This window comes from Vibrio sp. VB16, from assembly GCF_015594925.2.
In the GTDB taxonomy this organism is placed as follows: Bacteria; Pseudomonadota; Gammaproteobacteria; order Enterobacterales; family Vibrionaceae; genus Vibrio.
In genome coordinates this window covers 1,783,922-2,014,607 of sequence record NZ_CP087590.1, presented here as the reverse complement: position 1 = coordinate 2,014,607, position 230,686 = coordinate 1,783,922, and the positions used below count along the sequence as shown (strand labels likewise).

Below are 230,686 nucleotides of genomic sequence, written 5' to 3'. Positions count from 1 at the left end.
GAAAAATGTTCGGAGTGCTGCTCGTACAAAACCCGCAGGGAGAAATCGGTTTTTTGAGTGCATTTTCCGGCAAAATTGCAGACCAGAATCTATTACCCGGTTTTGTGCCGCCTGTTTTCGATATGCTTAAGGAAGAAGGTTTTTTCCGAGGTGAGAGCGATGCGATCAATACAGCCAATACCGCCTACAAAGCGTTGGCCGAAAATCCAGAATTGGCTGAGATCAACGCGCAAATAGAAGCAGACCGCGCCGCTTACCAAGAAGAAGAACAGGCACATCGCCAGATGATGATTGATCGTCGCGCAACCCGTAAACAGCTACGGAAAGAGGGTGAACAAACCCTTGCTCCAGATCGGCTAAACGCTCTATTGGATGGTTTGAGCAAACAAAGCGTGACAGAGAAGAACATACTCAAGCATTTAAAACGCGTGTGGGGTGAAAAATTAGCCATCAAAGAGCAACGCTTGGCGAACCTTCACGAGCATTTGGCAGAACGTAAAGAACGACATAAAGCACTGTCTAACGCCTTACAACATAAGCTGCATAAACAATATCGTTTCCTCGATAATCGTGGCCAGATGCGCGATTTAGTCGATATCTTTGCCCCGACAAGCCACCCTGTACCACCCGCCGGATCTGGCGAATGCGCGGCACCAAAACTGCTGCACTTTGCCTATAAACACGGTTTTAAACCGCTAGCTTTGGCAGAATTTTGGTGGGGTGTACCGCCTAAATCAGAAATTCGACAACATAAGACATTCTACCCATCGTGCAATAACAAATGTCAGCCTATCTTGGGGCACATGTTGCAAGGCTTGAATGTTGAACCCAATCCTTTGGAAAAAAATTGGGCGGCAGACAAAGAACTAGAAATTGTATTTCAAGATGAAGCGATGGTCGTTATTAATAAGCCATCAGGCTTATTATCGGTGCCCGGAAAAACCATTAAAGATTCGGCCTTTACACGCCTGCAAGCCTTATTTCCAAACGTTGAAGGCCCGTTTGTGATTCACCGCTTAGATATGGCGACATCCGGTTTATTGGTGTTTGCACTGACCAAGCGTGCGAATAAAAGCCTGCAAAAACAGTTCATCACACGTGGCGTTCAAAAGCGTTATATAGCGCTTCTAGCAGGCGAACTTATCCAAGCGGAAGGGGATATCTCTTTACCAATGCGCGGGGACCCTGATGATCGCCCGCGGCAACTTGTGTGTGACGAACATGGAAAACATGCCGAAACTCACTGGCAATTGATTGAAGTGAAATCCGGTCTAAGCAAGGTGTATATGTTCCCAAAAACTGGTCGCACCCACCAACTTCGCGTTCACAGTGCGCATCACTTAGGTTTAAATATGCCGATAGTGGGAGACGCTTTATATGGCGAAAAGGCCGACCGTTTGCACTTACATGCAGAGCGATTAGAACTTGATCACCCATACAGTAAAGCACGCATGACATTTCAAGTAAGCGGCGAGTTCTAAATTCTGACGTCACTTTTTTTGTAAGCTCACCCCTCGTTGCCAGAAATGCTATGCTTTGATGAGCTATTTATAAACAGATAATTTAAGGTAAGCCGCCTATATGGATTTAGATCGTATTAAAGCAGTTGTGTTTGACCTTGATAATACATTGGTTACGTCTGGAATGGATTTTCAGGCATTACGAGGTGTGATTGGTTGCCCATTAAGTGAAGATTTGCTCACCTATTCGGATTCATTATCCAACAAGCAAGATAGAGCGCGAGCCCATCAAATTATCTTCGATCATGAGATGAGTGACGCGTTAAGGTCTGAGCCTATGTCGGGTTGCTATGAATTGCTCGACTTTCTGTATAAAAACAACTTTTATATGGCGGTTGTGACTCGTAACTGCCGGCAAGCAACCGCGTTGAAATTGAACCACAATAATATCGAATTTGAACAAGTCATAACCCGTGAAGATTTTCCTGCTAAACCCGCACCAGACTCACTTGTGGCACTGGCAAACCAATGGAATCTGTCAACTGATAGCGTACTTTATGTGGGGGATTATCTCTACGATCTACAAGCGGCAGCGAATGCCAATATGTCATCATGTTTGGTGACACATGGTCAAACACCGAATTTTGCAGATCAGGCATCGCTAGTCGTGAATGAGTTAGATGAGTTACTTACACTACTACGCTGATGTAAACTGATTAAGTGAGACGACTGATCATGCTTTTTCGCTCAGCGGAAGCGAGGGAACAAGGACACAAAAAAATGTGGAAGAGCCAAAGCATCTTCCACATTTGAGGTGGAACCGGTAATTCAATGATTTGTGTTAGTTGATACTCAGAAGGCGTCCACGTTCTATGTCTTGTTGAATCGTTTCTTCCTTAAGCATTTCATGGCCACTGTTATCATGTCCATGGTTGTGCGCGTTCTGATCGTGGTGGTTAGTCTTCTTCACTTCAGCCAGTTTATTGCTGTCTAAGTAAGTGCTGGTTAATTCTGAACAATACGCTTCATTCCATAACATCCTCGATTCTTCATCACTCATAATCTGTTCTGCTTTCGGTCCTAATTTATCCATGTAATACATGCCTAATTCCTCACCGGAAACGTCCGCGTGATTAATCAGATTTGTAAACGCAGGTTCTTGCGCTTCGTTGGACAAATAACCATTTTTATAGCAGACGGTTAAGCCAACAATATCATTGCCTAGCTGTTCTAATGTCGGATTATAGTGGTTATGACTGTGGTCGTGCGCTGCCGCTGAAACGGTAACAGGAACCGTCAATGAACATAAAATTAGTAGTGATGTAGAAAAGCGTTTCATAGGATATTACCTTGCATATTATGTGACGTTACATTGGGAACTCAGCCCGGTTCGCATGTGAGTTCCTTAGCTTTTAGTGAGCGTTTAGCCTTGCTTATTAAGAGTCAGAGTTTATTTTTGCTGGCGGGATTGTATATTTCATTTTTTCCATCTCCCATTCGCCCTTGGCTTCTAACGCGACGGCTAACGCTTGTGCATCCTTACAAACATTTGCAGGTTTACTGTCTGCCCAAAAAGAGGGGCCGGAAGTGAAACCACACATAACAGTGAAGGTATTCGCGCCATTTCCAATGGTGTATTCGGTCATTATTCCTCCACCTTGAGCATGAGTAAGTGTCATTGACCCTTCATCAGCAACATGGATATCGTCTGACGGGTTAGGCTTAACATACGTCGTGTAAGTTCCACCATCAGACATGAATGTATTGTCGTAGCTCGAATAGCCCTTTTTGTTGGAAGGTAACGTTAATTCGTAATCGGGGTCGATAGCCGAAAGACGCTCTGAATTGTTTGTTGCACCCGGTTGATAATCGTGAGCATTCGATTGTCCATTTGCTAGCACAGATCCAGAAACAAGACCTAATATAACCATAGCGATAAGTGATTTTTTCATGATGTACTCCAAAATATTGCGTAAGTAAAACCAAATGATGGTTCGCAAACATGGGTGTATGGCCAAATGTTTGCGTCTTTTTATGAAAGGGCATGACAATCATGCCCTTACTGTTGTTGCGTCCTATTTTTTGTCTGTTCCTGACCCTTCACTCGGCTCAGTTGGACGACTCACTGACTTTCGCTCTAGATTGTGGTGTTCACGTACTCTGTCCATGTACTCTTGTTTTGTATTCATCCCTTTCTTCATCGCTTCTGGCACTTGTTCTGCCGGGATAACAATGTCTCTCTCTACTGGCCATTCTGTTAATAGTTCTGGGTGGTAACCTTCTGGGTAATACAGCTTTGGATCTAACTCGAGGTCTCTAATTTCCTGTTCTTGGATATCAGCACGGGAGTTCTTTGGCATCGGAATTCTGAAATCTGAGCCGTCTGCCATGTCAAACTGTGGCGCCCGTGCATTCGGAAAGTCAGGTAAAATCCCTTCACGTACCCATGCATTGTCTTTTGTCATATTAACGACTATGCCGTCTGGTGCGCCAAAGTGATAAGGGCCTTTCCAGTGTTCACGTACTTCGGCAACGGTTTCCTCGTTTAGATACGGGTCGAATGTCATGTGCGTTGTCATAAACAAGCGAGGTTGCACTTCGTTTGCCACATAACCCGCAGCATAAGCCGGAGTGTGGTGTGTATCGACGGTGTAGCGCGCTAAGAACGGTGGAACCCCTTGGATGATGGATGAAATGCCAAAGGTTTCTGTTTGCAATTCGGTAATGAACAAGTCAGCTCCTTTCGCGTATTTCAAATCAAGTTCTGTTGGACGACCGTCGCCGGTCCATACAAATGAAAGTACGCGACCATCTTCTTGTGTCCAGTTTAAACGGTAACCAGAAGCACCATCCTTTGCATGGCTGCGTCGCCAATGAATGACCTCAACATTGTCTTGATCGTAGATCACACCACCATCGTCTCGGAAGTCGAACTCATGTACCACAAGGTCGTTGCCCGATGGGAACACGTCAAAGGCATCGGTATGCCAATTCAACATTTGTTGCATTCCTTCTACCATGTGTCGTGTGCCATATTCAGGTGTTGCACCACTAGGGCCATAGATGTTTAACGGTTTTTCCCAACGTCCGTTCCAACCACCGAATTTGTATAGGTAGGGTAGGGAACCATAGTGGTCAACATGCAAATGGGTAATGAATATATGATCCAATTCATTCATTGCGACACCCGCCGCTACATAGTTCGCTATGGATCCTTCGCCTAAATCAAAGACGAAATTTGAGCCGTTACCCAGTTCTACATAGATAGATGTGTTTGCTTGACCAGGACGAATCATCGGAGACGTTCCCATAAAGGTCACGCGCATTTCGTCCGGTTGTACTTCTTCGGTGCGTGGAAACCAGTTTGCACCTGACACCATATGGTCACCATAAGGGGCAATGCCTTCAAACATCAAACCTTCTTTCCAGCCTGTATTGGTTTTACCTCGGTAGTCACCGTTATTTACACCTCCCATCAAAACGGCAAGGACCTCTTCTTCAGAAGAGTACAACTTACCTTCGGGTTGTGAGCTTATATATTGTTCTAATGTGTCACCTTCGTGGTATTCAAATTTCTGGGAGTTTTCTAGATTACTGTTCGTTTTCTGCGTGTTGTATTGCATCATTGGATCCGCCGCGAATGCCGTTGTAGCGACAATCATTGCCGTCGATATTATGGATAGTTTTGCGAAAGTTCTCATAGTTCCACCTATAGGTTTAATCAAAATAATTAATGAAATGAAGTTTCTTGCTCACTTCGATGCAAACAAGTTTATTCATAAATACAGGGTTAATACATAGGCTCATATTGGCTTGATACATAAATTCAATTTATATATAAATACGGAGGTGAATTGAGTCTTAAGATGAATTGCGTATTAAAGAGAGGATTGTTCTTATTGTTATGATGTCTTATGCCGATGCAAATGAGCAGTCGCACTCATTAGTGACAGGGTCACTAAAGTTTTATGTCCGAAGGAATGTTGAAGCTGAGGGTCGTTAGCGTCGACCCTTTTACTCGTGGTTATGATTAAACCAAATGATGACAAAATTAGGTTTTAAATGGGTTTCTTAGATGCTGTCCAAATACATTGACTAGTGCGCCGGTGACAATAAATGCGCCGCCTATATAACTCCACATCGAAGGTATTTCGCCAAAGAACACGACACCCAATAAAGCAGAAAACAGTATCTGGACATACGAATAAGCAGATGCCTTTCCTGCGGCTTGAGTTTGCATTGCCTTGGTTAAGCCAAATTGACCAATTTGAGTAAAAACGCCAAGCATTACCAGCATTATCACGATGTGAATACTCGGCCAAACAAAGCTATCACCGATTAATAATAATGAGATAGGAAGGGCAACAAGTGGAAAATAAAAGATGATTACTGAGCTATCTTCGGTTTGGCTTAGTTTTCGTACTATCACGTAGGCAACGGAACTGAACAGGGCGCCCAATAAGGCAATACCAACACTAAAAAGTGGTAAATCACTAGGTAAATTGCTATTCATGCTCGGTTTTACCATAAAGAATAAGCCAAGCAAGCACATCACAATGCAGATAATGGTGGAGACTTGAATGCGCTCTTTTAAGAATAGAACGGCTAGAAGGGCGGTAAATACGGGATTGACATACTGCAGTATGGTCGCTTCTGCCAATGGTAACGTCGTCACTGAATAGTAGACGCATATTAACGCCGACGTTCCCATCACGCCTCGAGAAATAAGCAGAGGTTTGTTATGACCCCATAAAGAGATTCTTTTTCGCTTAACATCGAGGTAGCTGATGACCCAAGATACGATAGCCCTTGCTGCAACTATCTCAAATAACGGAATGCCATGATTGCTGACGTACTTTACACACGCCGACATTAGGGCAAAACCAAAAGCAGATAGGATCATGAAACGGACCCCAGCAGGGAAAAATGTGCTCAAATTGGTAGACATAAAATCGTATTTTTTGTAGGTTCTGTGGGCACTCTACCACAATAAATTCGCCGTTGGTTAACTCACTTTAACTTGATTTCTGCCTGATCGCTTTGCGAAATACAGTGCGGAGTCAGCTCGTTCGAAAATCTTATGGACCTCTAGGTATTCATCCTTGAGCGTTGAGCAGCCAATAGAAACGGAATAGATTATCTGATCGCTTTTGTGAACATAAGGGTTGTGTTGAATGGTTTGGCAGATTCGTTCTCCTATGACAAAGGCTTCTTCTTCATTGGTATTTGGCAATAGAATCGCGAACTCTTCCCCACCGATACGAGAAATATAATCTATTTTGCGCAACGATTGCTGACATAGCTCGGTAAATTGACACAACACATGGTCGCCAACAGAATGACCATAGGTATCGTTAATTCTCTTAAAATGATCTAGGTCTAAAACAACCAACGAAAACTTCTCACCTGTTTTTTTATATCTATCAATGTGCTCTTGTACGAGTGATTCTATTTTTCTTCGGTTAAGTATGCCTGTGAGTGGGTCGGTGGTGGCCTCATGTCTTAGGCGCTCTTCTGCCTGTTTCCTCAAGGTTATATCTAACAAAATACCCGCGAGTACATCGCCACTATGCTCAGTAGTGTCATCGATTTTGGCGGACAGTTCAATCCAACCGTAGTCGCCATTGTCTCTTCGGATTTTTAGATCACAGCGAAAGGAATTAGAACTGCTTTGATTAAACTGACGGACAATACGAAAAAATTCCTTTCGATATTCCGGGTGAATCTTTCTGATACATTGTCGGAATGAAAACTGCAGGTTATCGGTTTTCTCTGGGATATTGCTGAGTATCTCTGGTGTACACCATAAATGCCCTCTACGAATATCCAATTCCCAAGCGCTGCACGCGGTCATTTGTTTAAGGATATCTAGTTGGCGACGTTTTGCGCTTAATTGATCTTTTAGGATCGCACTAGAGATAAGAAAACAAGCGGTTCGCAGCAGTGCAATTTCACTGGATGACCATTCAATGCTACGTTCACAATCATCAAAACCCAGTGTGCCCCACCATTTGTTTTCCACAAAAATAGGAATGGTTAACATAGAGCATATTTTTTGCTCTATAAGATAGCCTCTTAACCAAGAATCAGGAAGTCGATTGACGATGAGGTGTTGGTATTCTCCCCGAGTGCGGCTTTCTATTAAAGAAACATATTCAGGTTCTTTGGTATTAGAAGTAAAGCGGTTGAAGCTAGGAAGCCCAATTTGTTTGTACTTGATTTTAGAAGCCCATTCAAAGACGTAGTCTTGCTGGATACAGTTATCTTCTAATTTTAGTGTTTGAAATATCCATACTCGACTGACTTTAGTAATTTTGCCTAGATCAGCCAATAGGGCATCAACACCTTCAGGCCAGCCACGTTCGTTAGATAGATTCTCTGCACTACGGGCAATCGCCGTCAATAGTTCACTTTCGAGATGACTAGATTCGGTGTGGTCTAAATTTTCAAAGCTACCAGTTTGGATTACCATGTGTGCTCTAATTGTGACGAGATGTACATCTTTATTATGTGTAGAGCGTTTTATCGCTAACCTCTGAACTTAACTATAGTACCTGCGAACAACAGTAGGATGAAGGTATGTGTTTAGATCTCGTTTTTATCGATAGCAATCACAGATATTGCATTAATGTTAATAAAAACGCGGGATTGGTCACGTAAAATTGATGACTAAGTTCACCATTACGCCAATGGTTCAGCCACAAAATGTTGATTACCGTCTACAAATTAAATGTGTACAGTGAGTTTAGGCCACTGAATCAACCAGCCTTTGCTCGATATCCTTTGCTCAAAGGTTGCCCTGTCTCGCTTTGGATTATAGGTAAGTTTTAATTGAAATAGGCTTTTAAAACCAAATGCGCTAATGCATTCAATTTGATGATTGTCCAATATTCTCGCTGCGACAGAGGTCTCTTTCTCGACCCAGTAACCCATAGCGTCAAGAGCGCTTTTATATGGCTTGTCACCGTTTCGAACGTGCATTTTTGCTTGATTTCGAACCTGCCAATTAAGGTCGGGCATCATTTCAGTCAATTGTTGCTCATAATGCTCATGGACATTGTTAGATGACTCATTGTTATCAAAATAGATCACATCAACATCATTGAACGGTGTGGAAACGTGATAACCATGTTCAAAGTCCCAGACCATATTTCTTATGAAGCCAGCCGCAATATAGCAATCTGGCAATTGTAGTGAATGGACACAACTCAAGGCTTGGAACCTTACGACATCCTTCTCTAGCAGCTCGGCAATTTGAGTGACTTCGTTTTTAATCATTATCGCTAACTCATTTATTGCGGTTTGGTTTATATACTTAATACGCAAAGCATACACTATAGAAAACGATTATCACCCGGTATTGTCTTGTCTCAATATCGAGTTTATAGGGGAATTCATAGCCTCCGTTGCACAAAAAACCAGATAACCTTGGTTATCTGGTTTGAATAAATCAATCGAAACCTGCTTTCATCGCCCCCAATTGGATGTTCGAGAACCAAAGTCCTACTTACTTACCAATTAAATCCAGCAGTAACACCTAGGTGCGTACCACCTACATCAACGTCTTTATCATCAAACTTGATCTCAGCTTGGGAATATCGAGTTTCAAATCCGATATCAAAATGTTGGGTGAAATTCCACACAATACCACCGCCTACAAAGTAACCCATAGCAGAATCTTTCTGTGTCACACTAGACTTAGTCAGCTCACCTTCAATATGAGCGACACCGCCCATTACATAGGTGTTAAATGGAGAACCACCAATAGGGAAGTGTTTACTTACGCCTAATAACTTCTCTACGGTTTTGCCTTCGTCATCACCACTGTCTCGCTTGTCAATGGAGGCATTCATACCAACATAAAAATTCACTGGTAGATTGGCGATGTTAACATCTGCCGCGACACCAAATTCAAACTGAGAATCAAATGGTTCCCACGTATTATCACTGATACTTTTGGTACCGATGAAGGTGCTGACTCGTGATGGTGGAGCCTCTGCTGCTGCGCAAAATGAAACGAAAAGTGTGAGAAGAACAATCGCTGCTGACTTCATGTGTTGCCTCTTTATTTATTGATAGAATGAATGGATAACGTACAAACCTATTCTCAAGTTATTGGACGATGATTTCTATCGGGAATTGTCGGGGATTGTCAGCAGGATTGGCTTTTAGGTGATGGTTAATCTGTTGATAATAGAGATATAACGTCCTAAACGCATTTGTATATCAAAGGTAATGGTCTGTATATGTCGACAAAAACAGACAATTTAAAATAAAGCGCGGAGGTTCGCGCTTACCTGTCGAGCAGAACATAGCCTTTTGAACGTATGGTTTTGAGTTTTACCGGTTGTCTTGGATCATCGCCAAGTTTTTTTCTTAATTGGCTTATAAGGTTATCGACGCTACGGTCAATACCGTCGTATTCATAGCCTCGTGTTTTTTCGACGATGGTGCTTCTCGATAATATGACGCCAACGTTTACCGCTAGCAATACAAGCAGGTCATATTCGGCATCGGTGAGGCAGATGAGCTCGTTATTAAGATGCGCCTGTCTTAAGGTGGTATCAACTTTGATATCACCTATGGTCAGGTTATCGATGGGGGCGGATGATGGCTTACTTGATCGTTCTTGTTTCCGCAAAAATGCTTTGAGTTTGGCTAATAAAATACGCGGCTTGACCGGTTTTGTTAGGTAATCATCTGCGCCAATCTCTAATCCTACAACCTGATCTATCTCATCATCTTTTGCTGTAAACATTATTATGATGCCGTCATATTCTGAGCGTAAATCTCGGCATATAGATACGCCATCTTTTCCGGGTAACATGACATCAAGTAAAACAATGTCAGGCTGCCAATCAAGAATGGCAGCCTCGGCTTCAGAGCCTCTAGATATCACTCGAGCATCGAACTGCTCAATAGTGAGGTACTCCTTAATTGACTGTGCTAAAGGGGCGTCATCTTCAACAATCATTATCTTTGCATTCATTTTATTACATCCGTTGAAGTAGAGTTAGGAAGCGTCAACTGGAAGTTTGCCCCTCCTAATGTCGATTTTTTAACGTTAATTTGGCCGTTATGCCAATCCATGATGAGTTTTACAATAGATAAACCCAATCCTGATCCACCTTTGTCTCTGTCTACATGCTCACTGCTGCGATAAAACGGCGTGAAAACGTCATAACGTTCAGTATAGTCGACACCGAATCCGTTATCCTCCACTGAGAGTTGGAGGTGCTTTTTTGTCTTGGCTGTAGAAATGACTACTGTGCCATTACCGTAACATATTGCGTTTTTGATTAGGTTGTTTAGTGCCCGATTCATATAAAACCGGTCAAAAACGACATCCATTGAGTCTTCAATTTTTACCTGTATCTCAATATCAGGATGAGTAGTTCGCCAAACATCAACCTGTTCATTTATCCAATGATTCACATTGACTTGTACAAGTTTGAGGGGCGGTGCTTCTCTATCAAAGCGAGCATACATCAACATCTCTGAGACCAATTTATTAAGCTCGTCCACAGAAGATTCGATTTGACCCAACTGGTTCAAAGCATAGTCTCCGCTGACATGCCCCCGTAGTAACTCGATATTAAATTCTATCCTCGCTATCGGTGTTCTCAGTTCATGAGAGACGGTATTTGTCAGGGTTTTATGAGATGAAATCAATCGCTGAATCTTCTCCGCCATGACATTGTAGGTTTGAGAAAGATGGTTAAGCTGGCTCAAAGGAATTCGCTTCACACGGGTACTAAATTTGCCTTGTCCAAGTGAAGCTGTAGCACGTTTAAGTTCCTTCATGGAGAACCAAGCGGGTAGTAGCCACAGCAAAATAGGAATAAGTATAAACAGACCAAAGCAGATGTAATAGATGGTGAGTAGCACATAAAGCTTCTCGATGACTGTTGGCGAAAAAGGACCAACGTAGATGACTTTATTACTATTGTTCACCTTTTGTATCGCATAATCTGCAGGATAATCGATGGTCTTCGAATCCTCGGTTTTTAGCGTGACGATTTTACCGCTGTTCAGTAATTCAATGTTTTTGTCTGAAAGGTCGAGCGTGCTCATGTCTTTTAGTTCTATAGGGTGCATATATTGTTTTTGTATATCCATAAAGGCCTCGTCCCAATCCTCTTGTGGGATGGACCTTAGTTCCTCTTGGATTAAATAAAGTGACCCCATAACAAAGCGCTGCGCTTTGTTCGTCAAATGGTAAGGCACCTCATTAGTTAAAACAAAGCTAATATACTGGTTATCACTGATAAGTTGATAAGTTGAATCTTTATAAATATCGACAACGGTTTCACCCGCCTTTAGTTCTCTTAGTTGGTCTTCGTCAAAACTGTGATCCTTCAACGAAGATATCTCTACAAAAAAACCAATATTTTCTCTCAATTTTTCAAGCGCTTGTGCGCGCTCGCGCTCTGGCAATGGCGCAATTACATTTGCCAACATTCGGATTTGCCCCGCAGTTAGGTATTTCAACTGCCATGTTTCAGCGTCTTCTGTCAATGTGCTTTGGAATGAAGGGAAGATGACAACCTGAATTAACGCCAATGAAATCATCAACAGCGCAGTTAGCATAATGAGGGCAAGTTTCATAAACAGTTTTATCCGCTGATAGTTACATTTTACATAATAGCATTCTGTTTAACAGAAGCTGTCTAGATATGTGTTGGATTGTCAGGAATTGTCGGATGAGCTGGAAAATAGTCAGCAATCGTATTTGGATGTATTAAAAGGCATCGATTCCTTTCGTCGTGTGCTGTCTTTATCTTATTGTTTTTATAGTGACAAATAATATTTCCCGTAATTTTTCTCGGTTTTAAAGATTTGTAAATCCTGATTTTTTCGCTACGTTCACCGACAAAGTCGAACAGTAAGTGCGTTAATTTTCATCTAGTATTTTCATTCAGCAGCACAATGAATGTGTTTTGGTTATTAGGCGTAGCTATTGGTTGGCTGCGCATACCTGATAGGAAGGACTTGACGTGAAAAATGTAAATACGATAGCGAACGTAGCGATACTGAGTGTTGCGTTTTCTGTGCAGGCAAGCGCATCTGAGTTTCTAAACGGCCATTTTAGTGGTGAGTTTGGGATTAACACGGGCATGATGTCTGTGGAATCGAACCTTAATACAGAAAGTAATCAAATATTAGAAGGGGAGATTAACCGCAAAGGTGATTCAGAGAACATGGCGTTATTATTCCCTGTCGGCGTGATTGAATATAATTTCGGAAAGCAGCAGTTGTTCGCCGGGATGTCGAGGGACGATATTGCTTCTGGTGATTTTGTCATGGCATTTGGTTATCGAAATCAGATAGTAGAGGGGACGGTTTTAAGTCTTTCCTATGTGCCAACCCTATCGGCGGCTGAAGTATGGCAAGACCCGTATTTAACCGGAACCAAAAGGTCGGTTACAGATAGTGAAAGTGAAGGCTACCGAATTCAGCTTACACCAAGTTCTGGAACAGGCTTTTCATTGGACCTCGGTTACGGCACGAATGAAGTAGAAAATGAGTTGTCAGGCAGTTCATTGAGTAATGAAGAGCGATCTATTTTGAGAAGAAGCGGCGATAGTCGTTATCTTAATGTGGGTTATCAATTCCCCTTAAGTAGCACTATGTTCCTTTCTCCAACGGTAACTTACATTGACCATAACGCAGATGGCCGTGCCATGTCGTTTCAATCTTATGCGGCGAGCCTAGGGTTGATTAATCAGTTCGGACATCATGCTTTGTCGGTTAACGTCGATTATGCAGAAAGCGATTATGACGCGATCAATCCCGTTTTTGGTCTCAAGCAATCAGATTCTTCTTATGGTGCATTTGTGGCTTATGAATACGCCTCACTCTTTAATGTGGATTACTTGTCGTTCATCTCGTTTGCTGGAATGTCTCAGACTAATTCTAATATCGATTTCTTTGACGCTTCACTGTTGGCATTTTCAGTCGGTCTCAACCTCAAGTTTTAGACCTCTAATATGACCAATATTGGCACAATATAACAGATGAAAAGGTGTTGAATAATGAATAAATCCAATCTAGTGAGTGCTCTTTTCATCGTTTTAATTGGTGGATGGATGTTTTCCGGTAGTTTTACTTCTGCGGAAGTTATTGCTCAAGAAAAACCATTAAATGACGGTGTTTATACCGTTCGTGTGAAGCAATTTCAAACGAAAAATATCGTAAAGAGTATAAAACTTAATGGCCGAACAGAGCCGTATTTAACCGTTACGGTTGCTTCGGAAGTAGAAGGGAAGGTCACCAAAGTGCTGGCCATGCCTGGCAGCGCACTCAAAACCGGTGATCTCATCGCCACATTGGATGTTGATGGGGTACAAGATGATTTAGATTACGCGCTGGCTAACCTAAAGCAGAAAGAAATTGAATATACCAGCGCGAAGAAGTTAGCGAGTAAAGGGTTCCAAGGAAAGATCCAACTGGCTAAATTGCATACCGAGTATAAGCGAGTGAAGTCTTTGGTTGCCAAACTTAAAAGAACGATTGATAGGTCCTCTATTCGGTCGCCGCAAAATGGCGTGATGAATGAACGTTTTGTTGAAGCAGGGGATTATGTGTCTGTTGGTGATGCTGTGGCGAGAATTGAAATGTTAGACCCGCTTATTGTCAGCGGTTCTGTTACAGAGAACGATATCTACCTTTTACGGAACCAGAAAGAAGCAAAAATTCGAACACTGGATAACCGGTTAATAGATGGTCAAATAAACTACTTATCAAGTGTTTCAGATCAAGCAACGAATACCTTCCGTATCGAAATAAAGGTACCGAATCAGGATAGCATCTTGTATGCAGGAACCAGTGCTGAGATTGAGCTTCCGCTAGGGGTTGAACCCGCAATCAAAGTATCACCTTCGATCCTAGTGTTAGGTACTGACGGTGAGCTTGGTATTAAGAGTGTCGTCGACGGAAAGGTAAGGTTTGAGCCGATTGATATCCTAAAAACGGACCAAGATGGTGCGTGGATAAAGGGGTTGAGTCGTGGAGTGGACATTATTGTTTTGGGTCAAGGTTTTGTAAGTGCAGGAGAATCGGTCAATATTTTCCGCGTAGAGGCAACAAACAATGAATAGTATTATTCGCTTTGCAATCGAACGAAGTCGTACGTTCATTTTGTTGTTGATCATACTTATCTTCGTCGGAGCCGTTAGTTATAGCATTGCTCCGAAAGAGTCCGACCCCGATGTGCCGCTCCCCTTCATCAGTATTTCAGTGTCGCATGATGGTATTTCACCGGATGATGCTGAGCGTTTATTGTTGCGACCAATAGAGAAAAAACTCAATGATATCGAAGGTATCAAAGAGATGCTAAGTGATGCGAACGAAGGGCTCGTAACTATCTCTCTCGAATTTGAACCCACCATAAATAAAGATATCGCGCTGGCAAATGTTCGTCAACAGGTTGAACTTGCAAAGGGGGAACTTCCACCGGATACCGAAGCGCCAATCGTTAAAGAGATCACTCTTGCTGCATGGGCTCCAGCCTTGACAGTTGTATTTTCGGGCAGCGTACCAGAAAGCACGTTGATAGCATTGTCGAAAACGGTTCAAGATCAGATAGAAGCGTTCCCTGAAGTGCTTAATGTGGATATTGGAGGAGAACGTAAAGAGTCGGTTGAGGTGTTATTAGACCCGCTGTTACTGGAGAGCTATCAGCTTGACCACTCGTCTATTTTAAATCTGCTTTCTCGAAATAACCGCCTTATTGCTGCTGGAAATATGGACACAGGTAAGGGGCGATTTGCTATCAAAGTACCGTCGGTTTTCGAGCAGATGTCCGATATTTTGTCTATGCCGATAAAAGTCTCTGGTGACAAGGTTGTTACCTTTGGTGATATAGGTTCAATTCGACGTGTTTACGAAGACCCGATAACCATTACACGCCTTAATGGCCAACGGGCCATTACGTTAGATGTTAAAAAAAGGGCGGGTGAAAACACGATCAGTACGGTTGAAAAAGTTCGCGCTCTGATAGATGAAGAATCGGCTTCATGGCCGAGTAGTATTGATATTAGTTATGTCGGTGATACATCAATTGATGTGAAGAACATGTTGTCAGATTTGCAAAACAATGTCGCCAGTGCGGTGATTCTTGTTGTGATAGTCATCGTCATGATTTTAGGTTGGAGAAGTGCCGCTTTCGTAGGCGTGGCGATACCCGGTGCGTTCCTAACCGGAATAATTTTATTGGTCGCTTTCGGTATGACCATTAATATTATTGTCCTATTCGGTTTGATCATGGCTGTGGGTATGTTGGTCGACGGGGCGATAGTCGTAACCGAGTATGCCGTTAAAGAGATGGCAAAGGGTATCGACAAGAAACAGGCTTACTTGACTGCTGCAAATAGGATGTCTTGGCCCATTATTGCCTCTACTGCCACAACGTTGGCTGCCTTTATACCTTTGCTATTCTGGCCCGGTATCATGGGCGATTTTATGAAGTATCTGCCTTTAACGTTAATATTTACTCTTGTTGCGTCTTTGTTTATGGCCTTAATCTTTGTTCCTACATTAGGGGCTGTTTTTGCGGGTAAATCGGCTTCAGTGATTGTTTTAAAAGATGCGTCTAACGCTTCAACGAATGATGAAGTTTCTGAAGCGAACATGATAACGCGCCTATACGCTAAAGCACTGTCGGTTGTTGTTAACCGGCCTGTTTATACATTATCCATCGCACTGGCTTTTTCAATCTCAGTGTTTGTTCTCTATGCAAACTATGGAAAAGGAGTCGTCTTTTTTCCAAAAATTGATACCGGTGTATTTAATCTCACGATTCGTTCGCCAGCCGATTTATCTATCTATGAAAAAAGTGATTTGATGAAAGAGGTCGAGAACAGAATTCTAAACATAAATGGAATAGACACACTCTACTCAAAAACAGGGAATGATGACGCTGTCGGATTTGTGCGGGGTAATTTGGTGCCATGGCAAGATAGGCCGCATCTAAATCTGATTACGGAGGAAGTTCGGAAACGATTGCAAGGTATTTCTGGTATTCAGGTAGAAGCTCAAGCGCAGAGTAATGGGCCGAACAACGGTAAAGCGCTCCAAATCGAAGTCAGTGCATTGGCGTCAGATCAGCTTCAACCAGCCCTAGATAAACTGAAACACTTATTAAATACGATGCCACAACTGCGCAATGTAACTGATGATGGAGAGCAACCAAGTATTGAATGGAAAATAGATATCGATAGGGAAAGAGCGTCTTCATTTGGTGCCGACCCAACGGTAGTTGGGTCGAGTGTTCAGATGTTAACTACGGGACTCGTTGTGGGTAATTATCGACCCGACGATAGCGATGAAGAGCTAGATATAAAGGTTCGTTATCCTAAGGCATTTCGACATCTCGATAGCTTACAAACGATAAGAGTTAATACCTCTCATGGAATGGTGCCAATAAGTAATTTTGCGAGAGTTTATCCGTCAGAGCGTCAACCATCGATTCATAAGGTCGATGGCAAGCAAGTATTGACGATCCAAGCTGATTTGGCAGAGGGTGTACAGCTAGAAGCCGTATTTACGTTACTCAACGAGCAACTGGCCGATTTGATGACAGACCCCACTGTTCGTATCCGATACAAAGGTGAGAATGAGGACCAACAAGAATCACAAGAGTTCTTAACCAAGGCCTTCTTGGGTGCGCTGTTCATGATGGGGCTCATCTTGATTACTCAATTCAACTCATTTTATCAGGCGTTTTTAATACTGAGTGCGGTGCTGTTTTCGACCGTTGGTGTTTTTCTGGGTCTGCTTATCTCCCAACAATCATTTGGGGTCGTAATGGGAGGGTTGGGCATCATCGCGCTTGCCGGGATTGTGGTGAACAATAATATTGTTCTTATCGACACCTTTAATCAATTTGTAAAGGAAGGAATGCCAGTCCAAGAGGCCATTATCAATACAGGTTTGCAGAGGCTTAGGCCTGTCCTAATGACCACGGTCACAACGGTGTTAGGTTTGCTGCCTATGGTACTGGAAATGAATGTCGACCTTTTCAACCGAAAGATTGAATTTGGTGCGCCGATCGCAAAATTTTGGGTCCAACTGGCGTCCACCGTCGCTGGTGGGTTGGTGTTTGCAACCGTATTAACCCTGTTAATCACCCCATCTTTGTTGGCATTGAGATATAACAAAAAAGGAAAACTTAATGAATTATCCTATGAATGATCATGTCTCATCGACGTCAAAGATGGACGCTATATGCCTTACGGATATTCCGGTAGTGGGTAGAGTCCATGACTACATTACGATGAAAAAAGTGCCGGTTCCACAACCCAACAGCCAAGAAGTGTTGGTTAAGCTTTGCGCTTCAGCCATGCATATCGACGAAATTTATGCGGCACAAGGAACGGCTTTAGGTCGATTCTATGGCCCTAAAACGATATCGGATGAGAAACCTTGTATTTTGGGTTCTTCGGTAGCGGGTGTGGTTGTAAAAGTAGGGTCTGGTGTAAAAAAGATAAAGATTGGTGATGAGGTTATCGCTATCCCGTCGGAACAAATGGAACGTGGGTCTTGGGCGAATTACCGCGTGCTCGATCAGAAAATGGTAATGAGAAAGCCAGACAAATTAACACATGTTGAAGCCGCCGCGACCACGATGGGGGCTTGCGTCGCATGGGGGTCGATACAAGCCGCAAAGGTCCGCCGAGGAACCGATTGTGTTGTTGTTGGTGCTTCTGGTGCTATTGGCAGCATGATCGTACAGTACTTAAAGAGTTTAGACTGTCATATTACGGCTGTTTGCGGCGCTAAAAATGAAAGGTATGTACGTCAATTAGGCGCACATGAAGTCGTTGATTATACATTAAACGATTTTGCAGACTTGGCTGAGTATAATGCCATTCGTTACGACATTGTGTTCGATTGTGTCGGTGGGAAATCGATAGAAAAAAGTGCCTTTAGAGTACTTAAAAATGATGGTGTTTTTGAAACGATCGTCGGCCCCATGCAATACGTAGGTGAAGAGAAATTGAGCTGGTCAGAATTTGCTAGTGTCCTAGGTTATGTTGGAAAAAGAATGCTCACTACCCGAATTCGCCGTGGGCCGATGTATACATTTGGTGAAAAATATCCCAAGAATGTTATTGAGCAGGCCTACAAGGTTCTTCTCAATGAGAATATTAAAATGCCAATTGATAGGGTTGTTCCGTTTACTCAAGAGAGTATCTCAGAAGCGATACGCCATTTAATGACTCATCGAGCGAAAGGGCGAATTGTTATCAACTTTGAGAGTTCGTTAGACTCGGGTGTTTTTGTTGTCTGTTAGGTTAAATACATAATAGGTAGCAAAAGATAAATATTAGAATAGGGCGAAGAATGAATTATTTAAAGGTAAATAAAGACGCTTGGGATAAACGAACAAAAGTTCACGTAGACTCAAAGTTCTATGATGTAGAAGGCTTTCTGAGCGGAAGAAATTCGTTAAATCAAATTGAACTCGACGAAGTTGGTGACGTTAATGGTAAGGCATTACTCCATCTCCAGTGCCATTTTGGACAAGACACAATGTCATGGGCAAGGCTAGGTGCGAAGGTTACTGGTGTCGATATCTCTTCTGAGGCCATAAATGTGGCTAAGCGTCTTTCTGAAAAGCTGAGCTTATCTACTCACTTTGTCTGTGATGATATCTACAGTTTTGCAGATACAAACGATCAGTTATTCGATGTTGTTTTTGTTTCATACGGGGCCTTGTGCTGGTTACCCGATTTACATCGTTGGGCCGATTTGGTTTCGAGTTCATTAAAGGAAGGCGGTCAACTCAACCTTGTGGAGTTTCATAACTTCAATGATGTTCTTTCGGGTTACTCTTATTTTCCATCGAATGAAGCCGATATTGATGATGAAGGAACGTATACTGAAAACTGTACCGGAGAAACGTCGGTAATGATGACTTGGCCACACCCTATAAGCGAAGTCATCAATGCACTAATTGGCGCGGGTCTGAGTGTTGATAGCGTGAACGAATTCCCATATAGCCCATACAATTGTTTTTCCGAAATGGAAAAAGATGGCGATCGCGGTTTTAAGAAGTTGTGCAATGGTCAACCGATACCATTAGTGTATTCCATTAAAGCGAGAAAACAGATTTGTCTCTAGTTATTGAATTGAATAGCGCGCCGGATAAGTCTGACGTTAACGCCGTTCATGAAGGATTGTCGGCGTTTAATAGGACTCACTTGCCATTTGTTTACGACGCCAGTTTCGCCTTATTTCTGCGTAGTGATACTGGTAAACTGCATGGTGGCGTCACGGTGAGAGTTTTAGGACAGTGTTTGTATCTCGATGATTTTTGGTTATCAGAAGGCGTTAGAGGGAAAGGCTGGGGCGAGAAGATAATAAACATGGTTGAGCAAGAGGGAAAAAATCGAAACGTCAATGGTATTTATCTCGACACGTATACATTTCAGGCTTCGCAATTTTATAAGAAACTGGGGTTTATAGAAACGGGAAGATTCTGCGATTTTCCAGTTCTTGGCGTAGACAAAATATTCTTATGTAAACGATGTTGATAATTTGTCACTAGGTAAAAATAAAATGCTTGAAGAAAAAATCGATTTGCACCATATGAGTTTGATAGGAACGGGAAGCCAAGCTGACGTATTTTATGATGGTTTTGATTCCGTTTATAAAGCATTTAAATCCGATGTTTCTTATCAAACGGTCGCGTATGAATTCGAGGCAACAAAAAAAGCGAGTGCGTTACGTTTACCCGTTCCAACTATCGCTGGTATCACGACAGTGAATGGGAAACTCGCACTAAAAATGAACCTGATAGAAGGAGAGTCAATATTAGGCATCATTGAGAAATCGCCATCGACGGTATTTCGATTGGGAGAATTATTGGCGAATGCCCACAGTGAAATCCATCAGAAGACGGTACAAGATGGTTTTATATCTCAGGGGCTTCGACTTAAAGAAAAAATTTTAGAAAAAGACCTACTTTCGCAAGTAGTAAAAGATAAATTACTGGCCTTACTGTTGTCTTTACCGACTAAATCGCATCTGTGTCACAATGATTTCCATCCGGGAAATCTGATGCAGGGCACAACTAATGTCGTGGTTTTGGACTGGGCAGACGCTGACGTGGGTAACCCATTAGCGGATGTGGCTCGGACCTATCTTCTTATCTCACTCAGTAGGAGCTCCGAAACGTCTAGAGTAAAACAAGCGATGGATACGTTTTTTAAGTTCATTATCTGTCGTCAATATATCTACCATTACCGAAAGAATAACGGATTGGATAAAAATGAGTTCGGAGCATGGTTAGCGGTTGTTGCTGGGGCAAGATTGTCTGAGAACTACAATGGTGAAACTGAGGCACTTAAGGCGATTATAAATAAAGAATTGAAAAGACATGATCGATTGCGTTAAAAACAGGTTGAGGTAAAAGTACGATGGATTTTACTAAGTTATCAGAGCAATTAATGACGATGAACGACGATAGTTGGGCTAAGCATTCTAATCCATGGAGTGTCTATACCCGATTTACTATTCTACCGCTCATTTCAGTTTCTTTTTATTCACAGCATTGGATTGGTTCATACAGTTGGCTATTAGTATTGGCCTCATTTATCTGGATATGGCTAAACCCTAGGTTATTTAAAGCACCAAAACAGACAGACAATTGGGCATCGAGAGGAACATTTGGTGAGCGTATATATTTGAATCGGGCTGTTTGCGCTATCCCAACGCATCATCAGAAGGCGACGAATGTCCTTCAATGCCTGTCAGCGTTGGGCATGATGCCATTTCTTTACGGGCTTTACTCGTTAGATATTTGGGTGCTAATAATCGGCAATATTTGGATTATTTTATGCAAAGCGTGGTTCGTGGATCGCATGGTATGGGTGTATATGGACGCAAATAAGCCCGTTATGGCGGATTAAATAACGTGTTCTGTTGAACATTCAATAGTGCTATAAAATCAGGGTAGTTGCCACTTCTACCATGAATATGTTGCTCAATGGTAGTCCTACTTAACTCAATGCCATGTTCTTGCGCTACATATCGCCATGCCTGTTCAATAATGGGTTTGGAATCAATTAGCGTCCCATCCATATTGAACAGTACGGCTTCCATTCTAGCGGACATCGAACGACTCCTTACCTAAGAAAACGGTAAAAAGATCGAGATTACCTTTTACTTTGTCATTGTAAATTTCAAGCGCATCTCTACTGTCTTCTGCATGGCAAATAAAGGGTAATATGATGGCTTTATCTTTCATCATTGAACAAATAACCGCGCCAGCTTCGTCGTCCTCTAAATTTTGAGGAATAACCAGCCCTTTTGCTGATAGCAGTGCAAATGTGGATTTACTCATAGTCATTATTCTCCATTAGGTTGTGAAATAACTTTAACCTCATTTAAGCATTCCATATAATGAATTTAATTCAATTATGCATGAGTAATGGGAATGGATATAGATCAGCTACGCGCATTTTGTCAGCTAGCTAAATCGGGTAACTACCGGATGGCTTCCGAGCAACTATTTATCACTCAGTCTGCATTAACCAAGAAGATTCAGCGTTTAGAGAACGACATAAATTCAATATTGTTCGAACGAGGCCGAAGTGGTGCGAGCTTAACGCAAGTGGGTAAAACGATTCTTCCGGAAGCAAAACGATTGGTTGCAAGCTTTACATCTTTTGAAGCACTTACAAGGTCGGTTACCGACGGCACGAAAGGGCATTTAGGTATCGGTTTTGGGATTTCTACCTACCACCAAGCCCCTAAATATATTTCTACTTTTAAACAGAATTTTCCAGACGTGCATGTCACATTGAATGATATACCGTCGCACCATCAGACAAAGCTGCTTCTGAGTGGCGAGCTTCAGCTAAGCTTTAATCGACTACCTGTTAGTCCTCCCTTAAAAAGTATTCGGCTCTTTTCGGATAGATTAGTTGTGGCTGTGCATGAAGGTGAATGGATAGACAGTAAGGATAATTGGAAATCACTTTCCCAATTGAACTATATGCGACTTACCCCAGCCAGAGGGCAGGGGCTTAGCGGGCAAATAGATTCGTTTCTTCGCGACAATCAATTGCAATTGAATGTGGAACAAGAGTCTGACGATATTTTAACGCTTCTGTCTCTAGTTTCAGCAAGGCTGGGATATACGGTTATTCCAGCCAGCGCAAAATTATTGGGCCAGCCACAAATTAGATACATCCCATTAAGTGGCTCCAGCTCAAAATGGGATGTCGGTTTAATCTGGAATGACAGCTATCAAGATCCGGTGAGACAACAATTTATAGATACGCTTATTTGCACATGATTGCGTCTAGAATAAAGCTTGTTTTGAGCCTATTTGGTTTGGTTTAACAGTTGCTTAAGTAGGCTTCTCTCTTCATCTGTCATGCCGGTTTTATTTAAAAATGGCATATCAGCGGTGTCGACTGAACGTGCTAAAATCCTTGGTGCCCAGCGTTCAATATCTTGCCAGCTATCAAAAACGACGCCAGACGGCGCGACGACAAAGACGTCATCGGTTGGGTTGCTACTGTGGCAACTTGCACAGCGCAACGAAATAATAGCCTTTACTGAACCTTGCACTGTCGTCAGCGGGGTTACCTCACTTATTTGTCCTGCTGCTGTCTCCTTCGGCGTATTAGAAGGAATGCTGATAACCACCGCGAGCAGACACATAGCCGCAATACCGGAAATCAAAACACTTGGCTTATTTTTACCGGTGTGTTTTAGATTGAAGTAGTGTCGAATCCAAGCACTGATTACCATGATTAACAGGGCAACCAACCAGTTAAATTCATGTTGATAGATCATTGGGTAATGGTTACTTATCATTAAGAAAATAACGGGTAGTGTAAGGTAATTATTGTGAATCGAGCGCCTCTTACCTTCTAAACCTGGAGCCGGGTCGACAGGTTCGCCTGCCGCGACTTGCGCCACCATTTTTCGCTGGCCGGGGATGATCTTATGCCAGACGTTATTCACCATAATCGAGCCTATTAGCGCACCCATATGGATAAACGCACCACGTCCGCTAAAGAATTCGGTGAAGACGAAGAAAAACGCCCCACCTGCAACGGTAAGTGAAACAACAAAGAGTGTTCGATTCCTGGCTAATGGTGAACGTAATAACGCTTCATAACAGACCACACCCGCCGAGATAGTCCCGACCCCCAAACTAACGGCTGCTGTGGTGGAGAGTGTCATTACCCTTGGGTCGATAAGATAGGCCTGCGCATTAAGATAATACATCCAGATCATCAATACGGAGCCCGTCATCCATGTGGTGTAGGCTTCCCATTTAAACCAATGTAGGTTTCCTGGTATTGTTTCTGGACCAACTTGGTATTTTGTTACCTCGTAGAAACCACCGCCATGCACGGCCCATAGATCGCCCTTAATACCTTTGTCTTTTTTCCATTTAGGTGGCATCTCTATACTGTTGTCTAACCACGTGAAATAGAAGCTTGCCCCTATCCATGCAATGCCACTAATTACGTGGAACCATTTGATAAATAGCGCAATCCACTCGTAGAGTTGTGGCCACATATTTTACTTCCTTTTTTGTAGACGAGTTTTCCATTCAGATAGGTAGCCGCGATGACTCTTTCATCACTTAGCATTGAGATAGCAAACAGTTGCTCGGATAGATTATTACAGCGCACCAAGCGTTGATGAAGAATGGGTGAAGCCTTGATATCCAGTTCGATAAAATCGGCTTCGGTTCCGGGATTAAGGTTGCCAACAAGGTGGGATATGCCCATGGCATCGGCCGCGCCCTGAGTACAGCGATATAAGGACTCAAATGGGTCTAAGCTAATGCCTTGTAACTGACAAATTTTGTAGGCGTCCGACTGATTTGCGAATAAGCTTAGGCTTGTTCCTGCGCCAATATCGCTGGCTATAGATATTGGAATATTGTGGTCTTTTGCTTTTTGGTAATTGAATAAACCGCTACCAAGAAATAGATTAGAAGAAGGACAAAAGGTGATGGTAGAACCCGATTCCGCTAACGCTTTATACTCGCGGTCTTGCAGGTGAAGACAGTGACCGAATAGTGAACGGTCGCGTGCTAGGCCGAAGCTTTGATAAATATCGAGATAATCTTTGTGTTTAGGATAAAGGGATTTTATCCACTCTATTTCAGACAAATTTTCACTTAAGTGAGTCTGAATAAAGACGTCCGGGTGTTCTTCGGCAAGTTGTCCCGCTTTTTTAAGCTGCTCCGGTGAGCTTGTTGGTGCAAACCTAGGCGTGATCGCGTACATGGCTCGGCCATTCCCGTGCCATCTCTCTATGAGAACTTTACAGTCGTGATAAGCAGATTCAGGCGTATCTTGAAGGTAATCAGGACAGTTTCTATCCATCATGACTTTTCCGCAGATCATCCTTGCATCCAACTCTTCAGCCGCGACAAAAAAAGCATCAACAGAGTGTGGGTGGACCGTTGCAAATACGCTCGCGGTCGTGGTTCCGTGAGAAAGCAACTGTTCTAAAAAAAACCGTGATTGTCGATAGCAATATTCCACTTCGGCAAACTTTTTCTCGGTAGGGAAGGTGTACTCATTCAACCAATCTAATAGCTGTTTTCCGTAGCTGGCTATTATCTCAATCTGCGGTAGATGTACATGGCCGTCGATCATTCCGGGAATGATTAATCCCTTGTGCAGATCCACGCCACCATAATTGAGTAGCTGTTGATTCTCTGGCAGTTTGAAAAACGTTTCGGCCTCACCGACATGGGTAATCTTTCCCTCCTGTATCACTAGCACACCGTCATTAAAGTATTGATAATTTTTGGCCGGATCGATGGTGCGCTTGGGGAAGTGCAATAGACTTCCCCGATGGACTTGTCTAAGCATATTAACTCCCTCTATAGGTTGAATAAGAGAATGGAGAGAGCAACAAAGGAACATGATAGTGACGTTCATCTTCTACAACAAAATGCACGTCTACCACAGGAAAAAAACAATCGTCGAACTGATTTTGGCAGTATTGCTCGGTGTGAAACTTAAGGGTGTATCGTCCTTTTTTAAGTGTGACGGCATCAAACTGAAAGCGACCGTCCTGATCTGTGATGCCTTTTTGCAGACTCTCATGTTGAGAAAATCGAGTGAGTTCTACTTCGATACAAGAAGCAGGAATACCATGGGTGGTATTGAGTACATGACAACTTAAGCTGCTCATAATAGTGCCTCCATGCGAATATGGCTGATTTTTCTCTGTTCTACAGAGGCGTTTAGTAACTCGTCAACACGGCTATTGTTGAATCGAATTTGCAAAATATCCCGCATCTCTTGAGCTGATTTATTGGTGGCACAGACGATGAAGATGAAACCAAATTTATTGAGGTAAGCGTGATTTAATTTAAGAAGCGATTGCAGTACCGTTTCGCAAGCGCCCGATACCTGACTCTGTTCTTTCTTACTCAAGTCTTTGCCTTGCGCGTATTTTTCTCTAAGGCTAGAGATATCACCAATCATTGGGTGTCCAGCGAAGGCGTCTAACCAGTCTTTCTCTTCTAGTTGGCGAAAGGCTTTGTCCGCCATATCCAGCACGTTTTCTTTGCTTAACGCCACGCCAGAATTGGGAGATAACGATGTCAAAAGCAGTGTTTGCCAGCGTTGGCTTGAACAAATTTTCTCCAACAGAGGTCTATCGATGGAAAGTGTGTTGTCTGCGGGTTGATTAGCCATGCGGAGTCCTCTTCAGCATCTTTTTGGTGTCGTTTGCTCGTTGCCACTGTTTTTCTCTGCGTGGGCGATCTTCTGCTTGATATGCTGAATCGGATTTGATTGATTCAAAAAGGGCCATGAGCTGGGCAGAAACCGAGACAGCAACTTGCATCGGCAGTTTCCCTTGAATGGCGGGAAGGCCGATTGGACAGGTGAGTTGTTCTAATAATGAAGGGTTAGAGAGTTGCTCTTTTAAGCGAAACTCAAAGCGTTGTTTCTTACCTCGAGAACCGATAAGGCCAATATAAGGAAAGCAGTCTCTCTCTATCGCTAATTTCGTCAAGTCAAAATCTAAAGCATGGTCATGTGTCATAATAAGCACGATGCTTTTTGTATCGAGATTGTTGACGGTTTCGATTGGAAAGTCATGCTGATAGGCTTTTACACCTAAGACCGTTACTTGCTCTATCCATTCATGCCGATTATCGATAACGCGTACATGGCAAGGTAACTGCTGAAGAATGGTACACAAGGCTTGGCTCACATGCCCTGCGCCATAAATAACGACCTTAGGCAATAGGCAGTTTATGCTCTCAAGCATAACCTGCACCGCACCGCCGCAACACTGTTGTAAATCCGCGGTCAACGAAAAGCGTTCAATAGACACGCCTTCTTGTTTATGGTCTAACAATTTTCGTGCTTTCTTGATTACTTGACGCTCAAGGTTACCGCCACCAAGTGTGTCGAACTGAGCATGGGTTGATATAACCATTTTACTGCCGTTTGCCCGAGGAACCGAGCCAGCTTCAGCAACAATGGTGGCGATACAATAGGCTTCTCCATGTTGTTCTAGCCATTGGCATGCCTCTAACCATGTTAATTTAGAGCCTACAGTGAACGGGTTGAAAGCGTCTGAGTGATTATTTTGCATAGGTCGCCTCCCGACCAAATTTGTCGTACTGTTTTGCGCAGGCTTTTAATATGGCTTCACCTGTAGCAGGTGCATTCAGTTCAGCGGCTAAAGTATGGTTTCCAATAGACGAAACCGCATTGTAGATGGCGCACCAAACGCTGATGGCGTGCATGAAAGGCGGTTCGCCGACAGCTTTAGAACGATAAATGCTGTGCTCAGGGTTTGCTTTATCGAAAAGGTCGATATTCATCTGCTTCGGATAGTCGCCGATGGTTGGTATTTTGTAGTTCATCGGGCTGTTGCTTAGCAGCGCACCGTCTTTGTTCCAGACCAACTCTTCTGTCGTTAACCACCCCATTCCTTGAATAAATGCGCCTTCAATTTGACCAAGGTCGATCGCGGGGTTAAGGCTGCTGCCGACGTCGTGTAAGATGTCTACTCTATCAACCCGCATTTCACCTGTAAGGGTATCGATAGTCACCTCTGAACAAGAAGCACCTAATGAGAAATAGAAAAAAGGTCTACCGATAGATTTTTTCGGGTCATACCAAATCTTTGGTGTTTTGTAGAACCCGCTAGCGGAGAGGGAAACACGGTTTAAGTAAGCCTGCTGAATCAACGAATACCAATCTATCTGCTTATCCCCGATAGCGAGCACGCCATCGATAATGTCTGCTTCGGTTCCTACGGCTTTATACTCTTTCAACGCAAACTCTATTAGGCGAGATTTCAGCGCTTTTGCTGCATTGTGCGCGGCCATACCGTTGAGATCGGTACTCGATGAGGCGGCGGTAGGCGAGGTGTTTGGCACTTTATCGGTTCTGGTTGAGGTGATTAGCACCAACTCAAAGGGAATGCCTAAAGTTTGAGCCACAATTTGCTGAATCTTGGTATGCAAACCTTGTCCCATTTCTGTACCACCATGAGATACCTGCACGCTGCCATCGGTATAGATATGGACCAATGCGCCGGCTTGGTTTAGATGCGTTGCGGTAAATGCAATACCAAATTTTACAGGGGTAAGTGCCAATCCTTTTTTAAGTATTGGATTGGCTTTATTCCATGCGTCGACTTCTTCTCGACGTTGTCGATAGTCGCAACGAGTTTCTAGCTGAGTGATGACCTGTTTCAGTTCTCTATATTGCTCAACGGCCATCCCGTAATGAGTGGTGTCTTTACCTGCTCGATAAAGGTTTTTAAGGCGTAGATCGAGGGCATCTTCACCCACGGCAATGCTGAGGTCTTGCATTGCTTGTTCAATCACCATCATGCCTTGAGGCCCGCCGAATCCGCGAAATGCAGTATGGGAAACGGTGTCGGTTTTCAGTCGGTTACCCGTGACTGATGCCTTCGCGAGGAAGTAGGCATTATCGCTGTGGAACATCGCTCGATCGACAATAGCACCAGAAAGATCCGCTGAGTGGCCGCATAACCCATTCACTTCTAATGCGACGGACTCGATAACGCCTTGTTTATTTGCGCCAATCTTATATTGATTGAAGAACGGATGGCGTTTACCCGTTACCGACATATCCGTGGATCGGGGGAGTCGAATTTTTACCGCTTTACCAGACAACAATGCGCCCATGCTGGCTAAACACGCCCATTGAGCAGCTTGTGTTTCTTTGCCTCCAAAGCCTCCGCCCATTCGACGCATATCTACGGTCACTTTGTTAAATGGAATATCGAGCACTTCGGCGACGAGTGTTTGTACCTCGGTTGGATGTTGGCTTGAGGTGCGTAAAAATATCCCCTTGTCTTCGGTGAGTTCTGCAAGGCTTATCTGCCCTTCAAGGTAGAAGTGCTCTTGCCCACCAATATGCTGTTGACCAGAAATAACGATGTCACTTTTTTCAAACTGTTCGACTGACACTGGTGTTCCCATGGTATTTGCAGGCAACACTTCTGCTTGATTGCCGTCTCTCACACAATCAAGGATAGGATTCAGATCGATATCGTATTCAATCTGAGCTTTCTTTGCGGCTTTTACTGCTTGAACATGGCTTCGAGCCAATACAAGTGCGACTGGTTGTTGATAGAACTTTATTTCGTTATCGCTGAGTAGTGGGTCGCCTTTGACAATTGGACCGATATCTTTTTTTCCGGGGATATCGTGATACCCATAAACCGCGACGACACCAGGCATCGCTTTTACGGGAGAAAGATCAAGCGCTGTTATCTTCCCCTTTGCAATAGATGCGGTTATGACGGCACCATGCAAACACCCTTTAGGGGTTGGGTAGTCGTCTAGAAATGCCGCGTCACCAGTGACTTGTTTAATGGCACTTTCGTGTTTGTAACTTTGGCCAACAATGTTTGACGAGCGCATTTGTTTTTCGCCACTTACCGGGTTTAAATGGGTTAATTTACGCATTATTGATTAACCTCTTTTGTACTCTTTTCATTGGATGAATGGAGTGGAGTGTTCAACCTTGTTGGGACCTGATGACATTCCAGATAAAAGCGCTGAATGAGGTTTTGCACAAGCTGTATACGATATTCCGCGCTGCCCCTTACGTCACCAATGGGCGCAATAACGTTTGGTACGAGTTTTTGTACTTTACGGACCAACTCAGAGGTGAAATGACGGCCGACAAAAAGGCCTTCGAGTTGCGAAAGTCGAACAGATTTTGCCGCGATACCCCCGGCAGATAAAATACAAGCCTTAATACGGTTATCACTTCCCAAGGTCAGGTTAATCGCCAAAACAACGGTAGCGATGTCGTCTTCGAACCGTTTACTGATCTTATAGATGGCGTGTTTTTGATTCGGGGCCAATATAGGAATATGGATTGCACTTATCCATTCATCGTCTTTGATAAGGGTTTCACGGTAACCAGTAATGTAATCTTCCGGCGCGTATAGTCGCTTCTTTTTGCCGTTATCGATTTCGATACGGGCATTTAAGCTGATAAGTAATGGCGCCACATCCCCGATAGGTGAAGCATGACCCAGACTGCCACCGAGCGTACCTCGGTTTCGAATAGTGAGGCTACCCAATCGCTCAATTAACTCGTCTGTGCTTGGGTAATGTTCACGCATAAAAGCGTGTAATTTTGAAAGCAGCACGGCGGATCCAATTCTCCAGCCTGACTTGGTTTTTGTTATACCTTGTAAATCTTTCACATCGGAGAGATCAATCATCTTGTCTATACGCTGTAATTGCTGGGTTACCTCAAGAGCTAAATCTGTACCACCCGCAATCAGTTTTGCATCTGGATGTTTGGTACGAAGTTTGCCAAGCGTTTCTCGATCACATGGCTTCCAATAATTGACCGTGTTCTGTGGTTCTATCGAATGCATCCATTCGACAAGTGTGTCTTCGTCTTGACTTATTGGGTCGTCAATACCGATATCAGCGATGAGGTTTGCCGCTTTAATCAACGGGCCGTAACCAGTACAACGGCAAAGATTGCCAGAAAGATAATCCGGCGGATTTTCTGGGCGTTTTTTTTGTTTAGAAAGCGCATACAGAGACATCACAATACCGGGAGTGCAGAAGCCACATTGTGTACCATGATTATCAACAACGGCCTGCTGCACTGGGTGCAGTTTTCCGTTTTGTTGCAAGTGTTCAACGGTGACAATTTTTTTTCCGTGTAGCGCATGAAGAGGCGTAATGCAGGCGTTGACCTGTCGATAACGTAGCTGGTTATCTTCATCCATGTCTGCCATAACAACAGTACAAGCACCACAATCGCCACTGGCGCAGCCTTCTTTAGACCCGGTCAATTCTCGCTGTTCTCTTAAATAGGGCAATAGCATACTATCAACGGCTGCTGTTTCTATTTGAACAATTTCATCGTTGATCATGATCTCTAACATAACGTCCTCCGGTGCCAAAAAAAGTTGTCCACTTGGTCAAGTAACTAGGTAAAAAAAGACCCACGAGCTATACAAAAGCTGGTGAGTCTTTTCGAGGGCGATTAGTTATGGATTTTTGCCTCGATACCTTCTACGTACCAGTTAATACCCGCAAGCTCTTGATCCGTCAGCGTATGTCCCGCTGCAATCACTTCTTTACCACTGTTATCTTTCATTGGGCCAGTGAAAGGATGGAACTCGCCTGATTTAATTTTAGCATGTGTGGCTATAATCGCCTCTTTGATGTCAGTAGGCAGTTCAGGGTTCACAGAAGCGATTTGCAATATGTCATCTGCAAAACCATGCCGATACCCCTAGCTCTGGCTTGATTAACACCATATATCATCTTCACCAGAGTTGACTTGCCTGCGCCATATTCACCCAGTAACGCCAGTGTTTCTCCTTTTTTTAGGGTCAGGTTTACATTGTTATTTGCTATGACACCTGGAAAAAACTTACTCACGTTCCAGAGCTCTAATAGATATCCATTGGTCATCGTGTGTTGATTCCTTTCCTATAATTGGAATGGTTAATGCAATAACCTGACCAATTGTTCAACTCACTAGAAAAGGTAAGGTTTGCTAGGATTATGTTGTAACTTTGAATGGTCGAACGAGGCAAACTTGGCGCGTCTGCACTAAATTAGTACGAGAATAAGGTTGAAGTTGGGGCTGTGTTTTTAAAACAGGCACGACAAAAATGAAGAGAACAACGAAATTTAACGATAAAAATAGGATCGATATGTCTGACACGGTGAATGAAGAAAGTGCTAAGGGGAAAGGAGGGTCTATTCGCGCAAAAAACAGGCAGCGAATATTATATGCGGCCGAACAAGAGTTTGCCAAATATGGTTTCAAAGGCACCTCGGTACAAGCTATTGCGGATAGTGTTGAATTGCCAAAAGCGAATATTCTCTATTACTTCAAATCAAAAACAGGTCTTTATAAAGCACTGCTTACCGATATCCTTGAGATGTGGAATCAAGGGTTCTCCGTTGAAACAAACCAACAGGCCCCAGACGAGGTTATTCGTCGCTATATTATTGAAAAGATGCGTTATAGCCGAACACATCCAATGCGCTCTAAGATATTTGCAATGGAGATAATTCAAGGTGCGCCAATCATTCGAGATGCCATTGAACAGCCAATGGTTGTGTGGTCGAAAAGCAAAGTCAACGTCATTCAAACATGGATTGATGAAGGTTTAATCCCAAAAGTAAATCCACTTTATTTACTGTTCCTCATTTGGGGGACGACACAATTTTATGCGGATTTTGATAGTGAGATAGAGTTAATAAATGGCCGTTCTCTCGATGATAAAGAGTTTATAGAGGCTGGAAATTTTACCGTGAATATAGTGCTAAAAGGGTTAGGTTTACGCTGAGTTAAGTGATTTCCTGAACACTTGGTCAGAAAACTGCTTAACATAAGGGCTATATACTCCTATCATTTTATTTACATTGCTATGGATACCATTAAATCATAGCCGTATAGCAACGACGCATAACCCGATTCAAACGCGTAATAAGAAGTCTCAACAAGGAATGATTATGAGCGATAACTACCCAAGAGATTTGGTCGGGTATGGAGAAACGCCGCCAAACCCAAAGTGGCCCAACAAGGCAAAAATTGCGGTCCAATTTGTTATTAATTATGAAGAAGGCGGTGAGAATTGTGTGCTTCATGGTGATGAAGGGTCTGAGAAGTTTCTTTCTGAGATCATAGGTGCAGAGTCCTATCCAGACAGGCACCTTAGTATGGAGTCGATCTATGAGTACGGCAGCCGCGCTGGTTTCTGGCGTCTACATCGATTGTTCAATAAAGAAAAGATTCCAGTAACGGTCTTCGGTGTTGCAAAAGCACTAGAAAAGAACCCTGAAGTGGTTAAAGCCATGTTGGATTCTGAATGGGAAATTGCGAGCCACGGTTTACGTTGGATAAATTATCAACACTTCACACTAGAGCAAGAAAAAGCCCACATGGAAGAGGCGATTTCTATCCATGAGAGGGTAACGGGTAGTAAGCCGAAAGGCTGGTACACTGGTAGAACGAGCCCGTACACGTTAGCGCTCATCGCGGAGCGTGATGACATTCTTTATAGTGCTGATAGCTATGCAGATGAATTGCCATATTGGGATGATAATTACTCCAAACCTTTATTAATGGTGCCTTACACACTGGATACCAATGATATGCGCTTTGCTACTCCGCAAGGCTTTAATTGCGGTGAGCAGTTTTACCAGTATCTAAAAGATGCCTTTGATGAACTGTATTTGGAGGGCGACGTAAATCCTAAAATGCTGAGTATTGGCCTACATTGTCGGCTAGTCGGCAGGCCAGCGCGAATAGCGGGATTAAGACGGTTTATATCATACGTTAAGCAATTTAAGGATGTTTGGTACGCGACACGTGAACAGATAGCGGAGCATTGGTTGTCTGAGCATAAGAAAGTGGCCAACAAGGCCATTAAAAAAAAACCATTAGGGGATAGCCTGGCCGCTACTTGCCCTAGAGAGAAAGAGAACGCAAAGAGTGATGCCTTTGTCCAGCTTCACAATATTGATGACATCTCGTCGGTCGAAAATGAAACACAAACCATCATCAGTGATGCACTATCAGAAGTCAGAGTTTCTGTTAAAGATCTCTTCGCTATAAAAGGCTTTAAGACGGGAGCCGGTCTTCCAAGTTGGTTAGCACAAGCGCCAATTGAGAAACAGAATGCGAAGGTGGTCGACCTTTTGTTACAGCACGGGGCGAAATTAACCTACAAAACACAACTCGACGAGTTGGCCTATTCGCTTGCTGGCAACAACAGCCATTATGGTGTTTCTGTTAACCCACGTGACAACATGCGTACGAGTGGGGGATCGAGTTCAGGTTCTGCGGTTTCGGTTGCTCTGGGGGAGTCCGACCTTTCATTGGCAACTGATACAGGGGGGTCAATTAGAGTCCCTGCAAGTTACTGTGGATTGTTTGGTATGCGACCGACTTATGGTGCTATTTCTGCACAAGGGTTGATAGCGCTTGCGCCAATGTTTGATACCCCGGGCTTGCTGGCAAAGGAGCTGTCAATGCTGGAAAAGGGCTTTCAATCATTATTAGGAAATAAGACGATCGTCCCATTAAATAGTATGGCGTGGTGCGAGGTGTTATGGGACGGTGTCAATAAAGAACTGAAATCTTATGCTGAGCAGATTTTCTTAAATTTTGAGGGGCATACAACGCGTTTGGATGACCCTCCATTGAGCGCAGAGGAGAGAAGATTCTGCTTTTCAGTGCTTCAAGCCTGCTCTTTGTGGGTCACTCATCGTGAATGGTTGACGGCGAATTTATCTGCATTTGGTGCCGACATCCAACAGCGTCTGCGGTGGGGGCAAAATATCAGCAGTGAGGACAAAGAAAGAGCCTTGAGCCAACTGCAAGAATGGAATGGTGAAAAAGCGAATTGGTTACCCGACGGGTGTGTTCTACTCATGCCAACGGTTCCTAGTGTCGCACCGTTGATCGACTCGAATAAGGATGAAGTCAATAACGAAAGGCAAGTATTGCTCGGGCTCACCTCTATTGCAGGTTTAAGTGGCTGGCCCCAGTTGCAAATACCTGCAATAACTATTGGTAAAGCACCGATAGGCCTGAGTTTAATGGGTAAAGAGAATTCAGACCTGTCATTGATTCATTTTGCTAAACAACAAGTAAACTCGTTGTAAAATAGAATGGACGTTACACAAATATTAAAGGGATGTTTATGTCATACAGTTCAGCGGTTACCGCCCCGCATTATCTTGCTTCCCAAGCAGGCGAGAAAATCTTACAACAGGGCGGGAACGCCGTAGAGGCATGTATTGCTATGGCGAGCACCTTAACGGTGGTGTATCCGCATATGACGAGTTTGGGTGGCGACGGTTTTTGGCTTATCCATAAACCCGGGGAAGCACCTATCGCCATCAATGCTGCAGGCCAGTGTGCTCAAGATATGTCTAACGCGGAATTTGGTCAGCACCAGAGAGGTCCAAAGGTGGCTTTGACCACTGCGGGTGTTGTCTCTGGCTGGGAAAAAGCGTTATCAACGTATGCTGGGTCGCTCTCATTGGACAAAATATTTGAGCCGGCAATCGAGTATGCGAACAATGGTTTTGAGGTAACGCAGAGTTTACGTGATGCCCAATGCAAACTGCTTGATGAATGGGGTGGTGACGATTTCTCGTCGGTATTTTTGAAGCAGTCCAAAGCCTATGAGGTTGGAGACTTGATGGTTTTGCCTGCATTGGCGAGGACTTATCAACAGCTAGCAAAAGCAGGACTACAAGATTGGTATCACGGTGATCTAGCCCAAGAAAATGCGCGTTATTTAAAGCAGGAGGGGAGCCCTATTTCGCTGCAAGATATCGCTAGCACATCGGCTCAGATATCAACGCCACTAAGAGCAGTCACACAATGGGGTTGTTTCTATAACCTTGGTGTGCCTACGCAAGGTGGAGCGTCATTGAATATTCTTGCTTTGTTAGACCATTATATTGTGCAGCGAGCAGAAAAAGATGACTATTGGCGCAGTGACGAAGGAGAGGTAGAGTTGCTTCATTACTTAGTTGAATCAGTAAAAATCGCGTTTGACTGGCGCAATAGCAACCTAAGTGATGAGACGTCATTGAACGACCAGATGCAAGCGCGTCTTTCGACTGACTCGATAAGCAAACAAAATCGATTAATTTCTTCTAATGCTGCTCCGTGGCCGAGCCCTGGTCCTATTGGAGACACCGTTTGGATGGGGGTTGTGGATAGCGACGGTTTAGCGGTGAGTTATATTCAAAGTATCTATTGGGAGTTTGGTTCTGGTGTTGTTAATCCAAGAACCGGCGTTGTCTGGAACAACCGTTGTTTAGGCTTTAGTACAGAACCGACACATGCTAATTTTATCAAAAGTGGTCACCAACCAATGCATACTCTTAATCCGCCGTTAGCGTTGCTGAAAGATGGGTCGAGATTTATCTACGGAACCATGGGTGGAGAAGGGCAACCTCAAACTCAAGCCGCAGTGATTTGGCGATATCTGATACAAGGCAAAAGCATCGGTGATTCGATTGCACTACCACGTTGGTTATTGGGTAAAACATGGGGCAAAGCGAGTGAAAACCTCAAATTGGAGGACGCTTTGTATCGCAAGCATGCTGCAACGCTACAAGAAAAAGGACATGATGTAGTGTCGGCCCCAGATTTAGCCGAGTTTTTCGGCCATGCAGGGGCTATCCACGTGTCTAAACAAACGACGACTGCCGCATCGGATCCAAGAAGTAACGGCAAAGCGATCATAATTAATTAGTGTCTAGTTAGTGCACATAAATGGTAGATAAACAGTAAGGGAACAAACAGACAATGAACGACGTTATTCAAGTATTACCTGTGATATTGGCTTTATTAGCGACAGGTGTGGTTGCGGGGTTGTTAGCGGGGTTATTAGGTGTTGGGGGCGGTATTGTTATTGTGCCTGTCCTTTTTTATCTTTTTCAAAATTTTGGTGTAAGCGCGACCTCTGCCATGATGATTGCTACTGCCACATCACTGGCCACCATCGTTCCTACCTCCTTAAGCTCGATTAAGGCACACAATAAAAATGGTAATGTAGATTGGGTTCTACTTAAATGGCTTGCCCCGTTTATTGTATTTGGTGTTATCTGCGGAAGTTTATTGGCCACACGTGTTGGTGGCCCCTGGCTTACCGCGGCGTTTGGCATTATCGCCACTCTTTCCGCGCTCAATATGTTACTTGGTGCAAACGCGGCTCCTTTAGCACAATCGTTGCCAAGTAAAACCGGCCAAGGTGTGATAGGAACGTGTATTGGTTGCCTGAGTGCAATGATCGGTATTGGTGGCGGTACATTAACGGTTCCAACACTGTCTGCCTTTAATTTTCCAACCCATAAGGCCGTCGGCACAGCGGCTACTGTAGGGTTGTTAATCGCGCTGCCTGGTGTTGTGACGATGTTATTGGTTGGCACAACACCAAGCGATGCGCCTTTTGGTAACTACGGCTTAGTTAACTGGTTAGGGTTTCTATTTATTGTTCCGCTAACGGTGTTCTTCTCACCAATTGGCGCGAGTCTAGGTAAAAAACTCGATAATGCAATGTTGAAAAAAGTGTTTGCCGTCGTCCTTGCTTTCACGGGTATTCGTATGTTGTTACAAACCCTATAAACACAGGAATGTAGATTTAGCTCAGACGACTAACCAGACGGCCATCACCTTCAAGGAATGAAAATATGGACTTATTTGAACGACTTTCACCCCCTCCGCGTATTCTCATGGGGCCCGGGCCAATCACGGTTTACCCCCGAGTATTGCAGGCGATGGGTAATCAATTGATTGGGCAGTATGATCCGGTAATGACCGGCTATATGAACCAAACCATGACGTTATATCGATCCGTATTTAAAACCAATAACCAAGCTACCGTGTTGGTTGATGGTACTGCCAGAGCCGGTATTGAAGCGGTGTTGGTGTCACTTATCGAACCGGGAGACAAAGTTCTGGTGCCAGTTTTTGGTCGTTTCGGTCATCTACTAGCTGAGATTTCGGAACGCGCGGGAGCCGATGTCGTCACCTTTGAGGTTGAATGGGGCACTGTTGTGACAGATTCAATGCTAGAACAACAGATTATTCGTCATAAACCCAAAGTGCTTGCGCTTGTACAAGGCGATACCTCAACTACGATGCTGCAACCGCTAGACGGTGCGGGTGAATTGTGTAAAAAGCATGGCGTGCTTTTTTATAGCGATGCGACGGCGTCGATCGTTGGTAATGAATTTGAAGCCGACGAATGGCAGCTTGATGCGGTCTCAGTTGGACTACAAAAATGTCTGGGTGGACCATCGGGTTCAGCGCCAGTAACGTTAAGCGAGAAAGCCGTCGAGGAAATACGACAAAGGAAGCATATTGAAGCAGGTATTCGCACCGACGATCACCACGTAGGACAACGGAGCAGGATTCGTTCCAATTATTTTGATTTGGGCATGATATTGGATTATTGGGGCGATGAGCGTTTAAACCATCATACTGAAGCGACGAGTATGTTATTCGCCGCACGTGAATGTGCGCAGCTCAACCTAGAAGAAGGTTTAGATTGTGTTATTGAAAGGCATAAGAGAGCCGGTGATGCATTAGCTGCGGGACTCAAAGCGATGGGATTGTCCTTATTCGGAGACCTAACCCATAAAATGAACAATGTGGTTGGTGTGGTGATCCCTTCTTATGTTGATGGTGAAGCCGTTCGACAGGCAATGCTGTCTCAATTCAATATTGAAATTGGCACCTCATTTGGGCCCCTTCACGGCAAAATTTGGCGTATAGGCACGATGGGGTATAACGCAAGGCTAGACACAGTGTTACTCACACTGCTTGGGTTAGAAGCTTTATTGGTTCAGTCAGGCGGAGCGATTAAACAAGGGGCCGCCTATCAGTCAGCGATCGAACGTTATCAGACAGGAAAATAGGCGATGGATAAAACGTGGTATCAACAGAAACTAGCCAAACCGACAATGGACAAACTTGCCATTACCGTAATGGAGTACTGTGAGGTTCTCGCCAAATACACTCAAACCCCTGACCAAATGGATAGACGCTATCTGACGCCGGAACATAAGGCGACCAACGAACAAATACGCACATGGGCAGAAGAAAGCCACTTGCAAAACTGGCAAGATCAAGCAGGCAATCAATGGGTTCGACTTCAAGCAAACAGTGATACAGAGCAGCGCGTTATTTTGGGTTCCCATACGGATACCGTTCCTAATGGCGGTAAATACGATGGTATTTTGGGTGTTGTTGCGCCTCTGGTCTTGATCAAATATTTCGCGGATAACGGTATTGGTATTGGTTTTGATTTTCATGTTGATGTAGTGGGATTTGGTGATGAAGAAGGATCACGTTTCGGTGCAACGCTTCTTGGTAGTTCAGCCATATGCGGTAAATGGAAAAGTAAATGGCGTGAGTTAACCGATGAAAATGGTGTTAGCTTGGCGCAGGCTATGTGTGGCTTCGCTCTGGATGTATCTAAGGTTTCGGAAGCGCAGATAGACAGTAATCATGTGATTGCGTATGTCGAACTTCATATAGAACAAGGGCCTGTATTGGAAGAAAAAGGTCTGCCTATCTCTGCGGTTAATGGTATTGCCGGAGCGAGGCGGTTTTCTATTACACTCGAAGGTAAAGCGGGTCATGCAGGAACTGTCCCCATGGCCTCTAGGCAAGACGCACTTGTCTCGGCTTGCCAGTGGATGGTTGAACTCAATCAAGTCGCGAGAAAATCCATTGCCGATGATTACCCCGTGTTAGCAACAGTGGGTAAATTAGACGTGTATCCAGGTGGTGTGAATGTGATACCGGGCCGTGTGAATATGTCGTTAGATGTAAGAAGTATCAATGATGGTGCAAGAGATGCGTTCATTGCTTGTTTTATTGAACGATTGGAGGCGCTGGCAAGTGAAAGTGGGTTGAGTATCAAATTAGAAGAAACCCATAATGCACAGGCAGTGAGCTGTGAACCTAATGTAACCACCGCGATGGTAGAGGTTGTAAAGCAGATCACAGGTGTACCATTAGCATTAACCTCTGGCGCGGGACACGATGCGATGGTATTGGCCGAAATTGTGCCTACAACGATGTTGTTTATGCGTTGTAAAGAGGGCATCAGTCACAACCCCAAAGAGTCGATTGACGTAGAAGATGTGGCAGTTTCATTGTCGGCATTGGCCATATTTATCAATGAGAAGGTCGCCATTTGAGCGTTTTATGGTAACCTTACACCGGTAAATAACTGACCTATTTTGGTAAACGTTCATGAATGAAACTATCGGCTATTTTGCCGCATTTTGTACCACATTCTCATTTGTTCCTCAGGTGGCATCCATACTTAAAACTAAAAATGTAGATGGGATATCTACTGGCATGTATTGCATGTTTGTGACGGGTGTTTTTAGTTGGTTAATTTATGGTATTGTAAATCAAGATTGGCCGTTAGTTATCGCTAATGTGATTACCGGTTTCCTTGCTAGCCTGGTGCTTATCCTAAAGCTCACTTCAAGTAGGAAAAAGACAATTAATCAGTAGGATACTTAGACTATGCAAGTATGTATGAGGATGATTCGGCTCGTTTTTCTAATCATATTATCATTCTTATCGACCAGTGTTACCGCGCAAAAATACGCATTACTGGTTGGCGTTGGTGATTATCCTAACCTACCGGAAAGTGCTCAACTGTTAGGGCCAGAAAATGATGTTGAGATCATTAAGAACGTACTACTTAGGAATAAATTCGATAAAAAACACATCTACTCATTGGTCACTAAACCGAGTTTTGAATCGCCTACGCGACGTAATATTTTAACGCGATTAGAACAGTTAGTTACGGCTGCTGGCGAGGGCGATTTCTTTTATCTGCATTTTTCTGGGCACGGTAGTCGTCAGCCTGCGAAGGTTCAATCGAATGACGAAGCGGATGGTTTAGATGAAATATTCCTCCCAACCGATGTCGGTGAGTGGAACAACGAAACGGGCGCAGTGAAGAATGCGATAGTAGATAACGAGATCGCTTACTATATCAATGCGATTCGTGACCGAGGTGCAGATGTCTGGATTGTGTTTGATAGCTGCCATTCAGGGACAATGACGAGAGGGGCAGCGATGCCTGATATAAGGTTTCGCCAAGTCGCGCCATCCATACTCGATATTCCAACAACGCCCTTTAATAAATCCCAATCACCCGCAAATTTGCTTTTTCGTCAATGGAACGACTCTCGTTACGAAAAAGATACGGGATTACAAAAGGCGTTATTCCACACGGCTGCAAATTCGCATTTAACAACCAGAGGTGAGTTGATCGCCTTTTCCGCCGCTCAAAGCACACAAACTACACCTGAAATGAAACTGCCACGCAGCGATGACGCTTCTCAATTTCATGGGTTGTTTACCTATGCTCTAATGGATGTTTTAGGGTCAAACTCAACACTTAGTTATCAGCAATTGGCGCAGAAAATAGTCGCTCGTTACGAAAGTATTCCGTGGAGAAGCAGCATCCCTCTATTTAGTGCCACCGATTTGACCAAAACTGTGTTTGATTCTGAAGACAGTGGGGAACCCCAATTTGTTGGTAAAATTCAAGGAAAGGAGTTGGTTATTCAAGGAGGGGCATTATCGATGTTGACTGCAAACTCTTTGGTGGCAATTTATTCCGACCCTTTAGCACAAGATAAGGACTATTTGGCTAAAGTTACTATCGATCGTGCGACGGCTGTGACTAGTTATGCATCTGTTCAATCTTTAGACACCGGAACCTGGCCGGAAAATGTGTATGTTCGCATCATTGATTCGGCACTCAATTCGACGTTAAATATCGCGATGTTGCCTTCAAAAAACAGGACGCCCTCTCAAAGGGAAGCACTGCAAGCTCTATTAGATAATATTGTTTCTCGTCAGCCACAGTTTGCACTTAGTGAAGTAAATAACGCGTCAATATTAGTCAGTCAATTCGACAACATGTATTGGTTTCTGCGTGCAGATCAATCACTACCTTGTGAAGAGCAACAGATAGAGAAAGCACAAGAGGCAATCTGTTTTGAGGATAGAGTAGTACAGCGATTACTTAACGTATCGGTTCCTCGTTCTCAAAGAAGTCGTTTGGTTGTCATTAAGAATAGTTTATTAAAGATCGCGAATGTAGAACGCTTACTGAGTAGTAATGTCCGGTTAACGGGAACCCAGAAGCACCTTAAGGTTGAGTTTGGAGTTAAACGGGGTAACAAAGTTCAGTCATTACCCGTTAATGTTCGTCCGACGTTAAAAGAGAATGATCAAATTCTTTTTGAAATAAGAAATATAAGCCGTAAACCCCAAGATATAAATATACTGTTTATCGACAGCCAATATGGCATAACTCAATTACATCCGCAGAGTGGTCAACCCAACCGTTTACAACCCAACGAATCGCTTTCGTTTAACTGGTACGTTAATGTGAGCACGACAGGTGTCGAACATTTAATGTTATTTAGTCAAATATCAGAAGGTGTTGGCGTTAGTTTTGTTCATTTGGAGCAAGCGCCGCTTCAGGTGTCTACTCGCGGTTTTAAACTGGGCTCGCCACCAGAAAAAGGGGGGGTAGAGCTCTTCTCTTGGGAAGTTGGCAATGACCTCTAAAGACAAGCCGAGAATTAAATTTTTTTGGACAGAGGTGTTTATATCTTCATTATATTGTGCTGGACAGCATAGCGGTACAATATAGTCATTTAAATGAATGAATCCCTTATTTAATAAGAGTCTGTGGAACTGTTTTTATGTCCAATATTATCCCAACCAGTTAATTGCTCTAATAAATGACTGACCACTCATTCATTTAGTATATGAATGGGTGGTGTGAGTTTGATGGCGTTTTGTAACTAATTGATATGCTATAGTGACCGTCCTTGAACTTGATAACGAGTACGCATGAATACTATGAAGAAGTCCTACTGGACTAAATTTTCTTCATTTGCAAATATCGGCCTAATATTGTTAGCCATTGCGGTGTTGTTCTTCTCTTCGTTGACTTATGCTACAGCTGAAACTGAGGTGCAAGCCCCAAAACGTTTACTGCTTATTTATTCTTATCATCCAACTTTTCAAACGACAGATAAGGTCTTTCAAGGGCTGAAATCTGGTCTGGATGAATCTGGTATTAGAGTGGATTTTGATATCGAATATATGGATAGCAAATCGCTGTATGATGAAAATACCGTTAATAATTTTTACACCACCTTAAAATATAAACTCTCTAATAAGATGGAATACGACTTTATTGTTACTGCTGACGATAATGCGTTAATGTTTGCCCTAAAATATCAAGGCGAATTATTCCCGTCGATACCCATTACCTTTCTCGGGGTCAATAATATTGAATTGGCCAAAGCTCAGAACGATAACCCACTTGTCACCGGTGTGATAGAAGCCGTGACGTTAGAGGCTACTATTGACATCATTCTGTCTGCGTTTCCGGAAAGAAAAGATATTTTTGTGGTGAGTGATGGGACGACATCAGGAAAAACGGACACAGCAAAGTTGTTACGATTCTTCCGAGACTACCCATCAATACACTGGCACTTACTTGATTTGGCAGAGCTGAGCTGGGCAGAGTTTAAAGTTAAGCTTAACCAAATTGACTCGGCTTCGAGCACAATTCTGCTCCTTTCTGCCTATAGGGATAAAATCGCATCGAGCTTTACGTTTAATGATTCACTTAACTATATTGTAGAGAATACACAAGCGCCTATATTTCATCCCTATGAACATGGGATGGGTAGCGGTGTATTTGGCGGCGTAGTGATAAGCCATGAACGTCAAGGTTATGAAGCCGGTAGGCTTATTTCTATGTATTTGAATGGAACCGATATTGCCACGGTTTCCGTTATTGAAAGCAGCCCTAATATCCCTATTTTTGATGATCAACAACTCATAAAGTACGGCGTATCTGATTCTCAGCTTCCGGATGATGCGGAGATTCGTTTTGAAAAACCGAATACGTTTGAATTTTATAATATTGAAATAATGGTATTACTCTTGGCTGTGGTTATGTTGTTAATTGTGCATATTTTTATTCGCCATCAAAACAATAAAAATTTGGAGGCGAGTGAAAAAAAACTAAGTCTCATTTTAGATAGTATTGACGCCTATATTTTTTTAAAGGATGTTGGGGGGAAATATCTGTTTGCAAATAAGCTGACAAGAGAGCAATTTGGCTTGTCTTTACAACAGATGATAGGGAAGAGCGATTTTGATCTTTATGATCAAAATATGGCAGAAAAAATCGTAGAAGTTGACCAACAGGTATTCAAATACAAGCATCGGTATTCTAAAGATGAAACCTTTTGGCGTGAAGACTGGCAATCGCAACAAGATGTTAAAACGACAAAGATTCCTCTTATTAATAAGAACTCGGAGGTCTATGCGCTTTGTGGCGTGTCGTTAGATATTACTGCGCAGAAACGACATGAGAGATTACTAGAGCAGGCTATCTTTTACGATTCCCTAACGGGTGTACCAAATCGATTGGTATTTATGGATCGTCTGGTTCAAGCGATCTGCAAAAGTGAGGAAAACAACAGCTTTCTGTATGTCGCTTTTTTCGATATCGATGATTTTAAGAATGTGAATAAGCTTTATGGTCATGAGTTTGGCGATATAGTCATTAAGAACGTGATAAATCGAGCAAAAGAGGTCCTTCGTAAGGGTTGCGTTATCGCGAGGCTTGGTGGTGATGAATTTTATCTGTTGTTTGAATCGAACAGCAACGGAAAAGAAGAAGTCGAACTTGTCTTAGATTGCATATCTGAGCCATTTGAGATTAACGGTAAACAGATTGTGGTAACGGCAGGCGCAGGGGTGACAAGTTACCCACAAGACATCCCATTAGAGCCCGAGCATTTAATGAGGCAAGCAGAGCAAGCGTTATACGTGGCGAAGAGCCATGGTGTGAACCATATTCATAACTTTAATGGTTATGCTTCCCACCAACAGAGTTCAGATAGATTTAAAGAGTTACTTACGGCCTTCTCGTCTCAAGAACTTGTTTTATATTATCAGCCAAAAGTTAGCCTGACGACCGGATGTCTAGTGGGCGTAGAGGCACTTATCCGTTGGAATCACCCTGAAGAGGGTCTATTAAGCCCAGCCGACTTTTTGCCGGATCTTGAGCGATACAACTTAATTAAAAAACTGGATGATTGGGTTATAGATAATGTGTTAACTCAGGTAAATACTTGGTATAAGAATGGGTCAAATATTCCGGTGAGTATCAATGTCAGTCACGCTTATTTTAGACAAAGAAACATCGCCCAGCTTGTCCAAAATAAGCTATTTCAGTTTCCAGGGTTGCCTCCATCATTAATAGAGATGGAGATAGTAGAAACCAATGCATTGGAAAATCTCACTGAAGTGGCTAATACGATTCGAGCATGCAATGAATTAGGTATTAGCTTTTCTTTGGATGATTTTGGTACCGGATACTCGTCATTGACCTATCTGCAACAATTGCCTGTTAGTACCCTCAAAGTCGACAGGAGCTTTGTGATTAATATGCTAAATAGCCCGACAGATATGAGTATTCTAGAAGGTATCTTAGGCCTGTGTCGAGCATTTGACATGACCTCCGTAGCAGAAGGTGTAGAAACATTGGAGCATGGACGCAGGCTTAAAGAAATGGGCTATCATGTGGCACAAGGTTATGGCATAGCTAGACCTATGCCACAGGAACAATTACTCGACTGGATTGATAGTTGGGTACCGCCGAAAGAATGGAATATTACCCACTGATCTGTTAGTTGTTCAATTGTTGCAATGCAATATCGCGCTGACCCGCAAAATCAAATAGTACGGGTTGTTGAATTTTACCCAATGCCGTTTGGGCATTCATGTCCGTTGGGGCAGCACCAAGACCTCTAGTATTACTTTGCAAAGAGCTAAATTCACCAGAACGTAACTCATTGACTAACTCTGGCACCCGCTTAACGCCATAACTCAACCATTCACGGACAGAGATTTCGTTGTTTTCTGGAAAGTAGTCTGCTTGACCAGAAGCTAAACCTTCTTTTGCCAAGCTGTAGCTCAGGTATCCGTGGTTAAGCTGGTCACTCTCTAATGCGAACTGTTCAGCTTGGCTGGCACTTAAGTAAAACATTTTTTTATCCCACGCGAGCTGGCCTAATCCTCTGCTTCCCATCGGTCCCGGTTTAAATCCTTTGGAATCGAGCGCTCCTGCAGATTGACAAGCATCGACAATCATCACCATTGTTCCGACATCAACAGATTCTAAGAGATGAGTGAACTCAGTACTTGAAAGGGCACTTTGAAGAAGTGCCGAGTTGATCTCTCGACTATCGCCTTTGGCGATATCGCTGGTAAAGAAATAAAACTCTCCAGCGGCCAATAGTCCGTGTCCAGAAAAACTAAATAAGATCAGATCGTCTGGTGTCGCTTTAATGATGTTTTCCCAACCATTGATTTCCGGCATTGGGATGTCCTCTCCGGCGAGTCTTTGCATTACCTTGGTTATCGTCGCTTTTGTTGCGTTCTTGAACTCGTGATCAGAGGTGAGTGGGATGGGGATGACGTTATACCCTTGTTCAATTAACGATGAGGATGTAAGACGCTGTTGCATTTCCAATGCGTCGTTGGCAGCGTAGGTAAGGTCCCACGAGGCGTTGTTATACTGGTTTACACCAACCGTAATGACATAGGCGCGTTTTTCTCGCTCGATATTGTGAACAGCTTGGTAAGGAATGACTAAGACCGGGGTTCGAATGCCCTGTCTGTTAAACGCATAGGCACTAAATTCTATGGGCTCTTTATTAAGGGATGAACCGCTTGATGATGGCAGCTGTATTTCGCTGAAGGTCACGATTTGTCGTCCCGGATGATCGATGTTTTTAACTCGCCCCACTAACTGGTTGTTTCTAAAGAGTTGGATAGAATCTACCCCTTCATCATTCGAATCAATTGTAAGGTTGATCGTGACGGTACCGTTGTTGTTGCTTATAAGTCTTTCAAAGCCTATTACAGGTTGACGTGTATCAATGCTCTGTAGATCCATTGTCTCTGGGAACGCTTCAAAATTCAGGGCTCTAACAAGCAGAGCTGGTTCGTAATACTCCTGCATAAAATTTTCAAGAGGCAAGGGTATCAGCGGTTTGCTTTTTACTATCCATGAAGCGTTAGGAATATCGCCAGGAGCCGAACTATCGTATCTCCCTTCCTGATCGGTGACTAACCAACCGTTCTTTTCCATTAACATTAGGCTTACGATTGGCTCAAATGTTTCAGGGTCTAAGAACAATAAGTTTTGATCTGAGGTTATTGCGGTCAAATACTCGCCATTGTCGCTGTAACGCATATCGCTAATAGAGTCATTAAGCACGACAAAGGGCTCATTATTGTCTCGCTCATTAACAATAAAACTGCGTGAGGCGGCACGAACAACTCGAAATTGCTCGTCGGAATTGGGCGGCATTAGTAAGGCCGCAACGCGACCTAGCTGTTCCTGTTCTTTCGATACCACACCATTAGTCAAGTCTATGCGTAACCAGCCACTCTCCGTTAAAAGTGAGAGTTTTTGTTCGTCAGCGATTACCTCTATCACGTTGCCTACATTGATATTTGAATAACCAAAGTCAGGAGATTTGGTTAGCGGTAATATGCCAAGGTTATCCTCTATTGATACGCTATTTGCATCGCCGGCAATAGTAAGTAATTGGAATTGGTCGTTGTTTAATTCAGCCATTAACCAAACACTAAATCCAGTGCTGCTTTGATAGCCTGTTAGTAAGTTTAGCGCCTGATATTCGAGGTCGCTGGCAATCTCTTGATAGTGAAGGCGGTTATCTGTCCAAGTGAGCTGGGCGAGCGCGAGTCGTTTTTGACTTCCGACATAGCCGTTATCTGATAACAACCACCATGTTGCGCCGACCTTAATGAGGTCCGTTGGTTTTTGATTCTGGTTTAGCTCAATGCTATCCAGTGTTAAGCTTTTTAGGTTAAGCACGGTTAGGTTATCAGCGAAATCTGAGACCAGAAGAAGATGGGTATTATCCAGCTTCTCCATAACGGAATACCTATGGTTAAGGTGTTCTCCAGTTGGTAACTGACGCCCTGTCTCTAAGGACCAGAGCTGAATACCTTCCGTTGTTCTAAGAACCATCAGTTTCTGGTCTTCGAAAAGTGTGGATTGCAAAACCTGACGATTTCGTGCTCGCAATTGGTTGATGAGTTGGTTATCAGAACGGCGATAAATGGAATAACCGGATTCGGCTTTGGTTATTCTAACCCATTCGTTTGTTGTGCTGTTTTTTTCTGTAAATTGACCTTGGTATGAGTCATTTTCTGTTATTTCGGTAAGGGTTTCGCTATCAAAGTAGAGAATTATCTCTGGGGAATCCCAACTGCTTTTTACGAGTTCTATTTGCAACATGTGATTGCTATCAGTGCGTGCGATATATTTGGGGGTTGAAGGAAGTGCCGTTATCTGTTTGGCACCACTATTGAGATCCCAACTGACCAATTCTGATTCGAAGCCAATAACGATTTTATTATTGGTGGTGAATTTGCCTATATATGGCCTAGCAAGATGCTCAATACCAGAGCTAAGAGTGCTGTGCTCAAACCTATCTATTTTATTGAAGTTGGATGTGTCATAAATATCAATGGAGGCTTGGTCCAGAACCAGTAATCTATTTTTTGTTTCTAGCCAATCGAAGTCGGCGACTTCACCAACCTCTTCCCCCGAGCTCCATGTCATCTGATCATGCTGTAAATCCCACCTCTGTAGATAGGAACGAAAGCTGTTTTGCTCTTTGATCAAGGCAAAGAGTGTTGCCCCATCGGCAGAGAGTTGAAGCTTTAACACGTTTCCATTAGACAGCCTGATTTTTCTAATGGCTCGTCCGCTAGAGGGTTGAAATAGCCAGACTGAGCCACCCGCGACGCTTGTTACCGCAAGGTCACTATCTTGTGCCAATGAAAGTTGAGATGCATGAACGAAACCTGTTTGACCATTATCGGAATCGCTATAAACCACAAGTTGCGCTGCAGAGGCGTTTTTCAACGTAGAAGTGGAACTGATGACCATTCCTTGATGATAACCCTCTCTGACCATATAGACGCGACTTACCAGTGCTGGATAAAACTGGTTCAACTGCATCGGCTCAGAATCAGGTGTGATATAGAGTGCCTCTAAGTTACTTAACAGCAAAGATTGGCTGATGTCACCTTTAGCCAATAGCTGCATTATTCGATTTTTTGCTTCATCTCGTTGGCCGAGTGCAGATTGCAGCAGGGCGATGCTGAGTTGATAGGTTGGCAAATGAAAATTGTTGGACTCTTTAGCCACAGTTTCGAGTAGCATGAGTTGCTCAAGAGATAATTGCAACTTACCTTGTCTAAATAGTGCGATAGTTAGATTGTGTCTGTAGCTGTCTTGATAGGTGTCGTTATCTGCAGTAATCAATGCCTCGTTGAGCAGTTTTTCGGCTTGAGCGGCTTGACCATCTTCGATCAGAACGGCGCTAACAAAAAGCAGGTCGTCTTGCCTAAAGTCATTCAATGGAAACAGAGAAAGAAGCTCTGCTGCTTCACTGGTTTTTTCTAATTGGTATAGATTGCGTGCTTTTTCCACAAAAAATCGGTAAACAAACACCATTTCCTCCGGAATTTGCGAGTTTTTTCTGTTTGCTATTTGTATAGCTTCCGTCTGGGCTTTATTGAAATAGCGTTCTGCTGCTCTCACATTACCCATCATATCGAGTAAAGCGGCTTGCAGATGAAGGGCACTAAAGCGAAAGAATGGTGGAATTTCGCCAGATTCAAAAGACGTCAGTTGTTTTTTAATCTGCTGAAAAGTGTGTTCATTTAGCGTGCTGCCATGTACGCCTGCTGAACGCAGTTTAACCGAAAGTGTGAGATCTGAATCTAGTTGAGAAGCAGCAGGTTGTTTGTCAACTCTCCATTCTAAGGCGTCTTCGTGTTGCTGATATTGGTCGGTGCTGAGTTCGATATTGTACAATTGATAAATGTTCACAATGTCGTTTTGTTCTCTTAAACTCGCTAAATAAGCGAGGAATCGGACGATAAGCGCTTCATTGTCTCTTTTTATTAATAACTCGTCGTAGCTCAATTGCAGAACCTGACTCTTGGTTATACTAAGGCGAAGCCAGATGTTCAGCTCTAACATCCTGATGGATTGGTCAAACAAGACACGTTTTTCCTTGTCAAAAGCGGCGATTCGAGTCTCGATATCCTGGGGTATCAGTGCTCTAAATGTGGCCACATCTAACTCTAGTCGTGGAGTTTCTGGATTTAGGCGACGAAACAGTGCGTTTTGCCAATAAATGAGCGTATTGATGGTGCTTTTAGCCATCACACCTTCTTGTTTAGAAAGCTTGGCCACTTGATTGAGTGCTTTGTTCGCCCAAGCCGTAGCGTTATCCAAATCTATATAAGGGTTACGTTTATTCAAGGGATTCATGTTTCTTTGTGTATGCTCTGCAATATGGGTTAATAACCAACTCAATTGGAGATAACTTTGCCACTGGTATTCAGGTGTTGATTCATAAAACTCAACGTGGGAATGTCGATTTACAAGGCTTTCTTCGCACTGTTTAAGCGCCTGATTAGATATCGCCATCATCGGGTAGTGCTGACCTAACTGAACTGGGTTTTGGCACTGGGGTGGCAGGTCAATATCGAGCCCCAGTAATGAGTATTCTGCCCATATATAGCCTGCGCTATTGCTGGTCAATTGCATTTGGGCATAATTGGCGCTGGCATAACCAGAAAAGACGGTCGTACAGAGCAGCAGAATGAAATAAGCTTTCTGACTCATTGATAAGAAAGGTAATGTTGACCGACATTCCATCGCTTTTGTCTCCTTGAAGGCACTTTGCCTATTTCCACCAAACACCAGGTTTTTACTAAACACCAACTGTTCACCAAACAATAAGTGCTCATTTATTACCAATAGTTCATTAAGTACCAAGGCTTTCCAACCTATGGTAGGTACAAACTAATGAGTAAAGGCAGGCGGGTTCTGTATCTTCGCTTAATCTCAGTGACTTTAAAAGCGTCTACTGAGATCAAATGTATTTATGTTAACCCCATTACTTTATTAACGAATATTGTTTGAAAATAAACATAGGCTAGAAACGTCAGCGCATAGTCGGTATAAATGAATGGTTAATCAGATTGAATAGAGTTGAGATAGATATGAATACCGCTAAGTTAGTCGTCGACTGTAAAAATGCTCATGGTGAGAGTGTCATTTGGTGTGAAAATAGACAACAGATTCTTTGGACGGATATAGAAGGTCGCTTTCTGTGGACATATTGTCCGACAGCCCGCCAAGCTAAATCTCACCGAATGCCCGATCGCTTGTGTGCATTCATGATAAGAAGTGACAATACCATTCTTGCCGGTTTTGATTCCTATGTCGCAATATTGGATCTTGACGCTAACAAGGTAGAGAAACAGTTTGATTTCGAGCCTGACAATCCTTTTAGTCGATTAAATGACGGTAAGTCTGATCGTCAAGGCAACTTTGTTGTGGGCGGAGCCAATGAATCAGATGATGATTCTTACACGACCTCAGTTATTAAAATTGATAAGGACCTAACGGTTCACACTCTAATTGAAGGTGTCACTTGCGCCAACAGCATTTGCTTTTCGCCTGATGGCAAAACGATGTACTTTACCGATACACCAACCCAAACAATCTTTGCCTATAATTACTCACCCGATTGCACCCGATTATCTGAACCACGCGTTCTGTATAGAGGAGAGGGTCGCTTTTCATTGCCAGACGGTTCCACGGTAGACGACGAAGGTTATCTTTGGAATGCGGTGTGGTCTGGAAATGCGGTCATTCGTATTCATCCTTCAAGCGGTGCGATAGATCGAATAATTGAGGTTCCTACTAAAAATCCTACGTGCACGGCAATTGGAGGTAAGGGACGGAATACTCTTTATATCACTTCTTCGCGCCAAGGATTATCAGAGGAAGAGCTCAAAGCTCAACCTAATTCTGGTGGTTTGTACGCCATTGAACTGTGACGTAATGAATGTTGTTACGATAAAAGCGTGATTATTTACGCCTACCAAGCGTGATGAATACCGTCAATATGCGAATTGATATTGGATGAAGCACAGAAATTACGTTAAAAAGAAAAAAGTAGGCGATGCAACAAATATGCAACGTGAGCATCATCAGTTCGATAGGAATAAAGAATGAATCATAGACAAAAGAATCAAGTGGCCTTTGAAAAGAGTGGTAAGAACATTGAAGTGGGTGCCGCTAATCTGTGCCCAATGGACCCGGTTATTCTTGCTGCAACTAATGAGGCGTCAGACTATGTTATTCAAACCTTTCAGTCAGGGCTAACTGCGGAGGTGTATCGTCTTTGTATACAAGGCAAAGATTATACCCTTAAAAAGAGACGCCCTAAGTCGGGTGTGAGCAATATAGATGGTCAGTATTCTTTTCTTAACGAGGTACAAAGGCGACAAGATTTTTACCGATTGAAACAAGATGAGCAAATAGGGAACGAGTTCGATTGTATTGTGGACACCGTTTATGCCAATTATCAGTTGGGGATAATTTTGTCTCCCTGGATAGAAGGTGAACAAATTACGGATGTAACCCCTCCGCTCATCGAGCAGCTTTTTAGCACCTTGATCGCATGTGAAAAAGCCAACCTTATGGAATGGGACTTATGCAGCGGCAATATGCTGGTGGATAATATGGGTAAATTAACGCTTTTTGATTTCGGGTACATGTACCCAATGAGTCCTTGTACTGAGTTTAATAGTAACGGATTGAGCGACCCTATATTTCATATGGTCGAACGTTTTGAAACGCGATTCTATTTTGGTTGGTTACTAACCAATAACGTGTCCAAGTCAAGGCAGCTAGATAATTATAGGATTGTAAAACAGTTGGGTGTGAAGGCATTTGAAAGTAAGATTCGTTGGTTAGTTGAACAGAATGCGGATAACGTTGTGATTAATCACTTCGAACGAATTGTGAATAAATGGCGTGAAGCACTCATAAATACGGAAGAGCTAGGCAAGTTATTTAGATTAGAATCTTTCCGTTCACATGTTCTGGATATAGAGGATGACTTGCATGGAAAAAGCTGCACATCGACAACGGCCATGCGTGTTGAATATGTCCTACACAGCCTTGAAGAGGACTATGATGATCTGTTGCTACAGGGTGGGTTTTTCTATCAAAACAGCGATAAGTCTAAGGATGAATTGATTCAGAGTTACAAAGAAAAAAAGGCTCTTGTTGCTCGCTATCAAAGTAAGTAACGCATTATGCGGCTATCTATGCTGTATCTTATTTTCTGCTGTTTGCACCGACTATTTACCATTCCCTCCGTATATCGCCCATTTATCGCAAACACCAACACGTTCCCACTCTTAAGGTTAACCTTTCAATATTAACCATATGGAAGGGACAAACACATGAAATCGATGATCGCAACAAACTCAATCGTTGTTGGGCTTTTGTTTAGTAGTCAGGTTTTTGCCATACCGAGTGAAGAGCTCATTGCTCAATATAATCAGGCGGCTCAAGGGGATGAAGCTAAAGTCGAGGTTGTATACGAGCAACTGCAAAGTGACTTAGAGCGTAATGGCGCGGACGCACTTAGTTTGGTTTATCTAGGTAGTACGCAAACACTGATGGGCCGAGATGCATTTATGCCTTGGAACAAGATGAAACACACCGAACAGGGGTTAGCCACTATAACTAAAGGGCTAGACCTGTTGGCTAACGATACAACTTCCCTCGAGAAACAACCGATCCGACAAGGTCTACCAGAATCAATTCTGAGCCGTGCTATCGCCGCTTCTACCTTTACTTCGCTTCCTGATATGTTCAATCATTTTGAACGAGGCTATGACCTATATTTGGATCTTCTGGCTGAGGAGCGCTTTACCTCTCAACCATTCGCGACCACCTCATGGATCTACTTTTACGCGGTAAAAGCCGCTATCAGAGCGGAAGATACCTCACAGGCGGAACGTTGGCTGGAAGAGATGAATAAACGGGATAGCAACAATCCTATGACCCTACAAGCAGAAGCTGCTTTTTCGGAAATAAAAACTTCGCTTACGAACGTTAGCCTAACAAACGCCAAGCAAGTGGGATAGGAGGTACGTTATGTTGAACTTTAATCAGATTAGCAAGCAGTATGCGCTTGGTCACCAGAAAGTGGTTGCTCTAGATAAGGTCAGTGGTGCGATTTCTAAAGGCGAGATGCTGGCACTGTGTGGACCATCTGGCTCTGGAAAAAGTACCCTACTTAATATCTTAGGTTTATTGGATGTGGACTATTCCGGATCGATTGAGCTTGATGGAATCGCTTATCCCAAACACCCACTCCACGCGGCAAAAATAAGGCGTTCTCGGTTGGGATTCGTTTTTCAAAAGTTCAACCTAGTTCCTGTAATGAGTGCGTGGGAAAACGTCGCTTATCCGTTGATGTTGAATGGCTATTCGCTACGAGAACAAAAGAGAAAAGCGGAAGCAATATTAGATAAAGTCGGGTTAGGTGCGTTCTCACATCATCGACCAGACAACCTGTCCGGAGGGCAGCAACAACGGGTTGCGATTGCACGCGCACTTGTTCATCAACCAGAAATGGTGATTGCAGATGAACCGACAGCCAGTTTAGACAGCCACACCGCGTCTGTTGTTATCGATCAAATGAAATCATTGGGTCACGAAATGGGAACCACCTTTATTGTTGCCACGCATGACGAGCGAATGGCTCGTCACTGCGACAGGATAATTAACTTACAAGATGGAATGATTGCTAAAGAGGAAATGAAATGGGTCAGTTAATTTCACAGCCGTTGCGTATTGCGTTTCTCAATCTAACCCGCAATAGCCGTCGTAGTTTACTCTCGATTCTCATTGTTAGTATTGCTGTATTCGCACTCACTTCCGCAGGTGGTTTTGGGCTGTATACATACCAATCATTGCAGGAGTCTACTGCGCGTGATACCGGACACCTCACTCTCAGCCAACCAGATTTTTTTGAACTGGATGAAGAGGCGCCTTTAGCCAATGGACTGACTGACAGCGACGATATTATCAAGAACCTTTTGTCGAATGACTCAGTTCGAGGAATACAACCAAGAATAGAGTTCACTGGCTTGATTTCGAACGGTAACAAGTCGACTATTTTTGTTGGAACTGGTGTCAATGATAGGGAATTTGATATGAAAGGCCCATTTTTAGATGTTAGGAAAGGCAAAACTTTGTCTAATATTCTTTCTAGTCGATACGACGCATCAGAGCCCGAAATCATGTTGGCCGTCGATTTAGCAAAGAACCTGAAGGTAACAACGGGAGACTGGGTTACTTTATTGGCAAGTACGAGTGAAGGCGCGCTTAACGCGATTGATTTTAAAGTACATGGCATCTATTCCACTGGGGTGCCTGAATTGGATAAACGTCAACTTTATCTGCATATTCAATCGGCTCAGCAGTTACTAGATAGTGAAAAAGTGAGCACGTTATCGGTGTTCTTGTTCGAAACCGCGCAGACCCTAATTGCAAAGGATTGGGTAGAACACGTATTAAGTAACATGGTTCTAGATCAACCTGTAGAAGTAACGCCATGGCAAGAGCGGGCGTTTTTCTACGTGAAGGTTAAGAACCTTTATGACCGTATTTTCGGCATCATGGGCGCGGTTATGGGCTTGGTTGTTTTTGTTGCGATATTCAATACCATGACGATGTCGGTAACAGAAAGAACTCGCGAAATTGGTACCTTATCTGCGTTAGGCACTTATCCAAGAGAGATTGTATCTGGCTTCGTTCGAGAATCTATTATGCTTGCGGTTATCGGCTCGCTGTTAGGAGGTATCACTACGGCACTGACAAGCTTATTTCTTACCTTTTCAGATATCCAAATGCCACCACCACCAGGTAGTACGGAAGGGTACCCTTTGAATATCTACTTCTCTTTTGAACTCTTTACCTATAGCGGGTTTGGCGTTCTTATCATCTGCGTCACAGCCGCGTGGTTGTCCGCTCGAAACGGTGTGAAGAAACCAATAACGGAGGCACTAATCTATGTCTAAGTACTTTCAAAAAAACCTGAAAATGACCATGTTGCTTTTTGTTCTCAATGGCGTTTTCGTGGGTCAAAGTGTGGCGAACGATGTTGCTGATATGGTTAAAAAAGCCGATGAATACCGATTAGATTCCTCCTCATCAAAGGTGGTTTCTAAAGTGACCCTTTTCGAACATGACCGAATCGATAAAACGCGAGAGTATCATGTTTACACGAGGCCAAATCGTGAATCTTTGGTGGTATTTAAATCGGCTGTAGAAGCGGGACAAAAAATGCTGATGTTAGGCGACAATTACTGGTTAGTTATGCCCAAAAGCCGCCGTCCTATTCGAATTACGCCAATGCAGAAACTGTTGGGGGAGGCATCAATAGGGGATATATCGACCCTGACTTGGAGCGATGACTATCAAGCAACAATGGTTGGTACAGAGAGCGTCGTCACCCAAGAAAATCTAGGCATTGATGCCCACAAACTGAACCTATTAGCGACGACAAAAGGGGCGAGTTATCAACATATTGACCTATGGCTAGATGCGCGCAACGGTTTTCCTATTAAAGCCGATCTCTATCTGCGTTCAGGGAAGCTCGCAAAACAGGCTTTGTTTACTCAAGGCGAAAGAGAAGGCAGGTTGCAAGTGGTGGCGATGACCTTGATTGATAAAATTCAACCAGCTAAAAAAACCATCATCGAATATCAAAGCATTATGCCGATGACCTTGGAAGATAAGTATTACAATCCTGCGTATTTGACCCGTAACTCAAAACTGGATTTATAGTATGAATAAAGGCCTTGTTATTGCCGCTATTTTTAGCTTTTATTCGCATCTATTGCGAGCAGAGGAACCTACGTTTCAGTGGGATTGGATACTCAGTACAACAACGACTAAGTACCAAGACTCGTTGTTGTTTGGTGAACCTAAAGAGGCGCAGAGTCAACGTGTTGATGGTTTGATCGACGTTCAGATCGATTGGGACCGCTGGACCGGCCTTTTTGCTGCGAATGGTCAGAGAATGTGGAGCAGTGATGATAGCCAATCTTTTGATGGAGAACTTATCATTCAGGAGCTCTTTTGGCAGGGTGAGTTAGACAACAGTTTTATCCCTGTGGATGTGACCCTAGGTAAACTGAGACTTGATTGGGGAGTCGGCTATGGCTTTCGTCCGTTAGATATCTTTAAGCCCTATCGACGTAACCCCATTGGGATTCAAGTAGAGGAGGGCGCAGGTACGGCGCTCGTCTCCTATTTTGATGCGCAAGGAGAATGGAGTGTTGTGTATACCGACTCGTCTTGGACTCAGCAACAAGGATACCCAATAGAAGAACAATCACAACAGCAAGGGATCGGTGTAAGGCGTTATGCTCTGAAAAACCGTAATGAGTGGCAGGTGATCGCCTACTATGATGATGTTCGAAAAGGGCTTTTAGCAGGCTCATTGGTAACGGTTTTAGATCAAGCATGGGAATTTCATAGTTCTGCTGTATTTCAAAGAAAGCACCTCAGTATCGAACAGGGTGAGCAACTGTCTCCGGTAGCGTTGACTCATTCTGACGACAGCTTTCAAGTGTTGATGGGGCTCAACTGGGCGAGCAGCCAAGGCCACAATATAATACTAGAATATTGGTATGATGACAGAAGTTGGGGAAAAGACGAGTGGTCTCAGGCATTCGAAAGGGTAGAAGCGCTAGATCAAGACACGTCAACCCAGTCTATTGCTCGATCCTATGCAAGTGGATTGAACCTACCGAATTTAATGAAGCATAACGTCATGTTTCATTGGGCGTTAGATTCAAGTGGCTGGAGCCATTGGGATTGGAGTCGTAATAGTTTGTGGCTCGACAATATTGAGCCAACCTTTGATCTGCTCTATTCACCTGAAGATGGTGGCTTAATTGCGACGCAATGGATAAATTATCATGCCTATGATTCAGGGTCTGCGGCTTTTGATGTAGAGTTGGCCGCCAGATTATTAACCGGGAAAAGCCGTTCGTTGTATGCAAATTTATCAGATAAGCATATGATTCTATTAAATCTTAAAGGAAAATTTTAATGGCTAAGAGTAAAAGTGATGCAAATGGTTGGATAAACAGCATCGTCTTAACGACTTTTTTTTGCACCATCATTGCTTTTGCGACACAGGCCATTTGGGGGAACTCGATACTGGATCATTTCATTATCAGTTTTGGCTTCGGTTACAGCGCTGTGTTTACGGCGCACTTACTTGGCCGTTATCAGCCTCAGCTCTCTTCACGAAATGTTAGCCTCTTCTCTCTCGGGCTATCGATGTTGTTCGGTACGGCTAATGCCTATTTCTGGATGAATCAATATGCGGATCTTAATGATGTTGCGCGATTGAAACCTATTATTTTTCTTGGATTTATTTTCACAACGGCCTGTTTCTTTTATTTTCACAGTCAAGAGCAAAAATTGGCCGCGCAAAAGGAATTGGAGGTCGCTAAGCGCAAACAATCGGAACACGAAAAGGCGTTAATTTTAAGCCAGTTAAAACAGCTTCAAAGTCAGATAGAACCACATTTCTTATTCAATACTCTCGCCAATATAAACACCCTTATAGAACATGAGCCGGCGAGCGCGCGTCTTATGCTGGAACGCTTAACAGAATTACTGAGAGAAACCTTGAAAAGCAGTCGAGAACCGTTTACGACGTTACAACGAGACCTTTCTTATATCGATGCCTATCTTGCAATACAAAAAATTCGTTTGGGTAATCGACTGAATTATACGATCTCAAATTACATCGATAACGAAGTCCATCTCCCACCTTTCTTGTTACAACCTTTGGTCGAGAATGCGATTCAACACGGTATAGAACCGCGAGTGAATGGCGGTAAAATTGAGATAAAAGTAAATCAAATAGAACAAGATATCCTCATAGAGGTTATCGATAACGGGGTCGGTCTTACTGGTTCTTCGGCCCATATAGGTCACGGAGTAGGCTTAGACAATATTCGCCAGCGTTTACAAGCATTGTTCGCAGGAAAGGCGACACTAACCATATCGGAATCAATATCTGGCGGTGTTCAAGCTAGGCTAAAAATAGCCTTATCTGCATTGCGTATGCTACAGGAGGCAACAGATGAAAGCGTCTAATTTTACGGCCATTATCGCTGATGATGAACCACTGTTAAGATTTCATCTGAATAAGGTTCTTGCTGATCTTTGGCCAGAATTAGAGATAAAAGCACTAGCGGAAAATGGGCAACAAGCGCTTGAGCTAATCGAACAGCATCAACCTGATGTTGTTTTTCTGGATATCAAAATGCCAGTGTTGGATGGTATGTCGGTCGCCGCTAGGATCACAAAAGATGAAAATGCACCGAATATTGTTTTTGTGACGGCTTACGATGAATTCGCTGTACAAGCCTTCGAAGCGAATGCGGTGGATTACCTGCTTAAACCGTTGTCCGATGTCCGTTTGGACCAATGTATTAAAAAGGTAAAGGCCCGATTAACAGAGCAAAAACCGCCTGTTTCGGTGGAGTTAACAACCTTAATGAGCCAAATCCAGGCACTCACGTCCAAAGCTCAACCAAGCTACTTAACATGGATTAAAGCCAGTAAAGGTGACGATATTCACTTGATTTCCATCTCGGAAGTGCTTTATTTCAAAGCAGAAGATAAATATATATCGCTTTACAAATACGAAGAAGGTAGCTGTACGGAGTACCTTTTGCGCACGTCACTTAAAGAGTTAATATCGCAGCTCGACCCTGATATGTTTTGGCAAATTCATCGTTCAACGGTTGTGAATGTGTCGGCCATCGAGAAAGTGAAGAAGGATTTTAAGGGAAAGATGATGGTGACAATTGGCGCGACGAAATTACCAGTAAGCCGTGCCATGCAAAGTTTGTTTACTAATAATTTGTAAAAGTAATTGGTAGGGCTAAATGGTGATGACACTTAGTGTGCGTCATCGACAAGCCACACTGATGCTATAGGCGTAGAATTAACTTCTCGCCATCGCTGCCAACCATACTACCCAACTGAGGCTATGCAACCAACCTGCGATAGCTATTTTTAGCCAAATTCTTGTGCCTTTCTTGTCTGTGTAAATGAGAGACTTTACCAGCTCGAAAACAGGAGAAAACATGACTAATATGAGCAAAAGCGGTGGAATTATACGGCCGATGTTAGGCCCCATAGTCAGCACCATGGTGCCGCTAGCGATGATGGTAAGTACCAGAAATAGCATCAATTTGATACGGTAATTGCGGTGTACCCCTATCGCATACAAAACATAGATGTAGGCAAGCAATGCCGCGTAGGGCAGATTGAGTATGTAATCGATCTTTATCATCGAGAAAGGCAATAGGTTCCATAGATTCATTGTTTATCCTTTTTACTCTACTCTTTAGTCAATATTCTCGCTGACTAAAGTCGTCAATCTTCTTGTTCAAGCATCTGCCAGTAAGTCCCTTCTTTCTTTGTCATCTTTTTCAAGGACCGTTTGGCTGGTGGAATACCTCGTAAATGGTCCACCAAGTCCTTTATCACGGGCAGTTTATTAGCATAATAAGAATGGGATTCAGGGATACTCCAGGGCGCTGCATTGAGTTCGCTTGTGTCAACAATATCAAAGTTATCAACGAGGCTAACAGGCATGCCTAAGCGCCTAACTTGGTTGACTTTTTCTGACGCAATCAAGGCGCCATCGTTTTCAGATGTATAGATAGCCCAGTTGGTGGCAAGTCGATTGATTCGTGGGGCCAACTGATATTGAAACCACTCACTGTCAACATCTGGGGCGGCAAGAATAACGCTACCAAATTGAAGCGACTTACTTTGCTCCTGTAGTGCGAGTTCGTTAAGTGCATTGAGAAGAACTTGGTTCCCCATGCTATGGGCAACGATATGTATGTTGGCATTGGGGAATTGGTTATCGAGTGTGGTTAGGAAACCAGCTAGGTAAGTCGCGCTCCAGATAGCGTCTTCACGATCGGAAGCGTAACCAAGGAGAGAGGCATTTGACGGCCATGAAAATAAGACAGGGACACCAGAGTAATCAAAATCGTATGCCATTTGTGCGGTACGTTTTATCGCAGACCCAAAAGCAACATTATAACCGTGTATATAGACAATAATGCTTTGCTTCCATTCACCAACCCCTTGTTCGACGGGGAGAGACGTCCAAAAATCATCAACACTCATTTCGGTCACTGATTGAATCAGTACGTGGTCGTTAGACTGCTTCAACCATTTAATTGATAAGAATGGTTGTTCAATGTGGCCTTTCTTATGGTTTTTTGGAATCGAAACCTTCGCCATTCCCATATGAAGCGGCTGTGTGATATCTCTGAGTGCACCGTAGTAATTGTCGTTTTCTTTTTCTGGTGAGCGAGTGGTGCCGTAATAAACGGTCTGTACGTAAAACTCTTTTTCATCCACGCTACGAGAGGTAGGCAGAGGTTGGGCAACCGCGATGTTTTTTGCTAATTCAGTCATTGTCTCGAAAAGCTCGTCGGGTTGAGATTTACCAGCCAAAACATAAGCCGTATTTTGTAGCTCGATAATTTGGTCAAAAGAAAGCCCCATGTCTGTAACAAAATGGGCATTAGGCGATAGCGGTATTTCGTCATTAATTACTTGTCTAACTGCGCGAGCGACGAATTCTAAATCTGTATTGAGGGAATCGCAGGATGTCGCAATGACAGTGATGTCACTCTTTTTACCCTGTCGTTGAATGGTAAATAACCCTAGTGCACTTTGATCGGCATCTAACGTGGTAAGCCAAATAATAGTGTCAACATTGTCGTGTTTAGCTAGGACTGAAAATGGATTTTCGTGCGTCACTAAAGCCAGCTTGTTTTTTCCGGCCAACAGATTAATGAAATCTTCTGACACGAAACATTTTTCATCAGAGGAAGCCATTGAGTAGGTAGCAATGAGACCTAAAAATACACCCATGATGTAGCTAAAAAACCGTTTTGATTGACGGGGCATACTTTCCTCCATGAATAGTGACCTTACACACGATGTAACCGTATCGCTGCGTGTTTGTTTTCGCTTCCTAAATCTATTATTAGGCTAATAGTAAAATAGGGCAAACAAAAACGTTATTGATTAGTAGGCATATATAATTAATTTGCTACACTTTGAAAGTGATTTTGTTGGCTAAGACGATCCAGTTATCTCTTTAGCTAATAACTATCACCAACGTAGTGGTGTAAATATTTGTTTAAAAGGAATTAAGAATGAAAAATAAAGTCGTATTATTGTTGTCCACACTCGTTATTTTTTCCCCGCTCTCATTGGCGAAAGCCCCAAACATTAAAGAAGACGTAAAGGCCCAACCTAAGTCGACAATGTCCAATCTTGCTGTCGCAAAGCAACTGGGTCAAATCGGTATGGCGCAAAAAGACCCATTGTTATTAATTTCTGCCGCGAAGCTCTACAAAATGACGGCTATTGAAGAGAAAAAACGTGAAAGAAAAAGCCAGGGAGGCGAAAAGTCAGAAAAAGAGTCAGTCAGTCTAAACAGTGCTGAAGCACTATTGGAAGCGGCAACGGAGCTTTCTGGTGATAACAAAGCTTATATAGCGATGATAAAAGAAGTAGAAGGCCTTAAAACGCGAGGTAAAATGGGGGGCTCTGAAATACATTACGACACAATTGATGCAAAGGGAATGCACGAGTACGTGATCGATTATTACGGTGACGAGATAGCAGAATTATTGATTGTAGGTGATGGCGATACAGATTTGGATTTGCGCGTATTCGATGAGTATGGAAATCTGGTTTGCGAAGATGCGGATTACAGCGACACTATGTATTGCGCTTGGGTTCCTATCCTCAATGGTCCTTTTGTGATTGAAGTAACTAATCACGGTCGAGTCTATAATGAGTACGCAATAATATCTAACTAAAACCCGCTAACTAGTATCTTGGTATTTAGATTACGAGGTCTAGTTGTGTTACTTTGATTGATAGGCGAAATGAATTTTCGCCTATGTTCTCTATTATGATTTATTGAATAATCTCATTGTGTACAAGGAAGAACCAATGCGTTTTATTGCTCTGTTTTGCATGCTGGTATCGCCACTTTTATCCCACGCGTCGACCGTAACTACACCCAATTATCACGCTATCGTCGTGGGTGTTTCTGAATACCCTAACTTGCCTGATGGATTGGATCTTTCGGGGCCTAAATATGATGCACTAAGAGTGCAGAGTATGCTGCTACAACAAGGTGTGGCGGAAGCAAATATACAGCTTCTAGCCGATGGAGTCCCATCCGCTGTGCTGCCAACCAAAGCGAATATTCTTAAGGCTTTTGCGCAACTGGAATCAAATCTAAAGCCCGGTGATTTCGCTTACCTACATTTCTCAGGTCATGGCAGTCAACAACCTTCGGTATTTACTGGTGCGACAAAAAATAGTGATAGTGTTGATGGTTTAGACGAGATTTTTCTTCCCAGAGATACCGGTGCATGGTCTAAAAATATCGGGACGGTTGAGAATAGTTTAAGCGACAATGAAGTGGATATTTTGGTTACGCGATTACGAAATATTGGTGCCAATGTTTGGATTATTTTTGACTCCTGTCATTCCGGCACAATGACGCGAAGCGTGACAGGTAAAGAGATCAGGTCGCGCAGTATCGAGCCAAAAGTGTTGGGTATTAGCAGCGACAATAATACCATATCAAAAGGTTCGCTAGGCATGCCTCCAGAGAAAGGTAATCGTATTGCACCTTCCTCTTTGACTCCGGTAGCACTTAGTGAAAATGCAGGTGCGTTGATGAGCTTTGGTGCGGCTCAAAGCAACGAAGAAGCGCCCGAAATGTCATTACCTAGTGGTGAGGGAGAGGCACCTCAAGGATTATTCACTTTCGTCATGACATCCATAATTAGTCAAAATCCGAATATATCCTACCGTCAATTAGCGCAAAGCATATTAGCCACGTATAACAGCCTGCCTTGGCACAGAACCACACCACTTTTCGAAGGTGGACAGAGTCTTGATCAACCTATTTTTCATAAGACAGAGGAGGTCACGACGGTTTACGCTGTCACAACTAAGAAAGGACATCACTTCATTCAGGGTGGTCAATTAAATGGCCTAGAAGTTGGCGCAGTTGTTGATATCTATGAGGATATTTCAGCAAAAAATAGAGTCGCTACTTTAGAAATTATTCAGGCCGACATGACAACCAGCGAAGGCCGACTTGTGGAAGGTGAGATCGACACTCGATATTCATATGCAGAATTGGCAAGTCCTGCCTACCCAAAACCACTGACGGTGAAATGGCAAGCATTACCCGATGCAAACTGGGTTGACGCTGCAACAACGTTGATTGAAAAGAGCGAGCTATTAGACAGAACCGTGAAGTGGGTCGGGACAGATCAGCCAGCGGATATTTCATTGTATGCAGGCCGAGACACACTCTACTTTTTCACCTTGGAGAATGAAAAGCTACCTTGTCAGTTGCAAAATAATAGTGGAGTTTGTGATGTTGATGAGCGCGAAACGTATCTGTCTATGCCTTTAGATAAAGGAGAATTGAACCGCTATGAAGTACTTAATAATGGTTTGTCTCGAATGGTACGTTCACGAAATCTGAAACGTTTATCCGCAAGTTTAACAGGGCGTTCTCCCATCGTTTCTGAAGTATTCTTAAACGAACAACCACAAAGCCTAGAACAAGTGGTCAAGGCGACAGACGGCGATGATCTATATGTTAGCTTTGTTAATCAAGGCCGCGCCCCAATTGACCTAACGGTGATGTTTATCGATAGCGGCATGGGTATCTATCAGGTATTTCCAGAACCCGGTTATAGTGGACGGTTATTCGCTGGAGAAGCGGCGGAGTTTGAAGGGAACGTATCGAAATCGACCACGGGGGAGGAGCAATTTGTCGTCATTGCGATACCGACGAATCGCCAAGCTCCCCAGGTTTCACTTAGTCACCTCCAACAAGAGCCTATGCAAAGCTCGCAATTCTTTGATTCTCAATCGTTCTCCGTGAAGGCTCGTGGTTCCGCATCAGTTCAAGACTTATTTGCTCAATCGTTAGGGGACACACCGCAAACACGTGCGTTTGAAAAGAAGGGTAAATCAGTCGGCAAGGCAAGCATCAACGTAATACGTTTGAGAACAGATTGAGTTTTATGAGTACGAACAAAGGTGTGTGAGAGCAAATGAAGAGTAGGCAATGAAAATAAGTCAGCAATGGAAAGTTGTACTGAACCTGTTCTACCAAAAATATAATTTTATGATTCAGTGGTTGATGCTGTTCCTGCTTGGCGCATGGGTTATTTTTAGTGATCCTTTTGGAATTGGCAGTGCCAGTGAACGAGCAGGTGAGCAAGCCATCTACAAGCTCACCGCACATTCCTACGACTCGACCAAAAGTCAGCCTAATATTCTGGTTGTTTTGTTCAATGACAAAGCGATAGAAAACCTCTATCCCGAGATCTGGCAATCCAATGACTGGCCGCTTTCCTACTTGGATCAAGTTAACATGCTAACCGCGATAATGGCGCAATCTCCAATGGCGGTTTTCTACGATGTAATGTGGATGAAGAAACGCGCCTTGGATGATAGTTTTGACAGAGCTATCGCGAAGTTAAATGCTGCACGTGCTGCCACAAATGTTCCTCTCTATTTTGCACAAGGTAAAGCTGACTCCGTTATGGAAAAAGAGGTTAGGGAAGCACTAAGTCCGTCGGTCTCTTTGGTTCCTAATGGATGGGAAGAACGAGCAGAGTTATATCCACTTTATACGCATGAGGTGGCGACCACTGCTAACGTACTGTATCAAGAATATTGTAAAAATAGAGAGTGTGAATCACCTATACGGGATGAAAAATACCCTATTAGTGTTCGATGGAGTGAAATCGCGGCGCCAGTCTTGCTATCCCATCGTAAAGACGAGTGTATACAACTAGATAACTCTTGGTATAGCGTCGTTTGGAGTAGTGTAAATAAGGTTATTAACAGCATCATACCAATGACGGATGATCAACAGGTGCAAAAAATATGTCCACCGCAAAGGGTGCTCTATATTGATGAGCTTATGGCGTTAGCCCGTTCCCCAATCGATGAAGAGCGGCAACAACTTAAACGTTGGGTTAAAGACAGTATTGTATTGGTCGGCGGCCAAATAGAAGGGATACATGACTATGTTATTTCACCGGTACACGGTGCGATGCCCGGTGTTTTTTTTCACGCAATGGCCCTTGATAACTTGATGGTCGATCAAAATGAGTATATTCGAGATGACCCAAACGCTGAATATATCAATTTAATTGTGTGGGCTCTGTATATCACATTGTTGGTGGCGGTAAGACGCTTTGCCTATAAACATAAAGTGTTGATGTGTATAAAAAGCAAGCTTCTGTTATCAAGTCTTTTTTATGTATGTGTTGTTCTGTTTTTTGCCTATGGTGTGTTTCATCTAGCGCCTGCTAGTTGGGTCTCTATTCTAGCTCTGGGTTGGTTAGGCATTCAGCTAATAGAGCGACTAGAAAGGCGAATGGGGGAGTGGAGGGATGAGACGAAATATGAAGATTAACTTAAGTGCATTAGGAACGATGATGAACTTAGCGAAGCGGATGATTCTCTTGTCTATCACACTATCCATGGCAACGTCAGTTAGTGCTACATTGTTGGTGGAACAATGGATTGAACCTGCAATAGACGTTGAGTTTAGCGATGGTTCATGGAAAATAATGTCCGTTGAAAGACTACCATCCCCACCCTTCATCGTTCAAAAGGAAGAAACCTCTAGGGTTTTAATTAATATTAGACGAGTAGGTTTAGTCTGGGTTAGACGTTCTTCGGTTAGATTTAGTGAAGAGAGCTTAATCCTTAATTGCCAGCAGTCGAAAAGTGCTCGCTCAAGTAATCACCAAAATTTTGGTATGAGAGGGGACAGTGATAGTGTGTCATTAACGTGTATTGATAGCCAACCAGACCCCAATAATAAGCCCCGTAATCCTGAACATTAAATCTATCTTTTTGCAGTAAAAATAAAAATAGAAATAAAAATGATCCTTCTTTGAAATGGTGCCGTATTACTTATCGACATCTAAGCACAGCAATAATGACATTTACTTCAAAGGGATAAGATTATGTTTAAGAAAATGATATCAGCATTTACATTCGTCGTGATTAGTTTCGCTCTTGTAGCTTGTTCGAGTAACAAGGATATGAAACATAGCGACGGCATGATGAAAAAGGACATTGTAGACGTAGCCGTTGAGAATGGTTCGTTTAATACACTTGTTGCCGCAGTGCAAGCCGCAGGATTAGTCGATACTTTGAAAAGTGACGGACCGTTCACGGTATTTGCTCCAACAGATGAAGCTTTTGCTAAGTTGCCTGCCGGTACGGTAGAAACCCTTCTGAAGCCAGAAAATAAAGATCAATTAATTGCTATTCTGACTTATCACGTGGTTCCTGGAAAAGTGATGGCCGCAGATGTAGTGAAATTGACGAGTGCTAAAACTGTCCAAGGTCAAAAGGTCACCATCAAAGTGATGGGCTCAAAAGTAATGGTTGATAATGCGAATGTTATCGCCACAGATGTCGCGGCTAGCAATGGTGTGATTCATGTCATCGACAGTGTAATTTTACCGAAATAGTAGAATTAATCTAGATAACCAAATTAAGGGGCGTAATGATTGTTCATTACGCCCCAATCATATCTAGGCGTTTACTCACTCCTGTCGTCATAGTTTATAAATTCAAATTTGATGTGGCCCGTAAAATGGGTCTTTTTTAGCATCTAGGTTTGACTAACTTTAGAATACCCCTATACTGTATGTATGCACAGTAGTAATGGCAAGGGAGACAAACTATGTTAGCTGACACAATTGAACGCGTGAATAAACTACGAAAGCAAGCATTGAATAATCCAGAGTTTGTTCGCTCATCTAGAGAGCACGAACGGAATATTGCTTTAGCAGAAAGAAGATCACCGGCCAACTCAGATCATACTCAAAAAAAGCAAAAACGCTTTGATAAAGTTTACAAGCAGTCTGAATTTGGTGTCAATCCATCTGGAACTACCCACTAATCAATTACAGTGGCGACATGTGTTCGCCACTTACTTCAAAATTTCACATGTCCCCTTTGGTTATTTTATCGCTTTGACTCTATAGTGAACTGTCTATACAGATATCAGCTCAAACAGAACGAGTAGCTTCTGACCCAAGTAGAATTTTGGGTGCGTGAGCTTTAGCGACCAAGTACTTTAACCACAAGGTTCAGCATGACAACACAAATAAAGGAACGGATTCTATATCAGGGTCAGAGTTACGACATGCCAGGGTGTATTTCTTTACCTTTATCCGATGGTAGAGTGATAGAGCTAACGGATGATGCATTGAATGAAGCAATTGACGCCGATGATTTTTGTTTTTCTACAGCCTGTTGGAGACAATACGTAGGGGTTTGGGAAGTTAAAGGAGATGGCTTATATCTAAAATCGCTTGAGGGAATGTATCGAATGGCAGGCGACCAATCAGTATTTGCGGATTGGTTTAGCGACACGCTTTGTTTACCTTATGGCGAGTTGCTCGATTTCGATTTTGAAATAGAGTTAATGCACTATACACAAGAGCTTAGACTGACCTTCGAAAAGGGTGTATTAGTCAATAAAGTCATTGTTGACACAGAACAGTAACGCATCTAATTGGGTATTAGATAGACAACCAGTGGCGATAACGGCCAACCATACTCTCGTTACCCAAAATGCCACCCTGATGGATATAAAGTACGGTCTTATTTGGATTCTCCGATAGCCAATCTAACAAGTTTTTCCACATAAATGGGTCATAAAGAAGATCAAACTCTATTTGGGTTTGTGATTCTAATGATTGCCATAAGGCATATTCACCTTTGTCTAATCGGCCAAAGTGATGCTTTTTATCCGTACCAATTATCGTCGGTTGCGTCGCTTTGCTGTCGACATCCAAAAACTGCTCGACTAGGTATTCTTTATCACCTACGCAGGCACATGTGATGACCTCTATGTCTGCTTGTTCAAGGTGTTTTTGTAGATAGAGTGCCGTTGTTCCTGTGCCTGACGGTAGTGCGACGACGAGGTTGTCGCATCGTTCCATTAACTTCCAATTAAGTATTTCTTGGGCGAGGGTTTTAACGCCCGGTTCTGCCATTGTAGAACGACCACCTTCTGGCACAATCAACGTATCGTTTAGGCCAGAAAAATTGTCGTCAATATAGGTACTGGTGTGGCGGCCGTCTCTGTCTTCTAATTGCGATAGGTCGACGATGTTTGCACCCAAGTCGAGGGCGCCTCGATAATTCCCAGTTGGTTTTTGTTTAACATAACTTGGAATATGGTCAACATAAAAGGTCAGTTTCCATTTCTTTATCGCACAAAGGGCAGAGAGAGAGTACAACGAGTTTGCCTGAACGGAACCATAGCCAATCAAATTTTTTATATGGGGAAACTCTCCCGTTAACAAAGACATGAATTTTCGTGCTTTGTTACCAGAGAATTGATGGTGTAAGAGATCATCTCTTTTTACAAAAAAAGTGAGTCCGTTAAAACGGTGCTGAGTCACTGGGCTTTCAGATAATTTCATTGGCTCTATGGCTATCTGCTGCAAAATTCGGTTGCACATAGTAAACCAATTCTCAATCTATACCAGTGATTTGATGTTAGGTTTGACGCCTAGTTGTTGGTTTTGTGGTTGGGCGTAAATATAGTCTGGTGTTCGCATATACGTTTCCATACCCGTTCTCCTGCTGGGTGGAGTTTGGTTTTAGAACGGTAGGCGTATAGTTCGGTATTTAAGGTTGCTTCTTCGGGATTTAATATAACGAGTTTATTCTGTTTCAGTTCGTCAATGATAGCATAATCTGGTAGCCAGCCTATGCCTTCGCCTTGCAGTACCAAAGCCTTAACCAGATCGGTCATAGATGAAGAAAAAATCGGTTTAAGGGCGTAACGACTGCTCGTTTGACGAGTTAATCTGCCCATATAGCTGGACGTTGAATGCATGATAAGCGGTGTAACAATGGTTTCGGATAATGAGTATTTTGGTTTTGAATCGGATAATACGCTTACGCAATAGTTATTTGATTCGCCAAGTTTATGTGCCAGGTAGGGTTCAGCAAGCAACTGAGGATTTTTATAGCTTAATACAATATCGCAAGCGCTCTCCTCTAACATTTTTACGGCATCATCAACATCGATCGCGCGAACGTCCAAAATGACTTCTTGCTCTTCTGCGAACAGATTGAATTTGAACAATGGTAGGATATCGGTCGCTATTGAATGGCCCGCTACGATGCTTACTTTTTGGTTTCCTAGAATAGAGAGATCGTTAAGACGCTCTAACTCATATTCAAGCTGAATGATGAGAGAGCGAGCACTCGTTCGAAATTCCTTGCCACTTTGCGTTAACGCAATCGGTGTCTTATCTCTATCAAAAAGTTGGCATCCCACCGCACTTTCGAGCGCTTGTATGCGGCGACTAAATGCTGACTGAGTTACGTTTCGTTCGATTGCTGCTTTAGAGAAGTTACGGAGTTCGGCCAGTTTTAAAAAATCCAGCAACCATTTGGTTTCAATATTTAACATCAGAGCGACACCCATAGCTATGCGATCCATGCATAGGTATGCCAGTTATTTCATTTCTTATCAAGGATTATTTTTGTTAATTTGTGCCTAGATAAGGAGCGAGTATGGATAAGAAGTTAGGTGTTTTAGGGGGTATGGGCCCGATGGCTACGGTTGATTTTGTTAAGCGGATAGTGGAAAAAAGCCCGGCCTGTTCTGATCAAGAGCATATGTCTATGATTATTTCGAATGATCCTGTTATTCCTGATCGGACCAAGCATATCTTAGAAAACGGTGAAAACCCGTTGGAAAAAATGCTAAAAAACCTAATGAACTTAAAAGATTCGGGCGCCACAAAGGTAGTGATACCTTGTAATACTGCTCATTACTGGCTGGACAAACTCAGCAACAATGAAAGGGTTTCGTTTATTAGCATCATTGACGCAGTGATGAATGAAGCTAGCCGCCGTCAGATGTGTCGAGTGGGCGTATTGGCTACGAATGCAACCATACAAACGGGCATTTATACCAATGCTATTGAGACTCGCGGAATGCAGGCTATTTTACCAACGGCAACAGAGCAGTTTCAGGTTATGGAAGGAATATACTGTGTTAAAGCAGGTCAGATAGAGCAGGGAAGAAGGTTAATGGAACCTGTCTTTGATAGTCTAATTGAAAAAGGTGCCGATGGTGTTGTACTTGGCTGTACCGAAATACCATTAGCATTTGATACATTGCCAGCGGACAAGTTGGCAAAAGCATTAGACTCTTTGGACTTGTTAGCAGACCAGTGTGTTAACTATTATTATTATGACGTTTAACTGTTTTTAGCTTGGTAACACACCAAGCTTTTTCAATTTCCTGTAGATGGTATTTCTGCTAATACTAAGGATTTTAGACGTTTTACTGATGTTACCGTTGTTGGCCCGATAGATCTTAATTAATGTGTCTTCGACGGTCTCTTGAAGGCTAATATCTTCACTACTATGTTCCATAGCTAACGAACGCGTCTGACTTAAAGATTGCAATGAAGCGCTGATGTGGTCGGGAATATGTTTGAGCATAAGTTTCGGCTCATCGCATGCGAGCAGCGTTGCAACGTGCAATACGTTGTCCAATTCTCTTATATTCCCGGGCCATGCAAAATCTTTAAGTAGATTCAGTAAATCTCTATCTAATGTCTGTTCATTCTTACAGTGTTTTCTGTGAATCTTTTTAATAAGGGCAACCTTGTCTTTTCTTTCTCTCAACGAAGGTAGGTGAAAAACTAGGCCATTTAGTCGGTAATAGAGATCCTGTCGAAAACGCCCTTCTGCTATGAGTAGCTCTATATTCTTATGTGTGGCGGCGATGATTTGAATATCCACGTGATAGGTCTGATTAGAGCCCACCGGGACCACTTCTTTCTCTTGAAGAAAGTGTAATAGACGACACTGTGCTTCAAGCGGCATGTCGGCAATTTCATCTAGAAACAGAGTGCCTTTGTCCGCCTGACGTATTTTTCCTTGATAGCCTTTGTGGCTTGCTCCAGTAAATGCCCCTGGCGCATAACCAAACAGCTCTGACTCAATCAAATCTTTAGGCAGTGCGCCACAATTAACAATCACAAGTGGGGATTGCTTACGCTTACTCTGTTGGTGAAGCGCCTTAACAAACTCGCTTTTACCAACGCCTGTTTCGCCCAAGATCAACAGGTGGATCTGTTTGTCGATGACCTTACACGCCTGTTGCCAGGCATTCTCAATGCGTTCATCCCCTTGATGTAGTTCGCTTGACGGAGAATAGGTAACTGATTTTGGAATAGGTTTTGTTGACTGAGGATGTAAGCGGTATACAAACGGCGTGGACTCATGTTTTAACAGATGCTCCAGAGGAGCGCCTATTATTTCTTGATGATCCAAAAGTTGAGATGCCAGTTGGTTGTGGGCGATAACTTCGCCGGCTTCATTGGCAATCATAATTCCCTGCCATCCACTATCAAGCAGTGCTTTGTCACAAGCGATATCAACTCGAATTGTGCCGTCTGGTATGCCAAACAACAGGCTGTTTTCTATCTTCTGAATCATGCTTTGAATCAAAAGTTGGGTATTGGAGTGATGTACTTGCTGCTCACTGGTGATATCTAAAATTCCGAGCATTTCGCCTTGATGATTGAAAATGGGGCTAGCTGAGCAACTGATAAATCGGTGTTGATGGATAAAGTGTTGATCGCCAATGATGGATATTGGCTTGGCCTCAATAATGGCAGTTCCTATCGCGTTCGTTCCTTTTAGGTTTTCTTGCCAGCAAACGCCACTTTCTAATGCAATTGAGGTGAGGCGGTTAGCAAATTTTTCTAAGCCCCATGAACCTAAAATCACACCCTGTATGTCGGTTAGTATCAGTCGGCTATTGGTTCGAGCAAACATCTGGTTAAAAAGAGGTAGCGCGTATTTTTCCAGTCCGTTAATTAGCCTCTTGGCGTTATCTCTTCTTTCGCTAAGCTGAAAGCTTTCCAACCGAATATCGTCGGGAAGTCGATTCTCTCTTAGTCCTGCTTCACTGCTTCTGTGCCATGAATTGTTCAGCCAATCAATGGTGTCGTCGATTTGAAGATTCATAAGTGTTCCAAAATGTAACGTTTCTGGTGTGCCACTTTAAGACAGTTGAACAAAGTGAACAGGGTAATGTTTGGCGATTCTAGCCCGACGTTAGGTGATGTTAATTATATGTAATCATACTGTTACTATTTAATTACGGCAAGTTCTAACATGTTGGCGTGTGAATTGCGTTACAGATGTCAGTGTTCAATTAAAAAAGAGCACACAACAAACGATGAAACGAATGATGAAATGTATCTAAAGGAAGGATGACCTATGATTTATGCTCAGCCAGGAACGCAAGGTTCTATTGTTAATTTCAAATCTGTTTATGATAATTATATTGGTGGCGAATGGGTAAAACCAGTCAACGGCAAGTACTTTTCGAATCTATCGCCAGTAAATGGAAAAGAATATTGTCAGGTTGCCCGTTCGGATGAAGCGGATATTAACTTAGCGCTAGACGCTGCGCACAAAGCAAGAGATGCATGGGCAGCGACCAGTGTTGGTGAACGTTCAAATATGCTGCTAAGAATTGCCGATATGATAGAGCAAAACTTGGAAGAATTAGCCGTCGCTGAAACATGGGAAAATGGGAAACCAGTTCGAGAAACATTGAACGCGGATCTACCTTTGGTGGTTGACCATTTTCGTTACTATGCGGGTTGTATTCGAGCTCAAGAGGGCAGCGCTGCTGAACTTGATGCTAATACAGCGGCCTATCATTTCCCTGAAGCGATCGGGGTCGTCGGTCAGATTATCCCATGGAATTTCCCAATGTTAATGGCGGCATGGAAACTCGCTCCTGCGCTGGCTGCTGGTTGTTGTATTATTTTAAAACCTGCAGAGCAAACGCCGGTGTCAATACTTGTTCTAATGGAAAAAATAGGTCATTTAATACCACCTGGTGTGCTAAACGTCGTTAATGGTTTTGGTAACGAAGCAGGTCAGGCTCTGGCAACAAGTACCAGAATTGCCAAGTTAGCTTTTACTGGTTCGACAACGGTTGGCCAACATATTTTAAAATGTGCGGCAAATAATCTTATTCCATCTACCGTAGAGTTGGGTGGTAAGTCACCTAACGTATACTTTGAAGACATATTCAATTATGAAGATGAGTACCTAGATAAATGTGTTGAGGGGATGTTGTTAGGTTTCTTCAATCAGGGAGAGGTGTGTACATGCCCATCTCGCGTTCTTATACAAGAATCTATATACGATAAATTTATTGCGAAAGTGGTGGAAAGAGCGAAGGGTATTCAGCAGGGTGATCCTTTAGACCCGAATACTCAAGTGGGGGCTCAAGTTTCCAAAGAACAGTTCGATAAAATACTGGGTTATTTGGAAATAGGTCGTGAGGAAGGCGCTCAAGTACTCATCGGTGGCAGCATTGCAAAACAGGATGACGGTCTGAATGATGGCTACTACATTCAACCAACTTTGCTTAAAGGCCATAATAAAATGCGCGTTTTCCAAGAAGAAATTTTTGGCCCAGTTATCGCGGTTACGACCTTTAAGGATGAAGCAGAAGCACTGGCTCTTGCAAATGACACTGAATTTGGGTTAGGCGCAGGGCTATGGACTAGGGACCAAAATCTTGCGTATCGAATGGGACGCAAAATAGAGGCAGGACGTATTTGGATAAACTGTTATCACGCTTACCCAGCGCATGCGGCCTTTGGTGGATATAAGCGATCGGGTATTGGTAGAGAGACGCATAAAATGATGCTAGACCACTACCAAAATACGAAAAATCTATTGGTAAGTTATGATATTAATCCTTTAGGGTTCTTCTAATTCTTCTCGCTTATAACCTGTAATAATAAATAATAGGCCGCTAACGTTGCCTATTATTTATACCATTCCTTTTATGCACTATTAGTTTAACCTCGAAAATAATTCTTCAACGCCATGACTACCCGCACAGATTCTATCTGCTAAATACGCCACAATATTTTCCGATTTCCCATCAACAACTTAAAACCAAAAAGGAAAATTAGTATGCGCATTGGGATAGATTTAGGCGGTACGAAAATCGAGGCCATCGCTCTTTCAGATAAGGGTGAAGAGCTATTTAGAAAACGAGTCGATACCCCAAAAGGTTCTTATCCTGATACGCTTCACGCGATTAAAGGCTTAGTAGTGGACGCAGAACAAGCGACGGGACAGACTGGCACCGTTGGACTTGGGATTCCCGGAACGATCTCTCCGTATTCTCAAAAAGTAAAAAATGCGAATTCAGTTTGGCTTAATGGAAAGCCACTCGATGTAGACCTAACTATTTTGCTTGGGCGTGAGGTTCGCGTCGCCAATGATGCGAATTGCATGGCAGTATCAGAAGCAACAGATGGTGCGGGTGCTGGGTACAAAATGGTCTTGGCCGTGATTATAGGTACAGGTGCAGGTGCGGGTATTGTAGTTAACGGTGTCCCACATGCTGGTGGTAATGGTATTGGCGGTGAGTGGGGGCATAACCCGCTACCGTGGCAAGATGCAGAAGAACGTAAAATTGCCGATGCTACCCCTTGTTATTGTGGTCAACATGGCTGCATTGAACAGTTTGTGTCTGGAACGGGACTGTGTGCTGATTATGAACGAAGAACAGGTAATTTACTCAAAGGGAAAGAAATTTCAGATCTGGCGGACGAGGGTGATGAAACAGCATTGCTCACACTCGAGGTCTACGAACGTCGACTCGCGAAATCTATCGCCAGTGTAGTGAATTTACTCGATCCGGATGTTGTAGTCTTAGCTGGCGGTGTATGTAACGTGACTAGATTATACAGTAACGTTCCTAAGATTCTGCCAGAGTATACGTTTGGTGGAGAGTGTCATACACCCATAAAAGCAGCCATCCACGGAGACTCAAGTGGTGTACGTGGCGCAGCATGGTTATGGGCTCAAGAGTAAGGATATGTTGCGCAAATACAAAACGGTTCATAGAAGATAAACGTACTATCGTTTATCTTTCCCTAGAAACTGTTTAACGCTTTTTTTGTGATTGGTGCGTCGGTTGGCTTTTTTGTCCCTCGGCGCACGTTTGCTTTCGCCTGTTGATGGCTTGTCCGTAATTGGAAATTCGGCTAACTGACTAAGCGCTAATGCTCGTTTTGTAAATTGTCGAATCGCATCCAGATAATCACTTTCCGCATGACAAACTAAAGATATGGCGCAGCCTTGCTTTCCGGCGCGTGCTGTACGGCCAATTCGATGGACATACACCTCGGGACTTGACGGCACTTCAAAATTAATCACGACCGGTAGTTCTTCAATGTGAATACCGCGTGCGAGAAGGTCGGTCGCGATAAGAACCTTTACCTTGCTTTGTTTAAATAATTGAAGTGTCTCTTCTCGCTCCGTTTGACTTTTATTGCCGTGAAGCACGGCTGTTGAAATACCAGCTTTGCTCAGTTTTTTATTTAGTGAATCTGCACTATCACGTGCGCCAATAAACACCAATACTCGCGGCCAGTTTTGCTGCTTTATCTGATGTATTAGAACATTCGCTTTGCTGCCTTTGTTCACCAAATAAAGAGTTTCGTCAACATGTTCTACCACACTATTGTTGGCGTGGGCCTGAATGCGCACGGGTTCATTGAGTAGCGCGCTGACTTTATTTTCTAGCTCTGGTGGCAAGGTGGCGGAGAACATGACTGTTTGACGTTGAGTCGGCAATGTATCTAATATCGCATTCAGGTCAGACCAAAATCCCATATCCAATAACCGATCAACTTCGTCAAAGATTACCGTGTTGACTTTATGTGTCTCAACGGCCCCTTCATTGATTAACTCACGCAGCCGTCCGGGTGTGGCGACGATGATCTCAGGGTGATGAGATAACTGTTCTATCTGCTTCTCTTTGTCTACACCACCGCAAAGGCAGATCGAATGTATATCAACCTGTTGTGATATTGACGAGATGGCTTCATTTATTTGAGTAGCGAGTTCGCGAGTTGGCACCAAAATAACTGCCTGTGTTACATGGCGGTTGTTTTTGGCTTTTTCTATCAGAGGTAATCCGTATGCCAGTGTCTTTCCGCTTCCTGTTTGTGCTAATGCAAGTAGATCTTGACCGCTCATTATCTCCGGGATAGCAAGCGTTTGTATTTCTCTTGGCACAATAATGTCTGCTGGTAACGCAGACACGATATCAGAACTTAGAGGCAGTTTAGAAAATGGCATGGATGTACTCTTCTTAATGGATAACAACGATAAGGATTAACTTTCGTTGGTGTCTTCTGGACGAAGTTTACGTTGAATACCCATTAGGAAATTTCGTAATATTTGGTCTTTGCACTCACGGTAATGTTTGTTGTCTGGTTTGCGGAAGAAAGAGCTTAGTTCGTGCTTACTCATAATAAAGTTAGCGACTTCCATTGTTTCCAAAATATCTTCTGCTTTCATGTTCAATGCGATGCGAAGCTTCATGAAAACCATGTTGTTGGTTAAGCGTTTTTCTGGTGTAGGTTGTTCGCCTTCACGTTTACCACGTTTAGTATTAATCAGACCATTCAAGAAAATAGCCAGTTCGGTGTCGACCATTTTAATATAGCTTGGGTCTTCTTCTTTCTTGAGCCAGTCACTGATTTGAGCGCGAGTTACTGTGTTGTCAGCGGCTGCAAATATGGCGATCATTTGAGAATCTTTAAAGTCGAAGGTGTAGCGAATGCGGCGTAAAATATCGTTATTAGTCATAATAGCTCCTAATTTATAATGAGTACTTAGCAACCTGAAAGTGTGATGCCTAAGTTTAATTGCGCGCACTTTAACACACTGAGCCAAGCCAATACACAGTGGATGTCAGACTAATGTTTCGATCCGCTAGCAATGAAAAAGCCATTTAATATTTCATCGACAGTGAGTGATGATAAGGAACCGTTTAATTTGCAAAAAAAACGCACCTAATATGCGTTAGGTGCGTTGGTCTCAAAATACCATCTTGTATCGATGTGACGTATTAATTCGCTACCGATAAGTAGTGTTTAATAAAATGGTTAGAGATAATGTGCCATTCGATTTTGCTGCCCTGTGCGACAAACCATGAATCGCCGGGACCAAAAGTGGATTCCTCTCCCGTGTCTATATTCTTTAGTTTCAATCTACCTTCTATAACAGTGGCATGCTCCGTGAACGGATATTGCATAGAGAAGACACCTTTCGTACATTTAAAGATACCGCAGGCCACGGTATCTTCTGGAGCGCCGTCAATCATGGCTATGCTGGCCTGCGGATCACCTTCGATCACAGTAGAGCCTAAGTTCGTGACACTGCCTATTTCTGCCATTTCAGGCAACGTTCCATTCAGTAATAATGCTTTCATTGTTTTCTCCTTAGCTTAACGACGACCCGTCCAATAACCGGAAACTTGATGCCACATCTTACCGCTCGTTAGGAGAGCGGGAGCGATGTAGTCTTTTCCGAGTACATTTACATGAGGGATGTTACTGATTAACTCATAGCGTTCGGTTTTTTCACTCATACCTTCCGCAAGCACTTTACATACGATGTGGCTAGGGGTGACCCCAAACCCGGAATAACCTTGGACATAAAACACGTTCGAGTGTTCTTTTAATGTACCAACTTGTGGGAATAGATTTGCGCTGCAACAGAGTGGCCCTCCCCATGCGAGATCAATGTTGACCTTATCTAAGTAGGGGAATATTTTAAGCATTTGTGTTCTGTTCCATGCCTTTAAGTCCTTCGGAATATATTCTAATGCGCGTGTTGCTGCGCCAAATAACAACCTGTTTTCATTTGTAACTCGGTAGTAATCGATCACTGGGCGAATATCGCTGTATGCGCCACGAATTGGGCTTATCTCTTCAATTAACTCGTCAGATAGTGGTTCAGTGGCGAGCTGAAAAGCGTAAGTGTTGATGGTCTTGCCGTGTATCTCTGGTTCCATTCCATCGAGGAAACCGTTGCAAGCCCATAACATTTTCTTGGCCTTAACACTGCCAGTTGGAGTTTTTACCGTTATTGTCGAACCGTAATCGACCGATATTGCCATCGAATTTTCGAAGATTTTCACTCCATATAATTCGCTGACCGCTTTGGCTTCACCAAGCAATAAATTAAGTGAGTGAACGTGACCCGCACCCATATGTTTAAGGGCACAGCTGTAGGCGGGTGACCCTACGACTTGCTTTACATCAGACCCCGTTAAGAGCTGGATATCTTCGTTTGGGGAAACAGAGGTAAACTCTTTCTCCCATGCACGAAGCGTCTTTTCTTGACGGGAGTTACTGCCTAAATAGGCATAGCCGTGACGGAAATCGGCGTCGATATTATATTTGTCGACTCGCGCCTTAATGATGGCAGCACCAAGGTTGCCTATCTTAAACAGTTCTTGTAACCCTTCCGGACCAACGTGTTTTTTTACCGTATCTAGGTCATGGCCTAATCCCGCCATGATTTGTCCACCATTGCGACCTGTACCTCCGTAACCAAGGTAACGTCCTTCAAGAATTACCGTGTTTGTAATGCCTTTTTCCGCCAACTCTAGTGCGGTGTTAACACCCGTAAAACCGCCACCAATAATGACAACGTCTACTTCAAGATCTTCTGTCAATCTCGGAAAGCTTAGGTCATATTTTTTGGTAGCAGCATAATAAGTAAGAGAATCTAAATGCCTCATCTTAATTCCTTTTATTGTGCTTCAGACCCATTTATCTAATCACGCTCATTTCGAGGCGGCTATCAGCCGTTAGGTTGATATGTAAAATAAAAGTAAACATGTTACATAATTTTAACGTTTCATCCTTATGGTTGATTTCTTTCTTACCTAACATCGCCTGTAATGAATCGGTCATTTAACGATGGAACGCACAATGAGCAATGAAATTAACGTCATTATTTACGCATCAGATATTGGTGAGGGCAGCCGAACCGCTTTTCATGTGGCATTGAAGGAGGCGATCTCGCATCAAGCAGAGATCATCTATGTGCATGCTGTCGATAAGGTAAACAAAATCACTCCCGACGCGTCCCATTCTCTTTTGCCAAAAAATATCGAACAGAGTCATTCTGTGCAGCATAAAGAGTCGATAATTTCTAATGTCAAAAACAGAATCAATCGTTTTGTGACAACAGAATTTTCCACATTAGAGGCGATTCCGCACTTATCAATTCATATCCAATTTGGTTCGCCTGAAGAAGTCATCGTCGATGCTTCTAAGCAATACAACGCTGGAATGATAGTGATGGGGAATAGGGAAGTGAGTGCGTTATCGAGGGTATTTCTCGGCTCAACTTCGCACAAAGTATTACAAAAATCAGTTGTACCAGTCTTGATTGTGCCTCTGCTCAGTACCAAGAGTCACAAGGCAAACTAAAGAATGCACTTAGGAATGTATAAATATAAGGAATTATCATGAAAAAAATTGTTACTTTTACCTGGATGATATTATCAATACTGCTGACACCAATGATGGTCAATGCAGCCGATTACCCCAATAGGCCTGTAAAATATATTGTGCCTTGGCCTCCAGGCGACCTCGAAGATATTCTTACCCGTATCATTGCTGAAGAGATGTCGAAAGAAACAGGCAAACCAGCCACCGTAGTCAATAAACCGGGAGGTGGCGGTATTATCGGTGCTTCTGAAGTCTCTAGAGCTCGAAACGATGGTTTAACGATTGGTTCATTTGTTGCGGACCTTTTAACGACTCAAATCTTATCTGGCAATGCACCTTTTGATCAAAATACATTTGACCCTGTTGGAATATTTTTAGATTACCCGTTTGTCATCGCGGTCAAAGCTGACGCGCCTTATAACAATATGGAAGAGTTAGCTGAATTTTCTAAATCGAATCCAGTCTCTCTTGCTCACTTTGGTTATCAAGCACTCCCAACGGCGATTACGTTTAAAGCCGCAGATGAAATTGGCCTTAAGTTCTCATCAAATGCACCATTTGATTCGATCAATTGTTCAACGCTCGCAAATGGTGACGCAACCGTAATCAATACCGTTACACAGACGATACTTTCATGTCTTAAGTCTGGTGATGTAAAAATAATTGCGTCTATTACTCATGAACGTTTAAGTCTTAGCCCAAATGTCCCGACACTTGAGGAGCAAACCGGTATCGCTCAGACAACGTGGAACGGTCTATTCGTTAAGAAAGGAACGTCGCAGAAGATTAAAAACCGTATTGCTGAAATAGCTCAGGCTGCATTGGCTACCGACCGTGTTGCTGAAATAAGTGCCAGCACAGGCGCCAGCGTATTCTGGATTGGCGGTGATGAAGCTCAACAAGTGATTGCAGACGACTATGCTAGTGCCCAAGGTTTATTGGAATACATGAATTAAGTCAGAAGGACGAAATAGTATTCTATTTCGTCCTAATTCGCAGGAGGATCTATGGCTATTGATATCAGAGAAAAAACTAACGATAAAGTAAAGGATGAAACGTCCACTGATAGTCAGTCATCGTCTCATTACTATTTTTACCTATCCTCATTTTTGGGGTCGTTAATGCTGATTCTATTACAACCTATGCAGGCCAAAGAAGTGCTAAAAGCCCATGGGTGGTATACCCAACCTTTTGTGTTTCCTTTTGTCGGGTTGTACATCATTTTAGCTTTTAGTGGCATTTATTTGCTGTTCAATACGGCTAAGAACATTCACTGTCTTAAGGGCATCAACCCCGTTGAACTCGCATTCTCTGCTATCAGCAAGTACCGAACCGCTATCATAATTAGTCTATTTTTCATGCTGTACATCGGTAGTTTATCTGTTATTGGATTTGCGCCGTCTAGTTTGATTTTTATCCTAACCATGCTTTGGATAAGCAATTTGTTTACCCGGTTTTGGGTGTCAATTTCAGCGGTATCCGTTGTTGTGATGGTGCTGGTATTTAGAGTTCTGGTTAATTTCTGGTTGCCTGATGTTTGGCTCTATTCTCTACTGCCTGCGCAATTCTCCGAATTTGCAAATATGTATTTATAAAACCGACCGAGTATTAGAAAGATATGGATATTATACTTCTTGGGATAAATGAAATCGCCACATTCAACGTCATGTTAGCGATTGTTTGTGGTGCACTCTTAGGGGTTTCTATTGGCTCAATTCCGGGCCTAGAACCTGCTGGAGTGATCGCTATTTTGCTTCCTCTAACTTTTACGTTAGACCCCCTTCCGGGTGTTACTTTATTACTCGGAGTTTATGGCGGTGCGTGGTATGGCGGGGCGATCCCCGCTATCTTAATGAATACGCCAGGTACACCCGTAGCAGTGCTAACGACGTATGACGGTTATCCAATGACCCAAAGAGGAGAGGGCAAGAAGGCACTTTCTATTGCGTACTCTTCGTCATTTATAGGCGGTATTATCAGCGTACTCTCTTTGGTTCTACTTGCGCCAGTACTTTCCCAAGTCGCGAATCACTTTGGGTCTGCCGAGTTTGCTATGTTAGCCGCGCTGGGCATGATCTTTGTTGTGATGGCCCATTACAGACAAGCTTTTCCAGCCGCTATGATGTTAGGACTAGGTATCTTTTTAGGTTCAATCGGCATTGATCGCTCTTACAACACCTTAACCTATACGTTTGATCAAGAATGGTTATTAGGTGGTATTCCGTTGGTGCCCACCGTAATTGGTCTTTTCGCAATGTCACAAGCGTTTGTTCTTCTATCGCAAAAAGGGAACGATTCACAGGTCACGAAGTATGAAGGAAAAGGCCGCTTTTCGGGAATGGTCACCGTATTTAAATATAAATGGACAGTTCTACGCTCTGCTGCTCTAGGTGTGGTTATGGGGTTGCTACCCGGCGTAGGGGAGTTTGGATCTCAGTTCTTCTCTTATACTTTGGCGCAGAAGTTTTCCAAAAATCCAGAAAAGTTTGGTCAGGGTGCAAAAGAAGGACTCATCGCATCGGAGACATCTAATAACGCGGTTACTGCCTCTGTTATGATTCCGTTGTTGGCGTTTGGGATCCCTGCTGACGCACTGATGGCGATGCTGCTCTCTGTGTTTATGGTACACAACTACATACCGGGACCGACACTATTTGCGGAGAAACCAGAGTTTATATCCGGCCTCTATATCTCTCTGTTCCTTATCAATATCGTTGCCTTTTTGTTCCTAACATTTACCAGTAAATGGATAGTAAATCTTACTCGTATTCGAGGCCGCTTTATCGGTGCGCTTATCCTTGTGCTCGGTTTTATTGGCAGCTATAGCCAAAACTATCAATTTTCTGATGCGCTGATAGCGTTAGGTTTTGCGATTTTTGGCTACATTTTAAAACGAGAAAATATCCCTGCAGTACCTATCATACTTGGCCTAGTTTTAGGGCCTGTTTTTGTGACCCGCAGCAAGCAAGCTTTAGGCGTATCTAATGGTGACCTTGGGATCTTTGTAGACCGTCCGATTAGCCTAGTGTTGTTAGGAGTGATAGTTCTGTCCGTCACTTTATTTATCTTCAGTTTAATCAAAGAAAGCAAATCAAAAGCGAAGACCGCTCATGCGTAAACGAGAAACAACCGGTTCGCTAACGAACAGCAATAATAAGAGAGGAATATAATAATGAACAAGATAGGTTTAACCATAAATGGTTGTTCAGTCATGGGTGAAATGCCTTCAATGAATGTCCTAAACCCTGCGAATGAAACGGTCGCTTTTAACGCGCCGGTGGCTTCTATCGCCCAGCTAAATACAGCGGTTGAAGCGTCAAAAAATGCCTTCAAAAGTTGGAGTCAATTACCTCAATCAACGCGTGATAATTATATCAACGAAATTGCGAACAAAATTGAAAAGAATGCACAAATATTGGCCGAAACTATCGTAAAAGAGCAAGGGAAACCGATGTCGCTTGCTCAGATGGAAGTTGGCGGTGCAATTGCGTGGACGCGACATTCGACCAGCATCGAGATTCCGGTCGAGGTATATGAGGATTCGCCAAACAAACGCATTGAAGGGCGACGTAAAGCGATCGGTGTTGTGGGATCGATTACGCCTTGGAACTGGCCATTAATGATTGCAATTTGGCATATTATTCCTGCACTTCGTATGGGGAATACGGTAATCAACAAACCTTCTGAGTTAACTCCGATGAATACGCTCATGCTTGGGGAATTGCTGCAAGATGTATTACCAAAAGGGGTATTTAGCGTACTTTCTGGCGAGGGCTCACTTGGCAAAGCGATGAGTGAGCACAAGGGCATCGAAAAGATAGTCTTCACTGGTTCTACTCAAACCGGACAACATATTATGAAATCCGCGGCAGGTAACCTGAAAAGACTAACTCTTGAATTAGGTGGTAATGATGCTGGAATAGTATTGCCAAACGCGGATTTAGATGCGATTGCAGAGGGTATCTTTGGTACGTCTTTCATCAATATGGGGCAAACATGTGCGGCGTTGAAGCGCCTTTATGTTCATAAGTCACAACATGACGAGCTTTGTCAATTGCTGGCTGAGATCGCTAACAAGCAAGTCGTTGGTGATGGGTTTGAACAAACGTCAACATTTGGACCAGTGCAGAATATAAAACAGTTAGAGAAGGTAATGGAGTTGGTGGAAGACGCCAAAAGAGACGGTGCGACAATTTACGTTGGTGGCACTAGACTAGATAAAACGGGCTATTTTTACCCGCCGACCATTGTGGGTAACGCAGCAAATGGGATGGCAATAGTCGAGCAAGAACAGTTTGGTCCGGTGCTCCCTGTCATCCCATATAGTGACGTTTCCGAAGCTGTTGCTATGGCGAATGATAGTGAGGTTGGCCTTGGTGGTTCAATATGGGGCGATGTAGATGCAGCACTTGCCCTTTCTTCGCAACTAGAATGTGGATCTGTCTGGATAAACGGCCATGCAGAAGTCCTCCCTCATGCGCCATTTGGTGGCTGTAAAATGTCGGGTTTTGGTGTAGAGTTTGGACTAGAGGGGTTACTGGAAAACAGCCTATTACAGGTTGTAAATATCAATAAATAGTTCAGAACGACCTTAAATTTAACCTAAACGCGGACTAGAGCGGTAATGAGGCTCTAGCCTGCGTGCTATCAAAATAACGGTTTTCACATTATAAAATACACTTCGAACTGTACACTTTATTGATCATTTCTACCTTACTGTTTACTTCAAGTTTTGCAAAAAGGTGCTGTAGGTGAGTTTTAACGGTTGATAGACTACAGGTTAGTTTTTGCGCCATCACTTTATTTGCCAACCCTTGAATAGCTAATTGGAGGACGACTCGTTCTTTATTGGTTAGAATAAATTGATCGCAAAAGTCATCAAAACTTAACTGAGTGACGGTTTTGAGTTGTTGACCTAAGCTAAATTCGATGTATCGATGTAGCGCGCCCAAACGGATGAAGTCATCCTTTGAAGGCGGATTAACAGACTGATCAAAAAACAAGGAAGCCCCACCGATTAGATTGTTATTATGATAAAAATAGAGTTCGACAATCTCTTGAACTTTCCAAGGTTTAATGAAATCTTGGTAATAAATATTCGAGCGCTGTTTCATTGGAGAGACGAGGTCACTCATCTTTATTATTCGATCTCTTGGGGACTTGAAATGTTCAGGATAAAGAGGGTCTTCTTTGTAGAAGCCTTCTAAATACTCTCTATGCATCGATGGTTGAATTTTAGACGTCTGATAGCAAATTGGACGTGACCGATCATCAACAAGGTAACTTGCTAGCCTTGAAACTTTGAGGCTCGAATCGAGCAGTAATAACATTTCATGTTGAAAATCATTTAGCTGAACTAGGTTGGCGCTGGTGCTGGAAATATTCATTAACTAACTCCGTCAATCCATTGTATTGATAACCAAAACAATATTCACTCCGTGAATTCAATTAGTCATTAACGGATAATATATCCGGTGATGTTTGTTTTTTATACTGATAGATTTTGGTTTTGTGATTCAAATGTAGTTAATTTGTTAACTAATTGTTTTATTGTCTACTCATAGAAGCATCCGCGTATCAATGCCACCGTATTATAACGTCAAATTATTGAATACATAATATTTGATAATTTCATATGGGTATTGGTTGGCTGTACACTTTATCTATTGAAATAACTCAAGTTCGCTAATCTACAGGAATGATAAAATGAGCAACGCGCTATTCCAACCAATAAAACTCGGTCAACTATCACTTAAAAGCCGTATCGTCATGCCTCCGATGACTCGATCGCGTGCAAGTCAGCCAGGTAACGTTGCTAACGAGATGATGGCGAAATATTACGGACAAAGAGCATCGGCCGGTCTGATTGTCGCGGAAGGCACTCAAATTTCTGCAATGGGTCAAGGTTATGCTTGGACTCCCGGAATCTATACTCCAGAGCAAATTAGAGGGTGGAAGAAGACAACTGACGCAGTTCATGCCAAAGGCGGTACTATTTTCGCTCAGCTTTGGCATGTTGGAAGAGTAACCCATCCTGATAATATCGGTGGTGAACAACCATTTTCGTCATCTGCTCTTACAGCAGAAAACGTGAAGGTATTCATTGATAATGGTACTGATGAACCCGGTTTTGTTGACGTGGTAGAACCAAGAGCAATGACGAAAGCAGATATTCAACATGTTGTTGGTGAGTATCGTCAAGCCGCATTAAATGCATTAGAGGCGGGTTTTGATGGAATTGAATTGCACGCTGCAAACGGCTATTTGATAAACCAGTTTATTGATTCTGAGGCGAATACTCGAGTGGATGAATATGGCGGCTCTATTAAAAATCGTTTACGTTTTCTAAGTGAAGTGGTTAGCGCAATGACAGGCGTTATTGGATCTGACCGTGTTGGTGTTCGACTCGCGCCTTTTACCTCACTGAACGGTACAGTGGATGCGACACCCGTTGAAACTTACACGGCGGCGGCGGCACTACTTGATACGCTAAATGTTGTCTATATCCATATCGCAGAAGTGGATTGGGATGATGCACCCGAGACACCAAAAGAGTTTAAAGCGGCGGTTCGCGAAGCTTATAAAGGCGTGCTAATTTATGCGGGTCGTTATAATGATGAGAAGGGCGCGCAGGCTATTGAAGAAGGTGTGGCTGATATGGTTGGTTTTGGCCGTCCATTTATTGCTAACCCGGATTTACCCAGTCGTATTAAAAATGGTTATCCATTAACGCTGCACAACCCCAACACCCTGTTTGGTGGCTCAGAACACGGACTGACGGATTATTCAGAGTACGGCCGTAACTAAAATTAGAGATTAAGGTATTGATTGGCTTGGCTGTTAGACCAATCGATACCTTGTAACGAAGCCTTCATTATTCTTAATGTAACGGCATATTAGTTCAATGAAAAACGATAGATCAGCGGGTTCTTAAAATCCTCCATACCGTAGACTACTACTTCAACGCCTTCAGTACGCAAAGTGAACACACCGGTTGCAAGTGTATTTTCTTCATCAGGATCATCCAGTTCGGTTCTGAATATCGGGAGTGCACCTATCTCGATATCCTGCAATATGTGAAAACATCGTTCTTCATCTATTGAATCAGAGTAATACTCAGCTAACGCTTCCATCCTATTTTGTCTGCATTGGGAAGACTCGGTGATGATCTGTTTAATCGAACTGATCTTGTTATGAACCAAATGGTTCGCATGAACGCATTTTAATTCTACCCTCTGTGTGGACACAGATTGGAAAGGGGCTTCCACGCTTAAAAGCTGTTTTGATGTGGTATCTGCAACTGTATAATGAAACCCACCTGAACGCTGGTGATTTTTAAGCAAGGTAACAAACTCATCGCAATTCTTGGTCTCCAATAGCGCACGAGATATCACCATTCTTGGTAGCCCGGTTCCTTGTTCTACCAAACGAATATTATTTACGGTATACACTAAGCCATGGTTATTTGCGCAGAGAGTATGTCCGGGAATAGAACAGGGGTAGGCAAATGAAAATAGGCGTATGTTGCTATCTAATGTTGCGTTTAATAAGAAACAGTGCCCTCGCAAGTTTGGGTCGCCATCCTCATTATGAGCGACAATGACTCTATCTGCCTTCTTGACTGCTATCGAGGTGCAGCCTTCTGCTCCAGTTGGTAGTAAATCACCACGGCAGTTCCATAACAGAATGTCTTTATAGTCTTGTTGACAGCCGTCAGCTAACCCTTGTAGCTCTTTATAGATACGAGGAAAGTGTTGCTGAATCTGTTGGTCTACAGAAGAAAGCCAATCACTTTCACGCCAGGGCAGGAGTTTAGTAAAGCACGGACTGTTTTTTATATAGCTAGCAAAGATAGACTTTCCTTCCTGTCCTAGTTTGTAGCCAAGTTCATAGGGGGTACCTTCAAAGGATATAACTCGCATACATTTTCCTATTACGATTATTTGCGCTAATTCTACCGCATTGAGTCGGAAAAAAACGGCGAAATTGACACAATGCCTTTGAAGTCAACGTGTAATAAGAATAATCTTAAGAGTAGCGAATAATGGACGAAGAAAATCGATGCTAAAAGGAAATGAACTGCCCTCAATAAAGGCGCTTAGAACATTTATTGCAGTGGCGAATAATATGAGCTTTTCGAAGGCAGCAGATGAACTATCTGTGACGCAGGGAGCGGTAAGTAAACAGGTTTCAAGTCTTGAATTGCAACTAGGTCAACCGCTTTTTCAACGTCACATCAACGGTATCGAGCTGTCTAATGCTGGTAAACGTTATCTGCCAAAAATCGTCGAGGCACTAGAGATTATTCAATACGCTACCGCTAGTCTAATTCAGACCGACCAAGTGGAAGAGATACTGACCATCAATGTGACACCTTCCTTTGCCAGCCTATGGTTGATACCGCAAATAGAATCGTTCAATAAGAAGAACAAAAATATTCGCGTGAGAATTAAAACCGGTGATGGGATGATAAAAAAAATGGATTTGGAAACAGAAATTATGGTCCGTTGTTTACCTTTATCCAAGCACTACGAAAACGCCACTTTATTGCAAAAAGAAAACCTAGTATTGGTTGCATCCCCTGCTTTATTAGTAAACGAAGGTGTCAAAACGATCGACGATTTACAAAGGCTTATCCTATTACCTCATGTAACTAGGCCACATTTATGGGAGCAGTTTAAAAGGAAGCAGGAGATCGCTTTCACCTTTAATTATCACAGTGTTGCGTTTGAGCATTTCTACATGTCGTTAGAAGCGGTAAAGGAGGGTGTTGGTTTAGCTCTACTTCCTGATTTTATGGTCGACGCTCAGCTAGAAAAAGGGCAGTTAGTGAATCCATTTGATCTTTCAATGAAAACCAATTATGGCTACTACGTACACATACCAAGCTATAAACTGGCGTCACGTAAGATCTATGAATTTAATCAATGGCTACAGGCTAATTTAGGTAACTAGAATAAATACTAATTCAAGGTATTAATTTCGGCTGTGTTGCCGACTGCGTAGGCACATATTAATACAAAAATAACGATAGATTGTCGTTAGTTACTTATGTTTACGCAATAAGCTTTGCTCTTCAGCGATAATAAACACAGGTTGCTCGCAGCATGGGCAAATAGGGGTTTTTTGGTTATCAGAATGTACATCAACAGTCATATTACACGTGGTACAAACATAAGTGCCGATAGGGTAATTATGGGATGAAAGTGTAGATTGTGTATGTGGCTCATAGTCCATTACATCTCTCCTTTTCGCCTTTTCTAATAGTAATGTAAAAGGTTCCTCTGAGTTTGTCTAAGGTGTATTGTTTAAGAAACTGAATTTATAGACACGCATACCGTTTAGCGCGAGTACACTGGCTTTGATCCAACAAAAAATGTTACCTAGATCGACATAAGCACCAAAGTGGTCATGTTTGGTTATTTTAGGGCATGGCGTAAGTATTCAACCCTGTTAGAATTAACAAGACGTTGAGCAATGACACTGAGACCTGTGAAAGAGACAGATAATATACTGACCCACTTACCATCCTTGATACATCGCATTGGTGGAGTAGGTGTTAAAGAGGCAAAACAATTAATCATTGAGCAAGGGGGCGTACTTAAGCGAATTCGACGTTCAAGAAACTGGCAGCTTATTGCGAATCTTACCCAACTTGAAAAAATTCTAGAAGAGTTGAAGGCTAAACACCCTGATAGGATGCGTTATATCATCGAAAAACTCGAACAAACGCGGCTTGAATGTGGACCACCTCCAGAATCTAAACAGGATAAGTTGCAGAGACTCATTACAGAAAACCCTAATACGACACTTGCTGAACTGATGGTCGCAACGGATTGCACTGTTTCTGAAGCAAGAGAGGCTAGATTTAATGTCGATCCATTCTAAAGTGACGCGGCTCTAAATTACATCGGTTTAGAATGTCGAATGCTGCGTTATATTCGATTTTGATTGTCTTCTATAAATGGCACGACATCTTCGGCTGGTAGTGGTTTTGAGTAGTAAAAACCCTGAACCATATCGCAGCCTATTGAGGCTAGATAATCTGATTGTTCAATCGTTTCGACCCCTTCAGCTATCACAGTTAGGCCTAAATTGTGGCCAAAATGGCTTATAGACTGAACGATACTCTGGTCTTGGCGGTTGACGGTGACATTGGCGACAAATGAGCGGTCAATCTTCAAAACACTGGCTTTTAATTTTTTCAAGTAGGTGAAGGAAGAGTAACCCGTTCCAAAGTCATCGATAGCAATGGTAAAGCCGGCGTCCACCAAACGGCTCAAAATAGCCATGATTTTTTCAGGATTTTTAATCAATATAGATTCAGTCACTTCCAATTCGATCTGAGTTGGTGATATCTGTTCATTGCTTATTGTTGCAAGCGTTCGTTCGTAAAAATTAGGTTGTTCAATCTGTTGAACCGAGATATTTATTGAAATTTTTCCCTCGAATTTTAACCCTTCTGCATGCCACTCGTTTATCTGTTTACAGGCATTAACGATCACCCAATTGCCTATGTCAGTGATCAAACCATGTTTTTCAGCAATAGGGATAAATTCGACAGGTCCGATAAAGCCTAGCTCTGGCTCATTCCAACGGAGTAAAGCCTCTAGACCCATAACCTTTTTAGTGTGTAGATCGATTTTTGGTTGATATACCAAGAAAAACTGCTCGTTTTCAATCGCCTTTGCTAGCTTTGCAGACAATTTCTTTTCTCTGTCGTATTCGTTACCTAGCGTTTGGGTGTAAGAGGCATAACTTTGCTGAGTACTCTTCGCTCTATGCATTGCTAAATCAGACCGAGATAATATCTCGTCCAAATTCTGGCCATCTGTCGGCCAAGTTGATGAGCCAATACTCACGCCCAAATAGTGTTCTCGACCCTGGATTACGATTGGTTCGGAAAAGGACGCGATCAACTTCTTTGCCAAAGACGAAGTGCTATTTTTAGTCGCATTTCTGTGTATAACGACAAATTCATCGCCGTCTACTCTGGCTAAAAAATCATTAGCAGACAACAACGTTGTTAAGCGTCTGGCAACCGTTTTTAAAGCTCCATCACCACAAAGGTGTCCGTGAGTATCGTTGAGTTCTTTAAATCGGTCTATGTCGGCAAACAGTATTGAAAAATGGTTGTCGGTAGTTGGTTTTACGCTAGCGAGAAACTCAGCTTCTTCAATAAAAAACGCGCGGTTTGGTAATTCAGTGAGGCTATCGAACTGAGTTAATTTTTTGACCCTATCCTCGGCATGTTTCTGGGCGGTAATGTCTTTTTTCTCTGCTAAGAAACAGATGACACTCCCTTTATCGTTCAAGATAGGGGATATAACGGCTTCTTCTATATATTGATTTCCATTACGGTGCACATTAATAAACACGCCGCGCCACTGATTGCCAGCTTGCAACGTAAGGTGCATATCTCTATAGGTATCTGATGAGGTTTGATTAGATTTTAGGACACGTGGGTTTTCACCAACAACATCTTCGAGGCTATAGCCACTAAGCTGTTCAAATTTTTTATTTACGTAGATAATGTTTTTGTTTACATCAGTAATAACAACGGCGTTCGAACTCTGATTAACGATTGAGAAAAACAGAGTGGAGTTTTTGTCTGCAGTAATACCAATACGCTCAAGTTCTAGAGCAACGGACGGCAAAGTAGACGGTGCGAGAAATCCTTGTTGTAAGACATCAAATAACTGGGAGTTTGCGAGGGGATCAATATCTTTTTTATATTTCATTGTTGTTATTAATAACCTTACGTTATCCGGGGCTCTAAGCAGGAAATGGGAATCTTAGTTGGCTCGATTATACACCGAGAGATCGATTAAAAAAGCGAAATAATATCAAGTTGAGGTGAGGGGTATAAAACCCCTCTTTTTATATGTCTATACTTTAAAGTGAGAAACTAATTGGTTGAGTTGCTCCGCCAACTTCGCTATTTCGGTGCTTGAGCCCCGTGTCTGATTTGCGGCTACTGAGTTCTCTTCCGCAATGCGCTTCACGTTTAAAACATTTTCGTTAATGTTCTCTGCAACAGAGCTTTGTTGCTCTGAAGCACTGGCAATCTGCATATTCATATCGTTAATTACATTAATCGCGTTGCTAATTGCACCAAGTGCAGAACTCGTTTTAACCGCGTTCTGAACACAGCCTTCAGCTTGTACTTTACCTTGATTCATTTGTTGCACCGTACTCTCTGTACCCGCTTGAAGCTGCTCAATAAGCGTTTGAATCTCAGATGTTGAACCCTGAGTCCGAGCCGCAAGTGAACGAACTTCATCGGCTACTACCGCGAAACCTCGACCTTGCTCTCCAGCTCTTGCTGCTTCAATTGCGGCATTTAAGGCGAGTAAGTTGGTTTGATCCGCTATACCCTTAATGACATCTAAGATCGTACTTATATTGACAACTTCTTGCTGTACATCATTCAACTTCGTAGAAGAGTCCATTACGCTTTGTGACAAGGAATTGATGGAATGAATCGTTTGTTCAACAACAGCCGAACCGGCTTTCGATTCGATATCCGCTTTATTTGCAGCTGCGGCCGCATTTGCGGCGTTATCAGCAACATCATGTACGGTTGTCGCCATTTGATGCATCGCAGTCGCCACCATATCGGTTTCTGATTCTTGTTGAATGATCCCTTCTGAAGTCTGTTCGGTCACGACGGCTAACTCTTCAGAAGCCGAAGCAAGTTCGCTACTCGCCATCGATATGGTCGACATCATTTGTTTTAGGTTGTCGGCTGTATTTTGTATAGCGTTCAACAGCTGTCCCGTTTCATCTTTACTCACCTTACCAACGTCAATGGTCAGATCACCCTCAGAAAGTTGGTTGGCAGCATCAACTGCAGTTTGGATAGGACGGGTTATATTTACCGTCAATAAGTAGGCGGCTACGATACCCAACGTAATGGCCAAAATTGAAAGTGCAACGGTAATCTGAATACTGCGGTCTGTTGATTCTTTCAGTACTGGCCCAAGAGTCTCTTGATCCTTCATCACTGAGAGTTTTATGTCTTCGATAATAGCCGCGATAGAAGGGCCAATTATGTTGAGTGAGTCTTCAGTTACTAAATTGCGCTCGGTAATAATACTATCAATGTCATTCATTGCTTTTACATATCTTGATTGAGCCGCTTTAAACTTGGTCAATAGACTTTTAAGATTACCGTTCTGAAGATTATCCTCAAGACCTTGGATTTCATCTGACAGACCATTTGACATGTTCTGCATCGAAATACCAAAGTCTTCACGGCTGTTGGTTTGTAAATACTTCATCACATATAAGCGCCCAACCAACATTTTGTCTTGGACATGACCTGCATGGTACACCGCTTCATTATCACCATCTTTGTAAGCCGTCACGATGATCTCTTCGATGGTAGATCGCATTTCGTTGCCTTTAGGCACGATAACCGTTGAGTAAATAATATCGTGTTTACGAATTAAATCTATTATCGCTTCAAAGGATTGTTCATAATTGATGATGGAGGAATTTACTTCCAAAATGTGAGACGCACGCTCAGTGTTTGTAATTTCTTGATCTGCTTGTTTTAAAAACTCCTTCATTCTCGAAAGATAATTATTATATTGTTCTAAGTCGTTATTATCCTTGGTGATTAAGAAATTTTTCACATTCATTTGTACCATCAACATATTGGCTTGTAATTTCCCTGCTAGATTGGTCTCGCGGGCGAGTCCTCTATAGTCGGAAATACCATTGTCGGCCTTTTGTAGTGCAAAAATGCTTGTGGTTAATACCACAGACAATAATAACAAAACAGTACCGAACCCCAATCCAATCTTTGAACCTAGCCTTAGATTCTTAAACATAACTCACCTCTATTTTTATTTATTGTGCTTTCTGTATACATTATTTATTGTATGAATTTTTATGCATAATGTTCGCTAACATTAACAACCACTTGCGTTCTTTGAATTGATATGTGTCATGAAGGAATCGTATATTTATCAGATAAATAAATAAGATTAATATCTAGAATAAACACTCTATTTTTATTAGAGGCATTTTTATAAATAGTGTCAACAAAACGCCTAAATACTATATATTGACAGTGGCTTTATCCGTTAGCTGTTAAATTGAATTCCATCTTTACGGATGTATTTTTGCTAAGGAAATGAAGTAAGGTTTTTAGACGATGTGTTGTAGTCACTAAGATAAATGCGAGAAAATTAGTGTTTGAATGATATTTAAATCTACAAAATTTGTTATGGATAAGTCGATGATTGTTTCAAAAGTACTATATCTACGGGTAAGCATGTCATGAAATAGAGTTTAAAGCTTAGAAAGGTTCAGACCATGATATGGCAATGAAACATGCAGATGAACAGAGCGGACTCGGTGATTTTGATAATAGTGTTTTCGAATTTGATGACAAAGAGAATCGATTCTTTAAAAGAGGAGAAGAGTATCGGGTTAATATTGAAGGGCTTGATAATGCCTTTCGTGACTATAAAGTCAGTTATATTTGATTACAAACCATTACAACAATATATGGTCGAGTTCTATTGGATGAATAAACGCGTATTCGATATCAGTCGTGACCCACAACAGTTATTCGCTAGGTGCAATCTATTGGAAACGAATAGAAAAACGAAGCTACTTCACCAGAAAGCCAATAAATGTATAAATGAATTATCTCAATATTCCGCGCCAGAAGTGACGAACATGCTATTAAAACAAATGAATGAGAAGTGAGCACGGTAAAGCAATTTGACCCGTATTATTGAGTAAACTTATAACAATAACTATTTGTATCTTAATAAATATGTTCTACGCTTTTACTTAACACGAGCAAAGTTAAAGGATGAGAAAGTGAAGACACAAAGAGCATTCTTGTTGCTAGCGTCAGCAGGGCTAACACCAATTGCGCTTTCTTATGGTTTGAACCCTGTCAGGTCGTTGTCTTTTCTGTTTGGTATTGATGCAGTTGCGATTAATGTGAGTCATATTTTTCGTGGTGTAATGGGCCTTTATCTTGCGCTCGTGCTGTTTTGGATCCTTGGTGCTTTTCGTGAAAAGTATGAGTTACCAGCACTATATAGCTTAACGGTTTTTATGTTTGGTTTAGCAACTGGACGACTCTACAGCCTATTTGTAGATGGAATGCCTCACTGGTTACTCTTTGCCTATATGATTCTGGAATTTGGTTTTGCAGTCGCGGGCTTTATCTTAATCAAAAAAAGTGAAAAGTAAGGAAAACGATATGAAAAGGATGTTTCAAATTTTCTCATTTACCAGCGCGCTTTTATTTTCAGCACTAGCGAACGCTGCGCAAGATAAACCAAATATATTTGTTATCTTTACCGACGACATCGGCATTTCCAACTTGAGTGCGTATCACAACGGTGTAATGAGTAGTGAAACACCGAATATAGATAGTATTGCTGAAAAAGGAATGCTGTTAACCGATTATTATGCTCAACCCTCTTGCACCGCTGGACGTTCTGCATTTTTAACAGGTCAATTGCCGGTAAGAACAGGAATGCATTCTGTTGGCCTACCTGGTGGGCCAGTTGGCCTGAACCAAGAGACGCCGACATTACCGGAAATGTTACGAGACCTTGGTTATACAACGGGTCAGTTTGGTAAAAACCACCTAGGTGATCGAGATGAGTTCTTGCCAACGATGCATGGATTTGATGAATATTGGGGGTGGCTATACCACCTAAATGCAATGGAATACACGGAAGACCCAGACTGGCCAAAAGACGAAGCTTTTCAGAAGTTTGCGCCGCGCAACGTGTTACACGTTACGTCTGATGGTAAAGGCAATCAAACGATTAAAGATGACGGTAAGCTTACTATTGAACGTATGAAAACGTTGGATGATGAAGTTAACAAACACGCCATAAATTTTATTGAAAGAGCGGTGGAAGCCAATAAGCCATTTTTCACTTGGTATTGCCCATCTCGGGGACATGTTTGGAGCCATTTATCACCGAAATACGAGAAAATGCTTGGAACGAATGGCTGGGGACTACAAGAGGTTGTTATGAAAGATCTTGACGACCATGTGGGTGAAATGCTGGCAAAAATAGAGGAGCTTGGGATCGCAGATAACACTATTATCGTATTTACGGCAGACAATGGCCCTGAAATAATGACGTGGCCAGATGGTGGGATGACACCATTCCATGGTGAGAAAGGTACAACGTGGGAAGGTGGTGTACGCGCACCATTTCTCATTCAGTGGCCCAACAAAATACCTGCAGACACGGTAAATAATGGCATGTTTGACGGTATGGACTTACTGCCTACCTTAGTTGAAGCCGCTGGCGGACCCGCAGATGTAAAAGAACAGCTATTGAAAGGTTACAAAGGACATAAAGCACATCTCGACGGCTATAATCAAATGGAGATGTTAACCAAAGATGGTGAATCGAGCCGCAAAGAAATTTTTTACTACGAAAGAGATAAACTACAGGCAGTTCGTGTCGGAGATTGGAAGGCGCATTTCATTGTTCAAAATGAGGGTTGGGGTGGGGCAAAAGAAGAACTAAATGCCCCCTTATTATTTAACCTGAGAAGAGACCCATATGAAAGAGCAGCTGAAGAATCTGGTATGTACGTTAAATGGATGGGACAGAAAATGTGGGCGTTTGGTCCTGCTCAAGCCGCAGTAGGTCAACATTTAGCGACATTCAAAGAATGGCCACCAGTGACCTCTGAAACGCCGGCCGAGAAAGTAGGTGGAGTAGGAAATTAACAAGTGAAAATAAACCGACCCAACAAGTCTATTGCCGAGGCCGTAACACTGTTACACTATTGTTAATTTATACCCAATCAGAAAGAGAAATTATGAAGTTTGTACGTTGGTTTTTAGGAAAAATAATTTTAACATTGAATTTTATATTTGCTCCAAAAGGCATCAAACGTAGCGAGGCGTCACAACAAGAGGTCGATAACAGGGCAAGTTCAATGAGTCTGTATCAATTTGAAGCCTGCCCATTCTGCGTAAAAGTTCGACGAGCAATGAAACGTCAATCGATTAATATTGATCTTTTAGATGCCAAAAACAATCCAACTCATAGAGAAGCGCTATTAACCAATGGCGGTGCGCTTAAAGTGCCATGTTTACGTATCGACAACGTTGGGGAAATCACGTGGATGTATGAGTCATCTGATATTATTGCTTATCTAGAAAAAGAATTTGCCTAATTCTATTTGAAATGTATGGGTTCCAATCAAAGATCAACTTTTATCCGTGATCTAAAATGTGAACCCGTCACTCTTCTTCTCAAACATTAATCAACAGACTGAGAAACTTTATTTTCTGATATCGGTGAGTAACCATCGATATGAGCGAGAAGTAGAGCACTCCAAAAACTACCGAACGCAATAGCAATATTGAGAGAGCCAAAGTCCAGAACGAGACAACTTAAATAATAAAAGATCGTAGTGACGATTGAAGCTTTGGCGATGAATATTAGATAGTATTTATTGTTATGTAGTGAGCGCACTTTCGTCGCGAGTACTGGTTCTGTAAGGCTGGCGCAAATCGTTATTCCTAATATGACCGCAAAACTAACGATGATATGCATTGCTGGATTGGTGGGCATTGTGGTCGTTATTGTTTGTAGTTGCACAACGTAAAATGTATCTAATGCAAATGCTATCACTATAATCACCGCAATTAACACGGCGATGATTTTTTTTGGGAGTGCTTTAAATACGGCAAACCCATTAATTATAATGGACGTTTTTTTCTGTTCATTAGGTTTGCTAAGTACTGCTAACCAATTTGATGCGACGCCTATGGCAACACAAAACAATACAATAGTGAGTAGTCCTTTCAGAAAGAAGGCTATACCGTAACTCTCAGACGAAAAGAGCGCGCCTATATAGACCGCACCGGCCACAAGCGCCAGACCAATAAGACCACCATGGATAACGACGAGTTGCCGTGAATATACAGTCAACATTTCCTTTGCGATTCGTATTAGCTTTTTGTCTATTTTGCTTACAAAAATAGTCATAGTATCCTTCATGCTGAGTTAACGATTAGGTAAATCGACGTAATGGTTACTACGACCATGTATGACTTTAAGTCAAAGTGCAATTCTTTGTGCCACATATGCTTTATACCGACAATTCACAGTGCTAAGAAAGCGCATTGTAGGTGGAATTAATATATTAATTGTGGAGTTAGCGGAGAAACTGGTTAATGGCGGGAGTGAGAGGCATTAGTTTATAGTCATTATTGTCGCGTTGTCTGGATTATTCCGATATTCGAAAGTATTGAAATGTCGGAGCAATTCATTAATACGCAAAAAAAGGCATATCCGAGGATATGCCTTTCTTAAAATTTTATTCAAGCTCGTATAGAACTAAAATATCATCGCTATTAGATAGCTGTGATATTTTCAGCGTTCGGGCCTTTTTGACCTTGGCTGATAGTAAATTCTACTTTTTGGCCTTCAGCTAGAGTTTTGAAGCCGTCACTAGCGATAGCGCTGAAGTGAGCGAATACATCTGGGCCAGACTCTTGCTCGATGAAACCGAAACCTTTAGCTTCGTTGAACCACTTAACTGTACCTTTAACTTTAGACATAATAATATCCTGTAATCTCAAATTTAATATTGCCCTATTGGGCGTGAATAGCGTGAAATAAACTAAAAACTTAAAAACTACAGAGCGAGGTATTATGGATCTAACAACGAAATGGAGAATGTAAACAACTAGGCTTTCTTTCTTGCTGCGGCGAATGTTATAGGATTTGAAATTATTGTCAAGCATTTTTTAAAACTAAATCGTACTTCATGTAGTTAATTTCAAATTAGGCTGTTTAATTCTAACTATATTAAGGTTTTCTTCCATTGTGCCAGCGTTCGAATATGAGACGGACCAATGCCGCAACAACCACCAATGATCGTCGCTCCGAGCTCATACCAGCGCCTTGCGTATACCAAATAATCATCAGGTGAAAGGTCTCGTATAGAATGCAGCGTATCATTGGCCTCGTGATCGGAATTGATTGGCAGGAAGTTGTTGGCATAGACACCAATTTCAATATTCGTTTGGAGCTTCTCTATAACTTCTTTTGCATCTTTTATCGCTTGTTCCATCACTTCAGGAACCGAGCAATTGAAAAATATGCCTTTAGCACCAGAAAGGCAGACCAACCTCGTGGCCATTTTTACAGATTGCCCTGATCGTAATCTGGATTCATTTACTTGGTTATCGTTTAAACTAAAAGCGTAGTAGCGATCTTTGGTCGAGTTTCTAAGTGCAGAGTTAATTACGTCAAACTCCTCCAAACTAGAGATGGTTTCTGCTATCCATAGGTCAATATGGGGTTCTTGAGCCTCTATAAGGGTTGTGATGATTTTCTCTGCGTCTCTGGCATGGAATAGGTCAGGCCGATAGCTACCGAGTGGCGGAGGAATGGCCCCTGCTACACACACTGAGTTATTATTCATAGCCACGGTTTCGGCGATCATTGCGGCTTGGCGAGCGAGTCGTGCTCCGTCGGTTTGAAAACGTTCTTCACCAAGATGAAATGGCACACATGCATAGCTGTTAGCGATAATTATCTCAGCACCTGAGTCAATAAAATTCTGATGAGCTTTTGTTACATATTCAGGTGACTCTATCAGCGCTTGAGCACTCCAAAGTGGTTGCGAAAAGGGGGCGCCAATATCTTGAAGTTCGCGACCCATTCCACCATCGAGTATGGTCAGTTTTTTCATAATTTCCAATCAAAATAAAGTAATGTATTTTCGGCATAACAGGACACGATGAAACTTGGCTCAAGATGTAATTCTGTGATTAGTTGAGCAGAACAAATGCTTCGCGTGTTTTATACAACGTATTTTATGCAAATAGATAGATGAGGTTTTAACCCGTACTAACAAGATATCTCTATATGGTTAACAACCTTAAGCGCTGCGCTAGTATACTGTCAATGAGAGTGATTAAATAAGAATGAAAGATCATCCTGATCCATAAATCAAGGTATTATTTGTGTAAAAAATGAAGCAAAAGAGCAGCCAAATCGGCTGCTCTTAATATTGATTGTCACGAAGTAAACAACAACAGGAACTCGTAGCTTACGCTAGGTGTTGCTCTTTTTTAGTTGGACATATATTCATTAAACGTTCCGTGGAAGTTAATGAGTTGCTTGTCTTTAATATCAACGATGTGTGTCGCAAGTGATGAGACAAATTCTCTATCATGACTAACAAATATCAATGTGCCTTCAAACAACTTAAGGGCATTGTTAAGGGCTTCAATAGCTTCCATATCCATGTGGTTGGTTGGTTCGTCCATGATAAGAACGTTGATATCCATCATCATTAATTTACCAAACAATAATCGGTTTTTTTCACCACCGGAGCAGTTACACGCTTTCTTGTTGATATCATCTTCAGTGAATAAAAGGCGTCCTAACATGCCTCGTATCATCAAGTCGTTGTGTTTTGACGTTCTCCATTGAGACATCCATTCAAACAACGTAAACCCATTGTCAAACTCGTTGCTGCTGTCTTGCGGGCAATAGCCGATTGCCGCATTTTCGGACCACTTAACTACGCCTTCATTATGCGAAAGCTCGTTGACTAAGCAACGAAGTAGGGTAGTTTTACCCACACCATTCTCACCGATAACAGCAAGCTTTGCTCCGGCTTCAAGGATCAGATTGCCACCATGAAAGAGTATTTCATCGTCAAACCCATGGCTAAGGTCTTCAAGTATTAATGCTTGTCGGTGCATTTTTTTACTTTCGTCAAAGCGCAATGAAGGCGTCATTCGACTTGACGATTTCACTTCATCTAAAGAAATTTTATCGAGCTTTTTAGCGCGTGAACTCGCTTGTTTAGCTTTAGACGCGTTGGCTCCAAATCGGTTAACAAAGTCTTGGAGTTCAGCTATTTCAGCCGTTTTCTTCGCGTTACCCGCGAGCAATTGCTCTTGAATTAGACCTGATGCATCAAGGAAATACTCGTAATTACCTGGATATATTCGGAGTTCGCCATAATCAATATCCGCCATATGAGTACAGACAGTGTTCAAAAAGTGTCTGTCATGGGAAATGATGATCATGGTGCACTTACGTTTGTTTAGCTCACCAGCTAACCAATTAATGGTATGGATATCCAAGTTGTTGGTAGGCTCATCAAGCAATAATATGTCTGGATTAGAAAAAAGAGATTGTGCGAGTAAAACGCGGAGTTTCCAACCTGGCGCTAGTTGGCTCATTAATCCAAAGTGATATTCTTCTTCTATTCCAGCTTCAAGCAATATTTCACCAGCGCGACTTTCAGCACTGTAACCATCCATCTCTGCAAATTCGCTTTCAAGATCGGCAACCTTCATTCCGTCTTCTTCGCTCATTTCAGGCAGAGAATAGATACGTTCACGTTCTTGTTTGATTTTCCATAGTTTTGCATCACCCTGAATTACGGCGTCGACAACGCTGTATTTTTCAAAAGCGTATTGGTCCTGGCTTAGGGTTCCGACTTTTTGACCAGGGGTAATGGACACATTGCCAGATGTTGGCGCTAGTTCCCCACTCAGGATCTTCATAAAGGTTGACTTACCACATCCGTTTGCTCCGATTAACCCGTAACGGTTGCCGTTGCCAAATTTAGCAGAGATGTTTTCAAACAATGGCGCAGGGCCGAATTGCATGGTGATATTTGCGGTAGAAATCAATGGAATATCCTGGATATGTTATGTATCAAAACCTAAGCGAAAAATTGTTACAACAGTATAGGTTGAGTGTTGTGTAGGTAAAACAGGCGCGGATTATACAGACTTAATTGGTCAAATGTCGAGCTACTTTTGTATCCGGATCAAATCCTATATTATGGCACCATAATGCAATAGTAAAAACAGCTCAATATTGAAACGTATTAAACAATATTCAGCCAAGTTTGTTTATTCTGTACACGTTTCGACAGGGTAATCACGACATCCTTTTAAGTATAGAACTAAAGAGTTGCATGAGATCCAATGCGACAGTTAAGGTTATTGTGCTAAGATTCCCTGTCAGCGATTTGAGCGCGTATTACCTCTCATTGTTTGGCTGAACGTAATAAACACAACTAACGAGAATATCAGAAATGAGCAAGTTAAACGCTGAACAGCGGAAAGCACGAGACGACGAACGTTTTTCACAACGAGTGAGCGAGCGCAGGGATAAAGGTGAAGATGTTGTCTTGTATGCTCTTACCAACAAGAAAGCAGTGAAGTTTCTGACCAAATCAGAAAAAAATGATCTAAAAGAAAGAAAGAGAGTTCGTCAGGAAGAAATAGAACTTAAAGAGCAACAAGAATTAGAAAGAATAGAACAAGCGTTTATCGGTGGCGATGACAAATAACAACGTACAACCCTCTTTATAGTGAGATGAGTGGCTAAAATGCGGTCATTCATAGTTTGGCCGCTTTTGTTGTATTAACTTAAGCAGGAGCGACCAACGTAAACAATCACCGCTTTCTCTTAACTAAAGATCCTAACGAATTCAGAACCCTAACTGGTCACAAACGATACGTCGATATTAATTCCCTTTGCTGTGTCGCAATGTTGGCGACTTCTTCTGTCGATTCTACAAAAGCATGGAGCTGTAGCCCAATTTTGCCACCATGTTGGTTGACGCAAAAGATACTATTACTGACCTCTGTTACCGCCTGTGTTTGCTTCGTAGTAGAGACAGAGACCTTGGATATTCTGTCGCTAATGTGGGCAACGGTATTTGAGATATTCTCAAAGGTATGACTAACATTATTGCTGGATTCCAAAGACAATGACATCTCGGTTTGGCTGAGTCCGATAGACTGCTTCGCTTCATCAGAGGCAATGATAAGTGCTTGCATTGTCTTCCTTATGTTGTTGGTCTGTTTTGATGTATTACTTGCAAGGGTTCTGACCTCATCGGCAACCACCGCAAAACCTCGCCCTTGTTCACCCGCACGTGCGGCCTCAATGGCCGCATTTAGCGCTAACAAGTTTGTATTTTCGGCCAAATTAGCTATCACACCTACCATAGACTGAATCTGCTCTACTTGGCTATCGAGTGTATCGATAGCCTGTACATTTTGACCTAAAACTTTGTTTAGTTGAGTCAGTCTTTGATTATTACTGGCGATGACATTTAAACCTTCGGCCGCGGCAAGAGTAGCTTCATGGGTTTTAGTGTGAGAATCTTGGGTTAACTGCGCGATTTCGTTAATGGATGAGTCAAGTTCTGCGACAATATCTGCCATCGAAGATAGAGCATTATTTTGTTGTGTTAACCCTCCTTCTATATCATTAGAGACGCTTTTACTTATCTCTGATGTTTGATAAAGCGAATCACAATTATCAGACATGGTTCTGATCGAGTAGGCTGTAGATTTCATGACTTGATTTAACTTTTTCGCAATGAGTTGCATTTCCTTTGGACCAATTTCAGGAACATCATAATGGTAGTCATGCTCAGCAACATGCGCTAGATGCTGAATAATATTATTCATCCCTTTAGACATCCATGACCTCATGAATACGGCGGCAGTCCATAGAGCAATAATAAGTATGCAACTAATAATGAAAATATGTTGTTTGAATGTGTTGATAGACTGAATGACTGAGTATGTTCGTTGCTTCATTGCGTTTTCTATATCACTAGATAAACCGCTGAGCAATGTCGTTACCGTTAAAGATGTCTGTGAGGCGGTATCGACCATCTTTTCTTGTTTTTCAATCAAAGCGACTTTAATCAGCAGCAATTTTGGGATAGATTTTTCAGCATTCAGTTCTGTCATCACAATGTCGAATGGCGTGACGAAACTCGTGTAAGTTTTTATCTCAGGTATAAGCAGTGAGAGATCGTCAAATGCCAAATCTAACGCCGCCAATCTATTATAAATTTCCTTATACAACGTTCTCGCTATGTCACTGTTTTCTTCTACCATCAGAAGCAAAAAAGTACTATTAAGCGCAATAGCACTTGATACAAAACGACTGGCTGCATCGTTTGCTTCAGGATTGCCCTCGATTAGAAATTGACTGATTCGGTTCATTTCTGGCCCGATAGAACCTAGCCCATACCTAAGGGTAGGTAGGTTCTCAGTGATTTGTGCAGTAAGGTTCAGCGTACTATTTTGAATGGCTAAAATACCTGAAGATAGAGAATCAAGTCCTTGAATATGAGTTGTTAACTCAATAACCTGAGACGCAGATATAATGGAGTCGGTTTTGGTCGCACTGTTATTAAGTTGATCAATTTCTATTTTTGCTTGCTGTTGATATTGCTCGATCTGAGTTTGGGTTTCTTTAAGAGAATGAATACTACTTGAATGCAAACCATCGTTCATAAATTTAACGTGTTGTAGAACATTCTTAGTCAGTTTCGCGTTAGATAGTGCTAGAGGTAGCATTTGGTCGTTCAGTTTGTTGAATTGATATCCAACACGATCAATGCCTCTATTACTGAATAAAGAAAGGCAAATAAAGCACGCTATGACGGTGACGAGAAGAAAGGTAAAAACGTGAATTAGTGAAATTGATGAGCGTTTCATTATAGCCTTCGAAGTGTGAGTTTCAAACCGGTACTATCCTAAATAGGTAGGATTGCGAATAGGTTACAGAAATAAGTCCGTTTCATTACAGGGGATGAATGCTTAATACCCACAATTTCTTTACTAGTTTGATTTACATATAAGATTTACGGTTGCTCTATCGTTTGTGGGAAAAAGAACCACTTGTTTCTACTTTAGTATCTCACTCAATACGGAGATAATATTGACAGCCTGCTTACATTGTGACAGCATGCTTACAAATGTAGGGAGGTCACAAATGAAAATGAAAACGGTACATCTATGTGTGTATAACACAATGGCGGATTGGGAGTACGGATATGTCATCGCTCATATCAACAGTCCTGACTTTCAAAAAAATCCAAATATTTACGAAATTAAGACGGTCGGAATGACGCTAGAACCCATTAGAACAAAAGGTGGGATTCAGATTCTTCCTGATATGTCTTTGGCTCAACTATCTTCGGAAGATAGCCAACTTTTGATTCTCGCTGGTTCTGACAACGCTGTAACTGGAGGGATAGACGACTTTGTAACCTGTGCAGATAACTTCTTAAAACATGGAACGCCTGTCGCCGCTATCTGTGGGGCAACGGCAGCACTAGCACGTGCAGGTTTATTAAATAAGTTACGCCATACAAGCAATGCAAAAGCGTTTTTAGACGGTGAGCACTATAGTGGTAGTGAAAACTATTCGGAGGTGCCGGCTATAACAGACGGCAATTTAATTACGGCGAGTGGCCTTGCCCCTGTAGAGTTTGCCGTTGAGATCTTTCGTAAACTAGATTTGTACTCGGAAACCACCCTCAATTCATGGCTTATGCTTTTCCAGCATCAAGACCCAATGGGTTTTTATAATCTAATGGAGGAGCATTCTAAATGACCGACCCGAAAAAAGAATTGAGTTCGCTCGCGTTAACTATCTTTGCATTGAATGGAAAATTCCTCACAGTTGCGGAGCAATTAACTGCACCGGCAGGCATCACCGCCACGCGTTGGCAAGTGCTGGGAGCCGTGCTTGATGGGCCACGGACTCAAGCTGAAATCGCCCGTAAAATGGGAATTACAAGGCAGAGTGTACAGCGAACAAGTACTAAATTGATAGATGACGGGCTTCTTGAATCGATATCGAATCCTTCTCATCGAAAAGCCATGTTACTTAAGCCCACGGAAAAAGGCTTGGAGTCTATTGCAAAAATAAGCCCGCATCATGGGGCGTTTGCTTTACGACTTGCTGATGAAATTGGTTTTGAATCGATGGCTCAGTTATCCGAATTGCTCGGTGAGCTAAATCTCGCCTTAGATAATTTAATTCCAAACAATAAGCCATGATATTGAAGCCCATAAAACTCAAGGACGATGAGGTGACACGTAGTCGCTATACTTAGCTTAGCGCACTATGACGACGCCAGAGTCTAAATTAATGTTTCTATAAGCGACCCTAATCGTTTGATTGCCAATACAACGCTGTCAGAAATATCTAGTGAAGCATTCATTCTAAAGCAATGAATGAACAGTTGATTTGTAGCAAACATCTCTCCTGGGGCAATGCTAATGTTTTCTTGCAGAGCGAGTCGATATAGCTCGGTTGCATTAACATGCTCAGGTAGTACAACCCATATAAAATAGCCTCCCGTTGAGTAATAAGCATTGGCTTCTTTTGGGAAGTGGTCTCGTAATAACTGCCAGGTTTGAAACTTTCTCTGCTCTAATGTTCTTCTTAACTGACGTAAGTGAGTTTCATAATGCCGAGTAGATAAGTAATTGGCGAGAGTTAGTTGAACGGGTGCACTTGTCGACAATGTACTCATTAGCTGAATCTTTTGAATCTGTAATGCGCGGGTTCCTGCGGCTACCCATCCAATACGAAATCCTGCGACGAGCGATTTAGAAAAAGAAGAACAATGTAGAACCATTCCCTTGTTGTCGTACGCTTTTGCTGGTCTTGGTTTAGTGCCACCATAGTAGAGTTCGCTGTAAACATCGTCTTCTATTAGATGGACATTGTGCTTTGTCAGTAATTCAACAAGACGAATTTTTTTTTCATCGGATAGCGTAAAACCAAGTGGGTTTTGACAGTTAGTCATTAACCAACACGCCTTAACCTTGTGGGTTTTAAGTGTCTTTTCGAGGGAATCAAGATCGATCCCTTCTTTCGGGTGTGTATTGATAGAAAGCGCACGTAGGTTCAATCTTTCTAGCGACTGAAGAGCGCTATAGAATGTCGGAGACTCAACGACAACACAGTCACCAGCTTGTGTTACTGCTTGTAAACTTAAGTTTAGTGCTTCCAATGCACCGGCAGTAATCACTATTTCCTCAGGGTTGATATTCATACCTTGAGCGGCATATCGTTTCGCAATTATTTTGCGCAAGGTTTCATTGCCTGGTGGAAGATTATCTAAAGCATGAGACGCAGGCATCTTCCGTGCGGCTTGAATCAAAGACTTGTTGATTTGATTTTGAGGATAAAGGTTTGGATCTGGATAGGCAAATCCAAAATTGGTCATTGTTTTTTTTCGACTGGCCTGCAAGATATCAAATACAAAATCGTTGATATCGACAGATTCAGTTATCTGCGGGTCGTTTTGGTGAGATAGGATCGGAAAATCTTCGACCTGAGGGGCAACAACGTAACCTGAACGAGAGTGAGACACCACCCAGCCCTGATTCGCTAATAATTGGTAGGCATTCATTACCGTCATTAAACTAAGCCCTGATAGTTCAGTTTGTTTCCGCAATGATGGGAGTTTATCGCCTATTTCCCAGACATTGCTCTGAATCTGGCTCTTAATCTGTTCTGCAAGCTCAATATATTTAGCCAATGGACTTCACTTAGATAGGTAATGAGTGGTAATCAAACGGTCTGTTATACATAATAGTCTAGTTTCTGTGTCTATTATAGATCAACGAACCATTGATATAATCGAGCAACTTTAAAAGATGCTTCGGTTGTACCTATTTTGTGATCGAAAGGTACCGACCTAAGCCCATACTTGGCTAAAACTGCAATGCAAAAATTTCAACTTACGCACAGAGATGCGACAAAAATTTCAGAACATGTCGCTTATCGAATAACGCAATGCCTTAAGTTTTTACTTAACCTATTTTATGGGGACAAATATGCTAAACGTGCAGTAATTTTAGAAACCATTGCGGCAGTACCGGGAATGGTTGCGGGTATGTTCAATCATCTTAAGGCGCTACGAAGAATGAAAGATGATCAAGGATGGATTAAAGAGCTATTAGATGAAGCAGAAAATGAGAGGATGCATTTAATGATTTTCTTGAATATTGCGAACCCAAGCTGGATAGAAAGACTATTGGTATTGATAGGGCAGGCTGTTTTCATTGTTGTGTACAGTACCATCTATATTTTGTCATCAAAAATTGCCCATAGAATAGTCGGGTATTTCGAAGAAGAGGCATGTAAAAGCTATACAGAATACTTAGAACGAATCGATGAAGGAAAGGTAGAAAACCTATCAGCGCCTCAAATGGCAATTGATTACTACCAGTTACCTTCAAATGCGAAGTTGAGAGATGTTATTTTGAAAATCCGTGAAGATGAGGCAAAACACCGAGATAGAAATCATGAGTTTGCGGATTGTTACCAAAATAAAAACCTACCAGAACACCAATATTAATTTACTGATTATCTATTAGTTGGAAGTCACTGATCTCAATATTTTAGTGGAGAGTATAAAATGAATAGTGTTAAGAAAGAAATGCGTCTATTTGCCATCGCTGGTGCCGTCATTGTGTTAAACGTTGGAGCCCATCTATTGGGTGCCAAGATGTTTGTCGATGCGCCTATGACAGAAATAACGCTTGCCTCAGTTCCTTTCCTTATGTTGTTTCTAGGTTGGTTGGGCGTAAGGATTGCGGCAAAAGATTAGATCACCGGGCGACTAAGCTGGACCCAGTTAAAAAGGATTAAGAACAACGCCTTTTGATTCGATAAAGACCCCGTTCATTTGGTGTAGAAAGGATTGTCAAAAAACCAATCCTTTTCTTAGCCTAATTTACGACGTTAGATTACTCGTAATCTGCAGCGTAAGTCTCTTCATAAGTGTGCGAGTACAGTTCAAATAGATTACCAAATGGGTCTTCTAGATAAACCATCTGCGCTTTATTGTTATCGTCTTCAGGGTGGTATCGCATAATATCCATACGTACCTTGCCACCAAATTCTTCAGTACGCTTAATCACACCGTGGAAATCATCTGTTTGAAGGCAGAAGTGAAAAATACCAATGCGAGAGAAATCGACGTCGTGGCGCTCTTGACGCTCCTTCATTTCAAACAACTCGAACCCAATCCCGTCATTGGTGAGTAAATGAGCAATGTTAAAACCTTTAAAGCCTTCCCCGAAAACGGCAATACACATGCGTCCAATTGCAGTCTCGCGCTCTTCCGTTACTTTCGTATTGTTCATCACGACTTCTAAACCTAACGCCTTTGTGTAAAACTCAACCGCTTTGTCCATATTACCAACCATGATTCCCACGTGATTCATTTTCATAAATTTCTCCAGTAATCCAATTATTTATTTCGTGTTTTGTTTCGATGAGAAGAGTATATGGAAAGATTGCTATTAGTTAAAATTATCATAATTTATTAAGCTAATAATTTTTTGTTATTAATGAGATGATTCACAGACGTTAAGTTTTATACACAACCTATCTCTTTTTAAACAACATCGAATGTATCCGAAACTCATTGCCTCTCGACAAATACGCTTTTTTTCATAATTGTGACGCCAATATAAGATTTTGATAATTTACAAGGTAGAATCGCGACGTGTTAACTCTAAGTAATTGACTATTAGTTCAATAACTTAGAGTTGTGATGGTTAAGTAACGGAAAACGAAATGCCAAGATATCAATTCTTCACGTTCCCAAATAATCAAATTACGGATTTTACCTATTTGGAAGTCGATTCAGAGTACTACCAAGCGGACAAACTCGCTTTGATAGATCAGAATTTTGAACTCGATGGAGGTCCAATAACAGCCGCAACGTCCGTTGATGCGGTTAAGAAATACAACCGTGATTTTTCCCGAATCAGCCAAGAACAAGTCAAGATGAGTTTTTCTTACGTATTGATTGAGGGCTTCATTGCCTTATGGAAGTGGATCCGGAGTAAGTGACCAAGTTTATTCAAATGCGAGAGGTTCTTTAGACGAAAGTTGCGATTATAGAATTAATTTATTAATAGCTCATTTTTTAATTCATTATGTCGAATTATGATAATTTGAAAAAGCTAAGACAGTCTTGCTCCAATACAACTTAGCTTTTTTACAATGATGACCTTGACAACCTATGTCATAAAACGATTATAAATCATAGAAGATCATTTGATCTGTTTTGCGTATTGTATAAACTACAATCTTATCAATTCAGTTGGTGAATAGGGTGGTAAACCGTATTTGTCTAATTCTTATTAAAGGGATTGTAATGAAGCTACTGCTAAATAATTTAAAATTGGCCATTGTCATATTGGCTTCTACCTTCTCTTATGCCAGCGTCGCGGACACGTTGCGCGTAATGTTACATACTGGCTCTTTTCCTCCGTACTTCTTTAATGAAGACGACGCTCGAACAGGAACAATCAAAGATATATTCAAAGCCTTGTCTCAAGAAACAGGAGATACTATTGAGTATGTAAGGGTTCCTTTTAATCGCGCGCTTCACCTGTTCGAGACTGGCGAATTACACATTGAACCAATGACAAACCCCGCCTATAGAAGCGACTCTAGTGTTCCAGGTATTTACAGCATCCCATTTGCAGTGGCGGATGAAATTATTCTGTTTAATAAAGAGAGTTATGCACAAGTAGACTCTCAGGAAGATTTGTTGGGTGAAACTATAGGTGTGGTGAAGGGGTACTATTACCCCAAATATACCCCTTACTTTGAAGACGGACGCATCGGTTCTTATCCTGTCAAAAATGAGAATAAGTTGATCCAACTGTTGGTGGCCGGTCGTCTTTCTCAAGCACTTATGAACAAAGATTTTGCTCAATATCAGATCACGAGTCAGCATTTAGAAGATGAAACCGTTCTAAGCAAACCTTATCATTCATTGGATATGATGATCCGTTTCCATCCAACAAAGGAAGCCGCGGTTACTCGATTCAACAAGGCGATTGTTAAACTTAAAGAAGAAGGCATTATCGACGGAATCTACGATAAATACCGTTGATATAATGTCTAGGTATAAAGCCGATTAATAAGCGTTAGGGTACCGATAATGGAAATATCTCTACACTTAGTTCGCCTGAAAGATGCTGAAGCACTTTTGAAATTTGAGGTTGATAATAAACGTTGGTTCGAAGAACATGTCCCTTCTCGTGAAGACCGTTTCTATTCTCTTTTAGGCGTTAAACAGCAAATCTCTGATTTCTTAATAAAATATGAGAATGGTGAGATGTATCCCATGTTAATAAAAAATGATATTGGCACTATTTGTGGACGTATAAATTTACATCGCATAGATGATAAAGGTGAACACGGAGAAATGGGCTATAGGGTTGGAAGATCTTATATATCTCAAGGTGTGGCTTCTAGTGCGGTCAAAAAACTGCTTACTCTGCTAACAAAAACATCAGGGCTTAAATACGTAAACGCGTTTGCACTTGTGAACAATGTTGGATCAAATAAAATTTTAACCAATAACGGCTTTCATCTTGTTCAAAAACTGAGCAACTACACTGAATTAAATGACCATATGGAAGATGCAAATCAATACCACAGAGCATTATCCTAATATTTCACGGTTTCTTAAGGTGAATCTACAATTCCACATAGTAATTCTTCACATATTTGAGTAAGTTAGCCCTAGAATAGGTAATTTTAGGGCTGGTCATTTAATGAAAAAAACAGAGTTATATAGTAATTATGTTAGCGATCTGGGAAGAGCGGTCTCTACTCCGTTACTGATAGAACTTTCTGGCACAGACCTGAACAGCTTCATTGATAATAAGCAAATCGCTGTCGACACGAGTGATGTCGCTCTGTTTTCTGCTCAGAGTGTGTTTAACCACAAACTAAGTAATAGTGATAAAACCAACGTTATCGTTATCAGTGCAAATGGCGATGACCCATCTGAATTTGCCATTCTTGAAGCCCTGTTGCAGTTGCTCCGCAATGACCTGAAAAATATCGCTAATGTACAGGTGATCAAACAGACGATAAAGGCCGGCGTTACACTTGGAACCAGTGGATTGTTAAACGACTTTGCTGGGGGTTTTCTAGACAAAGGTGTGGATTTCATATTTAACGAAATCGGCGATGCTTTTAGTTCTTCTATTATCGATTCGGCTCAGGAGCATCTTGATCTGAGTAGTTTTTTGCTGGATAGAGTGGAATCGGTGCTTCAAGACACATCCAGTGCAGGGCTAGGTGGAATAATGGCACATCACCTAGAGAACCATGAGCTGTTTTTGTCCACTGAAGCGAAACGAGAATTGCATAAGCTGTTTAAAACATTTTCTCAAAGCGAAGAACACAACATATTTCCATTGGCGTTTAAATTACTTTTGGCTGTCTCCGTTGGCGAGTCCAAACTCATTTATATCAACAACCCACACAAGCTAGATGATAACTCACTGGCTTTGTTATCATTGGTTGTTTCCTATGCTAAGTACTTAAAAGAAAAAGATAAAAGCTTAGGCCTCTCCATTGTATATCAATATAGTGACGAAAATTTTCAGCCTTACCAAAAGGTGGAACAATCGCTTCAATCCAAGAAAGAGCTGCTAGATGATCAACGGCGATTTGCCCAGCGCTATGCAATTTTGGAGCGTCCAAGTAGTGATATCCCAACGATTGCGGTGAAATCTTCTCTGTTTATTGGTCGACAAGACGAGTTAATTGCTCTCAATCAACGCTTTCGCTCAAAAAGCGGTGGCGAGCAATTACCTGGTACAAAGCAAGAAGCCGTCGTGACTAATCGAATCGCGATAATTGCTGGCGAACCCGGTATTGGCAAGACGGCCCTAGTTAATCAACATATCAAAGAGGTTCAAGAGCAAGGAGAGATTATTTCGCTAAGGCTAGTGAATGAAGTGGGACATCAATCTATGAACACTGGCCTGAGTTCATTGGAAAAAAGTATCCTTAGCGAAGCCCCTAGGCTTGAACTTATGCGGGATTGGAAAGACAAGGGAATAGGGTTAATTAAAAAAGCAGCGAGCCGTGAAGGCGCACTCAAGGTTATTGGCGCTATTCTTAACGGCGCTGAGGAAGTGGTTCATGTTGGTCAAGCTGCGAGAGAACGGCTATTGGTTGATGACCGAATAGACAAGGTACTTGGCAACGACTTTGGTTCGATAGATAACGTTCATCAACAGAGCAAGGAGAAGAAATTTTCGGCGCTGGATGCTGCAATACAGAAACTACAGCAGATAAACAGCCACGCTCTTCCTCTGGTTCTTTTTGTTGATGATCTGCAATGGATAGACGAAATCTCGGCTGAATATTTGTCGACTCGACTTCTAAGCATGATTGATGTCTATCTGATTGCCACAATACGACCCAGCGATGCCGCGACTGTATTGCAAAGACAAAGCGCCGCTGGCGCTGAAAAGCCATTTACCCAGTCACTATTTAAAATGGCAGCGGTTGCGGGAAGTGAGAAGGTCAAATTGGTCAGTAATCATTGCTCTCTTGCCTGTACCAATATTAATTTAACCGGCCTGAATCGAGCATCGCTAACTGAACTGATGGCTAAAGTGATACAAGGTGACAAAACGCAATTAGAGACCTTGTCCGATCAGGTGGTAACAAAATTAACAGATTCTGAGTCTAAAACGGTGAATACGCTGTTTGCCGTAGAAACGATTAATATTCTATGTGATGACAAGTTTTACGAAGGGTCGCAACTGACTAGGCTGATAGTAGACAAACCGCTGCGTATTAACCCACAGATTGGCGAGCTTGATGCAGTAATTAAAGAGACTTTTATTACACTCGAACAGAAACATAAAGCCTCACTTTCACACTATACAAATGCCAAAGGCTTCCAATCGTTTAACCTAATGGCTTATGCAGTGCTTGAGGAAAGGCTTCATCTATTAAGGCAATACTTTTCTGAATTTGGCACGACAGCGGTGAGTACGCTGCTATTTTCGTCGGTGATGGGGACGCCGTTTTCTTCCGTATTAGTGAAAAACTCTCTAGCGGCCCTTGCGGCTTCGAACGCTCCAGAATTGGCCCCGTTGAAAACGCACCTACATGAGGGCGGAAGCGATACGAGCCTGAACGAAGAGCACTACGTTATTATTGAAGAAGTGTACGAAATTTTAAAACGCTATATGGGAGAACAAGGCAAGTATCAATACCGCCATGCTCTATTACATACATTCTTAACGATGCAATTTGACTATTTGATGCAGGATAGATTCGCCAACGAAGTAGAAGTGGCGACAGACACCATGTATAGAATCATTCTGGACGTAGTTGAGGCGCAGCATAAAGCACAGCCATTCTACAATAAAGCGATAGACAGTTTGGACAGTGCAGATACCTCGGAGCGCTTGTTTTATCAGACCGTCGAGTCTTCTATTGCAAAAAGAGCAAAACAGAGTGCTAAACCTGATTGGATAAGAACTTTCTACAAATCATCAATGGCGCTAGCTATTTCATTAAGCGCCGTTAATCGTATAGAAGAAGCGATAGAATTAGAAGGTGAATTGCTTGTAGTATGCGAAGAAGGTTTTCAACACGATAAAGATGCGTGGGTAAATGAGTACAGAGAAACGCTAACGTTATTGGCTTCTTCTTATGAAGATGTAGGTGATTTTTCTAAGGCCATCGCACTACATAGGAAGGCGTTGTCCCTCACTGAAAAAACGGTAGATAGTGTGAGTGAGTTAGATGCAGTGGTTCAATCTAATCTTGCTACTTGCTACATTAGTGCGGGTCGTATTGAGGAGTCACTGAGGATTGTAGCGTCGCTTATACCTTTATTAAAACGTAACTATGAAAGTCTTGTGGGCACATGGGGTCAGCTGTATGTCAGTAATCTAATCAGTCAGGCTTACTCATTTAAAAAGCTAAACCGTTTTAATGATGCGGTTGCCTTAGAAGAGATCGCTCTATCTATCTGTAAGCGAGAATATGAAATCGCCGAATCAGAGTGGGAAAGATATTACGTTACCTGTATGGGTAATTTGGGCAGTTCATATGTCAAATTGGGGCGCATCGACGAGGCGACCAGAATAGAAGAACAAGCGTTAAAAGTGACGGAAGCTTGTTATCATCGTGCTCCAAGATTATGGAAGAAGGATTACCTTACCCGCCTTGTCAATTTGGCGGCAACGCTGAAAAAAACAGATCGTGTGGATGACGCTATCGGTATGGAACAACACGCTTATTCTATCAGTAAAGTCGAATATGATAAGACGCCACAGGTGTGGATTGAATACCATACTCAGATTATGGCCAATCTCGCCAGCTCTTATGATCAAACTGGCCGAGCAGATGAAGCCATTGCGCTGAATAAAGAGGTACTAACGATTCTAGAGGTGGAGACGAAAAACTCACCGAAAGTGTGGTCAAAAAGTTACGTTAATATCTTGAACAACCTCGCTGTATCTTATATTTCTGTAAATCAGATAGAACAGGCCATCGAATTGCAGAAAACGGCTCATTCAATTAGCAGTAAAGAATATGGTAAGGCCCCCAAACTCTGGGTAGAAGAGCATGTTACTGCGCTTTCTGGTTTAGCGAGCGCCTACAAAAAAAACACCCAATATGAAAGGGCCATCGAGTTGGAGCAAGAAGCATTGCGCATCATTGCCCAAGAGGTCGTTACCCAGCCAGCTGCGTGGCTTGAAAAGCAGGTAAATATTAATAGAAACCTAGCGGTCTCTTATGGGAAAGTTGACCGCTGTGAAGAAGCCATCGCAATAGAAGAAGAACTACTGCGCCAGATCGAAGAACAATATAGCCATGACTCGAAAGTTTGGGCCGTCGATTATGTCATCACCCTGTCAAATCTGGCCTCGTCTTACAAAAAGCAAGATCACCTTAACGATGCGATTGCCCTAGAGGAGAGAGCATTAGAAATAACCAGAACTGAATGCCAACTATCGCCCAAAGAGTGGGCAAAGTATCACGCGGAAGTTTTAGCCAATCTGGCTTTTTCCTATAGCGAATTAGGCAATATTACTGAAGCGATCTTTCTATCAAGTGAAGCCGTTAAGCTTGCCAGTATTGAATATGAAAAGGCGCCGAGCTTATGGGCCTATCGTTACGTAAATAGCCTAGATAGCCTTTCGATGTGCTACCTCTCCATTGATCAAGTTGAGAAGGCAATATCTTGCGCAGAAAAAGCATTGAAAGCCACAGAGATTGAACACAATAAATCACAGAATGTATGGGAAAGAAGTTACGCAACTAGCCTTAGCAACCTAGCAACCTGTTACAAAAAAGGCGATAAGCTAGAAGAGGCGATAATTGCTGAGCGAAAAGCCCTATGGGTAAGGCGCGCGGCAAGTGAGAAAGAACCAGATCGTTGGGGGGAAGATTTTGCTTACGGTTTAGATGCGCTCGCCAATCTATATATGCAGGTCGACCGGGAGGAAGAGGCACTTTCCCTCAACAAAAAAGCGTTAGAAATCGTTGACCTAATTGAGAAAAACAAATCAGAGGGGAGACCTGTAACGTGGGACCAATTTGATTTTGATGATGCATTGTTAAGTGATACGAAGTACATCAGTCATCACTGCCGCTGGATAAGTCGTGTTTACGCAGTATTCAGTTGGATGTTTGGTGTGCTTTTTTTTGTTGCTGTCTTTGGCGCGGTATCATCAGGCGAACCTAAAATGGCTCTGATATGTACAGTTATAGCGGGGTTATTCTTGCCACCATTAAGAAAGCTGGTCTATCGATTTACTCAGCGTGAGTTGTCATTCACCAATAGGATGATAATGGTTTTGGTGTTACTGGCCTTGCTGTAAGTATAAAAGCTAAGCTTTAACTGGCGAGTCTAGATAGACTCGCCTACACCAGAACACTAAACAGCCGTAATCATCTCTGGATTTTTCTCTTTAAATATCATTTGTGACAAAATCAATCAAAAGTGGACATTTTTAAACACTAGAGCACAGCCCATGAACAACAAAAAGCAATGCACAATATGGTGGTAGTTTATTTTGTATTTTTGTAAGAAATGGTACCCAATCATACCCCCTGTCAAACCAATCGCAAAGGCTGGCATCGCAGACATAACATGCGACAACACTTCGTCCGTAATAAGCCCTTCGTTCCAAAAACTGATGTTGGCACCAATCATTTGCAGCATGAAAAAGAAGGCCAAAGTAGATTTAATCTGGTCAGCACTCCAAGGCTGCATTGAGGTATAGGCAATCACCGGTGGCCCCGATTCACCGACACTTGCACCAAGCATTCCTGAGGTAAAACCTGCTCCGAGAGTAATGGGTATTGAGGTTTTCTTGAATAAGGGCTTAGTTGAGCGCATTGAATGCAAGCTTGAAGCGATCAACACCGCTCCCATGGTGAGTAGAATGTATTGCGATGGCAAACTAGCCAGTAGTTTAGCACCTACGAATGAGGCTGGAATTGAACCAACGAAAAGGATCAACCCCGTCTTGTGCTGGATCGAGTGACGCATTTTCCACACGATAGGAAATGTCACTAGCCACCCAAATATGCCAGCAATGGGTACGGCTGTTTGGGCACCTACGATAAGTGAGAGTAGCGGTACCGATACTAATGCAGAGCCAAACCCAGTCAAACCCTGGGTAAATCCGGCTAATGCAATGATCATCGAAACTAATATGATGGTGGTGTCCATGTTCCTTCCTAAAAAAAAAAGCGATAGTTCGCTTTATGGTTGAATCTAGTGAATGTGATATCACTGAAATACGATGAATGGTTTTCTCTGCAAACGTTTTTCCCGTGCCCAAACGAGCCGACAGGAAATGCACGGACACTATAAACTGAACAAATATAATAACCATTACCTCTGTCACATAATGTTGTTTTTTGTCAATTTAGTTTCGATTTGTGACATTTCTCTCGGATGAAGATGAGGCATGTCGTATAATGAAACCATTCATTCTGGGGAAGTAATGGCCGGTTCATTACGATAGAACTCCATCGATTTGACAATTATTTCAGTTTTATACATTTAAGAGGTAAACAATGGACAACTTCCAGGTGGATAAGGAGAGTTTGCATGAAATGAACGCAAATGCTCATACTTTGGCGCGAGGAACAGAAGACTTTGATAAGGTTTATGGGCTGGGTTATGAGGTTGGTCATGAGGATTGGTCACCGTACCCAAGGGTAAATAAATTACGACAAACTTTCCTTGATAGACCCTACGAAATTGATGTAGAACGGTTGCGACTCGTCACGCAAGCTTATAAAGCTTATGAGGATGTTCCACGTATTCTTCAATGTGCGTACGCCTTTGAAAACATTCTTCTTAACACAACGATACATGTATACGATGAAGAATTAATCTTAGGTGAAATTGCCGCTCCAGCCAAAGCTTCCCCCATTTATCCAGAGTTTTCTGTCGACTGGATTATTGATGAAATATTGAATTCTCCATTTGAAGAACGGACAAACGACCAGTTTTATATCCGTAATGATGAAGACAGGGCAGAAATTCTAGCGCTTTGTGAATATTGGAAAGGAAAAAGTGCGAATGAGATAATAACAGCCCATCTTGATGACGACCAAAAGAAAGGGTCTCATATGGGTGAAAAGGTATTCCAGACAAACAACTATCATTTTGCTGGAATTGGCCATTTCGCAATGGATTTTAATAAACTAATGACACTTGGTTACGATGGCGTTTTAGAGCAAGCAAAAACGTCGTTTGCCAAGTTATCTAAGCAAGACCCAGATTTCAGTGACAAAAGAGACTATTACAAGGCCACTATTATCACCTTGCAGGCCGCCAAAACGTATATCACACGTTATGCAAAACTCGCGGACGAATTGGCAACCGATGAGGTCGACATAAATAGAAAGCAAGAACTGAAAGATATGTCGGCAAACTGTTCTCAAATTGCAGGCGGCGTACCTCAGAGCTTCTGGCAAGCTGCTCAGTTATTCAATTTTGCGGTCACGTTGACGCAGATCGAGGGTAACGGCCATTCAATTTCATATGGGCGAATGGATCAGTGGTTATACCCATTCTATGAAAAAGACATAAAGGAACATTCGGTCTCGAAAGCGTTTATTCTAGAATTGATTGAAGTGCTTTATGTAAAAATAAATAATCCCACCAAATTGAAAGACAAAGGCACCGTAAAAGTACGAAATGGCCGTGGTTTTGGAGGGGAAAGTTTAACTATTGGTGGCGTTGACACAAATGGTCTTGACGCGACCAATGACCTAACAATGCTTATATTAGAAGCTTCTGTACATACTCGAATGATGAATCCATGGGTATGTTTACGTTTGCATGAAAACACCCCTTATGAATTAAAGATAAAAACGATTGAGTGTATTAGAGCCGGTTACGGACACCCTAAACTATTTAATGACGGTCCTGCACTTAGAGCAATGTTAACCAAAGGTGTCACATTAACAGAAGCGAGGGATTACGCCGTTGTAGGTTGTGTAGAACCAGCAATCCCTGGCAAAGAGCATGGTTGGCTTGATGCGGGTTATGTGAACACGGCTAAATTGATGGAGATGGTGATCAATGGTGGTCGCATTTTATCTGGACCTAACGCAGGAGAACAACTCGGTCCTGATACCGGTAGTCTAGAAACGTATAACTCGTTCGAAGAAGTGTTAGAAAGCGTTGATAAGCAATTTGCTTATTGGTGTGACCAATTATGTAGTTGCTTAAACGTGACCGACAAGATCCATCGTATGGTCAAGCCGACACCTTATATTTCAGCCTTTTTTGAAGGCTGTATTGAATCAGGTAAAGACATGACCTACGGGGGCGTGAAATACAATGGAACGGCGCCACAAGCGGCGGGTATTGCAACCTGTGCCGATTCACTTTCTACTATTAAAAAGTTGGTCTTCGACGATAAGAAGTATACTGGAAAGGAATTACTAGAGGCCCTAAAGAACAATTGGCGGGGATATGAGAAGCTTTATGCACTCGTTAATAGTTCTAAGATTCCTCATTATGGCAACGATATCGACGAGGCAGATGAACTATTTGCATTTATGTTTGAATGTTATTGTCGTCATATTAAAGGCCGCAAAAATCCGCGTGGCGGTCAGTTTAGTCCGGGCGTTTATACAGTGAATGCAAACGTTGGTATGGGCTTGTATACCAACGCAACGTTGGATGGACGTAAAAATGAAGAACCCATTTCTGACAACATGGGACCGGTTCATACCGCGGGTGGTTCTCACGATATTTATGGGCCAACAGCCATTGTTAACTCAGTGACAAAAGTTGACCATAGCCTCGCAACCAACGGAACTCTGCTAAACCTTCGATTCCCTGAAGATGCAGTTTCTGGTGTAGAAGGTCGAGATATCTTGGTCAGTTTTATTGATGAATATATCGCCAAACAAGGCATGCATGTTCAATTCAACATTATGAGCTCAGAAAAAATGAGAGCGGCACAAAAAAATCCTGAAATGTATGCGGACATGCTTGTGCGTGTAGCAGGATACAGTGCTTATTTTGTTGAGCTTGGCAAACCATTGCAAGATGACCTAATTCATCGAACTGAGCTTAGGTTTTGATCAATAAAGTGGACGTGAATTCGTCCACTTTTAAAATAATATATTGAGGTTGAAAGTGTCAAACCTAGGAACTGTACTTAACGTGCAGCGTTTTACTTTACATGATGGTCCAGGCATTCGTACTGAATTTTTTTTAAAAGGATGTCCACTAAGGTGTGATTGGTGTGGTAACCCAGAAAGTTTTAATAGGCATATCGAGGTTGGCGTTTATCAGAATAAATGTATCTCCAATCAAAAATGTGGTTCATGTAAAGAGGTTTGTCATGACCCTAAGATGTTGATTTTTTCGGGCTCTAAGCTTGAAGAGATAGATCGCAACAAATGCACTAATTGTCTTGGTTGTTCTGATGAGTGTCCGTCTGAGGCAATCAAGCAGTGGGGTAAATCCATGTCTGTAGATGAGTGCATGAAAGTCATTTTGAAAGACCGAGGGTTTTATGAGCGTTCGGGAGGAGGCGTAACAGTATCTGGCGGTGAACCTTTGCTCCAGAGTGATTTTGTTTTAGCTCTATTTAAGGCTTGTAAACAAGAGGGTATCCACACCTGTATAGAATCAAGCCTTTATTCCAACTGGAATAAAATCGAAGAACTACTTCCCTATACCGATCTTTTTATTTCAGACATAAAGCTTATGGATAGACATCGACATAAAAAACACACCGGGGTCGATAACCAAAAAATATTAAGCAATCTAAAACAGCTCTCTAGAACTGATAAAGAAGTTATATTGAGAATTCCTGTCATCCCGACTGTCAATGATGACGTTGATAACATAAAGGCGACGGCGAACTTTATTGTTGATGAGATGCTTGGACAGGTTAACACGTTGCAGCTTCTAAGTTTTATGCGCCTTGGTGAAGAGAAATATGAATCGTTAGGGTTACGCTACAATATGAGAGATCTTAATTTTGATAGGGTCGAGTTTCAAAATCGAGTGAATAATATTGCCGAGTATTTCAATCAACAGGGTATACATTGCTTGGTCGGTACAAAAGAAAAGCAGGCAATGTAAATAATTAATACGAGTTAGCATTTAAATAACCCCCATTATGCTGATCGGTACTTTAGTTAATACTTTTGCTCTCAAATTCTATTTATGCTGTAATTCGTTTTTTCGAATCCAAAAGAGAATCATGTCTAACACAACACTTCCTGCTTCTTACTTCGGCATCGTGCTTGGGCTTGCCGGTTTAGGGCAAGCTTGGCGCCTCGCACATCCTCTTTGGGGATTTCCCGTTATCATTGGTGAAAGCATACTGGCCGTCGCGACATTGGTGTGGTTGACTTTACTAATCGTCTATATCGCGAAAGCGATACGCAACCCAGCATTGATCAGTCAAGAGTTTCGCCATCCTGTACAAGGCGGTACGCCAGCTCTGATAGGTGTATCTACATTGCTTATCGTACTCGCCGTTCTACCTTATTCACGTCCGATAGCCTTGATTTTGAGTACTGCAGGCATTGTTTGGCATTTGTTCTTTTCACTCTGGCATAACGGTTCTCTCTGGAAAGGCGGCCGTAACAAAGTAGACTCTGTACCCACATTGTATCTTCCCACTGTTGCGGGAAATTTTACTAGTGCTGCCGCACTCGGTGCTCTGGGGTATCCCGATTGGGGCTGGTTGTTTCTGGGGGCGGGTATGTTTTCATGGCTAGCATTGGAGTCATTAATTATCCAACGTCTTTGGCAAGCGCAAGAGCTACCTTCACAACAACGCCCGTTGCTGGGTATCCAATTCGCTCCACCCGTTGTGTGTGCTATGGCTTGGCTCTCAATCAATCCAGGCAGTAATGACCACTGGGTTCTGATGTTGTGGGGGTATGGGCTTTATCAATTGATGCTTGGTATTCGTCTAGGTAAATGGCTTGGCGCACAACCTTTCGCTCCGTCGTATTGGGCTTACACATTTGGCATCGCAGCAGCAACGGTTAGTGGTCTAAAACTCGCGTTGACTGGTGTGTATGCCGCAGAGCTCATTGCCATACCTGTGTTTATTGGTGCGAATCTGTTTATTGGTTATCTCAGCATACGCACGTTAGGTATGTTTATGAAGAAGAGAAAGTAGGGCGACGACGTTACTCGCTTTAATTTAAATGATCGCAGATGTTGTTAAGGACTATGGACGTGACTGATTCAAATAAGATAATTGTGCGGTATCTCATAGAATAGTAAGATCTAATGACATAGTGTGTTTCTTCAGATAAATAGCCAAAAATTGATTAGCCCAGATAATAATATAATTGAGAATAGTGAACGATGAATCACGAACATTTTAAAGGTAAATTTGAAGTCGAATTAAAGTATCGTATTGCGTCGAAATCTGAGTTTTTAGAAGTACTCGAGTCGATGGAGCATGAAGTCATGCTTCAGGATAATGTTGAGTCAGATTGGTATTTTGACACGTGCGATCATGATCTTAAATCTCAAAACAAAAGCCTTTGTATTCGAGAGATGGAACCCTCAGGTATTAAGTTGTGGATTGTAAAAGGACCAGAAGAAGACTGCTGTCAGGCAACGAATATCACTGATGCTAACAATGCGAGGCAGATGCTTAACACCTTGGGCTATGATGTCGTGCTGAAATTGAACAAAATCCGCAGCATTTATTTTGTCGACAAATTCCATATAACGGTTGATCATTTACACGGTTTAGGTGAATTTGCAGAGTTCGCAATCATGACAGATGACGCGGGCTTATTAGAGGGTTATCGGACAGAACTTATTGGTTTGGCGAGTAAGTTTGGCTTAACTGATACGGAGCTAGAACACAAACCTTACAGATGCTTACAATTAGAAGAGCACGAAATGGACTGACACGGTAAGTCAGCCCTATCCAGTTATTAATTGGGTCTCTTTGAGAGCAGAGTAACACTGTTTCCCTACTATCGTTTGTTCAGCCCTTTGCTATTCAAATAAGTAAGAATATGCGGCCGCGATTCGCCGGATAGTTTTTTTGTTATCTCTTGTGACCAACTGCTTTGTTTCTGATTACTCGTACGGTTGGCATAATAACTTTGCATAGAATGGTCGTAGTTATTAATATCATCCAAATTCAGTGATTGATATTGGTTTTCGTGCATAATTACATGTGCGGGTAGGCGAGGCTTCACTTCTGGTTCTTGGTCTGGATGACCTAAACACAATCCAAATAAAATTGCGGTATTCTCGGGTAACCCGAGGAGCTCATCGACCTGTTGAGCGTTGTTACGTAAGCCACCGATGTACACACCACCTAACCCTAATGATTCCGCGGCCAATAAGCAATTTTGTGCCATAATACCTGCGTCTACGGCACCAATGAGAGTCAGTTCAGTAAAGTCGGCTTGAACCTCAGGGTTAATTAGCGCATGGCGTTGATAGTCTATGCAAAACACTAAGAATTCTGCAGCATTTTCGACATAAGCTTGATTACCCGCATATTGAGCCAAGCGCTTACGCTTGTCGTTATCTGTTACCCTTACGATAGAGACAACCTGCAGCAGACTAGAGGATGACGCGGCAAGTCCGGCTTGAATAATGGCTTCCAAATGGCGCGGCTCAACTGGTTGTTCCGTGTATTTTCGAATAGAGCGATGGCTCAATATGGTTTCAATCGTGCTGTTCATAAGTCTCCGACAGTCCTTGTAGTTATGATGTGGCGATAAATTACGATAACGATAATAGCGATCGGGGTAAACCCAAAACGATCGGTATCTTTCTGTTTAAAGGTAAGTGAGGGTGTGAATCACAATTATGTCGCTATTTGATGAAACTGGAATCAAAGTCATCTATATCAACATGCATGTCTAACGAATCAATCTGTTGTTGTAGATTACGGATATTCACCTCTAATTCAGGAAGGGTGAGCGTGTTGTTATCTAGAAAGTAAACCTGCTTTAAGCTGTGATAGTAGAAAAAAAGAACAACGATAGCATCTCGGTCGTTTTCACTAACACGTTGTTTGACCTTTTTTAGCCTTCTATATATACGATTATGTAACGCTTTCAAGCGCCAAACGTAGTACACCTCAACAAAATATGGCGTCGTTTTCAAATAGAAAAGGACCGCGCTGCATACAATAGCGGCACTTATCACGCCAATAACGTTTAAATGAAAGTTCCCCGTTGACTCAGAGGTCACTTGTTGCGCGTCAAAAACGGCAATCAGCAAGCTCCCAAAACCAACGGAAAGCAATGCCAGTGCTCCAACAAGCGCCACAGAAATAACGTTAAGGTGCCTTTTATAAATCGATTTATCTATTTTAATTAATTGCATGAGATAGAAATAGTTGCGGGATATTGAGCATGATAACTCATGCTTCCAGTCTTCGACTACTTATTACCCCAAATTTGATGAGAGATGCTAACAGTGAGACACTTCATCGTTGACAACTAATTCCGTAAAGCCAGTGGTATCATCAAATTCACGAGAAAAGGAAAGGACAGGGTAGTGATGAACAATAAGCTCTGCGGTGGTGTCGATAATACTCCCGTCCAATAAGTGCCCACCAATGACGCGACCAGTGTTATCTGAAACTGTAAGGTGAATATGTTGATGTTGCGGCGTTAGGGTGCCCATTATCGATACAATCTCTAGAGGTCCATTGAGCTGTAATGTTTTTTGCGCACCCGCTAGGCGCAGACTGACGGATGATAAGCAACCTACGCACGAGGCGATGCTACCCGCTTTAATTTTATGTTGAGTGACAAGCTGAGCAATGGATTTTTTTAAGTCAGCGCCTTGAATGAGCCTAATCGCGATGGGTGTGAGCATAATCTGATTCCATTAGAAGGATAAGGTTTTAGTGACAATTAACATTGGGTACGTCTACGTCCGAGTTTAATCTTTAAAATGACGAGACGCTAGACCCTATCGGTACAGTGCACAATGATATTTGCTTATTAGGGTAACCATAGGGTTGCAGAGTGATGGCATTGATATTGTTAAACATTTTATTTAATAAATCGCCATAACGACGCATTTGTACGTTACCCTTAAAGCTCAAAGAACACCGCCGAGTGTGCGTTCAGAACTATCGGCACTTTTTTCTGATCCGGCATTTTCTTTGAATCAATTTGTTGTAGGCGCTATTTTTGCTTGAAATATGCGTGTAGTGACATAAGCTTTTATATAGACAAGGGTACGAAACAACTAACGAATACGCATTAAATGTGTCCATGTTGTTGGTCCATTAAGTGACGGGCATTTCATAAGTACAATGTTTGCAGCAGATTTGCTGAGTAATGAAGATCAAGAAGGTTATGGTCAACATATGATTAAATCGCTTTGGATTTGTTTGCTATTTTTGAGTCATTCTTTGTTAGCAGAAAATCTTAGTATTGATGACCACTTTAAACAGCTTAATTTGAAGGTTCCGCTTGCTACCGCCATTGACACCAATGCGAGTAGTGCTGAGCATATGCTTGAGTCTGCCAAGTTCAGCACTGAGTTGTACCAGCAATCTATGTCACCAAACATAGATAGTTACTGGTATAAAATTGATCTGTCCGCCATTCATCTAAATCAGCCAAAAGAACTCGCGCTCGTATCTCAAAGCCACTTGTTGCAACACCTAGATGTTTACCTTTTCAGACAGGGAGTGTTGCTACAAACTGAGCAACTAGGTATCAATGACCGTCCCGATTCACAAGCGTTCTATAAGGGAGTCGTTTTTGAGTTTTCAATTGCAGAAAATGACAATCTAACGTTATTAATTCGAAAACAGAGTGATGGTCCAGCCATTATGCCGCTTAGCCTTATGGATGGGCAGGCATTTAATCATTACGAGTATAAAACCCTTTTTCTTTGGGGCGGGGCTATCGGCGTGTTCCTCGCTTTGGCGTTATATAACGGATTTATTTTTTCTCTGAATAGAAACAGTTCGCAATATGGTTGGTATATGCTTTTCCAGCTATTTATGTTTCTTCAATTTGCACCGTTACACGGCTTTGGTTATTTAATCTTTCCTGATTCTTTTTGCCGCTGGTTGGGCAACCATATGGGTGTATTGCACCTAATGATACTTTGGTGTGCTTTAATGTTTGGCCACCATTTTCTTGATATCAAAAAGTTTCGACCAAAAACTGGTTGGCTAATTGAAAAGAGTATTTGGGTGTTTCCTGTCATGCTGTTGGTTGGCTATCAAATGACAGAACTGCAACGTATGTATTTCAACCTGCCGTTGATTGTTATCGTAGCCTATGTTTGCATTGGTACAGCAGTCGTTACCTTAAGAAAAAGATATTATCCAGCATCTTATTACCTACTATCGTGGCTGTGTACCTTTATAGGTGCGTTCTGTGGTTATCTTACTTACATTAATATTCTGCCTCAAAATATCATCACCATGCACAGTTTCATGATTGGCGCGTTAGCGGAACTTTATTTATTATCAGTGAGTCTTGCGAAGCGACTACAATATCAAGAGCAACACGAGAAACAACATCGTTTGATAGATCAAACCTTAAATATGCCAAACCAGAATTTTTATCAATACGCCCTCAAAGGCCAGTTTATCGACCGTGGCCTCAATATAAAGCGCATCAAATTGGTACTAATTCATATGGAAGGGATCGATCGCCTGATTAGTACTTTAGGTACAGAAAGAGTGGCCTCAGAAACGAAGGAATTATTGACGAATATAGGTGATAAAGTATCTGAGCTGCCTTGGCAGATCGACCTGATTTTGGATAAAAAACATTTTGCTGTGTGCATACCCCCACAGCAAACGTTAGTGTTTGTGACTGACGACGAAACAACGGAACAGCAGGTAGAAACATTGCTAAGCATTTGGAAAAATCAGCTAGCAGATAGTTTATATTTGTCAGATTTGAACCTAAGAGCGTCAAGTGCGTGTGCTAGTCAGGAAGGGGATGATATTTCAGACCTTCACCAAAGCGCTTACATGGCATTACTCGAAGCGCAAAAGTGTGGTTTGAAATGGTTACCGTTTAACGCTCAGATGACCGAAAAAGTTGAGGCTTACGTCAAGACGTTACAGGAACTAAAACTAGCGATTGCGCATCGACAATTTGATATTTATATCCAACCGCAAATTAACTTTGTCACAAATAAAGTGGTTGGTGGTGAAGCATTGATGCGTTGGTGTCACCCTACTCTCGGAACGGTCGCGCCGAGTGTATTTATCCCTATTGCTGAACAAAGTGGCTTGATTCATAGTCTGACACGTATTGCGTTTGAAAAAATGTTTGCTTGGTTTGCACATCAGCAGGCTGTAATTAATTTGTCTATCAATATTTCAGTACTAGATTTACAGCAAAAGGATTTCATTGAGTTTTTGCAATCTACAAGCGAAAAATATTTGGTAGACACCAGTCATATTACCTTAGAGATTACAGAATCTCAGGAACTGGATTACTCTCATGAACTAGTTCAAAAAATTAGTGCTATTAAAAATCTAGGTTTTGCAATTTCCATCGATGATTTTGGTACGGGTTACTCGTCAATGGCTTACCTAAGTCAGTTAAGCATTGATGAAGTGAAGATAGATATGATGTTCGTTAAGGACATTCAAGACAATATGACTAACCAAACGATTGTAAAAACGTTATTAAACATGGCGGATGCACTTGGAGCTCAAGCCGTGATTGAAGGTATTGAGACATCAAATGAACTCGATATGATCAAACATTTGGGTGGTCGTGTCGGGCAAGGTTATTACTGGTCACCAGCTATATCGATAGACCAATTTGAGAAACAGTTTTTGTCTAAATGCGAGTTAAAACCTAGAAATAGTGAAGTGTGATGACCAAGCGAGGTAGCTAGCTCTGCGCTGACGGCTTACGCTAAAAATAGAATGCATACCGTATCAGGAAAATGAATTACTTAGTCTCGTTAATACCTCGATTAGTGACACGCAATAAGACAGTTAAGATTGTTGCTAACATGTTTAAGGGGAATGTAATAGGAGGGTGAGCTTAGGTTTTAAGATTGCTTAACAAATAGGAATCTTTATATTTATCATACAATTCTTCCATGTTCAAAACGGATGACGTGATCAGCCAGTTTTTCTGTTTGCTGTGCTGAGTGGGAAACCATCACTATGGTATACCGTGTAGCCAATTGAATAATGAGTGCCTCGATTTGAGCGGCCGTTTTAATATCCAATGAGGCAGTAGGTTCATCGAGCAGCAAAATTTCGGGCTCAAGTGCAAGTGTGCGGGCCAAACAAAGGCGCTGTTGTTGACCGCCGGAAAGAGAATGAGCCGGCGTTTTGAGGCGGTCTTTGACTTCATCCCAGAGAGCGGCTTGGTTCAAGGCGGAAAAAAGTTTTTGTTGTGCAGCGTCTCCCTTTAGGCCACAGACAACTTTAAGTGGTAATAGCAGGTTCTCTTTAATCGTGCCGGGTAACAATTGTGGGTGCTGAAAGACCATGCCTACCTTCCGACGCAACTCTGGTAGCCGTTGAGGGTTAAGGGTATGAATCGACTGCATGGTTCCGTTAATTGACAGCTCTATTTCCCCTTGTGTTCGGCAGTCTTCGAAACAGTCATTGAGGCGGTTGAGTGCCCGCAGAAACGTCGTCTTACCTGAGCCGGAAGGACCGGTAAGCACATGGATTCGATTTTTATATAATTCCACATTCACGTCTGAGATAACCGGTTGTGAACCAAAAGAAATGGTTAGGCTGGAAACTTTACCAGCCAATTTTGGCGGACGTTTTAACGTCATACTAGTTTCTCCACGACGGTGTTCGTTGCAAAAGGCCTGCAATAGAAAATATTGCGGCAGTGAGGCACAGAAGGGTGAGCGCAGCACCAAAGGCCATTTGCAGCTCTGAATTACTTTGGTATTGGGCGCTGTAATAGAAAATGGTAAATGGTAGTGCTTCATAACGATTAAATACCCCCCCAGGTAAACCCGCGTTGGCAACAGCGCCCGTCAGCATAATCACCGCGGTGTCTTCGGCCGCTCTGCCCATGGCCAACATTATGCCTCCCATAATTCCTTTAGAAGCTTGCGGCAATAGTACGACACGCAAAGTTTGCCAGCGTGTCATACCGAGCGAGAGAGCCGTGATCTCAAGCGAAGCGGGCAAGGCTTGCAGCGCCGTTCGGGTTGCGACGGCTAAATAAGGAATAATTAACATTGCGAGGCTTAACGCCGATAGTAGTAAGCACGTATTGGCTGATGGGAGTAACCAGTTGCGAAGAAATAAGATCAAGGTAAAGCCGAAGAGCCCCATCAGAATCGAAGGGACACCCGCAAGAATATCAATGCAAAGAGCAAGGGTTGTTTTAAACCGTGAAGCCGCGCTGGTTGCCAGCCATATTCCTGTTGCTAGCCCGGGTAAAAGGGCCAGTGACAAAGCGCAGGCAACAACTGTCATTGTGCCGACGCAAGCAGGCCAGATCCCGTCCCATACAGGTTCAAGCCCAAGCAGCCCTTTGATCGGGTCGGCATCGCCGAAAAATAGCGAAAGACTGAAAGCGGGCACACCGCGATTTATAATAAAACCAATGAAAAAGGTCAGACATACCAGTAGACCGGCTGTGCAGCTCAGGCACCAGAGGTGAAATAATCGCGCTTTCATTCTGCGTCACCTCTGCGCACACTAAACTGTGCGTGTTCCATTTTTCTGATCAACAGCGTAACCGTGACACTCATTGCAAGTAACAGCAGGCCAGCAGCGAACAGTGAGTTGTAAGCAGCACTGCCATTTTCCGTAGCGAGAACCAGGCCAATATGGGCTGTTAAGGTGCGGACTGAGTCAAATACGCTGTCAGTCAGTTGCGGGGCGTTTCCGGCCAACATCAGCGGGAGAATGGTATCACCTATCGCCCGGCTAAAGCCCAGCAACGCTGCAGTGGCCATCGCTTTAGTCGAATTGGGCAAGACTAGGTACAAAACTGTCTGCGTATCGGTAAAGCCCATGGACGCAGAAGCCAGACGGATCTGATTTTCCAGCGGACGGCAGTGGGTGTCTAACATCATTACCATGACGGGTAAAATCAACAGTACTACCATTACAGCAGCGGCGAGCAGGCAAAACCCTGAACCACTCCGAAAGGTTTCCCGCAATAACGGAACAAGTAAAAAAACAGCGGCAAGACCATAAACGACGGTCGGGATCCCGGCCATTAGTCGGATCATTCGCCGGATCCATGACGCGAGGTTTTGATAGCGGCTGAACAAGCAAAAACCAGTGATGCCAACGGCAACAGGAAAAGCCAATGTCAGTGCCATCAAACCGATCAGACCGGAACCGGCGATCATAGATAAAATGCCATATTGCCCTTGTTCTGGTTGCCAGATCAGCGATAAAACAGGTGTCTCAGTGTTAAAGAAAACAGGCAAGGCAAACCAGAACAAAAAGCCAAACAACAACATCATTAGAGCAAATACCGTGCTAACAAGTGTCAGCAGTACCCGCTCTGTCGTGATAGGGGATGTCATGTGTTATTGATTGCTGACCGGAATATAGCCAGATGCTCGGATATATTCAGCACCTTGCGGGCTGTAGATAAAATCAATAAACTCTCGCACCAGTTCTTGAGGCTCGCCTTTGGTATTCATGTAAAGTTTGCGCACAATTGGGTATTCGCCGGATGCGCAGGCGTCGTTGGTGGGCTGAACATTGTCCAGAGCAGGCGCTTTAACCGTATTGTCTATATAACCGACGCTACTGTAACCAAGGGCACCAGGATCGCGTGCGATGGCTGTTTTCATTGCGCCATTAGACGGCACGACATTGGCATGATTGACCATCGGCGAGTTGCGAAGCAATTTTTTTACGAAAACAGCACGGGTACCACTGGCCTCATCACGGGTAAAAATATTGATAGAGCGGTCATCTCCACCAAGAGACTGCCAGTTGGTGATTTTGCCCGCATATATATCGGCCACTTGCTGTTGAGTTAATGCATGAATTGGGTTCGCCGGATTGATTATGACCGCTACGCCGTCGATAGCGAAGGGGAACGAGACCAGCCCGTGTTTCGCTTCACTCGGCTTCAGCGGTCGACCGGTGTTTCCAATTTCAACCAGTCCTTTAGCCACTTGCTGGGCGCCTACACCGGAACCACCACCTGCGATTGTGATTCGGATCTCTCTATTGGCTTTCATAACAGCTTTGGCAGCTTGTTTCATTACCGGAATATGCGCTGTTCCCCCAGCGATATTGATCGTTCCGGAAAGTCCTTTGAACCTGTCGAGATCAGAAGCTTGAGTGATAGCCGGAATAAAACACAGACCACAAACAAGCAGCCTCATAAAACCAAATTTGAGTCGCATAAAATCTCCTTTTTAGTTGAAACTAAAGCACAGGGGAAGCATCAAGGATGTATCCGGTGCAGATATTGAACGTAAAGACTACCCTTACCGGCCTGACAAAACAATATGTGCTACAAGTGAAATGCAGTATTACTAATTGATTTAAATCATAATTTTGTCGGATGAGTGAATAATGACAATGCATTGCTCCACTATTGTTGAAACTAATCCAAAAATACAGAGGCGGTTACCGTGATATAAAAATCATTTACATTCTGTTATCGACTATTTTCCCTACCTAAAGTTATTCGAAGTAAGCATATTTAGAAATTATTTTTCTGTCAGCCGCCTAAGTAGCGTTAGTTGCAGTCGGAGTATCATGGAAGAATTATCAGGTGGGAGAAAGTCGGCAATATATCGAGATGGTGAAGTTGTTTATCGACCTCTCCAGCCGTGGAGTGCAACGGTTCATCTGTTATTGAAGCATATAGAGTACTCAAGTGTTCATGAGTGTCCTAAGTTTCTTGGCATCAAAGAAAATCAAGAAGTCCTAAGTTTAATTGCTGGCGATACATATAACTATCCATTAGTTGGTGCTATAACTTCTACTGAGGCGATTTTCGTCTGTTAAATTACTACGAAAAATCCATGACTCCACGACGTTTTTACTGTCTCAAATTGACGTTGGTAAACAGGAGTGGGTGCTTGAACCTAGAGAGCCATTTGAGTTTATCTGTCATGGTGACTTTACTCCATACAATGTCGCTCTTTCTGAAAACACAGTGGTAGGTGTTTTCGACTTCGATACTGCGCATCCTGCACCAAGGATATGGGATTTAGCGTATTCTATTTATTGTTGGTCTCCCTTTAAAACCGATAGCGTTGATAAGTTGGGTACAATTGCAGAGCAAGTCTTTAGATTCTAACCGTCGCGGGCAAGGCGTTATCCAGAGGTGAGTATGTGTACTATAAAAATAGTAGTATTAGTAAGGAAATTCGATGAAAGTGCATGAATGTGTCTCCTTCTTATTGATTAATGGAAATAAAGTATTACTTGAAAAACGTCGTGAATACCGAGAAACAGACGCTGGTTTAACGAATATCCCTGGCGGCCATATTGAACAAGATGAGAGTCAATATGAAGCTTTAATTCGTGAAGTAATGGAAGAGTTAAAAGTAGTACCAACTTGTTACAAGTATCTATGTTCGCTTTACCATCCAACAAGTGAATTACAGTTGATTCATTATTATGTAGTAAGTCGTTGGGAGGGGGACATTTCTCCACAAGAAGCGGATGAAGTTAAATGGTATGAGTTGTTATTGGCACCCGTTGGGATTGAAGCGGATAAGCTCGCTTTGTCAGAATATCAAAGGGTCATTCAATATCTTTCGCTGTAACGCATTTCCACGAAACTCCTAACCTAAATACTCTCCGCTATTTGTATAATAAAAAGTTAGCGAAAGATGACCAATTATTCGACGTCTTGACTCTGTGGTTCTTTGAATTGACACGTGAAAAAACACCTAACGATGTGTTTGCATAGTTCATACAGGTCAAGCATGATATATCGAATATAAGACGGCAGGAACTTGTCAAATCAGCCTTAGGAAAAGGAACAGAAATATGGATATTGCAGTACTGACTTTTGACGGTTTTAATGAGTTGGACTCATTCATCGCATCGGGCATTCTGAATCGAATGAAAGCGTTTGGCTGGAATGTACAAATTACTAGCCCATCAGAATTAGTCACGTCCATGAATGGGGTCACTATCTATTCTCAAAAACCGCTAGAGTTTGCTAATGGAGCAGATGCTGTCTTGTTTGGTAGTGGTGTGTTAACTCGCGATATTGCCCAAGATGAAAGTCTATTATCCAGGCTAAGCCTCAATCCTCAAACTCAGTTAATTGGTGGTCAATGCTCGGGTACGTTGTTGATGTCAGTTCTGGGCTTACTGAATCAAGTCCCTGCTTGCACAGATTTAACGACCAAGCCTTGGGTTATTGAGTCAGGTGTTACGGTTTTAGAACAACCGTTTTATGCCAAAGGAAATATAGCAACAGCAGGTGGTTGTTTGTCATCAAAGTATTTAGCCGGATGGATTATAAGTAAACTTTCAAACACATCCCATGCAGAATCAGCCATTCATTATGTTGCACCAGTCGGTGAAAAAGAATGCACGGTGGAACACTGCATGTCGATAGTCGGTGCTTATCTGTAATAACTTGTATGCAGCGTAGACTGCATAATTAAATATGCTTCTATCCAAAGATGAATTGGCTTGCGATGAGGTGATATTTGTACCGACATTTGAGTGTGTAGTAGTAAACGGAACTGATATTGTAGAATTTAAATTAAATAACCATAGAGTATGATTAAACAGATATGTTCATAGGAAACAGTACAATTATAATTACCCCTTGTATAGGCAAATGCGAGCTGGATGATAATGCTATCTGCAAAGGTTGCTACAGGTCATCATCAGAAATTACTGATTGGGTAAATAAATCTGAGGATGAAAAAATAGACATCGTTATTAGGTGCAAAAAAATGATTGCGAAGCAGGCATAGAATAATTGCAAACGCCATGTGTTCCAGAAAAACAAACACAATAAACCAATCTCAATCGATTTCTATATTACTATCTTTCAAATTAGTATGTACAATGGTCCCGTTAGGGACTATATTTTAAAATAGATACCATTGAGGTTAAGTTGGCATGAGCCTAGCAAAAAATAGTGGATACGACTCAAAAGCGCTATCAATGGCAGGGTTTAAAGCCGCTGACAACATTCTTTCTTCTTGGGGGTGCTCCGTTCAACAAAGCCAGAACATCCTTAAAGTATCTTCTACGTCTTACCACAAGTTTAAGGCAAACCCAGAAAAAACGAATTTGACTGATGACCAACTAGAGCGTGTTAGCTACTTACTGAACATGCATCAAGCACTACGTATTGTTTTTAGCAACAATGACAATGTAAGTGGCTTTATGTCCATGCAAAACAATAACGATTATTTTGCAGGGCGCGCACCACTTGACATTATTAACTCAGGCAAATTTGGTGACTTGTATGAAGTAGCGAAACGTATTGATGCGTTAAGAGGTGGTTTGTGGGGGTAGGTGACAAACAGAAAGCCTCGGTAGGTCATCGTCTAATAAGTACCAAATACCCGTCAATTGCTCTGTTTGATGACGTGGCAAGTCCAGAAGAATTTGAAATACTCTATGCCATTCAGTCTATGACTAATCCCAGATTGCTTGACGAAGTCGGTGATATATCCCTGCTCGACCGCTCTGACATCCCCTTCGACTGTGAGCGTGGGAGAAGCTATGCGGTCGCGCCATTCACTCACGTCAATCCAAATGGAGGCCGATTCAATGATGGTTTATTTGGTGCGTTGTATTTGGCTTCTACAGACCAAACTGCCGCATTAGAAGTAAAACATCATCAACAGAAATATTGGCAGAACATTGAAGGGTTGGCCTATGATCGTTTTTTGTTCCGAGGGCTATTGATTACGCACAAATCGTCATCTGTGTATGTTGTCGATTCAAGTGACGCTGCAATTCTACATCCCGACGACTACTCAGCGTCGCAACAATTGGCTCGTAATCTAAAGAAAGATGGTTACCTTGCTGTTGAATATCCGTCAGTACGTTTAGAGTTGGGTATCTGTTGGGCGTTGTTCACACCCAAACCAGTATGCGATGTCGTCCAATCTTATTTACTTGAAATGATATGGGACGGTAAGAAAATAGCGGAGGTAAACAAGGTCAATCACATGGTGGACGAGTTGTAGTTCGCTTACCATTCCGACGCTAAGGTGCATGTTCTCTTCAGTCAGTTTATAAAGAGGACGGGGGGACATACCTTTAAGCGCTTGACTATAAAAATAGGTCCCTGAGACAAAACAGCATAACTTAAAATTAGTGCGCTGAAATGATGTAAAAATAGTAAATCATAGATGCTGCAATAAGATAAACTGACCAGTGATCTTCCTTATACCTGCCTGTCGATAACTTCAAGAATGCATACACTAACATTGCTGCAGCAATACCATTGCCTGCGTTAAAACTGAATATACTTACAACAACACACACGAAGGCGGGTAAGTATTCAGTGATATCATCATAGTTCACTTTTTTCATCGAACTCATCATCGTGATACCGATGTACATTAGCACGGGGGCGGTTGCAACCGTCGGGATCATTCCTACAAGTGGTGCTAAGAAAAGTGTAAGACAAAAACAAGCCGCGGTAACAAGGGCGGTAAACCCTGTTCGGCCACCTGCTTCAACACCTGCGGCACTCTCTAGGTATGTTGTTAATACTGGACACGAAAATAGTGCACCGATGGTCGTCGCGGTTGAGTCAACATGAAAGTTCTTCTCGATACCCGGTAAGTTACCATCTTTATCAAGATAACCAGCTTGCGCGCCAATGCCGAGTAATGCACCTAAAGTAGAGAAAAAGTCGGGTATAAAGAAAGCGAGCAAAAAGGGTAGGTATATAGGACTAAGGGCACCTATTACGTCGAGTTCAAATGCCATCCCAGCCATACTACTCGGCATGCTGAAAAAGTGTTCAGGTACTGACGTGATGCCTAGCGGGATACTGATTAAAGTGGTTAACAAAATTGATATAATAATCCCCCCTTTAAAGTTACGTGATGTGAAGAATAACACCATAAAGAAACCAACAACCGCGACCAGAACTTCTGCCGAGGCTAAGTCTCCAAAAACTAATACATTTTTACGTGCATTAGCGACAATAATACCCGCTTGTTTAAAACCAAGAAGCGCTATAAATAAACCAATACCTACGCCTACCGATACTTTGACACTCTGTGGAATGATTCGTACAACGAAATCACGTACACCGAGAAAGGAGACCAGCATAAACAACAGACCGCTTATAAAAATGATCCCTGAGGCGATACCAAGCGGTATACCATTGCCCAATAATGTAAACGAAAATATCGCAACACTCCCTAAGCCAGGGCCTAAAGCAAATGGTCGATTGGTATATAATGCCATTGCTACTGTGGCGAGAATTGTCATTAATACAGTGACCGTAAATGCACTATCAAATGATAGGCCTGCTTTACTTAGCATTCCGGGTACAACGGCGACCATATAAGCCATAGTCGCAAATGTTGTCACACCCGCAATTATTTCAGTTTTCAAATCTGTTTTATTGCCTTTAAAATCAAATCGTCTAGCGATATTAACGCTGGATTCCTTTTTTTTATCTTCCATGGAATTCCCTCTCTGCCTATTTAAATGACATACTTATGTACATGATTAGAATTGCATTGTTTCCTTTTTCTTACGGAAATAAACGCAATGCACTATCAGCACCCACTTTTATCACTTGACCGAAATCAAATGGTTAGCCTGTTTGGTTATATTTAGCGGCGGTACTTAATTAATTGACCTTCTGAAATTTTTGGCTGCTCAATTAAACTCGCTCTAAGGTGATCAAATTCTAAGCTCCACTCGTTTTGCCATTGCTGTTTAACCTCTTCTGGAGCCCAACTTGCTTGAATGCTATTAATCATCATTTGCCTTAAGCTTGTTAAGTCGAAACCGAATTCCTCAACCATCACGCGGTAGCAGTTGGCACTAGTTGTATTGTGAATATGCCAATCGTCAGTACATGGAATAATGTTGAGACCGGCTTTAGCCATTGTTCTTATTGGATGATTTTGAGCCCATTCATTTTGTTCAGGCCATTTTTTAAGGTAATAGGTATTTGATGGTACGACAGTGAAAGGAATACCTAAATCTGCATATTTTGCGGTTAATTCGGGATTATCTATAATCGTATAACCATGATCGATACGATCAATATTAATCAGTTCGATGCCAGTTTCTACATTTCGCCAATGCAGACCAAACTCTGAACAATGGGCGGTAAGTTTATAGCCATATTCTTTCGCAATAGAGTAGGCTTTCCAAAAATGTTCTACTGGGGCATTATGCTCTTTATAGTCGATTCCAAGACCCAAAACATAAGGGTGCGGAAAGGCAATCATATCCTCGACCATTTCAACGGCTACTTCAGGTGTTTTCTCTCGGTTGATTGATGGTATTAACCGGACGACTAACCCCATTTCACTTTCCACATGTTTAATGGCAGCTGCTAAGGCTTCTGTTACACATTGATACGAAATGTTGGTGTCGCTTGGATTCCAGAATGTCTCGATATAGCGTACGCCACATGCATGAGCATCTTCAGAGACTTCTACTAATACACGGAAATAATCTTCAGGTTCACGCATGAGATGGTACAACAGTGTTAGCGCCTCAATACCGCCTTTCACAATGCTGGTGTCATTCTGGTGAACTCGGTAATAACATTTAGCTTCTTGCTCAGTTAACTCGAAATCATACTTATTTGCCAAATAAAGCATCGTCTCTAACCTTACACCACCAAGAAGATGATAATGGAGGTCGGCTTTTGGAAATAGATGATAAAACTGATGAAGTGTAATAGACGTTGAACTCACTGCTTCCCCTTGCATCTGATATTGATGCGCAATCGATTAACTTAGGAGCAGTATCCACTTGTTATTGACTAAAGTTAAATGCAAATTTTGACATGTTAGTGCCGAATCGGCACTGAGGGAGGGTGTTAGTGCCGTATTTATTTAGTCTTGAGGTTCCCACGGGTAGTTAATCTGCCAGCCTGATTGTACTTGTTCATTGATAACTTTCCAAAATGACTCTGCTTCATCTCTTAGGGGTGTTGAATTGCGATATAAACGAATTTGGTAAGGCAATCGATAAGCACTCGGTTCAATCGCAATTAAGGTCTTATCTTTTAGTTCTTGTTGGATAAGTGTATCGGGTAGCCACGCAATACCCGTTCCTCGTAGTGCCATTTCCTTATGTAAATGACACATTGATGATTCAAATGATTGGTAGGTATTGAGTTTTGCAATTTCGGGCTGATATTGTTCAATTAAGCGAGCGCTGTAAGACTCTGCACTATAGCCAATAATCGGTGTGCTGTGGGTTTGTGGGTTAAATAGTGCTTGCCCATTAGTATCAACTGCGGAGGCTAAAAGAAAGTTACCATGACCGATTTTTAGGTTTTTAAAAGGAGGTTGCAACAAGGATAACGTTTCAAATCCAAGGAAAAAATCACAATTTCCTTCTATCATCGACTCTATCGCAAAGTCTACACGCAAGATATCAATAGAGAAGTTTTGATTGTTATCCGCCTCGTTATGTTCAATAAGATCTAACAAGGTGGGGGACGATAAAGAGTGGGGGCTTGCGATTCGTATTGGATTGATAAATGGTTGCTCAATACTATTTAATAGGTTTAAACCTTCTTCCATTTGCGAAATCATATTGCGAGCAACATTTTTAAATTGACGACCAGCGGGTGTTAGGCTAATGGGAGTGGTGGAGCGGTCAATCAACGTTTGGCCCACGGCTTTTTCTAAGGCTCGAATATGTCGACCAAATGCGGGCTGGGTAATATGTCGAGCTTCAGCGGCATGAGTAAAGTGTTGTAGCTCTGCAAGTTTCAAAAAATCTTGCAGCCATTTTGTATCTAAATTCAATGTTAAATTTCCTCAGTTACATTAATGGTAGGCCGTCCAATACCCATACATTAGAGAACTCAAATTTTGCTGAATGATCTAATGTATGACGTATTTCTGTCCAGAGCTGCTTTATGTCAGTCGATAGGCGAACAGGTTTTTTATCCCTTATTGAGTCAGCCAGATTTTAGGTTAATAAATATCGTGTCTAGCGTTTAATACTCTTCAAATTGAATTAAGCAAACAACAGCAAGTTATATCAAAGTCACTCCAAAATTCCACCAAGTTTAATTATGAGGTTCCTTACTTCTGGTAAGTATCTATCCTCATGGTGCGTCACCAACCACTGGTCATGGCTAAGTTCATCAATTATATTTCCTACACGTTTTAGCTTAGGTTGTGTATCCCCTATAAAAGTAGGAAGAAGGGCTATGCCTTTGCTTTCAAGAGCGATATCAAGGCTGTTTCTCGGTACACTCACCTCGCATATTGAATTACTCATAACAAAACGATCAAGCCAGCGAGCAGAGGGTATATCTTCAAGAACTTTTATCCATACTTCAGGCGCTTCAGGCGTTGAATAGGGTGCAAAATCGACACGCTTTAGTTTACGACATACTAGAGATTCGTCTATCGGCCTGCTGTTGCGAATGCCGATAACTATTTCTCTGTGCGATATGTCCAGTATTTTTTCTGTAGAGATGAAGCGTATAAGGGTGTCATCTAACGTTCCAGAATATTGATCAATATTCTGGATTAAAAAAAGTGTCGTCCAGGTTCCTGCAGATATTTTGACTAACGGCTTTTTGCTTTGTGAATTGGTCATTGTGAAGCTAGTGACTTTTGACTCGATGGCCGTTAGTTCTTCTAACAATTTTCTTCCTTCGGCAAGTAGCTCATATCCACGATCATGACGGATAAACAGTTCTTTTCCTAAGCTACGCTCAAGTGCATACATCCTTCGACCCAGTGTTGCAGGGCTTCGTTGACTCGACTTTGCTGCTGCTGAAAGTCCACCTTCTCTGGCTACAGAAATAAACAATTGAAGATCGTTCCAGTCGATTCTCTTTTTATTCATGAAAAGACCTTTGCACGTCGATTTATTGATGAAATCACATTGTCTAGTAATCTTTAGAACAGTCAAAGGTCTTATTCTGATTTTTGCCATAAATATCACATGGCGCAAGATTGTTGGAGTGAAATAACACAGTTAACACGGAGCCTAAAATGAAAATAGAAACAGGGAAGAAAAATAAATGTGTCATGAAGCACGCATCAAGAACAGTTCCGTTTCCTGATGGCGGTAAAACTCAAATTTTGAAAGAAGAAGATGCTTTTTATAAAGAATATAGTTCAGACGATATATGTAAGTTTTACACGCTATTAAATGTAATCTGTAATGTGGTAGCAAAAATTGGAATAACAGTTACTGACATTGGTAACCATCCTTACACAAGGAAAATTACGTCTTTAGTCACTCAAAAAAGGTAACGAATCGCGTCGTAGTGGATTAGAGGATGTAGTCAGGAAATTAATTTTTATTTGTGAACAATCTATTTTTCATAGAACGCTAACCTCGGTTTATCGTCATGCAACATCTTGCAATATTTCCATCAAGTTAGACGTATTAAAAATATGTGCTCAATCTTATTATTTACGTCTTGGTTGTGATTTTATTCAAATCATAGGGAATTACTTTGACTTACTTTTAGATTAATTAGAGCAAAAAATCTATTTAATATTATTAGAATAATAATTAATTCACCAAAACGGTAATTGACCCTAGTGAGCTGTAAATATTTTATATGTAGCAAGGAGTTAAACCATGAAAATAGAAGGGTCTAACACAAAACAACGAATAAATCATATGATGCTACTTCTGATGAGTATCTCTGTAGTTGCGGGGTCAGGATATAGTATTGGTAAAGACGCAACTCCAAACCTGTATTTAGATGTACCAGCGCCGATTTTATCACAGTGGAATGCGGATAACATACTGACAGTTGATGAAGCTGTGGATGGTTTTAGTGGAGCTACGCCTAAAACCTTTATTTATAACTCAACAGAAGCCGCTGCGCTTGCTTCAACAGAAGAGGGGGTTTGGGAGGAAAACAGCGTCGCCTATATTACTTGGGATCTTGATAACGGGAGTGGTTTAGCTCCAGGAATTCAAGTTTTAAATGATAACTTAGATTATTCAATGCACAATTGTATTATGGCCTCTGGCCAAATGGAGCATCCATCATTTCCAGATACCGTTGTCTCAAAAACCTGCAACGATGCCCAAGGAAGTTCAAAGCGGTATTTTTTACAATTGACGCAAACAGATACACCCATTGATCTGGTTTTTGATCTTGGTGTTAAAGATATTAGATATAAAGGACTAATCGACTCCGATATAGAAGATAAAGGCAGCGCCAGTAGTAATTCTACTAATAAAGATAATACGATCGATCAGTTTAGAGAGAAATACGGTGTTGGCCGAATTTACCGTGTTATTCAAAAAATCAGAAATGACACTGATAAGCGGATAGCAAGCTATAAATTTGAGCTAGGAACTGGAGTCGGTGACCAATTTCGACAACTGAATTTTAGTGAGCACGGTGTGGGCTTTGAAATGCGAACCGTTGTACCTCGCGAATTTTTTGATGGTCGAACCGGTTCTGCACCGGACATTGATGTTTGGAAACCTAAGAGTTTTGCTAAATTCGCGCCCAAATTGTTTGATGATGGAGTTCGCCCGAGGTTCGACCCTGGATTTTTAGATCATGCGGCGGCTGGATTTATGTATCCAGATTACTTTGTGGATTTGGATTGGAAATCACAATACATTGATAGCGGTTTATCGATAGATAACGGCGTCATCGGTTCTATCACCAATAATTTTTTCAATATTAACGAAACTCATGACGCGGATCTCCCTGGCAACATGCTTGGTTATATGCTTCCGAACAACCTAGTTCCTAGTGTGATTGCGTACTGGCTTGAAAATGATATCGATGCGGAATCTGACGGTGTGGTGGCGATCTGGGATGGATACAATTGGCGTTCAGGCCGTACAGGTTTGGATGGAGACCCAGATACTTTGGAAGATAACTTCGGTATCGTTCCTGATGAAGTGCTTTCAGAATGGGCCGAGAAACCGCTTGGGCTAAATATTCCATACGAAGATCCTGATGAGTTGATTCGCTATGCAACGATTCTTAGTGATGACCTTGCGGGTCTTAACACTGATATATTCATTAATATTGATGAAAAATTACTTGATGAGGATAGTCAGCCAATATTTGGCTCATTGACACTTCGATTAACGGCCAGATCAATTGATGATGTACTTCCAGGTGTTTCAGGTAGTGAAGAACCAGATTGGATTCAGGCAGGGCGTGAAGCTCCTGATTTGTCTAACTACAAAATTCCAGAAGATGTGCTCGAAGCGTTTAATGACTATACGACCACTGATGAAAAAACCCCTGTCATAATCGATATTCTTGAAAATGACGTGTTGAATGGAGTGCCCGTAATATCAAGTGAAATCGAGGTGACAGTGGTGGAAGAACCCATCAATGGCGACGCAGTCATCAATGCCGATTTAACACTTACTTACACTCCAGCGGACTATTTCAAGGGTAATGAAGTATTCAAATACGAGATCACGACAGGAGAATATGTTTCTAATCTTGCATCTGTGAGAGTAGTGGTTAATCCAGAAGTTGTGTTAGGTGCACCCATTGTTCAAAATGACAATGAAATAACTACCCAAGGTGTACCTATTCAAATTGATGTACTTGCTAACGATGAATATGGCCTAGAAGAATCTAACACAATGAGTATTACCATTAACAATGAACCAACTCATGGTGATGCGTTTGTGAATGAAGATATGGATATAGAGTTTACTCCGGAGGCTGATTTCAGCGGAATTGAACAATTTACTTATATTGTGACCAAAGATGATAAGCAATCGAATACTGCCGTGGTAACGGTACGCGTAGATGAACCGTTGGCTGAGGAATCAGACCTAGTTGATGATGATTTGTCTATTTCCTCTTCTGGTGGAGGGTGTACTGTTGGGGACCCTAATGCACCAGTAGATCCCACGTTACCACTTTTAGTGCTTATGTCAGTGATAGGATTATTCTTACGTCGAAATAGAATCATTAATGAAAGTTAGATGACGAGCAAGAGCCATTAGGCTCTTGCTAATTTGATATTGACCTCAACACTTAACGCAAAAACACAAATTATGATTTCATTCCCAAACGGACTAAGAGCAATACAAATTTTTGAGGATAAAAAACTGATCGTAACAGTTTTCCTCAGTATTGTTATTGGAAGCGTATTCTGGCAGTTACTTCCTTGTTATCTCAGCTCTACTTGGGACATTTCTGCCACTGTTTTAATAAATATGTTGTTTATTTACCCGGTTATTGAAGAGTGGGTATTTAGAGGCACAATTCAAGAAGGCTTATTAAAGAAACAACTGTTACGGAAGGCTTATTATGGTGTGAGCAATGCAAACCTGATTACTTCATGTTTATTTACGGGCTTTCACTTGATACATCAACCACTACTGTTTGCCGTTCTCGTATTTATACCTTCAGTCATTTTTGGGTTTTTCAAAGAGCGTTACTCTGCTCTGTTTGTACCGGTTGGATTACATATCTTATTTAACGGTATTTTTTTACTGGCGTTATCAAATAAACTTTGCTGAAGAAATGAGGAGCTTGGAACACATTTATGGTGAGCTGATAACCTAGAAAATCTCACTATGCTTTCTACGAGTTATTATGGTTTAGTTGTATCGAGCTTTTAATGCCCCATCTGTCTAAGATATAATTTAACCTGCATACTTATGGAGTGAGTAGAGCTTAGATGCCACTCTTTTTGTGAACCATTGTGTGGCAGAGAGACTTGTGGTGGAGAAGTCCTATTTTAACTTCTCCCACTTTTCTTGATATTAGGCTCGTAACAAGTGATATACGAAAACGCCCAGTTATGAATGAAATTTGAGTGTTTATCATGGCTCTTTGGAGTGCATATTTATACTTAAAACCCTCGTTTAAATCTCATTCTCCTAAGTCTAACTTGGCAAAGGAGGGAGTAGATTCCGTACATCAAGTTTGACGTAATATTCAGTGATTAGTTTGAATAATATTAGCGACGTGAATAATGGATTCTTTAGCCGCATCACTTATGCCTGAGAGCTGAAAAAAGCCGTGAGTTACCCCCAAATATCTTCTACATTGAGTTTCAACTCCCGCATCTAATAACTTGCGGTATAAAAGTTCACCTTCATCAACTAAAGGATCGAATTCCGCAGTAAGAATATGAGTTTCAGGGAGCCCCTCAAAATCAGTTCGATATAGAGGACTTGCCTCAGGATGCTTATTTGATACTTCGTTCAAGTACATTTCATACCCTGTTACCAAGGTGTCTTTGGTAATGATGTAGTGTTCACCATTATCCTTATAACTTCGACTCGAAGCGGTCGCATCTAACATAGGGTAAATAAGAATTTGTTTCACAGGTTGCCAGTCAGCATTCTCTTTCAGCCGTAAAGATGTGACGAGACATAAGTGACCACCAGAGCTATCTCCGACAAGACTTATATTGTGTGGATCTCCTCCCCACTGAGCACAGTGCTCACGTATAATTAAAGTTGAGTTGTATGCATCATCATGTGCTGCTGGATAAGTATGCTCAGGAGCTAATCGGTACTTTACTGCTATGACAATTGCACCTGAAACATTAGCCAATTTTCTAAGTTGTTGATCATGAGTATCTAACCCACCACTAACAAAACAACCACCATGAAAATATATTGCGACAGGTAGTTTGTCTCTAGCCGATGGTTTATAGATGCGTAACGTTGAACCATCAATCTCTACCTCTCTGACTTGATATACAGGATCGCTTTTTCCAGCAAGAGAGACACTATTCAAGTAGCCTTGTCGACGTTCAGTAATAGACTGATTCCTAACGGACGGGCATCCTGCTTTGACAAAATCTTTAACAAGCTCCTTTATTCCCTTCTCCAAATTATGAATTTCCACTAAAGATTCTCCTGCTATTTGTTTTTATTAGTCGAGCACACTGTGTATAAACACAGCATTCATTGCAATGTTACTATTTTAATTTTTTAGATACTAAAAGTTATCTGAGAGGTAAGCTTTGTTTAAAAAGCTCAAATTGTTTTTTGTCCCGAAATCATTTGGTTCAGGCAGATCTAAGTCTTAAAGGACATACATAACAAAAAAACATGCGACGTAAAGTATGTCCTTTAACTGCCTTTTACTGTTCCCCCAATAACCAAGCCATTTTTTCTGAACCACAGCAGTTGGTATTTTGTGACACGAAAATGCCCAGTTATGAGCAAAATTTGAGCTTCTTTCATCGCTTTTTATAGTGCATATTTATACTTAAAACCCTCGTTACCATAGAGTGAACTGTCCCCTACGTAATTAGTCGGTAGAAATAGCCAAAGGCCCCATCGCTCCTTAGAACAATGAAGACTAAAACCTGTGGGTAAATTGAGGTCATATTTGACCTCGGTATAATCTTGGCATAAGATTTATACGTAACTTTTAGTGAGGTCACTATGAACAAGACAAATACAATGTCACAACGCGCAGCAAAAGATAGCCTTGGTAATCCTGATGCCTTTAAAGGTGGTTGTGTTGTAACAAAAAATGGTATGGCTGAATTGTATATTCAAACTGCGGAAGAAAGAGAACAAGAAGAAAGAATTCTTCATGCAGAACGACAAGCAAATGCGTTATTGAAATTGGCTATGATGGCTAAAGAAGATGTTGCTGTTCGTCGGGTTCACTCAAAAGAAGAGGTGTTAGATTGTCTTCGTGCTGCGAGGAGTTAATTCTTGGAAGTTGTTTTTACTGAAATGGCCGTTAACTGCTTATTGGAGATAGAATCTCTTGCTGTCGAAAATTATTCTGAAGAACAAGTGGCAACATTTATTGATGGTCTTGTTAATCGAAATTATGAAGCGATCTTTGAAAATTCTGAACGATATAGGTATAACGCCACGTTATTGGATTTTGGCATCAAGTTCCAGGAAAGGTTAGATAGTTCGTATCGATGTCTGTATGAAGTGATTGGTAATAAAGCCCACGTCATGCTTATTTTGCAAACTAAGCAAGATCTAATCAGTGCTTTATATCGACATCAGATCATTAAAAAATTCAATTAAGAAGTTAAAGCTAAAGTATCTGCACCACGCAAAGTATGGCAACAAGCTTCCCTTGCTCCAGATATTTTCGGATGGCCAGGAGAAAATAGGGGAGAGATCACCGCTTTTAATCACGGAATCAACGTCTACGGTTTTCTTCATAGCAGCCATAACCTGAGCGGCGTACATTGCACCTATCGTGTATGAAGGGAAATATCCAAAGGCCCCACCGGTCTACGGTATAATGTAACCTGCAAAACTTATGGAAGGCAGTTTGATTATAATAGGAAGAGGTTAACTAAAATCCGTTGGTTAGAATTTTGCTTTTAAATTTGTGGGAATAAATGAATGTCTCCTATTAATTCCAATCAGCTAATTATGCTGTGATAACTCATTACTTAAAAAATCAAACACGAATTGGATTCGTCTGTTTGTCCTGAGTTCACGATGAGTGACTAACCAAAGTTCGCTTGAGAATGCCCCTAATTCAGGTAACACTTTCTGGACCTGATCTTCTGGTTTAACTAAATTTTTTTGAATGAAGCCAATGCCTATTCCTTGCTTAACCAACTCCCAATAAACAGTATGATTTCCAGTGGTAACGGGAAAGTTGTCAGATGTCAATTGCAGGCCACTATGATTTAGTATTGAAATAATCTCGTGAATATCTGGAGCACCTACATAGTCAACGTTATCAAAATCAGCTACAGATATAGGATTTCCTACAGACTCAAGATAGCTAGTTGTGGCGTAAAGAAAAAAATCGTCATCCCTAATTTTCTTAGCAATTAAGTCTGGTTGAGTAGGTCTGTAAGATCTTAGAGCGATATCTGCTTCTCTTCTTTTCAAGTCGCTGCTTGCGTTTGATGCAACTAACTCAATAGTGATTTTAGGTTCAATACTTCTTAACTTTGAAATTAATGTAGGTAGCTCGTAAACCGCCATGATTTCTGATGCGCTAATACAGACAGACCCTTCTAATGATTCAGACTTCCCTGAAGCAAGTAGGGATAAATGAGAAGCCGCACTACCCATATTTTTAACACAATCAACCAACTCAACTCCGCTAGGAGTTAACTCCAATCCCTTTCCTACTCGTTCAAATAAAGCTACCTTAAGTTGCTTTTCTAATGCATTAACTTGCCTACTCAATGTTGGTTGAGAGCTGCTTAATGCTTTAGCTGCTGCAGATAGGGAACCTAATTCAGCAGTAACCAGAAAGGCTCTAGCGTGGTTCCAATCAAAGTCTATAGCTTTCCAGTCTATTCTCATGTGAATACCATTTATGCATTTTTGTTCGTATCTATTCATAATAGCATTGATACAATATCGATGATGGATAATTACAAACCATTAAGATTTTACATAAACACGTAGGGTTATAACGCCTCGACATTTGCAAGGTGCAAGCGATGAATAAGACAAAGAATTTTTGGGATAAAACTTCAAAGAACTACGATAAATCTGAAGAGCGTTTTGAACATATTCATAATAAGACTAGAGAAAATACTAAAAAGTACCTAGATATTAACAATGTTGTTTTGGATTACGGATGTGGAACTGGTACAAAATCCTGTGAACTAGCTAGTCAGGTAAAAGAAATCCATGCAATAGATATCTCATCCGAAATGATTGAGTTGGCGAAAAATAAAGCGGCTAGTAGCAGGATCGAAAATATCAGCTTTGATCACACTACTATTTTTGATAAACAGTTCAGGAATGAATCATTTGATGTAATCCTAGCATTCAATATGTTACATACCATAGATAATCCTAACGATGTTATTCGAAGAATACACGAATTATTAAAACCTGATGGGCTATTCATTTCTGCCACACCTTGTTTGAATGGGAGAAAGTCCTTTATAGTTAACATGCAAATTTACCTAGTTAGACTCTTATCAAAAGTCGGAATAATCCCAATAACGATAAGAAGATATAAAAGTTCTGATTTGGACTATCTATTAAAAAATGGGGATTTCCAAAAAGTTGCCGCTGAAAAAGTATACAAAGAGGTGTCTAGTTATTTTGTTGTCGCAAAGAAAGCACTTAAACCGTAGTGCATATAAAATAGGCACGAAATCTTTACACAAAGCTACCCTAACAATGTAGATAACAAGTCAAAGATTAAGTTCTAGACAGAATGTTGTCTAACATTTGAATAAAAAGGCTGAATCAGAAACACCTGACCCGCCTCAATTATTTGTACCCTTATAAGTAACGATTTCTCAAATGCGCCTGAAAATGTGCGACATTCAACGTCTCACCAGTCGCTGACTTAACCTATTTTTCTGTAGTTAACAAGCTTCCCTTGCTCTAGATACTTTCGGATAACCAAGAGAAAATAGGGGGAGATCACCGCTTTTAATCACCGAATCAACGTCCATAGTTCTACGCATTGAAGCCATAAACTGCGCGGCGTACATAGCGCCTAATGTGTAGGAAGGAAAATATCCAAAGGCCCCATCTGTCTGGGGTATAATGTAACCTGCATTGTTAGTGGAATCATGCTTTGTATATATTGCGCATCGTTGACTCTAAGGGGTTTAGAAGTGTAAGCGATTTAAAAGACTTGGTAGTTGGTCCAATAATTAACAATTGAATAACCGAACAGTTGTTCATGTTACTGTACAAGTCAAGGCTGTGAAGTTATACTTGTCCAATAAAATGAACATGTGGAGTTTTTATGAGAATAGTATCTTTTACGGAAGCAAGAAACGGACTAAAAGCTGTTTTAGATAGTGTCGTGAATGACGCAGATACAACAGTTATTACCCGTCGTGACTCTGAAGATGCTGTGGTAATGTCTTTAGACTATTACAATAGCTTGATGGAAACGGTTCATTTGCTTCGATCTCCCAAAAACGCAGAACACCTAAACCGTTCAATAGCGCAATACCGTGCAGGTAAAGTAGAAGCACGAGAACTAATAGATGAGTAACCAACGCTTGTTGTCGTGGACTGATGAGGCTTGGGGTAGTTACCTTTACTGGCAGACTCAAGACAAAAAGACGTTGAAGCGCATAAATAAACTTATCAATGATGTGAAGCGAACGCCATTTGAAGGTATTGGTAAACCCGAGCCATTGAAAGAAAATTTATCAGGATTCTGGTCTCGCCGTATAGATGATACTAACCGTTTAGTTTATGCAGTGGATGGGGAAACAATGACCATAATTTCTTGTCGTTATCACTATTAGCCTATGGTTTATTAAAAGGCTGAATCAGAAACCTGACCAGCCTTTTTTGATTTACTCAGTTACAAGTAACGACTTCTCAAGTGTGCCTGAAAATGCTCAGCATTCAACGTCTCACCAGTCGCAGCCTTAACCAACTCATCCGTTGTTAGCAAGCTTCCTTTGCTCCAGATATTCTCTGATAACCAAGAGAAAATAGGGGAGAGATCACCGCTTTGAATCACTGAATCAACATCCACAGTTTTACGCATTGAAGCCATAAACTGCGCGGCGTACATAGCGCCTAATGTGTAGGAAGGAAAATATCCAAAGGCCCCATCGGTCCAATGAATATCCTGCATGCAGCCATCTTTGAAATTGCCCTGAGTAGACAAACCAAGGTAGGCATTCATCTTACTGTCCCAAAGTTCTGGTACGTCTGTATACGAGATCTTGCCGTTCATAAGATCTCTTTCAATTTCATAGCGTAAGATAACGTGGGCAGGATAAGTGAGTTCATCTGCATCAACACGAATAAACCCCTTGTCTACTCGAGTGTATAGCTTTTGAAAATTGCTGCTCTCAAATACCGAGTCTGTTTTAGCATCAAAGGCAGTCGCAGACATTTTAGAAAGATGTTCGATAAAAGCATCATTTCTGCCTACTTGCATTTCAAAAAATAGAGACTGTGATTCATGAATACCCATAGAACGTGCTTCACCAACGGGCAGTCCTGATAGCGACGTTGGCAAACCCTGTTCATACCGCGCGTGGCCTGTTTCATGTACCGTTCCCATCAAAGATTGAATAAAATCACTTTCGTCATATCGAGTGGTTAAACGTACGTCCGTTGGAACACCGCCACAAAATGGATGGACACTTTCATCTAATCGACCGTGATTAAAATCAAACTGAAGCAATTTCATAACCTCGAGCCCAAGTCGCTTTTGGTCATGACGACTATAGGTACCACTTGGTAAGATGAGCGTGTCTGACTTCTGTTTCTCTAACGCGTTATCGATGAGATCGGGTAACCAGCTACTGACATCACTAAACAATATATCTAAAGACTCGGTTGTCGTGCCGGGCTCATATAGATCAAGCATCGCGTCGTAAGGTGACAAGCCGGTTGCTTCAGATCGTATTTGTGCTTCTTGTTGAGATAGGTCAACGACTTCTTTCCAGTTCTTCTTAAAACCTTGCCAATCGTCTTCGCCGCGCTGGGTACGCCATGCATGCTCGCATTTGGAGCCGGCTAATGATTTTTGCTGTACTAACTTTTCAGGTAAGACATTTGCTTGCATCCAGCGTCTTTTAAGTTCCCTCAAACTGGATTGCTGTTCGCCACTTAACGTTTCGTTTTCTGCTTTGTCGAACAGTTCTACTAACTGTGGTTCTGTCATTAATTTATGGATATGGACAGACAGTTCTGCCATTGCTTCTGAGCGTGCTTGATTACCGCCTGTTGGCATTATTGAAGCTTGATCCCAGCCGCATATCGCCGCGAGATGATTAAAGTGTGATATTTTTTTTGAGTGCTCTTTAAGTTGATTATATGCAGACATTATTTGTTCCATCGCCAAAAAAACAAGTTTACCATTGATCTAAACAAGTCGAGAAGCCTTGGGTTTACTCTAATTACCTGATATAACAAAATAACAGATAGTTTTTGACGGTGACAAGGATGCATATACTAAATATTGAGGCTTTTTTGATAGCCATTATCATACTAACGCTAACACCTGGTTTGGATACCGCTGTAGTGATTAGGAATACGAGTCGAGCGGGGGTTAAGGATGGCTGCGTAACCAGTTTTGGTATCTGCATGGGTCTATTTGTGCACGCTACGTTTTCGGCTATTGGGATTTCTGCAATTTTGCTTCAATCAGCAGAAGCGTTTCAAATGATGAAGTGGGTAGGGGCGGCATATCTTATCTATTTGGGTATCAACGGATTGCGGTCTACCTTTAAAGGGAAAAGTAGCCTTAAAATTAGCGATTCTGAACATGACGTGTTCAAATTCAAACGTTCGTTAAGGGAAGGTTTTCTATCAAACGTGTTGAACCCAAAAACAGCGGTATTCTATCTTGCATTTTTACCGCAGTTTATCGATCCAGCGTACTCACCATTTCTTCAATCGTTGTTAATGGCAACCATTCATTTTGTTATCTCTATGGCGTGGCAATGTGGGCTCGTAGGTGCAATTAACTATGCCAAGCGTTTGGTGCAAAACGGGTCGATAATGACATGGATGGAAGGCTTAACTGGCGTTGTTTTGATTGGCCTAGGTATTAAATTATTGCTGGAAGATCCACCAACACTAAATAACGGATAAGTTTAGACAAAAAAGCCTGTTTATCTACAAAAGGCTGTTGGCTTAAGGTTATCTAAACATGTCATCCTGACGAAAATTGGCCTATTTTCACAGAAACTACGTCATCTCCATGAAAATGGGGATGACGTAGTTTTTAGCACTAACCTAAGGGTATTATGCTAATCTTCAGGCCCTTTTAAGAATATTTATCGCTGGTTAAATTCGATAAACGTGCGGCTATACTTGCATTGCAAGTTCGTGTTTGTTCTTGCTGTCTGCATCGAAATAAGCCTTTGTTTCGGCAATAACGATATGGCGTAGTGCAATTAAACCAATCAGGTTCGGAACGGCCATCAAACCGTTAACAATGTCAGCGATTATCCAGATCATATCAAGATGCAGGAAGGCACCAGAGGCCACTAAACCCAAGAAGATGATTTTGTAAGGAAGTACGGCTTTAGTACCCATCAAGAAAACAACACACCGCTCACCGTAATAGTTCCAACCCAAGATGGTGGTAAAAGCAAAGAAGATAAGCCCAATTGATACTAACATAGGGCCCAATGTATCGGAGTTTAATCCAACAGCAAAGGCGTGTGTTGTCATTTCCGCACCGGAAAATTCGCTTTGCCAAGCGCCAGTTAAGATTAGGGCGAGTCCAGTCATTGTGCAGATAATGATGGTATCGAAAAAGGTACCAGTCATGGATATAAGACCTTGTCTAACACACGAGTCTGTCTTTGCGGCGGCGGCGGCCATTGGTGCGCTGCCTAAACCAGATTCATTAGAGAATACACCACGAGCGATACCTGACTGAATCGCGAGCATCATGCCAGCGCCCAAGAATCCACCGGAAGCGGCTGTCGTAGTAAATGCAGACACCACAACTAACTCAATGGCCGCGAACAATTGGTCAGCGTTGGTCACCAGTACAAACAAACAGGCAGCAACATAGAAAACAGCCATAACAGGTACAACTCGTCCTGCCACTTTAGCGATCGATTTGATCCCCCCGATGGTGACAACCGCAACCAACACGGTAAGCACTATGGTCGAGATTTCCCGAGAGATACCAAAAGAGAGCCGTGAAGCATCTAATATCGCATTAACCTGTGGAAAGGTGCCGATACCAAAACAGGCAACACCCAGTGCAAATACGGCAAAAAGCGTCGCTAATAGCTTAGATCCTACGCCGTACTGAAGATAGTACATCGGTCCACCGACCATCTGTCCTTTGTTATCGACCTTGCGATACTTAACCGCGAGTAAACACTCTGCATATTTTGTTGCCATGCCAAATAGCGCCGCAAGCCACATCCAAAATAGAGCACCAGGGCCACCAATTTTGATTGCGGTAGCAACACCCACGATATTACCCGTACCAATGGTGGCTGATAATGCTGTGCATAAAGCGGCAAAGCTAGATACATCACCCGCGGCTTTGTTATTTTCTGAGCGAGAAAAAACAAGCTTGAGCGCGGTAGGTAAATACCTAAACTGCAGCAAACCCAATCGAAAAGTAAAATACGCGCCGGTGCCAACGAGAAGAATTAGTAATGGTGGTCCCCAAACAAAGCTGTCGATTGTTTGAAGTGAAGATTGAAAGTTGTTCATGGTTCCCCTTAATAAAACAAAAATTTAAGGAGAAGAGTGAAAGGTTAATTATCTTTTTTTTGACGAAAATACGCCAAATACACCCAAAATTCGGGTGTAAAATGTACCTAGCTTTCCACTCCTCTGTCCTTTTGCCTGAGAGTTTCGTCCAGTATAAAACTGGATTTGCTCCTTCGGCGGCCGAATCAATACCCTATGAAATTAGGGTATATCGGCTCTCTCCAGAGGTTCCTCCAACGACAGTCCTCACGACCATTAGTGTTTTTAAGCACTGATTGTCGCACCTGAAAGATTTACTTCTTCGGTGGGGTCAATTAACCAATATTAAACAAAATATTGGCGGTAAACCCTCTCTCCTGCCGTCTTCTTCGGAACAAATGTCTGCTGTTAAGTAAACAACAAGCATTCTGCACGGCGGATATTACATAAAACTTTTCTGTGTGTCAGTAGTGAAATATTTGATTGCTCAAAAAATTTTCATTAGTTTACCTAAACAACGAAATATTAACGTAAAATAGACAAGATAATGCTATATATAAGAGTAACAAGGAGCGCATATGACAAGACTAATTGCTATCGCAGCTTTTATTGCACTTTCGATATTTCTTATCCGATATAGAACGAACAAAAAGGTACAACATGGCGTGATCATTGCGTTTGTATCAGGGCTCGCTATGTATGCTGTTTCCATGGTGATGAGTGAACTGTTTCGATGAATAGGAGCGTTAGAACGTGAGTAACGTGGTTGATCCGAGGGATCAAGATGATGTCGTTGTTATCGAGGAAAGGGACAAACACACCCTAGTTTATATTGCCATAGCGGCCGTACTTGGTGGTGCCATTGGTGGGCTTATTGGATCGATTGTGACAAAAAGTGAATGGGAACCAGCCTATCAAGCACTAGAAATGAAGTTGGTACAGGCAAAGCAAGCTCAGACCGAAGTTATCGTACAAAAAGCGGAAGCAGTTGAAAAGAAAGAGGCAGAGTTAGAAACAGAAATTGTGTCGAGAGTTACCGTAGAAGTAGATACCATAACCTTGCAAAGCAAACAAGAAATTGACAAAGCGCAGGCGATGGTGACTGAGCTTGAAAAAGTTAATATTGAAATGGATGCGCGTATTCAATCTCAACTTGAAGAGATTGAGCGACGAAAATTGACCATTTCAGACTTGGAGAAACAGGTAGCGATGCAAGCGAATATATTTGAACGCTCTCGTGAACTGTTTCAACGCGAATTGTTGATCAAACAAGACCTCGTTAAGCTACAAAAAGAACGTGACGTATTAGAGCCAAGATTAAAGCGCTTTAAAAAAGAGTGTGATGTTTATCTGGATGGTTCATCATTTGAAGCCAATTCTTCAGCGTGCGATAAACACGATGAAATTAACTCGAATATCAGTCAAATTGATCAGATGATTGAAGTACACAAACTGGACCTACGAGATATAGAAAGCATTTCGGATAGAATTGGGCTGTAACTGGTAGTACTCGTCATCAATGGACATACGTGCTCATTGATGACGGCTTACTATGTACTTAGTTACTGAACCTCTTGCCTATACTTCCTGTCTGCAACGAAGGCTAGCATGCCCCATACCGCACATTGAATCCACAACAATGACCATTGAGGCATCACTTGGTCGAAATCGGCTCCAAGTTGATTTATCTTTAGAAAGGCTTGTATAGCGGGCGTACTGGGCACTAGATTAGAAAGCCATATCATTGGCTGAGGAACACTTTCCAATGGCCAAATGAATCCCGCGCTGAATATAAGTGGCATTGAACTTATCAATACAACCACGGTTACGAGTTCTCGCCTTGGTAGAATCCCCCCTAAAATGGACCCAATAAAGCAGCTAGTAAACAAAAATGGTGCTAATAGGGCAAGTAATGAAAACGGATCGGCCAAGCGGTGAATATCGTAAAAGTCGAAACTGACCCCAAAATAGTACATGGATAAAAAATAATAGATTACGACAAATATCGAGGCGCGAGTTAAGAGTAACGTTGTCGTGCTCGGTTTGGTCCAGTAACCCTGACCATGTTTTTGCGTCCCGCCCACCATACCCACACCCATAATCAACGTTTGCTGCAATATCAATACGAAAACGGCAGGAACCACATAGTTGATATACCCCATTTCTGGGTTAAACGTGGGTTTCATGTTGACGACGGATGAAGCGTATTGCTTTGACGCAGCTTCTAAAGGCTGGCCTTCAATAAGCATGCGATTAACACGAGCCTTTGCTGCAAGGGTTCCGCTCGCCCCCGCTATGCCTTCCACTATCGTACCGTAGACCAAAAAATATGAGGCGTCGCCAGCAAACGAAAGGGTCGGGCTCTTTCCTAATAGCAGATCTTTATGGAAATGTTCGGGTATAACAAGAATGCCGGTGACCTTTCCGTCGATAAACTGCTTTTTCGCTTCTTCGATAGAATGAGAACGTGCCGTGATTTTTATCTGTGAGGTGGCATCGACCATTCTTTCTAGCTGAAAACTTATCAGGCTATTATCGAGGTTAACGACAGTGATGGTTTGTTCTCGTGGTGTCTGGTGAGCGTAAGGTAAAGGGTACAAAAACGAATAAAATACCACACCGCCAAATACGGTGAGCAGTATAATAGGATTAGTAAAAATAGACCTTAACTCATGCTTCACTAATTGGAATAGTGTCATGATTGTTGCTCCAATTTAGCGAGGTGCTTCTTACACAAAGGGGTTATCAAGACAAGTGGCACAAGGTATCCCGCCATATGACTTGACACCAAACTGATGGTTTCAAGTTGAGTGACGCCGTAACTTACTTGGCTTATTTGTGCTTCTATATAGTGGCTTACAGGGAGAAAAGAACGCCAAGTTGATGCGAGAAAACCCATGTCGGATGCTGGGAAGGTTACCCCCATAAAGGCAAAACTTGGTGCGGTAAATGCACCTGCAAAACTCATCGCTCTGGCCGGATCTAACGTAAGGAAGAAGAAGAATGCTCCCATTATTAGACAAGCTAAAACAGTGAGAAGCTGCGCAAATAGGATAGGGAGCAGGCTTCCTTCCATTGGCCATTTGAAACCAATGTAAAACCAGCTCAAAAATCCAAAGCCTAGCAGTAAAAAAAATGGAAGATAGAAAGCTAATATATTGACGGCGCCTTTCAACGGATTTTCGCCAAGCATTCCCTTAAGTCCATAGATCCTGTGATTCGCCGTAAGCGCCAATATTGTCGCAACGATAATTATGATTTGCCACAGTGCTGGCACAATTGCGCTAACTAAGAACTGGGCATAATTGGTATTTCGATTAAACAGTGCCGTTATTTGATTTTGAATGGTAACTGTTTTTCCCGCCGCGCTAGCAACCGAAGTATCCCCTTTAGCAAGCTGTTTAACAACACCCAACTTAGCATTGAAGGTTCCGTGAGCCTGCGCTATCGCAGAGTTTATTAATCGGCCAATAAGAATATATTGGCTGTTATAAAACACCGATACCTGCGGCGTATTACCGAGATAAATATCTCTGCTGTAGTGTTTTGGAATAATGGCGTAGGCGTAAACATCCCCATTAATTAAGGCACGCTTTGCTTCACTCGCACTTTGATAACTACGGGTAACTTTTAGGGTTGCTGTGGCATCGAATTCCCTGACTAGTTCCCGGGAGAAGGTACTATTTTCTAAGTCCACGACGCCAAAGTTAACATCTCTGGCGACACCTTCGGAGAATATCCACCAAACAGAGACGGCTAGTAGGATGGGGATCCATGTGATACATGATAGCAACCATTTATCATTACGTAACACGTGCCATTGGGATATGGGCATATCGGTATGCATTTTATTTCTCTGACTCTAACGTAACAGAAACGCTCATACCTACACGCAGCTTTTCAGTCTGATTGACGGGCTTCGCTTCTACTTCAAAGGTTCTTAAATCAAAACCTTGAGAAGAATCCGTAGAGCGCCAGGTTGCAAAATTACCCATTACCGATATATGAGTGACCTCAAATTCCATCTCTTTATCAAGAGCAGGAAGGTAGCCGTTAAAGTGCGTGCCTTTATTGAAATACTTTAGTCTGTCTTCGCGAACACTAAACACCGCCCAAGAATCCGTCATATCAATAACAGTAACAACCGGAAAACCTTGAGGAGCGAGCTCTCCGCTGTTAAGCAATACCTGAGAAACCTCGCCGTTAAACCAGCTGTTGATCTTGGTATCTTTAGCGTAGGCTTCGACTTCTGCTACTGCACCGGCTGCCATGCGTTCTTTTTCAAAAGCAGCCTGTTTTGTTTCATTTCTGGCGCCTTCTTTCGCCATTTGATACATCTGATAGGCGGCACTTTGTGTATACTTTGAGGCCTGCCACTGTGTTAAGGCTTCATCTCTTTTCTGTTCAGCAACCACACCATCTTTATATAAACTGTCGACGCGCTTATAGGTTTTCTCCGCCAATGACGACGCAGCTTTGGCCTTTTGCCATTGATCATTAGACGCCGCTATTTGTTGCGAACGAGCGCCATTTTCAGCCTGCAATGCCATGGCACCTGCGGCTTTTTGTCCTGCGAGCGCTTGGTCCAGTTTTGCATCAATTTCTGGGCTAAATAGTGTAAAAACAGGGTCGCCGATGGCGATCAGGTCTCCTTTTTCAACCATAACCTCGTCAATTCTTCCTGGCACTTTAGAAGAGATACTATACTGCTGAGCTTCTATCTGGCCTTGTAGGCGAATGGGTTTGGGTTGATAAGCCTGGTAAAAACTGTATGCGACCCATGAACCAATACCAACAGCAACTGCCGTCATAAGAATAGGTTTAACGACTTTCATTACTGATCCTCTGATTTTACGGTTTGAGACGCATTTGATACGTATTGACTAAAAGAATTCATTTCGCTACTCAGAGCTAACAATCTGTTCAGAGAAATCAGGTAGTTAAAGCTTGCTACCTGTTGCTGGGTTTTTATACTGGCTAAATATAGCTCGGCGTCAACCACGTCGAGTGACGTTGATAGACCTTGTGTAAAGGCTTTGCTTCTCAAGCTAAGGTTCTCTTCTGCCAAATCCAAGCTCGAGTTTAGACCGTTAACCTCTTCAATGGCTTGTTCCGCCTCGAAATAGGTTTTTTCTACAAGTACGGTCAGATCGCGTGTGGCTTGCTGACGCAGATGATTAACTTGCAAAACTGCACTATGTGCGGCCTGCACTGCCTCTGAACGTCCATTAGTATCGATCAGTGGAATACTGACCCCAACACCGACTAACCAGTTAGGCGCCATTTCTGACGCCAAGGTGTCATCTTCGTATAGGGTATAATTACCGTACAGATAGACCTCTGGGTAATAGCGTCCTTTTTCGGCCAAAATAAGCTGACTAGCCTGTTTATTTTTGGCGTCTAAAATTGATAAGCCGGGGTAGGTCGTCAATGTTTGATCGGTAAAAGCGCTCAGTGGGGGCAGTTGCTCATTGATGAAAAGTGACGTCTCTGGATAGACTTTCTCGTCCTGATTTAGGATCTGAGTCAATGCTGAAATGGCAATGTCTACGTCTTTTTGTGAGCGTTTACGGTCGACCGTCGCTTTCGTTAATGAGGCTTCTGCTTGTAGTCTTTCAACTCGCGCTATCTGACCCTGGGTTTCAAGCTTCACAGCAAAATCTCGGTGTTTGGTTAAACCTTTCTCAACGGAGATTCGGGTTTTCAAAACATCGTTGGCCAGTACGACACTGAAGTAATACTTGGCTAGGTCTTCATATTGAGCCTGTGTTTCCATCTTTAAATGGGCAACAGCTTCATCAGTCTGCCCACCTGCAATCTCTTGCGCTGCGGTTATACGGCCACCGGTGAAGATAGGCCACACCGCACGAATCGAAGAATTGAACATGTCTTTTTCAGCGATCGTTGAGGTTGGATTAAGGTTGCCAAGCACTGAACCCATTCCTAATCCAGCGACGATGTTTGATAATGCTGCAGCACTGGTCGAGTCGAGACTCTCGACAATCTGATTACCGGATAACGTTACGTCATCATCCAGTCGAGTATAGTTTGCTCCGAGCGTGATAGAAGGGTAGTTCAGCGCTGATTTAGACCCCTCTAATTGTCGATAGCGCTCAACATTGGCTCTTTGCGCCGCGATAGCGCTGTTCTTGTCTTGTAGCAATGTCCATGCGTTTTCGAAACTAATCTCACCTGAAAAGCTGGCATTTGAGAAGAGAACAGGGGCAATTAACAACGCCAGTTTTGATTTGTAATCCATGAGTGAACAACGATATTGAAATAAAAATAGAGCATATATTCTAATCTGGGAGATCACAATGTAAATTACTCTAACGGTGGACAGATTATAGCAGAAGTTTGACAACTAACTGCCGGAGCGGTGTATTGCTCCGGGGCACTCTGTTTCAATAGGTCAGGTCAGGAGATACGATTGTCACCACCACTGAAGGCGATGATCTGGCTTATTTCACTAAAACTTCGGCCAGATTCTTGCTGCCAGTGCGTAAAGGCCTTGGTCGCGGCTGTCATTGCGCGTTTGGTGCCGCGTCCTGAATCAATAATACCCGTATTACGAAGGTAAGATTCGACATCGCTAGATAGTATAAAAGTATCAACACCCATTTGGCGCAACGTGTAAGGGCCGGTGTTGCCACCAAGTCGACTGCCATTTTTTTTAAGATACAACCATAGTCCGGTGATGTCGTTGCTAGGCCAATTGGCGACCATTTCGCTAAACGACCCATGTTCATATCTTGCTGATCGAATCATTCGAGCATTGGCAGGGATAGACATTACCTTGGTTAGGTGACGAATTATTTTCGGCTCTTTTGCTTTGGCTTCCCATTGTTCTTCTGACAGCATAAGCAAAGAGTCAATTTTGAAATTGAAAAATAAATTTTCAAAATTGGGCCATTTATTTCTAACCACATTCCATGAGATACCGCATTGAAAAACCTTCATAGAGAACGCTGAAAGCCAACGGTCTTCGGTTATAGCTAACAGTTGTTGTGTCGTCAAAGGGTGATTTAAAAGAGATTCTAGTTGTGCTTCGCTGCCTTTTCTTTCGGCGGCGCGTTGATAAATTGACGCGAACTTTTCCATGTGAATTCCGTTACTGTTCTGCCGATAGCAGACTAAATAAAAAAGGTAAATTTGTTTATAAATACAGTGGTTGGGGCGCAATATGGTTAAATCAAGGAATCCCCGTGTTTTATTGCTTCACTGGGTAGCATGGTTTCGTCGAATGGAATCAGCGAAAAGAGCCATCCTTTAAATATTCTCTTCAATAAGGCTGCTTTATATAAGGACAACAAGGTTACATCTGATGTGAACGTTATTGCTGTTCGTTTTTGCATACTCTTTCTCTAGAATTAGCCCCAATATCATTAGACATTAGTCTACATTGTCGACAATCTAGTTGTAATTGACCCGTTTAGTGCGCTATTTTCTGTGTATAAAGTAATTATTGTTAACACAGAGAAATAACGTGAACCAGACAACCGAGTTAAAAAGCGTAAACAATGATAAAGAAGGGACCAAGTCAGAAAACCTGACCGAGTACCTTATTGACGCCATTGTATCTGGAGATATTGAATCTGGCTCGAAGATCTCTGAACCCGAGTTGGCGAAACGATTTGGTGTAAGTCGTGGCCCTTTACGTGAAGCGATAATGCGCGTTGAGGGACTGGGCTTGATAGAGCGAATGCCTCATGTTGGCGCAAGAGTGATTTCATTTTCTCAAGAACATTTGTCAGAACTTTACGCAGTAAGGGAGTCGTTAGAAGGGATGGCGGCAAGACTTGCCGCGAGAAATATCAGTGATAACGAACTATCCGCATTAAAACAGTTATTGTCGACACATTCAGACCATATCGATGAAGTAGAGGGTAAGTCCTATTTTCAGCAACAAGGAGACTTTGACTTTCACTACCGAATTATCAAAGCCAGCCGCAATACCAAATTAATCTCATTGCTTTGCGATGAACTATACCACCTATTAAGAATGTATCGTGCTCAATCCCCTCAATCGCACTCGCGACCTGAAAAAGCGCTCGAAGAACATAAGTTCATACTTCAAGCCATCCAAAATCGAGATGAAGAGTTGGCGGAAATGTTGATGAGAAGACATATATCAGGTAGCCGCATGCTTATTGAAAAACAAATGCAATCTGTAAAGGAGAACCACTCATGAGTTTAAGTCAAGGCGCAAAATTTCGACTAGCCGTCAAAGAAAATGATCCGCTTCAAATCGTTGGTACGGTCAATCCATACTGCGCAATGATGGCGAAAAACGTGGGTCATCAAGCGATTTATTTATCCGGAGGCGGGATTGCGAATGCTTCTTATGGATTACCTGACCTTGGAATCACGACCTTAAATGATGTGTTGGTTGATGTAGAACGAATTACCAATGCGTGTGACTTGCCGCTTATGGTTGATATCGACACCGGATTTGGCGGCGCTTTTAACATTGCTCGAACCATCAAAGCGATGGAAAAGGCAGGCGCAGGTGCTATTCATATGGAAGACCAAGTCGCCCAGAAACGCTGTGGCCACCGTCCAAACAAAGCCATCGTAAGCAAAGGTGAGATGGCCGATCGTGTAAAAGCGGCCGTCGATGCGAGAGTGAATGACGACTTTGTGATCATGGCCCGAACCGATGCGCTTGCTGTTGAGGGGATTGATTGCGCAATTGAAAGAGCCATTGCCTGCGTTGAAGCGGGTGCAGATATGATCTTTCCTGAAGCAATGACAGAGCTTGAACAATACAAGAAGTTTTCAGCGGCACTGCAATCTGCCACCGGTAAACATGTCCCGATATTGGCCAACATTACTGAGTTTGGGCAGACACCGCTTTACAGTGGCGAAGCGTTAGCAAAGGCAAGCGTTGATATGGTCCTCTATCCATTAAGTGCTTTCCGAGCGATGAACAAAGCCGCCGAGATGGTGTATCAACACCTACTTGATGTGGGTAACCAAGAAGCGATGGTCGAACACATGCAAACGAGAAAAGAGCTCTATACACACCTTAATTACCACGAATATGAGAACACGCTAGACAAGCTGTTTTCAGGAAAATAACAATAATAATAGCCAACAAAAATTAAAGAATTAACCAATAACGTAAACAAGCGAAGCGATGCAGTAGGGAAGCTTCAAAACCGATGAAAGGAGTTCATTATGTCACAGAAAAAATTAGGTGGAGCGGGGTTAAGAGGTCAGAGCGCTGGGACGACATCCCTATGTACTGTTGGGCAAACGGGGACAGGGCTAACCTACCGTGGCTACGATATTACCGATCTGGCAAACCACGCGCAGTTTGAAGAGGTGGCGCATTTATTGTTACAGGGTCACCTTCCAAATCAAACAGAACTCGACGATTATAAAACACGAATAGTCGGCCTACGTGGTTTACCAAATGAACTCAAAGCGGCGTTGGAACTTATTCCAAAAGATGCGCATCCGATGGATGTTATGAGAACAGGTTGTTCCATATTAGGTAATCTTGAACAAGAGATGGATTTCTCACAGCAGCAAGCCAGCACAGAACGCATGCTTGCTTTATTCCCGGCCATTATCTGTTACTGGTATCGTTTTAGCCATGATGGGGTCCGCATTGAAACGGACGATACCTCTGAAGACACTATTGGTGGTTATTTCCTAAAATTACTGACCGACAAAACCCCAACAGATCTACACAAGCAGGTTATGCACTGCTCGTTGATTGTTTATGCAGAGCACGAATTCAACGCATCGACGTTTGCCGCTCGTGTTTGTGCATCCACGTTGTCTGATATCCATTCTTGCGTCACCGCAGCAATAGGCACATTACGAGGCCCTCTGCATGGCGGTGCAAACGAAGCCGCCATGGAGATGATCGAGAACTGGACAACACCCGCGCAAGCGGAAGAAGAAATACTGAGGATGCTTGATGAAAAAGAAAAGATCATGGGCTTTGGTCACGCGGTATACACCGAGTCAGACCCGCGTAATGCGTTGATCAAAAAATGGTCAAAAGCACTCTCTGAAGCGGTTGGTGATACCCAACTCTATGCGGTCTCAGAGCGTGTAGAATCGGTAATGAAAAGAGAAAAAGGACTTTTCTGTAATGCGGATTTCTTCCACGCTTCCGCTTATCACTTTTTAGATATCCCAACGAAGTTGTTTACGCCTATCTTTGTGATGAGCCGACTAACAGGCTGGACAGCACACGTATTTGAACAACGCGCCAATAACCGAATTATCCGCCCAAGTGCGGATTATGATGGACCGGAACATCAAGAGTGGTTACCCATCAACCAACGAGATTAGTGGGATAGATGTAAGGTTGCATAGATAGAAATTGGTTCATTGCCCAACCTGTTCGTTAATGTGGTTAATGGTTTGCTCGAATAGATAGAAAAGTAATCGCAGGATAGACCTGCCAAAGAATATTACTGGAAGTGAAAGATGAATAGTCAATATAGAAAGTGGTTACCAAACACACAGGTCGAGTACTACGACACAAAACTGGCGGTTGATAGCCTTGTTGCGGGTGCTTATAACAAGCTGCCGTATACGTCTCGAATTCTAGCTGAAAACTTAGTCCGTCGATGCGAAGCAGACCAACTTAACGATGCTTTATTGCAGCTAATTCAACGGAAGCGAGACTTGGATTTTCCTTGGTTTCCTGCTCGCGTTGTATGCCACGATATATTAGGGCAAACAGCGTTGGTTGACCTGGCGGGTTTGAGAGACGCCATCGCAGACGAAGGTGGTGACCCGGCGAAGGTAAATCCCGTGGTAGAGACTCAGTTGATAGTTGACCATTCACTTGCGGTAGAACACGCCGGATTCGATAAAGACGCGTTTCAAAAAAATCGGGATATTGAAGACCGACGAAACGAAGATAGATTTCACTTTATAGAGTGGTGTAAAACGGCGTTTAAAAACGTGAATGTTATCCCCGCTGGTAACGGGATCATGCATCAGATAAACCTAGAAAAAATGTCTCCGGTTGTTCAGGTTAAAAATGGTGTCGCCTTTCCTGATACTTGCGTAGGGACCGATAGTCATACCCCACATGTTGACGCATTAGGTGTTCTTGCCATCGGTGTTGGCGGGTTAGAGGCGGAAACAGTGATGCTCGGTAGGCCGTCTATGATGAGATTACCTCATATTGTTGGTGTGAAATTGACTGGCATTCGACAACCGGGTATTACCGCTACTGATATTGTACTGGCGATCACCGAATTTTTGCGCCAACAAAAGGTAGTGTCTTCTTACCTAGAATTTTTTGGCGATGGGGCAAGGAAGCTTACCATCGGCGATAGAGCAACCATTTCAAACATGACGCCAGAATATGGTGCAACAGCTGGCATGTTCTATATCGATGAACAGACAATTAACTACCTGAATTTGACGGGACGTGACGATAAGCAGGTAGCCCTAGTAGAACAGTATGCAAAGCAGACAGGTTTATGGGCTGACGACTTAGTAGAGGCGGAATACGAGCGAGTTCTAGAGTTCGATCTCTCTTTTGTCCAACGTAACCTTGCGGGCCCATCCAATCCCCATCGCCGTTTACCCACGTCGGAGCTTACGCAACGCGGAATCGCTAAAGCGTGGAAAAAGGAAGAAGGCTTACTGCCTGATGGTGCCGTTATTATTGCCGCAATTACGTCATGTACGAATACCAGCAACCCTAGAAATGTTATCGCAGCGGCTTTGTTGGCTAAAAAAGCAAATGAATTAGGGTTGGTTCGTCAACCCTGGGTTAAAACATCGTTTGCACCGGGTTCGAAAGTGGCGAAACTGTATCTTGAGGAGTCTGGCCTGTTACCTGAATTGGAGACGCTAGGTTTTGGTATCGTTGGCTACGCATGTACAACCTGTAACGGAATGAGTGGGGCGTTGGATCCAAAGATACAAAAAGAAATAATTGATAGAGACCTCTACTCAACCGCAGTACTCTCTGGAAATCGAAATTTTGACGGTCGAATCCATCCCTATGCTAAACAGGCATTCTTAGCGTCGCCACCACTTGTTGTCGCATATGCGCTTGCGGGTACGATGCGTTTTGATATAGAAAAAGACGTAATCGGCACCGATAGCGATGGCCAAGCGATATATTTGAGAGACCTATGGCCAAGCGACGAAGAGATAGATGACGTCGTAAGTCGTTTTGTTAAACCAGAACAGTTTAATCAGGTTTACATCCAGATGTTTAAGATGGTGGACGAGGATCAAAATAATGATCCTTTATATGATTGGCGACCACAAAGTACTTATATTCGTCGACCACCTTACTGGGAAGGTGCGTTGGCCGGTAAGAGAAGCCTCTCTCATATGCGTCCATTAGCGATCTTGCCTGACAATATCACGACTGATCACCTGTCACCCTCTAATGCCATATTGGCATCGAGTGCTGCGGGCGAATATTTGACCAAAATGAAGGTGCCAGAGGAAGATTTTAATTCCTATGCGACACACCGGGGTGATCACCTAACAGCTCAACGCGCGACCTTTGCTAATCCAAAATTGTTCAATGAAATGGTCAAAGAGAATGGTGAAGTGGTTCAGGGATCATTTGCTCGTATCGAACCGGAAGGTAAGGTTACTCGTATGTGGGAAGCGATAGAAACCTATATGGACCGAAAACAGCCGCTAATCATCATCGCGGGAGCAGACTACGGACAAGGTTCATCACGAGATTGGGCAGCGAAAGGCGTTCGATTAGCGGGTGTTGAAGTTATCGTAGCAGAAGGATTCGAGCGTATACACCGTACAAACTTAGTGGGTATGGGTGTTTTGCCGTTAGAGTTTAAACATGGACAAAACCGCCATACATTAGCACTCGATGGCACAGAGCTTTATGACGTGAAAGGCAATATTCAGCCAGGCGTCAATTTGGACGTTGTCATCACTCGTCAAAATGGTGAAAAAATGAATGTGGCCGTTACCTGTCGATTAGATACAGCGGATGAGGTTTCTGTTTATAACGCTGGCGGTGTACTTCAGCGTTTTGCTCAAGATTTTTTGGCATAGGAGTTGGACATGAACGAACAAAATCAAGACGTTCAGTCTCAAATAAAGATTCCAGCAACCTATATGCGCGGCGGTACAAGCAAAGGTGTCTTTTTTAATCTTGACGATCTACCTGAAGCGGCCCAACAACCGGGCGAATTGAGAGACAAATTATTGTTAAGAGTGATTGGCAGCCCTGACCCGTATACCAAACAAATCGACGGGATGGGTGGAGCAACATCGAGTACGAGCAAGACAGTCATTGTTTCAAAGAGTGCTCGACCCGCTCACGATGTAGATTATCTTTTTGGCCAAGTTTCTATCGATAAACCCTTTGTCGATTGGAGTGGGAATTGCGGAAATTTGTCTGCCGCTGTAGGCCCATTTGCCATCCATAGTGGTCTGATCGATCCATCGACCATCCCGCAAAATGGCATTGTGACGGTTAGAGTCTGGCAAGTAAATATCGAGAAAACCATTCTAATCCATGTCCCAATGAGCAACGGTTGCGTACAAGAAGTCGGCGATTTCGAACTCGATGGTGTGACATTTCCTGCGGCTGAAATTCAAGTGGATTTCATGAACCCTTCTGCCGGGAGCGGGTCGATGTTTCCAACCGGAAACCTTGTGGATGACCTTAACGTACCAGATATTGGCGTGCTTAAAGCGACGATGATTAACGCCGGTATTCCGACTATTTTTATCGATGCAGCAGCGATAAATTATCACGGTGCGGAGCTTCAGGATGACATCAACAATGACGAGAAAGCGTTAAGTATGTTTGAGTCAATTCGGGCCCATGGTGCCGTTAAAATGGGATTGATCAGCCACGTGTCTGAAGCGTCGATTAGGCAACATACGCCTAAAGTCGCGTTTATATCGAGGCCCAAAACCTACTATTCTTCAAGTGGTAAAGAGGTAAGCTCAACTGAGATTGATGTATTGGTTCGTGCCTTGTCGATGGGAAAATTACATCACGCCATGATGGGTACTGCTGCGGTTGCTATTGCCGCCGCCGCTTGTGTACCGAATACATTAGTTAACATCGCCGCTGGCGGTGGAGAAAAGAATGCGGTCACGTTTGGGCACCCATCGGGAACCTTAAAGGTTGGTGCAAAGGCAAGAAAAACTGAATACGGCTGGGTAGTAGAAAAGGCCGTAATGAGCAGAAGCGCTCGAGTATTAATGGAAGGATGGGTACGTGTACCCGTTGATACAATCATTTAAACATTAAGACACATTGGAGGAAGCAATATGTCTGCCTACTTAAAAGAATATCAGTGGTCTCAAACGCAACCAGAAAGCTTCTGGAGAGAACAGTCGAAAAGTATAGACTGGTTTGAAGCACCGAATACAATACTTGAAAAAGATGAAAATGGTATCGAGCGTTGGTTCCCTGATGGGAAGTTAAATACAGCTTGGCTGGCTTTAGACTACCACTGTGAACATGGCAGGGGGGAAAAGATCGCCCTTATTTATGATTCTCCAGTAACCCTAACCAAGCGTAAATATACTTATAATCAGCTGCGCGACCAGGTGGCTAAGGTAGCCGGTATGCTCGCTGAAAATGGAGTGACTAAAGGTGACCGCGTTGTCATATACATGCCGATGATTCCAGAAGCGGCAATGGCGATGTTGGCTTGTGCAAGACTCGGTGCGATACACTCGGTCGTTTTTGGGGGGTTTGCTCCTAATGAGCTTGCAGTCAGGATAGAAGACGCAGAACCAAAAGTTATTATGACGGCGTCATGCGGTATCGAAATTGCCAAGGTCATCCCCTACAAGCCATTAGTCGACAAAGCGATTATGGACAGCCGTTGGAAACCAGACAAAGTGTTGGTTTTTCAAAGAAGTGAAGCGCTCGCAGAACTCAGCCACGAAAGAGATGTCGATTGGCAGCAGGCTGCCGAAAAAGCAACACCTCACGATTGTGTACCTGTCCTATCAACGGACCCGCTTTATATTCTTTATACATCGGGTACGACAGGCAAACCCAAAGGGGTAGTACGCGATAATGGTGGGCATGCCGTCGCGATGAAGTACAGCATGAGGGCCATCTACAACATCGAGCAAGACGACGTCTTTTGGGCGGCATCAGATGTGGGTTGGGTTGTCGGACACTCTTATATTGTTTATGCGCCATTAATCCACGGCTGCACAACGATATTGTTTGAAGGTAAGCCCGTTAGAACGCCAGATCCCGGTGCGTTTTGGCGCGTTTGCGATGAGTATAATGTAACCGCACTGTTTTCGGCACCAACGGCTTTTCGAGCAATCAAGAAAGAAGACCCAGACGCCTTATTATTAGAAAAATACGACTTGTCCGCTCTGAAAACCATCTTTATGGCAGGCGAACGCCTTGACCCTCCGACATTGGAATGGGTGGTAGAAAAAACGGCTAAGCCTGTGATTGACCATTGGTGGCAAACTGAGACGGGTTGGGCCATCGCCAGTAACCTGACTGGCATTGAAATGATGAAGGTAAAACCCGGTTCAGCGACAATGCCAGTCCCCGGTTACAATGTTGTGGTACTGAATGAAGTAGGCGAGGAAGTACCAGCGAACCAACAAGGGTTTGTGGCACTGAAACGCCCATTACCTCCGAGCTGTCTTCCTACGGTTTGGCGTAATCACGACCGTTTCGAGACTGGCTATCTTAGTCAGTTTGAAGGCTATTACGTTTCAGGTGATGGCGGTTATATTGATGAAGATGGATACCTTTTTATCATGGGTCGTATTGACGATGTGATAAACGTAGCGGGTCACCGATTATCGACAGGTGAAATGGAAGAGATCGTTGGCGGACATCCGGCGGTTGCCGAATGTGCGGTAATTGGGATTCACGATGATCTTAAAGGGCAACTTCCTCTCGGTCTTGTGGTACTTAAAGATGGTGTTAAGTTGGATGAGCATGATCTAGAAGGGGAGCTCATTGGCAAAGTTCGGACCGAAATTGGTGCGGTTGCTTGCTTTAAACACGCACTGGTTGTTGACCGCTTGCCTAAAACGCGTTCAGGCAAAATATTGCGTCGAATTATAAGACAGATTGCAGATGGGGAAGCATATACAGTCCCTTCAACTATCGATGATCCGAGCAGCCTGACGGAGATAGAAAGAGTACTCAAACACTAAAATCACCCCTTAATAAAGACACCGACCTTGGTTGGTGTCTTTTGCTTTGTGTAACGTGAAAAACTGCTTATAATGCGATCAATAACGTCTCTATTTTTCGGTGTTAAAGTGACCAATATTAAAATTCGACCAGCGTGTTTAGACGACCTAGGGCAGCTCAATTCGTTAATGTTTGATCTTCATGATTATCATCATCAATCCATGCCGACTGATATAAAAACGCCAGAAGAAATAGAAAAACAAAAGTCCATTGCGCGATATATGCATGACCCTGAATGCCTTGTGTATGTGGCAGTCGATCCAATTAAAGACAATGTGGTCGGGTTTATTACCGGGCATTTCTGCGAACTTATTTCTGTGGTCAGTAAGCCTATTCAAATGGGCAGTGTTGATGAAGTGTTTGTTTCTCCTGAATACAGAAAGCAATCCGTAGCCAACCAATTGATGCAACGTTTAGAAAAAACCTTTGAAGAATATGGTGTTAAAAAGATATTTGTTGAGGTGTGGCACTTTAACCAACATGCCCTTAAATTCTATGAGAAGAGTGGTTTTAGCCATCATATTCATTGGCTTTGTAAATCGATTGAATGAGGCGTACTTCTACGCAGTCTCGCCCAATCCAATTCGGAGTCTGTCTGCGTAGAATATGTAGAGAACTATGAACCAATTTCAAGATGACGAGTGTTTTAGACGTTGAGAATAAACCTTTCGATAACCTCAGCAACACCAGAATTCTCATGGGTATCGGTTATATGATCCGCTAAGGCTTTGGTCGCTTCCGTTGCATTACCCATGGCAACACCAAGTCCAGCGTATTTAATCATATGGTGATCGTTTTGAGCATCACCAATGCTGATCACCTCTGTAGGTTTAATCCCTAGGCAGTCTGCTACCACGGCAACACCAATGCCTTTGTTGCTTCCCAAGTGTAGAAATTCCAAAAATATATGTGCGCTTCTGACGATGGTGTAATCAGCATGGAGGTCGTCAGCCAAAAGTGGTGTGACTCTATCGAGCGCTTCCGATGAATCTGCAAACATCGCCTTGACAATCGGATGGTCGTCTTCTAACTGCGAGAAATCAAATTCGTTGACGCTAAGGCCATTAATAAAGGCTTCGCGTTCGGTATATTGGTTGTTTTTTGGCGTAATTAGGCCGTGTTCAACACTAAAGGCGTGCATATGTACGCCGAGTTCTTCAGCAACCCTTGCTACGCGTTTTGCATCTTTGCCTGTAATGATTTGGCTGTGTATCTGTTTTAAGTCGGAAACACGATGTACATAAGAACCATTAGAGGAGACCACAAAATCTTTGTCAGACGTTAGTTCCAGTTCTTTAAGTTTTTCTTCCATACCTGCGAGCGGTCGGCCGGAAGCAAGAATAACCGTTACACCTCGCGCTCTTGCTTGAGCTATAGCCTCTTTATTGCGTGTTGTGATTTCTTTTTTGCTGTTTAGCAGCGTACCATCCATGTCTAAAGCGACGAGTTTATACATAACCTACCCAAAAAATAAAATTGAAAAACGAAAGGAAGAATACACTAGTTCTAATTGACCTTAAATATGTTGTGAATTAATGTCAGCGGATGCGTTTTAAAAGAGATAGTGAAATGAAGAAAGCCGTTGTTGTTTTTAGTGGAGGACAAGACTCGACTACTTGTTTAGTAAAAGCGATTCAGGAGTTCGACGAAGTACATGCAATTACCTTCGATTATGGTCAAAGGCACAAATTAGAAATAGAGGTGGCCAAAAATCTGGCAAAAGATCTTGGTATCGCGGCTCATAAGGTTATGGATGTAGGGTTATTAAACGAACTTGCTATCAGTTCGCTCACTCGTGATGATATTCCTGTGTCACATGCGCTTCAAGAAAACGGGCTTCCCAATTCATTTGTACCTGGAAGAAATATACTTTTCTTAACCTTAGCGGGTATTTATGCCTATCAAATCGGTGCGGATACTATTATTACGGGTGTGTGTGAAACGGATTTTTCTGGGTATCCAGATTGTCGCGATGAGTTTGTTAAGTCAATAAATGATGCACTGGTAAAAGGCATGGATAAAAAACTGACTATTCAAACGCCTTTAATGTGGTTAAACAAAGCAGAAACATGGGCATTGTCAGACCATTATAATGCGTTATCTCTTGTTAGAAACAATACCTTGACCTGTTATAACGGCATCATAGGTGATGGTTGCGGTGATTGTCCGTCCTGTGAATTAAGAAAAGCAGGCTTGGACGATTACCTTTCTAATCAAGATGGCGTGCAGGCGGCGCTGCGAAGTAAAAGCCATGCCGCGTTGTAAAACCGAGATCAAAAAAGCCCAACCTTAGTTGTAATGCCGGTCACTTAAGAAAAAGTATTCGTCGTCATTCCCGTGAAGACGGGAATCTGGGTGGGTATAGATCCCCACTTTTGTGAGGATGACGGAGTTTGATGTCTTAAGATAACAGCATTAAACCTTAGTTGGGCCTTATAAAGCCTGTTACTCAGTTATTCTTAGATGCTTAAAGAAATAACTTCGCGAGTTCTGAAGGCTCTAATTCTTTGCCTTCTAATGACGCATTCCAGTTAATTCCAGCTAACACGCCATCTTCAGCTAAGGTGATAAGCCAATCTTCAACAAAAACGTCTAATGGGATTTCGCAAATCTCAAATTCAGCCCACTCTTCAACGTTATGTATTGCCGCGTCTTCTTTGTTGGACCAGAATGGCATGACTTCACTATTTTCAAACTCAGAAGAGTCGCAGGCTAGCCAGTCTTCTTCACTATTTCTTAACCCCCAAACTATTTTAGTTTTCTTAGTATCAGTTATAAATAACTGTAAGTTTGCTTCTATGTCTGATGTTAGCTTTGTCATTAATATGGCCTCAGTAATCGTTAGGCGACAAGGTTACCATTAATTGCGGGCTTTGTTGCGTAATTCGATGAAACTAAATGAGGAGCTTGCGATCTGATCGATTACATCAGTTAATCATCGTAGTCCTATACCGAAACCTCGTTACTAAACAACTAACTGGAAACAGTACAACAAAGCCATAATTAACCGTGGCTCTCTCATGTTCTGGATTAATGAAGAAGCCATAAGAGAGTGAAAACAAAGCAAGCAGAACAAGCTTACGGGGGCTTGGTATGCCTTAAACAGTATATTGTTTAAGAATTATTCAATTTCAAGCAAATCGTTCTTTTGTCCGAATTACGCAACAAAGCCTTAATCACGTTGTTAAACAATATTTTATTGTTTATTGCTTCAGATGGGATGGTATACTGTAAAGATATCGTGCAGATTTTACATTTAGTTAATATTCTACAATGATCTTTCGGTCATGTTGACTCGTATTTAAAAGAATTCATTTCGCACTAAATTCCATAGTAGTAGATATCCGTGTTGGGGAACCTCCGTATGAACGAACAAATTTTGAATCAAAATGCCATTATTGAATCCAGCACTGGTAGCGCTATTTTGATTAGGCCAGGTGAAGCCGCGAAGTTTGCCGAATCAGGTATGCAATTAATTCCCCAAGACATATTAATGACACCTAAGAACGCTGAAGTCATTGTGCAAATCAACGGTCAACAGGTCATTGTAGACAGAAACTGTGTCTCTTGCCTTGCACCTGATGGCCTTAATAATGGTCAAAACCTCGCCATTGCGCCAGTATCTGGTGACATAAATGTTGACCCCACGGCGATAGCGAGTGAACTGGCTACACTTGAGCTTGACGATATTGCTGATATCCAAGCCGCTATATTGGACGGGATTGACCCGACACTTGCATTAGAAGCAACGGCTGCTGGCGGGCAGGGTGCAACAAGTGCAAATGCCGGCTTTGTCACTATCGATTATACCTATATGGAAACGTTGGCTTCCACGTTCTTCGAAACGCAAGGATTTGAGCGAACACAAGCAACCGAAGATAATGATATTCCTCTCATTCGACCCGCGGAAGGCGGACAAGTAGGCTCGGCCTCTATTACTGAGGGAATAATCGATTCATCGAGTGCGTTACAAACGTCAACGGTTAACAGTACCGTTACCGCAGGAAACCGACCTCTCGATCCGCTAACGTTCACCTTTGAAGAAGTTCAGCTTGAGACACTGCTTGTCGAGCTAAATAGTGAGATTACTTCATCAGGTGAGCCCGTTGTATTCCGGTTCGACGAGGCAACAAACAGCATTATTGGTGTACAGGGTGGCGAGACAGTCATTACGTTTGCTTTAGTAACCACATCCGTTGGGGCTAATGTAGAATTGTCCCTCACCACTACGTTAGAACAGCCTATCGATCACAACACGTCGATTGGTAGCACAGGATTGGTTCGATTTACTGACAATAATCTGTCAATCGATATCGCTATTCAAGGTCAAGACACCAGTAATAACAGTCTTGTTTCTCCAGTCGTGCTTACGTCAACCATCCTTGATGGACAAGACCAAACGACAGTCGATATTGATATCGATTACACAGAAACAACAGAACTGACGCCTGAAAACCCAGCCATTTTTGAAGGCGCAGCCATTAATATCGGTTCTGATTACCTTCAGGACATCCGCTTTGATGAAGCAAGCACGGCATTATTTAATGACGTACTCACAAATAATCAACCACTAGAAGCGGTATTGTCGGACGATGGACGAACGCTATCGGTATATGTTGCCGGAGAGCCTAATAATCTTGTTCTAGAGGCGACTATTGCTCTCGATGGAACCTATTCGATCACTCAATATCAGGTACTTGAACAATTAAATTCTGGCAGTGATGTTATTAATTTCCCACTACCGATCACGTCCGTAGATTTTGATGGAGACGTTGTTACTAACGAATTGAATTATTCGGTTAGAGATGGGGTATTAGCTACGGCTACCGATAGTTCAATCGAATTTGTAGAAACTCAAGCACCACAAACCTTCAATCAAGATAGTCAAGGTTCACCATTGACTGTGGCAGTAGTACAAGGCAGCGACGATGTTGAATCGGTAACCTTTAATACTGCTGTCGAAAGTGATGTAGTCTGGGGTAGCCTAACGAGCAATAACGAACAGACATCGGTCAAGGTAAGCGATGATGGCAAAACCGTTATTGTCTACACAGGTGATGACAGCACTGACAGCAATAGCTATGTTCTGTCAGCAACCATCAATATCGATGGCAGCTACAGCATTACTCAACATCAAGCGATAGAACAAGTTAACGGTGATGGTGATATCAATGAACTAACCATTGGAGTGGATGTTACTGACACCGATGGTGACACCGTGTCAAATGCCGCCAATATCAATATCACGATAGCGGACGGTGTGCTCGCAACCGCAACCGATAGTAACGTTGCCCTCACGGAAACACAAGGTCCTCAAACGATTACCGGCGGGGACTTAACCGTTGCCGTTGTTCAAGGCAGTGACGATGTTGAATCGGTCACCTTTAACAATGATGTATTATCAGACGACACATGGACAGGCTTAACCAGCAATAACAGTGATACCAATGTCGCTATTATTGAGAATGGCACCAAGGTGGTTGTTTACACGGGCTCAGACAGTAGTAATACCGCGAATTACGTGTTGTCAGCGACCATCAATATCGATGGCACCTACAGCATTACGCAACATCAAGCGATAGAACAAGTTACCGATAATGGTGATATCAATGAACTAACCATCGGAGTGGATGTTACTGATACTGATGGCGACACCGTATCAAATGCCGCCAATATCAACATCACGATAGCGGACGGTGCGCTTGCAACTGCGACCGACAGCAATGTTGCTTTTACTGAAACACAAGGTCCTCAAACGATTACTGGCGGGGACTTAACCGTTGCCGTTGTTCAAGGCAGTGACGACGTTGAATCGGTCACCTTTAATACAGCCGTTGAAAATAATGTGGTTTGGAACAGTTTAACCAGCAATAACGAACAGACTTCAGTCAAGGTGAGCGATGACGGCAAAACCGTTCTTGTTTACACGGGCTCAGACAGTAGTAATACCGCTAATTACGTGTTGTCAGCGACCATCAATATCGATGGCACCTACAGCATTACGCAACATCAAGCGATAGAACAAGTTACCGATAATGGTGATATCAATGAGCTAACCATCGGAGTGGATGTTACTGATACCGATGGCGACACGGTATCAAATGCTGCCAATATCAACATCACGATAGCGGACGGTGCGCTTGCAACCGCGACCGACAGCAACGTTGCCTTCACGGAAACACAAGGCCCTCAAACGATTACCGGCGGGGACTTAACCGTTGCCGTTGTTCAAGGCAGTGACGACGTTGAATCGGTCACCTTTAATACAGCCGTTGAAAATGATGTGGTTTGGAACAGTTTAACCAGCAATAACGAACAGACTTCAGTCAAGGTGAGCGATGACGGCAAAACCGTTCTTGTTTACACGGGCTCAGACAGTAGTAATACCGCGAATTACGTGTTGTCAGCGACCATCAATGTCGATGGCACCTACAGCATTACGCAACATCAAGCGATAGAACAAGTTACCGATAATGGTGATATCAATGAACTAACCATCGGAGTGGATGTTACTGATACCGATGGTGACACCGTGTCAAATGCCGCCAATATCAACATCACGATAGCGGACGGTGCGCTCGCAACCGCGACTGACAGCAACGTTGCCTTCACGGAAACACAAGGCCCTCAAACGATTACCGGCGGGGACTTAACCGTTGCCGTTGTTCAAGGCAGTGACGACGTTGAATCGGTCACCTTTAATACAGCCGTTGAAAATGATGTGGTTTGGAACAGTTTAACCAGCAATAACGAACAGACTTCAGTCAAGGTGAGCGATGACGGCAAAACCGTTCTTGTTTACACGGGCTCAGACAGTAGTAATACCGCGAATTACGTGTTGTCAGCGACCATCAATATCGATGGCACCTACAGCATTACGCAACATCAAGCGATAGAACAAGTTACCGATAATGGTGATATCAATGAGCTAACCATCGGAGTGGATGTTACTGATACCGATGGCGACACGGTATCAAATGCTGCCAATATCAACATCACGATAGCGGACGGTGCGCTTGCAACTGCGACCGACAGCAATGTTGCTTTTACTGAAACACAAGGTCCTCAAACGATTACTGGCGGGGACTTAACCGTTGCCGTTGTTCAAGGCAGTGACGACGTTGAATCGGTCACCTTTAATACAGCCGTTGAAAATAATGTGGTTTGGAACAGTTTAACCAGCAATAACGAACAGACTTCAGTCAAGGTGAGCGATGACGGCAAAACCGTTCTTGTTTACACGGGCTCAGACAGTAGTAATACCGCTAATTACGTGTTGTCAGCGACCATCAATATCGATGGCACCTACAGCATTACGCAACATCAAGCGATAGAACAAGTTACCGATAATGGTGATATCAATGAGCTAACCATCGGAGTGGATGTTACTGATACCGATGGCGACACGGTATCAAATGCTGCCAATATCAACATCACGATAGCGGACGGTGCGCTTGCAACTGCGACCGACAGCAATGTTGCTTTTACTGAAACACAAGGTCCTCAAACGATTACTGGCGGGGACTTAACCGTTGCCGTTGTTCAAGGCAGTGACGACGTTGAATCGGTCACCTTTAATACAGCCGTTGAAAATAATGTGGTTTGGAACAGTTTAACCAGCAATAACGAACAGACTTCAGTCAAGGTGAGCGATGACGGCAAAACCGTTCTTGTTTACACGGGCTCAGACAGTAGTAATACCGCTAATTACGTGTTGTCAGCGACCATCAATATCGATGGCACCTACAGCATTACTCAACATCAAGCGATAGAACAAGTTAACGGTGATGGCGATATTAATGAGCTAACCATCGGAGTGGATGTTACTGATACCGATGGCGACACGGTATCAAATGCTGCCAATATCAACATCACGATAGCGGACGGTGCGCTTGCAACTGCGACCGACAGCAATGTTGCTTTTACTGAAACACAAGGTCCTCAAACGATTACTGGCGGGGACTTAACCGTTGCCGTTGTTCAAGGCAGTGACGACGTTGAATCGGTCACCTTTAATACAGCCGTCGAAAATAATGTGGTTTGGAGCAGTTTAACCAGCAATAACGAACAGACTTCAGTCAAGGTGAGCGATGACGGCAAAACCGTTCTTGTTTATACGGGTAATGATAGCAACGATACAGACAGTTATGTCTTGTCGGCAACCATCAATATTGATGGTACGTACAGCATTACACAATATCAGGCGATAGAACAAAATAATCAGCCGTTAGATAAGACAGTTTTGAGCATCGGTGTGGATGTTACTGACACCGATGGTGACACGGTATCGAATGCGGCAAATATCGGAATTACCATAACGGATGGCGCCTTAGCGACGGCGACGGATAGCAATATTGCCTTGACTGAAACGCGAAGTGGTCAAACGATAAGTACAGATGATTCTGGTGCTGATTTGACCGTTTCGGTTGTTCAGGGCAGTGACGAAGTTCAATCAGTCACGTTCAACATCGACGTATTATCAGACGATACATGGGCAGGATTAACCAGTAATAATAATGACACCAACATTGCCATTATTGAAAACGGGACCAAGGTAGTGGTTTACACTGGCTTCGACAGCGGTACTGCCGCTAACTATGTGCTGTCAGCAACCATTAATGTTGATGGTACCTACAGTTTTACGCAGCATCAGGCGATAGAACAGTCTAATGGTGATGGTGATATAAATGAACTAACCATCGGTGTGGATGTTACCGATACCGATGGCGATACCGTATCAAATGCCGCCAATATCAACATCACGATAGCGGACGGTGCGCTCGCAACCGCAACCGACAGCAACGTTGCCCTCACGGAAACACAAGGTCCTCAAACGATTACTGGCGATGACTTAACTGTTGCGGTTGTTCAAGGCAGTGATGATATCCAATCGGTTACGTTTAACAGTGATGTATTATTAAATAGCACGTGGGGAGGGTTGACCAGTAATAACAGTGATACCAATATCGCCATTGTTGAAAATGGTACTAAGGTGGTCGTTTATACTGGCTCAGACAGCAGTAATACTGCTAATTATGTGCTGTCTGCAACTATCAATATCGATGGCACTTACAGTGTTACTCAGCATCAAGCGATTGAACAGGTTAATAGCGATGGTGATATCAATAAACTGGTCATCGGTGTGGATATTACCGATACGGATGATGACACAGTAACGAATGCGGCCAAGATCGGAATTACCATAACGGATGGAAAAGACCCAATCGTCTCCAACATTCAGAATGTCCGTTTAGAAGAAAGCGGCATAGACAAAACGTCCGGCCAAGTTGAAGGCAGTTCCGATTATTTGGAGACTGAGCATGATTCAACGATGATCAGTGTCACCCAAAATGTCGACAACATTGAAACATTCGAACTAGATTTAGTGCAGCTTAATTCCCTTCTCGACGCAGAACCGATCCTTTCTGGTGGAAGAGAAGTTGTATTTATAGAGGTATCTGTCGGTGTTTATCAAGGTGTTACTTTAAAGAATAATGGTGACGTAAGAGATGTCATCATTAATGTGACTGTAAATAACGATGACACATCGAATACTTTTGGCCAGGTTAACTTTGAGTTAGTACGAGCAATCACACACTCTAAAGCTGATGGAAATGATGATGAAGTTACGTTCATCGTGCCTGTTATTGCGACCGATACAGATGGCGACGTCGCGACAAATGAATTCAATGTCACTATTGTCGATGACGTACCAGTAATAGAATCTAACCAAGAAATTGCGTTAGCAGAAAGCAGTACTCGAAGCCATAGCATTAATATCTTCGTCGCAGTGGATGACGATAACGACGGGAAACTTGATAACCATCGAGGCGCTGATTTAGGAAAAATAACAGAGACGGAGTATTCAGGTCCTGCTAACTCAGAGGTAGAACTAAGACTGGATTCGACAACCAACAGTAAAAGCGATTACACGATCATATTCAAAGGCGAAGAGATTGGAACGTTAGAGGTCAGATCTGGAGGCAAAGTAACCTACACAAGCCTTGGAAAAGATATCGATACTGGCGTCGACGGACTTGATATTCCCATCACGTTTACGGCGACCGACAGGGATGGTGATACGTCAACATCCTCTATAAACATCCATATTTCTGATAGCACTTCCATTATTGAAACACTGAGCGCATCAGGAACGGAAGATGCTGGTCGTAACAACGCGATAGTCGGTTCTGATAATGTAGTGAATGACAATGACAACGTCGATGCGACGAATGCCCCCATTAAAGTCGACTTTGTGGTAAACGTCGGTGACCTTGATTCCAATGAAAGCTTGCATTCCATCTCGATTTCAAACAATGCAAATGGCAGTTTCTATTATTTAGATAACAATGGAAACTATATTGCCGTCTCCGGTGGTGAGTTAACAGCAAGCCAAATAAAATCTTTTTCGCTTGATGGCGACAAATTGTCTTTAGATAACCTGTACTTTGTGCCAACGAATGATAGGTCAAGCGGAAGCAACGGGTTTAGATATAACATCAGCGCTGTGATATCGAGAACAGATGATAACAGTGGTGTAGAACTAGAAACCATCTCTGGAAGATTAGCGATAGATGTTTACGCTATTGCGGATACACCTACTTGGCGTAACCTAGACACTTACGAATCAGGGACGGAAGACGAAGGCAATATAGTATTAAATATCAAGGCAGTAACACAAGATAATAATAGTGAAACGATAACCTATGTTGTGGCCTTTAAAGACGGTGATTCGAACCATACTCTTGAACTAGCCGATGGTACAATTTTAGTCGCGGAGTCGATCACATTACCGAACGGCGACGTTGTAATGGGTTACAACGTCACCGCACAGCAGGTCAAAACACTGCAAGTCAATCCAGAAGACAATTTTAGTGGTGTCATCGAACTTGAAGTAACGGCAATTTCAACAGAGAACAACAATAGATTAGTCGAGCCAGGCAAAGAACAAGCTTACATATCGGATACCGTGGTTATCGATGTACGTCCTGTTGCCGATGAAGGTGAATTAATCGTAAGTCGTGTCAATGTTGATGAGGACACGGCATTTTTAACCCAAGATCATATCACCGTGAATCTGTTCGATGACCTCACCGATAATTCTGAACAAGCCTATATCGAGTTAATAGGGCTTCCTGAGGGAAGTGTCTTTAGCTACATAGATGGCAGCGAAACTATCACGCTGATCGTTAACGCTGATGGAAAAGGTTTAGAACTGGATTCTAATGGCAATGTTATTGATGTTGCTAAGCCTGTGGATCTTATTTTTACCTATGATGTTATTCAAGATTCAAACACAACCATTACGCCACCTCAAGACAGCAATGTTGATTTTGACTTTACAGTTAGAGCTTCAATTGAAGACACGGCGGACCTTAATAACGGCAATGCGGTTGACACCAATGTAAGTATTCCAGATCAAGTTATCCATGTTGATATAAAAGGCATTGCCGACGCGCCAGTTGTCGTTGGTAACGGACAATGGGATGTAATTCAGTCTGGCGATGAGATCTCGGGCATCAAAACGACAATCGATGAGAATTCTGAAGTCACGCTCGATTTTGCCATTGAGACAGGCGAGATAGTAAGCCCTGAAGATGGCTCCGAAACGATCTCTATTATTCTTTCGGATGCAGGTGGTGGCGATGCTGGCGAATATAAAATAATCGATCTTGCTACAGGTAATGAAGTCAGTTTGACTTATGTTGGTATTGAAAATGGCTATCCAAAATACGAAGCAAACGTGTCGAGTACAAATATTAAAATTGTACCATTAGTCAACTCTACTAACGATATTCACATTATTGCGAAAATAATTGTGACGGAAAATGATGGCAATACGAGAATAGAAGAAAAAGACATTTTTATCGAAGTGACGCCAGTCATAAGTAGCGCAGATAGCTATGCAACTACGTCAACAGGGAATGAAGATACGGCGATAAGTGTCAATTGGTATGCGAATTTACTCGATAATAAGACAACGGTAGACAATGAGTTTATAACCTCAGTGACGTTAGATGGTGGCCCTTCTGATGTACAAGTAATAATTGATGAAAGCGACAATTATAAGGTAGAGGTTAATGGTGGCGATGCCGCGCAATACCTTGTTAACGGAGAATACATACTCGCTGCTGATGACACGATTACAGTTACCGCTGTAGATGGTATGGCATTAACTAAAGATACTCTAACTATTAATGTTCTTGCACCCGAAGACTCAAGCGTTGATTTTGAGTTCGATACCGAGTTGACGGTTAAAGAGGTGGATGTAGATAACGAGAATAATGTGGCCACAAATGTCATTAACGGCGTTGTTAGCGTTGTCGTTAATCCCGTAGTTGAAGGTGATGATGAAGCCATACTTACCATCACGACGCTAAACACGGACGGCATTTCTTTTGAAGATGGCGGCGATACTGATAGCAGTAATGATGTCTATAATGTTAACGGCGACAACGATAGCATTAGCTTTACTATCAATGGAGAGGAAACGGGAGCCAATATTTCAATAGGGTTTAATGACCTTGACCCATCGTCCTTAGAGCAGGTATCTGAAATCGTCATCGATCTAAATTTATCGTCTCCTTTGAGTGATGCCGATAATTATTTAATCGACCAGCTATTTATAACTGGCGCTATTGATAATGGCGATGGTACGTGGACCGTCATTGACGAAAATTCTTTTGCAATTACTGCACCTGATGGTCTGTATGCCCTTGGTGAAACAGACCCTTATGAACTTAGCTTTACCGTTAGAGCTGAAGTTGTTGACTTGGGAGACGAGGGTGAAGGTAGCGCGCCTAAAGAAGTATCAACGGATATTAACGTTGTGTTTCTCCATCCAAACTCAAGCGTGCATACAGATGATTTAGCTACAACACTTTTACCTGACCCTGTTATTACCCCCGAGACGGTTATCGTTGGTACTGAAGACAACGCTATTGACTTAATGGAGCAGCTTAAAGGTCTAGGAATACTTAAATTTGAAGGTGCAGACGCTAAAAATGATGTGGTTTCAATTGTTATTGATACCTCTATTGAACCATTTACCTCATTAGGCGGTTTGTCGATTAATGGTGAAGAAAACTTCAATAATGGAAAATTTGCAATAAACTTCGAACTCAATGCAGATGGAAGCTTCATAACAAATGAAAGCTTAATGCTGACATTGCCTAACAATTATTCAGGTGATTTTAAATTGCCTATCACTGTTGTCATTACGGATAAGACGTCAGGTGATGAAAACATCACAACGCTGAATCTACCCGTACAAGTTACGCCTGTTGTTGATGGTATAAAGGAAACAACATTAGTCGTTGAAACGACGGATAGCTTTACCGATAACGAACCAACATCAATAGTGGCTGGTAAGGCGTATGAAGATGGAGCCATCCACCTAAATTTAACGATTGATAAATTGGATGGTTCAACACTCCAAAGCGAAGGCGGTATTGAAACTCTTGATACTGTGGCCGTAAATCTTGTTGATCCAAGCTTGGGGTCGTTATCTTTTGAAGGCTCACTGGACAGCTACGGCGTTGGTGCGATTTCTTTGGTCAATGGAGGTGTCAGTATCGATGCGTCTAAATTGAACAATGGTGTTAGTGCTGAAGACGTGCTCAATGACCTGATTTTTACGCCCGTTCACGATCTGGGTGGCGTCACCGTTGAGCTAGAATTATCTGGCACAATGAGCGACACCACAATATTTGATGTGGGTGGCACTGAACTAGTAAGCCATGGTGCGGTGCCCGTTGATGTTGACTTAGGTAGCGTTAGTTTTGATATTATCGCGGTGGTTGATGGTGTTGAAACCACAAACGCTGACGGTAGTTTACTCGATGTGGCCATATCGGGTGATGAAGATAGTGCAATATCGTTAGGAAATATCGGTCTACGTCTTGATGATTCTGACGGTTCAGAGCAATTTGTATCAATCAAACTCACTAATGTTCCCGATGATTTTCAGTTACAAGTGAATGCTGGATCTACCGGTCTATATTCTGTGAAAAACAATGGTACTGGTGAATGGAGCATTCAACTCAAGGGTAGCAATATAGATGCCGCTGACCTAGATTTAACCGGAATTGAGATCGTTCCGGCAGAAGATTTTTCTGGTACGGTTAATCTACAATATGTTGTATACACTCAAGAAAAAACCATTGACGTTCCAGTAGAACAAACCGGTTCTATCAAACTTACGGTTTTACCGAAAGGCGATGAGATCGATACAAGGGTAGCGGCTACCGCGATAGGAACGGAAGGCGAGGACTTTGTCTTAGACATCAATGCGAAAACTGTCGATAACCAAGACAGTCTAGAGGCCGCATCTGGTACATTGGATTACACCGAAAACGACGTAGAGAAAATAGAAATCACGATATCCGGTGTTCCCGAAGGGGCGTTGATTTCGTTAGCAGATGCTGATTCGGTTGTGTTAAATGCTGATGGCACTTGGACAATCATCGCTGATAGCCCTGTCACTCAAGTGACGTTTAACTCAGCAGATTGGAATAGCAACAATTGGCCGGACAATGGTTCTGGTTTGTCACAAATATTTGTTACTGTACGAACCATCGATAGCGACGGTGTTGGCGGGAACGTAAGCTATGGTGAACCATCAACTATTATCCCAATCACACTTGATATAGAGTCGATAAACGACAAGCCAATCATTGAAGCACCAGATACCTATACACCTGAATTAAATGAAGATGGTTCGATTCTAATTACCAATATTCAAATCGCCGATCCAGATTCTGCAGATGTTGATGCATTAGACGATTATGTTGTGACCCTTGCAGTGAATGACAGCCGTATTACGTTTGACGGTTCGCCTTCTTGGGCCGTGGATAATGGTGATGGTACCTATACGTTATCGAATACAATTTCCGAAATAAACGCATTGCTGACAACAGGGTTTACCGTTGTACCGAATCCGGACTTTAACGGCACTGTGTCGGTCAACGTTGACGTTAATGACGGTGGAAATAGCGGCACGGATAGCGGAATAGATGGTGAACACATTGCTGAAACCTACCGTTTTGATATCACGGTTAAGCCGATTAACGACAAACCAACGATAGAAGTCGACAATAACAGCCCAGCCGTGATTGATGAAGGTGGCTCGATTCTAATCGATAACATTCAGATTGCCGATATAGATTCTAACGACCCTGATGCGCTCAATGATTATGTAGCAATTCTTACTGTGAATGATAGTACGGTCATATTCAGTGGCTCGCCAAGTTGGGTAGTGGATAACGGAGACGGCACCTATACGTTAACGAATTCGCTTTCTGAAATAAACGCATTACTCACAACAGGGTTTACCGTTGTGCCAAATCCGGACTTTAACGGCACTGTGTCGGTCAACGTTGATGTTAATGACGGTGGAAACTACGGTGCTGATACAGGGGTGGTTAGTGAACACGACGCTGATACCTACCGTTTTGATATCACGGTTAATGCCGTTAACGACGCGCCAGTAAATACACTGTTTGATAGCCTGGCTGTCGATGAAGGCAGTGTCACGAAACTGACTGGATTAAGTGTAGAGGATATCGACTATGCAACGCGACCTGAGACCACACCGATAACGGTAACGTTAAGTACTTTGCAAGGTACGCTTACTTCCGTAATACCAGATTCATTATTGAATGTTACCGTTGATACTTCGAATCCTAATCAGGTCATTATTCAGGGACCAATTTCAGAAGTAAATCAACTGTTAACAGCCTCGGATGAAGGTGAAGGCGTTTTTTACACGGTTAGTAGTGGCAACACTGCTACGACTGATACTTTGACGATGGTGACAAATGACGGCGGAAATTATGATTCTGTCGGTACGATAGAATTGGATACAGACACAGCGGCGATCACTATTGCACCTGTCGTATCCGGTATTCCTGAACTACAACTTGCACTGCAAACTCAGCAGATTAGAACCAGCGTTTCCGGTAACCTTGCCGCTATTGGTATTCCGCTTATCGGACTGAATGCTAATCTGGTCTTCGCCTCAGATGTTGATACGGACGAAACCATAACAATACGAATTTCTGACTTGCCAGACACCGCTTCTGTGACGGGTGCAACGTTGAGTGGTGGTTCGTGGTACATCGACGCAGATGCCTTGGATTCTGCAGAAATTGTTGGTTTAGACAGCTCAGCTTCCTTGTCCGTTGTTGCGATAGCAGCAGAGTCGGGTGCAGTATCAGTGGAGAGCAGTCCAACCAACGTTAATATCGTTGTCGTTGAGGACAATACGCCTGATGTTGAGAGTGATCCGCAATTGATCGTCGCTTCTGATGAACCCACTATGTTACTTGGTACGGACGGAGCCGACATACTAGTAGGTGGAGCAGGTGGCGACCTATTAATAGGCGGTGCAGGCGATGATATTTTGACCGGTGCTGGCGGTGCAGATCAGTTTATTTGGACTCAATCAGATTTTGTCAGCGATAGCGTAGATATTATCACTGACTTTAGTACAACCGAGGGTGATACTATTAACCTGTCAGATCTGTTGAGCGAAAATGAAAACGAAACGTTAGAACACTTCCTAAGCGAACATGTTAGCGCTACCGTTAGTGATAATGGTAACGATATAAATCTACTCATTACAGGTGACAGTCCAGATGTAGTGACGCAGACAATTGTTGTGCAAGGTTTAGGGGCTGATTTCTCAAGCACGAGTACTGATTTAGTCAATGATCTTTTTGATGCTCATGTGTTTGGATAAACAAAATTTTAGTTAAGATAGATTGATTAAAGAGGGCTCATATAGGGGCCCTCTTTTTATTTACACCCTAAATGGCTGTGTTAGCATTTTATCCAAATACTGTTCTCTGGGCTCCCTAAACTCTGGCACACCAATAACACAGCCGCCATGACCGCCAGTTGGTTGGCTTATATAGGTTTTAAAGAACCTATCCCAAATGGAAAGGAAAAAGCCAAAGTTCGAATGCGTTTCCTTTGCGACAATAGAGTGATGTACGCGGTGCATATCGGGTGTGACGACAACCTTTCTTAGCCAACTATCTAAGGCCAATGGCATTCTGGCATTACTATGGTTGAACATGGCACTGACGTTTAATACTACTTCGAAAATCACGACAGCTAATGCGGGCGCTCCAAGTAACATTACGCACCCAATTTTAATCCAAGCAGAGAGTACGATTTCAATGGGGTGGAACCGAGAACCCGTCGTAAGGTCTATATCTTGATCTGCGTGATGCACTCTATGTAATCGCCATAGAAGAGGGACACGGTGGAACAACATATGCTGAAGATAGATAACCATATCTAAGATTACAACGGACAATACGACGGTTAGCCAAAACGGGAGGTCAATGAGGTTAAACAGACCGAACGATTCCGTCTCTGCGAATTGTGCAGCCTGAAAAGCAAGAATAGGCATGATCACCGTTAGTAAAACATTGTTAGATATAATCAGACTTAGGTTGTTTATCCACCGAATGGATTTCTTTTGGGTCAGTGCCTTTCGGGGCTTGAGCCATTCCCATAGAGCAAACAGGCCGAACGCGGCAACAAAAAATGCGAGACGAATAACCGCTGGATCTTTCATGAGCAATGCCTAATGTATTTGATATTACCGTTACTCTAAGTACAATCGGCATAACTTTCTACTATTAAATGATCAAAAGATAAACATGCGAATTCACTCTGTTCATAAACTCATTGAACATAGACACTCTATCTCGACCAAAGCCTTCAACGCGCGTGGTTCTAAGGTGGTGCGATGTCCGTATTGCCAGATAGCAAAAATATATTGCATATGTCCTTATCAACCGGACATCAACAGCAATGTTTCCGCTCTCATTTTGATGTCCAAAAATGAGGTATTAAAGCCAAGTAACACCGGGCGGCTTATTGCAGACGTTATTAAAGATACCTATACCTTTCAGTGGAACAGAACAGAACCTGAAAAAGAACTGGTCGCGCTACTCAGTTCAACATGTTATCAACCCATTATTGTTTTTCCGGAAGAGTATGTAGCTGATAGTAAAAGAGTATTGGAGCATCCAGATTTGGAAGCATTAACTGCAAAACCTGATGGTAAAAGATTATTATTGGTGTTTATTGATAGCAGTTGGCGAGAATCTAGAAAGATATTTCGTAAGTCGCCTTACCTTGACTCGCTACCTGTAGTATCGATAAAGCCAGAAATATTGTCTCAGTATGTAATGCGCAAATCAGATAACGAAAACCACCTTTCTACGGCTGAAGTAGCTAATATTGTATTGGAAATGGTTGGAGAAGAAAAAGCAGCGCATAATTTGCGTCTATGGTTTGAATTATTTAGAGAAAGCTATCTACTGACCAAGACACGTATGGGGGCTGACCTTTCTCGGCCCGCGTTAGCTAACTACGTCGCATTAACTAACTATGCCGCATTAACAGCATGATATAAGACGCTTATATACTGACGAACTAACCACTAAAGCCCAACAAAACTTGGCTCAGGTCACGGTATGTAGCGGTGGTGTTGTGGATAATGTTTACGTTTTACTATTTACTTTTTGATTCCCTATTTGGAATCTTTCATTAGGAGAGAACCATGTACTACGGCTTTGATGTCGGCGGCACTAAAATTGAATTTGGTGCATTTAACGAAAAACTGGAACGGGTAGCAACAGAACGCGTTCCAACACCAGGTGATGACTACCAATTATTGGTCGATACCATCGCGGGAATGGTTAAGAAATACGACCAACAGTTTGAGATCGAAGGTACCGTAGGTTTAGGGCTTCCAGGAATGGAAAATGCTGACGACGGAACAGTATTAACCGTAAACATCAAAGCGGCGAAAGGTAAGCCATTAAGACGTGATCTTGAAAGTGCAATTAGCCGTAAAGTTCTTATCGAAAACGACGCGAACTGCTTTGCGCTCTCAGAAGCGTGGGACGAAGAATTGCAGGATGAAAAATCGGTTATCGGCTTGATCTTGGGTACGGGGTTTGGTGGCGGTTTTGTTTTTGATGGAAAGATTTTCTCTGGGCACAACAATGTGGCTGGTGAAGTAGGGCACACACGTCTTCCTATCGATGCATGGTTTCACTTAGGTGATACAGGTACAGCACCTTTATTAGAATGTGGCTGCGATAAAAAAGGTTGTTTAGATAACTATCTTTCTGGGCGTGGATTCGAATTACTTTATGCTCACTACTATGGTGAGAAAAAGAAAGCGATTGATATCATTAAGGCGCAAGCTGAAGGCGATGAAAATGCCGTTGAGCACGTTGAACGCTTTATGGAATTAGTGGCAATCTGCTTCGCCAATTTATTCACCGGCCTTGACCCCGATGTTGTGGTATTAGGCGGTGGTTTATCAAACTATGATTTGCTATACCAAGAACTACCAAAGCGTATACCTAAATATCTCATGTCTGTTGCTAAGTGTCCTAAAATCATCAAAGCAAAACATGGCGATTCTGGCGGTGTACGCGGTGCAGCATTCTTGAATATTAAGTAAAGTATTGAACTGCCTTAAGCGTAAACTCTCCGTATGAAGTTTAGGGCTGTTCATCTTAAAATAAAATTGATCTACTTCCACGAAAACCAACGTCATCCCCATGAAAATGGGGATCTAAAATCACCAAGATTCCCGTTTTCACGGGAATGACGAAGTATTTAGCACTAACCGAACAGCATTACGTCTGCACGGGAATGACGAAGTATTTAGCACTAACCGAACAGCAATACGTCTGCACTGGAATGACGAAGTACTTAACACTAACCGAACAGCATTACGTCTGCACGGGAATGACGAGGTATTTAGCACTAATCGAACAGAATTACGTGTAAACGGAAATCTTAAAATTGAATTCTCGCGAGGACAGTCTAATTAGATTGGTTTAAACCACTAATATTACTTTTCACCTACACCGCGATTCTCTTTTTTTGCCAATGTAATCTTGCCAAAGCCAAGCTTTTTAAAGTAATTATCTCGATAATCTCTTACCGCTTTGGTAGTAGATACGGCCTCTATTTGCTGTTCCATTTTTAAAAAGTCAGAAATATCTAAGCCTTCTGCTTCCGCTACGGCTTCTTGAATGGTGCGGTGCTTTTCATATGAAAATGTGAGTGTTTTTTCTTCTGTTTTGTATACATAAAGAATGGTTCTGGCCATTTTTACCCCTTGTTAAACTGGTTTACATAAGTAATGACGAATTCACTTATTCCGTCAATATCATTAATATCGAGTTGTGGTAGTGCGCTATCTACTCTTACATCCGCTGCGATCGCAATAATGTCGGGGTCTTGGTTGTATAACCAAGGTTTACCAACTTCATCTCGATGGAGCTCAATCTTTGGGAAGGAGAGTGTCTTGCAACCTTCTACAAGGATAAGGTCTAATTTGGAATGGTCAAACATGTTTAGTAGATATTCGAAGTTTTCTTCTTTATCTGGTGTTTCAGTAAACAATACATGTCTGTTACCGGAGGCGATGAGCATCTGATCGGCTCCCGCTTTACGCAACCTATAACTATCTTTTCCCGGCGTATCCAAATCAAAATCATGATGGGCGTGCTTTAACACGGCAACACGAACGCCATGGGCTTTGATTTTCGGTAGTATAGCTTCTAAAAGCGTCGTTTTCCCTGTCCCGCTATAAGCGGCAAATCCAAGTAAAGGTAGCGTAGGTCTCTGCATTGTATTACCAAATTGAGTTAGTTCTTCTGGCGTGTTTAGATTAATAAAAGTCTCTGGTTTATCGGAGAAGTCGATATACTCAGTATGACATTTGTCCAATAGTAGTTTTATTTTTCGGTCTCCCGCTTGCAAGAAAGACTCGAGTTTTGGAAGAGCACGTTTGTTCCAAATACTAAACACAGGTTGAGCGTGTTTACCGTCATGCGCGACATAAACATCAACATCTGAATTCAATTTAGCACTCAGCCTACTGACAAGGTCGTTGGGTATATTTGGTGTATCACAAGGAGTAAAACCAACCCACTGCGACTCAGAAGAACTTAGCGACGCGTGAATGCCAGCTAACGGGCCTTGAAAGCCGTCTATCTGGTCGCTGTGTACTTCGGCGAATTTACTGTAACTCGCTTGGTTTCTATTCGCGTTTATGCGGATCAATTCAATTTGATTGCTTAAACGTGAATATACTGTTTCTACAAGAGACTTGCCTCTGAGCAGTAATAAGCCTTTATCGCTGCCGCCCATTCTGGATGCGCGACCGCCAGCTAATATAACCCAACTTAAAGAATTGTTATGCATTTGTGTTCTTATTTTTTGTGTAATTTAAAATGTGTTGTTAAACAATAACTAATATAAATGTAGGTTACACTTTACTCAATCGATTGAATAGTAACTAGCATGACAGATAGCTATTATATATAATCTTCGCTATGCAATGAGTGTCTTTTACCAATTACGTCTTTAAACCCTACTATTAGTTGTCTTATATGCCAACAACCGCGAAGTATACCACAGACCATCCCTTTCCAATTGATGTGCAATATCAAGGAATATCCATATTAATCGTCGACGATGAAGTTGGCATCTGCGAACTTCTTTATAAGGCATTGAGTCGGCTTTTTAGGCAGATCGATACAGCGACGACTATCAGGCAGGCTGAGCAACTTAGACAGCGAAATCAATATGATCTGGTATTGCTGGATATCAATCTACCTGACCGTTCTGGTATGGACTGGCACGAAGTCTTTGAAAACGGGACCAATAGCACCGACGTCATATTCATTACAGGCTATGCAAACCTGCAAATGGCTATCAAAGCATTAAAGCTTGGCGCAAGCGACTTTATACTGAAGCCATTTAATATTGACCAAATTTACTGTGCGGTTAAGAAATGCATTGATAATCGAATTGAAAAAAGAAATATAACGGCCTTAAAAAGAGACGTTATGCGATATTTACCGGCTAAACTTATTGGTAATTCAGCTCAGAGCCGCACACTGGATAAGCAGATCAATCAATACGCACCGTCTAACGCAGCGGTGTTAATACAAGGTGAATCTGGGACGGGTAAAGAGTTAGTTGCCCGCGAACTTCACCTAAGAAGTGGTCGCAGTGGCGCATTTGTACCTTTGAACTGTGGTTCAATGGATGCGGCTAATCTGGCTAACGAACTGTTCGGATATTGCGATGCACATACGTCGAATACATGCCGCGACGGACTATTAAGAATTGCCAATGGAGGGACCCTATTTTTAGACGAAGTGAGTGAACTTCCGCACAACATGCAATCAGCCCTGTTGAGAGTGCTTGAAGAGCGGGTTGTGCGACCTTTAGGTGCCAACCGTGTCTTTACCACAAATGTAAGAATTGTAGCGGCAACGAATAAGGTTTTAAAGACTCAGGTGGACAAGGGCGAGTTTAGACAAGATTTGTATTACCGTCTAAACGTGTTAAGTATTCATGTCGCCCCTTTAAGAGAACGAAGTGATGATCTGGTTGAGCTGATTCCTTATTTTACAAGGCTTCTAGCAAACGAACAAAGTGTAAAAGTACCAGGATGGAGCAGTGGTGAGATTGATGCGCTGCAAAACTATCATTGGCCCGGAAACATTAGAGAACTGCGCAATTTAATAGAACGTTGTATTTTGACTGGAAATTCGATCGCACACCACTGGCATGAAATATCCCATAACCCAACTTTGGATAAACATCGACAGGTTATCAATATCGGTGGCAACAACTCAATGCCAATGATAATGGATGAAGAAATAGTGGGTTACCCAGATGACTGGGCAATGAAGGCGGTTGAGAAAGCGCATATCGTGCAAGTTGTAAATTACTGCGATGGTAATAAAACGGCGGCTTCTAAGAAACTCAAAATATCCAGAAAAACACTAGACAGAAAGTTTAAAGAATGGGGTGCATAAACGGGTGTCAACATGTATAGCAAAATAAAGGAGAAAATCAGGACAACACTTAGGTATCGCCTCTTTATTCTAATTTTTTTGCCGATCATTACCATATTGCTCTCACTGATTGCCTTTAGTTTTTATTGGACCGTCAATTACACATGGCAAAATGCGCTTCAAGACGTTTCTGAGAAACTCAATATTGTTGAATTCAACATCAAAACAATGCAGGAGAGGCAAAACGAATTATTGCGGAGTTACTCAGATTCATATCGTTTTAAAAAACAACTTAATGATACAAATAGCAGCTCAGAAGAGATAAACCATTGGATTGAATCACACGAACCATTTCAACACTTTGATTTTGTAAGTTGGGTACCAGTAGACAAAATAGAGAATGAATTCTCTTACGTTTCTTACACCCAGACCCCTGCATTCTTTGACATATTGACTGCAAGCAAACTTAATGAACTCAGACCTGGATTGGCAGATAAAGCCCGTATTACAATTCAACAAGAGCCAATACCTCTAACCGATGGCTTTGTTAGTAGAACCATCTATCCAGTACGAGATAATGATGGACGATTACTTGGTTACCTTGATGGTGGCATACTTCTAAACAACAATCTTTCTGTTGTTGATGAGTATAGAGATCTTATTTATCCCTTTACGAATGAACAAAATTCAGAGCACGGAACGGTTACCATTTTCTTAAGAGACGTGCGTGTCAGCACCAATGTTGTTTCAAAATCGGATGGACTGCGTGCCCTAGGTACACGAGTTTCAGATACAGTGAAAGAGGCCGTTTTAGAACGGGGTGATAATTATATTGATAAAGCCTTCGTTTTTGATGATTGGTATATCTCTGCCTATCAACCAGTGTATGACCACCAAAACAAGGTAGTGGGCATTTTCTATACGGGTTATGAGGTTTGGCCTCTCGTTGAATCCTACGTTGTTAACCTGATTGAAATCTCATGTGCCATTTTGCTTGTATTGTTGATATTAGCGGTGCTGGTGTACCGAAATACTAATGAGATGTTCTATCCCATACAGCGTATTTCAAGCACGGTTAAGTTGATTAAAAATGGTAAAAATGGACGAATTGGCGATCTTGAACTTGATCAGGAACATGAGTTAGCACAACTAGGCTCACAATTTGACAGCATGTTAGATCAACTTGAGAAAAGAGAGAATGAAATACAGAGTGCGGCCGACCAACTCGAATATAAAGTTGTTTCTCGCACCGCGAGCTTAAATCAGAAAACTCAAGAACTAGAAGAACATATTGAGTTACTCAATGTAACGAGAGACAAGTTAATTAACAACGAAAAACTAGCCGCTCTTGGTAAGCTCACTGCTGGTATTGCCCACGAGATAAACAATCCAATTACGGTAATTTTAGGCAATATACAGTTGTTGCAACTTGATTTTGCAAATGAGAATCCGTCTGTCGCATATGAATTAGAAAATATTGTGAATCAGATAGATAGGATAACCAATATAACCTCAAGCCTGTTGCAATATAGTCGCGTAGGCAATGAACTGGAAATGTTGACGGATGAAAACATTTCAGACGTGCTACAGAAAGCAATTACGCTCGTTAGGACGGGCACTTACGTTAAGAACATCGATTTTTTTACTCACTTTTCAGAAAGTGAGACGGTGCAGTGTAATCGAAATCAACTATTACAGATTATTATAAATGTATTGATGAACGCCATACAATCCATGCAGGGTAAGGGTTCTTTAGGTATTTTTACCGAAGACTGGTTAGTAGATTCAAAAGTTAATGGTGCAATAATTCATATTCAAGACAAAGGCTGTGGGATCAGTTCGCAAGAGATAGCGAATGTTTTCGAACCATTTTATACAACCAAATCTGATGGCACTGGATTAGGGTTGGCGGTATCGCTGAGTTTGATCAATCTAATAGGTGGTAAGATTGAAGTCACATCAAAAGTCGGTGTGGGCTCAACGTTCAGTATATTCTTAAAAAAATGCGTGATACCCGATCTTGATGATCCATTGAAGGAATAGAACGATAACCACTCCCCATTTTAGCGCATCATTAATGCTTAATTAATGGATCAATTTGGTGCTTGTTGACCCTTTATGGGGCAATTAGGTTGTAAATCTCTTTTTAGAAATTCTATCTATTTCAAATATATCCTTTAAAAACAATGCAATATATGTGTTTATGTTCTAATCCTAATAGACTCATTTTTTGGAACGCTACTTGCTTCGTCAACAACCAATAGAGAAAACAACCATTTTGGTTAGATAATAGACAAAGTGCACAACAATAGTGCGATATACATGGAGTAGTATTTAGAATGAGTATTTCCGCTAACGAAATTCATGGCGCAGTACAGACATTAACCGAGAGCTCTGACACGTTATTTTTGCTATTGGGCGCAATAATGGTGTTTCTAATGCATGCTGGTTTTGCCTTCCTAGAAGTCGGTACAGTAAGAAAGAAGAACCAAGTGAATGCGCTGGTTAAGATCCTAGCTGATTTTGGCGTATCAGCTATAGCATATTTTTTTATAGGTTATTGGGTCGCTTATGATGCTAACTTTTTTTCAAGTGCCGAAACTTTATCTGCCGGTAACGGATACGAGTTGGTCAAATTTTTCTTTTTGCTAACGTTCGCCGCCGCCATTCCAGCTATCGTTTCGGGTGGTATCGCTGAGCGCGCTCGTTTTTATCCTATTTTGCTCGCCACCTTTTTTACCGTTGGTTTTATCTATCCATTTTTTGAAGGCATTATTTGGAACGGAAATTTTGGTGTTCAATCATGGTTTGAGTCTAATTTTGGTGCGGGATTCCATGATTTCGCAGGCTCAGTCGTTGTGCACGGTGTCGGTGGATGGATTGCACTTGTTGCCGTACTCTTTTTGGGTATGCGTAAAGGGCGTATCCGTGCGGGCAAGCACACAAACTTTGCGCCTTCGAACATTCCGTTCTTAGCGCTTGGTGCCTGGATTCTATCGGTTGGTTGGTTTGGTTTTAATGTCATGTCCGCTCAAACCCTAAATGGGATTAGTGGTTTAGTGGCCATGAACTCATTGATGGCCATGGTGGGAGGTATTCTAGCGGCTCTAGTTGTTGGTAAAAATGACCCAGGTTTTATCCACAATGGGCCTTTAGCAGGTTTGGTTGCTATATGTGCTGGGTCTGACTTAATGCATCCGATTGGCGCTTTGGTAACGGGGGCAATTGCGGGTGGTATGTTTGTATGGCTGTTTACCTACATACAAAATAAAACAAAGTTTGACGATGTACTAGGTGTATGGCCATTACACGGCGTTTGTGGTGCTTGGGGTGGCATTGCTGCGGGTATCTTTGGCCAGACGGCTCTGGGGGGCTTAGGTGGCATTAGCTTTACCGTTCAAGTTATGGGTACGTTGATGGGCATTTTGGTTGCATTGATAGGGGCTGGTTTAGTTTACGGCATGCTCAATCAATTTGTTGGCCTACGATTGAGTGAAGAAGATGAGTTTAAGGGGGCGGATTTAGCGATACATAAAATAAGCTCTATTAATGAGGATTAAACAGCGAGTTCTCATTTATTGAAAAAAACGGCTAATTAGCCGTTTTTTTTCGACTATAGTCTAAAACCTTGCACTATAAGTGGTATTTCCTAAATGCTAAACTTTACTTATAGATGAATAACAAAGCAAAAGGGAAGTTCAATGTCATTTCCATATAAAAATATCGTTATATTATCTGGTGCTGGGATATCCGCTGAGTCTGGAATCAAAACCTTCCGTGCACAAGATGGGCTTTGGGAAAACCATAAGATTGAAGATGTCGCCACACCGGAAGGCTTTCATGCTAACCCAGATTTGGTACAAAACTTTTATAACAAGCGACGTCGTAAACTTCAAAGTGAAGAGATAAAACCAAACTTAGCCCACCAAGCTTTAGGCCGCTTAGAAGCGGAATTGGATGGAAAGGTGACGGTTATTACGCAAAACATCGATAACCTACATGAACGGGGCGGCACAAAGAATATTATTCATATGCATGGCGAGCTTCTAAAAGCGCGCTGTTCAGAATCTTCGCAAGTTGTTGAGCATAAAGACGACATTCAAACTGGAGAGCTCTGTCATTGTTGTCAGATCCCTGTGCAGATGAGACCACACATTGTTTGGTTCGGTGAAATGCCTCTTCGTATGGGTGATATTTATTCCGCGCTCGAGGAAGTTGACCTGTTTATTTCTATTGGCACATCTGGTGTGGTTTATCCTGCGGCTGGCTTTGTGCATGATGCGCGTATGCATGGCGCTCATACAATCGAAATCAACCTAGAGCCATCTGCGGTTGAAAGTGAGTTTGAAGAGAAGAGATACGGTAAAGCCAGTATAGAAGTACCCAAACTGGTTGCGGAGTTGCTTAGCCACCAAGATGCCAAAAGCGCTTAGTGCGCAAGGTTCTGGATCTCTAATGGGTATAAGTATAAACGCGGAGAGAAAGAGGTTAGGGATAGGGTAGAGCAATAAAAAAGTGGCTAAAGCCGCTTTTTTATTGCTGCAGAGAATGGCATTAATTATGTGTTCAAAATGAACTCGATTCCACAGACCGCTCAAGACGTCCTTGTTCGTTTAGCAAAGGCCATTCATGGCCTTTTATGTCTGCTTTATCGAATACATTTCATCTAATAAGTTGCTTAGTGTAATTGGTCTTATTGTTCGATCTTTAGTTTTTGGAAATACTCTTCATAAAGAACACTTGCTTCGCCAACCTCATCCTGCCAAAAGCCCGAATTCATGACCTCTTGAGGTGGGAATATATTCGTATCGTTCGCAAATTCTTCAGGTAAAAGTGGATAAGCGGATTTGACTGGCGTTGGGTAGCCAATTTCGAGGGCTATTTTGGCCGCATTTTCTGGTCGTAATAGGAAGTTGATCATCTTATGTGCAGCATCGACGTTTTGCGCTCCAGCAGGAATAGATAAACTATCCATCCAGAATATGGTCCCTTTTTCGGGCCAGATAATATCAATATTTGCGCCTTCTTGGCGCGCCATATAGGCGGAACCATTCCAGAGCATACCCACGGCTGTTTCACCCGCTAAATAAGGGTTTGCAGGAAAGTCTGAATTGAATACGAGTACATTGGGCATCAGCTTTTTAAGCTCGTTATACGCGGCCTCTATCTCGTCTGGGTTTGTAGTATTAGTAGAGTAACCTAAGCGAACCAAAGCAATGTGGAAGAACTCACGAGAGTCATCCATCATCATCAACTGGCCTTCCCATTTAGGGTCCCAAAAGTCATCCCAGCTAGTGATAGAGCTTGCATCCATCATATCTGTGTTGATGCCGATACCCGTTGCTCCCCAAATATAAGGAATGGAATAAGTGTTGTCTGGGTCAAACGATTTGTTTAGGTAATTCTCGTCGAGTTCTTTGAAATGCGATAGCTTCGTTTTGTCTATCGCCGTCAACATGTTTTCTTTGCGCATCTTAGAAACAAAATAGGTCGAAGGAACAACTAAGTCATAGCCTTTTCCTTGGGTTTTGAGTTTGGCATACATAGTTTCATTTGACTCATATGTAGAGTAAATGACTTTGATACCAGTCTCTTTAGTAAAGTCTTCTAAGATTGAATTTGGAATGTATTCAGACCAGTTATAAAAATAGAGTTCATCATCAGCGGCAAAAGCGCTTGCTGATAGTGTCGCGGCACAAAGCGTGCTCGAAATAATTTTAGACCAGTTATTCATCATTTTTCCAACCATGTTGATTTTTCTGTCCAAAGAGTAATTCTCTCTGAATCATTCTTTATGCAATACATCATTCGACGTGAATTTTAAACGAAGTTAATTACTTTGCAATCGAATTAGAACGAATTAAATCGACTTAGTCTTTTCTCGCACGATAATTTGGGAAAGCGCGACTAAAACTAATGAGACGACCAGCATCAGTGTTGCTAATGCATTCACTTCGGGCGATATCCCAACCTTGACCATAGAGTATATTTTAAGCGGCAATATTTCATAAGCTGGACCCGTTACAAAGGAGCTAATGATGACATCATCCAAAGAGAGGGTAAAACTAAGCAACCAACCAGCGGCAACAGCCGGTTTTGCTAAAGGAAAGATTATCTGTTTTAAGATTATCCACTCGCTCGCACCAAGATCTTTTGCCGCTTCTAACATTTTGACATCAAATCCATTTAATCTGCTGTATACCGTAACGACAACAAATGGTAAACAAAAGGTAATGTGTGCAATAAATAAGGTAACAAAGCCTAACTGGACACCGATGACTAAAAAGAGAGCGAGCAATGAGATCGCCATAACAATATCGGGTGACATCATGACAATGAAAAGTAGCCCGTTAACCATACCTTTACCTTTGAAGCGGTAACGAAACAGAGCCACGGCCGTTAAGCTTCCTAATATGGTTGCCACAGTCGCAGAATAAAGCGCGATATTGATAGAATGCCATGCCGCTTGCATCAAACTGTCGTTGTTAACCAAGGACTCATACCATTTCAGTGTCCATCCTCCCCATTTCATGCCAAATTTACTGACATTAAATGAATTTGCGATAAGGACAAAAATGGGGAGGTATAAAAATAGATACACCAGACTGACGAAACTAAATTGAAATACACGTTTCATAACTAAAACTCTCCCTTACGATTGAGCATCTTCCCAACCTTGTAATAGACAGTCAGCATCACAGCCATTGATGCTGTTAATGCGATGCTAGTCGCTGCTCCGAACGGCCAATCTCGACTATTTAAGACTTGGCTTTTTATTACGTTACCAATCAGTAAGTTTTTTGCGCCCCCGAGTAAATCGGACACATAAAACATACCGAGCGCGGGTAATAAAACTAACAGGCAACCTCCAATAATTCCGGGCATGGTTAGGGGCAAAGTGACACGCATAAAAGATTGAATTTTATTGGCACCAAGATCCCTTGCTGCTTCTATGTATGTGCTGTCCAATTTTTCTATAGCGGAATAGAGTGGCAATATCATGAATGGCAACAGAACATAAACGAGACCAATCATGACAGCGGTTTCTGTATACATAAGACGAATTGGTTTCTCGATAATATCTAACGCAAGTAAGCCTTGATTTAGGATCCCTTGAGTACCAAGCACGATTTTTAAGCCGTAGGTACGAATTAAAGAGTTCGTCCAAAAGGGAACGATAACTAAAAATAACATAATAGGGCGTTTATCAACGGGCATCTTTGCCACGATGTAGGCAAATGGGTAGCCAATGACCAGACACAAGAGTGTTGCAATAATCGCCATATAAAAAGAGTGCGCCAATACTTTAGCGTATAGAGGATCAAATAAACGGATGTAGTTGTCTATAGTGAACGTCATCTCAATCAGGTTGGCTTCATCTCTTGTTAAAAAGCTGGTGCCAATAATCATCAGGTTAGGCAGCAGAACAAACAACGTCAACCAAACAACGATTAAGACAATGATTGCTTTTTGCAGGTTAAACTTGTTGTTCATCTTTCAATACCACTTCCCAACTTTCTACCCAAGTGACAACCACTTTCTGACCAAGAGAGTGGTCAACGTCGGGATCATCTTCATTAAAGAATTCACTTACCATGACTCGGTCACCATTTTCTAACTCTATGACCGAATCTAATGTCATCCCTTTATAAGTCCGTTCTAACACATGACCAACGATGCCTTTAGATTCAGATTCTTTAATCTCTTCTAATCGAAGGTCCTCTGGACGTAGGAGGACTTGTAGCTCTTCACCTTGTTTAAAGTCACCGTCGAAATAGATGGTCGACTCCACGCTATCTATCTCCACAAGTACGCGCTTCTCATCGACACGTTTTAACGCTTTGGCTTTGAACACATTAATTTCACCAATAAATCGAGCGACGAATAGATTTTTGGGCTCCTCGTATATCTCTTTAGGTGAGCCGTCCTGTTCAATAATGCCATCACGCATAACAATAATACGATCAGACATAGATAAAGCTTCTTCCTGATCATGTGTAACAAAAACGAAGGTAATTCCAAGCTTGCGTTGTAACTGCTTTAATTCGATCTGCATCTGTTTGCGAAGTTTGTAGTCGAGTGCTGATAAAGATTCGTCAAGCAACAATACTTTTGGCTTATTCACCACAGCTCTTGCGATAGCAACACGTTGTTGCTGTCCTCCGGATAATTGCTGGGGCTTTCTCGAGGCATACTCTTCGAGGCGAACCATTTTTAGCGCCTCAAGGACCCTCGGTTTTATGTCTGATTGAGCCACTTTTTGCATTCGGAGACCGAACGCAACGTTTTCAAATACCGTCATATGAGGAAAAAGTGCATAGCTTTGAAAGACGGTATTAACGGGTCTATGTTCTGATGGCATATGGGTGACAGTGTCACCGTCGATTGATATTTCACCGGCATCGGCCTGTTCAAAGCCCGCTATTAATCTTAGTACCGTTGTTTTACCACAACCTGATGGACCTAATATAGTTAAAAACTCACCATGATTGACTTCTAAATCGAGGCGATTTATGACTTGTTTTCCATCAAAACTTTTTGATATGCAGCCCAAATTGACAACGGGCGTAGGGGACGATGTAATCTGATTCAACGCGTAGTTTGCTCCGTAACATTGAAAAACCGTACGATAACTGATTAACCATGCGCTAAAACGCGGAGGCGAGATTAATTAGGTATCAATATTGATCGAATAATAATCTTCTATTTTAGTAATTCAAAGTCTTTTTAGTCAACAAACCGACAAATTAATAACTTAATGCCATTCGCTTTTACTTGGCATTCAACCTGTTTCCACACAGTAGTTAATAAACATAAACAAGTTTGTGTTTCAAGATTGTAAACAATTTAAGTATACTATCGCCAATTCTCTTTTAACCAAGAGCGTCGTTGGCAATTTTTAACTCGCTCGGAATAAAAAATGACTAAAAATATTGAAAAAAACTTTACGTTAGGCGGTTCAATTGAAACCGCTTTAACTGGCAAATATGAGTTAAAACCAGGTGCCGTTCTTCACGAGGCTTGGAAATTCACTATTAAAAACTTTGTTTCTTTTTCACCGGCCATTGTCATTCTTTTAATTGTTCAGATTGCGATTTTCTATATCGCCTTAAAACTGCAGTTAGGTGACCCTTCGGTCATCTTACAGATGTTTCAAAATCCTGAGACTTTTGATCAAAGCATAATAGAAGCCATTTTTATTGCGAACTTCAGCTACGAAGTGATTTCGGCACCTATCTATGCAGGCGTATCAATGATGGCGATGAGTCATGCTGCGGGGTTAGTCACGAAACCAGATCATATTTTAAAAGGCCTAGCCTTCACGGTTCCCATCATACTTGCGACGCTTATCAGTTTAATCGTCCAAGGTGTGGCGGGTATGTTACTGCCCATGTTCTCTATGTATTTTTCTATTGCATTTAGTAATGCCGTGTTGTTGGTATGTGAAAAACGCATGTCACCAATGCAATCGTTGTTTCTGTCTATAAGAGCCGTGAACAAAAAACTGTTCCCATTGGCGAGTATCTATTTGTTCTTGTCGGTTCTGATGTTTTTGTCTGCGATATTTTACGGATTCTTGCTTATTTTCACCTTACCGTTCTTTTTCCACGCTAAAGGTATTATTTACCGCAACATGTTTGGCATTTCGTTAAAAATAATCGCTAGCGAAGCAAACGGAAACGAAGATCAGCATAACAATAATAGCGGTAATGATGATGATGATGATGACAGCAATCATCGTGATGACAGCGACGATAGCGATGGCAGTGGCGACGACGATGATCGCCAAACCAAGAAAGTAGACAAACCGTCAGAATACAACCAAGGTTCAAATACATTTGATGCGTAAAAATTTAACGTTAATACTGATTGTATTTGGGGTGTTCATCGTCACAACCGTTGTATTTATAAAGCGACAAGGAACCGATCAACGTTCAGTAGCCGAACAAACTTCGATTACGCTACCTAGTGATACACCAGACTTTGCTTCAATGAGTAATGCAAACCAAAAGAAGCAAGCTTTCTTTGATTTTCTTGAGCCAAGTATTCAGTTGGAGAATCGAAGAATAATCGACGAGAGAAAGCGTCTTAATGAGATAGAACAAGCATCGAAGTCTGGGTCAATTCATGCAGACGATATTAACTATGCCCGCCAGCTTGGAGAACGGTATTTTTCAACGTTACCAACCAAAGGGATAACACCAGACTGGTTGAGCGAGATGTTGATAAAGGTAAATGTCTTACCTAATGCACTTGTGTTAACACAGGCGGCTAACGAGTCTGCTTGGGGGACATCACGCTTTGCGACGGAAGCAAGTAATTATTTTGGTCAATGGTGTTATAAAGCTGGTTGTGGATTGATACCGCTCAGAAGACAAGATGGGGCTACCCACGAAGTGGCAAAATTTAGGTCCGCGACAGGGTCGGTTCACGGTTATTTTATGAACGTAAACCGTAATAGAGCCTATTCTGAACTTCGTGAAATTCGCAACAAGCTCGCAGAGAAAAAGAGTGATTTATTGAGCCCTGAAACGGCAACCGCATTAACCAACGGATTACTTCGTTACTCGGAACGCGGTCAAGATTATGTAGACGACCTACAAACCATGATTCGCGTCAACGCAAAGTACTGGACGAAGCAGTAGCGAATTAGACATGAGTCACTGTTGCAGAATACAAATTGGAAATAGTAATAATATGAAAAACAAAATGATAGCGACATTTCTTTGTGCCATTGGCCTAACTGCTTTCTCAGCAACGCTTGTCGCACAAGAATATATGTTCACCTATTCTAAGCTCCACTCTCAACTAAAGAACAATGCTAAGGAAGGGCATGAAGACGTAAAAATTGGCTTTTTCTTTACTAATGCCGATACCAAAACGCTATGCAATATTGAAAAGGCATGGATGGAAAAACAGGCAAAATACGAAGAACTTACTCCTGTGAATGGTAAAGAGTTACTCGTACCGTTAGACAGCAACCTAAAATCAGCTAATCCATTGGTGTTTGTTAGAACGCCAATGGACATGCGTTGTGATTTCTCTATGGTCGTCATGACCAAGGAACCATTTTCTAACAAGGTTTATTATAAAGACATCGAAAAACTGCTCCCTCAAATGCAGAGTATGTTAGAAGACCTTGGCGGGATGTTTGCGAGTTGGTTTACACCGGATGTTGAAGGTGTAACCCTAGAGTTTACTGAACAGAGCACTGGTGAAGTAACGTTCTCTAATGGTTTGTCAGTGGATATAGTAAAAGGAAAGGCACGTATTTTGTTGGCAGATCTTAAACCCGGCGATTATATTGAATTACCAGAGCCAACCACCAGAGTGTTACCTTGGCTGCCTTCTGCTAAATAGTTCCTTTGCAACCCTTGTTATTTAGGGCCATAAGTAAGTAATGTACTGAACAAGTATTTTGTTTGATTATGGCTCAATGAATATTGCCTATTTTCACTCCTCCCAAAACACAGTATAATCCGCGCCCAGCTATTGTTATAGCTAGTAAGCAATTGTTTGCGAACAAGCCGTTATTTCGCGAACGAGTAGTTTTCATTAAAAAATAGTGTTGTGAATAAAAGTTCTATCAACAATATTTTCAATAAAGAACCGCCGGCACTAGATTCGGCAGCATGAGAAGTCGCAATGAATCAAATTGATACAAAAAAACAATCATTAGAATTCAATAAACTCCAAAAACGTTTAAGACGTAGTGTTGGAAATGCCATTGTTGATTACAACATGATAGAAGAAAATGACGTTGTTATGGCGTGCATCAGTGGCGGTAAAGATTCATTCGCAATGTTAGATATATTACTAAAGCTCAAACAAGCTGCTCCGATCAATTTTGATGTTGTCGCCGTTAATCTAGACCAAAAACAGCCCGGATTTCCTGAGCATATACTCCCAGAGTATTTTGAAAATCTTAACATCCCATATTACATCGTTGATAAGGATACCTATTCTGTCGTCCAAGAGAAGATAGAAGAGGGGAAAACGACCTGTGGACTCTGCTCACGTTTGCGCAGAGGCACCTTGTACTCGTTTGCAGAAAAAATTGGAGCAACAAAAATCGCACTTGGTCATCACCTAGACGATATTGTTGAAACGATGTTTTTGAATATGTTTCACGGTGCTCGATTAAAAGCGATGCCACCAAAGTTACGTTCAGATGATGGTCGAAACGTTGTTATTCGTCCGTTAACGTACTGCAGAGAGAAAGACCTAATAGAGTATGCGGATTATAAACAGTTTCCAATTATCCCATGCAATCTATGTGGCTCACAAGAAAATCTACAACGTCAAAGTATCAAGGCGATGTTGATTGATTGGGACAAGAAGACACCAGGACGCGTAGAGAAGGTGTTTAAGTCTATTCAAAATGTCAGTCCAAGTCAGTTAGCCGATAAAGCATTGTTTGACTTTGTAAACCTGCCGATAGATAGAGAAGGTGAAAGGAAAGCGTATGCTTTCGACGAGGCTGAAGTTTCCTCGTCTAACATCGATGAATCAATGTTTATTGACGTTTCAAATATTTAGTGAGTAACTTCAATTCAACCTTATTTAAAAACCACCTGTAAACAGGTGGTTTTTTTAAACTTTATGCTGGCTGATTCGGGTCAAGTGGGCTGACAAAACCATTGGGTTTTAGTGCAAGAACATCACAGTTTATCTTGTCGATAACATGCTCTGCTGTATTACCAATAAACACAGCGGAAATACCTGTCCTACCGGTGGTGCCCAGAATTACCAATCCTGCTTTTAATTCTTGAACTACCGAAGGAATAACATCCTCAGGAAGGCCTTGCTCAACTCTCGTATATTGCTCGTCCAACCCATGCTTTTGTCTAAGTGCTTTCATCGCCTTAAGGTGATGGCCTCTTACTGCGTCAGTGTAGGTCGTTGGATCGAACTCGGGCAGCTCAATCGTTATATTGGCAGGGGTAACCGGGTAAGAATTTACAAGATAAGGTTGCGCGTCTAAACGGCTACAGAGGTTCTTTAGCTGCTCAACCATACAATCGTTTAACTCAATGTGAGTAGGGTTTTCGGAACCAACATGAACCGATGCGATCACATTACCGTTCTCTGGCCATTCGTGCTCTTTTACAAGTAACACAGGGCAGGGAGCTTTACGAAGAAGATGCCAGTCAGTCGGTGTAAAAATAACGGACTCTAAAATATCGTGCTTTCTTGTCGCCTTAATAAGAATATCGTGGTCTCCCCCGAATACTTCGCCGACAATAGCTTCATAAGGACGATTGTGCCAGACCACTTTGACGTTAAAATTAACACTATCATCAATATAAGGCGCCGCGACTTCATTCATCCATGTGCAACGTTGCTCTATAACCCCTTTGCGCATTGCATCACGTTCATCTATTGACAACATCGACGTCATCTCATAGGAAAAATCATAAATAGAGAGGAAAAAGGTGATGTTACTTTTCGATACGCTCTTGCGTGCTAACTGCATGGCACGAGCAAGTGCGGGTTGAGGTTCATCGTTTACATTCGCAACGACTAAAATTTTGTTATATATACTCATAACAATTCCCTTTTTATGGAATAGAACCAAAGAGTTATTAAATCTACTCTAACTGTAGACTATTTGGGAGGAATATTTTAACAAAAGAAATGATCGTACTCTAGAAATATGAAGTGGCTCATTATAGAGCCACTCGATTTTGATTTGTTTGCCGCTTTTTTAACTACTCTTCAGTAGAGATGCCAGCCAGTATTTTTAATTCTTCGTGATCAAGAATAGTAATGTACTTACCCTTAACACTTAAAATGTCCGATTTCTGAAAGCGCCCTAACAATCGGCTGATGGTTTCGACGGTTAAGCCAAGATAATTACCTATATCACCGCGAGTCATGGTCAAACGAAATTCTCTAGGGCTAAATCCACGCTGAGAGAATCGAGTAGAAAGGTTGAATAAAAATGCGGCTAACCTTTCCTCTGCGTTTTTCTTAGAGAGTAATAGGATCATATCTTGATCACCCTTAATCTCGCTACTCATTAAACGCATGATTTGCTGACGGAGTTTAGGCATCTTTCCTGAAAGGTCGTCTAAGATTTCATAAGGAATTTCGCAAACCATAGAGGTTTCAAGTGCTTGAGCAAATGAAGGATGAGCATTACCGTTTATCGCATCAAAACCAACTAAATCGCCTGCCAGATGAAACGCAGTAATTTGCTCGTCACCTTGTTCTGTGATGGTGTAGCTTTTGATTGTTCCAGAACGGATAGCATAAAGAGATTTTAGGTCATCGCCCGCTTTGAAAATCTCTTGGCCTTTTTGGATCGGTTTTTTGCGTTCGATAATTTGATCCAGCTGATCGAGCTCTGATTCATTCAAAGTAAATGGGATACAGAGTTGAGAAATACTACAATCTTGGCAGTGAATAGCGCATCCGCCCGACTGAATTCTTTTGGTTGCTGGTTTTTCTGAAATCATAATTTCCAAGTCACTATTTGATATACATCAATATTTTAGCATTGCTATGACGGAAAGGATAGTTAAATAATTAACAAATAAATCAATAGGTTAACTTACTTATAGCAATAAGTTGGACGTCTGCACCAGAATATAGATGCCGTACGATAAAAGTAAAACGGCACCAGTTTGACGAAAATAGACAGAATTTTTCAATTTATTCAAATAGGCAGCGCCAACGCCCATAAACAGCATTGATGGTAATGTACCTAACCCAAATGCAAGCATGATAGCGGCGCCGTTTACAGCACTGCCGGAAACCGCTGACCAAGTTAAAGCAGAGTAAACTAAACCACAGGGTAACCAACCCCATAATAGCCCTAATGGCAGTGCATGGAATGGAGTAGGTAAAGGTAATAGCTTTTTACTGAATGGGGAAAGATGTTTCCATAAGTGCTGTCCCAGTTTTTCTACATAGACAAGGCCATGCCACCACTTTCCGATATGCAGAGCGAGAATAATCATTACAACGGCAGACAAGACTCTCAGCCAATTAAGAATAGAGTAGTCAGAGACAAGAGAAGCGGCACTCGATATTGAGCCACCTACTATCGCGCCAGCGATCAAGTAACTGATAATTCGACCAGTATTATAGAGCAGAGTCGTTAGCAAACGATCGGATTTTGCCACGGAGTTTATACTCATTGCAGTGGCGATGCCCCCACACATTCCGACACAATGCGCTGAGCCCAAAAAACCGACCATCATTGCGCCTAACCAATCACTTGTGATCATCTTTCTTCTTTTCTAATTCGTCATCGAACAAAATATTTTGACCTTGTCTTTCTAGATCTTCAAATTGCTCACTTTTTACTGCCCATAAGAAGATGCCAACCGCGATACACACGAAGATGATGGCAATAGGGATTAATATGTAGAGACTATCCATCTTTTTTTAGCAACCTTAATGAGTTGGTAACGACGATGATAGAGCTTGCAGACATGCCAACAACAGCAATATAAGGAGCGACATGGCCCATTACTGCAAGAGGAAGTATCAATAAATTATACCCTAACGACCAAGCAAGGTTTTGCCTAATTACCTTGCGGGTATTTAGCGCAAGTTTTCGAGCATGTAAAATATGACTTAATTTATCACCAAGGAGTACAATATCCGCAGAGGCTTTAGCCACATCCGTTCCGCCGCCCATCGCAATAGAAAGATGAGCACCCGAAAGCGTTGGTGCGTCGTTTATTCCATCGCCAACCATTAGGATTATTTCCTCTTTACCTAACGCTCGCAGGTAAGCCAGCTTTTTCTCTGGAGACGCATCGGCAACCACCTTACCTACATTGATTTCCTGTGCCACTCTATTTGCGTTTATTAACGAGTCACCTGTCAGAAGGGTGGTTTTAATACCGAGTGAATGCAGTTGCTCGATGAAGGCTTTACTCTCATTCCGTATTGGATCGCGGTAACTGAATGTGGCAATGTGTTGGTTATCAACGGAAAGGAAAATAGAGGACGGAGTAGAAAGTGCTTCATCACCCAATACAAATTGTGCGTTACCTATTCGGCACTCTTGTCCTTGCCACAGGCCTTGGACACCAAAACCAATGACATTTTTTACTTCTGACACTGTCGCGTCTTTTTTGCTTGTCTGTTTAAAGGCCTTCGCAATTGGATGATTCGCATGCTCCTCAAGCGCCGCCGCAATCGCCAGACACGTGTCTTCATCTTGCACTGAATAAAGGGCGACATCATCAATGTGTATCTCACCTTTTGTTAGCGTGCCCGTTTTATCAATAACCAAGTGATTCACTTTGCAAAACGTTTCTATAACGTGCGCTTTACGAAGCAACAAGCCTAAGTCCCCCATTCGAGATGTCGCACATGTCACTGCCGTTGGGGTGGCAAGTGATAACGCACAAGGACAAGTGGCGACAAGAACCGATAACATGATCCAGAATGCGTCGTCAGGTTGATGTTGTTGCCAATATAACCATGTTGCAAATGCTATCGTTAGGATAGCAGCAACAAAATATCGAGCGATAACATCTGCAACCTGAGCAATCTTGGGCTTTGTCATCTGAGCTTCATCTTGAAGGCGAACAATACTCGCCAACATCGATTCAGCTTTGGTTGCGGTGACCTCCAGCTCAAAGGCCTCGTCAGTATTAATGCTGCCGGCATAGACGCTGTCGTCAACACTTTTAACCACAGGGATAGATTCACCTGTAAGCATCGATTCATCAACGTGAATGCGGCCATCTTTAATTAGTCCGTCTGCAGGTATATGCTCACCTGGCAAAACGCGAACACGGTCTCCTGGCTGTAATACGCGCACTGGTACTTGAGTCCCATCGATTTTAGTTGCCATCGCCGGGATCAGTTTTAATAAGTTAGCGCTCGCGGCTGCCGCTTTCCTTCTTGCTCTCATTTCTAAGAATCGACCGAGCAGCAAGAAAAAGGTAAACATTGATACGGACTCAAAGAAGACCTCGCCTTGTTCTTGTACCGTCGCGATAACACTGGCCACGTAAGCGAATATTAAGGCAATAGACACTGGAACGTCCATGCCGAGTGTTCGGCCTCTAATGCTACGCCACGCATTTAGGTAAAAAGGTAGGGCAGAGTAGAGCAGAACTGGTGTGGCAAATAATAAACTGACGATGCGGAGGTATTGTTTGAATTCAGAATCAAGGTCACCGAAAACTTCAAAATATAGCGCGACGGCAAGCATCATGACCTGCATTGAGGCTAAGCCAGCGATACCCAAACGGTACAAGTACTGCTTCATAGATTGATGATAAGTGGCTTCGTGGGCATCAGCTTCAAATGGGGCCGCTTTATAGCCAAGCCTATGGATAGAAGACAGAAGGTCGCTCAATTTGGTTTGAGTATTGTCCCAGTTTACTATTGCTCTATTGGTCGTGGTGTTAACACGAATTAAGTTTACGCCTGACTTATCATTGATCTGTTTTTCAATTAACCAAGCACAAGCCGCACAGGTGACCCCCTCTAAAGAAAGCGTTACCTCTGAAGTATTATCGTTTTTACGTACAAACTCAGATTGAACTTCTTCGTTGTCGTAATTGATTAAGGCCTGTAACTGTTCAGGCACAAGTTCTGCTTTTTCTGCCTTTTCAGTGCGGTATTGATAATAGCTAACCAGCCCACTATCTATAATAGTTTGCGCAACAGCTTGGCAACCAGGGCAACACATCTCCCTCGTTTCACCAAGTATTTCGACAATAAAATCCGTGTTCTCTGGTACATCTTCACCGCAGTGATAACACGAGTGTGCCATAGTGATTCTCTGTTATTAATTAACAAGAAGGGTCGGACTAGCAGCAGGAAAGGAGACTTTTCCTTGCAACAACCATTCTTTTGTATGAGGTTGAATTTCTACAAACCATGGGCCGCTAAGATCCCGATCCAATTTAATTCGATATTGTCCCTTTGCATCTGAACTAACTACTTTCTGGAAATCTCTATCGGCTAAGGTTCTATGGGTAAATACAATAGTCAGAGCTGGATAAAACTCAAGATCACCTTTATCAAAAGTAACAAAGACAAAATCAGCGTCGGATGACACGCTAGCAGAAAGGCCTAAAGCGCCTGCTTGTCTAATTTTTGAAAGATCAATATTAATCCCTTTGCCTTTTTTATAATAGTCTTCGGCAACAAGAGAAACTGAATTTTGGGTAAAAATGGCAAGGGTTGTAAAACCTGCTATTACGACACACAAAGGTAATGTGATCAGAAACCACGGCCAAAATTGTTTATACCAAGGTTTTATCATGAGAGTCTCTATGAAAAATGTCTCTAGGACATAAAGAGGTTATTAGAAAAAAGAATAGCCCCAAAAATTGGGGCTATTCTTTTGCAGTGGACTACTTATCTTTGTTGCTTAGGCTCCAAACATAAGAGGCGACGAGTTGTACTTTCTCTTCACCAAGAATGTCTTTCCAAGCTGGCATCACACCTTGACGACCATTGGCTACGGTTGCCGTTACTTCTGCGCGCGAGTCACCAAATAACCAATCATTATCGGTCAAATCAGGTGCACCCAATGCCGGATTACCTTTACCATCTGTACCATGACATGCCGCACACACAACAAAGCGCTGCTTTCCAGCGGCCGCTTCACGTGCATTCACTTTACGACCAGCTAGGCCTAAGGTATAGGTGACCACTTCTTTAACGCCTTGCTCACCCAGGGCATCACCCCAAGCAGGCATTGCGCCAATACGACCATTCATGATAGTCGTCAGGATGGCTTCTGGTTCTCCGCCGTACAACCAAGCTTTGTCTGTCAGGTTAGGAAAGCCAATTTGCCCCCTAGCATCTGAACCGTGACACTGAGAACAGTTTTGTAGGAACAGACGTTGACCAACTTTAAGCGCTTCCGGATCAGCGGCTATCTCTGGGATAGAGCGTAAATCTCCGTTTGAGCTATAAGCGAGTTTATCGAATGCCTCACCATAAAAAGTATTTGCATCATCCAGTGCTCTCGCATACTCATCAAGTGTTTGATTCGCATGTGCTTGCACTATGTACTGTTTAGACTCTTCGAGATTCTTAACAACTTGGTTAGAACTCGTCCAGCCCAGTAGGCCTTTAAAAGACCCCAAACCTGGAAATAATGCCAAATAAATAATGGTGAAAACAAAGGTACCAATAAACAAAAAGCTCCACCATTTTGGTAGTGGGTTGTTTAGCTCTTTAATACCGTCATATTCGTGATCCATTTCGGCGCCTTCTTCGACACCGACATTGTTTTTTAAGGCCCAAGCCAAAATCACAGCACACCCAACCAGTGTGATGACTGTGAGAATGATAATCCACGCACTCCAAAATGACGTCATTATTTGCTTACTCCTTTATTTTTTTTGGTTGTCGCTTTTTGCTCATCAGCAAACACTAAGTTTGCATCCTCTTCAAAGCGACCTTTACGGTTTTTACCGTAAGCCCACCAAACGACCCCAAAAAAGCTAACAAATAGCACAACGGTCCAGATGGAATGGAAAGTACCAATACTCATAATGATTCCTCCTTATTTCATCGCATGGCCGAGAGACTGAAGATAAGCAATTAATGCGTCCATCTCCGTTTTCCCAACAACATCTGCTTTAGCAGTTGCTATTTGGTCATCAGTATATGGAACACCAAATTGATCGCGGAACAAGGTTAACTTGGCCTGCGTTAATTTGCCGTCTAACACATTTTCTGCTAACCAAGGAAAGCCTGGCATATTAGATTCAGGAACCAAAGATCTTGGATTCAACAAATGTACACGGTGCCATTCGTCTGAATAACGCGCACCAACACGAGCGAGATCTGGACCTGTACGCTTAGAACCCCACAAGAATGGGTGTTCCCAAACGCTTTCACCCGCGACAGAATAGTGACCATAGCGCTCAGTCTCTGCGCGGAAAGGTCGAATCATCTGGCTGTGACATACGCTACAACCTTCACGGATGTAAATGTCACGCCCCTCCATCTGAAGGGCAGTATAGGGCTTCAAATTATCAACAGGTTCGTTTACTTGCTTTTGGAAAAACAGTGGAACAATTTCCACCAAAGCACCTAAGCTGATAGCTAATATAATTAAAATCGCTAGCAAACCGACGTTACGTTCGACTAGATCATGGCGATTATTTGAGTTTGAACTCATTAATAAATCTCCTTATGCCGGTTGCTCGATAGCTTGTAAGCTATCTTCAGGTGCCGTTATTGTTTTATATGCGTTATAAGCTAACAAGAACATACCTGATAGGAAAATTAAGCCACCGATGAAGCGTACTGTGTAGAACGGGTAAGATGCTTGAACCGACTCTACAAAGCTGTAGGTTAATGTACCGTCCGCGTTAACTGCACGCCACATCAGACCTTGCATTACACCTGAGATCCACATCGCAACAATATAGAGCACGGTACCGATAGTGGCTAACCAGAAGTGTACATTGATTAATCCAACAGAATACATTCTCTCTTGACCAAATAGCTTTGGAATCAAGTGATATATGGCACCGATAGAAACCATCGCAACCCAACCGAGCGCACCTGAGTGCACGTGACCAATTGTCCAGTCAGTATAGTGGGAGAGCGCATTAACTGTCTTAATTGCCATCATCGGACCTTCAAACGTGGACATGCCATAGAATGAAAGGGAAACAACCATGAAACGTAAGATAGGGTCATAACGTAACTTATGCCAAGCACCAGACAGCGTCATTATACCGTTGATCATGCCACCCCAAGATGGAGCAAACAGAACCAAAGACATCACCATACCGAGTGACTGAGCCCAGTCAGGCAGTGCAGTGTAATGAAGGTGGTGAGGACCAGCCCAAATATACAGAGAAACAAGTGCCCAGAAGTGGACTATCGATAAACGATATGAATAAACAGGTCTTCCGGCTTGCTTAGGTACAAAATAATACATCATCCCTAAGAAACCAGCAGTCAGTAGAAAGCCTACCGCATTGTGTCCGTACCACCACTGTATCATTGCATCGGTCGCGCCAGAGTATAATGAGTAAGATTTACCCATAGAAACTGGTATTGCCATGCTATTAACAATGTGTAAAACGGCAACAGTAAGTATAAATGCGCCGAAGAACCAGTTGGCCACATAGATATGCGATGTCTTTCGCTTAACCATCGTGCCGAAAAACACGATGGCATAGGCGACCCAGACGACAGCAATCAGAATATCGATTGGCCATTCTAGTTCCGCATATTCCTTACTTGTTGTGTACCCAAGAGGGAGTGTGATAGCAGCAAGCAATATAACAAGTTGCCATCCCCAGAAAGTGAAGGGTACGAGAATTCCACCAAACAGACGTGTTTGGCATGTACGTTGAACGACATAATATGAAGTTGCAAAAAGGGCGCTGGTACCAAACGCAAAAATTACAGCGTTAGTATGTAGCGGGCGTAAACGGCTGTAGGTTAACCACGGCGTATCAAAGTTTAGCTGTGGCCAAACTAACTGAGCAGCAATCAACACACCTACAGACATACCAACGATTCCCCATAGTATGGTAACTAGGGTAAATTGACGTACGACTGTATAGTTATAGTTGTGCTCAAGTTGTTGTACTTGGCTCATTATATTTCTTCCAATTTTTAAGTGACTATTTGCTTTTTTTTGACTTTGTGTCGTAATACATTCCAAAGGTGATTAAAAAAACGTCAATCTATCTTTCTGTTCTATCAAAACACGGTTTGGAGTGATTTTTCACACGACATGATAATTGAATTAACATTTTAATGACAACGATTTAACCTGCAATTTTTACATTGCAAGTTCATTTATTACTAAAAGTTTGAAGCTTGTTGCACGAGAATATAAAAAATGGCCGCAGAAAAACTGACAAAAGGGCGCTTAGCTCAAATTTTATTCATGTTAGGTATACTCATTACCGCGTTTACATGGCGTAGCCTAACTCACTCAAATAATGATGTTTTATGTTATGTCGAACAGGATTGTATTATCGAAAATGATTCGATCAATGTCAGCTTAAAATGGCAAAAGCAAAACAATAATTATCGTATATCGTCTGCTACGGCCGAGGAAAAACTCACTCTTGAACTCGTCAATTCAGAGGCGATATTAGAGGTTAAATTGGACCATTGGTTACTAAAAATTGAAAGTCTACCTGTACGAATCAGATTATCAAAATCAGATCAACCGTTAGAAAAGGCACGTTATATCAATTTTCGGTAGAAAACCCCGGTTTTCGCTAGTTTTATCAAGACGAAATGCGCTCAAAATCCCGTAATGATGTTGGTGATTAATTGTCGTAACCAGCTATTTTTATTCTCTTGTTGAACGGATTTTAGATAAACTAGTTTGATGTCAAAACTGGAGACAGGAATAGGCGGAGGCAGTGCCATCAGCGCGTGACTGTACATTTCTGTTTCGGCAAATCGCTTAGGTACAATGCATATTAATTCTCTCCCTAACAATAGGCGACGGATAGTTAAAAAGTTTCTTGAGGCAACGCTAACTCGGCGTTTGAGACCTAACTTATTTAATTCGTTGTCAATTTTTGTTTGTAAATGACCGTCTGGGCTCACTAAGGCATGTTCTATAGAGATAAACTCCTCTACGCTTAAACTGGTGCGAAATGATACTGAATCTGGATCAAATAGGCAGAGATGGTCTTCTGTATATAAATGGTCTGAAATGAACCTCTTATCCAAACTTTCTATACTGCCAATGACAATGTCTATTGTTTCACTTTCGACCATTTGGCGGTAATTACCACGGTTAACGTTATAAAATCCTATTTGAGACTTTGGTGACTGTGCCTTAATCTCATCATAGATAGAAGGTGCGAAGAGCTGTTCGGCGTAATCAGTCAGTCCTATTTTCCATAAGCCGTCGAATTCACCTGCAAAAAAGGCAGGCTTAATGAGTAATTTCGTTTGTATAGAATGGAGAAGTTCTTCGATTACCGGTGCGATTTCATGGGCTCTGTGCGTCGGTTCCATATGAATGCCTACGCGAGTGAACAACGAATCATCGAATAATGTTCTAATGCGTTGAAGGGTATGGCTCATTGCGGATTGACTAATAAAGCAGCGTTCAGCGGCCATACTAACGCTGTTCGTTTTGTAAAGCGCTTGAAATGCGACCATCAAATTAAGGTCGACATCTTTCCATTTAACACCATTCATTTACTTGATCCCATTTGGTTCATATAGTCTATTAAAACTATTAATTTGATTCATTTTAACTTACTAATTAAATTAATCACAACGCGATACAGAGTGATATTTAAATGTGGTTAATTTTTAAGCTGTTTTTTATCCTTGGTTGGGTTAGCTTTGGCGGTCCGGCCGCACATATCGGTTATTTTCGCCAGACATTTGTTGAGAAACATAAATGGTTAGATGATAAGGAGTACGCCCAAATTGTCGCCCTAAGCCAATTTCTTCCTGGACCGGGATCGAGTCAAGTAGGCTTTGCTCTTGGATATAAAAAGGGGGGCGTACCTGGTGCATGCGCGGCGTTTGTTGGTTTCACCCTTCCTTCCATGTTGATTATGCTGGGGCTAGCAACGGCAAGTAGTCAAATAATAGGAACCAGTGTCTATCAAGGCATAGTGCACGGATTGAAGTTGCTTGCCGTCGTCGTCGTTGCAGATGCTACGTGGGGTATGTATAAAAATTTCTGTAAAACTAAGTTAACGGCAGGTATTTGCGTCGCAACTACGTGTTCACTTCTTATCCTTCCGGGCATTAGTACGCAGATGGCAGCCTTGTTTATTGCTGCCCTGATAGGGGGGGTCTTTATGAGAACAGAAGTGAAGAGTGATCTTCAACCCTTTAAGGCATCTATAATTCCTTTGGTATTATTTATGGTGTTATTGATTGGTTTACCGCTTATCAGTCATTACTCTCCAATGATTGATCTATTCGGCCATTTTTACCAAGCAGGAAGCTTTGTCTTTGGCGGTGGTCATGTGGTTCTTCCTTTACTTCAGAGCCTAATTGGCGAGCAAGTTAGTCAGGATGTATTTATGACAGGGTACGCGGCGGCTCAAGCCGTACCCGGACCGATGTTTACTCTGGCGACGTATATTGGTTATCAGATGTCATCATCGCCAATATTGGGCGCGCTTGTCGCGACACTCGCTGTATTCTTACCCGGTTTCCTGTTATTACTCGCAGTTTTAAAGAATTGGCAACGCCTAGCGGGAAACCCTAAGATGGCTGGTGCCATTCTTGGGGTGAATGCTTCTGTAGTTGGCTTACTTCTTTCCGCCCTTTATTATCCTATTTTTAGCGGAGCAATTACCTCGTCTATTGATGTCGCAATAGTGGCTTTTGGGTTTTATTTTTATAAGAGCCTGAACCTTTCAGTGCTCTGGATGATTATGTATTTCCTCTTTGCTGGAATGTTACTTTAAACTTATTTCGCTTATCTTCCTTTAAGTTGTTAAGATGCCGTTTTTCTCCCTTTGAGATACTTTATGTCTAAATTTTTCTATCGTGGCACCCCTGATATTATGTCGAATTACGGCAAAAATGGTTACAAAACAAACGCAGAGGCTAAGCCTGGTACATCTAATTATCCATTATCACTAACTGTGATTAGTCAACATCGTAAAGATGAAGTTCAGAGCTTGATTGAACAACATCAGCTGTTCGCCAATATTGAAATAAATAGCGAAGCCGTAGAAAATATCAGCGAACTCGATGCGGTATTAAATAAACCCAAGACTCAACGTTTTGAAAAAACACCTGAACGAAATGATCCTTGTTCCTGTGGTAGCAATAAAAAATACAAGAAGTGTTGCGGTAAATAATCCCACTTTTCTTGTCATGTAATATTTGTTTACAAATCAAGGTTGTTTCTGACATCACGCTTACAATAACTCGCTAGCGTAACGTTATTATTTACCCCAATGTTATGTTGTTTTGGGGAGGCGTATGTTCGAATATTTGGAGAAAAGCAAGTGTAGAGAAAATGTGAGTGACATTCTTCATTCTGTTGGTATGGATAAAACGGCGGCACAAGAGTTAACCTTCAATTATCCCGAATGTTTTGAACCAATGAGTCGGTTGACATATCAACTTCCGCGTCAAATTTTTCATCTTATAGCGACGTTGGTTTTCTTGGAACATATTCTGACCAAATCGAGAAGGCCTCACTACTCAATATATCATTATAAAAATAATATAGACGCTAAGCTTTTAAATGTAACAAGTGCCAGTGTTCAGCGAGAGCGGGTTGTTCAATGTTATTGGGAGACAAGAAAGCTTATCAGTACCAGAGTCAATTAATGTCTTAAGTAAAGTTGCAGCCTTTAATTTAGGGCTGCAAGCATTCGAATTACGGCTAAACATAGGTTACCCTGTCACTTATATGTATGTGTTTTTTTAAAAAATCGAACGTTAAGCATTGCAAAATCGAGCAAGTAAATTGAGTTAACATCTCTTAATTTTCAAGCTTTTTTTGATCAACTCCGTTAAAATAAAGCCAATATAAATAACCGCTTAACGGTAAGTTTTAACAGAGGTTACATGTACAGAAAAGAATTATTCATTTTTGATATGGACGGAGTGTTGCTTGATTCCGAACCGCATTGGCGTAAAGCTCAAATAGAGTTGTTGGAACAACTTGGTATCAATATAACTGAAGACGACTGTATTCTGTTTACAATGGGTAAGCGTATAGATGATATTGCCGCGTTTTGGATCGAACGTTTTAACTTAACGGTTGATCAAAACGTTTTCACAAGTTCTCTTTTGCAAAAGACGGCCGCTTTAATATCTCAACGAGCGACGGCCCGAGAAGGGATCTATACGTTAATCGACTTCCTACAGAAGAAAGGCTGCCGTATTGCGTTAGCAACCTCATCAAGTTATCCGATCATATCCGCGGTTCTCGAGAAGTTGGATATAATCGATGTCTTTGAACTTACACTAAGCGCTGATGATGTTGAATATGGAAAACCTTTACCTGATGTATATTTGGAAGTGTGTCGTCTGTTAGGTGTCTCCACTAGCCGTGCCATTGCTTTAGAAGATAGTATCACCGGAGTAAGATCTGCTGTTTGTGCAAAAATAACCACAATAGCCATACCTGAGCAGGCATCCAAAGAGTTTGACATCGCAAATCATATCGTTGGTCACCTAGACGAGGTTGTAGGGGTCGTCGCTGAGTATTTTTAGTAGAGGCTAGAATAGCCATACCATTTTCACCTCTTGAGCTTGTAGATATGACCGGAATCAGTACTGAAGAAAATCTCTCCGTTTGGGGACACCTCAATGTCTCTGATTCGTTCACCAAGACTTAATAGGATTCGGTCTTCTGCGATATCGTCACCGTCCATATTGAGTGTGACGACATTAATATGCGTCAACTTGAGCGCACCAGATAATAATTTGCCTTTTAACTCCGGAAACGTCTCACCTCGATACAAGACCAAACTACTTGGAGCGATTGAAGGGATATATACCTTAATGGGTGATTCAATACCTTCTTTTTCAGTTGCTTCGCCAACACTGATTGGACCCCAATATTCCTTACCGTGTGAGGTAATTGGCCATCCATAATTAGCCCCTTCTTTGATTAAGTTAATTTCATCTCCACCACGTGGTCCGTGCTCGATCGACCAGAGCTGTTCGGTCTTATGATCGAAGAACAATCCCTGTGGGTTGCGATGTCCGTAACTCCATATTTCGTCTAGTACATTTTCATTGCTGATAAACGGGTTATCTGGAGGCGTACTACCGTCCGGGTACAAACGCAAGATTGAGCCGGCATGATTCAGGGTGTTCTGCCCATTTTCTCGTTCACCACGGTCACCGATTGAAAGGTAGAGACTATTATGATCAAACGTAATTCGGCTGCCGAAATGTCTATTGGTATCGGTTACGGATATTGAAACAAATATGTCCTTCCAATCTGATAATAACCCGTTCTGGTAAGTCGCTGATGCAAGGGCTAAGGTGCCGTTGCTATTGTTCTTTTTACTGTACGTAACGTATATTTTATTGTCGTCGAAGGGAGAGAGTGCGATGTCTAAAAGACCCCCTTGTCCTTTCGCCCAAACCTTTGGAATCTCAGCCAAAGTCTTATGTTCACCAGTTAACAGATTGAGCCTTTTGATTGCACCATTTCTCTCAGTTATGAGCATAGTGTTGTCGTCTATATAGGCCAATCCCCATGGTATAATTAGTCCGCTGCTCACTTTTTCCACTTCATACGCGTGAACAGTATTCGCCATTAACACGACAAACATTGATACCTTTATTTGATGGGTTATTTTCATCTATCAACCTGAATTATCGAGTGGATTATTATTAAGTTTAGCGTTCAACTTTCGTTAGTACATGTAACTTTTCTGGTTATTCTTTGATTTCATCGTTCGAAGAGGATAAATTCAATCAAATCTTATTAATAGAAATCGCGTAACTGCGGGACTATCAATTTCAGCGTATTTCGAGGGATTTCAAAATGGATCAACTAGTTGAAAAATCTATAGTGTGCCCATACTGTGCTGAATTTATTGACGTTCTAATCGATTCCACGGACGTAAATCAGCAGTATATTGAAGACTGTCAAGTATGCTGTAAACCCATCGTTTTTTTGATATCTGAAACTGTGGATGGTGACCATATTGTCAGTGTTTATAATGAAGATGAGGCATTTTAATAAAAAATCGGCCTTGAATTGGGTCTTAGAGGCTGGTTTGTATTACTTACTTAAATTGTATCGTATGGCAATAACTGGAGAATGGAATGGTTAGATATATCGCTTTGCTCATCAGTTTAGGGACATCTTTGTGTGCCAGTGCCTCTTTAAACTTAACGTCACTAAATGACAGAGGTATGCAACAGTGGGAACACGAAGTCATATCCGGCGAATCAACGTATAAAGTACTTACCTATAAAGACCACATTGCTTTAAAAGCAATAAGTAACAATTCGGCATCGGGCCTTGTTTTGAAAAAGAAAATTGACCTACTCGAAACGCCTTATATGAACTGGAGTTGGTTAACAGAGAGTAAACTGCCATTATTGAACGAGCATAACAAGGAAGGTGATGATTACGTCGCTAGGGTTTATGTGGTTATCGATGGTGGATTAATGCTCTGGACAACAAAATCGATAAGCTACGTTTGGTCAAGCAATCAAAGTCAGGGTCAGGTGTGGGATAACGCGTTTACTGGATCAAGTGTCCAAATGATCGCGGTTCGAGGGCAGGGCGCTCAATTAGGGCATTGGTACAATGAAAAACGAAATGTATATAATGATTTGATTGATTACTTTGGGGATAAAGGGAGCGAAAAATCGAACCTAAATGCCTATAGATATATAGACATGGTCGCCATTATGACGGATACAGATAACAGCGGGAGCAACGCAGAATCCTACTACGGCGATATAATATTCAGTACCAAATAAACGCTACTTTCATTATGTTGTGTAACGATGGGCGTTGTTTCGTTTGCTAAAGAGTACCGTTCATACTTATTCAGAAACAATCAGGAATATAACCATGTCCAAGTGTTTTAGCCCATCCTTTGAAAGAAACAAACAGGTCATCTTCGAACAACTTTCCATCTATTTTAAGAACAGTCAAAACGTTTTAGAGATCGGCTCGGGAACGGGGCAACACGCCGTTTTTCTTGCTCCTAAAATATCTAATCTTAATTGTTGGTATACCAGCGATATGCCAGAAAACCATCTGAGTATTAATGCATGGGTCTCAGAGTCTGGTTCAGACATTATCAGCAATCCATTTACGCTTAAAATTGGACAGGATAGTTGGCCTAATATAGAAATCGATGCTGTATTTACAGCAAACACGACTCATATTATGCAACAGAAAGATGCACAATTGATGATGAGGATGATTGCAAAAAACCTCCCTAAAGGTGGTGTTTTTTGTCAATATGGTCCAATGATGGTCAATGGTGAGCACACGAGCAGTACCAACCAAGAATTTGATAAGTCATTAACAAAAAAAGGGTTTGGAGGTATTCGAGACATTGAAGACTTGGTCTCCTGGGCTAAAGGTATGGAATTGGTTACCAAAATACCGATGCCTGCGAATAATTTTATGTTGGTGTGGACGAAATAAAACGAGTTGATCTCAGACCTTACGGATGTAAACGAAAGAAAGTAGGCGTTCGTATATAAGTAATCTTTGAATGGTGTCAATTGACTTCTTTTTTCGTTAGCTTGTCGCTGATAGAAATCACTTTATAGCTAAAGTTATCATATCTACGTCTGGTGGCGTATATGATTTTGGCGGATAAAGATGATAATAAGAATGCCATCGCTATATCAAATGGAAAGTGAACGCCGATAAATATTCTCGCAACCCCTCCTATCAATGCTAATAGACTTAATACTACTCCTAGAACTCTCGTTGTTGGATGTAATAGCAGAGTGATGGCAATGCAAAACATGAAGGTTGTATGATCAGAGGGAAAGGAGGAATCGGGCACATGAAAGGTTAATGTCTTTCCAAGGCCGTCTATGAAAGGCCTCGAATGGAAGTAACCTAGAGAGATAATATAACTCATTAACATGCCAAGGAGAACCGCAAAGCTAGCCCTCAAGAATATGAGTTTTTTCTGTGCTGTGGCTGTAAACCAATAAGCGCCAAGCACCAAAATAAACAAGTAAGGCATACCTTCAGCGAGTACGATAGCAATACGGTCTATGATAGGGCTTATCGTTGCAAAGTGATTGATTGCAAAAAATAGTGAAATATTTAATTGTTCCATTCTTTATACCGTCGTTCGGCTTTTTCTATATTCAATAAGTGTTAGGTTATAACGGCCAACATGAAAAAAAAGTGTAGCATGAGGTCTATGTTCTCTTTGTCGCTGGAAATTCACTATCATGTATTCGTATTCACCGTAATTCGTATGGTAACCAACAACAATACAAAGGAAGTAGATAGATTTACGTTTGGATGTCTTGCGACATACAATTCTACCTGTATATTAACTAATGGTAATACCGTCTCTTCTTTGGAGTAGTAAACTTTATGCCTGAACTAACTATCGATTCAACCTATGGTGTAATCGTGCTCAAAGACCTTGAACCAGTTTATGTTGATGACAATTATGCACGAATATTTGGGTATAACTCGTCGACGGAGTTAATGAGTAGTATTGGTTCATTTTTAGATTTTGTTGACCCTGAATTTCATCAATCCGCCCGTGACAACTACTACCTACAGATAAGTGGTAAAATGACACCCCGCGGTAGAACATTCAAGAACATTGACCGTGATGGCCGTACCTTCACTGTATTTACTATCGATCACGTGATTGAATGGGAAGGGGAACCTGCTATCCAAGTTACCGTTATTGATATGTCAATCGTTGAGAAAGCACACCAGCAATTGAAAGAAAATGAGCGAAAATACAAGAGACTTATTACGACTTCGGGACAAGGTATAACGGTTCACAAAAACTTTATACCTGTGATGGTAAACCAGGCATGGGTCGATTTAATGCACGCTCCGTCAATAGAATATGTACTCAACAACGTGAGTCTGATGGATTTCATCCCAGAGAGCGAACATGAGCTTGCACGACAGCAATACGAAGACATAATTAATGGCAAGGCTCAGGGGGTAAATACGGTACTTGAGAATATTTGTTTCGATGGAAAAAAACGCTACTTCAGTGTTTATGATAATCGAATTGAATGGGATGGCGAGCCTGCAATGCAGGCAGTAATTGAAGATGTGACCAAGAAAGTCGAGTTAGAAAAAAAACTTAAATACTACTCGGTGACCGATGCGCTGACTCAAATATCCAACAGACATAGACTAGATCAGGTATTGACTGATGAAACCAACTGCTCCAACCGGTACCCCCATAAGTTCTCAGTTATTCTTATCGACTTGGACTATTTTAAATCAATTAATGATAGCTGGGGACACCAAGCAGGAGATGACACGCTGGTTGCGGTAGCGAAGGCGCTAAAGGAAACCGTACGCAAAGTGGATATTGTTGGACGCTGGGGTGGTGAAGAGTTTCTGGTGATATGTCCGAATACTGAACTGTTAGGCGCTAGCAGCCTGGCAGAGAAACTGAGAATAGCTATTGAGACACTGGATTTAAGCGATCAATATTCGGTGACGGCAAGTATGGGCGTAGCGATGAATCGAAACGATGAATCTCGCAATCAACTTTTATTACGAGCCGATACTGCTCTCTATACCGCGAAAAGTGAAGGTCGAAACAGGGTAGTGGTTAGTAACTAAATTAGAGAGCATTCAATAATACCAATCAGAATGTGATTGTAACCCTGTTAGTTCTTGGTCAGGGAAAAACCATCAGCCACACAGGAAGTGTACTGTAATTAGCCAATCGGCAACGCACCTCGAAATTAAAAAAATATTGTTGAAAACAACACACTTCTTCAAATCGATTGTTCAGAAACACTCGTCGTTGGTCATTTCAGTATGGCTTTAATTAAATGTTTTCAAGACGACGCTAATCTCACTATTACCACAAAGCACACGCCAAGAATTGTTGAAAATGTTAAATCCAGCATCTAAAGCATTGATGTATAAAAATATCTATTTAACATAAGATACATAATACGCACTCAGCTATCTGAGCTTTAGCGGTCATTATACCCGTCGTTAGCAGTGAATGATTACTTATAGGTGTAATCCTACGTGTCGTCAGTTACATCTGCGCGATTGTTGTTATTTTACGAGGCGAGAGAAATTCTGGAATTATTTGGGTGTAACAATAAGCTCAACTCGAATTGACCATATTTTTCATATAGACGGGGAAAATAGAAGGACGTCAAATACGTTTCGCCTGCTTCCTTGATTGCGCTTCTCTGCTTTATTTCTTCCTCGTTCGTCCTGCTCAGTCGCATCGTCTTCGTTCTGCATTAGTTCACCTTTACAAAGAACAAGATAGGTACGAAGATTAAATGGCAACAACAAATTATTAATAAAATATTGGTTGCAAGATTACCAACGTCAAAGGTGAATTATGAATGATATATATAAAAGAGCTTTGGAGCTAAATCCTAAACATACATATAAGAAAATAGATTTTGTAAGGAAGCAAACAAAGGACAGTGACTTCGACCAGATAACATATGAAGAATATGATACGGAAGATAAATTAGTCCGAACATTCAAAGTTAAAGACTATATTAGACTATACCCTCCATTCGATCGAATTGTATCTTTCAACTAAGGAGCAAGCGAGCGTAGCTGACATGCTACGCTTGTCGACTAGTTGTTCCTCTACCTCAAGGTATCTAGCAGAAAAAATCGAGTTTGAGTTATGATAGGAAGGCTCTATGATCGCCCTTCTCTGTTTTATGTCTTCCGTTTAACCCGGCAAGTGAAAAAATTAAGATTAGAAAATGTAACAGCATTGTTGAATGTGTTTAATTGACCATTTTCTGTCAATTCATTAGATGTTCATTTTACGTTGCTCTGATATTTCTAATGATTTACGGAAGCAGCATCTCAAAACTAGTCATTTAATACATTGATTATATTGAATTAAATGATGAAACGTTAACCTATGATTGACTAGTAAGTGACATATTTGGTTACAAAGTCACTTAAACTTTCTCCTGTTCGAACGCTTTTAAATAACCGGCAGTGTTGAATAAATCTGCCATAAATGGAGAAACAAAGATGAAAACTAAATTGTTATTAGCAATACCTATGATCCTACTATTTTCGGCTCACAGCTGGGCTGCATCATCGGATGAAACGGTTGCGACAGTCTTTAAAAACTATATGGACATCGAAAAGTCTGAGTTTTTTAAACAAGGTTGGTTACCCAATTATCTCCCAAAATCTGCGGTAAATATTGAAGCGCTACACAATACAGAGTCGAAGATCGTCACGGCTACATTCGAGTTTGATGCTGATGATACAAACGGTATAAAAGACAATTGTAGCCTCGTCGCGGAAACTGAAAACTCGTCTTTATATTCATGTGCAGATCTAAAAAATGACATCTCTTTTGATCTTAGTAAAGATGGTCACGGGGTCTATGCAAGTAAGCCCCTCGATAATGGCTAAAATTCATTAAATCAGTATCTAACAAGCGTAATACTCAGGCTTGTTAGATACTGTTTCTTTTGATCATTACGAAGACCACTCAAAACGATTACGCCCTTTTGCTTTTGCATTATAAAGAGCACCATCTGCTTTTTTGATTGCTTCTCGGCTAGGTTCATTGGGGGATTTTAACGTTATACCAATGCTAACGGTGAAAGTCTTCTTATGTGCAGAGCTGATCTTATCCGCTTCTCTCATGATTATATTTGCAACATCGATTGCATTCTGGCGATCACTACTGTCGATAAATATGGCAAACTCCTCACCACCTATTCGACTCGCCGTGACATTATTAGTCATAATTCCAGATAGTGAATTTCCCAGACTTTGTAAAATTAGGTCACCTTCGTCGTGGCCGAACAAATCATTAATCTTTTTAAAATGGTCTACATCTATTAGTAAAATCAAGAAAGATTGGTTCTCATGATTGCTTAACATCTGCTTAAAATATCTTCGATTCGGTAACTGAGTTAGTTCATCAATCATAGAAAGTTTCTTTATTTGATTGTAACTTACAGAAACCGTCTTAATGGCTATCATTAATCCCATTGTATAGACCACCATACCGATGGTTCTCAATACATCTTCTCCCCATAATGACAGCCACAATGGTTGATAGAAAAACTCATCACCCACATCAACAACGCTGGCTAAAATCCATAAAAACAGTCCTACACTTAACAGGGCATGGGCGCGAAAGTTTAATAGAGGCGCAAATTGCACTATTAGGAAGATGAATAGAAGTGACAACAAGCCAATAAACTCAAAAATAAAGCTATAATACAAAGGCTTCAATCTATCTAAGGGAGGTAACAACTGGAAGGCCAAACTTTCAATTATGATACAAAGAGCCAATGCAGTAATGAACAACTTCCGAGAAAAGTTTAGCTCTCTTACTTTTAATGCTCGAGTCTCTAATTGCAATTGATCCATTTTAGGTAACATCCCTTATGTGGTTTATCCATCACTGTTCTACTGGTCTTGATATGATTTAGCGAGAGTTTCGCTTGAAATCTATTCATTGTAAAGATGAGTCCGTTTAATTCGTTTAATTATTCTGCATTGTATGTATTAACAACTTAGTTATCGGGTATTAAGTCTTCAATAATGGATGCGTACAATGAACAGATACTGGATTTTTCAGTCAAGCTTAAAGGGCCTAATACCTTGACCATAACAACAAGCTGAAATTCAACAACCGCCCTTTCAAACCTTAGGTTCAGAACATGTCTTTTTGATAACATATGCTCTTACAAAATGCTCATATCGTCGTTCATTAGTTTGATCCAACACGGTTAATGGCATTATTAGTTCTGAGTAGACTTGTGTAATTAAGTATGGAAAAGCCATGAACGATAATAATGTCGACACCAATTTTATTACAGTGAGTGATAATGTGATGATCAGAAGTTTGTACGGTTTTGCAGGTGATCAGTGCAGGAAAGGTTATTGATGAGCAAAGCAAAGTGGTGACTAAAATAATGAATACAACGTCGTAATATCGCGCCGTTTCTTACTTTCTGCAAGAAACGGGGTTATTTCTATCAGAATCAAATTATTACGCTTTCTTTTTACCATGCGACTTGAAGCCTTGATGCGGAAAAACATTGCGTATTCGTTGTTGAATTTTATTCGAGATGCCTTTCGAAAAGGTTAACTTGGCGCCGGAGCGTGTCATGTAAACCTTAACGGTGCCGCTGAATGGACTTTTATGTGCTATTTCTTTGCAGCTATGACCAAACCCGTGCGGTAATTCGCCTTTGTGGCTGATAAGCTCACCGTCTTTAAACTCCATTTTAAGTTTCGGTCTGTCAATTGCGACTAACCAAAAAACAAGCAAAGCTCCAACTAAAACAACATACAACATAACTATCCCCTTAGTTAATCACCAAGCAATTTGCTCAGATCTTCTTTTAAACTGCTTACTGTTCTACTGGCTTTTTCTGTTCGTGATGCTTCACTTAACAGATATTCAATAGCGTCAGATAAGGTACATCCCAATTCATTTGCCCTATTAGAAAGCTTTTCCCATACTCGAAAGTCTAGGTCAATAGACTTCTTTTTAGTGTGAATTTGCTCAGCATTAAAATGTCTTTTTCGTTTCGCCCTGATTGCTTGTTTTAATCTGTTGTCTAGCTCAAGCGACATGTGATTATCAATCCAATCCAAGACAAGAATAGGTTCATGTTCAATATCTCTCAACATTTGAATCGCTCGCTCAACTTCGCTGCTGTCAACATGCTTTGTGATTTGCGTACCATCTTTCCATTTATTACTCAAATATTGCCATTTCCAGCCGCATTCAAGATTTTCAAGTTGTTGGTATTTCATGACTATTTCCCTAACCCTTTTATGGTTACAGCGTAACTCAAAAAGGACCATTTAAACAAGCTTTGTTGTTGTTTTGATCTTAAAAACTGTTAACTCACATTATAACTATAAGGCGCCCTGCTTTTTATATATAATCAACGCCCTTTTAATCATACTAAGTCGAAATGAATCAAGAAGATTGGCGTTCCGTCACACCACAGTTTGATGAGTATGAAAATATCATCCATGAATTTTCATCTTACTCTCCTCTATCCTTTTTTGACCTCCAACCTAGGTTAAGAGCCGCAATGCTTCGATTCGAAAAGTTGCGCAATTGGACCAAAGTACTGCTAATTAATTCACCAGATAATGCGATCTATCGAAATGCTATTTTAGACGCTATACGCGACGAACATTTGGTTCCTGATGAACGTGTCGTTGTAAAAGCAGAGACCTTAGAGATACGTGCAATATTAGGGGAATACAAAGCAAAAAATGGACAAGTTGATTCTCTTTCTCAAGGGCTATTGAAAAAAGCTGATGGTGGTTATCTCGTTGTCTCAGCAAACTTGATAATGGCGAACCCATCTTCATGGATGGTATTAAAATCGGCATTATTAGGTGAGTTTGTATCGCCTGTCAGTGTCGACCCAAAACATATTGCAATGGACCCTCCTGCTCATAAGGTTGACGTAAAGTTGATTGTTATTGGCGATAGAGAACAGATGAGCGACCTCGATTATTTTGACGCAGACATACAATCTGGATTTTGTATGTTTAGCGAAGTTGAATTAGAGTTTAAACTAACAAAAGAATCACTACCTTCCTATTTGGGCTATGTTAAGGGTCTAATTGACAGTTTTGGAATACCATTGCTGGACGACTCAGGAATACGCCGTTTATTAACAGCGGGAACACGAGAGTGCGAAGACCAGCATGCCATTCCTCTGTGTCTTCAATGGCATAATGCGCTGTTAAGTGAGGCTGCTATCCACTCTGCAGACCGCACTATGTCAGAGTTAGATCTGGATAAAGCTATTGATGATAAGTTCTATCGTGAATCCTACCTTCCCAAACGTGCTTTAGACGATATTCTTGAAGGCCAAGTGAACATCGAAACAAAAGGTGAACACGTGGGCCAAGTAAACGGACTAACCGTCGTTGATATACCCGGTCATCCTGTTTCTTATGGGGAGCCGGCGCGTATTTCATGCGTAATCCATTTTGGAGATGGAGATATCTCTGACGTGGAAAGAAAAGTAGAGCTTGGTGGTAATTTACACGCTAAAGGCATGCTGATAATGCAGGCTTTAGTTAATACGGCGCTTGATCTGGATGAACCTCTCCCTTATTCCGCTTCTATTGTTTTTGAGCAATCATATTGTGAAGTTGATGGCGACAGCGCATCGTTAGCAGAATTTTGTTCGCTAGTGAGTGCGTTATCAGATACCCCAATTAATCAACAAGTTGCTGTTACGGGCGCTATTGATCAGTTTGGCCGAGTACAAGCTGTTGGCGGATTAAACGAAAAGATTGAAGGTTTCTATCATGTATGTGAACATCAAGGTTTTACAGGAAGCCAAGGTGTTATTTTACCCAAGTCTAATCTAAAGCATCTATCCTTACATAAAGATGTCGTCAATAACATTCGAAACGGTAACTTTCATATCTGGTCGGTAGAAAATGTTGATGAAGCCATTGAATTGATTACAGGTAAGCCATTTAGAGGCGATGATGAGGATGCGCTTTTAAACCAAATTTCCGACCGAATTGCCTATTTTCACCGCAGGGAAGGTCACGGTTCTCTATTGCACCGCCTAAAAAATAGATGGTTAAGTCACTGATCGGACTTGATTAGCTTACACGTGTTTACTAAGATGCACGTAATATAAATTGGAGTAGATAAAAAATGCAGAATAGACGTAGCTCATATAATCGCGAAGACCTATTAGCCTCTAGCCGTGGCGAATTGTTTGGCCCGGGATATCCACAACTACCAGCACCAAACATGCTAATGATGGACCGTGTTAATCTCATGACGGAAGATGGAGGCGAGTTCGCTAAAGGCTACGTTGAAGCAGAATTAGACATTACTCCCGACCTTTGGTTTTTTGATTGCCACTTCCCTGGCGACCCAGTAATGCCAGGCTGTTTAGGACTTGATGCAATGTGGCAACTCGTTGGGTTCTTCCTTGGTTGGGTTGGTGGCGAAGGTAAAGGTCGCGCACTTGGTGTTGGTGAAGTGAAGTTTACTGGCCAAATCTTACCTACTGCAAAAAAAGTGACATACCAAATAAATATGAAGCGTGTTATTAATCGTAAATTGGTTATGGGCGTAGCAGATGGACGAGTGTTAGTGGATGGAAAAGAAATTTATGCCGCTAAAGACCTAAAAGTTGGTCTTTTCAAAGATACATCTACTTTTTAGTCGTATTATTTAATTAGGGCAGCTTTCGAGCTGTCTTTTTAGTGCCAAGATATTTAGTTATAGTGCATTATAGTGCTAATTGGATCCCCAATTAAGGGGATCTAAATAATAAGTAAAGAGTTATTTATAGAGACCTGAGTTTTTATCGTCTCTTGCATCACGCCATCCACCTAACCAGAAAGACTTAGCATCTGTTTGATGATGTGGACATTCTTCCATCGACTTTCCGTTTAATCCGGCTTTGTAACCTTGTGATTGTGCTCTATCTAGGCGGTCACGCTTTTGTCTCTTCATATTGTCTATCCTTATACCTTTAGATTATTCCTAACGTATTAGCAATTAAACCGAGCCTTTTAGCTCCACCAATAATATTGGTTCACTGTTGGCCATTTCTCAAGTATAAAAAACACTAGCCCAAAAATATTGGACTAGTGTCATTCGATGACAATATTTACTTTCGTCTTCTGAAACTAATCAAAGCAAGAAGTGTCAAAGCATAAACCCCTAAACCACCACCCGATCTTGAAACGG

Annotated in this window: 202 protein-coding genes, 7 pseudogenes and 1 riboswitch (2 of these 210 cut by a window edge); of the genes and pseudogenes, 116 read left to right on the top strand and 93 right to left on the bottom strand. The window is 42.1% G+C overall.

Annotated features, from left to right (window positions below):
* Together IUZ65_RS09175 and IUZ65_RS09170 are read left to right on the top strand one after the other, a co-directional pair.
* A protein-coding gene (locus IUZ65_RS09175) for an RluA family pseudouridine synthase (RefSeq protein ID WP_195705059.1) crosses the window boundary here: on the top strand, positions 1–1,481 show its 3' portion. Its footprint begins 199 nt before the window's first position; the window shows 1,481 of its 1,680 coding nt (coding positions 200–1,680); its start codon lies off the left edge, out of view; its stop codon occupies positions 1,479–1,481.
* Positions 1,482–1,581: 100 nt separating this feature from the next.
* On the top strand, positions 1,582–2,166 hold the full coding sequence (locus IUZ65_RS09170) for an HAD family hydrolase (RefSeq protein WP_195703445.1): 585 nt from the start codon (positions 1,582–1,584) through the stop codon (positions 2,164–2,166).
* Between the two features lie 135 nt (positions 2,167–2,301).
* Here the strand turns inward: IUZ65_RS09170 and IUZ65_RS09165 are convergent, their stop codons facing one another.
* From IUZ65_RS09165 to IUZ65_RS09125, 9 genes are all read right to left on the bottom strand, one after another.
* The gene (locus IUZ65_RS09165) at positions 2,302–2,799 is read right to left on the bottom strand and encodes a hypothetical protein (RefSeq protein ID WP_195703444.1); all 498 of its coding nucleotides are present in this window, start codon (positions 2,797–2,799) and stop codon (positions 2,302–2,304) included.
* Positions 2,800–2,896: 97 nt separating this feature from the next.
* A complete protein-coding gene (locus IUZ65_RS09160; RefSeq protein WP_195703443.1) occupies positions 2,897–3,412 on the bottom strand; it encodes a hypothetical protein in 516 nt (171 codons plus the stop codon).
* A 123-nt stretch (positions 3,413–3,535) separates the two neighbouring features.
* A complete protein-coding gene (gene gntH, locus IUZ65_RS09155; RefSeq protein WP_195703442.1) occupies positions 3,536–5,161 on the bottom strand; it encodes a guanitoxin biosynthesis MBL fold metallo-hydrolase GntH in 1,626 nt (541 codons plus the stop codon).
* 350 nt (positions 5,162–5,511) lie between these two features.
* A complete protein-coding gene (locus IUZ65_RS09150; protein ID WP_195703441.1) occupies positions 5,512–6,408 on the bottom strand; it encodes a DMT family transporter in 897 nt (298 codons plus the stop codon).
* A gap of 57 nt (positions 6,409–6,465) precedes the next feature.
* Positions 6,466–7,932 (bottom strand): sensor domain-containing diguanylate cyclase, encoded by a 1,467-nt coding sequence (locus IUZ65_RS09145; protein ID WP_195703440.1) that lies wholly within the window; start codon positions 7,930–7,932, stop codon positions 6,466–6,468.
* Between the two features lie 254 nt (positions 7,933–8,186).
* Complete coding sequence (locus IUZ65_RS09140; protein ID WP_195703439.1) at positions 8,187–8,738, bottom strand: nucleotidyltransferase family protein; 552 nt, start codon at positions 8,736–8,738, stop codon at positions 8,187–8,189.
* 233 nt (positions 8,739–8,971) lie between these two features.
* Positions 8,972–9,514, bottom strand: coding sequence for an outer membrane beta-barrel protein (locus tag IUZ65_RS09135; RefSeq protein ID WP_195703438.1), 543 nt, complete (start codon positions 9,512–9,514; stop codon positions 8,972–8,974).
* A gap of 239 nt (positions 9,515–9,753) precedes the next feature.
* Positions 9,754–10,449, bottom strand: a complete 696-nt coding sequence (locus IUZ65_RS09130; RefSeq protein WP_195703437.1) for a response regulator — start codon at positions 10,447–10,449, stop codon at positions 9,754–9,756.
* Positions 10,446–12,068 (bottom strand): ATP-binding protein, encoded by a 1,623-nt coding sequence (locus IUZ65_RS09125; RefSeq protein WP_195703436.1) that lies wholly within the window; start codon positions 12,066–12,068, stop codon positions 10,446–10,448. Before IUZ65_RS09125 ends, IUZ65_RS09130 begins: the two co-directional genes overlap by 4 nt.
* A 389-nt stretch (positions 12,069–12,457) precedes the next feature.
* On the opposite strand from IUZ65_RS09125, the gene IUZ65_RS09120 reads away from it, so the two are divergent.
* From IUZ65_RS09120 to IUZ65_RS09085, 8 genes are read left to right on the top strand one after another with little or no spacing between them, the layout of a single operon-like run.
* Positions 12,458–13,441 (top strand): DUF2860 family protein, encoded by a 984-nt coding sequence (locus tag IUZ65_RS09120; RefSeq protein ID WP_195703435.1) that lies wholly within the window; start codon positions 12,458–12,460, stop codon positions 13,439–13,441.
* Positions 13,442–13,495: 54 nt separating this feature from the next.
* Positions 13,496–14,560 (top strand): efflux RND transporter periplasmic adaptor subunit, encoded by a 1,065-nt coding sequence (locus IUZ65_RS09115; RefSeq protein ID WP_195703434.1) that lies wholly within the window; start codon positions 13,496–13,498, stop codon positions 14,558–14,560.
* Positions 14,553–17,654, top strand: coding sequence for an efflux RND transporter permease subunit (locus tag IUZ65_RS09110; RefSeq protein ID WP_195703433.1), 3,102 nt, complete (start codon positions 14,553–14,555; stop codon positions 17,652–17,654). The genes IUZ65_RS09115 and IUZ65_RS09110 overlap by 8 nt, the downstream gene beginning before the upstream one ends.
* Positions 17,635–18,756, top strand: coding sequence for an NAD(P)-dependent alcohol dehydrogenase (locus IUZ65_RS09105; RefSeq protein WP_195703432.1), 1,122 nt, complete (start codon positions 17,635–17,637; stop codon positions 18,754–18,756). The genes IUZ65_RS09110 and IUZ65_RS09105 overlap by 20 nt, the downstream gene beginning before the upstream one ends.
* A 50-nt stretch (positions 18,757–18,806) precedes the next feature.
* Positions 18,807–19,586, top strand: a complete 780-nt coding sequence (locus IUZ65_RS09100; protein ID WP_195703431.1) for a class I SAM-dependent methyltransferase — start codon at positions 18,807–18,809, stop codon at positions 19,584–19,586.
* A complete protein-coding gene (locus tag IUZ65_RS09095; protein WP_195703430.1) occupies positions 19,577–19,999 on the top strand; it encodes a GNAT family N-acetyltransferase in 423 nt (140 codons plus the stop codon). Before IUZ65_RS09100 ends, IUZ65_RS09095 begins: the two co-directional genes overlap by 10 nt.
* A 25-nt stretch (positions 20,000–20,024) precedes the next feature.
* Complete coding sequence (locus IUZ65_RS09090; protein ID WP_195703429.1) at positions 20,025–20,861, top strand: aminoglycoside phosphotransferase family protein; 837 nt, start codon at positions 20,025–20,027, stop codon at positions 20,859–20,861.
* A gap of 23 nt (positions 20,862–20,884) precedes the next feature.
* The gene (locus tag IUZ65_RS09085; protein ID WP_195703428.1) at positions 20,885–21,376 is read left to right on the top strand and encodes a DUF6653 family protein; all 492 of its coding nucleotides are present in this window, start codon (positions 20,885–20,887) and stop codon (positions 21,374–21,376) included.
* On the opposite strand, the gene IUZ65_RS09080 is transcribed toward IUZ65_RS09085, so the two are convergent.
* Positions 21,363–21,581 (bottom strand): HAD hydrolase-like protein, encoded by a 219-nt coding sequence (locus IUZ65_RS09080; protein WP_195703427.1) that lies wholly within the window; start codon positions 21,579–21,581, stop codon positions 21,363–21,365. The two genes, IUZ65_RS09085 and IUZ65_RS09080, sit on opposite strands and share 14 nt — an antisense overlap.
* Positions 21,571–21,810 carry a hypothetical protein gene (locus IUZ65_RS09075; RefSeq protein ID WP_195703426.1) on the bottom strand — a complete coding sequence of 80 codons (240 nt, stop codon included), beginning with the start codon at positions 21,808–21,810 and terminating at the stop codon, positions 21,571–21,573. The genes IUZ65_RS09080 and IUZ65_RS09075 overlap by 11 nt, the downstream gene beginning before the upstream one ends.
* Positions 21,811–21,903: 93 nt before the next feature.
* Here IUZ65_RS09075 and IUZ65_RS09070 point away from each other — a divergent pair, with 93 nt between their 5' ends.
* Complete coding sequence (locus IUZ65_RS09070) at positions 21,904–22,767, top strand: LysR family transcriptional regulator (RefSeq protein WP_195703425.1); 864 nt, start codon at positions 21,904–21,906, stop codon at positions 22,765–22,767.
* Positions 22,768–22,796: 29 nt separating this feature from the next.
* Here the strand turns inward: IUZ65_RS09070 and IUZ65_RS09065 are convergent, their stop codons facing one another.
* The 9 genes from IUZ65_RS09065 to IUZ65_RS09025 all read right to left on the bottom strand — a co-directional run bounded on the left by IUZ65_RS09065 (position 22,797) and on the right by IUZ65_RS09025 (position 31,407).
* Entirely contained in the window at positions 22,797–24,008 is a 1,212-nt protein-coding gene (locus IUZ65_RS09065) for a urate hydroxylase PuuD (protein ID WP_195703424.1), read from the bottom strand.
* Positions 23,954–25,321 (bottom strand): guanine deaminase, encoded by a 1,368-nt coding sequence (gene guaD, locus IUZ65_RS09060; RefSeq protein WP_195703423.1) that lies wholly within the window; start codon positions 25,319–25,321, stop codon positions 23,954–23,956. The genes IUZ65_RS09065 and guaD overlap by 55 nt, the downstream gene beginning before the upstream one ends.
* Before the next feature lies 1 nt (position 25,322).
* Positions 25,323–25,646, bottom strand: coding sequence for a hydroxyisourate hydrolase (uraH, locus tag IUZ65_RS09055; RefSeq protein ID WP_195703422.1), 324 nt, complete (start codon positions 25,644–25,646; stop codon positions 25,323–25,325).
* On the bottom strand, positions 25,643–26,155 hold the full coding sequence (locus IUZ65_RS09050; RefSeq protein ID WP_195703421.1) for a 2-oxo-4-hydroxy-4-carboxy-5-ureidoimidazoline decarboxylase: 513 nt from the start codon (positions 26,153–26,155) through the stop codon (positions 25,643–25,645). Before IUZ65_RS09050 ends, uraH begins: the two co-directional genes overlap by 4 nt.
* Positions 26,148–27,065 carry a xanthine dehydrogenase accessory protein XdhC gene (gene xdhC, locus IUZ65_RS09045; protein ID WP_195703420.1) on the bottom strand — a complete coding sequence of 306 codons (918 nt, stop codon included), beginning with the start codon at positions 27,063–27,065 and terminating at the stop codon, positions 26,148–26,150. The genes IUZ65_RS09050 and xdhC overlap by 8 nt, the downstream gene beginning before the upstream one ends.
* Positions 27,055–29,421: a xanthine dehydrogenase molybdopterin binding subunit gene (xdhB, locus tag IUZ65_RS09040; RefSeq protein WP_195703419.1), complete on the bottom strand. Its 2,367-nt coding sequence runs from the start codon at positions 29,419–29,421 to the stop codon at positions 27,055–27,057. The genes xdhC and xdhB overlap by 11 nt, the downstream gene beginning before the upstream one ends.
* Positions 29,421–30,872: a xanthine dehydrogenase small subunit gene (gene xdhA, locus IUZ65_RS09035; protein WP_195703418.1), complete on the bottom strand. Its 1,452-nt coding sequence runs from the start codon at positions 30,870–30,872 to the stop codon at positions 29,421–29,423. The genes xdhB and xdhA overlap by 1 nt, the downstream gene beginning before the upstream one ends.
* Before the next feature lie 101 nt (positions 30,873–30,973).
* Positions 30,974–31,195 carry a hypothetical protein gene (locus IUZ65_RS09030; RefSeq protein ID WP_195703417.1) on the bottom strand — a complete coding sequence of 74 codons (222 nt, stop codon included), beginning with the start codon at positions 31,193–31,195 and terminating at the stop codon, positions 30,974–30,976.
* Complete coding sequence (locus IUZ65_RS09025; RefSeq protein WP_269213759.1) at positions 31,177–31,407, bottom strand: ATP-binding cassette domain-containing protein; 231 nt, start codon at positions 31,405–31,407, stop codon at positions 31,177–31,179. Before IUZ65_RS09025 ends, IUZ65_RS09030 begins: the two co-directional genes overlap by 19 nt.
* A gap of 203 nt (positions 31,408–31,610) precedes the next feature.
* Between IUZ65_RS09025 and IUZ65_RS09020 the strand changes: the two genes are divergently transcribed.
* The 10 genes and pseudogenes from IUZ65_RS09020 to IUZ65_RS08975 all read left to right on the top strand — a co-directional run bounded on the left by IUZ65_RS09020 (position 31,611) and on the right by IUZ65_RS08975 (position 45,238).
* Complete coding sequence (locus tag IUZ65_RS09020; protein ID WP_229638025.1) at positions 31,611–32,294, top strand: TetR family transcriptional regulator C-terminal domain-containing protein; 684 nt, start codon at positions 31,611–31,613, stop codon at positions 32,292–32,294.
* Between the two features lie 166 nt (positions 32,295–32,460).
* Positions 32,461–33,375 (top strand): annotated as a pseudogene (puuE, locus tag IUZ65_RS09015) (allantoinase PuuE); the annotation flags it as partial.
* Entirely contained in the window at positions 33,361–34,617 is a 1,257-nt protein-coding gene (locus IUZ65_RS09010) for an amidase family protein (protein WP_231363612.1), read from the top strand. The pseudogene puuE and the gene IUZ65_RS09010, both read left to right, overlap by 15 nt.
* A 38-nt stretch (positions 34,618–34,655) precedes the next feature.
* Positions 34,656–36,227: a gamma-glutamyltransferase family protein gene (locus tag IUZ65_RS09005; RefSeq protein ID WP_195703415.1), complete on the top strand. Its 1,572-nt coding sequence runs from the start codon at positions 34,656–34,658 to the stop codon at positions 36,225–36,227.
* Positions 36,228–36,280: 53 nt separating this feature from the next.
* Positions 36,281–37,099: a sulfite exporter TauE/SafE family protein gene (locus IUZ65_RS09000; RefSeq protein ID WP_195703414.1), complete on the top strand. Its 819-nt coding sequence runs from the start codon at positions 36,281–36,283 to the stop codon at positions 37,097–37,099.
* A 65-nt stretch (positions 37,100–37,164) separates the two neighbouring features.
* Positions 37,165–38,394 carry a pyridoxal-phosphate-dependent aminotransferase family protein gene (locus IUZ65_RS08995; RefSeq protein ID WP_195703413.1) on the top strand — a complete coding sequence of 410 codons (1,230 nt, stop codon included), beginning with the start codon at positions 37,165–37,167 and terminating at the stop codon, positions 38,392–38,394.
* 3 nt (positions 38,395–38,397) lie between these two features.
* Complete coding sequence (locus tag IUZ65_RS08990; protein WP_229638024.1) at positions 38,398–39,684, top strand: allantoate amidohydrolase; 1,287 nt, start codon at positions 38,398–38,400, stop codon at positions 39,682–39,684.
* A gap of 55 nt (positions 39,685–39,739) precedes the next feature.
* Positions 39,740–40,009 (top strand): SemiSWEET transporter, encoded by a 270-nt coding sequence (locus tag IUZ65_RS08985; RefSeq protein ID WP_195703412.1) that lies wholly within the window; start codon positions 39,740–39,742, stop codon positions 40,007–40,009.
* A gap of 12 nt (positions 40,010–40,021) precedes the next feature.
* A complete protein-coding gene (locus tag IUZ65_RS08980; protein ID WP_195703411.1) occupies positions 40,022–42,091 on the top strand; it encodes a caspase family protein in 2,070 nt (689 codons plus the stop codon).
* Between the two features lie 288 nt (positions 42,092–42,379).
* Positions 42,380–45,238: an ABC transporter substrate binding protein gene (locus tag IUZ65_RS08975; RefSeq protein ID WP_195703410.1), complete on the top strand. Its 2,859-nt coding sequence runs from the start codon at positions 42,380–42,382 to the stop codon at positions 45,236–45,238.
* A gap of 4 nt (positions 45,239–45,242) precedes the next feature.
* On the opposite strand, the gene IUZ65_RS08970 is transcribed toward IUZ65_RS08975, so the two are convergent.
* Positions 45,243–50,393: a caspase family protein gene (locus IUZ65_RS08970; RefSeq protein WP_195703409.1), complete on the bottom strand. Its 5,151-nt coding sequence runs from the start codon at positions 50,391–50,393 to the stop codon at positions 45,243–45,245.
* 284 nt (positions 50,394–50,677) lie between these two features.
* Here IUZ65_RS08970 and IUZ65_RS08965 point away from each other — a divergent pair, with 284 nt between their 5' ends.
* The 9 genes from IUZ65_RS08965 to IUZ65_RS08925 all read left to right on the top strand — a co-directional run bounded on the left by IUZ65_RS08965 (position 50,678) and on the right by IUZ65_RS08925 (position 59,448).
* On the top strand, positions 50,678–51,520 hold the full coding sequence (locus IUZ65_RS08965; protein WP_195703408.1) for an SMP-30/gluconolactonase/LRE family protein: 843 nt from the start codon (positions 50,678–50,680) through the stop codon (positions 51,518–51,520).
* A gap of 174 nt (positions 51,521–51,694) precedes the next feature.
* On the top strand, positions 51,695–52,780 hold the full coding sequence (locus tag IUZ65_RS08960; protein ID WP_195703407.1) for a phosphotransferase: 1,086 nt from the start codon (positions 51,695–51,697) through the stop codon (positions 52,778–52,780).
* 156 nt (positions 52,781–52,936) lie between these two features.
* A complete protein-coding gene (locus IUZ65_RS08955) occupies positions 52,937–53,626 on the top strand; it encodes a hypothetical protein (RefSeq protein ID WP_443083708.1) in 690 nt (229 codons plus the stop codon).
* A 10-nt stretch (positions 53,627–53,636) separates the two neighbouring features.
* On the top strand, positions 53,637–54,320 hold the full coding sequence (locus IUZ65_RS08950; protein WP_195703406.1) for an ABC transporter ATP-binding protein: 684 nt from the start codon (positions 53,637–53,639) through the stop codon (positions 54,318–54,320).
* Positions 54,308–55,567 carry an ABC transporter permease gene (locus IUZ65_RS08945; RefSeq protein WP_195703405.1) on the top strand — a complete coding sequence of 420 codons (1,260 nt, stop codon included), beginning with the start codon at positions 54,308–54,310 and terminating at the stop codon, positions 55,565–55,567. Before IUZ65_RS08950 ends, IUZ65_RS08945 begins: the two co-directional genes overlap by 13 nt.
* Before the next feature lie 22 nt (positions 55,568–55,589).
* A complete protein-coding gene (locus IUZ65_RS08940) occupies positions 55,590–56,336 on the top strand; it encodes an outer membrane lipoprotein-sorting protein (protein ID WP_195705055.1) in 747 nt (248 codons plus the stop codon).
* Between the two features lies 1 nt (position 56,337).
* Positions 56,338–57,609: a hypothetical protein gene (locus IUZ65_RS08935; protein ID WP_195703404.1), complete on the top strand. Its 1,272-nt coding sequence runs from the start codon at positions 56,338–56,340 to the stop codon at positions 57,607–57,609.
* On the top strand, positions 57,609–58,670 hold the full coding sequence (locus IUZ65_RS08930; RefSeq protein WP_195703403.1) for a sensor histidine kinase: 1,062 nt from the start codon (positions 57,609–57,611) through the stop codon (positions 58,668–58,670). Before IUZ65_RS08935 ends, IUZ65_RS08930 begins: the two co-directional genes overlap by 1 nt.
* Positions 58,657–59,448 (top strand): LytR/AlgR family response regulator transcription factor, encoded by a 792-nt coding sequence (locus IUZ65_RS08925; protein WP_195703402.1) that lies wholly within the window; start codon positions 58,657–58,659, stop codon positions 59,446–59,448. Before IUZ65_RS08930 ends, IUZ65_RS08925 begins: the two co-directional genes overlap by 14 nt.
* 78 nt (positions 59,449–59,526) lie before the next feature.
* Here the strand turns inward: IUZ65_RS08925 and IUZ65_RS08920 are convergent, their stop codons facing one another.
* Both IUZ65_RS08920 and IUZ65_RS08915 read right to left on the bottom strand, forming a co-directional pair.
* A complete protein-coding gene (locus IUZ65_RS08920; RefSeq protein WP_195703401.1) occupies positions 59,527–59,907 on the bottom strand; it encodes a hypothetical protein in 381 nt (126 codons plus the stop codon).
* A 53-nt stretch (positions 59,908–59,960) separates the two neighbouring features.
* Positions 59,961–61,520 (bottom strand): alpha/beta hydrolase, encoded by a 1,560-nt coding sequence (locus IUZ65_RS08915; protein WP_195703400.1) that lies wholly within the window; start codon positions 61,518–61,520, stop codon positions 59,961–59,963.
* 251 nt (positions 61,521–61,771) lie between these two features.
* Here IUZ65_RS08915 and IUZ65_RS08910 point away from each other — a divergent pair, with 251 nt between their 5' ends.
* The 7 genes from IUZ65_RS08910 (at position 61,772) to IUZ65_RS08880 (ending at position 68,208) form a co-directional block, all read left to right on the top strand.
* Positions 61,772–62,443, top strand: coding sequence for a hypothetical protein (locus tag IUZ65_RS08910; protein WP_195703399.1), 672 nt, complete (start codon positions 61,772–61,774; stop codon positions 62,441–62,443).
* A gap of 136 nt (positions 62,444–62,579) precedes the next feature.
* Positions 62,580–64,682 carry a caspase family protein gene (locus IUZ65_RS08905; protein ID WP_195703398.1) on the top strand — a complete coding sequence of 701 codons (2,103 nt, stop codon included), beginning with the start codon at positions 62,580–62,582 and terminating at the stop codon, positions 64,680–64,682.
* A 49-nt stretch (positions 64,683–64,731) separates the two neighbouring features.
* The gene (locus tag IUZ65_RS08900) at positions 64,732–66,093 is read left to right on the top strand and encodes a CHASE2 domain-containing protein (RefSeq protein WP_195703397.1); all 1,362 of its coding nucleotides are present in this window, start codon (positions 64,732–64,734) and stop codon (positions 66,091–66,093) included.
* Positions 66,083–66,529 carry a hypothetical protein gene (locus tag IUZ65_RS08895; protein ID WP_195703396.1) on the top strand — a complete coding sequence of 149 codons (447 nt, stop codon included), beginning with the start codon at positions 66,083–66,085 and terminating at the stop codon, positions 66,527–66,529. The genes IUZ65_RS08900 and IUZ65_RS08895 overlap by 11 nt, the downstream gene beginning before the upstream one ends.
* Positions 66,530–66,652: 123 nt before the next feature.
* Positions 66,653–67,165 carry a fasciclin domain-containing protein gene (locus IUZ65_RS08890; RefSeq protein WP_195703395.1) on the top strand — a complete coding sequence of 171 codons (513 nt, stop codon included), beginning with the start codon at positions 66,653–66,655 and terminating at the stop codon, positions 67,163–67,165.
* A 215-nt stretch (positions 67,166–67,380) separates the two neighbouring features.
* Positions 67,381–67,599 carry a hypothetical protein gene (locus tag IUZ65_RS08885; RefSeq protein WP_195703394.1) on the top strand — a complete coding sequence of 73 codons (219 nt, stop codon included), beginning with the start codon at positions 67,381–67,383 and terminating at the stop codon, positions 67,597–67,599.
* 195 nt (positions 67,600–67,794) lie between these two features.
* Positions 67,795–68,208: a hypothetical protein gene (locus IUZ65_RS08880; RefSeq protein WP_195703393.1), complete on the top strand. Its 414-nt coding sequence runs from the start codon at positions 67,795–67,797 to the stop codon at positions 68,206–68,208.
* 16 nt (positions 68,209–68,224) lie between these two features.
* Here the strand turns inward: IUZ65_RS08880 and IUZ65_RS08875 are convergent, their stop codons facing one another.
* Positions 68,225–69,133: a 1-aminocyclopropane-1-carboxylate deaminase/D-cysteine desulfhydrase gene (locus tag IUZ65_RS08875; RefSeq protein ID WP_195703392.1), complete on the bottom strand. Its 909-nt coding sequence runs from the start codon at positions 69,131–69,133 to the stop codon at positions 68,225–68,227.
* A gap of 89 nt (positions 69,134–69,222) precedes the next feature.
* Positions 69,223–70,164, bottom strand: a complete 942-nt coding sequence (locus tag IUZ65_RS08870; RefSeq protein WP_195703391.1) for a LysR family transcriptional regulator — start codon at positions 70,162–70,164, stop codon at positions 69,223–69,225.
* A gap of 74 nt (positions 70,165–70,238) precedes the next feature.
* On the opposite strand from IUZ65_RS08870, the gene IUZ65_RS08865 reads away from it, so the two are divergent.
* The gene (locus IUZ65_RS08865) at positions 70,239–70,934 is read left to right on the top strand and encodes an aspartate/glutamate racemase family protein (protein WP_195703390.1); all 696 of its coding nucleotides are present in this window, start codon (positions 70,239–70,241) and stop codon (positions 70,932–70,934) included.
* Positions 70,935–70,940: 6 nt separating this feature from the next.
* On the opposite strand, the gene IUZ65_RS08860 is transcribed toward IUZ65_RS08865, so the two are convergent.
* A complete protein-coding gene (locus IUZ65_RS08860) occupies positions 70,941–72,713 on the bottom strand; it encodes a sigma-54-dependent Fis family transcriptional regulator (protein ID WP_195703389.1) in 1,773 nt (590 codons plus the stop codon).
* A gap of 255 nt (positions 72,714–72,968) precedes the next feature.
* On the opposite strand from IUZ65_RS08860, the gene exaC reads away from it, so the two are divergent.
* On the top strand, positions 72,969–74,489 hold the full coding sequence (gene exaC / locus IUZ65_RS08855; protein WP_195703388.1) for an acetaldehyde dehydrogenase ExaC: 1,521 nt from the start codon (positions 72,969–72,971) through the stop codon (positions 74,487–74,489).
* A gap of 204 nt (positions 74,490–74,693) precedes the next feature.
* Positions 74,694–75,602 carry a fructokinase gene (mak, locus tag IUZ65_RS08850; RefSeq protein ID WP_195703387.1) on the top strand — a complete coding sequence of 303 codons (909 nt, stop codon included), beginning with the start codon at positions 74,694–74,696 and terminating at the stop codon, positions 75,600–75,602.
* A 45-nt stretch (positions 75,603–75,647) separates the two neighbouring features.
* On the opposite strand, the gene IUZ65_RS08845 is transcribed toward mak, so the two are convergent.
* The 4 genes from IUZ65_RS08845 to IUZ65_RS08830 all read right to left on the bottom strand — a co-directional run bounded on the left by IUZ65_RS08845 (position 75,648) and on the right by IUZ65_RS08830 (position 79,329).
* On the bottom strand, positions 75,648–76,874 hold the full coding sequence (locus tag IUZ65_RS08845; protein ID WP_195703386.1) for a DEAD/DEAH box helicase: 1,227 nt from the start codon (positions 76,872–76,874) through the stop codon (positions 75,648–75,650).
* A gap of 36 nt (positions 76,875–76,910) precedes the next feature.
* Positions 76,911–77,387 carry a DUF1456 family protein gene (locus tag IUZ65_RS08840; RefSeq protein ID WP_195703385.1) on the bottom strand — a complete coding sequence of 159 codons (477 nt, stop codon included), beginning with the start codon at positions 77,385–77,387 and terminating at the stop codon, positions 76,911–76,913.
* 262 nt (positions 77,388–77,649) lie between these two features.
* A complete protein-coding gene (locus tag IUZ65_RS08835) occupies positions 77,650–78,012 on the bottom strand; it encodes a cupin domain-containing protein (RefSeq protein WP_195703384.1) in 363 nt (120 codons plus the stop codon).
* A 15-nt stretch (positions 78,013–78,027) separates the two neighbouring features.
* Positions 78,028–79,329: an NAD(P)/FAD-dependent oxidoreductase gene (locus IUZ65_RS08830; RefSeq protein ID WP_195703383.1), complete on the bottom strand. Its 1,302-nt coding sequence runs from the start codon at positions 79,327–79,329 to the stop codon at positions 78,028–78,030.
* A 193-nt stretch (positions 79,330–79,522) separates the two neighbouring features.
* Here IUZ65_RS08830 and IUZ65_RS08825 point away from each other — a divergent pair, with 193 nt between their 5' ends.
* The 5 genes from IUZ65_RS08825 to IUZ65_RS08805 are packed head-to-tail and all read left to right on the top strand — an operon-like array spanning position 79,523 to position 84,626.
* Positions 79,523–80,026: a universal stress protein gene (locus IUZ65_RS08825; protein WP_195703382.1), complete on the top strand. Its 504-nt coding sequence runs from the start codon at positions 79,523–79,525 to the stop codon at positions 80,024–80,026.
* 38 nt (positions 80,027–80,064) lie between these two features.
* Positions 80,065–81,003 (top strand): tripartite tricarboxylate transporter substrate binding protein, encoded by a 939-nt coding sequence (locus IUZ65_RS08820; protein WP_195703381.1) that lies wholly within the window; start codon positions 80,065–80,067, stop codon positions 81,001–81,003.
* 51 nt (positions 81,004–81,054) lie between these two features.
* A complete protein-coding gene (locus tag IUZ65_RS08815; RefSeq protein WP_195703380.1) occupies positions 81,055–81,642 on the top strand; it encodes a hypothetical protein in 588 nt (195 codons plus the stop codon).
* A 23-nt stretch (positions 81,643–81,665) separates the two neighbouring features.
* Positions 81,666–83,165 carry a tripartite tricarboxylate transporter permease gene (locus tag IUZ65_RS08810; protein ID WP_195703379.1) on the top strand — a complete coding sequence of 500 codons (1,500 nt, stop codon included), beginning with the start codon at positions 81,666–81,668 and terminating at the stop codon, positions 83,163–83,165.
* A gap of 54 nt (positions 83,166–83,219) precedes the next feature.
* Complete coding sequence (locus IUZ65_RS08805; RefSeq protein ID WP_195703378.1) at positions 83,220–84,626, top strand: aldehyde dehydrogenase family protein; 1,407 nt, start codon at positions 83,220–83,222, stop codon at positions 84,624–84,626.
* A gap of 88 nt (positions 84,627–84,714) precedes the next feature.
* On the opposite strand, the gene IUZ65_RS08800 is transcribed toward IUZ65_RS08805, so the two are convergent.
* Positions 84,715–85,434 (bottom strand): response regulator transcription factor, encoded by a 720-nt coding sequence (locus IUZ65_RS08800; RefSeq protein WP_195703377.1) that lies wholly within the window; start codon positions 85,432–85,434, stop codon positions 84,715–84,717.
* A gap of 319 nt (positions 85,435–85,753) precedes the next feature.
* Between IUZ65_RS08800 and IUZ65_RS08795 the strand changes: the two genes are divergently transcribed.
* The gene (locus tag IUZ65_RS08795; protein ID WP_195703376.1) at positions 85,754–86,854 is read left to right on the top strand and encodes an alkene reductase; all 1,101 of its coding nucleotides are present in this window, start codon (positions 85,754–85,756) and stop codon (positions 86,852–86,854) included.
* Positions 86,855–86,943: 89 nt separating this feature from the next.
* Here IUZ65_RS08795 and IUZ65_RS08790 read toward each other — a convergent pair whose 3' ends face one another.
* Positions 86,944–87,969 (bottom strand): C45 family autoproteolytic acyltransferase/hydolase, encoded by a 1,026-nt coding sequence (locus IUZ65_RS08790; protein ID WP_195703375.1) that lies wholly within the window; start codon positions 87,967–87,969, stop codon positions 86,944–86,946.
* A gap of 139 nt (positions 87,970–88,108) precedes the next feature.
* Here IUZ65_RS08790 and IUZ65_RS08785 point away from each other — a divergent pair, with 139 nt between their 5' ends.
* A complete protein-coding gene (locus tag IUZ65_RS08785; protein WP_195703374.1) occupies positions 88,109–89,002 on the top strand; it encodes a LysR substrate-binding domain-containing protein in 894 nt (297 codons plus the stop codon).
* Positions 89,003–89,092: 90 nt separating this feature from the next.
* On the opposite strand, the gene IUZ65_RS08780 is transcribed toward IUZ65_RS08785, so the two are convergent.
* On the bottom strand, positions 89,093–89,284 hold the full coding sequence (locus IUZ65_RS08780) for a hypothetical protein (RefSeq protein WP_195703373.1): 192 nt from the start codon (positions 89,282–89,284) through the stop codon (positions 89,093–89,095).
* A gap of 240 nt (positions 89,285–89,524) precedes the next feature.
* On the opposite strand from IUZ65_RS08780, the gene IUZ65_RS08775 reads away from it, so the two are divergent.
* On the top strand, positions 89,525–89,935 hold the full coding sequence (locus IUZ65_RS08775) for a ribosome recycling factor family protein (protein WP_195703372.1): 411 nt from the start codon (positions 89,525–89,527) through the stop codon (positions 89,933–89,935).
* 47 nt (positions 89,936–89,982) lie between these two features.
* On the opposite strand, the gene IUZ65_RS08770 is transcribed toward IUZ65_RS08775, so the two are convergent.
* Together IUZ65_RS08770 and IUZ65_RS08765 are read right to left on the bottom strand one after the other, a co-directional pair.
* Positions 89,983–91,788, bottom strand: coding sequence for a sensor domain-containing protein (locus IUZ65_RS08770; RefSeq protein ID WP_195703371.1), 1,806 nt, complete (start codon positions 91,786–91,788; stop codon positions 89,983–89,985).
* A 147-nt stretch (positions 91,789–91,935) separates the two neighbouring features.
* Positions 91,936–93,885, bottom strand: a complete 1,950-nt coding sequence (locus IUZ65_RS08765) for a methyl-accepting chemotaxis protein (RefSeq protein ID WP_195703370.1) — start codon at positions 93,883–93,885, stop codon at positions 91,936–91,938.
* 474 nt (positions 93,886–94,359) lie between these two features.
* On the opposite strand from IUZ65_RS08765, the pseudogene IUZ65_RS08760 reads away from it, so the two are divergent.
* The 4 genes and pseudogenes from IUZ65_RS08760 to IUZ65_RS08745 form a co-directional block, all read left to right on the top strand.
* A pseudogene (locus IUZ65_RS08760) lies at positions 94,360–94,579 on the top strand (deca-heme c-type cytochrome); the annotation flags it as partial.
* A 309-nt stretch (positions 94,580–94,888) separates the two neighbouring features.
* Positions 94,889–95,269, top strand: a complete 381-nt coding sequence (locus IUZ65_RS08755; RefSeq protein WP_195703369.1) for a DUF4345 domain-containing protein — start codon at positions 94,889–94,891, stop codon at positions 95,267–95,269.
* 10 nt (positions 95,270–95,279) lie between these two features.
* Positions 95,280–96,782: an arylsulfatase gene (locus IUZ65_RS08750; RefSeq protein WP_443083707.1), complete on the top strand. Its 1,503-nt coding sequence runs from the start codon at positions 95,280–95,282 to the stop codon at positions 96,780–96,782.
* A 92-nt stretch (positions 96,783–96,874) separates the two neighbouring features.
* The gene (locus IUZ65_RS08745; protein WP_195703368.1) at positions 96,875–97,234 is read left to right on the top strand and encodes a glutaredoxin family protein; all 360 of its coding nucleotides are present in this window, start codon (positions 96,875–96,877) and stop codon (positions 97,232–97,234) included.
* An 86-nt stretch (positions 97,235–97,320) separates the two neighbouring features.
* Here IUZ65_RS08745 and IUZ65_RS08740 read toward each other — a convergent pair whose 3' ends face one another.
* The 4 genes from IUZ65_RS08740 to IUZ65_RS08725 form a co-directional block, all read right to left on the bottom strand.
* Positions 97,321–98,052, bottom strand: coding sequence for a hypothetical protein (locus tag IUZ65_RS08740; protein ID WP_195703367.1), 732 nt, complete (start codon positions 98,050–98,052; stop codon positions 97,321–97,323).
* A gap of 368 nt (positions 98,053–98,420) precedes the next feature.
* Entirely contained in the window at positions 98,421–98,627 is a 207-nt protein-coding gene (locus IUZ65_RS08735) for a cold-shock protein (protein WP_195703366.1), read from the bottom strand.
* 245 nt (positions 98,628–98,872) lie between these two features.
* The gene (locus tag IUZ65_RS08730) at positions 98,873–99,766 is read right to left on the bottom strand and encodes a homocysteine S-methyltransferase family protein (protein ID WP_195703365.1); all 894 of its coding nucleotides are present in this window, start codon (positions 99,764–99,766) and stop codon (positions 98,873–98,875) included.
* Between the two features lie 382 nt (positions 99,767–100,148).
* Positions 100,149–101,729, bottom strand: a complete 1,581-nt coding sequence (locus tag IUZ65_RS08725; RefSeq protein WP_195703364.1) for an ABC-F family ATPase — start codon at positions 101,727–101,729, stop codon at positions 100,149–100,151.
* Positions 101,730–102,139: 410 nt separating this feature from the next.
* Here IUZ65_RS08725 and IUZ65_RS08720 point away from each other — a divergent pair, with 410 nt between their 5' ends.
* Positions 102,140–102,397 (top strand): DNA polymerase III subunit epsilon, encoded by a 258-nt coding sequence (locus IUZ65_RS08720; RefSeq protein WP_195703363.1) that lies wholly within the window; start codon positions 102,140–102,142, stop codon positions 102,395–102,397.
* 157 nt (positions 102,398–102,554) lie between these two features.
* Here IUZ65_RS08720 and IUZ65_RS08715 read toward each other — a convergent pair whose 3' ends face one another.
* Entirely contained in the window at positions 102,555–104,573 is a 2,019-nt protein-coding gene (locus tag IUZ65_RS08715; protein WP_195703362.1) for a methyl-accepting chemotaxis protein, read from the bottom strand.
* Between the two features lie 277 nt (positions 104,574–104,850).
* Between IUZ65_RS08715 and IUZ65_RS08710 the strand changes: the two genes are divergently transcribed.
* Positions 104,851–105,474, top strand: a complete 624-nt coding sequence (locus tag IUZ65_RS08710) for a type 1 glutamine amidotransferase family protein (RefSeq protein WP_195703361.1) — start codon at positions 104,851–104,853, stop codon at positions 105,472–105,474.
* A complete protein-coding gene (locus IUZ65_RS08705; protein ID WP_195703360.1) occupies positions 105,471–105,923 on the top strand; it encodes a MarR family winged helix-turn-helix transcriptional regulator in 453 nt (150 codons plus the stop codon). The genes IUZ65_RS08710 and IUZ65_RS08705 overlap by 4 nt, the downstream gene beginning before the upstream one ends.
* Positions 105,924–106,006: 83 nt before the next feature.
* On the opposite strand, the gene IUZ65_RS08700 is transcribed toward IUZ65_RS08705, so the two are convergent.
* The gene (locus tag IUZ65_RS08700; RefSeq protein ID WP_195703359.1) at positions 106,007–107,416 is read right to left on the bottom strand and encodes an aminotransferase-like domain-containing protein; all 1,410 of its coding nucleotides are present in this window, start codon (positions 107,414–107,416) and stop codon (positions 106,007–106,009) included.
* A gap of 186 nt (positions 107,417–107,602) precedes the next feature.
* On the opposite strand from IUZ65_RS08700, the gene IUZ65_RS08695 reads away from it, so the two are divergent.
* Positions 107,603–108,238, top strand: a complete 636-nt coding sequence (locus tag IUZ65_RS08695; RefSeq protein ID WP_195703358.1) for an alternative oxidase — start codon at positions 107,603–107,605, stop codon at positions 108,236–108,238.
* A gap of 60 nt (positions 108,239–108,298) precedes the next feature.
* Complete coding sequence (locus tag IUZ65_RS08690) at positions 108,299–108,490, top strand: hypothetical protein (RefSeq protein WP_195703357.1); 192 nt, start codon at positions 108,299–108,301, stop codon at positions 108,488–108,490.
* A 139-nt stretch (positions 108,491–108,629) separates the two neighbouring features.
* Here the strand turns inward: IUZ65_RS08690 and IUZ65_RS08685 are convergent, their stop codons facing one another.
* Entirely contained in the window at positions 108,630–109,115 is a 486-nt protein-coding gene (locus IUZ65_RS08685; protein ID WP_195703356.1) for a VOC family protein, read from the bottom strand.
* A gap of 349 nt (positions 109,116–109,464) precedes the next feature.
* Between IUZ65_RS08685 and IUZ65_RS08680 the strand changes: the two genes are divergently transcribed.
* The 4 genes from IUZ65_RS08680 to IUZ65_RS08665 all read left to right on the top strand — a co-directional run bounded on the left by IUZ65_RS08680 (position 109,465) and on the right by IUZ65_RS08665 (position 116,558).
* Positions 109,465–109,743 carry a hypothetical protein gene (locus IUZ65_RS08680; protein ID WP_195703355.1) on the top strand — a complete coding sequence of 93 codons (279 nt, stop codon included), beginning with the start codon at positions 109,465–109,467 and terminating at the stop codon, positions 109,741–109,743.
* 307 nt (positions 109,744–110,050) lie between these two features.
* The gene (locus IUZ65_RS08675; RefSeq protein WP_195703354.1) at positions 110,051–110,797 is read left to right on the top strand and encodes a substrate-binding periplasmic protein; all 747 of its coding nucleotides are present in this window, start codon (positions 110,051–110,053) and stop codon (positions 110,795–110,797) included.
* 48 nt (positions 110,798–110,845) lie between these two features.
* Complete coding sequence (locus IUZ65_RS08670; RefSeq protein ID WP_195703353.1) at positions 110,846–111,361, top strand: GNAT family N-acetyltransferase; 516 nt, start codon at positions 110,846–110,848, stop codon at positions 111,359–111,361.
* A 103-nt stretch (positions 111,362–111,464) separates the two neighbouring features.
* Complete coding sequence (locus IUZ65_RS08665; protein ID WP_195703352.1) at positions 111,465–116,558, top strand: tetratricopeptide repeat protein; 5,094 nt, start codon at positions 111,465–111,467, stop codon at positions 116,556–116,558.
* Between the two features lie 116 nt (positions 116,559–116,674).
* Here the strand turns inward: IUZ65_RS08665 and IUZ65_RS08660 are convergent, their stop codons facing one another.
* Positions 116,675–117,415 carry a sulfite exporter TauE/SafE family protein gene (locus IUZ65_RS08660; RefSeq protein WP_195703351.1) on the bottom strand — a complete coding sequence of 247 codons (741 nt, stop codon included), beginning with the start codon at positions 117,413–117,415 and terminating at the stop codon, positions 116,675–116,677.
* 350 nt (positions 117,416–117,765) lie between these two features.
* Here IUZ65_RS08660 and hpfG point away from each other — a divergent pair, with 350 nt between their 5' ends.
* The 4 genes from hpfG to cyaB all read left to right on the top strand — a co-directional run bounded on the left by hpfG (position 117,766) and on the right by cyaB (position 123,112).
* Entirely contained in the window at positions 117,766–120,297 is a 2,532-nt protein-coding gene (gene hpfG / locus IUZ65_RS08655; RefSeq protein WP_229638023.1) for a (2S)-3-sulfopropanediol dehydratase, read from the top strand.
* A gap of 55 nt (positions 120,298–120,352) precedes the next feature.
* Positions 120,353–121,309: a (2S)-3-sulfopropanediol dehydratase activating enzyme gene (gene hpfH, locus IUZ65_RS08650; RefSeq protein WP_195703350.1), complete on the top strand. Its 957-nt coding sequence runs from the start codon at positions 120,353–120,355 to the stop codon at positions 121,307–121,309.
* A gap of 121 nt (positions 121,310–121,430) precedes the next feature.
* A complete protein-coding gene (gene tehA / locus IUZ65_RS08645; RefSeq protein WP_195703349.1) occupies positions 121,431–122,363 on the top strand; it encodes a dicarboxylate transporter/tellurite-resistance protein TehA in 933 nt (310 codons plus the stop codon).
* Positions 122,364–122,554: 191 nt separating this feature from the next.
* Positions 122,555–123,112, top strand: a complete 558-nt coding sequence (cyaB, locus tag IUZ65_RS08640) for a class IV adenylate cyclase (protein WP_195703348.1) — start codon at positions 122,555–122,557, stop codon at positions 123,110–123,112.
* A 68-nt stretch (positions 123,113–123,180) separates the two neighbouring features.
* On the opposite strand, the gene nfsA is transcribed toward cyaB, so the two are convergent.
* From nfsA to IUZ65_RS08625, 3 genes are all read right to left on the bottom strand, one after another.
* Positions 123,181–123,903 (bottom strand): oxygen-insensitive NADPH nitroreductase, encoded by a 723-nt coding sequence (gene nfsA, locus IUZ65_RS08635; RefSeq protein WP_195703347.1) that lies wholly within the window; start codon positions 123,901–123,903, stop codon positions 123,181–123,183.
* Positions 123,904–124,036: 133 nt separating this feature from the next.
* Positions 124,037–124,552 carry a DUF3087 domain-containing protein gene (locus tag IUZ65_RS08630; protein WP_195703346.1) on the bottom strand — a complete coding sequence of 172 codons (516 nt, stop codon included), beginning with the start codon at positions 124,550–124,552 and terminating at the stop codon, positions 124,037–124,039.
* A gap of 87 nt (positions 124,553–124,639) precedes the next feature.
* On the bottom strand, positions 124,640–125,050 hold the full coding sequence (locus tag IUZ65_RS08625) for a PPC domain-containing DNA-binding protein (RefSeq protein ID WP_195703345.1): 411 nt from the start codon (positions 125,048–125,050) through the stop codon (positions 124,640–124,642).
* A gap of 445 nt (positions 125,051–125,495) precedes the next feature.
* Between IUZ65_RS08625 and IUZ65_RS08620 the strand changes: the two genes are divergently transcribed.
* A complete protein-coding gene (locus IUZ65_RS08620; protein WP_195703344.1) occupies positions 125,496–128,042 on the top strand; it encodes an EAL domain-containing protein in 2,547 nt (848 codons plus the stop codon).
* Between the two features lie 215 nt (positions 128,043–128,257).
* Here IUZ65_RS08620 and IUZ65_RS08615 read toward each other — a convergent pair whose 3' ends face one another.
* The 4 genes from IUZ65_RS08615 to IUZ65_RS08600 form a co-directional block, all read right to left on the bottom strand.
* On the bottom strand, positions 128,258–128,968 hold the full coding sequence (locus IUZ65_RS08615) for a phosphate ABC transporter ATP-binding protein (protein WP_195703343.1): 711 nt from the start codon (positions 128,966–128,968) through the stop codon (positions 128,258–128,260).
* Between the two features lies 1 nt (position 128,969).
* Positions 128,970–129,734 (bottom strand): PstA family ABC transporter permease, encoded by a 765-nt coding sequence (locus IUZ65_RS08610; RefSeq protein ID WP_231363580.1) that lies wholly within the window; start codon positions 129,732–129,734, stop codon positions 128,970–128,972.
* 92 nt (positions 129,735–129,826) lie between these two features.
* Positions 129,827–130,630 carry a PstC family ABC transporter permease gene (locus tag IUZ65_RS08605; RefSeq protein WP_229638021.1) on the bottom strand — a complete coding sequence of 268 codons (804 nt, stop codon included), beginning with the start codon at positions 130,628–130,630 and terminating at the stop codon, positions 129,827–129,829.
* Between the two features lie 66 nt (positions 130,631–130,696).
* Positions 130,697–131,530 (bottom strand): phosphate ABC transporter substrate-binding protein, encoded by an 834-nt coding sequence (locus tag IUZ65_RS08600; protein WP_195703340.1) that lies wholly within the window; start codon positions 131,528–131,530, stop codon positions 130,697–130,699.
* 358 nt (positions 131,531–131,888) lie between these two features.
* Between IUZ65_RS08600 and IUZ65_RS08595 the strand changes: the two genes are divergently transcribed.
* The 7 genes from IUZ65_RS08595 to IUZ65_RS08570 all read left to right on the top strand — a co-directional run bounded on the left by IUZ65_RS08595 (position 131,889) and on the right by IUZ65_RS08570 (position 135,310).
* Complete coding sequence (locus IUZ65_RS08595; RefSeq protein ID WP_229638020.1) at positions 131,889–132,140, top strand: hypothetical protein; 252 nt, start codon at positions 131,889–131,891, stop codon at positions 132,138–132,140.
* A 70-nt stretch (positions 132,141–132,210) separates the two neighbouring features.
* A complete protein-coding gene (locus tag IUZ65_RS08590; RefSeq protein ID WP_231363579.1) occupies positions 132,211–132,435 on the top strand; it encodes a phosphotransferase in 225 nt (74 codons plus the stop codon).
* A 73-nt stretch (positions 132,436–132,508) separates the two neighbouring features.
* A complete protein-coding gene (locus tag IUZ65_RS08585; protein WP_195703339.1) occupies positions 132,509–132,907 on the top strand; it encodes an NUDIX hydrolase in 399 nt (132 codons plus the stop codon).
* A gap of 226 nt (positions 132,908–133,133) precedes the next feature.
* The gene (locus tag IUZ65_RS08580) at positions 133,134–133,730 is read left to right on the top strand and encodes a DJ-1/PfpI family protein (RefSeq protein WP_195703338.1); all 597 of its coding nucleotides are present in this window, start codon (positions 133,134–133,136) and stop codon (positions 133,728–133,730) included.
* A gap of 164 nt (positions 133,731–133,894) precedes the next feature.
* Entirely contained in the window at positions 133,895–134,080 is a 186-nt protein-coding gene (locus tag IUZ65_RS23490; protein WP_195703337.1) for a DUF1289 domain-containing protein, read from the top strand.
* Between the two features lie 148 nt (positions 134,081–134,228).
* Entirely contained in the window at positions 134,229–134,630 is a 402-nt protein-coding gene (locus tag IUZ65_RS08575) for an MbcA/ParS/Xre antitoxin family protein (protein ID WP_195703336.1), read from the top strand.
* Positions 134,621–135,310: an RES family NAD+ phosphorylase gene (locus tag IUZ65_RS08570; protein WP_195703335.1), complete on the top strand. Its 690-nt coding sequence runs from the start codon at positions 134,621–134,623 to the stop codon at positions 135,308–135,310. Before IUZ65_RS08575 ends, IUZ65_RS08570 begins: the two co-directional genes overlap by 10 nt.
* Positions 135,311–135,437: 127 nt before the next feature.
* On the opposite strand, the gene IUZ65_RS08565 is transcribed toward IUZ65_RS08570, so the two are convergent.
* From IUZ65_RS08565 to IUZ65_RS08550, 4 genes are all read right to left on the bottom strand, one after another.
* On the bottom strand, positions 135,438–136,769 hold the full coding sequence (locus IUZ65_RS08565) for an NCS2 family permease (RefSeq protein ID WP_195703334.1): 1,332 nt from the start codon (positions 136,767–136,769) through the stop codon (positions 135,438–135,440).
* Positions 136,770–136,921: 152 nt separating this feature from the next.
* The gene (locus IUZ65_RS08560) at positions 136,922–138,022 is read right to left on the bottom strand and encodes an adenosine deaminase family protein (protein WP_231363578.1); all 1,101 of its coding nucleotides are present in this window, start codon (positions 138,020–138,022) and stop codon (positions 136,922–136,924) included.
* A 141-nt stretch (positions 138,023–138,163) separates the two neighbouring features.
* Positions 138,164–139,087: a LysR family transcriptional regulator gene (locus tag IUZ65_RS08555; RefSeq protein WP_195703332.1), complete on the bottom strand. Its 924-nt coding sequence runs from the start codon at positions 139,085–139,087 to the stop codon at positions 138,164–138,166.
* Between the two features lie 244 nt (positions 139,088–139,331).
* The gene (locus IUZ65_RS08550; RefSeq protein WP_195703331.1) at positions 139,332–140,144 is read right to left on the bottom strand and encodes a LysR family transcriptional regulator; all 813 of its coding nucleotides are present in this window, start codon (positions 140,142–140,144) and stop codon (positions 139,332–139,334) included.
* Positions 140,145–140,293: 149 nt separating this feature from the next.
* Here IUZ65_RS08550 and IUZ65_RS08545 point away from each other — a divergent pair, with 149 nt between their 5' ends.
* The 3 genes from IUZ65_RS08545 (at position 140,294) to mrtJ (ending at position 143,777) form a co-directional block, all read left to right on the top strand.
* Positions 140,294–140,557, top strand: coding sequence for a hypothetical protein (locus IUZ65_RS08545; protein WP_195703330.1), 264 nt, complete (start codon positions 140,294–140,296; stop codon positions 140,555–140,557).
* Between the two features lie 334 nt (positions 140,558–140,891).
* The gene (locus tag IUZ65_RS08540; protein ID WP_195703329.1) at positions 140,892–143,237 is read left to right on the top strand and encodes a choice-of-anchor F family protein; all 2,346 of its coding nucleotides are present in this window, start codon (positions 140,892–140,894) and stop codon (positions 143,235–143,237) included.
* A gap of 72 nt (positions 143,238–143,309) precedes the next feature.
* On the top strand, positions 143,310–143,777 hold the full coding sequence (mrtJ, locus tag IUZ65_RS08535) for a JDVT-CTERM system glutamic-type intramembrane protease MrtJ (protein WP_195703328.1): 468 nt from the start codon (positions 143,310–143,312) through the stop codon (positions 143,775–143,777).
* Between the two features lie 421 nt (positions 143,778–144,198).
* On the opposite strand, the gene IUZ65_RS08530 is transcribed toward mrtJ, so the two are convergent.
* Positions 144,199–145,119, bottom strand: a complete 921-nt coding sequence (locus IUZ65_RS08530) for an alpha/beta hydrolase (protein WP_195703327.1) — start codon at positions 145,117–145,119, stop codon at positions 144,199–144,201.
* Between the two features lie 545 nt (positions 145,120–145,664).
* On the opposite strand from IUZ65_RS08530, the gene IUZ65_RS08525 reads away from it, so the two are divergent.
* Together IUZ65_RS08525 and IUZ65_RS08520 are read left to right on the top strand one after the other, a co-directional pair.
* The gene (locus tag IUZ65_RS08525) at positions 145,665–145,940 is read left to right on the top strand and encodes a hypothetical protein (RefSeq protein WP_195703326.1); all 276 of its coding nucleotides are present in this window, start codon (positions 145,665–145,667) and stop codon (positions 145,938–145,940) included.
* Between the two features lie 3 nt (positions 145,941–145,943).
* Positions 145,944–146,273, top strand: coding sequence for a type II toxin-antitoxin system RelE/ParE family toxin (locus tag IUZ65_RS08520; protein WP_195703325.1), 330 nt, complete (start codon positions 145,944–145,946; stop codon positions 146,271–146,273).
* 42 nt (positions 146,274–146,315) lie between these two features.
* Here the strand turns inward: IUZ65_RS08520 and IUZ65_RS08515 are convergent.
* A pseudogene (locus IUZ65_RS08515) lies at positions 146,316–146,486 on the bottom strand (carboxypeptidase M32); the annotation flags it as partial.
* A gap of 138 nt (positions 146,487–146,624) precedes the next feature.
* The gene (locus tag IUZ65_RS08510) at positions 146,625–147,524 is read right to left on the bottom strand and encodes a LysR family transcriptional regulator (RefSeq protein ID WP_195703324.1); all 900 of its coding nucleotides are present in this window, start codon (positions 147,522–147,524) and stop codon (positions 146,625–146,627) included.
* Positions 147,525–147,664: 140 nt separating this feature from the next.
* Between IUZ65_RS08510 and IUZ65_RS08505 the strand changes: the two genes are divergently transcribed.
* On the top strand, positions 147,665–148,312 hold the full coding sequence (locus tag IUZ65_RS08505) for a class I SAM-dependent methyltransferase (protein WP_195703323.1): 648 nt from the start codon (positions 147,665–147,667) through the stop codon (positions 148,310–148,312).
* A gap of 151 nt (positions 148,313–148,463) precedes the next feature.
* Here IUZ65_RS08505 and IUZ65_RS08500 read toward each other — a convergent pair.
* Positions 148,464–148,732: pseudogene (locus tag IUZ65_RS08500) on the bottom strand (carboxypeptidase M32); the annotation flags it as partial.
* 206 nt (positions 148,733–148,938) lie between these two features.
* Here IUZ65_RS08500 and IUZ65_RS08495 point away from each other — a divergent pair.
* Both IUZ65_RS08495 and IUZ65_RS08490 read left to right on the top strand, forming a co-directional pair.
* Entirely contained in the window at positions 148,939–149,193 is a 255-nt protein-coding gene (locus IUZ65_RS08495) for a type II toxin-antitoxin system Phd/YefM family antitoxin (protein ID WP_195703322.1), read from the top strand.
* Entirely contained in the window at positions 149,186–149,452 is a 267-nt protein-coding gene (locus IUZ65_RS08490; RefSeq protein WP_195703321.1) for a Txe/YoeB family addiction module toxin, read from the top strand. Before IUZ65_RS08495 ends, IUZ65_RS08490 begins: the two co-directional genes overlap by 8 nt.
* 59 nt (positions 149,453–149,511) lie before the next feature.
* On the opposite strand, the gene IUZ65_RS08485 is transcribed toward IUZ65_RS08490, so the two are convergent.
* Complete coding sequence (locus tag IUZ65_RS08485; protein ID WP_195703320.1) at positions 149,512–150,993, bottom strand: carboxypeptidase M32; 1,482 nt, start codon at positions 150,991–150,993, stop codon at positions 149,512–149,514.
* A 119-nt stretch (positions 150,994–151,112) separates the two neighbouring features.
* Here IUZ65_RS08485 and IUZ65_RS08480 point away from each other — a divergent pair, with 119 nt between their 5' ends.
* Positions 151,113–151,763, top strand: a complete 651-nt coding sequence (locus IUZ65_RS08480) for a LysE family translocator (protein ID WP_195703319.1) — start codon at positions 151,113–151,115, stop codon at positions 151,761–151,763.
* Between the two features lie 216 nt (positions 151,764–151,979).
* On the opposite strand, the gene IUZ65_RS08475 is transcribed toward IUZ65_RS08480, so the two are convergent.
* Complete coding sequence (locus IUZ65_RS08475) at positions 151,980–153,356, bottom strand: alanine/glycine:cation symporter family protein (RefSeq protein WP_195703318.1); 1,377 nt, start codon at positions 153,354–153,356, stop codon at positions 151,980–151,982.
* Positions 153,357–153,469: 113 nt separating this feature from the next.
* Positions 153,470–153,591: riboswitch (glycine riboswitch) on the bottom strand.
* A gap of 322 nt (positions 153,592–153,913) precedes the next feature.
* On the opposite strand from IUZ65_RS08475, the gene IUZ65_RS08470 reads away from it, so the two are divergent.
* The gene (locus IUZ65_RS08470) at positions 153,914–154,072 is read left to right on the top strand and encodes a hypothetical protein (RefSeq protein ID WP_195703317.1); all 159 of its coding nucleotides are present in this window, start codon (positions 153,914–153,916) and stop codon (positions 154,070–154,072) included.
* Positions 154,073–154,088: 16 nt separating this feature from the next.
* A complete protein-coding gene (locus tag IUZ65_RS08465; protein ID WP_229638019.1) occupies positions 154,089–154,835 on the top strand; it encodes a chromosome partitioning protein ParA in 747 nt (248 codons plus the stop codon).
* Between the two features lie 62 nt (positions 154,836–154,897).
* Here the strand turns inward: IUZ65_RS08465 and IUZ65_RS08460 are convergent, their stop codons facing one another.
* From IUZ65_RS08460 to IUZ65_RS08440, 5 genes are all read right to left on the bottom strand, one after another.
* A complete protein-coding gene (locus tag IUZ65_RS08460) occupies positions 154,898–156,034 on the bottom strand; it encodes an ABC transporter permease (protein WP_195703316.1) in 1,137 nt (378 codons plus the stop codon).
* Positions 156,031–157,182 (bottom strand): ABC transporter permease, encoded by a 1,152-nt coding sequence (locus IUZ65_RS08455; protein WP_195703315.1) that lies wholly within the window; start codon positions 157,180–157,182, stop codon positions 156,031–156,033. The genes IUZ65_RS08460 and IUZ65_RS08455 overlap by 4 nt, the downstream gene beginning before the upstream one ends.
* A 1-nt stretch (position 157,183) precedes the next feature.
* On the bottom strand, positions 157,184–158,170 hold the full coding sequence (locus IUZ65_RS08450; RefSeq protein WP_195703314.1) for an HlyD family secretion protein: 987 nt from the start codon (positions 158,168–158,170) through the stop codon (positions 157,184–157,186).
* Positions 158,170–159,594 (bottom strand): TolC family protein, encoded by a 1,425-nt coding sequence (locus IUZ65_RS08445; RefSeq protein ID WP_195703313.1) that lies wholly within the window; start codon positions 159,592–159,594, stop codon positions 158,170–158,172. The genes IUZ65_RS08450 and IUZ65_RS08445 overlap by 1 nt, the downstream gene beginning before the upstream one ends.
* A 158-nt stretch (positions 159,595–159,752) precedes the next feature.
* Positions 159,753–160,442, bottom strand: coding sequence for a DNA-3-methyladenine glycosylase I (locus tag IUZ65_RS08440; RefSeq protein WP_195705051.1), 690 nt, complete (start codon positions 160,440–160,442; stop codon positions 159,753–159,755).
* A gap of 358 nt (positions 160,443–160,800) precedes the next feature.
* On the opposite strand from IUZ65_RS08440, the gene IUZ65_RS08435 reads away from it, so the two are divergent.
* From IUZ65_RS08435 to IUZ65_RS08405, 7 genes are all read left to right on the top strand, one after another.
* The gene (locus tag IUZ65_RS08435) at positions 160,801–161,526 is read left to right on the top strand and encodes a GntR family transcriptional regulator (protein WP_195703312.1); all 726 of its coding nucleotides are present in this window, start codon (positions 160,801–160,803) and stop codon (positions 161,524–161,526) included.
* Complete coding sequence (gene prpB, locus IUZ65_RS08430) at positions 161,523–162,416, top strand: methylisocitrate lyase (protein ID WP_195703311.1); 894 nt, start codon at positions 161,523–161,525, stop codon at positions 162,414–162,416. The genes IUZ65_RS08435 and prpB overlap by 4 nt, the downstream gene beginning before the upstream one ends.
* Positions 162,417–162,515: 99 nt before the next feature.
* Complete coding sequence (gene prpC, locus IUZ65_RS08425) at positions 162,516–163,646, top strand: bifunctional 2-methylcitrate synthase/citrate synthase (protein ID WP_195703310.1); 1,131 nt, start codon at positions 162,516–162,518, stop codon at positions 163,644–163,646.
* A 138-nt stretch (positions 163,647–163,784) separates the two neighbouring features.
* Entirely contained in the window at positions 163,785–166,361 is a 2,577-nt protein-coding gene (gene acnD, locus IUZ65_RS08420; protein ID WP_195703309.1) for a Fe/S-dependent 2-methylisocitrate dehydratase AcnD, read from the top strand.
* 9 nt (positions 166,362–166,370) lie between these two features.
* The gene (gene prpF, locus IUZ65_RS08415) at positions 166,371–167,567 is read left to right on the top strand and encodes a 2-methylaconitate cis-trans isomerase PrpF (protein WP_195703308.1); all 1,197 of its coding nucleotides are present in this window, start codon (positions 166,371–166,373) and stop codon (positions 167,565–167,567) included.
* Between the two features lie 27 nt (positions 167,568–167,594).
* On the top strand, positions 167,595–169,472 hold the full coding sequence (locus IUZ65_RS08410) for a propionyl-CoA synthetase (RefSeq protein WP_195703307.1): 1,878 nt from the start codon (positions 167,595–167,597) through the stop codon (positions 169,470–169,472).
* A gap of 108 nt (positions 169,473–169,580) precedes the next feature.
* Positions 169,581–170,063 carry a GNAT family N-acetyltransferase gene (locus tag IUZ65_RS08405; protein ID WP_195703306.1) on the top strand — a complete coding sequence of 161 codons (483 nt, stop codon included), beginning with the start codon at positions 169,581–169,583 and terminating at the stop codon, positions 170,061–170,063.
* Between the two features lie 95 nt (positions 170,064–170,158).
* Here the strand turns inward: IUZ65_RS08405 and IUZ65_RS08400 are convergent, their stop codons facing one another.
* On the bottom strand, positions 170,159–170,968 hold the full coding sequence (locus IUZ65_RS08400) for a Cof-type HAD-IIB family hydrolase (RefSeq protein ID WP_195703305.1): 810 nt from the start codon (positions 170,966–170,968) through the stop codon (positions 170,159–170,161).
* A 113-nt stretch (positions 170,969–171,081) separates the two neighbouring features.
* On the opposite strand from IUZ65_RS08400, the gene queC reads away from it, so the two are divergent.
* Positions 171,082–171,777, top strand: a complete 696-nt coding sequence (gene queC / locus IUZ65_RS08395; RefSeq protein WP_195703304.1) for a 7-cyano-7-deazaguanine synthase QueC — start codon at positions 171,082–171,084, stop codon at positions 171,775–171,777.
* 202 nt (positions 171,778–171,979) lie between these two features.
* Here the strand turns inward: queC and IUZ65_RS08390 are convergent, their stop codons facing one another.
* Positions 171,980–172,333, bottom strand: a complete 354-nt coding sequence (locus IUZ65_RS08390) for a DUF2750 domain-containing protein (RefSeq protein WP_195703303.1) — start codon at positions 172,331–172,333, stop codon at positions 171,980–171,982.
* A gap of 127 nt (positions 172,334–172,460) precedes the next feature.
* Here IUZ65_RS08390 and IUZ65_RS08385 point away from each other — a divergent pair.
* Positions 172,461–172,565 (top strand): annotated as a pseudogene (locus IUZ65_RS08385) (IS5/IS1182 family transposase); the annotation flags it as partial.
* A 311-nt stretch (positions 172,566–172,876) separates the two neighbouring features.
* On the top strand, positions 172,877–186,253 hold the full coding sequence (locus tag IUZ65_RS08380) for a retention module-containing protein (protein ID WP_231363576.1): 13,377 nt from the start codon (positions 172,877–172,879) through the stop codon (positions 186,251–186,253).
* A 60-nt stretch (positions 186,254–186,313) separates the two neighbouring features.
* Here IUZ65_RS08380 and IUZ65_RS08375 read toward each other — a convergent pair whose 3' ends face one another.
* The gene (locus tag IUZ65_RS08375; RefSeq protein WP_195703301.1) at positions 186,314–187,099 is read right to left on the bottom strand and encodes a sterol desaturase family protein; all 786 of its coding nucleotides are present in this window, start codon (positions 187,097–187,099) and stop codon (positions 186,314–186,316) included.
* 85 nt (positions 187,100–187,184) lie between these two features.
* Here IUZ65_RS08375 and IUZ65_RS08370 point away from each other — a divergent pair, with 85 nt between their 5' ends.
* The 3 genes from IUZ65_RS08370 (at position 187,185) to IUZ65_RS08360 (ending at position 189,339) form a co-directional block, all read left to right on the top strand.
* The gene (locus IUZ65_RS08370; protein ID WP_195703300.1) at positions 187,185–187,940 is read left to right on the top strand and encodes a tRNA-uridine aminocarboxypropyltransferase; all 756 of its coding nucleotides are present in this window, start codon (positions 187,185–187,187) and stop codon (positions 187,938–187,940) included.
* 152 nt (positions 187,941–188,092) lie between these two features.
* Positions 188,093–189,007, top strand: a complete 915-nt coding sequence (gene nagK, locus IUZ65_RS08365) for an N-acetylglucosamine kinase (RefSeq protein ID WP_195703299.1) — start codon at positions 188,093–188,095, stop codon at positions 189,005–189,007.
* 146 nt (positions 189,008–189,153) lie between these two features.
* Complete coding sequence (locus IUZ65_RS08360) at positions 189,154–189,339, top strand: hypothetical protein (RefSeq protein ID WP_231363575.1); 186 nt, start codon at positions 189,154–189,156, stop codon at positions 189,337–189,339.
* Between the two features lie 64 nt (positions 189,340–189,403).
* Here the strand turns inward: IUZ65_RS08360 and IUZ65_RS08355 are convergent, their stop codons facing one another.
* From IUZ65_RS08355 to mobA, 3 genes and pseudogenes are all read right to left on the bottom strand, one after another.
* Positions 189,404–189,664, bottom strand: coding sequence for a DUF2960 family protein (locus IUZ65_RS08355; protein ID WP_195703298.1), 261 nt, complete (start codon positions 189,662–189,664; stop codon positions 189,404–189,406).
* Positions 189,665–189,672: 8 nt separating this feature from the next.
* Positions 189,673–190,188, bottom strand: a pseudogene (gene mobB / locus IUZ65_RS08350) (molybdopterin-guanine dinucleotide biosynthesis protein B); the annotation flags it as partial.
* A gap of 6 nt (positions 190,189–190,194) precedes the next feature.
* Positions 190,195–190,764 (bottom strand): annotated as a pseudogene (gene mobA, locus IUZ65_RS08345) (molybdenum cofactor guanylyltransferase MobA); the annotation flags it as partial.
* Positions 190,765–190,952: 188 nt separating this feature from the next.
* Between mobA and IUZ65_RS08340 the strand changes: the two are divergent.
* The 4 genes from IUZ65_RS08340 to cobB all read left to right on the top strand — a co-directional run bounded on the left by IUZ65_RS08340 (position 190,953) and on the right by cobB (position 196,804).
* Positions 190,953–192,392, top strand: coding sequence for a sigma-54-dependent transcriptional regulator (locus tag IUZ65_RS08340; protein ID WP_195703296.1), 1,440 nt, complete (start codon positions 190,953–190,955; stop codon positions 192,390–192,392).
* 12 nt (positions 192,393–192,404) lie between these two features.
* Positions 192,405–194,414, top strand: a complete 2,010-nt coding sequence (locus IUZ65_RS08335) for a sensor histidine kinase (RefSeq protein WP_195703295.1) — start codon at positions 192,405–192,407, stop codon at positions 194,412–194,414.
* Positions 194,415–194,710: 296 nt separating this feature from the next.
* Entirely contained in the window at positions 194,711–195,931 is a 1,221-nt protein-coding gene (locus IUZ65_RS08330) for an ammonium transporter (RefSeq protein WP_195703294.1), read from the top strand.
* 141 nt (positions 195,932–196,072) lie between these two features.
* Entirely contained in the window at positions 196,073–196,804 is a 732-nt protein-coding gene (gene cobB / locus IUZ65_RS08325; RefSeq protein ID WP_195703293.1) for a Sir2 family NAD+-dependent deacetylase, read from the top strand.
* 260 nt (positions 196,805–197,064) lie between these two features.
* On the opposite strand, the gene IUZ65_RS08320 is transcribed toward cobB, so the two are convergent.
* From IUZ65_RS08320 to potA, 4 genes are all read right to left on the bottom strand, one after another.
* Positions 197,065–198,105: an extracellular solute-binding protein gene (locus IUZ65_RS08320; RefSeq protein ID WP_195705050.1), complete on the bottom strand. Its 1,041-nt coding sequence runs from the start codon at positions 198,103–198,105 to the stop codon at positions 197,065–197,067.
* Positions 198,106–198,231: 126 nt separating this feature from the next.
* Positions 198,232–199,008 (bottom strand): spermidine/putrescine ABC transporter permease PotC, encoded by a 777-nt coding sequence (potC, locus tag IUZ65_RS08315; protein WP_195703292.1) that lies wholly within the window; start codon positions 199,006–199,008, stop codon positions 198,232–198,234.
* Positions 199,009–199,010: 2 nt separating this feature from the next.
* Positions 199,011–199,865: a spermidine/putrescine ABC transporter permease PotB gene (gene potB, locus IUZ65_RS08310; protein ID WP_195703291.1), complete on the bottom strand. Its 855-nt coding sequence runs from the start codon at positions 199,863–199,865 to the stop codon at positions 199,011–199,013.
* Positions 199,849–200,964, bottom strand: coding sequence for a spermidine/putrescine ABC transporter ATP-binding protein PotA (gene potA, locus IUZ65_RS08305; RefSeq protein ID WP_195703290.1), 1,116 nt, complete (start codon positions 200,962–200,964; stop codon positions 199,849–199,851). Before potA ends, potB begins: the two co-directional genes overlap by 17 nt.
* 327 nt (positions 200,965–201,291) lie before the next feature.
* On the opposite strand from potA, the gene IUZ65_RS08300 reads away from it, so the two are divergent.
* The 4 genes from IUZ65_RS08300 (at position 201,292) to ttcA (ending at position 204,911) form a co-directional block, all read left to right on the top strand.
* Positions 201,292–202,221, top strand: a complete 930-nt coding sequence (locus tag IUZ65_RS08300) for a hypothetical protein (RefSeq protein WP_229638016.1) — start codon at positions 201,292–201,294, stop codon at positions 202,219–202,221.
* Entirely contained in the window at positions 202,214–203,017 is an 804-nt protein-coding gene (locus IUZ65_RS08295) for a glucosaminidase domain-containing protein (protein WP_195703289.1), read from the top strand. The genes IUZ65_RS08300 and IUZ65_RS08295 overlap by 8 nt, the downstream gene beginning before the upstream one ends.
* 52 nt (positions 203,018–203,069) lie before the next feature.
* Positions 203,070–203,732: a DUF2987 domain-containing protein gene (locus IUZ65_RS08290; RefSeq protein WP_443083729.1), complete on the top strand. Its 663-nt coding sequence runs from the start codon at positions 203,070–203,072 to the stop codon at positions 203,730–203,732.
* Between the two features lie 285 nt (positions 203,733–204,017).
* Positions 204,018–204,911 carry a tRNA 2-thiocytidine(32) synthetase TtcA gene (gene ttcA, locus IUZ65_RS08285; RefSeq protein WP_195703288.1) on the top strand — a complete coding sequence of 298 codons (894 nt, stop codon included), beginning with the start codon at positions 204,018–204,020 and terminating at the stop codon, positions 204,909–204,911.
* A gap of 61 nt (positions 204,912–204,972) precedes the next feature.
* Here ttcA and uspE read toward each other — a convergent pair whose 3' ends face one another.
* From uspE to ccoN, 10 genes are all read right to left on the bottom strand, one after another.
* Positions 204,973–205,920: a universal stress protein UspE gene (gene uspE, locus IUZ65_RS08280; protein WP_195703287.1), complete on the bottom strand. Its 948-nt coding sequence runs from the start codon at positions 205,918–205,920 to the stop codon at positions 204,973–204,975.
* Positions 205,921–206,083: 163 nt separating this feature from the next.
* Positions 206,084–206,833 (bottom strand): FNR family transcription factor, encoded by a 750-nt coding sequence (locus IUZ65_RS08275; RefSeq protein WP_195703286.1) that lies wholly within the window; start codon positions 206,831–206,833, stop codon positions 206,084–206,086.
* 99 nt (positions 206,834–206,932) lie between these two features.
* Positions 206,933–207,604: a sulfite exporter TauE/SafE family protein gene (locus tag IUZ65_RS08270; protein ID WP_195705048.1), complete on the bottom strand. Its 672-nt coding sequence runs from the start codon at positions 207,602–207,604 to the stop codon at positions 206,933–206,935.
* Entirely contained in the window at positions 207,594–207,761 is a 168-nt protein-coding gene (gene ccoS / locus IUZ65_RS08265; protein ID WP_195703285.1) for a cbb3-type cytochrome oxidase assembly protein CcoS, read from the bottom strand. Before ccoS ends, IUZ65_RS08270 begins: the two co-directional genes overlap by 11 nt.
* Entirely contained in the window at positions 207,754–210,123 is a 2,370-nt protein-coding gene (locus IUZ65_RS08260; RefSeq protein ID WP_195703284.1) for a heavy metal translocating P-type ATPase, read from the bottom strand. Before IUZ65_RS08260 ends, ccoS begins: the two co-directional genes overlap by 8 nt.
* Before the next feature lie 15 nt (positions 210,124–210,138).
* Positions 210,139–210,618 carry a FixH family protein gene (locus tag IUZ65_RS08255; protein ID WP_195703283.1) on the bottom strand — a complete coding sequence of 160 codons (480 nt, stop codon included), beginning with the start codon at positions 210,616–210,618 and terminating at the stop codon, positions 210,139–210,141.
* Positions 210,619–210,709: 91 nt separating this feature from the next.
* A complete protein-coding gene (gene ccoP / locus IUZ65_RS08250; RefSeq protein WP_195703282.1) occupies positions 210,710–211,684 on the bottom strand; it encodes a cytochrome-c oxidase, cbb3-type subunit III in 975 nt (324 codons plus the stop codon).
* Positions 211,684–211,860: a cbb3-type cytochrome oxidase subunit 3 gene (locus IUZ65_RS08245; protein ID WP_195703281.1), complete on the bottom strand. Its 177-nt coding sequence runs from the start codon at positions 211,858–211,860 to the stop codon at positions 211,684–211,686. The genes ccoP and IUZ65_RS08245 overlap by 1 nt, the downstream gene beginning before the upstream one ends.
* Positions 211,861–211,872: 12 nt before the next feature.
* Entirely contained in the window at positions 211,873–212,493 is a 621-nt protein-coding gene (gene ccoO / locus IUZ65_RS08240) for a cytochrome-c oxidase, cbb3-type subunit II (protein ID WP_195703280.1), read from the bottom strand.
* A 12-nt stretch (positions 212,494–212,505) separates the two neighbouring features.
* The gene (ccoN, locus tag IUZ65_RS08235; protein WP_195703279.1) at positions 212,506–213,933 is read right to left on the bottom strand and encodes a cytochrome-c oxidase, cbb3-type subunit I; all 1,428 of its coding nucleotides are present in this window, start codon (positions 213,931–213,933) and stop codon (positions 212,506–212,508) included.
* Between the two features lie 246 nt (positions 213,934–214,179).
* Here ccoN and IUZ65_RS08230 point away from each other — a divergent pair, with 246 nt between their 5' ends.
* Complete coding sequence (locus IUZ65_RS08230; RefSeq protein WP_195703278.1) at positions 214,180–214,551, top strand: hypothetical protein; 372 nt, start codon at positions 214,180–214,182, stop codon at positions 214,549–214,551.
* Positions 214,552–214,592: 41 nt separating this feature from the next.
* Here IUZ65_RS08230 and IUZ65_RS08225 read toward each other — a convergent pair whose 3' ends face one another.
* Positions 214,593–215,507 carry a LysR family transcriptional regulator gene (locus IUZ65_RS08225; protein ID WP_195703277.1) on the bottom strand — a complete coding sequence of 305 codons (915 nt, stop codon included), beginning with the start codon at positions 215,505–215,507 and terminating at the stop codon, positions 214,593–214,595.
* 104 nt (positions 215,508–215,611) lie between these two features.
* Here IUZ65_RS08225 and chrA point away from each other — a divergent pair, with 104 nt between their 5' ends.
* The 3 genes from chrA (at position 215,612) to IUZ65_RS08210 (ending at position 218,510) form a co-directional block, all read left to right on the top strand.
* Positions 215,612–216,742 carry a chromate efflux transporter gene (gene chrA / locus IUZ65_RS08220; RefSeq protein WP_195703276.1) on the top strand — a complete coding sequence of 377 codons (1,131 nt, stop codon included), beginning with the start codon at positions 215,612–215,614 and terminating at the stop codon, positions 216,740–216,742.
* A 63-nt stretch (positions 216,743–216,805) separates the two neighbouring features.
* Complete coding sequence (locus IUZ65_RS08215; RefSeq protein ID WP_195703275.1) at positions 216,806–217,141, top strand: PBPRA1643 family SWIM/SEC-C metal-binding motif protein; 336 nt, start codon at positions 216,806–216,808, stop codon at positions 217,139–217,141.
* 718 nt (positions 217,142–217,859) lie between these two features.
* The gene (locus IUZ65_RS08210) at positions 217,860–218,510 is read left to right on the top strand and encodes an HAD family hydrolase (protein WP_195703274.1); all 651 of its coding nucleotides are present in this window, start codon (positions 217,860–217,862) and stop codon (positions 218,508–218,510) included.
* Between the two features lie 26 nt (positions 218,511–218,536).
* Here IUZ65_RS08210 and IUZ65_RS08205 read toward each other — a convergent pair whose 3' ends face one another.
* The gene (locus IUZ65_RS08205) at positions 218,537–219,613 is read right to left on the bottom strand and encodes a PQQ-dependent sugar dehydrogenase (protein WP_195703273.1); all 1,077 of its coding nucleotides are present in this window, start codon (positions 219,611–219,613) and stop codon (positions 218,537–218,539) included.
* A gap of 185 nt (positions 219,614–219,798) precedes the next feature.
* On the opposite strand from IUZ65_RS08205, the gene IUZ65_RS08200 reads away from it, so the two are divergent.
* From IUZ65_RS08200 to IUZ65_RS08190, 3 genes are all read left to right on the top strand, one after another.
* Positions 219,799–219,996 (top strand): CPXCG motif-containing cysteine-rich protein, encoded by a 198-nt coding sequence (locus IUZ65_RS08200; protein ID WP_195703272.1) that lies wholly within the window; start codon positions 219,799–219,801, stop codon positions 219,994–219,996.
* An 86-nt stretch (positions 219,997–220,082) separates the two neighbouring features.
* A complete protein-coding gene (locus tag IUZ65_RS08195) occupies positions 220,083–220,748 on the top strand; it encodes a DUF3047 domain-containing protein (protein ID WP_195703271.1) in 666 nt (221 codons plus the stop codon).
* A gap of 94 nt (positions 220,749–220,842) precedes the next feature.
* Positions 220,843–221,427, top strand: coding sequence for a DUF938 domain-containing protein (locus IUZ65_RS08190; RefSeq protein ID WP_229638014.1), 585 nt, complete (start codon positions 220,843–220,845; stop codon positions 221,425–221,427).
* A 76-nt stretch (positions 221,428–221,503) separates the two neighbouring features.
* Here IUZ65_RS08190 and IUZ65_RS08185 read toward each other — a convergent pair whose 3' ends face one another.
* A complete protein-coding gene (locus IUZ65_RS08185; protein WP_195703270.1) occupies positions 221,504–222,079 on the bottom strand; it encodes an undecaprenyl-diphosphatase in 576 nt (191 codons plus the stop codon).
* A gap of 266 nt (positions 222,080–222,345) precedes the next feature.
* Between IUZ65_RS08185 and IUZ65_RS08180 the strand changes: the two genes are divergently transcribed.
* Together IUZ65_RS08180 and IUZ65_RS08175 are read left to right on the top strand one after the other, a co-directional pair.
* Positions 222,346–223,575 (top strand): sensor domain-containing diguanylate cyclase, encoded by a 1,230-nt coding sequence (locus IUZ65_RS08180; RefSeq protein WP_195703269.1) that lies wholly within the window; start codon positions 222,346–222,348, stop codon positions 223,573–223,575.
* Positions 223,576–224,985: 1,410 nt separating this feature from the next.
* Positions 224,986–225,378 (top strand): hypothetical protein, encoded by a 393-nt coding sequence (locus IUZ65_RS08175; RefSeq protein ID WP_195703268.1) that lies wholly within the window; start codon positions 224,986–224,988, stop codon positions 225,376–225,378.
* Positions 225,379–225,444: 66 nt separating this feature from the next.
* Here IUZ65_RS08175 and IUZ65_RS08170 read toward each other — a convergent pair whose 3' ends face one another.
* The 3 genes from IUZ65_RS08170 to matP form a co-directional block, all read right to left on the bottom strand.
* Positions 225,445–226,350, bottom strand: a complete 906-nt coding sequence (locus tag IUZ65_RS08170; protein ID WP_195703267.1) for a GGDEF domain-containing protein — start codon at positions 226,348–226,350, stop codon at positions 225,445–225,447.
* A 625-nt stretch (positions 226,351–226,975) separates the two neighbouring features.
* Positions 226,976–227,284: a DUF3634 family protein gene (locus tag IUZ65_RS08165; RefSeq protein ID WP_195703266.1), complete on the bottom strand. Its 309-nt coding sequence runs from the start codon at positions 227,282–227,284 to the stop codon at positions 226,976–226,978.
* Positions 227,285–227,298: 14 nt separating this feature from the next.
* The gene (gene matP, locus IUZ65_RS08160) at positions 227,299–227,748 is read right to left on the bottom strand and encodes a macrodomain Ter protein MatP (protein WP_195703265.1); all 450 of its coding nucleotides are present in this window, start codon (positions 227,746–227,748) and stop codon (positions 227,299–227,301) included.
* A gap of 164 nt (positions 227,749–227,912) precedes the next feature.
* Between matP and IUZ65_RS08155 the strand changes: the two genes are divergently transcribed.
* Positions 227,913–229,571, top strand: a complete 1,659-nt coding sequence (locus tag IUZ65_RS08155) for an AAA family ATPase (protein WP_195703264.1) — start codon at positions 227,913–227,915, stop codon at positions 229,569–229,571.
* Positions 229,572–229,636: 65 nt separating this feature from the next.
* On the top strand, positions 229,637–230,155 hold the full coding sequence (gene fabA / locus IUZ65_RS08150) for a bifunctional 3-hydroxydecanoyl-ACP dehydratase/trans-2-decenoyl-ACP isomerase (protein WP_195703263.1): 519 nt from the start codon (positions 229,637–229,639) through the stop codon (positions 230,153–230,155).
* Positions 230,156–230,275: 120 nt separating this feature from the next.
* Here the strand turns inward: fabA and rmf are convergent, their stop codons facing one another.
* Both rmf and IUZ65_RS08140 read right to left on the bottom strand, forming a co-directional pair.
* Entirely contained in the window at positions 230,276–230,449 is a 174-nt protein-coding gene (rmf, locus tag IUZ65_RS08145) for a ribosome modulation factor (protein WP_195703262.1), read from the bottom strand.
* 157 nt (positions 230,450–230,606) lie between these two features.
* Positions 230,607–230,686, bottom strand: partial view of a DUF3466 family protein gene (locus IUZ65_RS08140; protein WP_195703261.1) — the end only. 1,861 nt of this gene lie beyond the right edge of the window; 80 of the gene's 1,941 nt are visible here — the last part of the coding sequence; its start codon lies off the right edge, out of view — the gene reads right to left on this strand; its stop codon occupies positions 230,607–230,609.

Excerpts from the sequence above, each read along its gene's own strand:
- IUZ65_RS09170 (WP_195703445.1), top strand. The coding sequence starts at position 1,582 with ATGGATTTAGATCGTATTAAAGCAGTTGTGTTTGACCTTGATAATACA.
- IUZ65_RS09165 (WP_195703444.1), bottom strand. The coding sequence starts at position 2,799 with ATGAAACGCTTTTCTACATCACTACTAATTTTATGTTCATTGACGGTT.
- IUZ65_RS09160 (WP_195703443.1), bottom strand. The coding sequence starts at position 3,412 with ATGAAAAAATCACTTATCGCTATGGTTATATTAGGTCTTGTTTCTGGA.
- gntH (WP_195703442.1), bottom strand. The coding sequence starts at position 5,161 with ATGAGAACTTTCGCAAAACTATCCATAATATCGACGGCAATGATTGTC.
- IUZ65_RS09150 (WP_195703441.1), bottom strand. The coding sequence starts at position 6,408 with ATGTCTACCAATTTGAGCACATTTTTCCCTGCTGGGGTCCGTTTCATG.
- IUZ65_RS09145 (WP_195703440.1), bottom strand. The coding sequence starts at position 7,932 with ATGGTAATCCAAACTGGTAGCTTTGAAAATTTAGACCACACCGAATCT.
- IUZ65_RS09140 (WP_195703439.1), bottom strand. The coding sequence starts at position 8,738 with ATGATTAAAAACGAAGTCACTCAAATTGCCGAGCTGCTAGAGAAGGAT.
- IUZ65_RS09135 (WP_195703438.1), bottom strand. The coding sequence starts at position 9,514 with ATGAAGTCAGCAGCGATTGTTCTTCTCACACTTTTCGTTTCATTTTGC.
- IUZ65_RS09130 (WP_195703437.1), bottom strand. The coding sequence starts at position 10,449 with ATGAATGCAAAGATAATGATTGTTGAAGATGACGCCCCTTTAGCACAG.
- IUZ65_RS09125 (WP_195703436.1), bottom strand. The coding sequence starts at position 12,068 with ATGAAACTTGCCCTCATTATGCTAACTGCGCTGTTGATGATTTCATTG.
- IUZ65_RS09115 (WP_195703434.1), top strand. The coding sequence starts at position 13,496 with ATGAATAAATCCAATCTAGTGAGTGCTCTTTTCATCGTTTTAATTGGT.
- IUZ65_RS09110 (WP_195703433.1), top strand. The coding sequence starts at position 14,553 with ATGAATAGTATTATTCGCTTTGCAATCGAACGAAGTCGTACGTTCATT.
- IUZ65_RS09105 (WP_195703432.1), top strand. The coding sequence starts at position 17,635 with ATGAATTATCCTATGAATGATCATGTCTCATCGACGTCAAAGATGGAC.
- IUZ65_RS09100 (WP_195703431.1), top strand. The coding sequence starts at position 18,807 with ATGAATTATTTAAAGGTAAATAAAGACGCTTGGGATAAACGAACAAAA.
- IUZ65_RS09090 (WP_195703429.1), top strand. The coding sequence starts at position 20,025 with ATGCTTGAAGAAAAAATCGATTTGCACCATATGAGTTTGATAGGAACG.
- IUZ65_RS09085 (WP_195703428.1), top strand. The coding sequence starts at position 20,885 with ATGGATTTTACTAAGTTATCAGAGCAATTAATGACGATGAACGACGAT.
- IUZ65_RS09080 (WP_195703427.1), bottom strand. The coding sequence starts at position 21,581 with ATGTCCGCTAGAATGGAAGCCGTACTGTTCAATATGGATGGGACGCTA.
- IUZ65_RS09075 (WP_195703426.1), bottom strand. The coding sequence starts at position 21,810 with ATGAGTAAATCCACATTTGCACTGCTATCAGCAAAAGGGCTGGTTATT.
- IUZ65_RS09070 (WP_195703425.1), top strand. The coding sequence starts at position 21,904 with ATGGATATAGATCAGCTACGCGCATTTTGTCAGCTAGCTAAATCGGGT.
- IUZ65_RS09065 (WP_195703424.1), bottom strand. The coding sequence starts at position 24,008 with ATGTGGCCACAACTCTACGAGTGGATTGCGCTATTTATCAAATGGTTC.
- guaD (WP_195703423.1), bottom strand. The coding sequence starts at position 25,321 with ATGCTTAGACAAGTCCATCGGGGAAGTCTATTGCACTTCCCCAAGCGC.
- uraH (WP_195703422.1), bottom strand. The coding sequence starts at position 25,646 with ATGAGCAGCTTAAGTTGTCATGTACTCAATACCACCCATGGTATTCCT.
- IUZ65_RS09050 (WP_195703421.1), bottom strand. The coding sequence starts at position 26,155 with ATGGCTAATCAACCCGCAGACAACACACTTTCCATCGATAGACCTCTG.
- xdhC (WP_195703420.1), bottom strand. The coding sequence starts at position 27,065 with ATGCAAAATAATCACTCAGACGCTTTCAACCCGTTCACTGTAGGCTCT.
- xdhB (WP_195703419.1), bottom strand. The coding sequence starts at position 29,421 with ATGCGTAAATTAACCCATTTAAACCCGGTAAGTGGCGAAAAACAAATG.
- xdhA (WP_195703418.1), bottom strand. The coding sequence starts at position 30,872 with ATGTTAGAGATCATGATCAACGATGAAATTGTTCAAATAGAAACAGCA.
- IUZ65_RS09025 (WP_269213759.1), bottom strand. The coding sequence starts at position 31,407 with ATGACCAATGGATATCTATTAGAGCTCTGGAACGTGAGTAAGTTTTTT.
- IUZ65_RS09020 (WP_229638025.1), top strand. The coding sequence starts at position 31,611 with ATGAAGAGAACAACGAAATTTAACGATAAAAATAGGATCGATATGTCT.
- IUZ65_RS09005 (WP_195703415.1), top strand. The coding sequence starts at position 34,656 with ATGTCATACAGTTCAGCGGTTACCGCCCCGCATTATCTTGCTTCCCAA.
- IUZ65_RS09000 (WP_195703414.1), top strand. The coding sequence starts at position 36,281 with ATGAACGACGTTATTCAAGTATTACCTGTGATATTGGCTTTATTAGCG.
- IUZ65_RS08995 (WP_195703413.1), top strand. The coding sequence starts at position 37,165 with ATGGACTTATTTGAACGACTTTCACCCCCTCCGCGTATTCTCATGGGG.
- IUZ65_RS08990 (WP_229638024.1), top strand. The coding sequence starts at position 38,398 with ATGGATAAAACGTGGTATCAACAGAAACTAGCCAAACCGACAATGGAC.
- IUZ65_RS08985 (WP_195703412.1), top strand. The coding sequence starts at position 39,740 with ATGAATGAAACTATCGGCTATTTTGCCGCATTTTGTACCACATTCTCA.
- IUZ65_RS08980 (WP_195703411.1), top strand. The coding sequence starts at position 40,022 with ATGCAAGTATGTATGAGGATGATTCGGCTCGTTTTTCTAATCATATTA.
- IUZ65_RS08975 (WP_195703410.1), top strand. The coding sequence starts at position 42,380 with ATGAATACTATGAAGAAGTCCTACTGGACTAAATTTTCTTCATTTGCA.
- IUZ65_RS08965 (WP_195703408.1), top strand. The coding sequence starts at position 50,678 with ATGAATACCGCTAAGTTAGTCGTCGACTGTAAAAATGCTCATGGTGAG.
- IUZ65_RS08960 (WP_195703407.1), top strand. The coding sequence starts at position 51,695 with ATGAATCATAGACAAAAGAATCAAGTGGCCTTTGAAAAGAGTGGTAAG.
- IUZ65_RS08955 (WP_443083708.1), top strand. The coding sequence starts at position 52,937 with ATGAAATCGATGATCGCAACAAACTCAATCGTTGTTGGGCTTTTGTTT.
- IUZ65_RS08950 (WP_195703406.1), top strand. The coding sequence starts at position 53,637 with ATGTTGAACTTTAATCAGATTAGCAAGCAGTATGCGCTTGGTCACCAG.
- IUZ65_RS08945 (WP_195703405.1), top strand. The coding sequence starts at position 54,308 with ATGGGTCAGTTAATTTCACAGCCGTTGCGTATTGCGTTTCTCAATCTA.
- IUZ65_RS08940 (WP_195705055.1), top strand. The coding sequence starts at position 55,590 with ATGACCATGTTGCTTTTTGTTCTCAATGGCGTTTTCGTGGGTCAAAGT.
- IUZ65_RS08935 (WP_195703404.1), top strand. The coding sequence starts at position 56,338 with ATGAATAAAGGCCTTGTTATTGCCGCTATTTTTAGCTTTTATTCGCAT.
- IUZ65_RS08930 (WP_195703403.1), top strand. The coding sequence starts at position 57,609 with ATGGCTAAGAGTAAAAGTGATGCAAATGGTTGGATAAACAGCATCGTC.
- IUZ65_RS08925 (WP_195703402.1), top strand. The coding sequence starts at position 58,657 with ATGAAAGCGTCTAATTTTACGGCCATTATCGCTGATGATGAACCACTG.
- IUZ65_RS08920 (WP_195703401.1), bottom strand. The coding sequence starts at position 59,907 with ATGAATCTATGGAACCTATTGCCTTTCTCGATGATAAAGATCGATTAC.
- IUZ65_RS08915 (WP_195703400.1), bottom strand. The coding sequence starts at position 61,520 with ATGCCCCGTCAATCAAAACGGTTTTTTAGCTACATCATGGGTGTATTT.
- IUZ65_RS08910 (WP_195703399.1), top strand. The coding sequence starts at position 61,772 with ATGAAAAATAAAGTCGTATTATTGTTGTCCACACTCGTTATTTTTTCC.
- IUZ65_RS08905 (WP_195703398.1), top strand. The coding sequence starts at position 62,580 with ATGCGTTTTATTGCTCTGTTTTGCATGCTGGTATCGCCACTTTTATCC.
- IUZ65_RS08900 (WP_195703397.1), top strand. The coding sequence starts at position 64,732 with ATGAAAATAAGTCAGCAATGGAAAGTTGTACTGAACCTGTTCTACCAA.
- IUZ65_RS08895 (WP_195703396.1), top strand. The coding sequence starts at position 66,083 with ATGAAGATTAACTTAAGTGCATTAGGAACGATGATGAACTTAGCGAAG.
- IUZ65_RS08890 (WP_195703395.1), top strand. The coding sequence starts at position 66,653 with ATGTTTAAGAAAATGATATCAGCATTTACATTCGTCGTGATTAGTTTC.
- IUZ65_RS08885 (WP_195703394.1), top strand. The coding sequence starts at position 67,381 with ATGTTAGCTGACACAATTGAACGCGTGAATAAACTACGAAAGCAAGCA.
- IUZ65_RS08880 (WP_195703393.1), top strand. The coding sequence starts at position 67,795 with ATGACAACACAAATAAAGGAACGGATTCTATATCAGGGTCAGAGTTAC.
- IUZ65_RS08875 (WP_195703392.1), bottom strand. The coding sequence starts at position 69,133 with ATGAAATTATCTGAAAGCCCAGTGACTCAGCACCGTTTTAACGGACTC.
- IUZ65_RS08870 (WP_195703391.1), bottom strand. The coding sequence starts at position 70,164 with ATGGATCGCATAGCTATGGGTGTCGCTCTGATGTTAAATATTGAAACC.
- IUZ65_RS08865 (WP_195703390.1), top strand. The coding sequence starts at position 70,239 with ATGGATAAGAAGTTAGGTGTTTTAGGGGGTATGGGCCCGATGGCTACG.
- IUZ65_RS08860 (WP_195703389.1), bottom strand. The coding sequence starts at position 72,713 with ATGAATCTTCAAATCGACGACACCATTGATTGGCTGAACAATTCATGG.
- exaC (WP_195703388.1), top strand. The coding sequence starts at position 72,969 with ATGATTTATGCTCAGCCAGGAACGCAAGGTTCTATTGTTAATTTCAAA.
- mak (WP_195703387.1), top strand. The coding sequence starts at position 74,694 with ATGCGCATTGGGATAGATTTAGGCGGTACGAAAATCGAGGCCATCGCT.
- IUZ65_RS08845 (WP_195703386.1), bottom strand. The coding sequence starts at position 76,874 with ATGCCATTTTCTAAACTGCCTCTAAGTTCTGATATCGTGTCTGCGTTA.
- IUZ65_RS08840 (WP_195703385.1), bottom strand. The coding sequence starts at position 77,387 with ATGACTAATAACGATATTTTACGCCGCATTCGCTACACCTTCGACTTT.
- IUZ65_RS08835 (WP_195703384.1), bottom strand. The coding sequence starts at position 78,012 with ATGAAAGCATTATTACTGAATGGAACGTTGCCTGAAATGGCAGAAATA.
- IUZ65_RS08830 (WP_195703383.1), bottom strand. The coding sequence starts at position 79,329 with ATGAGGCATTTAGATTCTCTTACTTATTATGCTGCTACCAAAAAATAT.
- IUZ65_RS08825 (WP_195703382.1), top strand. The coding sequence starts at position 79,523 with ATGAGCAATGAAATTAACGTCATTATTTACGCATCAGATATTGGTGAG.
- IUZ65_RS08820 (WP_195703381.1), top strand. The coding sequence starts at position 80,065 with ATGAAAAAAATTGTTACTTTTACCTGGATGATATTATCAATACTGCTG.
- IUZ65_RS08815 (WP_195703380.1), top strand. The coding sequence starts at position 81,055 with ATGGCTATTGATATCAGAGAAAAAACTAACGATAAAGTAAAGGATGAA.
- IUZ65_RS08810 (WP_195703379.1), top strand. The coding sequence starts at position 81,666 with ATGGATATTATACTTCTTGGGATAAATGAAATCGCCACATTCAACGTC.
- IUZ65_RS08805 (WP_195703378.1), top strand. The coding sequence starts at position 83,220 with ATGAACAAGATAGGTTTAACCATAAATGGTTGTTCAGTCATGGGTGAA.
- IUZ65_RS08800 (WP_195703377.1), bottom strand. The coding sequence starts at position 85,434 with ATGAATATTTCCAGCACCAGCGCCAACCTAGTTCAGCTAAATGATTTT.
- IUZ65_RS08795 (WP_195703376.1), top strand. The coding sequence starts at position 85,754 with ATGAGCAACGCGCTATTCCAACCAATAAAACTCGGTCAACTATCACTT.
- IUZ65_RS08790 (WP_195703375.1), bottom strand. The coding sequence starts at position 87,969 with ATGCGAGTTATATCCTTTGAAGGTACCCCCTATGAACTTGGCTACAAA.
- IUZ65_RS08785 (WP_195703374.1), top strand. The coding sequence starts at position 88,109 with ATGCTAAAAGGAAATGAACTGCCCTCAATAAAGGCGCTTAGAACATTT.
- IUZ65_RS08780 (WP_195703373.1), bottom strand. The coding sequence starts at position 89,284 with ATGGACTATGAGCCACATACACAATCTACACTTTCATCCCATAATTAC.
- IUZ65_RS08775 (WP_195703372.1), top strand. The coding sequence starts at position 89,525 with ATGACACTGAGACCTGTGAAAGAGACAGATAATATACTGACCCACTTA.
- IUZ65_RS08770 (WP_195703371.1), bottom strand. The coding sequence starts at position 91,788 with ATGAAATATAAAAAAGATATTGATCCCCTCGCAAACTCCCAGTTATTT.
- IUZ65_RS08765 (WP_195703370.1), bottom strand. The coding sequence starts at position 93,885 with ATGTTTAAGAATCTAAGGCTAGGTTCAAAGATTGGATTGGGGTTCGGT.
- IUZ65_RS08750 (WP_443083707.1), top strand. The coding sequence starts at position 95,280 with ATGAAAAGGATGTTTCAAATTTTCTCATTTACCAGCGCGCTTTTATTT.
- IUZ65_RS08745 (WP_195703368.1), top strand. The coding sequence starts at position 96,875 with ATGAAGTTTGTACGTTGGTTTTTAGGAAAAATAATTTTAACATTGAAT.
- IUZ65_RS08740 (WP_195703367.1), bottom strand. The coding sequence starts at position 98,052 with ATGACTATTTTTGTAAGCAAAATAGACAAAAAGCTAATACGAATCGCA.
- IUZ65_RS08735 (WP_195703366.1), bottom strand. The coding sequence starts at position 98,627 with ATGTCTAAAGTTAAAGGTACAGTTAAGTGGTTCAACGAAGCTAAAGGT.
- IUZ65_RS08730 (WP_195703365.1), bottom strand. The coding sequence starts at position 99,766 with ATGAAAAAACTGACCATACTCGATGGTGGAATGGGTCGCGAACTTCAA.
- IUZ65_RS08720 (WP_195703363.1), top strand. The coding sequence starts at position 102,140 with ATGAGCAAGTTAAACGCTGAACAGCGGAAAGCACGAGACGACGAACGT.
- IUZ65_RS08715 (WP_195703362.1), bottom strand. The coding sequence starts at position 104,573 with ATGAAACGCTCATCAATTTCACTAATTCACGTTTTTACCTTTCTTCTC.
- IUZ65_RS08710 (WP_195703361.1), top strand. The coding sequence starts at position 104,851 with ATGAAAATGAAAACGGTACATCTATGTGTGTATAACACAATGGCGGAT.
- IUZ65_RS08705 (WP_195703360.1), top strand. The coding sequence starts at position 105,471 with ATGACCGACCCGAAAAAAGAATTGAGTTCGCTCGCGTTAACTATCTTT.
- IUZ65_RS08695 (WP_195703358.1), top strand. The coding sequence starts at position 107,603 with ATGCAAAAATTTCAACTTACGCACAGAGATGCGACAAAAATTTCAGAA.
- IUZ65_RS08690 (WP_195703357.1), top strand. The coding sequence starts at position 108,299 with ATGAATAGTGTTAAGAAAGAAATGCGTCTATTTGCCATCGCTGGTGCC.
- IUZ65_RS08685 (WP_195703356.1), bottom strand. The coding sequence starts at position 109,115 with ATGAAAATGAATCACGTGGGAATCATGGTTGGTAATATGGACAAAGCG.
- IUZ65_RS08680 (WP_195703355.1), top strand. The coding sequence starts at position 109,465 with ATGCCAAGATATCAATTCTTCACGTTCCCAAATAATCAAATTACGGAT.
- IUZ65_RS08675 (WP_195703354.1), top strand. The coding sequence starts at position 110,051 with ATGAAGCTACTGCTAAATAATTTAAAATTGGCCATTGTCATATTGGCT.
- IUZ65_RS08670 (WP_195703353.1), top strand. The coding sequence starts at position 110,846 with ATGGAAATATCTCTACACTTAGTTCGCCTGAAAGATGCTGAAGCACTT.
- IUZ65_RS08665 (WP_195703352.1), top strand. The coding sequence starts at position 111,465 with ATGAAAAAAACAGAGTTATATAGTAATTATGTTAGCGATCTGGGAAGA.
- IUZ65_RS08660 (WP_195703351.1), bottom strand. The coding sequence starts at position 117,415 with ATGGACACCACCATCATATTAGTTTCGATGATCATTGCATTAGCCGGA.
- hpfG (WP_229638023.1), top strand. The coding sequence starts at position 117,766 with ATGGACAACTTCCAGGTGGATAAGGAGAGTTTGCATGAAATGAACGCA.
- tehA (WP_195703349.1), top strand. The coding sequence starts at position 121,431 with ATGTCTAACACAACACTTCCTGCTTCTTACTTCGGCATCGTGCTTGGG.
- cyaB (WP_195703348.1), top strand. The coding sequence starts at position 122,555 with ATGAATCACGAACATTTTAAAGGTAAATTTGAAGTCGAATTAAAGTAT.
- nfsA (WP_195703347.1), bottom strand. The coding sequence starts at position 123,903 with ATGAACAGCACGATTGAAACCATATTGAGCCATCGCTCTATTCGAAAA.
- IUZ65_RS08630 (WP_195703346.1), bottom strand. The coding sequence starts at position 124,552 with ATGCAATTAATTAAAATAGATAAATCGATTTATAAAAGGCACCTTAAC.
- IUZ65_RS08625 (WP_195703345.1), bottom strand. The coding sequence starts at position 125,050 with ATGCTCACACCCATCGCGATTAGGCTCATTCAAGGCGCTGACTTAAAA.
- IUZ65_RS08620 (WP_195703344.1), top strand. The coding sequence starts at position 125,496 with ATGTTTGCAGCAGATTTGCTGAGTAATGAAGATCAAGAAGGTTATGGT.
- IUZ65_RS08615 (WP_195703343.1), bottom strand. The coding sequence starts at position 128,968 with ATGACGTTAAAACGTCCGCCAAAATTGGCTGGTAAAGTTTCCAGCCTA.
- IUZ65_RS08605 (WP_229638021.1), bottom strand. The coding sequence starts at position 130,630 with ATGATGTTGTTGTTTGGCTTTTTGTTCTGGTTTGCCTTGCCTGTTTTC.
- IUZ65_RS08600 (WP_195703340.1), bottom strand. The coding sequence starts at position 131,530 with ATGCGACTCAAATTTGGTTTTATGAGGCTGCTTGTTTGTGGTCTGTGT.
- IUZ65_RS08595 (WP_229638020.1), top strand. The coding sequence starts at position 131,889 with ATGGAAGAATTATCAGGTGGGAGAAAGTCGGCAATATATCGAGATGGT.
- IUZ65_RS08585 (WP_195703339.1), top strand. The coding sequence starts at position 132,509 with ATGAAAGTGCATGAATGTGTCTCCTTCTTATTGATTAATGGAAATAAA.
- IUZ65_RS08580 (WP_195703338.1), top strand. The coding sequence starts at position 133,134 with ATGGATATTGCAGTACTGACTTTTGACGGTTTTAATGAGTTGGACTCA.
- IUZ65_RS23490 (WP_195703337.1), top strand. The coding sequence starts at position 133,895 with ATGTTCATAGGAAACAGTACAATTATAATTACCCCTTGTATAGGCAAA.
- IUZ65_RS08575 (WP_195703336.1), top strand. The coding sequence starts at position 134,229 with ATGAGCCTAGCAAAAAATAGTGGATACGACTCAAAAGCGCTATCAATG.
- IUZ65_RS08565 (WP_195703334.1), bottom strand. The coding sequence starts at position 136,769 with ATGGAAGATAAAAAAAAGGAATCCAGCGTTAATATCGCTAGACGATTT.
- IUZ65_RS08550 (WP_195703331.1), bottom strand. The coding sequence starts at position 140,144 with ATGAATAAAAAGAGAATCGACTGGAACGATCTTCAATTGTTTATTTCT.
- IUZ65_RS08545 (WP_195703330.1), top strand. The coding sequence starts at position 140,294 with ATGAAAATAGAAACAGGGAAGAAAAATAAATGTGTCATGAAGCACGCA.
- IUZ65_RS08540 (WP_195703329.1), top strand. The coding sequence starts at position 140,892 with ATGAAAATAGAAGGGTCTAACACAAAACAACGAATAAATCATATGATG.
- mrtJ (WP_195703328.1), top strand. The coding sequence starts at position 143,310 with ATGATTTCATTCCCAAACGGACTAAGAGCAATACAAATTTTTGAGGAT.
- IUZ65_RS08525 (WP_195703326.1), top strand. The coding sequence starts at position 145,665 with ATGAACAAGACAAATACAATGTCACAACGCGCAGCAAAAGATAGCCTT.
- IUZ65_RS08510 (WP_195703324.1), bottom strand. The coding sequence starts at position 147,524 with ATGAGAATAGACTGGAAAGCTATAGACTTTGATTGGAACCACGCTAGA.
- IUZ65_RS08505 (WP_195703323.1), top strand. The coding sequence starts at position 147,665 with ATGAATAAGACAAAGAATTTTTGGGATAAAACTTCAAAGAACTACGAT.
- IUZ65_RS08495 (WP_195703322.1), top strand. The coding sequence starts at position 148,939 with ATGAGAATAGTATCTTTTACGGAAGCAAGAAACGGACTAAAAGCTGTT.
- IUZ65_RS08490 (WP_195703321.1), top strand. The coding sequence starts at position 149,186 with ATGAGTAACCAACGCTTGTTGTCGTGGACTGATGAGGCTTGGGGTAGT.
- IUZ65_RS08485 (WP_195703320.1), bottom strand. The coding sequence starts at position 150,993 with ATGTCTGCATATAATCAACTTAAAGAGCACTCAAAAAAAATATCACAC.
- IUZ65_RS08480 (WP_195703319.1), top strand. The coding sequence starts at position 151,113 with ATGCATATACTAAATATTGAGGCTTTTTTGATAGCCATTATCATACTA.
- IUZ65_RS08475 (WP_195703318.1), bottom strand. The coding sequence starts at position 153,356 with ATGAACAACTTTCAATCTTCACTTCAAACAATCGACAGCTTTGTTTGG.
- IUZ65_RS08470 (WP_195703317.1), top strand. The coding sequence starts at position 153,914 with ATGACAAGACTAATTGCTATCGCAGCTTTTATTGCACTTTCGATATTT.
- IUZ65_RS08460 (WP_195703316.1), bottom strand. The coding sequence starts at position 156,034 with ATGACACTATTCCAATTAGTGAAGCATGAGTTAAGGTCTATTTTTACT.
- IUZ65_RS08455 (WP_195703315.1), bottom strand. The coding sequence starts at position 157,182 with ATGCATACCGATATGCCCATATCCCAATGGCACGTGTTACGTAATGAT.
- IUZ65_RS08450 (WP_195703314.1), bottom strand. The coding sequence starts at position 158,170 with ATGAAAGTCGTTAAACCTATTCTTATGACGGCAGTTGCTGTTGGTATT.
- IUZ65_RS08445 (WP_195703313.1), bottom strand. The coding sequence starts at position 159,594 with ATGGATTACAAATCAAAACTGGCGTTGTTAATTGCCCCTGTTCTCTTC.
- prpB (WP_195703311.1), top strand. The coding sequence starts at position 161,523 with ATGAGTTTAAGTCAAGGCGCAAAATTTCGACTAGCCGTCAAAGAAAAT.
- prpC (WP_195703310.1), top strand. The coding sequence starts at position 162,516 with ATGTCACAGAAAAAATTAGGTGGAGCGGGGTTAAGAGGTCAGAGCGCT.
- acnD (WP_195703309.1), top strand. The coding sequence starts at position 163,785 with ATGAATAGTCAATATAGAAAGTGGTTACCAAACACACAGGTCGAGTAC.
- prpF (WP_195703308.1), top strand. The coding sequence starts at position 166,371 with ATGAACGAACAAAATCAAGACGTTCAGTCTCAAATAAAGATTCCAGCA.
- IUZ65_RS08410 (WP_195703307.1), top strand. The coding sequence starts at position 167,595 with ATGTCTGCCTACTTAAAAGAATATCAGTGGTCTCAAACGCAACCAGAA.
- IUZ65_RS08400 (WP_195703305.1), bottom strand. The coding sequence starts at position 170,968 with ATGTATAAACTCGTCGCTTTAGACATGGATGGTACGCTGCTAAACAGC.
- queC (WP_195703304.1), top strand. The coding sequence starts at position 171,082 with ATGAAGAAAGCCGTTGTTGTTTTTAGTGGAGGACAAGACTCGACTACT.
- IUZ65_RS08390 (WP_195703303.1), bottom strand. The coding sequence starts at position 172,333 with ATGACAAAGCTAACATCAGACATAGAAGCAAACTTACAGTTATTTATA.
- IUZ65_RS08380 (WP_231363576.1), top strand. The coding sequence starts at position 172,877 with ATGAACGAACAAATTTTGAATCAAAATGCCATTATTGAATCCAGCACT.
- IUZ65_RS08375 (WP_195703301.1), bottom strand. The coding sequence starts at position 187,099 with ATGAAAGATCCAGCGGTTATTCGTCTCGCATTTTTTGTTGCCGCGTTC.
- IUZ65_RS08370 (WP_195703300.1), top strand. The coding sequence starts at position 187,185 with ATGCGAATTCACTCTGTTCATAAACTCATTGAACATAGACACTCTATC.
- nagK (WP_195703299.1), top strand. The coding sequence starts at position 188,093 with ATGTACTACGGCTTTGATGTCGGCGGCACTAAAATTGAATTTGGTGCA.
- IUZ65_RS08360 (WP_231363575.1), top strand. The coding sequence starts at position 189,154 with ATGACGAAGTATTTAGCACTAACCGAACAGCATTACGTCTGCACGGGA.
- IUZ65_RS08355 (WP_195703298.1), bottom strand. The coding sequence starts at position 189,664 with ATGGCCAGAACCATTCTTTATGTATACAAAACAGAAGAAAAAACACTC.
- IUZ65_RS08340 (WP_195703296.1), top strand. The coding sequence starts at position 190,953 with ATGCCAACAACCGCGAAGTATACCACAGACCATCCCTTTCCAATTGAT.
- IUZ65_RS08335 (WP_195703295.1), top strand. The coding sequence starts at position 192,405 with ATGTATAGCAAAATAAAGGAGAAAATCAGGACAACACTTAGGTATCGC.
- IUZ65_RS08330 (WP_195703294.1), top strand. The coding sequence starts at position 194,711 with ATGAGTATTTCCGCTAACGAAATTCATGGCGCAGTACAGACATTAACC.
- cobB (WP_195703293.1), top strand. The coding sequence starts at position 196,073 with ATGTCATTTCCATATAAAAATATCGTTATATTATCTGGTGCTGGGATA.
- IUZ65_RS08320 (WP_195705050.1), bottom strand. The coding sequence starts at position 198,105 with ATGAATAACTGGTCTAAAATTATTTCGAGCACGCTTTGTGCCGCGACA.
- potC (WP_195703292.1), bottom strand. The coding sequence starts at position 199,008 with ATGAAACGTGTATTTCAATTTAGTTTCGTCAGTCTGGTGTATCTATTT.
- potB (WP_195703291.1), bottom strand. The coding sequence starts at position 199,865 with ATGAACAACAAGTTTAACCTGCAAAAAGCAATCATTGTCTTAATCGTT.
- IUZ65_RS08300 (WP_229638016.1), top strand. The coding sequence starts at position 201,292 with ATGACTAAAAATATTGAAAAAAACTTTACGTTAGGCGGTTCAATTGAA.
- IUZ65_RS08295 (WP_195703289.1), top strand. The coding sequence starts at position 202,214 with ATGCGTAAAAATTTAACGTTAATACTGATTGTATTTGGGGTGTTCATC.
- IUZ65_RS08290 (WP_443083729.1), top strand. The coding sequence starts at position 203,070 with ATGAAAAACAAAATGATAGCGACATTTCTTTGTGCCATTGGCCTAACT.
- ttcA (WP_195703288.1), top strand. The coding sequence starts at position 204,018 with ATGAATCAAATTGATACAAAAAAACAATCATTAGAATTCAATAAACTC.
- uspE (WP_195703287.1), bottom strand. The coding sequence starts at position 205,920 with ATGAGTATATATAACAAAATTTTAGTCGTTGCGAATGTAAACGATGAA.
- IUZ65_RS08275 (WP_195703286.1), bottom strand. The coding sequence starts at position 206,833 with ATGATTTCAGAAAAACCAGCAACCAAAAGAATTCAGTCGGGCGGATGC.
- ccoS (WP_195703285.1), bottom strand. The coding sequence starts at position 207,761 with ATGGATAGTCTCTACATATTAATCCCTATTGCCATCATCTTCGTGTGT.
- IUZ65_RS08260 (WP_195703284.1), bottom strand. The coding sequence starts at position 210,123 with ATGGCACACTCGTGTTATCACTGCGGTGAAGATGTACCAGAGAACACG.
- IUZ65_RS08255 (WP_195703283.1), bottom strand. The coding sequence starts at position 210,618 with ATGATAAAACCTTGGTATAAACAATTTTGGCCGTGGTTTCTGATCACA.
- ccoP (WP_195703282.1), bottom strand. The coding sequence starts at position 211,684 with ATGACGTCATTTTGGAGTGCGTGGATTATCATTCTCACAGTCATCACA.
- IUZ65_RS08245 (WP_195703281.1), bottom strand. The coding sequence starts at position 211,860 with ATGAGTATTGGTACTTTCCATTCCATCTGGACCGTTGTGCTATTTGTT.
- ccoO (WP_195703280.1), bottom strand. The coding sequence starts at position 212,493 with ATGAGTTCAAACTCAAATAATCGCCATGATCTAGTCGAACGTAACGTC.
- ccoN (WP_195703279.1), bottom strand. The coding sequence starts at position 213,933 with ATGAGCCAAGTACAACAACTTGAGCACAACTATAACTATACAGTCGTA.
- IUZ65_RS08230 (WP_195703278.1), top strand. The coding sequence starts at position 214,180 with ATGGCCGCAGAAAAACTGACAAAAGGGCGCTTAGCTCAAATTTTATTC.
- IUZ65_RS08225 (WP_195703277.1), bottom strand. The coding sequence starts at position 215,507 with ATGAATGGTGTTAAATGGAAAGATGTCGACCTTAATTTGATGGTCGCA.
- chrA (WP_195703276.1), top strand. The coding sequence starts at position 215,612 with ATGTGGTTAATTTTTAAGCTGTTTTTTATCCTTGGTTGGGTTAGCTTT.
- IUZ65_RS08215 (WP_195703275.1), top strand. The coding sequence starts at position 216,806 with ATGTCTAAATTTTTCTATCGTGGCACCCCTGATATTATGTCGAATTAC.
- IUZ65_RS08210 (WP_195703274.1), top strand. The coding sequence starts at position 217,860 with ATGTACAGAAAAGAATTATTCATTTTTGATATGGACGGAGTGTTGCTT.
- IUZ65_RS08205 (WP_195703273.1), bottom strand. The coding sequence starts at position 219,613 with ATGAAAATAACCCATCAAATAAAGGTATCAATGTTTGTCGTGTTAATG.
- IUZ65_RS08200 (WP_195703272.1), top strand. The coding sequence starts at position 219,799 with ATGGATCAACTAGTTGAAAAATCTATAGTGTGCCCATACTGTGCTGAA.
- IUZ65_RS08195 (WP_195703271.1), top strand. The coding sequence starts at position 220,083 with ATGGTTAGATATATCGCTTTGCTCATCAGTTTAGGGACATCTTTGTGT.
- IUZ65_RS08190 (WP_229638014.1), top strand. The coding sequence starts at position 220,843 with ATGTCCAAGTGTTTTAGCCCATCCTTTGAAAGAAACAAACAGGTCATC.
- IUZ65_RS08185 (WP_195703270.1), bottom strand. The coding sequence starts at position 222,079 with ATGGAACAATTAAATATTTCACTATTTTTTGCAATCAATCACTTTGCA.
- IUZ65_RS08180 (WP_195703269.1), top strand. The coding sequence starts at position 222,346 with ATGCCTGAACTAACTATCGATTCAACCTATGGTGTAATCGTGCTCAAA.
- IUZ65_RS08175 (WP_195703268.1), top strand. The coding sequence starts at position 224,986 with ATGAAAACTAAATTGTTATTAGCAATACCTATGATCCTACTATTTTCG.
- IUZ65_RS08170 (WP_195703267.1), bottom strand. The coding sequence starts at position 226,350 with ATGGATCAATTGCAATTAGAGACTCGAGCATTAAAAGTAAGAGAGCTA.
- IUZ65_RS08165 (WP_195703266.1), bottom strand. The coding sequence starts at position 227,284 with ATGTTGTATGTTGTTTTAGTTGGAGCTTTGCTTGTTTTTTGGTTAGTC.
- matP (WP_195703265.1), bottom strand. The coding sequence starts at position 227,748 with ATGAAATACCAACAACTTGAAAATCTTGAATGCGGCTGGAAATGGCAA.
- IUZ65_RS08155 (WP_195703264.1), top strand. The coding sequence starts at position 227,913 with ATGAATCAAGAAGATTGGCGTTCCGTCACACCACAGTTTGATGAGTAT.
- fabA (WP_195703263.1), top strand. The coding sequence starts at position 229,637 with ATGCAGAATAGACGTAGCTCATATAATCGCGAAGACCTATTAGCCTCT.
- rmf (WP_195703262.1), bottom strand. The coding sequence starts at position 230,449 with ATGAAGAGACAAAAGCGTGACCGCCTAGATAGAGCACAATCACAAGGT.